The organism is Pseudomonas sp. AG1028, from assembly GCF_007993955.1.
Taxonomy (GTDB): domain Bacteria; phylum Pseudomonadota; class Gammaproteobacteria; order Pseudomonadales; family Pseudomonadaceae; genus Aquipseudomonas; species Aquipseudomonas straminea.
Genome location: NZ_VIVP01000003.1, coordinates 112,817 through 340,177 on the forward strand (window position 1 = coordinate 112,817; position 227,361 = coordinate 340,177).

The 227,361-nt window shown below is 64.2% G+C and carries 208 protein-coding genes, 1 other RNA gene, 2 pseudogenes and 1 riboswitch (1 of these 212 running past the window's edge); of the genes and pseudogenes, 100 read left to right on the forward strand and 111 right to left on the reverse strand.

Annotation, left to right across the window (positions count from 1 at the left end):
- The 4 genes from FB481_RS05750 to FB481_RS05765 form a co-directional block, all read left to right on the forward strand.
- Positions 1–1,489, forward strand: partial view of an Hpt domain-containing protein gene (locus FB481_RS05750; RefSeq protein ID WP_147175427.1) — the final stretch only. Its footprint begins 6,008 nt before the window's first position; 1,489 of the gene's 7,497 nt are visible here — the last part of the coding sequence; its start codon lies off the left edge, out of view; the stop codon is at positions 1,487–1,489.
- Positions 1,486–2,544, forward strand: a complete 1,059-nt coding sequence (locus FB481_RS05755; RefSeq protein WP_147175429.1) for a chemotaxis protein CheB — start codon at positions 1,486–1,488, stop codon at positions 2,542–2,544. Before FB481_RS05750 ends, FB481_RS05755 begins: the two co-directional genes overlap by 4 nt.
- Before the next feature lie 12 nt (positions 2,545–2,556).
- Positions 2,557–3,027 carry a chemotaxis protein CheW gene (locus FB481_RS05760; protein ID WP_093500507.1) on the forward strand — a complete coding sequence of 157 codons (471 nt, stop codon included), beginning with the start codon at positions 2,557–2,559 and terminating at the stop codon, positions 3,025–3,027.
- Between the two features lie 312 nt (positions 3,028–3,339).
- Entirely contained in the window at positions 3,340–3,867 is a 528-nt protein-coding gene (locus tag FB481_RS05765; RefSeq protein ID WP_147175431.1) for a bacterioferritin, read from the forward strand.
- A gap of 36 nt (positions 3,868–3,903) precedes the next feature.
- On the opposite strand, the gene FB481_RS05770 is transcribed toward FB481_RS05765, so the two are convergent.
- Both FB481_RS05770 and FB481_RS05775 read right to left on the reverse strand, forming a co-directional pair.
- On the reverse strand, positions 3,904–4,425 hold the full coding sequence (locus tag FB481_RS05770) for a cytochrome b (RefSeq protein ID WP_147175433.1): 522 nt from the start codon (positions 4,423–4,425) through the stop codon (positions 3,904–3,906).
- A gap of 126 nt (positions 4,426–4,551) precedes the next feature.
- Positions 4,552–5,271, reverse strand: coding sequence for a 16S rRNA (uracil(1498)-N(3))-methyltransferase (locus FB481_RS05775; RefSeq protein ID WP_147175672.1), 720 nt, complete (start codon positions 5,269–5,271; stop codon positions 4,552–4,554).
- Between the two features lie 381 nt (positions 5,272–5,652).
- Here FB481_RS05775 and FB481_RS05780 point away from each other — a divergent pair, with 381 nt between their 5' ends.
- Positions 5,653–6,963: an OprD family porin gene (locus FB481_RS05780; protein ID WP_147175435.1), complete on the forward strand. Its 1,311-nt coding sequence runs from the start codon at positions 5,653–5,655 to the stop codon at positions 6,961–6,963.
- A gap of 45 nt (positions 6,964–7,008) precedes the next feature.
- On the opposite strand, the gene FB481_RS05785 is transcribed toward FB481_RS05780, so the two are convergent.
- Positions 7,009–8,412, reverse strand: a complete 1,404-nt coding sequence (locus FB481_RS05785) for an adenosylmethionine--8-amino-7-oxononanoate transaminase (protein WP_147175437.1) — start codon at positions 8,410–8,412, stop codon at positions 7,009–7,011.
- Positions 8,413–8,677: 265 nt separating this feature from the next.
- Between FB481_RS05785 and FB481_RS05790 the strand changes: the two genes are divergently transcribed.
- Positions 8,678–9,223: a cytochrome b gene (locus tag FB481_RS05790; protein WP_093500493.1), complete on the forward strand. Its 546-nt coding sequence runs from the start codon at positions 8,678–8,680 to the stop codon at positions 9,221–9,223.
- A gap of 62 nt (positions 9,224–9,285) precedes the next feature.
- Complete coding sequence (locus tag FB481_RS05795) at positions 9,286–9,864, forward strand: YceI family protein (RefSeq protein WP_093500491.1); 579 nt, start codon at positions 9,286–9,288, stop codon at positions 9,862–9,864.
- Between the two features lie 98 nt (positions 9,865–9,962).
- Here FB481_RS05795 and FB481_RS05800 read toward each other — a convergent pair whose 3' ends face one another.
- The 5 genes from FB481_RS05800 to ahcY form a co-directional block, all read right to left on the reverse strand.
- Positions 9,963–11,813, reverse strand: a complete 1,851-nt coding sequence (locus tag FB481_RS05800; RefSeq protein ID WP_178109841.1) for a DEAD/DEAH box helicase — start codon at positions 11,811–11,813, stop codon at positions 9,963–9,965.
- Between the two features lie 239 nt (positions 11,814–12,052).
- Positions 12,053–12,799, reverse strand: coding sequence for a siderophore-interacting protein (locus FB481_RS05805; RefSeq protein WP_147175439.1), 747 nt, complete (start codon positions 12,797–12,799; stop codon positions 12,053–12,055).
- Positions 12,800–12,868: 69 nt separating this feature from the next.
- Positions 12,869–14,242, reverse strand: a complete 1,374-nt coding sequence (ppnN, locus tag FB481_RS05810) for a nucleotide 5'-monophosphate nucleosidase PpnN (protein ID WP_093500487.1) — start codon at positions 14,240–14,242, stop codon at positions 12,869–12,871.
- A gap of 249 nt (positions 14,243–14,491) precedes the next feature.
- Positions 14,492–15,334 carry a methylenetetrahydrofolate reductase [NAD(P)H] gene (gene metF / locus FB481_RS05815; RefSeq protein ID WP_093500485.1) on the reverse strand — a complete coding sequence of 281 codons (843 nt, stop codon included), beginning with the start codon at positions 15,332–15,334 and terminating at the stop codon, positions 14,492–14,494.
- A gap of 56 nt (positions 15,335–15,390) precedes the next feature.
- Positions 15,391–16,785 (reverse strand): adenosylhomocysteinase, encoded by a 1,395-nt coding sequence (ahcY, locus tag FB481_RS05820; RefSeq protein ID WP_256662710.1) that lies wholly within the window; start codon positions 16,783–16,785, stop codon positions 15,391–15,393.
- Between the two features lie 81 nt (positions 16,786–16,866).
- Positions 16,867–17,019, reverse strand: a riboswitch (S-adenosyl-L-homocysteine riboswitch).
- 254 nt (positions 17,020–17,273) lie between these two features.
- Between ahcY and FB481_RS05825 the strand changes: the two genes are divergently transcribed.
- Entirely contained in the window at positions 17,274–17,663 is a 390-nt protein-coding gene (locus FB481_RS05825; protein WP_093500481.1) for an acyl-CoA thioesterase, read from the forward strand.
- Positions 17,664–17,748: 85 nt separating this feature from the next.
- Here FB481_RS05825 and ligB read toward each other — a convergent pair whose 3' ends face one another.
- Positions 17,749–19,419 (reverse strand): NAD-dependent DNA ligase LigB, encoded by a 1,671-nt coding sequence (gene ligB, locus FB481_RS05830; protein WP_147175441.1) that lies wholly within the window; start codon positions 19,417–19,419, stop codon positions 17,749–17,751.
- A gap of 225 nt (positions 19,420–19,644) precedes the next feature.
- On the opposite strand from ligB, the gene FB481_RS05835 reads away from it, so the two are divergent.
- Entirely contained in the window at positions 19,645–19,968 is a 324-nt protein-coding gene (locus FB481_RS05835; protein ID WP_147175442.1) for a hypothetical protein, read from the forward strand.
- Positions 19,969–20,068: 100 nt separating this feature from the next.
- Here the strand turns inward: FB481_RS05835 and metK are convergent, their stop codons facing one another.
- Complete coding sequence (metK, locus tag FB481_RS05840; RefSeq protein WP_147175444.1) at positions 20,069–21,259, reverse strand: methionine adenosyltransferase; 1,191 nt, start codon at positions 21,257–21,259, stop codon at positions 20,069–20,071.
- Positions 21,256–22,284 (reverse strand): metalloregulator ArsR/SmtB family transcription factor, encoded by a 1,029-nt coding sequence (locus FB481_RS05845; protein WP_147175446.1) that lies wholly within the window; start codon positions 22,282–22,284, stop codon positions 21,256–21,258. Before FB481_RS05845 ends, metK begins: the two co-directional genes overlap by 4 nt.
- A 230-nt stretch (positions 22,285–22,514) precedes the next feature.
- Here FB481_RS05845 and tkt point away from each other — a divergent pair, with 230 nt between their 5' ends.
- From tkt to FB481_RS05890, 9 genes are all read left to right on the forward strand, one after another.
- Positions 22,515–24,515, forward strand: coding sequence for a transketolase (tkt, locus tag FB481_RS05850; RefSeq protein ID WP_147175448.1), 2,001 nt, complete (start codon positions 22,515–22,517; stop codon positions 24,513–24,515).
- Between the two features lie 208 nt (positions 24,516–24,723).
- Positions 24,724–25,788: an erythrose-4-phosphate dehydrogenase gene (epd, locus tag FB481_RS05855; protein WP_147175450.1), complete on the forward strand. Its 1,065-nt coding sequence runs from the start codon at positions 24,724–24,726 to the stop codon at positions 25,786–25,788.
- A 4-nt stretch (positions 25,789–25,792) separates the two neighbouring features.
- Entirely contained in the window at positions 25,793–26,962 is a 1,170-nt protein-coding gene (locus tag FB481_RS05860) for a phosphoglycerate kinase (RefSeq protein WP_372239546.1), read from the forward strand.
- A 105-nt stretch (positions 26,963–27,067) separates the two neighbouring features.
- Entirely contained in the window at positions 27,068–27,262 is a 195-nt protein-coding gene (locus FB481_RS05865) for a hypothetical protein (RefSeq protein ID WP_093500466.1), read from the forward strand.
- A gap of 15 nt (positions 27,263–27,277) precedes the next feature.
- Complete coding sequence (locus tag FB481_RS05870) at positions 27,278–27,607, forward strand: MliC family protein (protein WP_093500463.1); 330 nt, start codon at positions 27,278–27,280, stop codon at positions 27,605–27,607.
- A 100-nt stretch (positions 27,608–27,707) separates the two neighbouring features.
- On the forward strand, positions 27,708–28,772 hold the full coding sequence (fba, locus tag FB481_RS05875) for a class II fructose-bisphosphate aldolase (RefSeq protein ID WP_093500461.1): 1,065 nt from the start codon (positions 27,708–27,710) through the stop codon (positions 28,770–28,772).
- 206 nt (positions 28,773–28,978) lie between these two features.
- A complete protein-coding gene (locus FB481_RS05880) occupies positions 28,979–29,422 on the forward strand; it encodes a hypothetical protein (RefSeq protein WP_093500459.1) in 444 nt (147 codons plus the stop codon).
- A complete protein-coding gene (locus tag FB481_RS05885) occupies positions 29,422–30,522 on the forward strand; it encodes a PQQ-dependent sugar dehydrogenase (RefSeq protein ID WP_178109842.1) in 1,101 nt (366 codons plus the stop codon). Before FB481_RS05880 ends, FB481_RS05885 begins: the two co-directional genes overlap by 1 nt.
- Positions 30,523–30,569: 47 nt before the next feature.
- Positions 30,570–31,076, forward strand: a complete 507-nt coding sequence (locus FB481_RS05890) for a M48 family metallopeptidase (RefSeq protein ID WP_093500457.1) — start codon at positions 30,570–30,572, stop codon at positions 31,074–31,076.
- On the opposite strand, the gene FB481_RS05895 is transcribed toward FB481_RS05890, so the two are convergent.
- Positions 31,070–31,552, reverse strand: a complete 483-nt coding sequence (locus FB481_RS05895; protein WP_093500455.1) for a GreA/GreB family elongation factor — start codon at positions 31,550–31,552, stop codon at positions 31,070–31,072. The genes FB481_RS05890 and FB481_RS05895 overlap by 7 nt on opposite strands.
- A 5-nt stretch (positions 31,553–31,557) precedes the next feature.
- A complete protein-coding gene (yccS, locus tag FB481_RS05900; RefSeq protein ID WP_147175452.1) occupies positions 31,558–33,747 on the reverse strand; it encodes a YccS family putative transporter in 2,190 nt (729 codons plus the stop codon).
- A 222-nt stretch (positions 33,748–33,969) separates the two neighbouring features.
- On the opposite strand from yccS, the gene FB481_RS05905 reads away from it, so the two are divergent.
- Positions 33,970–34,647 (forward strand): glutathione S-transferase N-terminal domain-containing protein, encoded by a 678-nt coding sequence (locus tag FB481_RS05905; RefSeq protein WP_147175454.1) that lies wholly within the window; start codon positions 33,970–33,972, stop codon positions 34,645–34,647.
- Between the two features lie 24 nt (positions 34,648–34,671).
- On the opposite strand, the gene FB481_RS05910 is transcribed toward FB481_RS05905, so the two are convergent.
- The gene (locus FB481_RS05910) at positions 34,672–36,933 is read right to left on the reverse strand and encodes a bifunctional diguanylate cyclase/phosphodiesterase (RefSeq protein ID WP_147175455.1); all 2,262 of its coding nucleotides are present in this window, start codon (positions 36,931–36,933) and stop codon (positions 34,672–34,674) included.
- 163 nt (positions 36,934–37,096) lie between these two features.
- Here FB481_RS05910 and desA point away from each other — a divergent pair, with 163 nt between their 5' ends.
- The 3 genes from desA (at position 37,097) to FB481_RS05925 (ending at position 41,190) form a co-directional block, all read left to right on the forward strand.
- Complete coding sequence (desA, locus tag FB481_RS05915; protein WP_147175457.1) at positions 37,097–38,281, forward strand: delta-9 fatty acid desaturase DesA; 1,185 nt, start codon at positions 37,097–37,099, stop codon at positions 38,279–38,281.
- A gap of 158 nt (positions 38,282–38,439) precedes the next feature.
- Positions 38,440–39,405, forward strand: a complete 966-nt coding sequence (locus tag FB481_RS05920; RefSeq protein WP_093500446.1) for a GGDEF domain-containing protein — start codon at positions 38,440–38,442, stop codon at positions 39,403–39,405.
- A 420-nt stretch (positions 39,406–39,825) separates the two neighbouring features.
- Positions 39,826–41,190 carry an OprD family porin gene (locus FB481_RS05925; RefSeq protein ID WP_147175459.1) on the forward strand — a complete coding sequence of 455 codons (1,365 nt, stop codon included), beginning with the start codon at positions 39,826–39,828 and terminating at the stop codon, positions 41,188–41,190.
- Positions 41,191–41,283: 93 nt separating this feature from the next.
- Here FB481_RS05925 and aguA read toward each other — a convergent pair whose 3' ends face one another.
- The 3 genes from aguA to FB481_RS05940 form a co-directional block, all read right to left on the reverse strand.
- Positions 41,284–42,390: an agmatine deiminase gene (gene aguA / locus FB481_RS05930; protein WP_147175461.1), complete on the reverse strand. Its 1,107-nt coding sequence runs from the start codon at positions 42,388–42,390 to the stop codon at positions 41,284–41,286.
- 353 nt (positions 42,391–42,743) lie between these two features.
- The gene (locus FB481_RS05935; protein ID WP_093500440.1) at positions 42,744–43,367 is read right to left on the reverse strand and encodes a TetR/AcrR family transcriptional regulator; all 624 of its coding nucleotides are present in this window, start codon (positions 43,365–43,367) and stop codon (positions 42,744–42,746) included.
- Positions 43,368–43,564: 197 nt separating this feature from the next.
- A complete protein-coding gene (locus FB481_RS05940; RefSeq protein WP_147175462.1) occupies positions 43,565–44,944 on the reverse strand; it encodes a glutamine synthetase family protein in 1,380 nt (459 codons plus the stop codon).
- A gap of 810 nt (positions 44,945–45,754) precedes the next feature.
- Here FB481_RS05940 and FB481_RS05945 point away from each other — a divergent pair.
- The 7 genes from FB481_RS05945 to FB481_RS05975 all read left to right on the forward strand — a co-directional run bounded on the left by FB481_RS05945 (position 45,755) and on the right by FB481_RS05975 (position 54,036).
- Positions 45,755–47,113 carry a glutamine synthetase family protein gene (locus FB481_RS05945; RefSeq protein ID WP_093500436.1) on the forward strand — a complete coding sequence of 453 codons (1,359 nt, stop codon included), beginning with the start codon at positions 45,755–45,757 and terminating at the stop codon, positions 47,111–47,113.
- Positions 47,114–47,167: 54 nt separating this feature from the next.
- Entirely contained in the window at positions 47,168–48,535 is a 1,368-nt protein-coding gene (locus FB481_RS05950; RefSeq protein ID WP_147175464.1) for an aspartate aminotransferase family protein, read from the forward strand.
- 165 nt (positions 48,536–48,700) lie between these two features.
- Entirely contained in the window at positions 48,701–49,801 is a 1,101-nt protein-coding gene (locus FB481_RS05955; protein ID WP_093500432.1) for a polyamine ABC transporter substrate-binding protein, read from the forward strand.
- Positions 49,802–49,952: 151 nt separating this feature from the next.
- Positions 49,953–51,047, forward strand: coding sequence for a polyamine ABC transporter substrate-binding protein (locus FB481_RS05960; protein WP_178109843.1), 1,095 nt, complete (start codon positions 49,953–49,955; stop codon positions 51,045–51,047).
- Positions 51,048–51,104: 57 nt separating this feature from the next.
- Positions 51,105–52,259, forward strand: a complete 1,155-nt coding sequence (gene potA / locus FB481_RS05965; protein WP_013789494.1) for a polyamine ABC transporter ATP-binding protein — start codon at positions 51,105–51,107, stop codon at positions 52,257–52,259.
- 23 nt (positions 52,260–52,282) lie between these two features.
- Positions 52,283–53,164, forward strand: a complete 882-nt coding sequence (locus tag FB481_RS05970; protein WP_167363090.1) for an ABC transporter permease subunit — start codon at positions 52,283–52,285, stop codon at positions 53,162–53,164.
- Entirely contained in the window at positions 53,161–54,036 is an 876-nt protein-coding gene (locus tag FB481_RS05975; protein WP_147175466.1) for an ABC transporter permease subunit, read from the forward strand. Before FB481_RS05970 ends, FB481_RS05975 begins: the two co-directional genes overlap by 4 nt.
- Positions 54,037–54,634: 598 nt before the next feature.
- Here the strand turns inward: FB481_RS05975 and FB481_RS05980 are convergent.
- From FB481_RS05980 to FB481_RS05990, 3 genes are all read right to left on the reverse strand, one after another.
- A complete protein-coding gene (locus FB481_RS05980; protein WP_147175468.1) occupies positions 54,635–56,608 on the reverse strand; it encodes a choline BCCT transporter BetT in 1,974 nt (657 codons plus the stop codon).
- A 218-nt stretch (positions 56,609–56,826) separates the two neighbouring features.
- A complete protein-coding gene (locus FB481_RS05985; protein WP_093500424.1) occupies positions 56,827–58,317 on the reverse strand; it encodes a YifB family Mg chelatase-like AAA ATPase in 1,491 nt (496 codons plus the stop codon).
- Between the two features lie 34 nt (positions 58,318–58,351).
- Positions 58,352–58,624, reverse strand: a complete 273-nt coding sequence (locus FB481_RS05990) for an accessory factor UbiK family protein (protein ID WP_027908906.1) — start codon at positions 58,622–58,624, stop codon at positions 58,352–58,354.
- Between the two features lie 400 nt (positions 58,625–59,024).
- Here FB481_RS05990 and glnK point away from each other — a divergent pair, with 400 nt between their 5' ends.
- The 5 genes from glnK to sutA all read left to right on the forward strand — a co-directional run bounded on the left by glnK (position 59,025) and on the right by sutA (position 63,047).
- Complete coding sequence (gene glnK, locus FB481_RS05995) at positions 59,025–59,363, forward strand: P-II family nitrogen regulator (RefSeq protein WP_003096476.1); 339 nt, start codon at positions 59,025–59,027, stop codon at positions 59,361–59,363.
- Positions 59,364–59,403: 40 nt separating this feature from the next.
- Positions 59,404–60,720: an ammonium transporter gene (locus tag FB481_RS06000; RefSeq protein WP_027908905.1), complete on the forward strand. Its 1,317-nt coding sequence runs from the start codon at positions 59,404–59,406 to the stop codon at positions 60,718–60,720.
- 118 nt (positions 60,721–60,838) lie between these two features.
- The gene (locus FB481_RS06005; protein ID WP_147175470.1) at positions 60,839–62,092 is read left to right on the forward strand and encodes an ammonium transporter; all 1,254 of its coding nucleotides are present in this window, start codon (positions 60,839–60,841) and stop codon (positions 62,090–62,092) included.
- 132 nt (positions 62,093–62,224) lie between these two features.
- Positions 62,225–62,650: a secondary thiamine-phosphate synthase enzyme YjbQ gene (locus FB481_RS06010; RefSeq protein ID WP_013789501.1), complete on the forward strand. Its 426-nt coding sequence runs from the start codon at positions 62,225–62,227 to the stop codon at positions 62,648–62,650.
- 76 nt (positions 62,651–62,726) lie between these two features.
- Positions 62,727–63,047 (forward strand): transcriptional regulator SutA, encoded by a 321-nt coding sequence (gene sutA, locus FB481_RS06015; protein ID WP_013789502.1) that lies wholly within the window; start codon positions 62,727–62,729, stop codon positions 63,045–63,047.
- Between the two features lie 244 nt (positions 63,048–63,291).
- Here sutA and FB481_RS06020 read toward each other — a convergent pair whose 3' ends face one another.
- Genes FB481_RS06020 through FB481_RS06045 form a run of 6 tightly spaced genes read right to left on the reverse strand, consistent with a single transcriptional unit; the run spans position 63,292 to position 67,859 of the window.
- Positions 63,292–63,987, reverse strand: a complete 696-nt coding sequence (locus tag FB481_RS06020) for an HAD family hydrolase (protein ID WP_093500418.1) — start codon at positions 63,985–63,987, stop codon at positions 63,292–63,294.
- Positions 63,984–64,886: a tyrosine recombinase XerC gene (gene xerC, locus FB481_RS06025; protein WP_093500416.1), complete on the reverse strand. Its 903-nt coding sequence runs from the start codon at positions 64,884–64,886 to the stop codon at positions 63,984–63,986. Before xerC ends, FB481_RS06020 begins: the two co-directional genes overlap by 4 nt.
- Positions 64,887–64,942: 56 nt before the next feature.
- On the reverse strand, positions 64,943–65,638 hold the full coding sequence (locus tag FB481_RS06030; protein ID WP_093500414.1) for a DUF484 family protein: 696 nt from the start codon (positions 65,636–65,638) through the stop codon (positions 64,943–64,945).
- On the reverse strand, positions 65,635–66,465 hold the full coding sequence (dapF, locus tag FB481_RS06035) for a diaminopimelate epimerase (protein WP_093500413.1): 831 nt from the start codon (positions 66,463–66,465) through the stop codon (positions 65,635–65,637). The genes FB481_RS06030 and dapF overlap by 4 nt, the downstream gene beginning before the upstream one ends.
- A 5-nt stretch (positions 66,466–66,470) precedes the next feature.
- Complete coding sequence (gene lysA / locus FB481_RS06040; protein ID WP_147175473.1) at positions 66,471–67,718, reverse strand: diaminopimelate decarboxylase; 1,248 nt, start codon at positions 67,716–67,718, stop codon at positions 66,471–66,473.
- 9 nt (positions 67,719–67,727) lie between these two features.
- Complete coding sequence (locus tag FB481_RS06045; RefSeq protein ID WP_147175474.1) at positions 67,728–67,859, reverse strand: lipoprotein; 132 nt, start codon at positions 67,857–67,859, stop codon at positions 67,728–67,730.
- 181 nt (positions 67,860–68,040) lie between these two features.
- On the opposite strand from FB481_RS06045, the gene cyaY reads away from it, so the two are divergent.
- The 3 genes from cyaY to rnk all read left to right on the forward strand — a co-directional run bounded on the left by cyaY (position 68,041) and on the right by rnk (position 69,106).
- Positions 68,041–68,373, forward strand: coding sequence for an iron donor protein CyaY (gene cyaY / locus FB481_RS06050; protein WP_093500407.1), 333 nt, complete (start codon positions 68,041–68,043; stop codon positions 68,371–68,373).
- Positions 68,363–68,566 carry a DUF1289 domain-containing protein gene (locus FB481_RS06055; RefSeq protein ID WP_093500405.1) on the forward strand — a complete coding sequence of 68 codons (204 nt, stop codon included), beginning with the start codon at positions 68,363–68,365 and terminating at the stop codon, positions 68,564–68,566. Before cyaY ends, FB481_RS06055 begins: the two co-directional genes overlap by 11 nt.
- A 132-nt stretch (positions 68,567–68,698) precedes the next feature.
- Positions 68,699–69,106: a nucleoside diphosphate kinase regulator gene (rnk, locus tag FB481_RS06060; RefSeq protein WP_147175476.1), complete on the forward strand. Its 408-nt coding sequence runs from the start codon at positions 68,699–68,701 to the stop codon at positions 69,104–69,106.
- Between the two features lie 94 nt (positions 69,107–69,200).
- Here the strand turns inward: rnk and FB481_RS06065 are convergent, their stop codons facing one another.
- The 4 genes from FB481_RS06065 to FB481_RS06080 all read right to left on the reverse strand — a co-directional run bounded on the left by FB481_RS06065 (position 69,201) and on the right by FB481_RS06080 (position 73,587).
- The gene (locus FB481_RS06065) at positions 69,201–72,041 is read right to left on the reverse strand and encodes a class I adenylate cyclase (RefSeq protein ID WP_147175478.1); all 2,841 of its coding nucleotides are present in this window, start codon (positions 72,039–72,041) and stop codon (positions 69,201–69,203) included.
- 107 nt (positions 72,042–72,148) lie between these two features.
- Positions 72,149–72,394 carry a TIGR02647 family protein gene (locus tag FB481_RS06070; protein WP_093500401.1) on the reverse strand — a complete coding sequence of 82 codons (246 nt, stop codon included), beginning with the start codon at positions 72,392–72,394 and terminating at the stop codon, positions 72,149–72,151.
- Complete coding sequence (locus FB481_RS06075) at positions 72,384–73,232, reverse strand: ABC transporter substrate-binding protein (protein WP_093500399.1); 849 nt, start codon at positions 73,230–73,232, stop codon at positions 72,384–72,386. The genes FB481_RS06070 and FB481_RS06075 overlap by 11 nt, the downstream gene beginning before the upstream one ends.
- A gap of 79 nt (positions 73,233–73,311) precedes the next feature.
- Complete coding sequence (locus FB481_RS06080; protein WP_013789515.1) at positions 73,312–73,587, reverse strand: hypothetical protein; 276 nt, start codon at positions 73,585–73,587, stop codon at positions 73,312–73,314.
- Between the two features lie 161 nt (positions 73,588–73,748).
- Between FB481_RS06080 and FB481_RS06085 the strand changes: the two genes are divergently transcribed.
- Together FB481_RS06085 and FB481_RS06090 are read left to right on the forward strand one after the other, a co-directional pair.
- Positions 73,749–74,528 (forward strand): IclR family transcriptional regulator, encoded by a 780-nt coding sequence (locus FB481_RS06085; RefSeq protein ID WP_093500394.1) that lies wholly within the window; start codon positions 73,749–73,751, stop codon positions 74,526–74,528.
- Positions 74,529–74,573: 45 nt separating this feature from the next.
- The gene (locus tag FB481_RS06090; protein ID WP_093500392.1) at positions 74,574–75,197 is read left to right on the forward strand and encodes a 2-dehydro-3-deoxy-6-phosphogalactonate aldolase; all 624 of its coding nucleotides are present in this window, start codon (positions 74,574–74,576) and stop codon (positions 75,195–75,197) included.
- 27 nt (positions 75,198–75,224) lie between these two features.
- Here the strand turns inward: FB481_RS06090 and FB481_RS06095 are convergent, their stop codons facing one another.
- Positions 75,225–75,467 carry a DUF4282 domain-containing protein gene (locus tag FB481_RS06095; RefSeq protein WP_075960223.1) on the reverse strand — a complete coding sequence of 81 codons (243 nt, stop codon included), beginning with the start codon at positions 75,465–75,467 and terminating at the stop codon, positions 75,225–75,227.
- A gap of 200 nt (positions 75,468–75,667) precedes the next feature.
- Between FB481_RS06095 and FB481_RS06100 the strand changes: the two genes are divergently transcribed.
- The gene (locus FB481_RS06100) at positions 75,668–76,333 is read left to right on the forward strand and encodes a glutathione S-transferase family protein (RefSeq protein ID WP_147175480.1); all 666 of its coding nucleotides are present in this window, start codon (positions 75,668–75,670) and stop codon (positions 76,331–76,333) included.
- Between the two features lies 1 nt (position 76,334).
- Here FB481_RS06100 and FB481_RS06105 read toward each other — a convergent pair whose 3' ends face one another.
- The 3 genes from FB481_RS06105 to argH are packed head-to-tail and all read right to left on the reverse strand — an operon-like array spanning position 76,335 to position 78,497.
- Complete coding sequence (locus FB481_RS06105; RefSeq protein WP_147175482.1) at positions 76,335–76,814, reverse strand: GNAT family N-acetyltransferase; 480 nt, start codon at positions 76,812–76,814, stop codon at positions 76,335–76,337.
- A gap of 21 nt (positions 76,815–76,835) precedes the next feature.
- Positions 76,836–77,078, reverse strand: a complete 243-nt coding sequence (locus FB481_RS06110) for a hypothetical protein (protein WP_013789521.1) — start codon at positions 77,076–77,078, stop codon at positions 76,836–76,838.
- Positions 77,079–77,102: 24 nt separating this feature from the next.
- Positions 77,103–78,497 (reverse strand): argininosuccinate lyase, encoded by a 1,395-nt coding sequence (gene argH, locus FB481_RS06115; protein ID WP_147175484.1) that lies wholly within the window; start codon positions 78,495–78,497, stop codon positions 77,103–77,105.
- A 219-nt stretch (positions 78,498–78,716) separates the two neighbouring features.
- On the opposite strand from argH, the gene FB481_RS06120 reads away from it, so the two are divergent.
- The 10 genes from FB481_RS06120 (at position 78,717) to FB481_RS06165 (ending at position 88,215) form a co-directional block, all read left to right on the forward strand.
- Complete coding sequence (locus FB481_RS06120) at positions 78,717–79,793, forward strand: sensor histidine kinase (protein ID WP_147175485.1); 1,077 nt, start codon at positions 78,717–78,719, stop codon at positions 79,791–79,793.
- Positions 79,790–80,536 carry a LytTR family DNA-binding domain-containing protein gene (locus tag FB481_RS06125; protein ID WP_093500379.1) on the forward strand — a complete coding sequence of 249 codons (747 nt, stop codon included), beginning with the start codon at positions 79,790–79,792 and terminating at the stop codon, positions 80,534–80,536. The genes FB481_RS06120 and FB481_RS06125 overlap by 4 nt, the downstream gene beginning before the upstream one ends.
- A 111-nt stretch (positions 80,537–80,647) precedes the next feature.
- Positions 80,648–81,586: a hydroxymethylbilane synthase gene (hemC, locus tag FB481_RS06130; protein WP_093500377.1), complete on the forward strand. Its 939-nt coding sequence runs from the start codon at positions 80,648–80,650 to the stop codon at positions 81,584–81,586.
- The gene (locus FB481_RS06135) at positions 81,583–82,356 is read left to right on the forward strand and encodes a uroporphyrinogen-III synthase (RefSeq protein WP_147175487.1); all 774 of its coding nucleotides are present in this window, start codon (positions 81,583–81,585) and stop codon (positions 82,354–82,356) included. The genes hemC and FB481_RS06135 overlap by 4 nt, the downstream gene beginning before the upstream one ends.
- 16 nt (positions 82,357–82,372) lie before the next feature.
- On the forward strand, positions 82,373–83,509 hold the full coding sequence (locus tag FB481_RS06140; RefSeq protein ID WP_147175489.1) for a uroporphyrinogen-III C-methyltransferase: 1,137 nt from the start codon (positions 82,373–82,375) through the stop codon (positions 83,507–83,509).
- Complete coding sequence (locus FB481_RS06145) at positions 83,506–84,783, forward strand: heme biosynthesis HemY N-terminal domain-containing protein (protein WP_093500371.1); 1,278 nt, start codon at positions 83,506–83,508, stop codon at positions 84,781–84,783. The genes FB481_RS06140 and FB481_RS06145 overlap by 4 nt, the downstream gene beginning before the upstream one ends.
- A 311-nt stretch (positions 84,784–85,094) precedes the next feature.
- Positions 85,095–85,556: a sigma D regulator gene (rsd, locus tag FB481_RS06150; RefSeq protein ID WP_093500369.1), complete on the forward strand. Its 462-nt coding sequence runs from the start codon at positions 85,095–85,097 to the stop codon at positions 85,554–85,556.
- A 138-nt stretch (positions 85,557–85,694) separates the two neighbouring features.
- Positions 85,695–86,759 (forward strand): AlgP family protein, encoded by a 1,065-nt coding sequence (locus FB481_RS06155; protein WP_147175491.1) that lies wholly within the window; start codon positions 85,695–85,697, stop codon positions 86,757–86,759.
- 183 nt (positions 86,760–86,942) lie between these two features.
- Entirely contained in the window at positions 86,943–87,371 is a 429-nt protein-coding gene (locus FB481_RS06160) for a phasin family protein (RefSeq protein WP_147175493.1), read from the forward strand.
- A gap of 10 nt (positions 87,372–87,381) precedes the next feature.
- Entirely contained in the window at positions 87,382–88,215 is an 834-nt protein-coding gene (locus FB481_RS06165) for a phasin family protein (RefSeq protein ID WP_093500363.1), read from the forward strand.
- Positions 88,216–88,266: 51 nt separating this feature from the next.
- On the opposite strand, the gene FB481_RS06170 is transcribed toward FB481_RS06165, so the two are convergent.
- From FB481_RS06170 to FB481_RS06210, 9 genes are all read right to left on the reverse strand, one after another.
- Positions 88,267–88,890 carry a TetR/AcrR family transcriptional regulator gene (locus FB481_RS06170; protein ID WP_093500361.1) on the reverse strand — a complete coding sequence of 208 codons (624 nt, stop codon included), beginning with the start codon at positions 88,888–88,890 and terminating at the stop codon, positions 88,267–88,269.
- Positions 88,891–88,920: 30 nt separating this feature from the next.
- Positions 88,921–89,781, reverse strand: coding sequence for a poly(3-hydroxyalkanoate) depolymerase (gene phaZ, locus FB481_RS06175; RefSeq protein ID WP_093500359.1), 861 nt, complete (start codon positions 89,779–89,781; stop codon positions 88,921–88,923).
- A 30-nt stretch (positions 89,782–89,811) separates the two neighbouring features.
- Positions 89,812–91,491, reverse strand: a complete 1,680-nt coding sequence (gene phaC / locus FB481_RS06180; RefSeq protein WP_093500357.1) for a class II poly(R)-hydroxyalkanoic acid synthase — start codon at positions 91,489–91,491, stop codon at positions 89,812–89,814.
- A 208-nt stretch (positions 91,492–91,699) separates the two neighbouring features.
- Positions 91,700–92,071 (reverse strand): gamma-butyrobetaine hydroxylase-like domain-containing protein, encoded by a 372-nt coding sequence (locus FB481_RS06185; protein ID WP_147175495.1) that lies wholly within the window; start codon positions 92,069–92,071, stop codon positions 91,700–91,702.
- A 63-nt stretch (positions 92,072–92,134) separates the two neighbouring features.
- Complete coding sequence (hslU, locus tag FB481_RS06190) at positions 92,135–93,475, reverse strand: HslU--HslV peptidase ATPase subunit (RefSeq protein WP_093500353.1); 1,341 nt, start codon at positions 93,473–93,475, stop codon at positions 92,135–92,137.
- Between the two features lie 24 nt (positions 93,476–93,499).
- Positions 93,500–94,036 carry an ATP-dependent protease subunit HslV gene (gene hslV / locus FB481_RS06195; protein WP_093500351.1) on the reverse strand — a complete coding sequence of 179 codons (537 nt, stop codon included), beginning with the start codon at positions 94,034–94,036 and terminating at the stop codon, positions 93,500–93,502.
- 238 nt (positions 94,037–94,274) lie between these two features.
- Positions 94,275–94,982: an SPOR domain-containing protein gene (locus FB481_RS06200; RefSeq protein WP_147175497.1), complete on the reverse strand. Its 708-nt coding sequence runs from the start codon at positions 94,980–94,982 to the stop codon at positions 94,275–94,277.
- Positions 94,983–96,722 (reverse strand): arginine--tRNA ligase, encoded by a 1,740-nt coding sequence (gene argS / locus FB481_RS06205; RefSeq protein ID WP_147175499.1) that lies wholly within the window; start codon positions 96,720–96,722, stop codon positions 94,983–94,985.
- A gap of 141 nt (positions 96,723–96,863) precedes the next feature.
- Positions 96,864–99,083 (reverse strand): primosomal protein N', encoded by a 2,220-nt coding sequence (locus FB481_RS06210; protein ID WP_147175500.1) that lies wholly within the window; start codon positions 99,081–99,083, stop codon positions 96,864–96,866.
- A gap of 220 nt (positions 99,084–99,303) precedes the next feature.
- On the opposite strand from FB481_RS06210, the gene rpmE reads away from it, so the two are divergent.
- The 4 genes from rpmE to FB481_RS06230 all read left to right on the forward strand — a co-directional run bounded on the left by rpmE (position 99,304) and on the right by FB481_RS06230 (position 103,140).
- The gene (rpmE, locus tag FB481_RS06215) at positions 99,304–99,516 is read left to right on the forward strand and encodes a 50S ribosomal protein L31 (protein WP_070885964.1); all 213 of its coding nucleotides are present in this window, start codon (positions 99,304–99,306) and stop codon (positions 99,514–99,516) included.
- A 26-nt stretch (positions 99,517–99,542) separates the two neighbouring features.
- On the forward strand, positions 99,543–100,340 hold the full coding sequence (locus FB481_RS06220) for a thermonuclease family protein (RefSeq protein WP_147175502.1): 798 nt from the start codon (positions 99,543–99,545) through the stop codon (positions 100,338–100,340).
- Positions 100,337–101,770 carry a M48 family metalloprotease gene (locus tag FB481_RS06225; RefSeq protein WP_147175504.1) on the forward strand — a complete coding sequence of 478 codons (1,434 nt, stop codon included), beginning with the start codon at positions 100,337–100,339 and terminating at the stop codon, positions 101,768–101,770. The genes FB481_RS06220 and FB481_RS06225 overlap by 4 nt, the downstream gene beginning before the upstream one ends.
- A gap of 101 nt (positions 101,771–101,871) precedes the next feature.
- On the forward strand, positions 101,872–103,140 hold the full coding sequence (locus FB481_RS06230; RefSeq protein ID WP_147175506.1) for a malic enzyme-like NAD(P)-binding protein: 1,269 nt from the start codon (positions 101,872–101,874) through the stop codon (positions 103,138–103,140).
- Between the two features lie 114 nt (positions 103,141–103,254).
- Here FB481_RS06230 and FB481_RS06235 read toward each other — a convergent pair whose 3' ends face one another.
- The gene (locus FB481_RS06235; RefSeq protein ID WP_147175508.1) at positions 103,255–105,693 is read right to left on the reverse strand and encodes a penicillin-binding protein 1A; all 2,439 of its coding nucleotides are present in this window, start codon (positions 105,691–105,693) and stop codon (positions 103,255–103,257) included.
- Positions 105,694–105,874: 181 nt separating this feature from the next.
- Here FB481_RS06235 and FB481_RS06240 point away from each other — a divergent pair, with 181 nt between their 5' ends.
- The 11 genes from FB481_RS06240 to hemE all read left to right on the forward strand — a co-directional run bounded on the left by FB481_RS06240 (position 105,875) and on the right by hemE (position 121,583).
- Entirely contained in the window at positions 105,875–106,939 is a 1,065-nt protein-coding gene (locus tag FB481_RS06240) for a pilus assembly protein PilM (protein ID WP_147175510.1), read from the forward strand.
- Positions 106,939–107,511 carry a type 4a pilus biogenesis protein PilN gene (pilN, locus tag FB481_RS06245; protein ID WP_013789548.1) on the forward strand — a complete coding sequence of 191 codons (573 nt, stop codon included), beginning with the start codon at positions 106,939–106,941 and terminating at the stop codon, positions 107,509–107,511. The genes FB481_RS06240 and pilN overlap by 1 nt, the downstream gene beginning before the upstream one ends.
- Positions 107,508–108,131 (forward strand): type 4a pilus biogenesis protein PilO, encoded by a 624-nt coding sequence (gene pilO, locus FB481_RS06250; RefSeq protein WP_013789549.1) that lies wholly within the window; start codon positions 107,508–107,510, stop codon positions 108,129–108,131. The genes pilN and pilO overlap by 4 nt, the downstream gene beginning before the upstream one ends.
- Positions 108,128–108,646 carry a type 4a pilus biogenesis lipoprotein PilP gene (pilP, locus tag FB481_RS06255; protein ID WP_093500332.1) on the forward strand — a complete coding sequence of 173 codons (519 nt, stop codon included), beginning with the start codon at positions 108,128–108,130 and terminating at the stop codon, positions 108,644–108,646. Before pilO ends, pilP begins: the two co-directional genes overlap by 4 nt.
- A 54-nt stretch (positions 108,647–108,700) precedes the next feature.
- Positions 108,701–110,899 (forward strand): type IV pilus secretin PilQ, encoded by a 2,199-nt coding sequence (gene pilQ, locus FB481_RS06260; protein ID WP_147175512.1) that lies wholly within the window; start codon positions 108,701–108,703, stop codon positions 110,897–110,899.
- A gap of 3 nt (positions 110,900–110,902) precedes the next feature.
- Complete coding sequence (gene aroK, locus FB481_RS06265; protein WP_147175514.1) at positions 110,903–111,421, forward strand: shikimate kinase AroK; 519 nt, start codon at positions 110,903–110,905, stop codon at positions 111,419–111,421.
- Positions 111,422–111,472: 51 nt separating this feature from the next.
- Positions 111,473–112,579 (forward strand): 3-dehydroquinate synthase, encoded by a 1,107-nt coding sequence (gene aroB, locus FB481_RS06270; RefSeq protein ID WP_147175516.1) that lies wholly within the window; start codon positions 111,473–111,475, stop codon positions 112,577–112,579.
- A 7-nt stretch (positions 112,580–112,586) separates the two neighbouring features.
- Positions 112,587–114,209: an AAA family ATPase gene (locus tag FB481_RS06275; protein WP_147175518.1), complete on the forward strand. Its 1,623-nt coding sequence runs from the start codon at positions 112,587–112,589 to the stop codon at positions 114,207–114,209.
- A gap of 203 nt (positions 114,210–114,412) precedes the next feature.
- Positions 114,413–118,861 carry a glutamate synthase large subunit gene (gltB, locus tag FB481_RS06280; RefSeq protein ID WP_147175520.1) on the forward strand — a complete coding sequence of 1,483 codons (4,449 nt, stop codon included), beginning with the start codon at positions 114,413–114,415 and terminating at the stop codon, positions 118,859–118,861.
- Between the two features lie 102 nt (positions 118,862–118,963).
- Positions 118,964–120,382, forward strand: coding sequence for an FAD-dependent oxidoreductase (locus FB481_RS06285; RefSeq protein ID WP_147175522.1), 1,419 nt, complete (start codon positions 118,964–118,966; stop codon positions 120,380–120,382).
- A 133-nt stretch (positions 120,383–120,515) separates the two neighbouring features.
- Positions 120,516–121,583, forward strand: coding sequence for a uroporphyrinogen decarboxylase (gene hemE / locus FB481_RS06290; RefSeq protein ID WP_147175524.1), 1,068 nt, complete (start codon positions 120,516–120,518; stop codon positions 121,581–121,583).
- A 6-nt stretch (positions 121,584–121,589) separates the two neighbouring features.
- Here the strand turns inward: hemE and FB481_RS06295 are convergent, their stop codons facing one another.
- Positions 121,590–121,991, reverse strand: a complete 402-nt coding sequence (locus FB481_RS06295; RefSeq protein ID WP_167363080.1) for a DUF2141 domain-containing protein — start codon at positions 121,989–121,991, stop codon at positions 121,590–121,592.
- A gap of 84 nt (positions 121,992–122,075) precedes the next feature.
- Here FB481_RS06295 and FB481_RS06300 point away from each other — a divergent pair, with 84 nt between their 5' ends.
- From FB481_RS06300 to FB481_RS06315, 4 genes are read left to right on the forward strand one after another with little or no spacing between them, the layout of a single operon-like run.
- On the forward strand, positions 122,076–122,993 hold the full coding sequence (locus FB481_RS06300) for a dialkylrecorsinol condensing enzyme (protein ID WP_147175526.1): 918 nt from the start codon (positions 122,076–122,078) through the stop codon (positions 122,991–122,993).
- Between the two features lie 20 nt (positions 122,994–123,013).
- Positions 123,014–124,171, forward strand: coding sequence for a beta-ketoacyl-ACP synthase III (locus FB481_RS06305; RefSeq protein ID WP_147175528.1), 1,158 nt, complete (start codon positions 123,014–123,016; stop codon positions 124,169–124,171).
- The gene (locus FB481_RS06310) at positions 124,161–124,568 is read left to right on the forward strand and encodes a hypothetical protein (RefSeq protein ID WP_147175530.1); all 408 of its coding nucleotides are present in this window, start codon (positions 124,161–124,163) and stop codon (positions 124,566–124,568) included. Before FB481_RS06305 ends, FB481_RS06310 begins: the two co-directional genes overlap by 11 nt.
- Positions 124,565–125,566, forward strand: a complete 1,002-nt coding sequence (locus FB481_RS06315) for a BtrH N-terminal domain-containing protein (RefSeq protein WP_147175532.1) — start codon at positions 124,565–124,567, stop codon at positions 125,564–125,566. Before FB481_RS06310 ends, FB481_RS06315 begins: the two co-directional genes overlap by 4 nt.
- A gap of 221 nt (positions 125,567–125,787) precedes the next feature.
- Here FB481_RS06315 and FB481_RS06320 read toward each other — a convergent pair whose 3' ends face one another.
- Genes FB481_RS06320 through FB481_RS06345 form a run of 6 tightly spaced genes read right to left on the reverse strand, consistent with a single transcriptional unit; the run spans position 125,788 to position 130,155 of the window.
- Entirely contained in the window at positions 125,788–126,339 is a 552-nt protein-coding gene (locus FB481_RS06320) for a hypothetical protein (RefSeq protein WP_147175534.1), read from the reverse strand.
- Entirely contained in the window at positions 126,336–127,442 is a 1,107-nt protein-coding gene (locus FB481_RS06325; protein ID WP_147175536.1) for a beta-ketoacyl synthase N-terminal-like domain-containing protein, read from the reverse strand. Before FB481_RS06325 ends, FB481_RS06320 begins: the two co-directional genes overlap by 4 nt.
- Positions 127,439–127,705, reverse strand: a complete 267-nt coding sequence (locus FB481_RS06330) for an acyl carrier protein (RefSeq protein ID WP_013789565.1) — start codon at positions 127,703–127,705, stop codon at positions 127,439–127,441. The genes FB481_RS06325 and FB481_RS06330 overlap by 4 nt, the downstream gene beginning before the upstream one ends.
- A complete protein-coding gene (locus FB481_RS06335) occupies positions 127,687–128,874 on the reverse strand; it encodes an ABC transporter permease (RefSeq protein ID WP_147175538.1) in 1,188 nt (395 codons plus the stop codon). The genes FB481_RS06330 and FB481_RS06335 overlap by 19 nt, the downstream gene beginning before the upstream one ends.
- Positions 128,871–129,755 (reverse strand): ABC transporter ATP-binding protein, encoded by an 885-nt coding sequence (locus tag FB481_RS06340; RefSeq protein ID WP_147175540.1) that lies wholly within the window; start codon positions 129,753–129,755, stop codon positions 128,871–128,873. The genes FB481_RS06335 and FB481_RS06340 overlap by 4 nt, the downstream gene beginning before the upstream one ends.
- Positions 129,748–130,155, reverse strand: coding sequence for a beta-hydroxyacyl-ACP dehydratase (locus FB481_RS06345; protein WP_093500298.1), 408 nt, complete (start codon positions 130,153–130,155; stop codon positions 129,748–129,750). Before FB481_RS06345 ends, FB481_RS06340 begins: the two co-directional genes overlap by 8 nt.
- 58 nt (positions 130,156–130,213) lie before the next feature.
- On the opposite strand from FB481_RS06345, the gene FB481_RS06350 reads away from it, so the two are divergent.
- On the forward strand, positions 130,214–130,768 hold the full coding sequence (locus FB481_RS06350; RefSeq protein ID WP_147175542.1) for an isoprenylcysteine carboxylmethyltransferase family protein: 555 nt from the start codon (positions 130,214–130,216) through the stop codon (positions 130,766–130,768).
- Between the two features lie 168 nt (positions 130,769–130,936).
- Here FB481_RS06350 and FB481_RS06355 read toward each other — a convergent pair whose 3' ends face one another.
- From FB481_RS06355 to FB481_RS06465, 23 genes are all read right to left on the reverse strand, one after another.
- Positions 130,937–131,536, reverse strand: a complete 600-nt coding sequence (locus FB481_RS06355) for an Sbal_3080 family lipoprotein (protein WP_093500292.1) — start codon at positions 131,534–131,536, stop codon at positions 130,937–130,939.
- A 68-nt stretch (positions 131,537–131,604) separates the two neighbouring features.
- Positions 131,605–132,045 (reverse strand): excinuclease, encoded by a 441-nt coding sequence (locus FB481_RS06360; RefSeq protein ID WP_147175544.1) that lies wholly within the window; start codon positions 132,043–132,045, stop codon positions 131,605–131,607.
- Between the two features lie 18 nt (positions 132,046–132,063).
- Positions 132,064–132,465 (reverse strand): hypothetical protein, encoded by a 402-nt coding sequence (locus tag FB481_RS06365; protein ID WP_177344589.1) that lies wholly within the window; start codon positions 132,463–132,465, stop codon positions 132,064–132,066.
- Between the two features lie 27 nt (positions 132,466–132,492).
- Positions 132,493–133,719, reverse strand: a complete 1,227-nt coding sequence (locus FB481_RS06370; protein WP_147175546.1) for a beta-ketoacyl-ACP synthase — start codon at positions 133,717–133,719, stop codon at positions 132,493–132,495.
- Between the two features lie 16 nt (positions 133,720–133,735).
- Positions 133,736–134,464 (reverse strand): 3-oxoacyl-ACP reductase FabG, encoded by a 729-nt coding sequence (gene fabG, locus FB481_RS06375; protein WP_147175548.1) that lies wholly within the window; start codon positions 134,462–134,464, stop codon positions 133,736–133,738.
- Positions 134,464–134,928, reverse strand: a complete 465-nt coding sequence (locus FB481_RS06380; protein ID WP_147175550.1) for a hotdog family protein — start codon at positions 134,926–134,928, stop codon at positions 134,464–134,466. The genes fabG and FB481_RS06380 overlap by 1 nt, the downstream gene beginning before the upstream one ends.
- Positions 134,925–136,118: a beta-ketoacyl-ACP synthase gene (locus FB481_RS06385; RefSeq protein ID WP_147175551.1), complete on the reverse strand. Its 1,194-nt coding sequence runs from the start codon at positions 136,116–136,118 to the stop codon at positions 134,925–134,927. The genes FB481_RS06380 and FB481_RS06385 overlap by 4 nt, the downstream gene beginning before the upstream one ends.
- Entirely contained in the window at positions 136,115–136,594 is a 480-nt protein-coding gene (locus tag FB481_RS06390; protein WP_147175553.1) for a DUF3261 domain-containing protein, read from the reverse strand. The genes FB481_RS06385 and FB481_RS06390 overlap by 4 nt, the downstream gene beginning before the upstream one ends.
- A complete protein-coding gene (locus tag FB481_RS06395) occupies positions 136,591–137,313 on the reverse strand; it encodes a class I SAM-dependent methyltransferase (protein WP_147175555.1) in 723 nt (240 codons plus the stop codon). The genes FB481_RS06390 and FB481_RS06395 overlap by 4 nt, the downstream gene beginning before the upstream one ends.
- A 10-nt stretch (positions 137,314–137,323) precedes the next feature.
- Entirely contained in the window at positions 137,324–138,568 is a 1,245-nt protein-coding gene (locus FB481_RS06400; RefSeq protein WP_147175556.1) for an NAD(P)/FAD-dependent oxidoreductase, read from the reverse strand.
- Entirely contained in the window at positions 138,555–139,703 is a 1,149-nt protein-coding gene (locus FB481_RS06405; protein WP_147175558.1) for a sodium:proton antiporter, read from the reverse strand. Before FB481_RS06405 ends, FB481_RS06400 begins: the two co-directional genes overlap by 14 nt.
- Entirely contained in the window at positions 139,700–142,036 is a 2,337-nt protein-coding gene (locus FB481_RS06410; protein ID WP_147175560.1) for an MMPL family transporter, read from the reverse strand. The genes FB481_RS06405 and FB481_RS06410 overlap by 4 nt, the downstream gene beginning before the upstream one ends.
- Positions 142,026–142,634 (reverse strand): outer membrane lipoprotein carrier protein LolA, encoded by a 609-nt coding sequence (locus FB481_RS06415; protein ID WP_147175562.1) that lies wholly within the window; start codon positions 142,632–142,634, stop codon positions 142,026–142,028. Before FB481_RS06415 ends, FB481_RS06410 begins: the two co-directional genes overlap by 11 nt.
- On the reverse strand, positions 142,631–143,056 hold the full coding sequence (locus FB481_RS06420; protein ID WP_093500269.1) for a thioesterase family protein: 426 nt from the start codon (positions 143,054–143,056) through the stop codon (positions 142,631–142,633). Before FB481_RS06420 ends, FB481_RS06415 begins: the two co-directional genes overlap by 4 nt.
- 101 nt (positions 143,057–143,157) lie before the next feature.
- The gene (gene hutH / locus FB481_RS06425) at positions 143,158–144,699 is read right to left on the reverse strand and encodes a histidine ammonia-lyase (protein ID WP_147175564.1); all 1,542 of its coding nucleotides are present in this window, start codon (positions 144,697–144,699) and stop codon (positions 143,158–143,160) included.
- Positions 144,680–145,615: a glycosyl transferase gene (locus tag FB481_RS06430; protein WP_147175566.1), complete on the reverse strand. Its 936-nt coding sequence runs from the start codon at positions 145,613–145,615 to the stop codon at positions 144,680–144,682. Before FB481_RS06430 ends, hutH begins: the two co-directional genes overlap by 20 nt.
- Positions 145,615–146,358 (reverse strand): glycosyltransferase family 2 protein, encoded by a 744-nt coding sequence (locus tag FB481_RS06435; protein ID WP_147175568.1) that lies wholly within the window; start codon positions 146,356–146,358, stop codon positions 145,615–145,617. Before FB481_RS06435 ends, FB481_RS06430 begins: the two co-directional genes overlap by 1 nt.
- On the reverse strand, positions 146,355–148,013 hold the full coding sequence (locus FB481_RS06440; protein WP_147175570.1) for an AMP-binding protein: 1,659 nt from the start codon (positions 148,011–148,013) through the stop codon (positions 146,355–146,357). Before FB481_RS06440 ends, FB481_RS06435 begins: the two co-directional genes overlap by 4 nt.
- A complete protein-coding gene (locus FB481_RS06445; protein ID WP_093500259.1) occupies positions 148,010–148,555 on the reverse strand; it encodes a hypothetical protein in 546 nt (181 codons plus the stop codon). Before FB481_RS06445 ends, FB481_RS06440 begins: the two co-directional genes overlap by 4 nt.
- Positions 148,552–148,809 carry an acyl carrier protein gene (locus tag FB481_RS06450; protein WP_027903856.1) on the reverse strand — a complete coding sequence of 86 codons (258 nt, stop codon included), beginning with the start codon at positions 148,807–148,809 and terminating at the stop codon, positions 148,552–148,554. Before FB481_RS06450 ends, FB481_RS06445 begins: the two co-directional genes overlap by 4 nt.
- An 11-nt stretch (positions 148,810–148,820) precedes the next feature.
- Positions 148,821–149,081: a phosphopantetheine-binding protein gene (locus FB481_RS06455; RefSeq protein ID WP_013789590.1), complete on the reverse strand. Its 261-nt coding sequence runs from the start codon at positions 149,079–149,081 to the stop codon at positions 148,821–148,823.
- Positions 149,062–149,871: a 1-acyl-sn-glycerol-3-phosphate acyltransferase gene (locus FB481_RS06460; RefSeq protein WP_178109844.1), complete on the reverse strand. Its 810-nt coding sequence runs from the start codon at positions 149,869–149,871 to the stop codon at positions 149,062–149,064. The genes FB481_RS06455 and FB481_RS06460 overlap by 20 nt, the downstream gene beginning before the upstream one ends.
- Positions 149,844–150,557: a beta-ketoacyl synthase chain length factor gene (locus FB481_RS06465; protein WP_147175572.1), complete on the reverse strand. Its 714-nt coding sequence runs from the start codon at positions 150,555–150,557 to the stop codon at positions 149,844–149,846. The genes FB481_RS06460 and FB481_RS06465 overlap by 28 nt, the downstream gene beginning before the upstream one ends.
- Positions 150,558–150,790: 233 nt before the next feature.
- On the opposite strand from FB481_RS06465, the gene FB481_RS06470 reads away from it, so the two are divergent.
- Positions 150,791–151,561 (forward strand): ParA family protein, encoded by a 771-nt coding sequence (locus FB481_RS06470; RefSeq protein ID WP_147175574.1) that lies wholly within the window; start codon positions 150,791–150,793, stop codon positions 151,559–151,561.
- 100 nt (positions 151,562–151,661) lie between these two features.
- Here FB481_RS06470 and FB481_RS06475 read toward each other — a convergent pair whose 3' ends face one another.
- Together FB481_RS06475 and trxC are read right to left on the reverse strand one after the other, a co-directional pair.
- Positions 151,662–152,459: a universal stress protein gene (locus tag FB481_RS06475; protein ID WP_147175576.1), complete on the reverse strand. Its 798-nt coding sequence runs from the start codon at positions 152,457–152,459 to the stop codon at positions 151,662–151,664.
- A 105-nt stretch (positions 152,460–152,564) separates the two neighbouring features.
- Positions 152,565–152,999: a thioredoxin TrxC gene (trxC, locus tag FB481_RS06480; RefSeq protein ID WP_147175577.1), complete on the reverse strand. Its 435-nt coding sequence runs from the start codon at positions 152,997–152,999 to the stop codon at positions 152,565–152,567.
- Between the two features lie 147 nt (positions 153,000–153,146).
- Here trxC and FB481_RS06485 point away from each other — a divergent pair, with 147 nt between their 5' ends.
- A complete protein-coding gene (locus tag FB481_RS06485; RefSeq protein WP_147175579.1) occupies positions 153,147–154,601 on the forward strand; it encodes a carboxylesterase in 1,455 nt (484 codons plus the stop codon).
- Between the two features lie 158 nt (positions 154,602–154,759).
- Here the strand turns inward: FB481_RS06485 and FB481_RS06490 are convergent, their stop codons facing one another.
- From FB481_RS06490 to ppx, 8 genes are all read right to left on the reverse strand, one after another.
- Entirely contained in the window at positions 154,760–156,499 is a 1,740-nt protein-coding gene (locus FB481_RS06490; RefSeq protein WP_013789597.1) for a BCCT family transporter, read from the reverse strand.
- 217 nt (positions 156,500–156,716) lie between these two features.
- Complete coding sequence (locus tag FB481_RS06495; RefSeq protein WP_147175581.1) at positions 156,717–158,918, reverse strand: OsmC domain/YcaO domain-containing protein; 2,202 nt, start codon at positions 158,916–158,918, stop codon at positions 156,717–156,719.
- A gap of 70 nt (positions 158,919–158,988) precedes the next feature.
- A complete protein-coding gene (locus tag FB481_RS06500) occupies positions 158,989–159,453 on the reverse strand; it encodes a hypothetical protein (RefSeq protein ID WP_147175583.1) in 465 nt (154 codons plus the stop codon).
- Between the two features lie 70 nt (positions 159,454–159,523).
- Positions 159,524–159,937: a GFA family protein gene (locus FB481_RS06505; protein WP_093500240.1), complete on the reverse strand. Its 414-nt coding sequence runs from the start codon at positions 159,935–159,937 to the stop codon at positions 159,524–159,526.
- Positions 159,938–160,027: 90 nt separating this feature from the next.
- A complete protein-coding gene (gene selO, locus FB481_RS06510; protein WP_147175585.1) occupies positions 160,028–161,491 on the reverse strand; it encodes a protein adenylyltransferase SelO in 1,464 nt (487 codons plus the stop codon).
- Positions 161,488–164,835: a mechanosensitive channel MscK gene (gene mscK / locus FB481_RS06515; protein WP_256662711.1), complete on the reverse strand. Its 3,348-nt coding sequence runs from the start codon at positions 164,833–164,835 to the stop codon at positions 161,488–161,490. The genes selO and mscK overlap by 4 nt, the downstream gene beginning before the upstream one ends.
- Before the next feature lie 135 nt (positions 164,836–164,970).
- Positions 164,971–166,713: a potassium/proton antiporter gene (locus FB481_RS06520; protein WP_147175589.1), complete on the reverse strand. Its 1,743-nt coding sequence runs from the start codon at positions 166,711–166,713 to the stop codon at positions 164,971–164,973.
- Between the two features lie 195 nt (positions 166,714–166,908).
- On the reverse strand, positions 166,909–168,414 hold the full coding sequence (ppx, locus tag FB481_RS06525) for an exopolyphosphatase (protein WP_147175591.1): 1,506 nt from the start codon (positions 168,412–168,414) through the stop codon (positions 166,909–166,911).
- A gap of 255 nt (positions 168,415–168,669) precedes the next feature.
- Here ppx and trxA point away from each other — a divergent pair, with 255 nt between their 5' ends.
- The 4 genes from trxA (at position 168,670) to FB481_RS06545 (ending at position 173,048) form a co-directional block, all read left to right on the forward strand.
- A complete protein-coding gene (trxA, locus tag FB481_RS06530; protein WP_013789608.1) occupies positions 168,670–168,996 on the forward strand; it encodes a thioredoxin TrxA in 327 nt (108 codons plus the stop codon).
- A gap of 239 nt (positions 168,997–169,235) precedes the next feature.
- Positions 169,236–170,495: a transcription termination factor Rho gene (gene rho / locus FB481_RS06535; RefSeq protein ID WP_013789609.1), complete on the forward strand. Its 1,260-nt coding sequence runs from the start codon at positions 169,236–169,238 to the stop codon at positions 170,493–170,495.
- Between the two features lie 118 nt (positions 170,496–170,613).
- Positions 170,614–172,080 (forward strand): 4-hydroxy-3-polyprenylbenzoate decarboxylase, encoded by a 1,467-nt coding sequence (gene ubiD, locus FB481_RS06540; protein WP_147175592.1) that lies wholly within the window; start codon positions 170,614–170,616, stop codon positions 172,078–172,080.
- Positions 172,080–173,048, forward strand: a complete 969-nt coding sequence (locus FB481_RS06545; RefSeq protein ID WP_147175594.1) for a CDP-6-deoxy-delta-3,4-glucoseen reductase — start codon at positions 172,080–172,082, stop codon at positions 173,046–173,048. The genes ubiD and FB481_RS06545 overlap by 1 nt, the downstream gene beginning before the upstream one ends.
- A 53-nt stretch (positions 173,049–173,101) precedes the next feature.
- Here FB481_RS06545 and FB481_RS06550 read toward each other — a convergent pair whose 3' ends face one another.
- Positions 173,102–174,082, reverse strand: coding sequence for an NADPH:quinone oxidoreductase family protein (locus tag FB481_RS06550; RefSeq protein WP_147175596.1), 981 nt, complete (start codon positions 174,080–174,082; stop codon positions 173,102–173,104).
- A gap of 149 nt (positions 174,083–174,231) precedes the next feature.
- Here FB481_RS06550 and FB481_RS06555 point away from each other — a divergent pair, with 149 nt between their 5' ends.
- Positions 174,232–174,651 (forward strand): flagellar basal body-associated protein FliL, encoded by a 420-nt coding sequence (locus FB481_RS06555; RefSeq protein ID WP_027903837.1) that lies wholly within the window; start codon positions 174,232–174,234, stop codon positions 174,649–174,651.
- On the opposite strand, the gene FB481_RS06560 is transcribed toward FB481_RS06555, so the two are convergent.
- On the reverse strand, positions 174,652–175,101 hold the full coding sequence (locus FB481_RS06560; protein ID WP_147175597.1) for an EVE domain-containing protein: 450 nt from the start codon (positions 175,099–175,101) through the stop codon (positions 174,652–174,654). It lies immediately after the preceding gene.
- A 68-nt stretch (positions 175,102–175,169) separates the two neighbouring features.
- Between FB481_RS06560 and FB481_RS23335 the strand changes: the two genes are divergently transcribed.
- Entirely contained in the window at positions 175,170–175,301 is a 132-nt protein-coding gene (locus FB481_RS23335) for a hypothetical protein (RefSeq protein WP_256662712.1), read from the forward strand.
- Between the two features lie 10 nt (positions 175,302–175,311).
- On the opposite strand, the gene FB481_RS06565 is transcribed toward FB481_RS23335, so the two are convergent.
- The 4 genes from FB481_RS06565 to FB481_RS06580 form a co-directional block, all read right to left on the reverse strand.
- Positions 175,312–175,908 carry a 5-formyltetrahydrofolate cyclo-ligase gene (locus tag FB481_RS06565; RefSeq protein ID WP_027903835.1) on the reverse strand — a complete coding sequence of 199 codons (597 nt, stop codon included), beginning with the start codon at positions 175,906–175,908 and terminating at the stop codon, positions 175,312–175,314.
- 103 nt (positions 175,909–176,011) lie between these two features.
- Positions 176,012–176,191: non-coding RNA, 6S RNA (gene ssrS, locus FB481_RS06570), on the reverse strand.
- Positions 176,192–176,224: 33 nt separating this feature from the next.
- Positions 176,225–176,536, reverse strand: a complete 312-nt coding sequence (locus FB481_RS06575; protein WP_027903834.1) for a cell division protein ZapA — start codon at positions 176,534–176,536, stop codon at positions 176,225–176,227.
- Positions 176,533–176,742 carry a TIGR02449 family protein gene (locus FB481_RS06580; protein ID WP_013789617.1) on the reverse strand — a complete coding sequence of 70 codons (210 nt, stop codon included), beginning with the start codon at positions 176,740–176,742 and terminating at the stop codon, positions 176,533–176,535. Before FB481_RS06580 ends, FB481_RS06575 begins: the two co-directional genes overlap by 4 nt.
- 144 nt (positions 176,743–176,886) lie before the next feature.
- Between FB481_RS06580 and FB481_RS06585 the strand changes: the two genes are divergently transcribed.
- The 10 genes from FB481_RS06585 (at position 176,887) to gcvH (ending at position 186,952) form a co-directional block, all read left to right on the forward strand.
- Entirely contained in the window at positions 176,887–177,441 is a 555-nt protein-coding gene (locus tag FB481_RS06585; protein WP_027903833.1) for a YecA family protein, read from the forward strand.
- Between the two features lie 34 nt (positions 177,442–177,475).
- Complete coding sequence (gene pepP / locus FB481_RS06590) at positions 177,476–178,810, forward strand: Xaa-Pro aminopeptidase (protein ID WP_093500226.1); 1,335 nt, start codon at positions 177,476–177,478, stop codon at positions 178,808–178,810.
- A gap of 4 nt (positions 178,811–178,814) precedes the next feature.
- Positions 178,815–180,005 carry a 2-octaprenyl-6-methoxyphenyl hydroxylase gene (gene ubiH, locus FB481_RS06595; RefSeq protein WP_147175599.1) on the forward strand — a complete coding sequence of 397 codons (1,191 nt, stop codon included), beginning with the start codon at positions 178,815–178,817 and terminating at the stop codon, positions 180,003–180,005.
- The gene (locus FB481_RS06600) at positions 180,002–180,484 is read left to right on the forward strand and encodes a DUF4442 domain-containing protein (RefSeq protein WP_027903830.1); all 483 of its coding nucleotides are present in this window, start codon (positions 180,002–180,004) and stop codon (positions 180,482–180,484) included. The genes ubiH and FB481_RS06600 overlap by 4 nt, the downstream gene beginning before the upstream one ends.
- A 13-nt stretch (positions 180,485–180,497) precedes the next feature.
- Positions 180,498–181,715: a 2-octaprenyl-3-methyl-6-methoxy-1,4-benzoquinol hydroxylase gene (locus FB481_RS06605; RefSeq protein ID WP_027903829.1), complete on the forward strand. Its 1,218-nt coding sequence runs from the start codon at positions 180,498–180,500 to the stop codon at positions 181,713–181,715.
- Between the two features lie 94 nt (positions 181,716–181,809).
- The gene (locus FB481_RS06610; RefSeq protein WP_093500220.1) at positions 181,810–182,811 is read left to right on the forward strand and encodes an extracellular solute-binding protein; all 1,002 of its coding nucleotides are present in this window, start codon (positions 181,810–181,812) and stop codon (positions 182,809–182,811) included.
- A gap of 18 nt (positions 182,812–182,829) precedes the next feature.
- Positions 182,830–183,504 carry a hypothetical protein gene (locus tag FB481_RS06615; protein WP_147175600.1) on the forward strand — a complete coding sequence of 225 codons (675 nt, stop codon included), beginning with the start codon at positions 182,830–182,832 and terminating at the stop codon, positions 183,502–183,504.
- 64 nt (positions 183,505–183,568) lie between these two features.
- A complete protein-coding gene (locus FB481_RS06620) occupies positions 183,569–185,185 on the forward strand; it encodes an iron ABC transporter permease (RefSeq protein WP_147175602.1) in 1,617 nt (538 codons plus the stop codon).
- 206 nt (positions 185,186–185,391) lie between these two features.
- Positions 185,392–186,486, forward strand: coding sequence for a glycine cleavage system aminomethyltransferase GcvT (gene gcvT / locus FB481_RS06625; RefSeq protein WP_093500216.1), 1,095 nt, complete (start codon positions 185,392–185,394; stop codon positions 186,484–186,486).
- A gap of 82 nt (positions 186,487–186,568) precedes the next feature.
- Positions 186,569–186,952: a glycine cleavage system protein GcvH gene (gcvH, locus tag FB481_RS06630; RefSeq protein ID WP_093500214.1), complete on the forward strand. Its 384-nt coding sequence runs from the start codon at positions 186,569–186,571 to the stop codon at positions 186,950–186,952.
- A 74-nt stretch (positions 186,953–187,026) separates the two neighbouring features.
- Here the strand turns inward: gcvH and FB481_RS06635 are convergent, their stop codons facing one another.
- The 6 genes and pseudogenes from FB481_RS06635 to FB481_RS06655 form a co-directional block, all read right to left on the reverse strand.
- Positions 187,027–187,329 carry a DUF2388 domain-containing protein gene (locus FB481_RS06635; RefSeq protein ID WP_013789627.1) on the reverse strand — a complete coding sequence of 101 codons (303 nt, stop codon included), beginning with the start codon at positions 187,327–187,329 and terminating at the stop codon, positions 187,027–187,029.
- 112 nt (positions 187,330–187,441) lie between these two features.
- A complete protein-coding gene (locus FB481_RS23510; RefSeq protein ID WP_372239549.1) occupies positions 187,442–188,305 on the reverse strand; it encodes a methyl-accepting chemotaxis protein in 864 nt (287 codons plus the stop codon).
- Positions 188,297–189,049 (reverse strand): annotated as a pseudogene (locus tag FB481_RS23515) (HAMP domain-containing protein); the annotation flags it as partial. The pseudogene FB481_RS23515 and the gene FB481_RS23510, both read right to left, overlap by 9 nt.
- 49 nt (positions 189,050–189,098) lie before the next feature.
- A complete protein-coding gene (locus FB481_RS06645) occupies positions 189,099–190,883 on the reverse strand; it encodes a GspE/PulE family protein (protein ID WP_093500210.1) in 1,785 nt (594 codons plus the stop codon).
- Between the two features lie 90 nt (positions 190,884–190,973).
- On the reverse strand, positions 190,974–191,705 hold the full coding sequence (locus tag FB481_RS06650) for a DUF502 domain-containing protein (RefSeq protein WP_093500207.1): 732 nt from the start codon (positions 191,703–191,705) through the stop codon (positions 190,974–190,976).
- Positions 191,706–191,760: 55 nt separating this feature from the next.
- Positions 191,761–193,131: an inorganic triphosphatase gene (locus tag FB481_RS06655; protein ID WP_147175606.1), complete on the reverse strand. Its 1,371-nt coding sequence runs from the start codon at positions 193,129–193,131 to the stop codon at positions 191,761–191,763.
- A gap of 299 nt (positions 193,132–193,430) precedes the next feature.
- Here FB481_RS06655 and FB481_RS06660 point away from each other — a divergent pair, with 299 nt between their 5' ends.
- From FB481_RS06660 to FB481_RS06685, 5 genes are all read left to right on the forward strand, one after another.
- Positions 193,431–194,111 (forward strand): TIGR00153 family protein, encoded by a 681-nt coding sequence (locus FB481_RS06660; protein WP_093500203.1) that lies wholly within the window; start codon positions 193,431–193,433, stop codon positions 194,109–194,111.
- 38 nt (positions 194,112–194,149) lie between these two features.
- Positions 194,150–195,415 (forward strand): inorganic phosphate transporter, encoded by a 1,266-nt coding sequence (locus FB481_RS06665; RefSeq protein WP_093500199.1) that lies wholly within the window; start codon positions 194,150–194,152, stop codon positions 195,413–195,415.
- A gap of 217 nt (positions 195,416–195,632) precedes the next feature.
- Positions 195,633–196,781 (forward strand): acetylornithine deacetylase, encoded by a 1,149-nt coding sequence (argE, locus tag FB481_RS06675; protein WP_147175607.1) that lies wholly within the window; start codon positions 195,633–195,635, stop codon positions 196,779–196,781.
- A 118-nt stretch (positions 196,782–196,899) separates the two neighbouring features.
- Complete coding sequence (gene argA / locus FB481_RS06680) at positions 196,900–198,198, forward strand: amino-acid N-acetyltransferase (RefSeq protein WP_147175609.1); 1,299 nt, start codon at positions 196,900–196,902, stop codon at positions 198,196–198,198.
- Between the two features lie 165 nt (positions 198,199–198,363).
- A complete protein-coding gene (locus FB481_RS06685) occupies positions 198,364–199,599 on the forward strand; it encodes a M20/M25/M40 family metallo-hydrolase (protein ID WP_147175610.1) in 1,236 nt (411 codons plus the stop codon).
- A gap of 25 nt (positions 199,600–199,624) precedes the next feature.
- Here the strand turns inward: FB481_RS06685 and trmA are convergent, their stop codons facing one another.
- Positions 199,625–200,719: a tRNA (uridine(54)-C5)-methyltransferase TrmA gene (gene trmA / locus FB481_RS06690; RefSeq protein WP_147175611.1), complete on the reverse strand. Its 1,095-nt coding sequence runs from the start codon at positions 200,717–200,719 to the stop codon at positions 199,625–199,627.
- A 328-nt stretch (positions 200,720–201,047) separates the two neighbouring features.
- Positions 201,048–202,337: an NCS2 family permease gene (locus FB481_RS06695; protein ID WP_147175612.1), complete on the reverse strand. Its 1,290-nt coding sequence runs from the start codon at positions 202,335–202,337 to the stop codon at positions 201,048–201,050.
- Positions 202,338–202,595: 258 nt separating this feature from the next.
- On the opposite strand from FB481_RS06695, the gene FB481_RS06700 reads away from it, so the two are divergent.
- From FB481_RS06700 to FB481_RS06710, 3 genes are read left to right on the forward strand one after another with little or no spacing between them, the layout of a single operon-like run.
- Positions 202,596–204,287 carry an Hsp70 family protein gene (locus tag FB481_RS06700; RefSeq protein WP_093500186.1) on the forward strand — a complete coding sequence of 564 codons (1,692 nt, stop codon included), beginning with the start codon at positions 202,596–202,598 and terminating at the stop codon, positions 204,285–204,287.
- A 6-nt stretch (positions 204,288–204,293) separates the two neighbouring features.
- A complete protein-coding gene (locus tag FB481_RS06705) occupies positions 204,294–205,817 on the forward strand; it encodes a J domain-containing protein (protein ID WP_147175613.1) in 1,524 nt (507 codons plus the stop codon).
- Positions 205,814–207,535 (forward strand): J domain-containing protein, encoded by a 1,722-nt coding sequence (locus FB481_RS06710; RefSeq protein WP_147175614.1) that lies wholly within the window; start codon positions 205,814–205,816, stop codon positions 207,533–207,535. The genes FB481_RS06705 and FB481_RS06710 overlap by 4 nt, the downstream gene beginning before the upstream one ends.
- 35 nt (positions 207,536–207,570) lie before the next feature.
- Here FB481_RS06710 and FB481_RS06715 read toward each other — a convergent pair whose 3' ends face one another.
- The 6 genes from FB481_RS06715 to FB481_RS06740 form a co-directional block, all read right to left on the reverse strand.
- Complete coding sequence (locus tag FB481_RS06715) at positions 207,571–208,812, reverse strand: MFS transporter (RefSeq protein ID WP_147175615.1); 1,242 nt, start codon at positions 208,810–208,812, stop codon at positions 207,571–207,573.
- 329 nt (positions 208,813–209,141) lie between these two features.
- The gene (locus FB481_RS06720; protein WP_093500177.1) at positions 209,142–209,435 is read right to left on the reverse strand and encodes a hypothetical protein; all 294 of its coding nucleotides are present in this window, start codon (positions 209,433–209,435) and stop codon (positions 209,142–209,144) included.
- Positions 209,436–209,535: 100 nt separating this feature from the next.
- Positions 209,536–211,665: a PAS domain-containing sensor histidine kinase gene (locus FB481_RS06725; protein WP_147175616.1), complete on the reverse strand. Its 2,130-nt coding sequence runs from the start codon at positions 211,663–211,665 to the stop codon at positions 209,536–209,538.
- A 71-nt stretch (positions 211,666–211,736) separates the two neighbouring features.
- On the reverse strand, positions 211,737–214,124 hold the full coding sequence (locus FB481_RS06730) for a response regulator (protein ID WP_093500173.1): 2,388 nt from the start codon (positions 214,122–214,124) through the stop codon (positions 211,737–211,739).
- A 60-nt stretch (positions 214,125–214,184) separates the two neighbouring features.
- Positions 214,185–214,670 (reverse strand): response regulator, encoded by a 486-nt coding sequence (locus FB481_RS06735; protein WP_147175617.1) that lies wholly within the window; start codon positions 214,668–214,670, stop codon positions 214,185–214,187.
- 16 nt (positions 214,671–214,686) lie between these two features.
- On the reverse strand, positions 214,687–216,945 hold the full coding sequence (locus FB481_RS06740) for an ATP-binding protein (protein WP_147175618.1): 2,259 nt from the start codon (positions 216,943–216,945) through the stop codon (positions 214,687–214,689).
- A 265-nt stretch (positions 216,946–217,210) separates the two neighbouring features.
- Here FB481_RS06740 and FB481_RS06745 point away from each other — a divergent pair, with 265 nt between their 5' ends.
- Positions 217,211–218,146 carry an SdiA-regulated domain-containing protein gene (locus FB481_RS06745; RefSeq protein ID WP_147175619.1) on the forward strand — a complete coding sequence of 312 codons (936 nt, stop codon included), beginning with the start codon at positions 217,211–217,213 and terminating at the stop codon, positions 218,144–218,146.
- 12 nt (positions 218,147–218,158) lie between these two features.
- Here FB481_RS06745 and FB481_RS06750 read toward each other — a convergent pair whose 3' ends face one another.
- The 5 genes from FB481_RS06750 to FB481_RS06770 all read right to left on the reverse strand — a co-directional run bounded on the left by FB481_RS06750 (position 218,159) and on the right by FB481_RS06770 (position 221,530).
- Positions 218,159–218,722: a DUF4136 domain-containing protein gene (locus FB481_RS06750; protein ID WP_147175620.1), complete on the reverse strand. Its 564-nt coding sequence runs from the start codon at positions 218,720–218,722 to the stop codon at positions 218,159–218,161.
- Positions 218,723–218,754: 32 nt separating this feature from the next.
- A complete protein-coding gene (locus FB481_RS06755) occupies positions 218,755–219,372 on the reverse strand; it encodes a DUF4136 domain-containing protein (protein ID WP_147175621.1) in 618 nt (205 codons plus the stop codon).
- A gap of 25 nt (positions 219,373–219,397) precedes the next feature.
- Complete coding sequence (locus FB481_RS06760; protein ID WP_147175622.1) at positions 219,398–220,147, reverse strand: methyltransferase domain-containing protein; 750 nt, start codon at positions 220,145–220,147, stop codon at positions 219,398–219,400.
- Complete coding sequence (locus tag FB481_RS06765; protein WP_093500160.1) at positions 220,147–220,449, reverse strand: MazG-like family protein; 303 nt, start codon at positions 220,447–220,449, stop codon at positions 220,147–220,149. Before FB481_RS06765 ends, FB481_RS06760 begins: the two co-directional genes overlap by 1 nt.
- Before the next feature lie 229 nt (positions 220,450–220,678).
- Positions 220,679–221,530 carry a MaoC family dehydratase gene (locus FB481_RS06770; protein WP_093500158.1) on the reverse strand — a complete coding sequence of 284 codons (852 nt, stop codon included), beginning with the start codon at positions 221,528–221,530 and terminating at the stop codon, positions 220,679–220,681.
- Between the two features lie 277 nt (positions 221,531–221,807).
- Between FB481_RS06770 and FB481_RS06775 the strand changes: the two are divergent.
- Positions 221,808–222,137 (forward strand): annotated as a pseudogene (locus FB481_RS06775) (helix-turn-helix domain-containing protein); the annotation flags it as partial.
- On the opposite strand, the gene FB481_RS06780 reads toward FB481_RS06775, so the two are convergent.
- Positions 222,138–223,493: a 3-oxoacyl-ACP reductase gene (locus FB481_RS06780; protein WP_147175624.1), complete on the reverse strand. Its 1,356-nt coding sequence runs from the start codon at positions 223,491–223,493 to the stop codon at positions 222,138–222,140.
- A 147-nt stretch (positions 223,494–223,640) separates the two neighbouring features.
- Here FB481_RS06780 and FB481_RS06785 point away from each other — a divergent pair, with 147 nt between their 5' ends.
- Complete coding sequence (locus FB481_RS06785) at positions 223,641–224,918, forward strand: acetyl-CoA C-acetyltransferase (RefSeq protein WP_093500153.1); 1,278 nt, start codon at positions 223,641–223,643, stop codon at positions 224,916–224,918.
- 67 nt (positions 224,919–224,985) lie between these two features.
- On the opposite strand, the gene ada is transcribed toward FB481_RS06785, so the two are convergent.
- Complete coding sequence (ada, locus tag FB481_RS06790; RefSeq protein WP_147175625.1) at positions 224,986–226,029, reverse strand: bifunctional DNA-binding transcriptional regulator/O6-methylguanine-DNA methyltransferase Ada; 1,044 nt, start codon at positions 226,027–226,029, stop codon at positions 224,986–224,988.
- Positions 226,030–226,201: 172 nt separating this feature from the next.
- Here ada and FB481_RS06795 point away from each other — a divergent pair, with 172 nt between their 5' ends.
- The gene (locus tag FB481_RS06795) at positions 226,202–227,089 is read left to right on the forward strand and encodes a PA4780 family RIO1-like protein kinase (protein ID WP_093500150.1); all 888 of its coding nucleotides are present in this window, start codon (positions 226,202–226,204) and stop codon (positions 227,087–227,089) included.
- Positions 227,090–227,361: the final 272 nt, after the last annotated feature.

The following is a 227,361-nucleotide window of genomic DNA, read 5'->3' on the forward strand; positions in this document are numbered from 1 at the left end:
TGCGGAAACCCTGTTGCTGCAACAGGCACGGGTCAACACCGAGCTGCAGGAAGGCCTGATGCGTACGCGCATGGTGCCGTTCGACCGCCTGGTACCGCGTCTGCGCCGTATCGTGCGCCAGGTGGCCAGCGAGCTCGGCAAGCAGGTCGAATTCACCGTCGGCAACGCTGATGGCGAGATGGACCGCACGGTGCTGGAGCGCATCGTCGCGCCCCTGGAGCACATGCTGCGCAATGCCGTCGACCACGGTATCGAAGGCGTCGCGTTGAGGGCCAAGGCCGGCAAACCGGAGCAGGGCAGCATTCGCCTAGAACTGGGCCGCGAAGGCGGCGACATCGTGCTGACGCTCAGCGACGACGGTGCCGGCATCAATCTCGATGCGGTGCGCCGCAAGGCCATCGAGCGTGGGTTGATGGATGCCGGCTCCGACCTCAGCGAACACGAGATCCTGCAGTTCATCCTCGAAGCCGGTTTCTCCACCGCCGAGAAGGTCACGCAGATTTCCGGGCGTGGCGTCGGCATGGACGTGGTCAACGCCGAGGTCAAGCAACTCGGCGGCTCGATGAGCATCGACTCGGTGATCGGCGAAGGCACCACCTTCCGCATTCGTCTGCCGTTCACCGTATCGGTCAACCGTGCGCTGATGGTGCTGTCCGGTGAAGACCTGTACGCCATTCCGCTCAACACCATCGAAGGTATCGTGCGGGTTTCGCCGTACGAGCTGGAAAGCTACTACGGTCCCGATGCGCCGCGTTTCGAATACGCCGGCCAGGCTTACGAACTGCGCTACCTGGGCGATCTGCTCAACAACGGCCAGCATCCCAAACTGGTCGGTCAGAGCCTGCCGTTGCCGGTGATCTTGGTGCGCTCCAGCGAGCACGCCGTGGCCGTGCAGGTGGACTCCCTGGCCGGTTCGCGGGAGATCGTGGTGAAGAGCCTCGGCCCGCAGTTCGCCACGGTGCCGGGTATTTCCGGGGCGACCATCCTCGGTGATGGTCGCGTAGTGGTGATTCTCGACCTGCTGGCGACCATCCGCGAGCTGCACGCCCACCTGCAGTATCAGGTGCGGCCGCGCCTGTCCGCCGATGCTGGCGCCGTGGCAGAGGTCGAGGTCGAGCGTCCGACCCTGGTCATGGTGGTGGACGACTCGGTCACCGTGCGCAAGGTCACCAGCCGCCTGCTGGAACGCAACGGCATGAACGTGCTGACCGCCAAGGACGGGGTCGACGCCATCGCCCAGCTGCAGGAGCATCGCCCCGACATCATGTTGCTGGACATTGAGATGCCACGCATGGACGGCTTCGAGGTCGCCAACCTGATTCGCCACGATGAAGGCCTCAAGGACCTGCCGATCATCATGATCACCTCGCGTACCGGTGAGAAACACCGCGAGCGGGCGATGAGCATCGGCGTCAACGAGTACCTCGGCAAGCCGTACCAGGAGTCGCTGCTGCTCGACTCCATCGAGAAGTGGACGAAACGACCATGAATCCATCCAGTGCAGCGCGTATTGCAGTGATCGCCGACACCTCGCTGCAGCGCCATGTGCTGCAGCAGGCGTTGAGCAGCAACGGCTACCAGGTCGTGCTCAACAGCGACCCCGAGCGCCTCGATGATGCGGCGCTGTGGGCCTGTGAAGCGGACCTGTGGCTGGTCGACCTGGTGCAGTCCGAGGATCTGCCGCTGATCGATACGCTGCTCGCTGATGCCGAGGTGCCGGTGCTGTTCGGCGAAGGCCATGCGCCTGAGCGCAGCTCGGAAAACTACCCGCGCTGGGAGCGCCGGCTGGTCGGCAAGCTGAAGAAGCTGGTCGGTGATCCCGCCCTGGCCACTGCCGGTGGCGGCCTCGAAAGCCTGCTGGCCGAGGCGCAGCGCCCTGAGCGCATCGACTTACCAGCGGTGCTGGCCGATACCCCGCTGCAGGCCGGCGAGCCGGCCCGTCAGGTCTGGCTGCTGGCGGCGTCGCTCGGGGGGCCGGCGGCGGTGAAGGCGTTTCTCGATGCGCTGCCGGGCGGTCTGCCGGTGGCCTTCCTGTATGCCCAGCACATCGACCCCAGCTTCGAAACCACCTTGCCCCAGGCCGTTGGCCGTCACAGCCAGTGGCGGGTTGGCAACGTGCGTGATGGCGACACCCTGCGCTGCGGCGACGTGGTGGTGGTGCCGATCAGCAACGAGCTGACCTTCACCGATGATGGCGTGATGCGTATCGCCGCGCGCCCCTGGCCGGAGCCTTACAGCCCGTCGATCGATCAGATGATGCTCAACCTGGCCCAGCGTTACGCTGCCAGCAGTGGCGTGATCGCCTTCAGCGGTATGGGTAGCGATGGCAGCGCCGCCGCCGCCTACGTGAAGCGCCAGGGCGGCATTATCTGGACGCAGCGGGCCGAAAGCTGCGCCTGCTCGAGCATGCCCGACAGCCTGCGCGAGGGCGGCTACAGCAGCTTCACCGCCGATCCGCGGGAGCTGGCCGCGGCGCTGGTCGAGCACCTTGCCGAGCAGTGCGCCACTGAGCGGCAGTCTTCTTCCACCTCGTTCGCTGTCTGACAGGATGTTTTCATGAGCCAAGCCGTCGCTACCCAGAACAGCGTCAGCAGCCTGACCGGTCTGGTCGTGCCGCTGGCCGATCGCACGCTGCTGCTGCCCAACGTGGCGGTGGCCGAGCTGATTCCCTATCGCGCGCCACCGGCCATGGGCGGTATGCCGGACTGGTTTCTCGGTCAGGTGGCCTGGCGCGATCTGAGCCTGCCGTTGCTGAGCTTCGAGGCCGCCAGTGGCGGGCAGCCGGTGGTCGGCAGTGGCGCGCGGATCGCCATCCTCAACGCCCTGGGCGGGCGCGCCAACGTCAAATTCATTGCTCTGCTGGTGCAAGGAATTCCACGCTCCCTGCGAGTGACCGAGGATCTGCCACGTGCCGATGCCGAACTGGCGCCGCTGGAGCTGGCGGCGGTAAAGGTGGATGACGTCGTGCTGCGCATCCCCGATCTCGAAGGTCTCGAGCAACTGCTTGCCGATGCCGAGCTGATCTAAGAGTCTGTTCAAAGTCTCGCGAGCTAGAGCAAAGCAGGCCTAGGCGGCCCCGCAAAAACAGGCGAGGACCGGTCGGAGTCGCGCTCGACTTTACGATCTGTAAATGAGCAGTCCGACTGGGCTGGCAATCCAGCCTGTCTTTAATGCCGCATTGCCGACGCGCAGCTGACTTTGAACAGGTTCTAGGCCACAGACGAAACAGCAGTAACACTCAGAAACAGGTCAAACTTTTCTTCTTCGCAGCGACTCACACACGAGTGACGCCGGCCAGCAGAGCTGGCGCACTCAACCGTAAGCCGATGGAGAAAAGCCATGAGCACCCCTCTTACCGATATCAGCATTCTGCGCCAGCGTGCCCGCCAGCACCTCGAATCCGGAGCGATCACCGAGGGCTACACGGCCGACCGTGAAACCGTGCTGCGCCTGCTCAACGAGTCGCTGGCCACCGAGCTGGTCTGCTACCTGCGCTACAAGCGCCACTACCACATGGCCAGCGGCCTCAAGGCCAGCGTGGCGGCGGCCGAGTTTCTCGAACATGCCCAGCAGGAGCTGGAGCACTCCGACAAGCTGGCCGAGCGCATCACCCAGCTTGGTGGCGAGCCGGATTTCAACCCGGCGACGCTGACCGCGCGTTCCCACGCCGAGTATGTCGCGGGCAGTTCGCTCAAGGAGATGGTGACCGAGAATCTGGTGGCCGAGCGCATCGCCATCGACAGCTATCGCGAGATCATTGCCTTCCTCGGCAACGATGATCCGACCACGCGACGCATCTTCGAAGACATCCTTGCCCAGGAAGAAGAACACGCCGACGATATGGCCGATATCCTCGACGACCTCTGAGGCGTCCGCCGGGGCGCGCATTCAACGCCCCGGCGATCAGCGGCGCGGCAGCATCGCGCGTAGCACGCCGTCGCGCAGCCCGTAGTGGTGCCAGAGCGCCACACAGGCGTGGCCCAGAATCAACGCGAACAGCAGGTACTTGGCCGTCAGATGGAACTGGCGGGCCAGGGCGCGGGTTGCATCGGAAACCGGCAACGGGTCGATGGTCATCAACCAGAACATTTCCACTGGCCGCTTGCCGAACAGCAGGCCGCTCAGGGGCATCGCCAGCAACAGCGCATAAAGGACGCCATGGCCCAGCTTCGCCGCGGTGCGCTGCCAGCGTGCGTGGTTGGCCAACAACTGTGGTGTGCCTTGCCGAGCACGCACCAGCAGGCGCAGCACGGTCAGCAGCAGAATGCTCAGGCCCAGGGATTTGTGCAGGGTGAATACCCCGCCAGTGCCGCCGAGCAGATCGGCAACCAGATCTTGGGCATAAGGCAGCGACAGGGTGCAGATGACCAGCAGAGCGCTGAGCCAGTGCAGGGCGATCTGGGTGCCTGAATAGCGGTCATTCATGGTGGGCTCTCATCATGCCCGGTGCGCACGGGCCGTCTGCTGATGATAGCCAATTGGCCTCAGGTTTCTTGCGGCTTTGCGCGATGCGCTGTCTCCACGCCGACAGAGTGGACTTTGAACAGGTTCTTAGAAATCGCCCCACAAGTGCTGAGCTAACGCCAAGCCCGCCACCGGCGCGGTTTCGGTGCGCAGTACGCGCGGCCCCAGGCGCGCTGCATGGAAGCCGGTGCCTTTTGCCTGCTCGACTTCGGCATCGGTCAGGCCACCCTCGGGGCCGATCAGAAAGGCCAGTGACGCGGGTTTGGCATGGCTGCTCAGCGGTTCGGCAACAGGGTGCAGCACCAGCTTGAGATCCGCCTGGGTTTGCTGCAGCCAGTCGTTGAGAACGATGGGGGGATGAATCAGCGGAACCACCGAACGCCCGCATTGCTCGCACGCGCTGATCGCCACCTGGCGCCAGTGGGCCATGCGCTTGTCGGTGCGCTCATCCTTCAGGCGTACTTCGCAGCGCGTGCTGATGATCGGGCTGATCACCTGGGCGCCCAGCTCGGTGGCCTTCTGGATCGCCCAGTCCATACGCTCCCCACGGGACAGACCCTGGCCCAGGTGGATGTGCAGGGGCGACTCCGCCTGCCCGGCGAACTGCTCGCGCAGCTCGACGCGCACCGTCTTCTTGCCTACCTCGACCAGCTCGCCGAGAAACTCCTGACCGCTGCCATCGAACAGTTGCACCGCGTCGCCCGCGGCGTGCCGTAGCACCCGGCCGATGTAGTGGGCCTGGGCCTCGGGCAGCTCGTGTTGGCCAAGGGAAAGGGGGGCGTCGATGAAGAAGCGGGAAAGGCGCATGGTCGGTGGCGGATATGGGCTGAGGGTGGCAAGCATAACCGGATGGTGGTTTTTCTGCAGGCCGTCGATGACCGCGGCGTTGCTGCAGGCCGCGCGGCGGTTGGCGTGAGTCGCTCGCGGTTGGTGAACGGCAACGCCGCTCGGTGCCTCGAGGGTTGCGACGATGCGTCCATTGGCCATAGGGTAAAAAAGAACGGCCTTGCTCCCGGGCCGCATTCCCGGGGCGCTTCAACACCGCAGGGCTGACCAAGGGGTGGGTGGCTAACGCGAACGCACGTCAGGCAGGGGAAACCTGTTGCCGTGCTGCGGCGTGGGCGCTGCAGCCCATCCTGTTTCAAGGGCGGACTATCCGCCGCTACATTCCACGCATAGGGAATAATAATGATCGTGCAACGTACCGGATTATCGTTGATGGCGCTGAGCGCCAGTCTTCTGGCCATTTCCACCGCTCAGGCGAACCAGGCCGAATCCAAGGGGTTTCTCGAAGACAGCACGCTGAATCTGCTGACCCGCAACGTTTACTGGCATATGGATCGCCATGCGAGCGGAGCCCAGGACAACCGCGAATGGGGCCAGGGTTTTCACCTCGAATACAGCTCGGGCTATACCCAGGGCGTCGTCGGTTTTGGCGTCGATCTCAATGCCTACATGGGCATCAAGCTGGACAGCGGGCGAGGGCGGTCAGGCTCCGGTTTGCTGCCGGTGGACTCGTCCACCAACCAGGCCGACGACGAGTTCGGCACCCTCGGTGGCGCCGTGAAAATGCGCATTTCCAATTCGGAACTCAAGTATGGCCAGCTGCGGCCCTACAACCCGGTGATCGCGGTCGCCGACGCCCGCCTGGTGCCCGCCACCGCGACCGGTTTCCAGCTGACCAGCGCCGAGATCGATGACTTGATCATCGACGCAGGCCATTTCACCTCGTCCAAGGATTTCAACCAGGCCGGTAGCCGCGATGGCTTCTACAGCACCTACGCGCCGGGGGCCGAAGGCGGCAGTGTCGATTATGTCGGGGCCAATTGGGTCGCCAGCGATGCCTTGAGTTTCAGTGCCTACGCCTCGCGCTATGAAGACTTGTGGCGTCAGTACTACGGCAACGCCATCTACAACCTGGCAATCGATGACCAGCAGGCGCTGAACTTCGATTTCAACATCTATCGGACGCTGGATGAGGGCAAGTCGGTCGCCGGCGACATCGACGTCACCGCCTGGTCGCTGGCCACTGCCTACTCGATCGGAGCGCATACCTTCACCATCGCCCACCAACGGGTGCATGGCGATCAGCCGTTCGACTACCTGACGCTCGGCGGCGGCGGTGCGCAAGACTCCATCTACCTGGCCAACTCGTCGCAACTGGTGGATTTCAACGGCCCGGGCGAGCGCTCCTGGCGCGCTACCTACGCCATGGACCTGGCCAGCTACGGGGTGCCGGGGCTGTCGTTCTACGTCTCGTACATCCGCGGTGACAACGTCGATGGCAGCAAGATGGACGCGTCCAGCCCCTACGCCTATTACGCCGACAACGAGAAGCACTGGGAGCGCGATGTGAACGTGCAATACGTGGTGCAGAGCGGCGCGGCCAAGGACCTCAAGTTCCGTCTGCGCCAGGCCACGCATCGTATCTCCGGAACCTCGGATGTGGATTCCGATCAGGTGCGTTTCATCGTCGAGTACCCGCTGAGCGTGCTCTGAGCAAGGCATGACGGCAGGTGGGGGCATGCCCACCTGCCGGTGCCGTCAGCCCGGATCGCGGAAGCCCGGATAGCGGGTGTCGCCAACCGGCACGCTGACCGAAGTGCGGGTGGCCAGGTCGATGCCTTCGCTGGCCACGTCAGCGAGGAAGTCGATCTGCTCTTCGCTGATCACGTAGGGCGGCAGGAAGTACACCACGCTGCCCAGCGGCCGCAGCAGGGCGCCGCGGGTCAGGGCGTGCTGGTACACCTTGAGGCCACGGCGTTCCTGCCAGGGATAGGCGACCTTGCCAGCCTTGTCCTGCACCATTTCGATGGCCAGGGCCATGCCGGTCTGGCGCACTTCGGCGACGTGGGGGTGATCGACCAAGTGTGCGGTTGCGCTGGCCATGCGCGCGGCGAGCCGCTTGTTGGCCTCGATCACGCCGTCCTCCTCGAAGATATCCAGGGTCGCCAGGGCGGCGGCGCAGGCCAGCGGGTTGCCGGTATAGGTGTGCGAATGCAGGAAGGCGCGCAGGGTGGCGTACTCGTCGTAGAACGCGGCGTAGACCTCATCGGTGGTCAGCACCGCGGCCATCGGCAGATAGCCGCCGGTGAGCGCCTTGGACAGCACCAGAAAGTCCGGGGTGATGCCGGCCTGCTCGCAGGCGAACATCGTGCCGGTGCGGCCGAAACCGACGGCGATCTCGTCATGGATCAGGTGCACGCCGTAGCGGTCGCAAGCCTCGCGCAGCAGCTTGAGGTAGATCGGGTGGTACATGCGCATGCCGCCGGCGCCCTGGATCAAGGGCTCGACGATCACTGCCGCCACTTCATGGTGGTGTTCGGCGAGCGTCTGCTCCATGGCGGCGAACATCGTCCGTGAGTGGTCTTCCCAGCTCACGCCGTCCGGGCGCAGGTAGCAGTCCGGGCTCGGCACCTTGAGGGTGTCGAGCAACAGCGCCTTGTAGGTGTCGGTGAACAGCGCCACGTCGCCCACCGACATCGCCGCCACGGTTTCGCCGTGGTAGCTGTTGGTCAGGGTCACGAAGCGTTTCTTGGCAGGCTGGCCGCTGTTGAGCCAGTAGTGAAAGCTCATCTTCAGCGCCACCTCGATGCCCGAGGAACCGTTGTCGGCGTAGAACACCCGGCTCAGCCCCGGCGGCGTGATCTGTACCAGCCGCTCGGATAGTTCGACCACCGGCTGATGGCTGAAGCCGGCCAGCATCACGTGCTCGAGCTGGTCGACCTGCTCTTTGATGCGCTCGCCGATACGCGGGTTGGCGTGGCCGAATACATTGACCCACCAGGAACTGACGGCATCCAGATAACGTTTGCCCTCGAAGTCCTCCAGCCACACACCTTCGCCACGACGGATCGGAATCAGTGGCAGGCGCTCGTGGTCCTTCATCTGTGTACAAGGGTGCCAGAGGACGTCCAGATCACGCTGCATCCAGTGTTGGTTACTCATCGAGCCGCTCTCCCAATTGTCAGCGGGCAAGCCTATCAGATGCGCGCGCCTGCCGTTTTCCGCCGTCCGCCACCGTCGATCCGCTGAAAGTGACCGTTCGGGTGCGAGGCGTTGAACGGCTCGGATGCGTCAGGGACTAAGCTCCTTGGCTTCTGGTGATGGTGTTCAGCTATCGCCTTTCTCGATATTTCACAGCAACAATTTCTGCTATTACTCGATAGGTTTGTTGCTAATCTCTGTCCAACTCAATTCTTGGAATCAGGCCATGCAGTGGCGTAATTCTACCTCTCGTTACGGTCTCATCAGCGTTTCCCTGCATTGGCTGGTGGCCATCGCGGTATTCGGGTTGTTCGCACTGGGCTTCTGGATGGTCGGGCTGAGCTACTACAGCAGCTGGTACCAGACGGCGCCGAATATTCACAAGAGCATCGGTATCCTGCTGTTCATCGTCATGCTGGCGCGCCTGGCGTGGCGCCTGGTCAGCCCGCCGCCGCCGGCGCTGCCGGAGCATGGTCGGCTGACGCGAGTGGCCAGCAAGCTGGGGCATGGCTTCCTGTACCTGGGGCTGTTCGTGCTGATGACTTCCGGCTACCTGATCTCCACCGCCGATGGCCGGAGCATCAGCGTGTTCGGCTGGTTCGAGGTGCCGGCGAGCGTGACCAGCATTCCCAATCAGGGGGATGTCGCCGGCCTGATTCATGAATACCTGGCCTGGGCTATCGTGATCTTTGCGGTCCTGCATGGCCTGGCTGCGTTGAAGCACCACTTCATCGACCGTGATCGCACCTTGCTGCGTATCTTCGGGCGCTGATCTTCCTGCGGTTTCGGCGTTGCTCTGCAGCGCCATCCATTTTCATCTCACAAGGAGTTCCCATGTTGAAGAAGACTTTCGCTGCACTGGCGCTGGGTACCGCTCTGCTGGGCGCTGGCCAGGCAATGGCTGCCGACTACGCCATCGACAAGCAAGGCCAGCACGCCTTCGTCAATTTCAAGATCAGCCACCTGGGCTACAGCTGGCTGTACGGCACCTTCAAGGATTTCGACGGCTCCTTCAGCTTCGACGAGAAGAACCCCGAGGCCAGCAAGGTCGACGTAACCCTGAAGACCGACAGTGTCGACACCAACCACGCGGAGCGCGACAAGCACATCCGCAGCGCCGACTTCCTCAACGTCAGCAAGAACCCGACCGCGACCTTCAAGTCCACGTCGGTCAAGTCGACTGGCCAGGGCGCTGCCGACATCACTGGCGACCTGACCCTCAACGGCGTGACCAAGCCGGTTGTGATCGCTGCCAAGTTCATCGGCGAAGGCAAGGACCCATGGGGCGGCTACCGTGCCGGCTTCGAGGGCAGCACCAAGCTGAAATTGAAGGACTTCAACATCGAGAAAGATCTGGGCCCGGCTTCGCAGGAAGTCGAGCTGATCATCTCCGTAGAAGGTGTGCGCAAGTAAGTCTTACGCTAGAAACAAAAAAGCCGGCTCTGAGCCGGCGTTTTTGTTTGTGGAGCTTTTGAATACCGGGGCCGCAAGCCCCGGTATTCAAGAGGCCGTCACTCGCTGTCGCGGTTGCGGGTCAGCAGAGCGGGCTTCTCGCCACGCGGACGGCTGCTCGGCAACTGATCGAGCTGTTCGGCGGTCGGCAAACGGTCGCTGCGCGAAGCCTTGTGCATGATGATCGGCTGCTTCTCGGGGGCGTCGCGACGCGGGCCTTCACGGCGTGGCAGCTCGTCGCGGTTCAGCGACGTGACGACGTTGTCACGCGCGCCACGGCTACGGTTGTCGCCGCCACGGCCACGACCGCCGCCTTGACCCTGGCCCTGACGTTTGCCGCCGCCATTGGCGCTGCCGCCACCGCCGGTGCGTGGGCCCTTGCCCTGACCGCGCGGTGCCTGACCGGCGCCGCCAGCATTCTGGCCGCCGCCCTGGCGACGGCCACGGCCCTGGGGCTTGTTCTGGGTCGGTACGTAGTCGACACGGTTGCCGAAGTTGTCGATATCGTCGTCGCGGAATTCATCCGGCGCGCGATCCGGTGGCAGGGCGGGAGCGCCTGCAGCCGGTGCCGGGCGTGCCTGGCTGCGCGGCTGCTGGCCGCGGGCCGGCTTGGCTTTGGCCTGGGGCTGGCTCTTGGCCTTGCCGCCATCCTTGCCCTTGTCGCGACGGCCGCCATTCTGGCGCTCGCCTTCGGCCTTGGCACCGCGCGGCTGGCGCGGCTTCTGCGGCTCGCGTACTTCCGGGCGCTCGGCCTCGACCTTGCTGGCATCGAAGCCCATCAGATCGCCGTCCGGGATCTTCTGCTTGGTCATGCGCTCGATGCTCTTGAGCAGCTTTTCCTCGTCCGGCGCGACCAGGGAGATGGCTTCGCCGCTACGGCCGGCACGACCGGTACGGCCGATACGGTGCACGTAGTCTTCCTCGACGTTGGGCAACTCGAAGTTGACCACGTGGGGCAGCTGGTCGATGTCCAGGCCGCGGGCGGCGATGTCCGTGGCGACCAGGATGCGCACCTTGTTGGCCTTGAAGTCGGCCAGGGCCTTGGTACGGGCATTCTGACTCTTGTTGCCGTGAATCGCGGCAGCGGTCAGGCCGTGTTTTTCCAGGTACTCGGCCAGGCGGTTGGCGCCGTGCTTGGTGCGGGTGAACACCAGCACCTGTTCCCAGGCACCGGCGGTGACCAGGTGAGCGAGCAGGGCGCGCTTGTGGCTGGCCTGCAGGCGGAACACGCGCTGTTCGATGCGCTCGACCGTGGTGTTCGGCGGCGTTACCTCGATGCGCTCGGGGTCGTGCAGCAGCTTGCTGGCGAGGTCGGTGATGTCCTTGGAGAAGGTCGCCGAGAACAGCAGGTTCTGACGCTTGGCCGGCAGGCGGGCGAGGACTTTCTTCACATCGTGGATGAAGCCCATGTCGAGCATGCGGTCGGCTTCGTCCAGCACGAGGATTTCCACGTGGGACAGATCGACGCTGCCTTGCCCGGCCAGGTCGAGCAGGCGGCCCGGGCAGGCGACCAGAACGTCGACGCCCTTGGCCAGGGCCTGCACCTGCGGGTTCATGCCGACGCCGCCGAAAATGCAGGCGCTGACGAATTTCAGATCGCGGGCATACAGCTTGAAGCTGTCATGCACCTGGGCAGCCAGTTCGCGGGTGGGGGTGAGCACCAGCACGCGGGGCTGTTTCGGGCCGTGGCGCTGTTCGCGATCCGGATGGCCGTTGGGGAACAGCCGCTCGAGGATCGGCAGGGCGAAGCCGCCTGTCTTACCTGTACCCGTCTGGGCCGCCACCATCAGGTCGCGACCTTGCAACGCGGCGGGGATGGCCCGCTGTTGCACCGGAGTGGGCTGGGTGTAGCCGGCGGCTTCGACCGCGCGGACCAAAGCCTCGGAGAGACCGAGGGAGGCAAAGGACATGTGCAATCCTGTCTGGTGAGGGCGTGGCCCTATAGGTGTAGTGCCTGGCTTGAATCGCACGTGGGGCGTGCAATCCCGTCCGGTACTGCTGGCCACTGGGGGCAGCATCCGGGCGCAAGCCTGGCGGGAAGGCCCGAGTGTAACAGGATTGGCGGGGTTGGGCACAACTTGCCGCCAATCGGTGTCGCGCTATCCCTTGTCACTCGGGGGTTACAGCGATTGGCCGGTGGCCTTGGCGATCACTCGCCCTGCGCCTCGGCGTCCTCGCGTTTTACGGTTTTGTGCTGATCTTCGCTGCTGCCCAGCTTCCAGTAACTGGAGATGTACAGGTCCTTGCGGTCGATCTGCCGCTCCTCGCGAAAGTGCTGGCGCAGCGCGCGCATGCCGCTGAACTCACAGGCTGCCCAGATGCTCGGGCGGCCCGGCAGCCAGGCGAGCTGGCGCACGTGGTCGACCAGCAGCTGCGGGTTCTGGCCCGGATGCGGGTTGATCAGCCAGTGCAGCTCGACGCCAGCGGGATGGCGCAGCGGCTGAATGTCCTGGGCGTCGATCACTTCGATCACCGCATGGCCACGGGCATCGGCGGGCAGCTGTTCAAGGTTCACGCTGATCGCCGGCAGGGCGGTCATGTCGCCGATCACCAGAAACCAGTCGGCGCTGTTGTCGACCAGCTTCTTCGGCCCCGGCCCGCCGACGAGGATGCTGTCGCCAGGCCTGGCGGCCATGGCCCATTGCGAGGCCGGGCCGGCATCCTCGTGCAGCACGAAGTCGACGTCGAACTGGTCGGCACGCTGCTGGCGCACGGTGTAGGTGCGTACCAGGTTCTTGTCGCTGCCCGGGGCGGTAAACATCAGCTTAATGTAGGCGCTTTCCTGATCCGCCGGAAAGCTGTCGATCTCACCGCCTCCCAAGGTCACGCGCAGCATGTGCGGGGTGACCTGGGTGGAGGCAATGACCTGAAGGGTGCGGGGAGCCGGACGTGCCATCGGATACTCCTGTGCAGGCGGCTGTTTGAGCCAAGCGGCGAAGGGCGCTGACCCCTCACCTTCGACGGTTTAGCTGACGACGCGATAGCAGGGCACGTAAGCCGAGCCGCCGGGCAGCTTCATGCGGTGCTGCTCTACGAACGCCTGCAGCAGACGATCCAGCGGCTGCATGATGCTCTTGTCGCCGCGCAGCTCGTAGGGGCCGTGCTCCTCAATGAGCTGGATACCGTGGGCCTTGACGTTGCCGGCGACGATGCCGGAGAAGGCGCGGCGCAGGTTGGCGGCCAGTTCGTGGGTCGGCTGCTCGCGAGTCAGGTTGAGGCCCGCCATGGCTTCGTGAGTCGGCTCGAACGGGTGCTGGAAGCTCTCGTCGATCTTCAGCAGCCAGTTGAAGTGGAAGGCGTCGTTACGCTCGCGGCGGAACTGCTTGACCGCCTTGATACCGGCCGCCATATGGCGGGCCACGGCAGCCGGGTCATTGGGGATCAGCACGTAGCGGTTCTGCGCTTCGCGGCCCAGGGTGGCGCCGATGAAGTCGTGCAGCTGCTGCAGATAAGGCTCGGCGCTCTTCGGGCCGGTGAGCACCAGCGGGAAGGGCAGCTCGGCGTTGTCCGGGTGCATGAGGATGCCCAGCAGGTAGAGGAATTCCTCCGCCGTGCCGGCGCCGCCCGGGAAGATGATGATGCCGTGGCCGAGACGCACGAAGGCTTCCAGGCGCTTTTCGATGTCCGGCAGGATCACCAGCTCGTTGACGATCGGGTTCGGCGCCTCGGCGGCGATGATGCCCGGCTCGGTCAGGCCCAGGTAGCGGGCGCCGACGATGCGCTGCTTGGCATGGGAGATGGTGGCGCCCTTCATCGGCCCCTTCATCACGCCCGGGCCGCAGCCGGTGCATACGTCCAGGGCACGCAGGCCCAGTTCGTGGCCGACCTTCTTGGTGTACTTGTATTCCTCGGTGCTGATCGAGTGCCCGCCCCAGCACACCACCATCTTCGGCTCAGCGCCGGCGCGCAGGGTGCGGGCGTTGCGCAGCAGGTGGAACACGTAGTCGGTGAGGCCGCTGGAGCTGTCCACGTCGACCCGCTTGTTCTCCAGTTCGCTCTGGGTGTAGACGATGTCGCGCAGGGCGCTGAACAGCATCTCGCGGGTGCTGGCGATCATCTCGCCGTCGACGAAGGCGTCGGCCGGGGCGTTGATCAGCTCCAGGCGGATGCCGCGGTCCTGCTGGTGGATCTTCACTTCGAAGTCCGGGTAGGCCTCGAGGATGGTCTTGGCGTTGTCGCTGTGCGAGCCGGTGTTGAGGATCGCCAGGGCGCACTGGCGAAACAGCGCGTAGACGCTGCCCGAGCCGGTCTCGCGCAGTTGCTGGACTTCGCGCTGGGAGAGGGTTTCCAGGCTGCCTTTCGGCGATACCGAGGCGTTGATTTTCTGGCGAGTGAGCATGCAGGCATCCCGTGGTAGCGCGACAACTCGAGCCGATCCTGGCTGATCGCGCATTGATGAATTCGTCCCGGCAGTCATGCCCCCTGTTGGGGCATCCGGGCGCCTGTACTGTCGACCAGCAGGGGGCTTCGGGTCAACGGGTACGCGGCTGACAGGTCCATGCAACTGGCTGGTGCAGTGGATTTCGTCGCCTGTTAGGAAAGAAAAAGGCCGCGAAAGTTCGCTCTTTCGCGGCCTCCGAGGCCGGTATCAGCCCTGCAGGTTCTTCCAAACCGCCAGGCTGGGGGCGGCCTGGTTGAGGGTGTAGAAATGCAGGCCGGGTGCACCACCTTCGATCAGGCGTTCGCACAGGCCGGTGATCATCTCTTCGCCGAAGCGCTGGATGCTCTGGGTGTCGTCGCCGTAGGCTTCCAGTTGCTTGCGAACCCAGCGTGGCAGCTCGGCGCCGCAGGCGTCGGAGAAGCGCGCCAGCTTGCTGTAGTTGGTGATCGGCATGATGCCCGGGATCACCGGGATATCGACGCCCAGCTTGCGAACGCGCTCGACGAAGTAGAAGTAGCAATCGGCGTTGAAGAAGTACTGGGTGATCGCGCTGTCGGCGCCGGCCTTGGCCTTGCGCACGAAGTTGGCTATATCGTCCTCGAAATTGCGGGCCTGGGGATGCATCTCCGGATAGGCCGCCACTTCGATATGGAAGTGATCACCGGTTTCCGCGCGAATCAGCTCGACCAGGTCGTTGGCGTGGCGCAGCTCACCGCTGGACATGCCCATGCCCGACGGCAGGTCACCGCGCAGGGCGACGATGCGGTTGATGCCCTTGCTCTTGTACAGGTTGAGCAGCTCGACCAGTTCGGCCTTGCTGTCGCCAACGCACGACAGGTGCGGCGCCGTCGGTACCTTCACTTCGCTGTCGAGCTGCATCACGGTATTGAGGGTGCGGTCGCGGGTGGAGCCACCGGCGCCGTAGGTGCAGGAGAAGAAGTCCGGGTTGTAGCCGGCCAGCTCTCGCGCGGTATTCAGCAGTTTCTCGTGTCCGGCATCGGTCTTCGTCGGGAAGAATTCGAAGCTGACGTTGGGGCGTTTCTGAGACATGACGATTCCTTCGGGCTACGCGGCGCGGACCTCGGGCCCGCGCCGCGTACCGCCTATCAGTAGCGGTAGCTGTCCGGCTTGAACGGACCTTCGACGGTCACGCCGATGTAGTCGGCCTGCTGCTTGGTCAGCTGGGTGACGACGCCACCGAAGCCCTTGACCATCTCCAGGGCGACTTCTTCGTCCAGCTTCTTGGGCAGCACTTCGACGGTCAGGCGCGCGGCTTTCTTCTCGGCGGAGAGGTCAGCGAACTTCTGCTCGAACAGGAAGATCTGCGCCAGTACCTGGTTGGCGAACGAGCCGTCCATGATGCGGCTCGGGTGGCCGGTGGCGTTGCCCAGGTTCACCAAGCGGCCTTCGGCCAGCAGGATCAGGTAGTCGTCGTTGGCAGCGTCGAAACTGCCGGCGCCGGTGCGGTGGATCTTGTGCACCTGCGGCTTGACCTCTTCCCATGCCCAGTTCTTGCGCATGAAGGCGGTGTCGATCTCGTTGTCGAAGTGACCGATGTTGCAGACCACAGCGCGCTTCTTCAGGGCCTTGAGCATGCCGGCGTCGCAGACGTTGGCGTTGCCGGTGGTGGTGACTATCAGGTCGATCTTGCCCAGCAGCGCCTTATCGATGCAGGCGTCGGTGCCGTCGTTACGGCCGTCGATGTACGGCGAAACCAGCTCGAAGCCGTCCATGCATGCCTGCATGGCGCAGATCGGGTCGATCTCGGAAACCTTGACGATCATGCCTTCCTGGCGCAGCGAAGCGGCCGAGCCCTTGCCCACGTCGCCGTAGCCGATGACCAGCGCCTGCTTGCCCGACAGCAGGTGGTCGGTGCCGCGCTTGATGGCGTCGTTGAGGCTGTGACGGCAGCCGTACTTGTTGTCGTTCTTGCTCTTGGTGACCGCGTCGTTGACGTTGATCGCCGGGACTTTCAGGGTGCCGGCCTTGAGCATGTCGAGCAGGCGGTGCACACCGGTGGTGGTCTCCTCGGTCACGCCGTGGATGCGCTCGAGCATCTGCGGGTATTTCTTGTGCAGGATCTCGGTCAGGTCACCGCCGTCGTCCAGCACCATGTTGGCGTCCCACGGCTGGCCGTCCTTGAGGATGGTCTGCTCGATGCACCACTCGTACTCCTGCTCGGTCTCGCCTTTCCAGGCGAATACCGGGATGCCGGCGGCGGCGATGGCGGCAGCGGCCTGATCCTGGGTGGAGAAGATGTTGCAGGACGACCAGCGCACTTCGGCGCCCAGGGCGGTCAGCGTCTCGATCAGCACGCCGGTCTGGATGGTCATGTGGATGCAGCCGAGGATCTTGGCGCCCTTGAGCGGTTGGCTGGTGGCGTACTTGCGGCGCAGGCCCATCAGTGCCGGCATCTCGGATTCGGCGATGATTAGCTCGCGGCGGCCCCAGTCGGCCAGGGAAATGTCGGCGACCTTGTAGTCGTTGAAAGCAGCGCTCATGCAGTAACTCTCCATTAGGTTGTCTGCTGTCGACAGGTGCAACCTTGCCAGCGTCGGATGACGCGCAGGTGTCACACGATTGTCGAGTGGGCGCCGTTGATGCGTTTGCTAAACGCCCCATCCGAGCCTGACAGCCTGAAAGGTTGATTCGAATCTGCCGATAAGCATTGTGGGAATACAGGGCTTTGGGATTCGAAACAAATCTTTCAGGTTGCTGCAGCGCCCCTCGGACAGGTGGCGGGAACGCCCGGTAGCGGGCGCGTATAACTGGGCGATTATAGCCGCGCCGGCGCGCGAGCCCAAGGTTTTCCATCGCGCTTATCGGCGTTTCTCGGCGGATGCCGACAGGCGTGACGCACGTTCGTCGCCAGCCTCGCTGAACCCGGCCCGATAGCCTGTGTCGATAACCATTATCGATAGCGCGGCAATGATCCACTCGCCAATCTTTGCGATCATTACGGCCAATGGAACGACGGACAGGAGGGTGCATGAACTTTCATACGCGCAAGTGGGTAAAGCCAGAAGACCTCAATCCCAACGGCACGCTCTTTGGTGGCAGCCTGCTCAAGTGGATCGACGAGGAGGCGGCGATCTACGCCATCATCCAGCTGGGCAGCCAACGCGTGGTGACCAAGCTGATTTCCGAGATCAACTTCGTTTCCTCGGCGCGGCAGAGCGACATCATCGAACTGGGCATCACCGCCACCGATTTTGGCCGCACCTCGATCACCATGCGCTGCGAAGTGCGCAACAAGATCACCCGCAAGAGCATCCTGACCATCGACAAGATGGTCTTCGTGAATCTCGGCGAGGACGGTCAGCCAGTGCCACATGGCAAGACCGAAATCACCTACATCAAGGATCAAATCAAGGATTGAGCCTGTGCCCGCCCGCCGCTGATCGGCGCCCCATGGCAAGGCCATGGGCCAGGCCAGCGGTGTCGGTCAGCCAGCGCTTTCGCCGCTACTGAAAGCCCGCCACGCCCGCTTCGCCCAACTGCTCGGCCAGCGCGACGATGTCCTCATGCTGGAAAAACGCTTGCAGCCGGGTCGCGCGGGTCGGGCCGATACCGGGTAGCGTCTGCCAGTCGGCGAGGTTGCGTTGCTGCATTTGCCGCCAGCTATCGGCGGCCAGGCTGTCCGGGTTCACCGGTGCACCCAGTGCGCGCAGCCAGTCGTGGAAGGGCCGCTGCCGCGCTTCGGCAAAGCGCTGACCGAGCGCCCTGGCGCCTTGCGGGCCAATACCTGGCACCGTAATCAGCTTTTCTGAATCCAGATGCAGCCAGTCGAGCAGGCCATCGAGGTGCTGCGCCGCAAGCAGTTTCTGCCAGGTACCGGCGCCGATGCCCGTCAGGTTCAGCGCCTGCTTGCCGCTGAGCCAGGTGAGGCGAGCGTGAAACTGGCTGGCGCACGCGGGCGAGGCGCGCAGGCAACTCAGGGCGTGATAGTCATCCTCGTGCGGTATCTCCAGCACTGGGCGAGTGGCGCTTTGCAGTACCACGCTTTCCAACTGGGGAATGGTTTGTCCGGCCAGGCGAATGGCGACCTGATCGCCCGGGCGAATGTCCAATTGTCGCCAGCGCTCCAGCGAGCCGACACTGACCACGCGAATGGTGCGGTCATCGAGTTTTACCGGCTGCAGGCGCAATAGCGGCGTGATGCGCCCGGTACGGCCGATGCTGAATTCGACCGCCTCGACCAGCGCGAGCGCTTCGCTGGCCGGATACTTCCAGGCCGCTGCCCAGTGCGGCGGTTCAGCGCGCCAGCGATCGCTGCTAGGGCGCTGGCCCTGGCGCAGTACCACGCCGTCGGTGGCGAAGGGCAGCGGATTGCGATACCACTGCTCGCGCCAATACTGGGCTTCGTTGGGCGTGCCAATCGACTGGCTGTAAACGCTGCTGTCCTCGAAACCCATCCGCCCCAGGCCTTCCAGGCGCTGTTGCATATCGCTTGTGCCATTGGGCCAGTCCCAGACGAACAGGCCGATGCTGGCCGCTTGGTCCTGCTGCAATTGCTGACGGGCCATCAGGCCCGCCACCGTACTGCGCGCGGCGGCGCTGCCTTCACGGGCCTGCACATGGCCCGGTCGCTTGAGGTAAAGCTCGCCTTGCAGAATCAACTCGCCGTGCTCGCTCAGTTGCTTGGGGATGGCCGCGATCTGTGCAGCCTGGTGCGTCCAGTCCTGGCCGCTGTTGCCGTCGCCACGGCTGACTACCTGCCGCAGCTGGCCGCCTTCATAGCGCAGGGTGATTGCCACGCCGTCGACCTTGGGTTGTATCCACAGGTCGTCGCGGCTGGCCATCCACTGTTCGACAGCGCGCTCGTCCGTCAGTTTGCGCAGCCCGGTCTGCGCCACGGGATGCTGCACGGGGCCTCCGGCGCCGCTCAGCGGATTGGCGGCGCCGGCATCATTGCGGCAGCGCTGCCATTGTTCGAGGCGGGCGCGGGCCTGGTCGTAAAGCTCATCGCTGATCAGCGAGCGGCCCTGGCGGTGATAGGCATCGTCCCACTGCGCGATCTGGGCGGCGAGTTCGGCGATTTGGCGATCATGGGCTGGCGTCTGTGGCGGGCAGGCGTCGGCGAGGGCGGCGGCGGGCAGTAACAGGGAAATGCAGACAGCGATCCAGGCATTCATGGGCGGAGCATCCTTGCTCGGGCGATGAATCTGCAGGCTAGTCGCCGCACCTTCAGGCCGCAAACCAGAGTCTTCTGGAAAGTGCGCATTGGCCGACATTTCCAGCGCCCGGCTATTTGTTGCGGAAAATGTCCGATGCTAAAGTTGCGGCCCCGCACACACCAAAAGGACTTGCCCGGCGGCGGGATGTATTGCCGGGCCTCATCTTTGGAGGTCTAGACGCTCATGCGCATTTCCATTCTGCTGTGTTCCGCCGCCCTGGCCGTTGCCAGCTCGTTCGCCCACGCTGCCGATAACAATCAGCTCAAGTGTCAGCAGAAGATGGCTGCCAACGCCGACAAGATCGCCCAGGTCAAGCAACTGGCCGGTCTGCTCGGCAACAAACAGGCCGATGACACCCTCGCCCAGGTCGAAGGCAGTTGCGACCAGCTCGGCGCCAACGCCGAAAGCAGCTCTGCTCCGGTTGCCCAGCAGGGCGATGGCAAGGCTGAAAACATCGCGGCTGCCGCCGAAACCCTGAAGAACCTGGGTTCGCTGTTCGGCAAATGATCCATTTGCCCGCCTGGCGGGCATGAAAAAGCCTCCGTGGACGTCGTACCCACGGAGGCTTTTTTGTTGCCGCCGCACAAGGTGCGGCGGTGGCTTGGGCTTACAGGCCGGCGGCGGTGCGCAGTTCGGCGGCCTTGTCGGTTTTTTCCCAGGTGAAACTGGTGAAGCTGTCGTCGCCGACGGTCAGCTGCTGCGGCTCGCGGCCGAAGTGGCCGTAGGCGGCAGTCGGCTGGTACATCGGGTGCAGCAGGTCGAGCATCTTGGTGATGGCGTACGGACGCAGATCGAACACGTCGCGCACCAGCTTGATGATGGTCTCTTCCGCCACCTTGTTGGTGCCGAAGGTGTTGATCGAGATGGAGGTCGGCTGGGCCACGCCGATGGCGTAGGACACCTGGATCTCGCAGCGCTCGGCCAGACCGGCAGCGACGATGTTCTTGGCGACGTAGCGGCCGGCGTAGGCTGCCGAGCGGTCGACCTTGGACGGATCCTTGCCGGAGAATGCGCCGCCGCCATGGCGAGCCATGCCGCCGTAGCTGTCGACGATGATCTTGCGGCCGGTCAGGCCACAGTCGCCCACCGGGCCGCCGATCACGAAATTGCCGGTCGGGTTGATGTGGAACTGGGTGTCCTTGTGCAGCAGTTCGGCCGGCAGGGTGTGCTTGATCACCAGCTCCATCACCGCTTCACGCAGGTCGGACAGCGATACGTCCGGGTTGTGCTGGGTGGACAGCACCACGGCGTCGATGCCGACTACCTTGCCGTTCTCGTAGCGGCAGGTGACCTGGGATTTGGCGTCCGGACGCAGCCACGGCAGCAGGCCGGACTTGCGGGCTTCGGCCTGGCGCTCGACCAGGGCGTGGGAGAAGCGGATCGGCGCCGGCATCAGCACGTCGGTTTCGTTGCTGGCGTAGCCGAACATCAGGCCCTGGTCGCCGGCGCCCTGGTCTTCCGGCTTGGCGCGGTCGACGCCCTGATTGATGTCCGGGGACTGCTTGCCGATGATGTTCATCACGCCGCAGGTGGCGCCGTCGAAGCCGACGTCGGAGCTGGTGTAGCCGATGTTGCAGATCACGTCACGGACGATTTGCTCGAGGTCGACCCAGGCGCTGGTGGTCACTTCACCGGCGATGATCGCCACGCCGGTCTTGACCAGGGTTTCCACGGCCACGCGGGCGTGCTTGTCCTGGGTGATGATGGCGTCGAGCACGGCATCGGAGATCTGGTCGGCGATCTTGTCCGGGTGCCCTTCGGACACGGACTCGGAGGTAAACAGGGAGTATTCGCTCATCTATCGATTGTCCTGGCGAGTGAGGGCCTCTCGGCCGCGTGCGTGAGTGGAAGGGTGCGCTGGAAATGTCGCACCTGAATTTGAAAACCATTGCGCAGGCCGACATACAGGCTTTCGCCAGGTGTCAGGCCAGCGGCGATTGCCCAGTGGGCGAGATCGTCCTGCTCGAAGCCTAGCCAGAGATCGCCGCAAGTGTCGCGGGCCCAGCTCTGGTCGTGGCTGCACAGTTCGGTGATCAGCAGGCTGCCGCCCGGATTGACCTGTTCGGCCAGTTTGCTCAAAGCTTGGGCCGGGGCGGCGAAATGGTGCAACACCATGTTCAGCACCACGCAATCGGCGCCGGTGTAGGCATCCTGTAGAGCATCGGCCAGCTGCAGCTGAACGTTGTCCAGGCCCTCCTGCTGGCAGCGCTGGCGGGCCAGTTCGAGCATCGCCTCGCTGTTGTCCAGGGCGGTCACACGAGTGAAGCGGCGTGCCAGTTCCGGCAGGAAGCCGCCGTCGCCGGGGCCGATTTCCAGGGCGCTGGCCTGGGCCGGTAAATCCAGCGAGTCGAGCAGCGCCACGACGCTGTCGCGGTACTGCGGCAGGCCGGCGATCAGATCCTGCTGAGCCTGGAAACGCTCGGCGCTGCGGGCGAAGAAGTCGCGGCTGGCAGCGGCCCGTTGCTGGTGCACCTGGGCCACGCGCTGACGCACCTCGGCGGGCAGTTCGAGATTGTCGACTTCCTGCAGCAGCGCGGCATGCAGGGCGCCGCCGGGACTTTCGAGGTGGGCGAGGGCGCGGCGATAGAAGATCGCATTGCCTTCGCGACGTGTCGCCACCAGGCCGGCCTGGGCCAACACCTTGAGGTGATGGCTCATGCCTGACTGGCCGATGGCGAAAATCTGCGCCAGCTCCAGCACACCGAAGGAGTCGTTGCTCAGGGCGCGCAAAACGTTCAGGCGCAAGCCGTCGCCCGCAGCCTTGCACAGGGCGGACAGCAGGTCGGTGGGCTCGAAGTCGAGCGAAGGCGCACGTTGAGTCATGCGGCGCAGTCTAGTCGGTCATTTTTCAGCCAGCAACCGCAATATCAAAAAGTTTTGATATTGCGGTCGGTCCGGCGCAGTCGCGAGATTTTCGAGGCTGCTGTGGATAAAAAGCGCAGCAATATTGTCGCGGACGACCATCTGTCATTGCCCCGGCGGTACTGGCTGGGCGAAAATGGGCGCCTTTTTTCGTCCAAGCTGCTTCGGCAGCCACCCGCAGGAGATTAGCGATGCCCAGCCGTCGTGAGCGTGCCAATGCCATTCGTGCCCTCAGCATGGATGCTGTGCAAAAAGCCAACAGCGGCCACCCCGGTGCCCCCATGGGCATGGCGGATATCGCCGAAGTGCTGTGGCGTGACTACCTGAAGCACAACCCGGCCAACCCGAAGTTCGCCGACCGTGACCGCTTCGTGCTGTCCAACGGCCACGGCTCGATGCTGATCTACTCGCTGCTGCACCTGACCGGCTACGACCTGTCCATCGACGACCTGAAGAACTTCCGCCAGCTGCACAGCAAGACCCCGGGCCACCCGGAATACGGCTATGCACCAGGCGTCGAGACCACCACCGGCCCGCTCGGTCAGGGTATCGCCAACGCCGTGGGTTTCGCCCTCGCCGAGAAGATCATGGCGGCGCAGTTCAACCGCGAAGGCCACACCATTGTCGATCACCACACCTACGCGTTCCTCGGTGACGGCTGCATGATGGAAGGCATCAGCCATGAAGTCTGCTCCCTGGCCGGCACTCTGGGCCTGGGCAAGCTGATCGCCTTCTACGACGACAACGGCATTTCCATCGACGGCGAAGTGCACGGCTGGTTCACCGACGACACGCCGGCGCGCTTCGAAGCCTACGGCTGGCAGGTGATCCGCAACGTCGATGGCCACGATGCCGAAGAAATCAAGATGGCCATCGACACCGCACGCAAGTCCAGCGACCGTCCGACGCTGATCTGCTGCAAGACCATCATCGGTTTCGGTTCGCCGAACAAGCAGGGCAAGGAAGAGTCCCACGGCGCTGCCCTGGGCCACGATGAGATCGCCCTGACCCGCGCTGCCCTGAACTGGAACCACGCACCGTTCGAAGTTCCGGCCGACATCTACGCCGAGTGGGATGCCAAGGAAGCCGGCCTGGCTGCCGAAGCCGAGTGGGACCAGCGCTTCGCTGCCTACTCCGCCGCCCATCCGGAACTGGCCAACGAATTCGTGCGCCGCATGGCCGGCGAGCTGCCGGCCGACTTCTCCGAAAAGGCCAGCGAGTTCATCCGCTCCGTGGCCGAGAAGGGCGAAACCATCGCCAGCCGCAAGGCCAGCCAGAACTGCCTGAACGCCTTCGGCCCGCTGCTGCCGGAGTTGCTCGGCGGCTCGGCGGACCTGGCCGGTTCCAATCTGACCCTGTGGAAGGGCTGCAAGCCGGTCGTCGCCGAAGATGCTTCGGGCAACTACATGTACTACGGCGTGCGCGAGTTCGGCATGAGCGCCATCATGAACGGCGTCGCCCTGCACGGCGGCCTGATTCCTTACGGCGCGACCTTCCTGATGTTCATGGAATACGCCCGTAACGCGGTGCGCATGTCGGCACTGATGAAGCTGCGCGTGCTCTACGTGTTCACCCACGATTCCATCGGCCTCGGCGAAGACGGCCCGACCCACCAGCCGGTCGAGCAGCTGACCAGCCTGCGTACCACGCCGAACCTGGACACCTGGCGCCCGGCGGATACCGTCGAAGCCGCGGTGGCCTGGAAGCACTCGGTCGAGCGCAAGGACGGCCCGAGCGCGCTGATCTTCTCGCGCCAGAACCTGCCGCATAACCTGCGCGACCACGAAACCGAAGCGGCCATCAGCCGTGGCGGCTACGTGCTGAAAGACTGCGCCGGCGAGCCGGAACTGATCCTGATCGCCACCGGCTCGGAAGTCGGTCTGGCCATCCAGGCCGCCGACAAGCTGAGCGAGCAGGGCCGCAAGGTCCGCGTGGTGTCGATGCCGTCGACCAACGTCTTCGACCAGCAGGACGCTGCCTACAAGCAGTCGGTACTGCCGCTGCAGGTCACCGCGCGGATCGCCATCGAAGCTGCACACGCGGACTTCTGGTACAAGTACGTCGGCCTCGAAGGCCGCGTGATCGGCATGGAAACCTACGGTGAGTCGGCGCCCGCCGGTCAGCTGTTCGAGCACTTCGGGTTCACCGTCGAGAACATCATCGGCACCGCCGAAGAACTGCTCGACGCTTGACCCTGTCAGCCGAGACGAGCCTGCGCGGTTCGTCTCGGCTCATGCTCGATTCTCTCAGATCCTCTTCAAAGGATCGCGAGCTAGAGCAGTGCAAGGCAAAAACAGGCGAGGAAGCGGAGTTTACTAGTGTAAATGAGCATTCCGAGCCTGTTTTTAACGCAGCAATGCCGACGCGTAGCAGTCTTTGAACAGGATCTCCGAGATCGCCATGTCCCATCGCCCTTACCGCGTTGCCCTGAACGGCTATGGCCGCATCGGTCGTTGCGTTTTGCGTGCGCTGCATGAGCGGGCAGGCGAGGCTCGGCTGGAAATCGTCGCGCTCAATGACCTGGCCGACCAGGCCAGCATCGAATACCTGACCCGTTTCGACTCCACCCACGGGCGTTTCCCCGGCGAGGTGAAGGTCGCCGGTGACCATCTGCACATCAACGGCAAGCCGCTCAAGGTCCTGCGCCAGCGCGAGCCCGAGGGCGTCGACTGGCGTGCGCTGGACATCGACCTGTTGCTCGAATGCTCCGGCCAGTACACCACGCGCGAGCAGGCCGAGCGCTTCGTGCGTGCAGGCGCGCCGCGGGTGCTGCTGTCGCAGCCGATGGCCAGTGAGAGCGATGTCGACGCCACGGTGGTGTACGGCGTCAATCAGCAGTGCCTGACGGGCAGTGAGCGTCTGGTCTCCAACGCATCCTGCACCACCAACTGCGGCGTGCCACTGCTCAAGCTGCTCGACGAGGCGGTGGGGCTGGAGTACATCTCTATCACCACCATCCACTCGGCGATGAACGACCAGCCGGTGATCGATGCCTATCACGACGAGGACCTGCGTCGTACGCGTTCGGCCTTCCAGTCGGTGATTCCGGTGTCCACGGGCCTGGCGCGCGGCATCGAACGGCTGCTCCCGGAACTTGCCGGGCGAATCCAGGCCAAAGCCATTCGGGTGCCGACGGTCAACGTGTCCTGCCTGGATATCACCTTGCAGACCGCCCGCGACACCAGTGCCGAGGAGATCAACCGGATCCTGCGCCAGGCCGCCGAACAGGGGCCGCTGCAGGGTCTGCTGGCGTACACCGAGTTGCCGCACGCCAGTTGCGACTTCAACCATGATCCCCATTCGGCCATCGTCGACGGCAGTCAGACACGGGTTTCCGGGCCTCGCCTGGTCAACCTGCTGGCCTGGTTCGACAACGAATGGGGCTTCGCCAATCGTATGCTCGACATGGCCGTGCATTATCTCGATGCCGCCGCTCACTTATCACCAGCCCCTGTTAAGGACTGATTCAATGACCCTGAACATCGCGAAAATGGCCGACCTTGATCTGCAAGGTAAGCGCGTGCTGATCCGTGAAGACCTCAACGTGCCGGTCAAGGACGGCGTTGTGAAGAGTGATGCGCGCATTCTTGCCGCGCTGCCGACCATCAAGCTGGCCCTGGAAAAAGGCGCCGCGGTAATGGTCTGCTCGCACCTGGGCCGCCCGACCGAAGGTGAATTCAGCGAAGACAACAGCCTGGCGCCGGTGGCCGCCTACCTGAGCAAGGCCCTGGGCCGCGAGGTACCGCTGGTCAAGGACTACCTGAACGGTGTCGAACTGAAGGCCGGTGAGCTGGTGCTGTTCGAGAACGTGCGTTTCAACAAGGGCGAGAAGAAGAACGCCGACGAGCTGGCCCAGCAATACGCCGCCCTGTGCGACGTGTTCGTGATGGACGCCTTCGGTACTGCCCACCGTGCCGAGGGCTCGACCCAAGGCGTGGCCAAATTCGCCAAGGTCGCCGCGGCCGGCCCGCTGCTGGCCGCCGAACTGGACGCACTGGGCAAGGCCCTGGGTGCGCCGGCCCAGCCGATGGCGGCGATCGTCGCTGGCTCCAAGGTGTCGACCAAGTTGGACGTGCTGAACAGCCTGAGCGGCATTTGCGATCAGCTGATCGTCGGCGGCGGCATTGCCAATACCTTCCTGGCGGCGGCCGGTTTTCGGGTCGGCAAGTCGCTGTACGAGGCTGACCTGGTCGACACCGCCAAGGCCATCGCCGCCAAGGTCAACGTGCCGCTGCCGGTCGACGTGGTGGTCGCCAAGGAGTTTTCCGAGTCTGCCGTCGCGACCGTCAAAGCGGTCGCCGACGTGGCCGACGACGACATGATCCTCGACATCGGCCCGCAAACCGCCAAGCAGTTCGCCGAGCTGCTCAAGGCGTCGAAGACCATTCTGTGGAACGGCCCGGTCGGTGTGTTCGAGTTCGATCAGTTTGGTGAAGGCACCAAGGCCCTGGCCCTGGCCATCGCCGAAAGCCCAGCGTTCTCCATCGCTGGTGGTGGCGACACCCTGGCAGCCATCGACAAGTACGATGTGGCCTCGCGCATTTCCTACATTTCCACCGGCGGCGGTGCCTTCCTTGAGTTCGTCGAGGGCAAGGTACTGCCGGCAGTGGAAATCCTGCAGAAGCGCGCCGCCGAGTAATAAAGGTAAAAGCCAGGGTCGGTACGCTTGCGTACAGACCCTAAACCTTGGCGGCCTGTGGTGGTCATTAGCCTTGTACGGAAATCAGCCAGCAAGGAGTGACCCATGCGTAACGCGGCCGTGGTACTGATGGTGTGTGTGGTTCTGGGCGGATGTGCAGGTGGCGGCTCGCCACGCGACGACGCCTGCCGAGTCCTGAGCCCGGCGGAAATCGATCTGCCGACCACGCGCGACGATCAGCGCATCGAAGGGCAGAGTACTGGTGATTCGACGCCGCCCGTGGGCGAGCAGAACTGCTAAGGCAAGGAGAGTGCGATGACCCGATACCAATGCACGGCCGTGTTGTTCGGCCTGGCCATGCTAGCCGGTTGTGCCGGCAAGGATTACGCCGAGAGTCAGCCGTGGAACCACTGGGTCTGCGACAGCCATGCCGAAGTGTTCTGGCGTTACGCCGACCCGGCCCATGAGAAGGTCGATGTGCGCATGGGTGGCAGCGATGTCGTCCACCGCCTGAGCCTGGAACCGTCCGGTTCCGGCGAGCTGTACAGCGACGGTACGCTGTCCTTCCACGCCAAGGGTGAGGAAGGGCTGATCTACCGCACCGCCAATGACGATTTGCTCGGGCGCGGCTGCAAGGCGCCCTGAAAGACCTGCGAGCGGCATGCCCACTCGCGCAAACTTGAATAGCGCCTGCCACTGCGGCAGGCTTGCACGATCAACGAGCCCTATCGGGAGATAGCAAAACATGGCACTTATCAGCATGCGCCAGATGCTCGACCACGCCGCCGAATTCGGCTACGGCGTGCCGGCCTTCAACGTCAACAACCTCGAGCAGATGCGCGCCATCATGGAAGCCGCCGACAAGACCGATTCGCCGGTCATCGTCCAGGCCTCTGCGGGTGCCCGCAAGTACGCCGGTGCACCGTTCCTGCGCCACCTGATCCTCGCTGCGATCGAAGAATTCCCGCACATCCCGGTGTGCATGCACCAGGACCACGGCACCAGCCCTGACGTCTGCCAGCGCTCCATCCAGCTGGGTTTCAGCTCGGTGATGATGGACGGCTCGCTCAAGGAAGACGGCAAGACTCCGGCCGACTACGACTACAACGTGCGCGTAACCCAGCAGACCGTTGCCTTCGCTCACGCCTGCGGCGTTTCGGTGGAAGGTGAGCTGGGCTGCCTGGGTAGCCTGGAAACCGGCATGGCCGGTGAAGAAGACGGCGTCGGCGCCGAAGGCGTGCTCGATCACAGCCAACTGCTGACCGACCCGGAAGAAGCGGCTGACTTCGTCAAGAAGACTCAGGTCGACGCCCTGGCCATCGCCATCGGCACCAGCCACGGCGCCTACAAGTTCACCAAGCCGCCAACCGGCGATGTGCTGTCCATCGAGCGCATCAAGGAAATCCACAAGCGCATCCCCAACACCCACCTGGTGATGCACGGTTCCAGCTCGGTGCCGCAGGATTGGCTGGCGATCATCAACGAGTACGGCGGCGACATCAAGGAAACCTACGGCGTGCCGGTCGAAGAGATCGTCGAAGGCATCAAGTACGGCGTGCGCAAGGTCAATATCGACACCGACCTGCGCCTGGCTTCCACCGGTGCGATCCGTCGTTTCATGGCCCAGAACCCGGCCGAGTTCGACCCGCGCAAATACTTCGCCAAGACCGTCGAAGCCATGCGTGACGTGTGCATCGCCCGTTATGAAGCTTTCGGCACCGCCGGTAATGCCTCGAAGATCAAGCCGATCTCTCTGGAAGGCATGTTCCTGCGTTACGCCAAGGGTGAGCTGGCCGCCAAGATCAACTGATCTCGCATAGCCGCAAAGCCGCCTGCCCTTAGCGGGGCCGGCGGCTTTTCTGTATCTGGTGACGGCGTTTTGATTGCGAGTATTGGGTGTCGACCAGGTACGCGCGTGTCGTCTGTCGCCCACGAAAAACCATGTAAAACTCCTGTTCCACCGCGCCCGAGGCGCTGCGCCATACTGCCGCCACGCGTTTCAGGATGTCGGCTCCCATGCCTCAGAACTCTCGCCTCTGGCTGCCATTCGGCTTGGCCGTGCTCGTTGCCACCGTACTCGGCAGCATCGTTCAGACCCAGTTCAATCTCGCCGCCCTGCAGCAGCTTGGGGCGCAGATCCCGCCAGCTATTCGCCTGCAAGCCACTGCCCGTGATCTGCTGGGCTTCAGCCCGACTCTCGCCGCTCTGGTGATCGCTGCTTTCATCATCGCCTTGCCGCTGACCACCTGGCTGGCGCCTGCCCGCGGCGCATTGCGCTGGCTGGCGTTTCTGCTCGCGGGCGCCCTGGCCATGTGGCTGGCACTGACCTTCGCCAATGCCGTGGCGCCGATGCCGACCCTGATCGGCGCCAATCGCACCCTGGTCGGCACCCTGGCGCTGATGTGTTGCGGCGGCCTGGGTAGTCTGGTGTTCGCACGCTTCAGTGGGGGCGCACGCTGATGGCCTTGAAGAACGGGGTGGTGGCTTTGCTGGCACTGGGGCTCTGCGCGAGCGCGCTGGCCGAGGCCGATTATCGGATCGAAACCGTCACCGGCGGCCTGGCGTACCCTTGGTCTATGGCCTTCCTGCCCGATGGCCGCATGCTGGTGACCGAGCGCACTGGGCAGCTACGCCTGATCGACGCCCAGGGCACGCTGCAGGCCGAGCCAATCGGCGGTATGCCGGCGCCCTTCGTGGCCACCCAGGCCGGCCTGATGGAGGTAGCGCTAGACCCGCATTTTGCCAGCGACCCGTGGATCTACCTGAGCTACGCCCACGGTGAGGCGGATGCCAACAACACACGGCTGGCTCGCGCCCGGCTGGTCGATGGCGAGCTACGTGATTTTCAGGTGCTGTTCACCGCCCAGCCGGCCAAGGCCGGCGCCTCCCACTATGGCGGGCGCATCGCTTTCCTGCCGGACGACACCCTGGTGCTGACCCTGGGCGATGGCTTCGACTGGCGTGAGCAGGCGCAGAACCCGGCCAATCACCTGGGCAAGACGGTGCGACTGAACCGCGACGGCAGCATTCCGCCGGACAACCCGCTGCGTGGCCAGCCGGGCGCCGCCGAGGAGATCTACAGCCTCGGACACCGCAACGTGCAGGGTATCGTCTACGACCGCCAGCGCCAGCGCCTGTACAGCCACGAGCACGGCCCCAAAGGCGGCGACGAGCTGAACCTGCTGCAGCCCGGCGGCAATTACGGCTGGCCGCTGGCGTCCTTTGGCGTCGATTACACCGGCGCGCTGGTCACCCCTTTTACCGAGCTGCCGGATTACCTCTCGCCGGAGTTGCACTGGACGCCGTCGGTCGCGCCCTCCGGGCTGGCGTTGTACACCGGTGACCGTTTCCCGCACTGGAAGGGCGATCTGTTCGTTTCCACGCTGAAGGAAAAGAGCGTGCGCCGGGTGCGCCTGGAGAAAGGCCGGCTGGCAGGGGAGGACATCCTCTTCCAGGAACTGGAGGAGCGCATTCGCGGTGTCTACGACGGGCCCGATGGCGCGCTGTATCTGCTAACCGACAGCGAGGAAGGCAGGCTGCTGCGGGTCGTGCCGCTGTAGTGCAGGTGCGGCATAATTGACCGCCAAGTCCGACCTGCCGTACCGCCATGACACCCCTCAAATACCTCCAGGGTTATCCCGCCTCCTTGCAGGAGCAAGTCCGCCAGATGATTGCGGGCGAGCGCCTGGGCGATTACCTGGCGCAGCGCTATCAGGGCCGCCACGGGATCCAGAGCGACAAGGCGCTGTACGTCTACGTCATGGCGCTCAAGCAGGAACACCTGAAGAATGCGCCGGCCATCGACAAGGTGCTGTTCGACAACCGTTTAGACCTGACCCATCGCGCCCTCGGCCTGCACACCAGTATCTCTCGGGTGCAGGGTGGCAAGCTCAAGGCCAAGAAGGAGATTCGCGTCGCCTCGCTGTTTCGCGAGGCGGCGCCGCAGTTCCTGCAGATGATCGTGGTGCACGAGCTGGCGCACCTGAAGGAAAGCGATCACAACAAGGCGTTCTACAAACTCTGCGAATACATGCTGCCGGACTATCAGCAACTGGAGTTCGACCTGCGCCTGTATCTAACCTGGCGTGATCTGCAGGCTGGTACGCCTCAATAGGCTTCGATGATTTCGTGATGCTGCGAGCGGCCGGCGACGGTCAGCTCGATTTCGTCACCGATGTGCCGTCCCAGCAGACGCTGGCCGAGCGGTGCATCCGGGCTCAGCACGAGAATCGCGCGCTGCTCGACCTGCACCTTGATCGCCGCGCCTTCCGGGCCGAGAAACAGCCATTGCTGCTGGTCGTTTTCGTCGGCCAGCAGTACCAGGCTGGTCAGCCGAATACCCTGGGCATCGTCATAGGGGCGCACCTGCAGCTGGCGCCAGACGCGCAGGCGCTGGCCGATCTCTTCCACGCGGCGAGCCTGCCCGGCGGCCAGGTAGGCGGCTTCCAGCCCGAGGGTGTCGTACTTGTTCTCGGCGATGTTCTCTTCATGGGTGGCCGTTTCATGGGCGACCCGCGCTGCCTGTTCGGCGGCCTGCAGTTCCAGACCGAGCCGTTCGATGACCTGCTGCACGATAGCCTGCTTGTCCATGGCGGTCAGACCCCGACTGCCGGCTTTTCGCGGTTCTTCAGCAAGTGCGCCGCCAGGGTGCGTAGTGGGCCGAGCTGGCGGGCGATCAGCGACAGCTGGGTTTGCACCAGGCGCTGGGCGTCGTCCAGGTCATCGGGCATCTGCTCCAGGCTGCTGGCAAGGCGATCCTCATGGTCACTCTGGATGGCCACCGGCGTCTGTTCGCTGAGGCCGCGGGCAATCTCGTCGAGGCTGTCTGCCAGGCGCAAGGCACTGGCCGGCAGTTCGTTCTGCTCGTCGGCCAAAAGCGCCTCGCCACGGTGCGCACCGAGCCCCGACAGGTAGCTGAGCAGGGTGTGGGAGAGCACCAGAAAGCGAAAGCCGATATCCGCCTCCTTCCGGAAGTGTCCCGGCTCCATCAGCATGTTGCCAAGGGTGGTCGACAGCGCCGCATCGGCATTGTGGGCATTGCGCCGGGCCAGGCGATAGGCGAGGTCGTCGCGTTTGCCTTCGGCGTATTGGCGCATGATCTGCCGCAGGTAGGTGCTGTTGCAGCTCAGGGTGTTGGCCACCACGCGATTGAGTCGGCGGCCCTGCCAGTCCGGCAGGATCAGGAACACCGCCAGGCCGGCGATCAGGCTGCCGAGCAGGGTATCGAACAGGCGCGGCAGGATCAGCCCGTAGCCGTCGCCCACCTGGTTGAAGCAGAACAGCACCATCAGGGTGATCGCCGCGGTAGCCACGGTGTAGCGACTGGAGCGGGTGGCGAAGAACACCACGCCGGCGGCGACGGCGAAGAACGCCTGGACCAGCTGCGCTGGGAACAGGTCGATCAGCGCCCAGCCCAGCAGCAGGCCGAGCACGGTGCCGACGATGCGCTGCACCAGCTTCATGCGCGTGGCGCCGTAGTTGGGCTGGCAGACGAACAGGGTGGTGAGCAGGATCCAGTAGCCCTGGGTCGGGTGAATCCAGTGCAGCACGCCGTAACCGGCAGCCAGGGCGATGGACAGGCGCAGGGCGTGGCGGAACAGCAGCGAAGTGGGCGTGAGCTGCAGGCGGATGCGCTCCCACACATCGCGTAGCGACTGCGGTTCGCGGTCGAGCAGCGAGCTGTCCTGCTCCTCGGCGAGGGCGTCGGGGTTGCTGGCGCTGCCGAGCAGGCGATCTAGGGTGCCAAGGTTGCCGGCCAGGGCGCCGAGCGAGCGCAGCAGGTGCTTCCACGCCGGGTTGCTCTGGATGCGCAGGTGTTCCAGGGAGGCTTGCAGGTCGGCCTGGGCCTGGCTGTACTGCTCGCCGTACTCGAATGGCTGGCGCAGCTCGATGGCCTGGGCCAGCGCATGGCAGGCCTTGCCATGCAGACGCAGCAGGCGCTGGCAGCGGAACATCACGTCGCTGTGGAAGAAGGCTTCAGCCAGGGCGTTATAGGGATAGTGCGAGGAGCTGGCGCGCTCGTGAATGTCCTGGGCGAGAAAATACAGCTTCAGGTAGCGGCTGACCTTGGGGCCGGGGCGACCATTGCCGACCCGGTGCAGGATGATTTCCTTGGTGGCGTTGAGCGCCGCCACCACCCGGCCATTCTGCTTGGCCAGGTCCAGACGCCGGGCTTCCACGTCCAGCTGACGCAGCGGCTCGAACAGCGCTGCCTTGAGCTTGAGGTACAGCCCCAGCTCGCGGAATAGCCGCGCCAGGCTCTGCTGTACTGGTTGGTGGGCGAACAAGGCATGCCAGAGCACCGAGAGCAAGCCGTACCAGGCGGCGCCCGCCACCAGCAGCAGCGGTTCCATCCACAATCCGGCGACGCCGCCGCGCTGCTCCACGCCGATCATGCTGTACACCGCCAGAATCAGCGTGGCCGAGCCGAGGGTGGCGAAGCGCTCGCCAAGGGCGCCGAGCATCGTCAGGGAAAAGGCGGAGAGCGCGAGGGCGGTGACGAACAGCCAGGGGTAGGGAAACAGGAATTCGACCGTATAGGCCGCAGCGCTAAAGCAGCCCAGAGTGACCAGTAGCGCGGTCAGCCGGCCCTGCCAGCTGTCGTCGGTCTCGGCCAGGGCACTGGCGATCACACCGAGAAACAGCGGAATCAGGCTGTGCATCCAGCCCTGATGCCAGCACAGCGCCAGGCTGCCGCCCAGGGCGATGAACACCCGCAGGCTGTAGCTGAATTTGTCCAGCGCCCATAGGCGGCGCAGCGAGTGGCGCAAGGAGGAAGACGGCATCCGGATCGCGACCTGTACGGGTGAGGTGACTGATTGGGGCTCAACGCGGCGTTTCGATTGTGCCTTGCTGGCATCGTTCAGTGCGAGCGGCGCTTGCGTGATACGCCGAGCCGCGCACGCTGACGATGGGTGCAGCGTCTCGGTCACTAGGGCTGAACTCTGCTTGCAGCGCCTGGCTCCAAAGTTTTACTCATTGCACGCCATCATCGACAGGAGCGCCCCATGATCGATCTCCATTACTGGACGACCCCCAATGGCCACAAGATCAGCATCTTTCTCGAAGAGAGCGGGCTGGAGTACAACGTGCACCCGGTCAATATCGGCGAAGGCCAGCAGTTCGAGCCGGCGTTCCTGAAGATCGCGCCGAACAACCGTATTCCGGCCATCGTCGACAACAATCCCAGCGACGGCGGCGAGCCGATTTCGCTGTTCGAGTCCGGGGCGATTCTTGAATACCTGGCCGACAAGATCGGGCGCTTCATGCCGCTGCAGCCACGCCTGCGCGTCGAGGTGCAGCAGTGGCTGCACTGGCAGATGGGCGGCCTGGGCCCGATGGCGGGGCAGAACCATCACTTCGTACGCTTCGCGCCGGAGCAGATTCCCTATGCCATCGACCGCTACGTGAAGGAGACCGCGCGCCTGTACGGTGTGCTCGATCGTCGCCTCGAGGGGCGCGAGTACGTGGCCGGCGACTACTCGATCGCCGACATGGCCATCTATCCTTGGGCCAAGGGCTGGGAGCTGCAGCGCCAGCGCCTGGAGGATTTCCCCAACATGGCCGCCTGGCTGGCGCGCATGGGCAAGCGTTCGGCAGTGCAGCGCGCCTATCAAGTCGCGGAAGCCATCGGCCAGCGCCCGGATGAGGTATTGACCAGTGAGGCGCGCAAGGCGCTGTTCTGAAATGGGCTGCTAGCGTGGCACTAGTTACGCCAGTTGCAGCTCCTGCGCCGGCACCGGCCGGCCAATGAAGTAGCCCTGAACGTAGTCACAGCCCAGCTGGCGCAGGCGCTCCAGCTGCTCGGCGCGTTCCACGCCTTCGGCGAGCACCTTCATCTCCATGCTGTGGGCAAGGGCAATGACCGCCCGGGTGATCGCCAGATCGTCCTTGTCGTCGGGCAGGCCGGCGACGAAGCTTTGGTCGAGTTTGAGCTTGTGCACCGGCAGGCGTTTCAAGCGCGCTAGCGAGCTGTAGCCGGTGCCAAAGTCGTCAATGGCCAGGCGCACGCCCAGGCCGCGTAGGCGTTCGAGCAAGGCCTGGGCCTGATCCGGGTCGTCCATCACCGCACTTTCCGTCACTTCCAGTTCCAGGTAGCCGGCCGGTAGGCCGGTGCTGGCCAGTACCTGGGCGACGCGCTGGTCCAGTTCGCCGCGGCTGAACAGGCGGCTGGAAACATTCACGGCGACGAATTGCAGGCTACGCCCGGCGCTGCGCCAGGCGACCATCTGCCGGCACGCCTGTTCGAGCACCCAGGCGTCAATGGCGGCGATCATGCCGCTGTCTTCGGCAATCGGGATGAATTCGCCGGGCGGCACCAGGCCGCGTTGCGGGTGCTGCCAGCGCACCAGGGCCTCTACCCCTATCAATTGGTTGTCGGTCAGGCTGTGAAGCGGTTGGTAATGCACCCGCAGCTCGCTGTTCTCGATGGCGTGGCGCATGCCGGCGATCAGCTCTACACGTTGGCGGGCATACTCGGTCTGCTCCTGATCATAGAAAGCGAAGCCGCCACGGCCAGTGCTCTTGGCTTTGAACAGCGCCGAGTCGACGTTACGCAGCACCTGATCGACGCTGTTGGCGTCATCCGGATACAGGCAGATACCGACACTGGCGGAAATGAACAGCTCCTGGCCTTCGAGCAGGAAGGGGGCGTCCAGGCAATCGATCAGTGTCTGTGCCAGGTGCGCCGCCTGCTCGGCCTGGGTGCAGTCCTCGCTGAGCATGGCAAACTCGTCACCACCCAGGCGCGCCAGGGTGCTGCCGTTGCCCAACTGGCTGGCCAGTCGCTCACCAGTGGCCTTGAGCAGCAGGTCGCCGAGGTTGTGGCCGAGGCTTTCGTTGATGTGCTTGAAGTGATCCAGGTCGACGACCAGCACGGCGCCACGCTCCTCATCACGCTGGGCGCGCTGCAGGGCATGCTCGACTCGCTCGCTGAACAACAGGCGGTTGGGCAGGCCGCTCAGAGGATCATGGTGGACGAGGTGATCGAGCTCATGCTGGGAATGCTTGAGCACGGTGATGTCCGAGAACACCGCCACGTAATGGCTGAGCAGGCCGTGATCACCGCGAATGGTGCGGATGCACTGCCACTGCGGATAGATTTCGCCGTTTTTGCGGCGGTTCCACACCTCGCCGCTCCAAGTGCCCTGAGTCTGCAGGGTGTGCCAGAGATGCTGGTAGAACGCCGCGTCATGGCGGCCGGACTTGAGTAGGGTCGGGTGCTTGCCGAGGATTTCCGCTTCGCTGTAGCCAGTGATGCGACTGAACGCCGGGTTGATGTGCACGATGTTCTGCTGCGCATCGGTGACCAGCACGCCTTCCTGGGTCGACTCGAACACTGCAGCTGCCTGGCGCAGGCTGTCGGCATCGGCGCGGCGCTGGGTGATGTCCTTGACCGTTCCGATAAAGCGCGCAGGGCGCCCCTGGGTATCGAGCTGCAACCGCCCGCGCGACAGCACCCAGCGGTAGCTCCCATCGCGGTGGCGTAGGCGATAGCTGTTTTCGTAGGCGCTGTCTTCGCTAGCCTGCATCAATTGGTCGAGAACGCGCTGATAAACGGCGCGGTCGTCGGGATGCAGCAGTTGTTGCCAATGGTCGCGGTCGGCGCTCAGCTCACCATCGTTCATGCCCAGCAGGGCGTGATAAGCCGGCGAGTAATACACGCGCTGATGGATCAGATCGCAGTCCCATAGACCATCTTCGGTGGCCGACAGCGCCAGGCTGAGTCGTTCTTCGCTGGCGCGCAGCGCGGTGCCGATCTTCGCCTGGCGTTCCAGGTGGCGACTGATCGTCAGGTACAGCAGGGCGCTGGTCAGCAGCACGAACACCAGACCCTTCCAGACCTGAACCTGCTCCGCCTGTCGGGCGGTGAGATCGAGCGAGGCCAATAGCAGGTCGCTGAACACGATCCACAGGCCGGCGGCGATCAGGTAGTTCAAAGTCAGGCGCAGTGCGCCCTGGCGAGTGCTCATGGGGAATGGTTGGCTTGGTTTTCGGGGGAAAAGATCATCCGTGGGGGCATCCTTGTAACATCCTTAGCCAAAAGACCAAGTGGTTTTCCAGCAGCGAGTGTTGATAATGGAGATGCGGCACTTTGTCCGCATCGCTTTTTCTCTGCAAGAGGTACCCCTGCCCATGTGGTACAACGGTTTTCTCGATCTGCCGGTCTGGCAGCTCATCGTCGTCACCCTGGTGCTGACTCACATCACCATCGTAGCCGTCACGGTCTATCTGCACCGTTATTCGGCGCACCGCTCCCTGGAGCTGAACCCTGCACTCAAGCACTTCTTCCGATTCTGGCTGTGGATGACCACAGGCATGAACACCCGCGAGTGGACGGCCATCCACCGCAAGCATCACGCCAAATGTGAAACCGCAGAAGACCCCCACAGCCCGGTTGTGAAGGGCCTGGGCACGGTAATGCGCAAAGGTGCCGAGCTGTATGCCGAAGAGGCGAAGAACGAAGACACCCTGCGCATCTACGGCAAGAACTGCCCGGATGACTGGATCGAGCGCAACATCTATTCGCGCTTCCCGATTGGCGGCGTGTCGCTGATGCTGATCATCGATGTGCTGTTGTTCGGCGCCCTGGGCCTGACCGTCTGGGCCGTACAGATGATCTGGATTCCCTTCTGGGCTGCCGGGGTCATCAACGGGCTGGGCCATGCCGTCGGTTATCGCAACTTCGAGTGCCGCGACGCGGCCACCAATCTGGTGCCCTGGGGCATCATCGTTGGCGGCGAGGAGCTGCACAACAACCACCATACCTACCCGAACTCCGCCAAGCTGTCGGTCAACCGCTGGGAGTTCGACATGGGCTGGGCGTGGATCCGGCTGTTCAGCATGCTGGGCCTGGCCAAGGTTCAGCGCGTTGCGCCGATTGCCCATCGCGTGCCGGGCAAAGGGATTCTGGACATGGATACCGCCATGGCCATCCTCAACAACCGTTTCCAGATCATGGCTCAGTACCGCAAGCTGGTGATCGGGCCGCTGGTCAAGCAGGAGCTGGCCAAGGCCGACGAGTCAGTTCGTCATCAGTTTCGTCGGGCCAAGCGCCTGCTCTCTCGTGAACCGAGTCTGCTGCAGGACAAGCAGCAGGTGCGTATCGACGCCATGCTGGCGCACAGCCAAGCGCTCAAGGTGATCTACGAGAAGCGCCTGGCACTGCAACTGATATGGGCGCGTACCAGTGCCAATGGTCATGACATGCTCGAAGCGATCAAACACTGGGTACACGACGCCGAAGCGAGCGGCATTCAATCGCTGCGTGATTTCGCCGAGCAGTTGAAAACCTACTCTCTGCGCCCAGTGGCCGCGTGATGTAGCGCACAAAGCCGGGAGGTCGGTGAACCGCCCACTGCAGCCATGGTCATAGTTGTGACCCGGCTGCCACCCAAAAGCCCGCCATTCGGCGGGCTTTTTCGATTCTCCTTGGCGGCCTTAACCGCAAGCAAGGGGCCAATGCTCTGGATCGGTATATGGATGAACTCGCTGCTATTGACCTGGAAGAGCTGACCCTGGCTCTGCTGCACAGCCGTGCTGAAGGCACCCGGCTGCGCGAGCGCGAGCAACTGTTCAGCACGCTCCTGGGCAGCGTCAATGCGGTGCTCTGGGCGTTCGACTGGGAGGCTCAACAGATCATCTATGTCAGCCCGGCTTACGAGTTGATTTTCGGACGCTCGGCCGGCTTGTTGCTGGCCGACTATGGAGAGTGGCGCAACAGCATCTATCCCGATGATGTGGAATACGCGGCCGAAAGCATGGCCAAAGTGCTGGAGACCGGTGCCGTGGAGGCTCGCGAATACCGGATCATCCGTGCTGACGGCGAGATTCGCTGGCTCAGCGACAAATGCTTTATCGGCAGGCAGAGCGAAACCCATGCGTCGCCGATCATCTTCGGTATTGCCGAAGACATCACCGAGAAGAAGCAGCTCGAAGGCGAGCTGCACCGCCTGGCCACCACCGACGTGCTGACCCAGAGCAGTAACCGTCGGCACTTCTTCGAATGCGCGCAAAGCGAGTTCGAGCTGGCGCGCACCCACGGGCAGCCGCTGGCCTTCCTGCTGCTCGACCTGGACGACTTCAAACATATCAATGACACCTACGGCCACCAGGTCGGCGACCAGGTGCTGCAGCAGCTGGCCAATTGCGCCAGTTCGGTACTGCGCCGTGGTGATCTGTTCGGGCGAATCGGTGGTGAAGAGTTCGCAGCACTGTTCCCAGGGTGCGAGCCGGAGCTGGCCTCGCAGATCGCCCAGCGCCTGCAGCGCGAGATTCAGCGTCTGTCCTTCAGCCATGAAGGCACCACCTTCGGTATTACCGTCAGCCAGGGCCTGACCACGTTACGCAGCGGGGATCCGGGCCTGGACGTGCTGTACGCACGGGCCGATGCGGCGATGTACCAGGCCAAGCGTCAGGGCAAGAATCAGATCGTCACCAGCTGAGTTGGCGGAATATCGCCTTAACCTTGCTTTTATACGGCGGAAAATCGCTCATTTTTATCGATGAGCGCACGCCCCTTCCTGTCATTTTGCCAGTAACATATTGAAATGTTGGCGCTTATGCGACTTTGGTCGTCCATGGCATGCAATCTGCTGTGTTAAATTCCACAGCAACGGCCTACAGAGCCGAAAATAACAATGCCGAGAGTCGAACGATGCCTATTGCCTGTCGCAGCAGTCAGTCCAACCTGTTTCACCCTTACCCCTAAGTTTTCGTATTGCCGTCTTCGTAGTCATGGCGCCCTCCGGCTGCCTGTCGCCTGACGGCCGTACCCGAATTCGGCTGGCTGCGCGCCATGAAGGCGGCATCTGGCGGGCCGATGTGCAACACCACTAAAAGAACAGAACACTGGAGAGATCACGATGAAAAAAGCTTCCCTGGCGCTGGCCGTAGCCGCCGGCACTCTGGGTCTGACCCTGGGCAACGTTGCCAACGCTGCCTTTATCGAAGACAGCACGGCCAAGCTGGATCTGCGTAACTACTATTTCAACAACGATGTTCGCGATACTGACAGCCCCAGCAACAAGGAGTGGGGGCAGGCTTTCCAGTTGAACCTGCAGTCGGGTTTCACTGAAGGCACCATCGGTGTTGGCGTTGATGCAATCGGCCTGCTGGGTGTACGTCTGGATGGCGGCGGCCGTGCTGGCAAGCCGGGTCAGAGCCGTACCCCGCAGTCGTCGGGCACTACCGGAACTCTGTTCCCCCTGGATAGCGACGGCAGCGCCGAGAACGAATTCAGCAGCCTGGGCCTGACCGGCAAGATTCGTTTTTCTAAAACTGTCGCGCACGTTGGTACTCTGCAGCCCAAGCTGCCGGTCGTGACCTTCAACGACGGTCGTCTGATTCCGCAAACCTTTGAAGGTGCGCAAATCACTTCCAACGAAATCGATAATCTGACCCTGATTGCTGGTCAGCTTGAGCATGCTAAAGGTCGTGCTTCTAGCAACTCGGATTCGCTGTCTATCGCTGGCTCGGCTAATGGTGCGGACAGCAATAAGTTTTATTACGCAGGTGCTGACTATAAGATCAACAAGGATCTCTTGGTTCAGTACTACTACGGCAACTTGGACGACTTCTACAAACAGCACTTCCTGGGCCTGACCCACACTCTGGCGCTAGGTGCTGGCACGCTGAAGTCCGACCTGCGTTATTTCGATACCGGGTCCGATGGTAAAAACAGTGGTGCTGCTGGGCGTGCCGAAGGGTATCGTGGTGCTGGTTATTGGAACGGCGGTAATGCCAATTCTAGTTTCGGTGAAGTCGACAACCGTACTTGGAGCGCATTCTTCACATACAGCTTGGAAGGCCATGCTCTGAGCGCCGGTTATCAGCAGGTTTCCGGTGACAGTAACTTCACTCAGCTAAACCAAGGTAATCTGCCTGGTGGTCAAGGCGGGGCAACCACCTATCTCATCACCGACCGTCAGATCACTAACTTCGGCCGTGCCGGCGAGCGTACCTGGATCACCCAATACGGCTACGACTTCGGCAAGATCGGCGTACCGGGCCTGACCGCCAACGTGCTGTACATGAAAGGCGACAATATCAAGTCGGCTACTGGCGATTTGAAAGAATGGGAACGCGACCTGACCATCAGCTATGTGGTACAGCAAGGCGCAGCCAAAGGTCTGGGTTTCGCCTGGCGTAATGCCTCGCTGCGTAGTCAGCCAGGCGGCGATATCGATCAGAACCGCCTGATCGTCAGCTACAGCATCCCGCTGCTGTAAGCAGACCGTATCGAGCCGCACCACGCGGCGGCTCGTTCAAATGCAAAAGCCCGGACTGGTTCCGGGCTTTTGCGTTTCTGCTGGTTGGTTAAATCAATTGGCAGTAGCTGCAGGCTGCTGCTGGGTGATGCAGTGGATATTGCCGCCGCCCAGCAGGATTTCCCGGCCCGGCACCATCACCACTCGGTGCTCGGGGAACAGGCGCTCGAGGATGGCCTTGGCTTCTGCGTCCTTCGGGTCGTTGAAGCTGGGGGCGACGATGCCGCCGTTGACGATCAGGAAGTTCACGTAGGAACCGGCCAGGCGCACCTCAGGGCTGCGCTCCTGGCTGCCGGCTGCGCGGTCGACACCGGCGCATTCTTCCTCGGTGGCATACAGCGGGCCCGGGATCGGCATCTTGTGCACGGTCAGGGCGCGGCCTTTGGCGTCGCGGACTTTTTCCAGTACACCCATGGCTTCCTGGCAACGGCTGTAGTTGGGATCCTGCGGATCGTCGGTCCAGGCCAACAGCACTTCGCCCGGTCGCACGTAACAGCAGAAGTTGTCGACGTGGCCGTCGGTCTCGTCGTTGTACAGGCCATGCGGCAGCCAGATCACGGTATCGATGGCCAGGTGATCAGCCAGCATGGCTTCGATCTGTTCACGGTTTAGGTGCGGGTTGCGGTTGTGGTTGAGCAGGCACTCTTCGGTGGTGATCAGGGTGCCTTCACCGTCGACGTGGATCGAGCCGCCCTCGAGTACGAAACCTTCAGTGCGGTAGCGGTCGTAGCCTTCGATATTGAGGATCTTGCTGGCGACCTGATCATCACGCAGCCAGGGGAAGTAAAGGCCGCCCTCGAACCCGCCCCAGGCGTTGAAACCCCAGTCCACGCCGCGCACTTCGCCCTTCTGGTCGGTGACGAAGGTTGGGCCGGTATCGCGAACCCAGGCGTCGTCGGTGGTCATCTCGACGACGCGAATACGCTCGTGATCCAGGTGTGCGCAGGCATTTTCGTATTGCGCCGCCGAGGCGCAGACGGTGACCGGCTCGAACTCGGCGATGGCCTTGGCCACGGCTACGAACGCGTGCTGGCCAGGCTTGCCACCCAGTCGCCAGTTGTCCGGGCGCTCCGGCCACACGATCCAGGTCTGGCTGTGTGGCTCCCATTCGGCCGGCATGCGGAAGCCATCGGCGCGGGGTGTGGAGGTCAAGGTGTTCATGGCGTTGCTCCGGTGCTGAAGTCGTTCAAGGGGTCAGGAGGCGGTTGCGCCATCCCAGGGTTCAATGGGGCATACAGAATCTGGTCGCCGTTTACGGAGCTTATCCCTGGTGCGCTTACAGCCCTTGCATCACATGCCTGTATTGCGGCGAGGCGAGGGCTTATACGCGGCGAGAAATGCTCATTGGAAATGATCTTATAGTCGATAAATATCGGCTTTGAAAGGATGTTTTTAGCACTATCCAGCATATTTAAAATATATTTGCGGATAATTATTTGTATTAAATGAAATTGTTCGGGCTGATGGCGCAACTCGCATGGCGGTTCAGCGAAGCATGGCCACGGCGGCACCTTTCAGCTGATTGCGCGTTTGCGCAGGAAGGGCGGCAGGTAAAGCCCTAGGTACGCTTCGAATACGCGCAAGCCTTCCTCGGCATAACGTGGGGTGATTTCTCCGTGCTGGTGAATCGAGCGGGCGTACACCCGATCGCCAAGCTCCATGGCCAGGCCGAACACATCGATATCGTCCGGCAGCGCCGGCAACTCGAAGTAGCGGTCGAACAGTGCCCGGTGCTGCTGACTGAGCTCGATATCGTGCTGGCGGTCAGCCTGGGTCACCTCGCTGAGGCCGTGCTGGGCGAGGATCAGCTGCCTGGCCGCCGCATCGCCGGCATAGATGCGCAGCATTCGCTGCTCGATGATTCGGGAAAGATCACGCCAGGACTGCAACTGGTCCGCGTCGATGGGCTCCTGCAGGCAGTCTCGGAAGGCACGGTGAACATCGGCCGTCAGCGCCTGGAGCAAGGCGGGTACGCTGGGAAAGAAGTGGTAGACCGAGGACGGTGCGATTTCCGCGCGTTCGGCCACGGTGTAGATCGACAGCGCCGCCACCCCTTGCTCGGCCAGTAGCGTGCGGGCCGCGGCGAGAATCTGTTCGATACGTGCCTGGCTGCTGGCGCGGGGCTTGCGGGCGCTCACTCAGGCGTTCCTGGCTGCTTGCAGGCGTGTGCCAGGCCAATAACTGGCAAAGCCGGAAGGCGGTGAATCAATGCGGTCTTCCTATTTGACGATGGTGGCGAGTGCGACGAGATACCGTGGCGTCAGTACCTGGCCGGTCGCCGAATGATAGCGCCAGGCGACTATGAAAACGCCGGCTTCCGCCGGCGTTTTGCGCATCACACGGTGTGCAGGTACCAGTTGTACTCGAGATCGGAGATGGTCGTCTCGAACTCCTGCAGCTCCGCTTCCTTGCAGGCGACGAAGATGTCGATGTAATCCGGGCTGATGTACTTGTTGAGCACCTCACTGTCGTCCAGCTGGCGCAGGGCATCGCGCAGGTTGTTCGGCAGGCTCTGTTCCAGTTGCTCGTAAGAGTTGCCCTCGATGGGCTCACCTGGATCCAGCTGGTTGGTCAGACCGTGATGAATACCGGCCAGGATCGCCGCCATCATCAGGTACGGGTTGGCATCGGCGCCGGCTACCCGGTGTTCGATGCGGATCGCATCGCTGCTGCCGGTCGGCACGCGTACGGCTACGGTGCGGTTGTCCAGGCCCCAGCTCGGCGCGTTCGGGACGTAGAACTGCGCGCCGAAACGGCGGTAGGAGTTGACGTTCGGGCACAGGAAGGCCATCGACGCCGGCATGGTGTCGAGAATGCCTGCAATGGCATGACGCAGCGGGGCGTGCTGCTCCGGATCCTCGGTGGCGAAGATGTTCTGCCCGGTTTTCTTGTCGAGTAGCGAGATGTGCACGTGCAGACCATTGCCCGCTTGACCCGGATAGGGCTTGGCCATGAAGGTGGAGTCCATCTCATGGTCGTAGGCGATGTTCTTGATCAGGCGCTTGAGCAGCAGCGCGTGGTCGCAGGCCTTGAGCGCATCATTGGTGTGATGCAGGTTGACCTCGAACTGCGCCGGTGCACTTTCCTTGACGATGGCGTCGGCGGGCAGCGCCTGCTCCTTGGCGGCTTCGAGCATGTCCTGCAGGCAGTCGACGTACTCGTCGAGGTCGTCGATCAGATAAACCTGAGTCGAGTGCGGGCGCTTGCCGGAGATCGGCGAGCGCGGCGGTTGTGGACGGCCATTCACGTTCTCCTGGTCGATCAGGTAGAACTCCAGTTCGAAGGCCGCGCAGATGGTCAGGCCAAGTTCGTCGAACTTCTGTACCACCTGACGCAATACCTCACGGGGATCGGCAAAGAAGGGGCTGCCGTCCAGTTCGTGCATGGTCATCAGCAGTTGCGCTGTTGGGCGCTTCTGCCAAGGTTCCTTGCACAGGGTATCGGGGATGGGGAAGCAGATACGGTCGGCGTCGCCGATGTCCAGGCCAAGGCCGGTGCTTTCGACGGTTGAGCCGTTGATGTCCAGGGCGAACAGCGAAGCTGGCAGGTTGATGCCCTTTTCATACACCTTGTGGAGGCTGGCGCGTTCGATGCGCTTGCCGCGCACGACACCATTCATATCTGCAATCAGAAGGTCGACGAACTGAACCTCAGGGTGTTCCTTGAGGAACGCGTTCGCTTCATTGAGCTGAACGGCACGCGGGGGTACCGACATGATGCAACACCTTTGTTGTTAAAAATATCAATCAATTGCTGACACACAGCGAGTCAATCCCAAACGCCAGAGGCTGTCAAGGCAGCTCGATGTTGCCCCAATGAGGGGCGCTGCGGCCATTTTTAGGGCGTTTCAGGGCATTTCCAGCGTTAGATCTCTGCACCCTTTTAGACGCGGCTGTGGGGCGGTGCGCGAATCATTGAGCCAGCTTGTGTTGAAAAATGAACAAGGATAAGCTCGGTCAAACCCCACATAATCCAACAATACGGGTGTTTCATGAGCTGCATGTCGCTGTCCGGCGTCATTGCCAGCCTCCCACGGTGCGCGGCATTGCCGGCTGTGGTAGAGGTTGCTCGATCCTCTTGCGCAGCCCTTGCGGCGCGCACTGCGGCGCATCGCATTGCGGTATCTCTTACCTGCTCCTTCGCTCGAAAATCTGCACACTTCTCAATCCGTGAAGACGTTTGCGTCTTCATTGCTAGGCGACGAGTATCGCGACGCCTCGATGCGCTCAACGGCATTGCCAATCGTGAACCTTGCCGTGAAGCAGGTGACGGCGCGCGCTTTGCAAAGGCATCTGACTCTGTCGAGTGCAACAAAGGTCGGTTACAGTCGGTGCACGATGGTGAAGCACCGCTGGGCATGCGCTGCGCTCTGCCGCCAGTGCCTGGAGGGTCGCTCGGGCAGTTGCCCGCAGTCGTGTAACACCCTGGTTTATTCCGCATCCACCTGGCAGGCCTGCCAGGCCTCTCGTGGTGCGGGGCATGTCGAGCCGGCCGAGGATGCCGGTTTCAAAACACTGAGGTCTCTATGAGCACCAAACTGGACCAGCTCTCGAGCTGGTTGAAAGAACGCAAGATCACCGAAGTCGAATGTCTGGTCAGCGACCTGACGGGGATTGCCCGGGGCAAGATCTCGCCGACCAACAAATTCCTCGACGAAAAGGGCATGCGCCTGCCTGAAAGCGTGTTGCTGCAGACTGTCACCGGCGACTACGTCGAAGACGACATCTATTACGACCTGCTCGACCCGGCGGATATCGACATGTTCTGCCGGCCGGACGAGAACGCCGTATTCATCGTGCCCTGGGCCATCGAGCCCACCGCCCAGGTGATCCACGACACCTACGACAAGCAGGGCAACCCCATCGAGCTGTCGCCGCGCAACATTCTCAAGAAGGTGCTGCGCCTGTATGCCGAAAAAGGCTGGCAGCCCATCGTGGCGCCGGAGATGGAGTTCTACCTGACCAAGCGCAACAGCGACCCGGACTTCCCGCTGGTGGCGCCGATGGGCCGTTCCGGGCGCCCGGAAACCGGCCGGCAGAGTTTTTCGATCGATGCGGCCAACGAATTCGACCCGCTGTTCGAAGACATGTACGACTGGTGCGAGCTGCAGGGCCTGGACCTGGACACTCTGATCCACGAGGAAGGCCCGGCGCAGATGGAGATCAACTTCCGTCACGGCGAGGCTCTGCACCTGGCTGACCAGATCCTGGTGTTCAAACGCACCATGCGCGAGGCGGCGCTCAAGCACGACGTGGCGGCGACCTTCATGGCCAAGCCGATCACCGATGAGCCGGGCAGCGCCATGCACCTGCACCAGAGCATCATCGACGTGAAGACCGGCAAGAACATCTTCTCCAACGAAGACGGTTCGATGAGCCAGCTGTTTATGCATCACATCGGTGGCCTGCAGAAATACATCCCCGAAGTGCTGCCGCTGTTCGCGCCCAACGTAAACTCGTTCCGCCGCTTCCTGCCCGACACCTCGGCGCCGGTGAACGTCGAGTGGGGCGAGGAAAACCGCACCGTCGGCCTGCGCGTGCCGGATGCCACGCCGAATAACCGCCGCGTGGAAAACCGCCTGGCTGGCGCCGACGCCAACCCTTATCTGGCCCTGGCAGCCAGCCTGCTGTGCGGCTACATCGGCATGGTCGAGGGCATCGAGCCCAGCGCGCCGGTCGTCGGCCGCGGCTACGAGCGCCGCAACCTGCGCCTGCCGCTGACTTTGGAGGCGGCGCTGGAGCGCATGGAAACCTGCCAGGTGGTCGAACAGTACCTGGGCCACAAGTTCGTCAGCGGCTACGTGGCGGTCAAGCGTGCCGAGCACGAGAATTTCAAGCGGGTGATCAGCTCCTGGGAACGCGAGTTCCTGCTGCTCTCGGTCTGATCCAGCCGGGGCTGTCGTGTGATCCGACCGGCCCCGCATTTATAAGAGGTGAACATGACGGCAAACAATGCAAAGACCCAGCAATGGCAGGCCATGAGCCGCGATCATCACCTGGCGCCTTTCAGCGACTTCAAACAATTGGCCGAGAGGGGCCCGCGCATCATCACCCGCGGTGAAGGTGTGCACCTGTGGGACAGCGAAGGCAACAAGATCCTCGATGGCATGGCCGGGCTGTGGTGCCTGGCCGTCGGCTACGGCCGTGAGGAACTGGTCGAGGCGGCCAGCAAGCAGATGCGCGAGCTGCCGTTCTACAACACCTTCTTCCAGACCGCCCACCCGCCAGTGCTGGAGCTGGCCAAGACGCTCGCCGAGGTGACGCCAGCTGGCATGAACCACGTGTTCTTCACCGGCTCAGGCTCGGAAGGCAACGACACCATGCTGCGCATGGTTCGCCATTATTGGGCACTCAAGGGCAAGCCGAACAAGAAGGTGGTGATCGCCCGCGAGAACGGCTACCACGGCTCCACTGTCGCCGGCGCCAGCCTGGGCGGCATGAAGGGCATGCACGAGCAGGGCGACCTACCGATTCCGGGTATCGTGCATATCGCCCAGCCTTACTGGTTCGGCGAGGGCGGCGACATGACGCCGGAAGCCTTCGGCATCTGGGCTGCCGACGAGCTGGAGAAGAAGATTCTCGAAGTCGGCGAAGACAATGTCGCTGCCTTCCTGGCTGAGCCTATTCAGGGCGCGGGCGGCGTAATCATCCCGCCGGACAGCTACTGGCCGCGGGTGCGCGAGATTCTCGCCAAGTACGACATCCTGTTCGTCGCCGACGAAGTGATCTGCGGGTTCGGCCGTACCGGTGAGTGGTTCGGCAGCGACTTCTACGGCAACAAGCCGGACATGATGACCATCGCCAAGGGCCTGACCTCCGGCTATGTGCCGATGGGCGGCCTGGTGGTGCGCGACGAGATCGTCAAGGTGCTCAACGAGGGTGGCGACTTCAACCACGGCTTCACCTATTCCGGCCACCCGGTTGCGGCGGCGGTGGCACTGGAGAACATCCGAATTCTGCGCGAAGAAAAGATCATCGAGCGGGTCAGAGAAGAAACGGCACCGTATTTGCAGAAACGCCTGCGCGAATTGGCGGATCACCCGCTGGTCGGTGAAGTGCGCGGCGTAGGTATGCTCGGCGCCATCGAACTGGTGAAGGATAAAGTCACTCGCGCGCGTTACCCGAGCGACAAGGCGGTGGGCATGATCTGCCGCGGTCACTGTTTCGAGAACGGACTGATCATGCGCGCCGTGGGCGACACCATGATCATTTCGCCGCCGCTGGTGATCAGCAAGAGCGAGATCGACGAGCTGGTGGAAAAGGCCCGCAAGTGCCTGGACCTCACCGCCCGTGCTTTACTGGCCTGACGGCTGCTGCAAGGCGTTTCGAAGGTAGCGACAGTTGGTGCAATAAATTGCCTGCCAGGGCTTGAGCGATGGGGCTGCTATCGCCAGACTTGCCGGCCAAAAAAACGGGCCTTCCGCACAGCGCGGCGGCCCGGTTAATCGACATCACATAGGGAGCTGAACCGCATGATCAAGACTTTCGGCAAGACTCTGCTGGCGGTGACGCTGGCCGGCGCCGTGGCCGGTATGGCGCAGGCTGATGGCAAGGTCCTCAACATCTACAACTGGTCGGACTACATCGCCCCGGACACCATCGAGAAATTCACCAAGGAGACCGGCATCAAGGTCACCTACGACGTCTTCGATTCCAACGAAACCCTGGAAGCCAAGCTGTTCGCCGGCAAATCGGGTTACGACATCGTGGTGCCGTCCAACAGCTTCCTGGCCAAGCAGATCAAGGCCAAGGTCTACCAGCCGCTGGACAAGTCCAAGCTGCCGAACTGGGACAACCTGGACAAGAACCTGCTGAAAACCGTCGAGGTCAGCGACCCGGGTAACAAGTATTCCTTCCCGTACATGTGGGGCACCGTGGGCATCGGTTTCAACCCCGAGAAGGTCAAGGCTGCGCTGGGCGAAAACGCCCCGGTTGATTCCTGGGACCTGCTGTTCAAGCCCGAGAACATCGAGAAGCTGAAGTCCTGCGGCGTGTCCTTCCTCGACTCGCCAACCGAGATCCTGCCGATCGCCATGCAGTACCTGGGCTATGAACCGACCAGCACCGATCCGAAGCAGCTCAAGGAAGCCGAAGCGCTGTTCATGAAGATCCGCCCGTCGGTCACCTACTTCCACTCCTCCAAGTACATCTCCGATCTGGCCAACGGCAACCTCTGCGTGGCCGTGGGCTACTCGGGCGACATCTACCAGGCCAAGTCGCGCGCCGAAGAGGCCGGTGGCAAGGTCAAAGTCTCCTACAACATTCCCAAGCAAGGTGCCGGCGCCTTCTTCGACATGGTGGCCATTCCGGCCGATGCGGAGAACGTCGAGTCCGCCCATGCCTTCCTGAACTTCCTGCTCAAGCCGGAAATCATGGCCGAGATCACCAACGAAGTGCACTTCCCGAACGGCAACGCGAAAGCCACCCCGCTGGTCGACGAAGCCATTCGTAACGACCCGGGCGTTTACCCGACCCAGGAAACCATGGGCAAGCTGTATGCCTTCCCGGACCTGCCGGCGGCCGCCCAGCGCACCATGACCCGCAGCTGGACCAAGATCAAGTCCGGTCGCTGATCGGCTGATGACCGCGGCGCCTGGTGCCGCGGTCCGTTTCAGCAGGCAAAAGGGGCGGATCGTCGCCCATCGAGGGCAGCGCCACGACCGTGGCGCTCTCCCAGATCGCGATACGTCACCTCGGTGACGAGACACAAGAAGAGGACGACCTGTGCATTTTTCCCTGGGCAAGATCCTGACAACGACCGCGCTTTCGGTTGGCTTGGCAACCCTGGCACATGCGGACGGCACCGTGCATATCTACAACTGGAGCGACTACATCGGCGAGAACACCCTGGCCGAGTTCCAGAAGGCCACGGGCATCAAGCCGGTCTACGACGTCTTCGACTCCAACGAAACCCTGGAAGGTAAACTGCTCGCCGGCCGTACCGGCTACGACGTGGTGGTGCCGTCCAATCATTTTCTCGGCAAGCAGATCAAGGCGGGCGCGTTCCAGAAGCTCGACCGTTCGCTGCTGCCGAACTGGAACAATCTCGACCCGGCGCTGCTCAAGCAGCTGGAAACCAACGACCCGGGCAATCAATACGCCGTGCCTTATCTGTGGGGCACCAACGGCATCGGCTACAACGTGGCCAAGGTCAAGGAAGTGCTCGGTGTCGACAAGATCGACTCCTGGGCCGTGCTGTTCGAGCCGCAGAACATGAAGAAGCTCGCCAGCTGCGGCGTGTCCTTCATGGATTCGGCAGACGAGGTTATTCCCTCGGTGCTCAACTACCTGGGCCTGGACCCGAACAGCCAGAGCGCTGACGACTACGCCAGGGCCGAAGCCAAGCTGATGGAAGTGCGCCCCTATATCAGCTACTTCCACTCCTCCAAGTACATCTCCGATCTGGCCAACGGCAACATCTGTGTGGCGTTCGGCTACTCCGGTGACGTGCTGCAGGCCGCCGACCGTGCCGCGGAGGCCGGCAAGGGCGTCGAAATCGCCTATGCGATTCCCAAGGAAGGCGCCAACCTGTGGTTCGACATGCTTGCCATCCCCAAGGATGCCAGCAACGTCAAAGAGGCCCACGCCTTCATCAACTACCTCCTAGATCCCAAGGTGATCGCCGGGGTCAGTGACTACGTGGGTTACGCCAATGCCAACACCAAGGCGGGCGAGCTGATGGATCAGGAAATCCGCGAGGACGAGTCGGTGTACCCGCCGCAGGCCGTGCTGGACAAGTTGTACGTGATGGCCGAACTGCCGCCCAAGGCGCAGCGCCTGATGACGCGAAGCTGGACGAAGATCAAGTCCGGAAGATGATCAACCCTTTAGCGCCCGGCCTCTGTCGGGCGCCATTTTTACTGCGGGAGTTTGGTAATGGCAGTTGCTTCCAGTACCTATAAGAAGGTCATCGAGGGGAGCCAGCAACCCAAAGAGGTGTTGGTCAAGATCGAGCGTGTGACCAAGAAGTTCGACGAAACCGTCGCGGTCGACGATGTCTCGCTGACCATCAACAAGGGCGAGATCTTCGCCCTGCTCGGTGGTTCCGGTTCCGGCAAGTCGACCCTGTTGCGCATGCTCGCCGGCTTCGAGCGGCCGACCGAAGGGCGCATCTTCCTCGACGGCCAGGACATTACCGACCTGCCGCCGTACGATCGACCGATCAACATGATGTTCCAGTCCTACGCGCTGTTCCCGCACATGAGCGTGGCCGACAACATCGCCTTCGGCCTCAAGCAGGACAAGATGCCCAAGGCCGAGATCGACGCCCGTGTTGCCGAGATGCTCAAGCTGGTGCACATGACCCAATACGCCAAGCGCAAACCGCACCAGCTTTCCGGCGGTCAGCGTCAGCGCGTGGCCCTGGCCCGCTCGCTGGCCAAACGCCCCAAGCTGCTGCTGCTCGACGAGCCAATGGGGGCGCTGGACAAGAAGCTGCGCTCGCAGATGCAGCTCGAGCTGGTGGAAATCATCGAGCGCGTCGGCGTGACCTGTGTGATGGTCACCCACGATCAGGAAGAGGCCATGACCATGGCCCAGCGCATCGCCATCATGCACCTGGGCTGGATCGCCCAGATCGGCAGCCCCATCGACGTCTACGAGACGCCGGCCAGCCGTCTGGTCTGCGAGTTCATCGGTAACGTCAACCTGTTCGACGGGCAGATCGTGCATGACGACACCGACCACGCGGTGATCGACTGCCCGCAGCTCGACAAGCCGATCTATATCGGCCACGGCATCAGCACCCGTGCCCAGGAGACCCAGGTTACCTACGCCCTGCGCCCGGAAAAACTGCTGATGGCCACCCAGCTGCCGGCTGACCACGAGCACCCGGAATACAACTGGAGCAACGGCACCGTGCATGACATCGCCTATCTGGGCGGCCATTCGGTGTACTACGTCAAACTGACCTCCGGGCAGATCGTGCAGTGCTTCATCGCCAACGCCGAGCGCCGCGGCAAGCGGCCGACCTGGGATGACCCGGTGGTGGTGTTCTGGGAAGACGACAGCGGCGTGGTGCTGCAGTCATGAAAATGAGCAGCCTGACCAAGCGTATGCCTAATGGCCGGCACCTGGTGATCGGCATCCCATTCATCTGGCTGTTCCTGTTCTTCCTGCTGCCGTTCATCATCGTGCTGAAGATCAGCTTCGCCGAAGCCGATGTGGCGATCCCGCCGTACACGGAAATCTATACCTGGGTCGACAATACACTGCAGGTGGTGCTGAACCTGGGCAACTACATCTTCCTTACCGAGGATGAGCTGTATCTGGCCGCGTACCTTGGCTCGCTGAAAATCGCCTTTTTCAGCACCCTGGCCTGTCTGCTGATCGGCTACCCGATGGCCTACGCCATCGCCCGGGCCAAGAAGGAAACCCAGACAGTCCTGCTGCTGCTGGTGATGATGCCGACCTGGACCGCGATCCTGATCCGCGTTTACGCGTGGATGGGCATCCTCAGCAACAACGGTCTGCTCAACGGCTTTTTGCAGAGCATCGGCTTGATCGACGCTCCACTGCAGATCCTCAACACCAACACCGCGGTGTACATCGGCATCGTCTACTCGTACCTGCCGTTCATGATCCTGCCGCTGTTCGCCAACCTGGTGAAACACGATCAGAGCCTGCTCGAAGCAGCTTCGGATCTGGGTTCGAGCACCTTCAACAGCTTCTGGAAGATCACCGTGCCGCTGTCCAAGAACGGCATCATCGCCGGCTGCATGCTGGTGTTCATCCCGGTGGTTGGCGAGTTCGTGATCCCCGAGCTGCTCGGCGGGCCGGAAACCCTGATGATCGGCAAGGTGCTGTGGCAGGAGTTCTTCAACAACCGCGACTGGCCGGTAGCCTCGGCGCTGGCGGTGGTGATGCTGGCGATCCTCTTGGTGCCCATCATTCTGTTCAACCGTAACCAAGCCAAAGAGCTGGAGGGCCGGGCATGAAGAATTTCCGTTTCTCCACGCTGATGTTGTGGGTCGGCCTGGCCTTCATCTACTTGCCGATGATCATCCTGGTGATCTACTCGTTCAACGCCTCGCGGTTGGTGACGGTGTGGGGCGGCTGGTCGACCAAGTGGTACGTGAGCCTGCTCGACGACCGCCAGCTGATGGGCGCCGTCTGGCGTTCCCTGGAGATCGCCTGCTACACGGCGATCGCCGCGGTGGCGCTGGGTACGCTGGCGGCCTTCGTGCTGACCCGCATCAGCCGCTTCAAGGGCCGCACGCTGTTCGGCGGCCTGGTCACCGCACCGCTGGTAATGCCGGAAGTGATCACCGGTCTGTCACTGCTGCTGCTGTTCGTGGCCATGGCCCAGCTGATCGGCTGGCCGGCGGAGCGCGGCATGATGACCATCTGGATCGCCCACACCACGTTCTGTTCGGCCTATGTGGCCGTGGTGGTGTCGGCGCGCCTGCGCGAGCTGGACCTGTCCATCGAAGAAGCGGCCATGGACCTCGGCGCGCGGCCATGGAAGGTGTTCTTCCTGATCACCATCCCGATGATCGCGCCTTCGCTGGTGGCTGGCGGCATGATGTCCTTCGCCCTGTCGCTGGATGACCTGGTACTGGCCAGCTTCGTGTCCGGTCCTGGCGCCACCACGCTGCCGATGGAGGTGTTCTCCAAGGTGCGCCTGGGCGTGACCCCGGCGATCAACGCCATCGCCAGTCTGATCCTGCTGGCGGTATCGCTGGCCACCTTCCTGGTGTGGTTCTTCAGCCACCGCGCCGAGGAGCGCCGTCGCAAGGCGATCCAGCAGGTCATGGAAGAAAGCCAGCACGCCATTGGCTCCCGTCCGGAGGTCAAGCCGGCTCACTGAGTCAGCTGAGCGGCAAGACGATGCCCGCCACTGCGCAAGCAGGGCGGGCATTTTCATTTCCGGCATTCGGATACCGATGCCCGCATCATCCGATTGCGTAGGAGCGGCTTTAGCCGCGAGTTTTTATTCAGGTAAACAAAGAGCTCGGGGCTAAAGCTCCTCCTAAAAGTATTCCGCTCGCCGACCGCTTCCACCTTTTTGCAGGCAAAGCGCGAAAGGTCGTGAGCAGGCTCTTAGAACCTGTTCAAAGTGTTGTATGCGCATGAAGGCAACTACGAAGCAAAGCGGACATCGTTGCTTTACCTGTGGGAGCGGGCGGGGACGCCCTGTCCATGCCCGTGACTTTTTCGCGGGCATGGCCCGCTCCCACAAATACTCCGTGAATGGCCGCTTCTGCCAATTAGTCGCCAAGGTCGACGCACCTGGGCTGAAAAGATTATGAACAGGTTGCAAGAGAGGTTGGCGTGGGCATCGCTAGCGACTAGGTCACAGGTTGCGCCCTGTTCTACGGCGACGCTTGTCCAGAAGTGATAAGGCAGAGGCAGATATAAACACGCCCGGGCTGAGACGGCCCGGGCGTTTTCGTTACTGCAGAGGTTTAGCGCGTCAGGTGCAGGAAGTGCATATGGCGCTCATATTGGTCGAGGATATCGCCGATCACTTCTTCGCGGTTCCAGCCCATCACGTCATAGTCCTGGCCGCCCTCGTTGAGGTGAACTTCGGCGCGGAAGTACTTGCGTTCCTCGCTGGAGTCATCGCGCGTGTCGCGCAGGGCGAAGCTCGGCTGAATCAGCGCGCGGGGGCGTACCTGATACTGGAAGTCGGCTTCGGCGCCGTGGCTGACCGACAGCGTAACGCGTCCGTCTTCACCGCTCTCCACCTGGGCTTCGCGGCCCTGTTTGCGCATCTCCTCGGCCACCTGCTGGCAGGCCGGCAGCACGGTTTCGGCGATGAAGCGATTGACGTGGGAGCGACGTGGCAGCATCACCATGCTGCGTAGGCGCCGTTGCCAGCCGCCGGTGCTTGATGCACCGCGTGGGCTGAGGGCGACCTGGTCACGCAGGTTACGCTTGGCAGCGTCGATCTGCAGGGCGCGCAGCAGCCCCCACATCGACGCCAGCAGGGCAATCACGAAGGGCAGGGCACTGGCGATGGTCGCCGTCTGCAGCGCCTTGAGGCCGTCGGCCAGCAGCAGCGAGGCGGCGACTACCGCCATCAGCGCGGCCCAGAAGATACGCTGCCAGACCGGCGTCTGGTCATGGCCGCCGGAGGCGAGCATGTCCACCACCATGGCGCCGGAGTCCGCCGAGGTGACGAAGAACACCACGATCATCAGCACGGCGATCTGCGACAGGACTGCCGAGAAGGGGAAGTGTTCGAGGAAGGCGAACAGCGCCAGCGAGCTGTCCTTGTCGACCGCCGTCGCGAGGTCGGTGATGCCGTCGACCAGAATCATGTGAATCGCGGTGTCGCCGAACACGGTCATCCACAGCAGGGTGAAGCCGGCCGGCACTACCAATACGCCGCCGATGAACTGGCGAATGGTACGGCCGCGGGAGATGCGCGCGATGAACAGGCCCACGAACGGCGACCAGGATAGCCACCAGCCCCAGTAGAACAGGGTCCAGCCGCCAATCCAGTCGGTCGGCTCGTAGGCGTAGAGGTTGAAGGTTTTACTGACGATCTCCGAAAGGTACTGGCCGGTGTTCTGCACGAAGGTCTGCATGATGAACACGGTCGGGCCGAGCACCAGCACGAACAGCATCAGGCAAACGGCCAGCAGCATGTTCAGTTCGGAAAGTATGCGGATGCCCTTGTCCAGGCCACTGACCACGGAAATCGTAGCTAGGCCCATGGTGCCGGTCAGCAGCAGGAGCTGAACCGTGGTAGTGGCGGGTATGCCGTATAGGTGGTTGAGCCCGGTGTTAATCTGCATCACGCCGTAGCCCAGCGATGTGGCTACGCCGAGCACGGTACCGATCACCGCGAAGATGTCCACGGCATGGCCGATGGGCCCGTAAATGCGGTCGCCGATAAGCGGATAGAGCGCCGAGCGCAGTGTCAGCGGCAGGTTATGGCGGAAGCTGAAATAGGCCAGGATCAGCGCGACGATGGCGTAGATCGCCCAGGCATGCAGGCCCCAGTGGAAGAAGGTGACGTTCATTGCCTCCTTGGCCGCTGCCACTGTCTGAGCTTCACCCACGGGCGGTGCGAGAAAATGCATCACCGGTTCGGCGACGCCGAAGAACATCAGGCCGATGCCCATACCGGCGCAGAACAGCATGGAGAACCAGGTTCGGTTGTTGTAGTCCGGCTCGCTATGGTCCGGGCCGAGCTTTATGTCGCCGTAGCGACTGATGGCCAGGAAGACCGCGAAGAGCAGGATCAGCGCGACGGAAAGGATGTAGACCCAGCTGGCGTTCTCGATGATCCACGACTGGGTGGCGCCGAACACGCTCTGAGCGCTTTCCTTGAAGGCTGTGCTGTAGATCACCAGGCAGGCGATCAAAAAGGTCGAGCCGAAGAAAACCGGCGGGTTAAGAGTGGAGCGGGAAGACAGATTTGCCCCCATTGAGCTAGCTCTCCTTGGTCGGAGTCAGTCCATGAATCACCCGCTCGCCGATCAGCTTTCGCTGGATCGCGGAAGGTGCACTGGAGATACGACTCGGTTTTCGGATGGCCGCCAAAAGCGGAAGGCCCGCAATTGTAGCACTGCCATTAGTCGGGGTTTTTGAACCTGTTTGTTATCGATAGGAAAGTGCTTCGTTTCGTTCAGCTTTTTTGTGCCGCTCACAGGCTGGTGCGGTACTGCAGCGCCTCGGCCAGGTGCTGTCGGCTGATCTGCTCTTGGGCCTGCAGGTCGGCTAGGGTGCGCGCTACCTTCAGCACGCGATGGGCCGAGCGCAGCGACAGGGTCAGGCGTTCGCAGGCGTGCTCCAGCCACTGGCGGTCGGCGTCGGCCAGCGCGCAGTGGGCGCGCAGCCCGGGCAGGTCGAGAAATGCGTTGGCGATGCCCTGGCGCTGCAGCTGGATATCCCGCGCAGCGGCGACACGGCTGGCCGCTGCTGCACTGGTGTCGCCGTTATCAACCGGGGCATCGAGCTGGGTGCTCTCCCGGGCCACGGTGATATGCAGGTCGATACGGTCGAGCAGCGGCCCGGAGAGTTTGCCCCGATAGCGCTGAATCTGCTCCGTGCTGCAGCGACAGCGCCCGCTGGGGTCGCCCAGAAAACCGCAGGGGCAAGGGTTCATCGCCGCTACCAGCTGGAAGCGGGCAGGGAAACTGACCTTGTCGCGGGCACGGGCAATTACAATCTGCCCGCTTTCCAGAGGCTCTCTGAGCACCTCAAGAACGCGACGGTCGAACTCGGGCAGTTCATCGAGGAACAGCACGCCGTGATGGGCGAGGGTGATTTCCCCAGGTTGCGGACGACTGCCGCCACCCACCAGGGCCGGCCCGGATGCGCTGTGGTGCGGATGGCGAAATGGCCTTTGCGGCCAGCTCTGCAGCGGCGTGTGGCTGGCCACCGAGCGAATCGCGGCGACCTGCAGGGCTTCCTCTTCGGTCAGTGGCGGCAGCAGACCGGGCAGGCGACTGGCCAGCAGCGTTTTGCCGGTGCCCGGGGGGCCACTCAGCAGCAGGTTGTGATTTCCTGCAGCCGCCACCAGCAGCGCGCGTTTGGCGGCGATCTGGCCCTGTACTTCGGCCAGGTCCGGATAGGGTTGGGTGTGGCGCAGCAAACCCTGGGGCTGGTAGGGCGACAGGGGTGTTTGGCCATTGAGGTGGGCGACCAGTTCCAGCAGGTGCTCGACCGCCAGCACGCTGAGGCCGGTAGCCAGGCTGGCTTCCTCGGCGTTTTCCTTTGGCACCACCAGAGTGCGACCGGCTTGTCGGGCGGCCAGCGCGGCGGGCAGCACGCCCTGCACCGGGCGGATCGCTCCCGAGAGCGCGAGCTCGCCGAGGCATTCCAGACTGGTCAGGGATTCGGCGGGTAACTGGCCACTGGCGGCGAGGATGCCCAGGGCGATAGCCAGATCAAAGCGGCCGCCATCCTTGGGCAGATCTGCCGGCGCGAGATTGAGGGTGATGCGGCGTGGCGGAAAGTCCAGGGCGCAGTTGAGGATGGCGCTGCGTACGCGGTCCTTGGATTCCTTGACGGCGGTTTCCGGCAGGCCGACCAGCGCCAGGGAGGGCAGGCCGTTGGCCAGGTGCGCTTCGACCGTAACGCTGGGTGCATCGACGCCGATCTGAGCGCGGCTGTGGACTATGGCCAATGACATCGATCACTCCTTGATCGTCTGCCGGCCGAGCGGATTACTCGGCCGGGGCGTGTTGCGTCGTTGCGGTGCGCGTTTCCAGTTCGGCGACCTTGGCTTCCAGCGCTTCGAGGCGCGCGCGGGTGCGGGCCAGCACGATCATCTGGCTGTCGAATTCTTCGCGGCTGACCAGATCCAGCTTGCTGAAGCTGCTCTGCAGCAGTGCCTTGAGCTGGGCTTCGATTTCACTGCGGGGCAGTGGGTTGTCACCGCTGAGCAGGCGACTGGCCTGGCTGCTGAGGGCATCGAGCAACGCTTTGGGTGGCAGCATGGGAACCTTCCAGAATGAGTTGGCGGCAGTGTAGCACGCCGGTTTTTGCCCACCGGTACAGTGACCTTGCACCAATGGTGTGCGTGACGCGGTGCGGTTTGGCGCTCTTCTGGTGCGATGGCTTTCGCGTGACGCCGATCACAACCGCCTGCAGGCCCGTAAGTTCCTGAAAAGCGGCGTTTTGCCGGTATTGGCAAGATTTCTGCTTAGAGGCTCATGACCCATGCACCGATGCGGTTCGGATGTCGCGAGCGGGCGGACGTGGTTCACCGGGAGCAGTCGGTGGTATCGGATCAGCCCGTCTTGGCAACCGATGCATACAAAAGCCAGACACTGAGCTTAGACTTGGGCCGGGGTAACAATTCCTGGGGCAAGTCCACCTTACACGGGAGAGAGTTTCATGAAACTAGTCACTGCCATCATCAAGCCGTTCAAGCTGGACGACGTCCGCGAATCGCTGTCGGAAATCGGGGTGCAAGGCATCACCGTCACCGAAGTGAAAGGCTTCGGTCGTCAGAAGGGTCATACCGAGCTGTATCGCGGCGCCGAGTATGTCGTCGATTTCCTGCCCAAGGTGAAGATCGACGTGGCTATCGCCGACGATCAGCTGGACCGCGTCATCGAGGCCATCACCAAGGCCGCCAACACCGGCAAGATCGGTGACGGCAAGATTTTCGTCGTAAACCTGGAACAGGCGATCCGCATCCGTACCGGCGAAACCGATACCGACGCGATCTAAAGCTCCGCCCCTACCCCCTTAACGTCCCAGGAGTTAAATCATGACTCTGCGAAAAATCGCAGGGCTTGGAGCCCTTTCGTCCCTGTTTTTCCCAAGCCTGGTCATGGCTCAGGAGAAAACCCTGAATTCCGGTGACACGGCCTGGATGCTGACGGCCACCGCGCTGGTGCTGTTCATGACCATTCCAGGCCTAGCACTGTTCTACGCCGGCATGGTGCGTTCCAAGAACGTGCTGTCGGTGATGATGCAGTGCTTCGCCATCACCGCGTTGATGTCCCTGTTGTGGTTCGCCTACGGCTACAGCCTGGCGTTCGACACCACCGGGATGGAAGCCGGCGTCACCAACTTCAGCTCCTTCGTGGGCGGCTTGGGCAACATGTTCCTCGGCAACCTGACCAAGGAATCGCTGACCTCGGCCTTCCCGGAAAGCGTATTCATTACCTTCCAGATGACCTTCGCCATCATCACCCCGGCGCTGATCGTCGGTGCCTTCGCCGAGCGCATGAAGTTCTCCGCGATGCTGGTGTTCATGACCGTGTGGTTCACCCTGGTCTACGCGCCTATCGCGCACATGGTCTGGAGTGGTGACGGTGCCCTGATGTGGGACTGGGGCGTGCTCGACTTCGCGGGCGGCACCGTGGTGCACATCAACGCCGGTATCGCCGGTCTGGTGGCGTGCATCGTGCTGGGCAAGCGCAAGGGCTTCCCGAGCGTGGCCATGGCGCCGCACAACCTGGGCTACACCCTGATCGGCGCGGCGATGCTGTGGGTCGGCTGGTTCGGCTTCAACGCCGGCTCCGCTGCCGCGGCTGACCAGACTGCGGGCATGGCCATGCTGGTCACCCAGATCGCCACCGCTGCTGCGGCCCTGGCCTGGATGTTCGCCGAGTGGGTCGCCCACGGCAAACCGAGTGCGCTGGGCATCGCCTCCGGCGTGGTTGCCGGCCTGGTCGCCATCACTCCGGCTGCCGGCACCGTCGGCCCGATGGGCGCGATGATCATCGGCCTGGCTTCCGGCGTGATCTGCTTCTTCTGCGCCACCAGCCTCAAGCGCAAGCTCGGCTACGACGACTCGCTGGACGTGTTCGGCGTGCACGGTGTGGGCGGTATCGTCGGCGCGCTACTGACCGGTGCCTTCGCAGCCCCGGCCCTGGGCGGTTTCGGTGAGGTCGAAAACATCGGCCTGCAACTGTGGATTCAGTTCAAGGGCGTCGCCGTCACCGTGATCTACACCGCCGTCGTCACCTTCGTGATCCTCAAGATCATCGATGCCGTGATGGGCCTGCGCGTGACCGAAGAAGAAGAGTCGGTCGGCCTCGACCTGGCTCAGCACAACGAGCGCGGCTACATCCTGTAAGTACCAGCGGCCCGCTGACTGTGGCGGGCCGACAGCACACGGAGTGCGCCCGGAGCCAACCCGGGCGCCTCGACCGCACAGCGCACCCCCCTGCGCAACGGCCTGAGGTGAATAAAAAATGGACAACACAGCACTGACTGCTCTGCAGTACGGTTTCGATACCTTCTACTTCCTGATTTGCGGCGCCCTCGTCATGTGGATGGCCGCCGGCTTCGCCATGCTCGAGGCGGGTCTGGTTCGGGCCAAGAACACCACCGAGATTCTCGCCAAGAACGTGGCGCTGTTCGCCATCGCCTGCATCATGTATCTGCTGATCGGCTACTACATCATGTATTCCAGCCCCGAGGGCGGCGTCCTGCCGAGCTTCGGTTTTCTGATCGGTGACGAAAACACCGTCGAGTCGGTACTGGCCGGTGACGAAGATGCCCCCTACTACGCCGCCCGCTCGGACTTCTTCTTCCAGATCGTGTTCGCCGCCACCTGCATGTCGATCGTTTCCGGCGCGGTGGCCGAGCGCATGAAACTCTGGTCGTTCATCGCCTTCGCGGTGGTGATGACCGCCGTCATCTACCCCGTGCAGGGCTTCTGGAAATGGGGCGGTGGCTTCCTCGACGCGGCCGGTTTCCTCGACTTCGCCGGCTCCAGCGTGGTGCACATGGCCGGCGCCGCCGCGGCCCTGGCCGGGGTGATTCTGCTCGGTGCGCGCAAGGGCAAGTACGGCGCCAACGGCCAAGTCAACGCCATTCCGGGCGCCAACCTGCCGCTGGCAACTCTGGGCATGTTCATCCTGTGGATGGGTTGGTTCGGCTTCAACGGTGGCTCGCAGCTGAAGATGAGCACCATCGAGGACGCCAACGCGGTGGCCCAGGTGTTCGTCAACACCAACATGGCAGCGGCCGGCGGCCTGATCGCCGCGCTGATCGTGGCACGCATCCTGTTCGGCAAGGCCGACCTGACCATGGCGATCAACGGTGCGCTGGCCGGCCTGGTGTCGATCACCGCCGAGCCGCTGACGCCGACCGCGCTGCAGGCCACCCTGATCGGCGGTGTGGGCGGCGTGCTGGTGGTGTTCGCCATCGTCGGCTTCGACAAGATCAAGATCGATGACCCGGTCGGCGCCATCTCCGTACACGGCGCGGCGGGCATCTGGGGCACCCTGGCGGTCTGCCTGACCAACCCGGAAGCCAGCCTGGGCGCGCAGCTGCTGGGCATCGCCTGCATCTTCGCCTGGGTGTTCATCGCCAGCCTGATCGTCTGGAGCATCATCAAGGTGGTCGCCGGTCTGCGGGTTTCCGAGGAGGAAGAGTACGAGGGCGTCGACCTGGTCGAGTGCGGCATGGAAGCCTATCCCGAGTTCACCGGCAAGAAATGATGGGGGAGGCGCAGGGCGCCGACCATCATCAGTAAAAATGATGGTCAACACCGGCAAAAGGGCGCTCAGGCGCCCTTTGCTTTTTTGTCCGGCACGCTAGAATGCGCGCGTTGAAAAACGAGGGCGACGAGCATGTGGCAGCAACGGCTGATCACCCTGCGTCCACGGGCGCGAGGCTTCCACCTGGTGACCGATGAACTGCTGGATGCATTACCGGAACTGGCGAGCTACAGGGTGGGTCTGTTACACCTGTGGCTGCAGCACACCTCGGCGTCCCTGACGGTCAACGAGAATGCGGACCCTGCGGTACGCCGCGACTTCGAACGCTTCTTTCGCCGCCTCGTCCCCGAGGATGCGACAGGCTTTGAGCACTGCGACGAAGGCCCGGATGATCTGCCGGCGCATTTCAAGTCGAGTCTGCTCGGCGTTCAGTTGCAGTTGCCGGTGAGTAACGGGCGTTTGGCGCTGGGCACCTGGCAGGGGATTTACCTGGGCGAACACCGCGAACAGGGTGGCGCTCGCCGCGTGCTGGCAACCTTGCAAGGTACGGCAAATTGAATTTTTTCCAGGCGTTCGGCAACGTCGGACGACTGGGCTATAACTAACCTGCTTTTCGCAAGTCATGAGGCTGAACATGAGCGACGAAGAACTGGAACAAGACGAGCTGGAAGGCGCAGACGAGGACGACGGCGAGGAGCTGGCGGCCGCGGATGGTGATGTTGCCGATGACGACAGCGAGTCCGATAGCGCGGCACCTGCCAAGGGCAAAGCCAAGAAGGCCGTCGAGGTCGAAGAGCTGCCCAGCGTAGAAGCCAAGCAGAAGGAACGCGATGCGCTGGCGCGCGCCATGGAAGAGTTCCTGGCCCGTGGTGGCAAGGTTCAGGAAGTGGAGCCCAACGTCGTATCCGACCCGCCCAAGAAGCCTGACAGCAAGTACGGCAGTCGCCCCATCTGACGCGAACGCCGGATTTGAATGCAAAAGCCCGCCTGTGAAGGCGGGCTTTTGCGTTTGTGGCGGTTGCTTTGTGTGGCGCAGAGAAAACCGCTGATTGCGGGGGCAGGGTGGGAGCGCGCCATGCGCGCGAAATCACGGGCATGGCCCGTTCCCACGGTACCCTGAGCAACCGGTTGTGCTTCGCTCAACGCTTCTCAAGTCATCGAGGCCCAGTCATGCAGGGTGGGCTTCAGCCCACCAGCTCTTATCCCCAGCGCTGCAACAGCGCCGGCAGCTCGCCAAGACTACGGATCTGCGCGTCGGCTTCCTTCTCGCCAGCCCAGGCCTTGCCCTCCGGGTTGAACCACACCGCACGCCAGCCGGCCGCCTGGGCCCCGGCGATATCGTCGCCGGGGTGGTCGCCGATATGCACCGCCTGCTCGGCCTGCATGCCGGAGCGGGCGAGGGCCTCCTCGAACGGCCTGCGATCGGGTTTGCCGACGCCCAGTTCTTCGGCGCAGAGGATGAAGCTGAAGTAGTCCGCCAACCCCAGGCGACGCACGTCAGCGTTGCCATTGGTGATCACGCCCAAGCTGTACCGATTGGCCAGCAGTTCCAGGGTGGTGACGGTGTCACTGAAGAAGGTGATGGCGTGGCGTGCTTCGAGCATCGTCTGGAAGGCGGCCTCGGCTAACTGCGCGGCTTCCTCGGGTGCATGGCCGACGCCCTCCAGCGCATGGCGCAGGGTGCGTCGGCGCAGCTCGCTGAGGCGGTATTTCAGGTTGGGCTCGGCCTCCAGCAGACGACCGCGAACCTGGCCCAGGTGATCCACCGGCTGGCTCGCCAGGCGCGGTGCGTGGACGCTGATCCAGTCGCGCATGGCGGCCTCGGCACCGAGAATCACCGGGCGGTTGTCCCACAGCGTATCGTCGAGGTCGAAGGTGATCAGGCGGATGCTCATGAATCCTGTTCCTTGCGGCGCTTGGCCCGTGGGTGAGCACTGTCGTAGACCTTGCTCAGGTGCTGGAAGTCCAGGTGGGTATAGACCTGCGTGGTGGCGATATCGGCGTGGCCGAGCAGCTCCTGTACCGCACGTAGATCCTGGGACGATTCGAGCATATGGCTGGCGAACGAATGGCGCAGCATGTGCGGATGAATGTGCTGTCCGAGCTCGCTGACACCCGCCTGGCGTACCCGCAACTGCACGGCGCGGGCGCCGATGCGGCGGCCCTGGCGGCTGATGAATACCGCGCCATCGGCCGGGTTGGCCAGTGCCCGCAGCGGCAGCCATTGCTGCAGGGCTTCACGGGCCTTGCTGCCCACTGGCAGCTCGCGCACCTTGCTGCCCTTGCCGGTGACGCGCACCAGGCCGGCGGGTAGATCGAGCCAGTCGAGGTTCAGTGCGACCAGCTCCGACAGGCGCAAGCCGGACGAATAGAACAGCTCGAGCATGGCGTGATCGCGGCGGGCGATGAAGTCGTCTTCCTGGGCGCCGTCGAGCAACTGGGTGGCGCGGTCCACGTCCAGCACTCTTGGCAGCTTGCGTTCGCCCTTGGGTGGCGTCAGGCCGGTGGCTGGATCGTGTTTGCAATGGCCTTCGCGTATCAGGTAGCGGTACAGACCACGGGTCGCCGAGAGCAGGCGCGCCAGGCTGCGCGCCGATTGGCCTTCCTTGTGCAGGCGGGCGACCAGGCGGCGAAGGCGAGCGATGTCGAGTGCGGCCCAGTCACTCAGGTCTTCCTTTTCGCAATAAGCGAGCAGTTTGGTGAGGTCGCGGCGGTAGCCATCCAGCGTATGGGCTGACATCTGTCGCTCGCTGCGCAGGTGTTCGAGGTAGGCATCCAGGTGGGCGACAAGCATCAACGGGCGGCTCCGTGACGAGAGGGCGCAACGCTTGCGCCCCTGTGGACGGCGCGTTACCTGACCGAGCGCAGCGGCGCGGAGAAACGTGGCAGCACGCGCGACAGCACTTCGGCGATGTAACCGAGGAACAGCGTACCCAGCGAGCTCTTGTAGTGCTGCGCATCGGCACTGCCGATCGCCAGCACGCCGTGCAGCCCTTGATGGGACAGGCCCACCACGGCGGCCGAACCGACCTCGTTGCCGGCTTCGCCGAAAAGGAACTTCAGCTCGTGCTCGCGCAGCACCCCACAGATGGTCTTGCCACCGGCCAGCAGGCCGCCAATGGCCTGGTGCGCCTCGGCGCTGCTGACGCTACGGCCGACCGGCAGTGGCGTATCGCTGAACAGGATCAGGCCCACGAACGGCACCTGGAATTCGCGTCGCAGGCTGTCTTCCACGCAACTGACCACTTCCTCGAGGCTGCTGGCGTCCATCAGGTCGAGTACCAGGCGGCGGGTCTTGTCGAACAACCGGTCGTTGTCACGGGCCACGTCCATCAGGTGCGACAGGCGCTGGCGCATCTCGATATTGCGCTCGCGCAGCAGTTTGACCTGACGCTCGACCAGCGACACGGTATCACCGCGCTGGTGCGGAATGCGTAGCTCGGGGATCAGGTCATCGTGGTCGATGAAGAATTCGGGGTGCAGGCGCAGGTAGGCGGCGACCGTTTCCGAGTCCAGGGGCTTGGGCGAATCCTGCTGGTCAGTCATAGGCGAACCTGTCCTTCGTACACGCGCACGGCGGGGCCGGTCATCATAACGGGCTGGCCGGGGCCTGCCCACTCGATGTGCAGCTTGCCGCCCGGCAGCTCCAACTGTACGGGCGAGTCCATCCAGCCCTGGCGGATCGCCGCGACGGCGGCGGCGCAGGCGCCAGTGCCGCAGGCCTGGGTTTCCCCAGCGCCGCGCTCCCAGACGCGAAGGCGGCCACGCTGACGATCAATCACCTGCAGGAAGCCGACGTTGACCCGTTGCGGAAAGCGCGGATGGTGTTCCAGCTTCGCGCCCAGTTCGTGCACCGGAGCGCCGTCGACATCATCAACGCGCAGCACGGCATGGGGGTTGCCCATGGAAACGGTGGCCAGTTGATGGTCCTTGCCATCGACCTCGACGGCATAGCTCAGCGCTTCGCCATCGGCCTGGAACGGGATCTGCTCGGGTGCCAGGCGCGGTGCGCCCATGTCCACGGTGATCAGGCCATCGGCGCGCACGTTCAGCTCGATGATGCCGCCTTTGGTTTCCACGCGGATGTTCTTCTTCACCGTCAGGCGCTTGTCCAGCACGAAGCGGGCGAAGCAGCGTGCGCCATTGCCGCACTGTTCCACTTCGCTGCCATCGGAATTGAAGATGCGGTAGCGGAAATCCACGTCCGGGTGCTGCGGCGGCTCGACCAGCAGCAGCTGATCGAAGCCGATGCCGGTGTGGCGATCGCCCCACTGCTTGGCGTGCTTGGGCTGGATGTGGGCATGCTGGCTGACCAGGTCGAGAACCATGAAGTCGTTGCCCAGGCCATGCATCTTGGTAAAGCGCAATAACATGGGCATCACTCCGGCAGGCGGCTTTCGCCCGCGAAGAGCTCGTCCAGGGTTTCGCGGCGCCGCACTTCGTAAGCCTGCTCGCCGTCCACCATCACCTCGGCGGCGCGGCCGCGGGTGTTGTAGTTGGAACTCATCACGAAGCCGTAGGCACCGGCCGAACGCACGGCCAGTAGGTCGCCTTCTTCGAGCACCAGCTGACGATCCTTGGCCAGGAAGTCGCCGGTCTCGCAAATCGGCCCGACCAGGTCGTAATTGCGCGCCTCGCCGTCACGAGGCTGCACCGCCGATACGTCCATCCAGGCCTGGTACAGGGCTGGGCGGATCAGGTCGTTCATCGCCGCATCGATGATGGCGAAGTCCTTGTGTTCGGTGTGCTTGAGGTATTCCACCTGAGTCAGCAGCACGCCGCCATTGGCGACGATAAAGCGGCCCGGCTCGAACACCAGGGCCAGGTCACGACCGGCCATGCGCTGGCGTACCGCGGCGATGTAGTCGCCGACCTGCGGTGGCTGCTCGTCGCGGTATTGCACGCCGAGGCCGCCGCCCAGATCCAGGTGCTTGATGACGATGCCGCGCGCGGCCAGCTTGTCGACCAGCAGCAACAGGCGATCCAGGGCATCGAGGAATGGCTCTAGTGTGGTCAACTGCGAACCGATGTGGCAGTCGACGCCGATCACTTCGATGTTCGGCAGCTCGGCGGCGCGGGCGTAGACCGCCTCGGCCTGCTCGATGTCGATGCCGAACTTGTTTTCCTTCAGGCCGGTGGAGATGTACGGGTGGGTGCCGGCGTCCACGTCCGGGTTGACCCGCAGCGAGACGGGCGCCTTGACGTCCATCGCGGCGGCGACCTTCTGCAGACGCTCGAGCTCGACGCCCGACTCGACGTTGAAGCAGTGCACGCCGACTTCCAGCGCGCGGCGCATGTCGTCGCGGCTCTTGCCCACACCGGAGAAGACGATGCGGCTCGGCTCGCCACCGGCCGCCAGCACGCGCTCCAGCTCACCGCTGGAGACGATGTCGAAACCGGCGCCGAGGCGCGCCAGCACGTTCAGCACGCCGATATTGGAGTTGGCCTTGACCGCGTAGCAGACCAGATGCGGCATACCCGCCAGCGCATCGGCGTAGGCGCGGTACTGCCCTTCGATGTGGGCGCGCGAGTAGACGTAGGTGGGCGTGCCGAAGCGCTGGGCAATGGCGGACAACGCCACACCTTCCGCGAACAGCGAACCGTCGCGGTATTCGAAGGTGTTCATGGGGGGCCCTTATTTGTGTTGGTCGTGCGACGAGCCGGACTGGTTATCATCCGGCAGGTACAGCGGGCCTTTCTGGCCGCAGCCGCCGAGCAGGGTGGTGACGGCGACGAGCGCGATGAGGGCAGTGAACAGCCGCTTCATGGTCAAATCCTTGTAATAAAGCATAATTGCCCCCGAGTATACCGACCCCCCGGCATGTTGCCTATGCGCCGGGGTTCCCGTCCGGCGGGGCTTTGCCCTGGCTGGCTGACCTGTGCAGGCACCGCAGTCCTTGGCCCTGGCGTTGGTCCGATGCAGCTGAATTTTTCATGAGGTAAGTGCAATGAGTTTGAGCGAAGCCCGTTTCCACGACTTGGTCGATGCGGTGCAGCAGGCGCTGGAAGACATCTTCGACGACAGCGACCTGGATATCGATCTGGAGAACTCTGCGGGCGTGCTGACGGTGCGTTTCGAAAACGGCTCGCAACTGATCTTCAGCCGCCAGCCGGCGCTGCGTCAGCTGTGGCTGGCGGCCCGTTCGGGAGGTTTTCACTTCGATTACGACGAGGACAATCAGCGCTGGATCTGCGACAGCAGCGACGAACTGCTGAGCGAGATGCTCGAGCGTATCGTCGCCGAGCAGGCAGGCGCCGAACTCGAGTTCGATGAAATCTGAAGATGCCGGCAAGCCCGCGCCGGGCGCCACTGTGGTGGCCTCGCCCTGTCGCCGGCGCTGCTGCCTGAACGAGGCCGAGCGCTGCCTGGGCTGCGGGCGACTGCTGGCGGAAATTCTCGAATGGGGCAACGCCAGCGACGAGCGTCGGCGGGTTATCCGCGACCTGGCCGAGCGGCGCCTGATGGACGGGTGAGCCGGCTCTTGTTTATTTGGGTGGCTGTGTTACGGTCAGCCTGGCTTCTGCAAAATGAGCTTCTGCAAAAACCCCGTCGTTTCGATGGGGTTTTGCTTTTTTGGCGTCCAGCAAAGGAGATATGCCCGCACCATGGCCAGCACACCGTCCATCACCATTACCCGCCTCGATCTGCAGCGCCTGGAGCAACTGCTCGATGGCCTCGATGAGTTAGGCCCGACCGCCGAAGCCCTGCAGGCCGAGCTTGACCGCGCCGAGGTGGTCGGCCACGAGCAGATTCCGGCCGGGGTGGTGACCATGAATTCGCGTGTGCACTGCCGCGAGGAAGGGAGTGGCAAGGACTATCACCTGACCCTGGTCTATCCCCAGGACGCCGGCGGCGAAGGCAAGGTATCGATCCTCGCGCCGGTCGGCGCGGCTCTGCTGGGCTTGAGCGTTGGCCAGCACATCGATTGGCCGGCACCGGGCGGCAAGGTGCTCAAGCTGACCCTGCTGGAAGTCGAATACCAGCCGGAAGCGGCAGGCGAATACGCTCGCTGAGTTGCACCCGACTCGGCGCCGTTCCCTCTGCCGAGTCGGCTTCCTTCTTGGCCTGGATCGCGCCACGATTCGGGTTTTCAGGTAACTCCCATGATCAGGACGTGCGCAGCGCGCCGTTCAGTGCCTCTTCGAGGCTGGCCTTGTAGCGCAGGTAATGCACCACCGAGGGCTGCCGCTCGCCGAGCAGAGCGGAAAGGTCGAGGTCGGTGATGTAGCAGGGATACGGTTGCTGCTCGCTGCGTTGGGCGAGAATGTGTCGAGCCACGTTGGTGAATAGCTGTTCGCCGTGTTCAAGCTCGGAGAACTCCCTGTGGTTGCAGAACAGGCTGACGTAGGCGCGTGGGCCGTTGCCCGGCTCGACGATGGCCTGAACGTCATAGAACGGCAGGCTGACTTCGTTCAGCGGCGCCGGTCTGGGCTCCAGGCGCTGCGCACGCAGCGGAGCGGCCGGCAGCAGTTGGTGGTAAAGGATTTCGAGCGGTTGCTGCGGGCCTTCGAGGGCCTGGGCGGCGTCGCGCCGGTACAGCAGCGATTGCAGGAAGCGGTGCAGCGGTGTCAGCAGGCTGGTTTCGTTATGGAACGGCACCTGGCTGCGCCACAACGCGCCGCATTCGTCGAGCACGTTGATCTGCGCCAGGCCTTCCGTTTCGTGCAGGCGATAGAACACCTGGATGCACGCCGGGCGTCCGGCCTCAAGGATCAGCGCCAGGTCTTCACCTTCCAGCGCGTTACGGTCCAGGCGCAGCGGGCTGTATTCGGCGCGATCCTGGGCTAGGTGTTCGAGCAGCGTGGGCAGATCCTCCAGCATGCTGTGCCGCACTCTGCCAGGCGTCAGGTCGAGCAGGTGATAGCGGCGGGCGATCTGCAGCAGGTAGCGCTGCTGCTGGCCGCTATCGAGGCAGTCGACCAGCTCATTCAGCAAGCCCTCGACGCGCTCGACGATGGTCGCGGCGCGGTTGCGGCAGTAGCTGAACACCCTCAGGTTGGGGCGTTCATCGCGACCAGGCATCGCGTTGAGTACATCGCCCAGGCAGTCGAGCAGGGCGGTGGGCCCGTCGTAGCGCTCGACCAGCAACTCGTTCCAGCTGTTTAGGGTGATGCGGTCCAGGGTCAGCACCAGGTTGTCGCGCACGCCGGAATAGCCCAGTGGGTCGGTGCGCTCACTGGTCATGTGCACATTCATCTGGCTGTGCTGCCGCAGCGGATCGATGCCAACGTTGATCAGCAGCAGTTCTTCGGCAGGCCGGCGTGGGCGTGCCAGAGCGGCTTCGGTCACGCTCGCCAGGGGCATCGGCAGGGCCTGGGCCAGGCAGCCGAGCAACTGGCTCAGCTCGACTTCGGTGAGGTCGCTGTCACCCGGATGCAGCGACAGGTGCGTGCCGCTGTCGATCACGCCATTGCGATGGCTCCAGGCGAGCAGCTCGATCAGGCTGCGGGCCTGGCGCAGCGGGGCGAAATCCTGCCATTCCTGGGCGCCGAGGCTACCGCTGTAGAGCGCCCAGCGCTCGCCCTTGGGCGACGGATTATGCACCAGAGTCAGGGTGTCTTCGCCCAGGTCCGGGGCGATGCCCGGGTTGATGAATTCCACCTTGCCGGCGCGGCGTTCGAAGGCAGCGTACAGGCGCCGACCCAGCACGGCCAGGTCGCGGCTGCTGGCCGCCACACCGTCAGGGCGCTTGCGCGCGAACAGCGACAGGAAGCGGTAGCTGTAGTTGAGTTCGTTGACCAACGCCTGGCGTTCGGCGACGACCTGTCGGACCTTCCACTGGCTGCGGCTGTCGAGCAGGATCAGCTGGCGCTCGCCCCAGCCCCACTCACCAGTCAGCCGTTCGAGCAACAGGCGCTGCCAGCTCTTTTCGCGGTGGCGCGGCGGCTTGCTGATCTTCTTGTTGACCTTCAGGTACAGGCAGCGCCTGACCAGTTCCAGGCGCTCGGTTTCGCCGCGTGCCTGCAGGTATTGCTCCAGGCGGCGGTAGATCAGCACGTAGGGGTCCAGCTCGTCGAGGTCGAGCAGGCCGTCGTAAACCGCCTGCTTGAAGCGCAGCGACAGGCAGCGCACCTGGGGATGTTCGCTGGCGTATACCTCGGTGAGCAGTAACTTGAGCGCTGACTTGTAGGGCGACTCGATGCCCTTGAACAGTTGCCACATACCGGCGCCGAGAAACTCACCGGCCGGCACCTCGGCCAGGTGGCCAAAATCCAGTACATCTTCGGCGCGCACGAAACGCTTGCTCAGCAAGGCTTCGGTGACATGGGCATAGCGATGCTCGTCGTCCGCCGGCACCAGCCACCACAGCGGCATACGCCCGCCCAGCCAGATCGCCGTGCGGTAGAACTCGTCGAGGAGCAGGAAATGCTGGGTGGTGCCGCAGTCGTCCGAGGTCAGCCGCGCGTCCCGTAAACCGCTGCGAAAACGCTCGGGGTCGATCAGGAAGAAATGCGCTTCGGCGCCCTGGCTGGCCGCCCAGCTCTGCAGCAGGTCGCACTTGCGTTGCAGCGCTTCGCGTTCGCCAGGGTCGAGCTCGCTGGCATGACAGACCCACAAATCCATGTCGCTCTGTTCGGCCTGGGCCACGGTGCCCAGGCTGCCCATCAGAAACAGGCCATGGATGGGCGTTGGCGCCGGCGCGCGAGCCGGTTTGTAGGCGAAGGAGCGGGTCAGGCGCTGGGCTTCGGCCAGCAGCTGCGCCGAAGGCTCGAAGTGCGCCAGACCAGCCGGCGTCTGCGCCGACACGTAGCCGGGCAGTAACGGATGATTGACGTGAAACAGCAACGGTAACAGCGTCAGCACTCGTTGCTGGCGGGTCGACAGGGCCTGCATCGCGCGCTGCTGGCGGCCGTGGTTGATGCGCATGAAGCGTGCGCGCAGCTGCGTCAGCACCTTGCGGTCGATGCCGTCATCGATATTGGGTCGCAGGGGCAGGTGGCGCGTCATGCTCGGGCTCGGCCGGGTGATGAGCAAGCCTACAGGCGCGGCGCACCCGCTCGCAATGGCGTTCGGGAGAGGGCCTGCCGCCTCGGACGGCAGGCGTGTTCAGGCGGTCAGAGCGCTTTGCCGGTGGTGAGGATGGTTTTCAGGCTTTGCGCGTGTTCGGCAGCTTCGTGACCCAGGCGGGTCAGGTAGCCGCCATCCGGGAGGGTGATCAGGCCCTTGCCATGCAGGCGCCCGGCAGCGGCGACGGCGGATGAGGCGGCATCGTGGTGGATCTTCAGACCCTCCTGTCCATTGTCCAGGTTGAACAGCAAAAGAATTTCCAGTTCGGCGACCAGATCGGCATTAAAGGCCATGGTGACTCCTGCCTGTTGTTGTAGTGCACGGCTCGGGCCGTGGATCGCGGGTTCGCCCCGCAGGCGAAGTGTAGTCAAGGCGGCGGCAGTTCGCCGGAACGTGCTGCCAGCGCTCGAGAATCTTCTGGTAACGGCCATCTTTGTGCAAGACGCGCATGCCCTGTTCGAAGTGCTTGAGCAGCGCGGCTGCATCGGGATTGTGACGCGAAAAACTTAAGTAGAGCGTGGGGCTGTCGAGGGTCTCCAACGCCACGAACTGGTCGGCCAGTTGCGGGTTCTCGCGAAACAGCGCCTGGGCGGTGCCGCGGTAGGCGGCCACGAAATCCACGCGGCCGCGCTGCAGCATTAGAAAACCGCTGAGGTCGCGGCGCACGGGGATGCGGATCACCTGCTGGTCATTGTCCAGGCGCGCGCCGTATTCGTAGCCGATGGTCACCGCCACCTTGCGCCCGGCGAGACTCTGCGGCTTGCCGTTTGCTGGCGTTTCACCGGCGCGGGCCCAGAGCAGGATGTCGTCGCTGAACAGTGGCTCTTCGGGGATCAGATAATCGGCGTCAATGCGCGCATCCGGTGCGGTGTTGAAGCAGGCCGCCAATATGCCTTCTTCAGTCATCTGCATGCAACGGGCGTAAGGGTAGGGCACCAGCTGCACCGGCGTGTCGCTGGCGGCGAAGGCGGCCTCGACGATCTCCACCGACATGCCCTGCACGCGGCCGTCGCGGTAGGCGGTGTAGGGATACCAGTCATCCTCGGCGCCGATGCGCGGCACCTGCCCGGCCAGGGCGCTGGTGGCGAGCAGTAGAGTCAGGCACAGGCTAAGGGATGTGGAGTAACGCATCCGGGCTTATCCACAGGGGCGTTGTGCAACCATAGCAGTGCCCACCGCGGGAAAGAAGGTGGCTGGCTGTCGCGCGGGCTCAGGCTTCGTCGGGCAGGGTCGGCAGGGCGCGCAACAGGCGCTCATAGTTCTCGGCATCGAAGGGCCGATCTTCGCGCAACATGGCGTCCACTTCGTGGGCCAGCACCATGGCCATCATCTGCACGCTTTCCTCGCGGTCATGGCCGACCAGGGTCAGCTTGTTCAGCACCGCCTGGGCGAACGCCGGCTCACCGGACTCCAGCTGATTCTCGATGGCCTGAACCAGGGTGTTTTCGGTGAAGGTGTCGTCGTCGTGCTCGTCGGCGCTGCTCATGGGGCGGTCCAGTCGGTCGGGAGAAAGTGGGCAGTGTAGGCAGGTGATTGGCTGCTGACCATGGATGTGGCGGCCAAAATATATTCCCGAATTGTGGGAGTTGATTTCTCATATTGAGAATTGCGGATCGCGCGACTACAGTCCTGCGTCTGGAGAAACTCATGCAAGCAGATCACGACAAACAGGCGCCGGCGGGCGCCCAGGCGCTGTTTCGCGGCCTGGCGGTCATCGATGCCGTCGCCCAGGGCGCCTGCAGCCTGGCCGATATTGGCGCCGCCATCGGCTGCTCGCGCAGTACCACTCACCGGTTGATCGCCGCCCTGGTGCAGGCGGATTACCTGCGCGCCCTGGGTGGCAGCAGTGGCGGTTATCAGCTGGGCCCGCGGCTGATCGAGCTCGGCTACAAGGCTCGCGCGCAGATGCCGCTGAGCAAGCTCGCGCATGCGCATCTCGCTCGCTTGGCCCGGGCCACCCAGGACACCGTGCACCTGGGCGTGCGTGACGGCAGCGATGTGTTGTACATCGACAAGCTGCCAGGTAGTCGCGGTCTGGAAATGCGCTCGCGCATCGGCCTGCGCATGCCGCTGGCGCTGACCGGCATCGGCAAGGCGCTGATGCTCGATCTGCCGGAAAGCGAATGGCAGGTGCTCCATGAGCGCGACCGCCAGTTACGTGCCGGCAGCGCCGCGATGTCCTGGGAAGATTTTCGTGACCGCATGCGCGACTACGCCAGCGGCGGCTTTAGCCTCGATCTGGAAGACAACGAGCTGGGGATTCGCTGCGTGGCCGCGCCGATACGTGATGCCAGCGGGCAGATCGTCGCAGCCCTGAGTGTGGCCAGTGCCGTGCCCTATATGCCCGAGGCACGCCTGCATGACCTGCGACCCGAGGTTATTACCTGCGCGGCGGCCATTTCCGCCGAGCTTGGCTGGCGGCCCTGAGACCGAGCTTTCATCCATTTCCGTGACGCCCGAGGAGGGCCTGTAATGTCCGCTACCTACCTTCGCGAGCTGCCGTTGATCGCCATTCTGCGCGGCGTTGCCCCCGAGGAAATCGTGCCTGTGGGCCTGGCGCTCTACGAGGCCGGTTTCCGGGCTATCGAGATTCCCCTGAACTCGCCCGAGCCACTGCAGAGCATCGGCCTGCTGGCGTCCGAGCTGGGCGAGCGCGCGCTTATCGGCGCCGGCACCGTGCTCAGTGTCCGCCAGGTCGAGGAGGTGGCGCAGGCCGGCGGGCGGCTGATCGTTTCGCCCAACTGCAATACCCAGGTGATTCAGGCGACCCGCCAGGCCGGGCTGTTCAGCGCACCGGGCGTGGCGACGCCGAGCGAAGGGTTCGCGGCGATTGAGGCGGGTGCCGATGTGCTCAAACTGTTCCCGGCCGAACAATTCAACCCGCAGATCGTCAAGGCATGGCGCGCGGTGTTCGCCCGTGACGTCGCGTTGTTGCCGGTGGGTGGTATCACGCCAGCGAACATGGCCGACTACGTAGCGGCGGGGGCGAGCGGCTTCGGCCTGGGTTCGGCGCTGTACAAGCCCGGCATGGGCGTTAGCGAAGTGGCTGACAACGCCGCCGCATTCGTCGCAGCCTGGCAGGCGATCCAGCGCTGAGCCGAGTCGCCTGCCTTGCGTCTGGGGTCAGGGGCGGTTGGCGATCTTCTGCAGGTTCTCGTGGATCTTGAACAGCACGATCATCAGCTCGCAGCCGATCCGTGCGCCGATCACTCCGCCGATCAGGGTGCCCAGGCCGCCGAGGAAGCTGCCGTAGGCGCCGAACATCATCGTCAGGCTGCTTACGGCCACGCTGAGCAGCATCAGCCAGTAGACGAAGGTGATGATTTTCGGGGTGAGCATTGCGTCGAAGAAGAACAGATTCTTCATGGGAGAAACTCCAGTCCATGGGTTGGCATAGGCCCGGTCGCTGGCGCCGCCAAGCGTAGTCGGCGACGTCGGGCGGGCGCAGGGTAGCAGTCGTCACTGGCGGCGGCCAGTTGTCCGAAATGCCCCTGGCGGCCGGCACGCAATGCCGCTAGCGTGTAGCCCTGACCGAGCCCGGTCTGCCTACCAGAGGAAACGTATCCATGCTCAGGCTCCATGGTTTCGCCGTCAGCAACTACTACAACATGGTCAAGCTCGCCCTGCTGGAGAAGGGGTTGCCGTTCGAGGAAGTGCAGGTCTTCGCGTCCCGCGACGAGGCCTTCCTGGCGATCAGCCCGCGCGGCAAGGTGCCGGTGCTGCAATGCGCGCATGGCTACATCAGCGAGACCTCGGCGATCCTCGAATACCTCGAGGCGCTGGGCCAGGGGCCATCGCTGCTGCCTGGCGATGCCTACAAGCAGGCACAGGTGCGCGAGCTGGCCAAGCACATCGAGCTGTATATCGAGCTGCCGGCTCGTGCCTGCTACGCCCAGGCGTTCTTCGGTCTGCAGGTCGACCCGGCGATCCAGGCCAAGACCCGTGAAGAGCTGCTGGCCGGTATCGATTCGCTGAAGCGCCTCGGCGCCTTCTCGCCCTACGTGGCGGGCGACAGCCTGAGCCTGGCCGACCTGTATTTCCTGTACAGCGTCGACCTGGCCGCCGCCGTGGCCCACAAGGTGTTCGCCATCGACCTGCTGGGCGATTTTCCCACGGCAAAAGAACTGCTCGACAGATTCGCCAAGAACCCTAATGTACAGCGCATCGCGGCCGACAAGGACGCGTTGATGGGGCCGTTCCTGGCCCACATGAAGGCGCGTTTCGGCGGTTGAATCAGCCGGCGGCGAAGCTCGTCAGGGCTTCGCCGGTCAGGCGATAGCCGATCCATTCGTTCTGCGGCCTGGCGCCGATCGATTCGTAGAAATCGATGGCGGGCGTGTTCCAGTCCAGCACCGACCACTCGAAGCGCCCGCAACCGCGAGCCACCGCCAGCTTGGCCAGGTGGCGCAGCAGCGCCTTGCCGGCGCCGACGCCGCGCTGCTGCGGGGTGATGTACAGGTCTTCCAGGTACAGGCCGTGCTTGCCCAGCCAGGTCGAGTAATTGAAGAAATACACCGCGTAGCCGATCGGCTCGCCGTTCAGTTCGCAGATCAGCCCGTGGGCCGTGCTGCCTCGACCGAACAGGCTGTTCTCGATGCCGGCGACATCGGTTTTCACCTCGTGCTCGGCCTTCTCGTAGATGGCCAGGTCGGTGATGAAACGCAGGATCAGGGCAGCGTCTTCGCGTACTGCGGGGCGGATGTTCAGGGTCATGGAATTGTCTCGTGCAGAAGATCAGTCATGGGTGACGGTCAGCCACGTCAGTAGCAAACCCACCAGGCAGAGGAAACCGAACACTGCGACCCAGGCCGTGCGTGAACCCATCGGGTCGTCCACGCGCAGCGGCAGATTCGGGTAGCGGCCCAGCGTCAGCAGGCGCAGGATCAGCCAGCCAATGCCGTAGAAGAGGTAGGCCAGAAACACCTCGGCGATCATCCCGGCCAGAAACCCCAGGCCGCGTAGCAGCAGTTCAAACATGGGCGTCCTTTCCCTGGGCTTGATTTAGCGGCTGGCCAGCAGTTCACGGCCGCGCAGCACCGCTGCGCGCACCTGATTCGGTGCAGTGCCGCCAATATGGTTACGAGCATTCACCGAGCCTTCCAGAGTCAGCACGGCGAACACGTCCTGCTCGATCTGGTCGCTGAACTGACGCAGCTCGTCGAGGCTCATTTCGGCCAGGTCCTTGCCGCTGTCGACGCCGTACTTCACGGCGTGGCCGACGATTTCGTGGCAGTCGCGGAACGGCAGGCCCTTGCGTACCAGATAGTCGGCGAGGTCGGTGGCGGTGGAGAAACCGCGCAGCGCCGCTTCGCGCATGATGGCGTGCTTGGGTTTGATCGCCGGGATCATGTCGGCGAAGGCGCGCAACGAATCACGCAGGGTGTCGGCGGCGTCGAACAGCGGTTCCTTGTCTTCCTGGTTGTCCTTGTTATAGGCCAGCGGCTGGCCTTTCATCAGGGTCAACAGGCCGGTCAGGGCGCCGAACACGCGGCCGGTCTTGCCGCGCACCAGCTCGGGCACGTCGGGGTTCTTCTTCTGCGGCATGATCGAGGAGCCGGTGCAGAAACGATCCGGCAGGTCGATGAACTGGAACTGGGCGCTGGTCCACAGCACCAGCTCTTCGGAGAAGCGCGACAGGTGCATCATCGCCAGCGACGCGGCGGCGCAGAATTCGATGGCGAAGTCGCGATCCGACACGCCGTCCAGGGAGTTGCCGCCCACGGCGTCGAAGCCCAGCAGTTCGGCGGTGATCTCACGCTGGATCGGGTAGGTGGTGCCGGCCAGCGCGGCAGAGCCCAGGGGCATGCGGTTGGTGCGCTTGCGGCAGTCGATCAGGCGCTCGTAATCGCGCGAAAGCATTTCGAACCAGGCCAGCAGATGGTGGCCGAAGGTCACCGGCTGGGCGGTCTGCAGGTGGGTGAAGCCGGGCATGATGGTCTCGGCTTCGCGCTCGGCCTGCTCCAGCAGGCCCTGCTGCAGGCGGGTGATTTCGGCCAGGATCAGGTCGATCTCGTCACGCAGCCACAGGCGGATATCGGTGGCCACCTGGTCGTTGCGGCTGCGACCGGTGTGCAGCTTCTTGCCGGTCACGCCGATGCGGTCGGTCAGCCGCGCCTCGATGTTCATGTGCACGTCTTCCAGGTCGACGCGCCAGTCGAAGGTGCCGGCCTCTATCTCGCCCTGAATCTGCGTGAGGCCGTCGATGATCGAGTCGCGCTCGGCATCGCTCAGTACGCCGACCTTGGCCAGCATGGTGGCGTGGGCGATGGAGCCCATGATGTCGTGACGGAACAGGCGCTTGTCGAATTCCACCGAGGCGGTGAAGCGGGCGACGAAGGCGTCGACGGGCTCGCTGAAGCGGCCGCCCCAGGACTGATTGGTTTTTTCTTGGCTCATGAATGTGGCTCGGCTGTAGACGTGTTCGGACGGATCAAGGCTGCCCGTCATGGCGGAAAAGTGTGCCGATGATAACAGACCCGGCAGCAGGCGCAGTGGCCGCTTCGAGTGTTGTCTGGGTCACAGTTTCATCCCTCGGCCGCGCGTTTAAGTGGCTTATTTCGCCTGCCTGCCACGGGCTCTCTTGCCGGTTGCGCAGTGCACGTCGAAACTGCCGAGATGAACGACACACGCAAGACCTCGACCCCGAAGGCGCCGAACGATTTTTTCGTGCCGGAGCTGTGCCAGCCCGAAGCGCTGCTCAGCACCGTGCTGCTCGCCGAACTGCTGGTGCTGGTACTGGTGCTCGCCGAGCCGATGTTGCCCGGTTTCGACTGGGTGCGCCTGGCGCTGACCTCGCTGTTCGTGCAGTGGATCGTGCTGCTGTCCTCGGCATTGTTGTGCCGGTTGCGGCCGCTGCTCGCCAGGCTGCCGGCGATGTGGGCCGGTGCCGCTTGCTGTGCGTTGGTGGTGGGGCTCACGCTGGGCTGCACGGCGGTCGCCGACTATTATGCTCTCGGCGGGCCGATGCTTCATGAAGGGGAGGTGAACCTGTATCTGCGCCATGCGTTGATCAGCCTGATCATGTCGGCGTTGCTACTGCGTTATTTCTACCTGCAGAGCCAGTGGCGGCGTCAGGAGCAGGCCGAGCTGCGCGCGCGCATCGAGTCGCTGCAGGCGCGCATCCGCCCGCACTTCCTGTTCAACAGTTTGAACAGCATCGCGAGCCTGGTTGTCACAGATTCTGCCAGGGCGGAACAGGCGGTGCTGGATCTATCCGACCTGTTCCGGGCAAGCCTGGCCAAGCCCGGAAGCCTCGTCAGTTGGAGCGAGGAACTGGAACTGGCACGGCGGTACCTGTCTATCGAGCAATACCGGCTTGGCGAACGGCTACAGTTGCAGTGGGATGTCGACGATGTTCCCGCTGACCTGCCGATTCCTCAGCTGACTCTGCAGCCGCTGCTGGAGAACGCTCTGATCTACGGTATCCAGCCACGTATCGAGGGGGGACTGGTGCAGATATCAGCCACATACAACGATGGTGTATTCCATCTCAGCGTCTGCAACCCCTATGAGGAGGGCGGCGCACCCATGGCCTCGCGCGGTACGCACCAGGCACTGGCCAACATCGATGCACGGCTTGCGGCACTTTTCGGTTCGCATGCCAATCTCAGTGTGGAGCGCCGCGATGGCCTTCACTACACCCGTCTACGCTACCCATGTGCAAGACCCATGCAGGAAGCCAGATCATTATGAATGTCTTGATCGTTGATGACGAACCCCTTGCCCGTGAGCGCCTGAGCCGAATGGTGGCCGCGCTGGACGGCTATCGTGTGGTCGAGCCCTCTGCGAGCAATGGCGAAGAGGCGTTGGCGCTCGTGGAGAGCCTCAAGCCCGACGTAGTGCTGCTCGACATCCGCATGCCGGGCCTCGACGGCCTGCAGGCCGCCGCCAGGCTCTGCGAGCGCGAGGCGCCGCCAGCGGTGATCTTCTGCACCGCCCATGATGAATTTGCCGTGGAGGCCTTTCAGGTCAGCGCGGTGGGCTATCTGGTCAAACCCGTGCGTCCCGAGCATCTTGAAGATGCGCTGAAGAAGGCCGAGCGCCTCAACCGTGTGCAATTGGCTGCACTGACCCGCCCAGCCGCCGAAAGCGGCGTCGGCCCGCGCAGCCACATCAGTGCGCGGACTCGCAAAGGTATCGAGCTCATCCCCCTGGACGACGTGATCTACTTCATCGCCGACCACAAGTACGTGACGCTGCGTCATGACGGTGGAGAAGTACTGCTCGACGAGCCGCTCAAAGCCCTCGAAGACGAATTCGGTGATCGCTTCGTGCGTATCCACCGCAATGCCCTGGTGGCCCGCGAGCGCATCGAGCGCCTGCAGCGCACTCCGCTGGGTCACTTCCAGCTGTATCTGAAGGGGCTTAATGGCGATGCGCTGGTGGTCAGCCGCCGCCATGTCGCGGGTGTGCGCAAGCTGATGAACCAGATCTAGCGAATCAGTAGCAGAGTCGCGAGCAGTAGGGCGAAGGGTCGCAGCCGGCTTCGGGCCGGCGCCCCGTGAGCCTGTTATCATTCGCGGCAACTGGTTTTCTGGAACGTCCGCATGACCCGCGAAATTCGCATCGCCACCCGCAAGAGTGCCCTGGCCCTGTGGCAGGCCGAACACGTCAAGGCCCGTCTCGAACTGGCCCACCCGGGCTTGCGGGTGAGCCTGGTGCCGATGGTCAGCCGTGGTGACAAGTTGCTCGACGCGCCACTGGCCAAGATTGGTGGCAAGGGCTTGTTCGTCAAGGAACTGGAAACCGCGCTGCTCGAAGACCAGGCCGACATCGCCGTGCATTCGATGAAAGACGTGCCGATGGATTTCCCGGAAGGGCTCGGCCTGTTCTGCATCTGCGAACGTGAAGATCCGCGCGACGCCTTCGTTTCCAATACCTATGAAAGCCTCGACGCGCTGCCGGCCGGCAGTGTGGTCGGCACCTCCAGTCTGCGTCGCCAGGCCCAGCTGCTGGCGCGTCGCCCGGATCTGAAAATCCATTTTCTGCGTGGCAACGTCAACACTCGTCTGGCCAAACTGGATGCCGGCGAGTACGACGCCATCATCCTGGCGGCGGCGGGGCTGATCCGCCTCGGTTTCGAAGATCGCATCCGCGCCTCCATTACGGTCGAGCACAGCCTGCCGGCGGGCGGGCAGGGCGCGGTGGGTATCGAGTGCCGGGTCGGCGATGCTCAATTGCAGCAACTGCTGGCGCCGCTCAACCACACCGAGACGGCGCTGCGCGTCACCGCCGAGCGTGCCATGAACAAGCGCCTCAACGGCGGCTGCCAGGTGCCGATTGCCTGCTACGCCATTCTCGAAGGCGAGCAGCTGTGGCTACGTGGCCTGGTTGGCGAGCCTGATGGCAGCCGCTTGCTGCGTGCCGAACAACGCGGTTCGGCTGAGGACGCCGAGCGCCTTGGCATCGACGTCGCCGAGGCACTGCTGGCTCAGGGTGCGGGCGAAATCCTCAAGGCCGTATACGGCGAGGCCGCTGCCGAGTGAGTGCCTGGCGCCTGCTGCTGACCCGAACCGAGCAGGAGTGCCAGGCACTGGCCCAAACGCTCGCCAGTGAAGGCATCCACTGCGCCTGCCTGCCCCTGCTGGGTATCGAGCAACTGCCAGAAACGCCTCAGCATGGCGCGACCATTTGCGACCTGCACCGCTACACGGCAGTGATCGTGGTGAGCAAGCCCGCCGCCCGTTTCGGTCTTGAACTGCTCGATCGGTATTGGCCGCAGCCACTATCCGATCAGCCCTGGTTCAGCGTTGGTGCCGGCACCGGGCAGATCCTCGCCGACTACGGCCTGACGGTGTTCTGGCCGAAAAACGGCGACGATAGTGAAGCGTTGCTGGAGCTACCCGAGCTGCAAGAACCCCTCAAGGCCGCGATGTTCCCGCGGGTGCTGATCATCCGCGGCGAGGATGGCCGTACCCTGCTTGCTGACAGCTTGCGGGCCCAGGGCGTCGAGGTGGACTATCTACCGGTCTACCGCCGCATGCTGCCTACCTACCCGGCCGGCACGCTGCAGCGGCTGATACAGGTGGAACGCTTGAATGGCTTGGTGGTCAGCAGTGGGCAGGGTCTGATGCATCTGCAGCAACTGGCGGCGGATGACTGGCCCACGCTGGCGCAGCTACCCTTGTTCGTGCCCAGCCCGCGTGTCGCTGAGATGGCGCGCGAGCTGGGCGCGGTTGATGTTGTGGATTGCCGTGGTGCCGACACTGCGGCGTTGTTGGCGGCCTTGCGTGCGCAGGCTTCGCCCGACTCTTGAAGCAAAGGATGGATACGTGAGCGAAGCGACTCCCCCGAAAGAGCAGGAACAGCCTGTGTTGACCGCCCCCGAATCTTCCCCGGTCGCTGCCGAGGCCAAGCCCGCGGCGCGTGGCTCAGCCATCGCCGCCGTGGCCCTGCTGATTGGCGCCATTGGTGTCGGCGTCGGCGGCTGGAGTGCCTGGCAACTGCGTGCGCTGCAGAGCGAAACCCGGCAGCAGTCCAGCCAGCTCGAGCAGGCACGCAGCCAGGCCCAGGCACTGAACCAGCGCACCGAAAGTCTCGATGATCGTCTTCAGCAACTGCCCAGCGTGCAGGAGCTCGAAGAGCGCCGCCAACTGGTAGCGCAGTTGCAGGGCGACCAGCAGCTACTCAATCGCCGCCTGGAAACCGTGCTGGGCGCGAGCCGCCAGGAGTGGCGCTTGGCCGAGGCCGAGCACCTGCTGCGTCTGGCCAGCCTGCGTCTGTCGGCGTTGCAGGACATCAATAGCGCCACGGCGCTGGTCCAGGCGGCCGACGAGATCCTTCGTGACCAGGACGACCCCGCCGCCTTCGCCGCTCGCGAGCAGTTGGCCAAGAGCCTGGAAGCCTTGCACGCCACCGACAACCCCGATCGCACCGGTCTGTTCCTGCAGCTCGGCGCATTGCGAGAGCAGGCCGCGCAGCTCAACTCGCTCAATCCCAAGTTCGTCGCCGATGGCGGCGTGCTCGGCGAACTGGCCGCCGAAAGCGAGCCCGGCACTTGGTGGGGCCAGGCTCTGCACAAGCTCTCGCAGTATTTCCGTCTCGATTTCAACGCTGACCAGAACGTGCGTCCGCTGCTCGCCGGGCAAAGTCTGACGCAAGTGCGCCTGGCCCTGAGCCTGGCGCTTGAGCAGGCCCAGTGGGCCGCGCTGCATGGGCAGACCCAGGTTTACCGGCAGGCGCTGCAGCAAGCAGCCGAGGTGCTGGACGCCAATTTCAACCGCGACAACCCGGATAGCCGCGCCCTGCGCGCCCGCGTCGGCGAACTGGTCGACCAGCCCATCGAGGTCAAGGCGCCTGAGCTCGGCGAATCGCTCAACGCCGTTCAGGCCTATATCGAGCACAAGCAGTCGGCGCGTGAGCGCCTCAAGGATGCGCCGGGCGAGGACGGTGAGGAGGAGCGCCCATGAAGCGCGTTTACCTGCTGTTGCTCACCGTGCTGGTGATCGGCGCTCTGGCGCTTCTGGGCCTGGCCATCTCCGAGCATCAGGGCTACGTGCTGTTCGCCTACAAGGGCTTTCGCTACGAGTCGACGCTGTGGGCCTTTGTGCTATTGCTCGCCGCGGTCGTGCTGGCGCTTTGGTTGCTGCGCGTGCTGATTCGTGCGCTGCTGGTCTCGGTCGGGCTGATCAACCCCTGGTCGCGGCTGCACCGCGAGCGCCGCGTGCGCAGTGCTTCCGAGCATGGCTTCCAGGAACTGATCGAAGGGCGTTGGAGCAAGGCGCAGACGCACCTGAGCCGCATCGCACGCAACGAGCCGCGGCCCCTGATCCATTACCTGGGCGCCGCCCGTGCCGCTCACAACCTCGAGCATTACCAGGAAAGCGACGCCCTGCTGGAAGAGGCGCTGCAGCGCCAGCCCAACGCCGAGCTGGCAATCGCCCTGACCCACGCCGAACTACAACTGGCGCGTGGTGAAATCGATGACGCCCAACAAACCCTGCAGGTGATGCACGAACGCCATCCGCACAACCCGCAGGTGCTGCGCCAACTGCAGCAGCTCTATGCAACCCGTGGCGATTGGCAGGCGGTGCTCAAGCTGCTGCCGGTGCTGCGCAAGGAAAAGGCCCTGGCGCCGGCCGAGCTGATGGCGCTGGAGCGACGTGCCTGGCGTGAATATCTGCTGGCGCTGGAGTTCGATGATGCCGGCGACGGGGCGCTGCCGTCTCTGGCCCAGGCCTGGGAACGTCTGTCGCCAAACCTGCGCGGCGAGCCTGAATTGCTGGCGGTGTATGCCGACCGTTTGCGCGCACTGGGCGCCGAGCCGGGCGCCGAGGAGTTGCTGCACAAGGCGCTTAATCGTGAATACGATGGCCGCCTGGCGCGTCTCTACGGCCTGCTGCGTGGCCGCGACTCGGCCAGGCAGTTGCAGGCCGCGGAGGGCTGGCTCAAGCATCATCCGGACGATGCCGGTCTGCTGCTCACTCTGGGCCGGCTGAGCCTGCACAACCAGCTGTGGGGCAAGGCCCGCGATTACTTCGAAACCAGCCTGCGCCTGGAGCGGCACCCGGAAACCTGTGCCGAGCTGGCGCGCCTGCTCGCCCAGCTGGGCGAGGTGGAGCGCAGTAACCGCTTGTTTCAGGAAGGCCTGGGCCTGCTCGACCGGCGCCTGAGTGGTCAGGCAGTGAGCGTGGCGCCGGTAACCACAGCAGTTGAACCACAGCCCACGGCCGGCCGCGGCTAAGGTTTTTAGGCGCCGGCCTTTTGGTCGGCGCCACTTGCGATGTCGCTTGAAGGGTGCTGGACGCAGGCATAACCTGAGACGAAATGAGTGGTCGGACTGCAGTTCGAATCGTGCTAGTGTCCGGACTCGGCTGCACGTTCAGGGATCGACTCGTGGTGCGTTGCCGTCTTTGCCCGCCTTGTCCGGCATCGACTTTCGGCCAGTGGGATATGGCCCGGTGACCAGCCAACTTCCGATTCGTGGCGAAGACAGGTTGAACGATGTTCTGAGCCCCGATGCCTACAGGACTTACTCAAAGGGAGCGGATCACCATGCTCGAAAGTTGCCAGAATGCGCAGGAGCGGTGGGGTGGCGTACACCTGATGATCGACCGTTGGCTGCAGGAACGTGCCGAACTGATCAAGGCTTATGCCGCCATCGACGACGTCGGTGACAAGGTGGTGATGCAGCGGTTCTGCGAATACCTCGTCGATTATGTGTCCGCCGGACATTTCGAGGTCTACCAACAGCTCACCGAAGAAGCCCGGGCGTTTGGTGATCAGCGTGGCCTGGAGCTGGCCAAGCAGATCTATCCGCGTATCGAGGTGATCACCGAAGCGGCCCTGGCCTTCAACGACCGCTGCGACGAGGGCGATTGCGGTGATCCCGACGCGGTGAGCCTGGAGCTCAAACGCCTCGGCAAAATGCTGCACGAGCGCTTCGAACTCGAAGACTGCCTGATCGAAGTGCTGCACACCGCCCACAAGCAGCAGGCGACCGCCGCTGCCGTATGAGCCACGAGGCCGCGATCATCCGCGGCCTCGTCGTTTCTGGCTTTCGCCACCCTGCGCAGGTGCTTGCAAAGCGCAGCGGGCGGGCGCAAATTTCACCCCACCTAGTATGGCTTTATCCCATCCGCCTGGAGGCGCGTCATGCCGGCCACAAAAAACGTGAAGAAAAAAGCGGTCACCACCCCTTTGCATCTGCTGCAGCAACTCTCTGGCAGCTTGCTCGAACACCTCGAAAACGCCTGCTCGCAGGCGTTGGTAGATGCCGAGAAGATTCTCGCCAAGCTGGAAAAACAGCGCGGTAGCGCTCAGGAAAAACTGCACAAAGCCCGTGGCAAGCTGCAGTCCGCGGTGGCCGATGGCAAGGCCAAGGCGCAGTCCAAAGCCAAGGTCGTGGTGGATGAGCTGGAGGGCGCGCTCGATGCGCTGCAGGCCCGCCAGACCGAAACCCGTCAGTACATTGTGCAGCTCAAGCGCGATGCCCAGGAAAGCCTGAAACTGGCCCAGGGCGTTGGCAAGGTACGTGAGGCAGCCGGCAAGGCACTCTCCAGCCGTGACAAGGCTCCGGCCAAGCCGGCTGCTTCTAAGGCCGCAGCCAAGCCTGCTGCCAAAGCGGCTGCAAAACCTGCTCCGGCTAAGGCGGCGTCGAAACCCGCAGCCAAGCCAACGGCCAAGTCCGCCACAAAACCGACTGCCGCCAAAGTCGCTGTCAAACCGACTGCAACTAAGCCGGCTGCCAAGGCAACTGCCAAACCTGCCGTGGCTAAAGCTGCGGCGAAACCCGCAGCTAAGCCGGCTGCGCAGACTGCTGCCAAGCCAGCGGCCAAGTCCGCTGCGAAACCGGTTGCCGCCAAAACCGCGGCTAAACCGGCTGCAGCCAAGCCTGCCGCTAAGGCAGCTGCGAAGCCCGCTGCTGCTAAACCTGCGACCAAGACCGCAGCTAAACCTGCTGCCAAGCCAGCGAGCAAAGCAGCCGCTAAGCCATCAGCCCAAACGGCTGCCAAGCCTGCGACCGCTGCCAAAGCGGCAGCCAAACCAGCGGCTAGCAAACCTGCCGCCAAGGCTGCGAGCAAGCCGGTTGCAGCCAGGCCAGCCGCAAAGCCTGAAGCCAGCAAGCCAGCCGCTTCCGCCGCCAGCAAGCCGGCGACCGAGCCAGCCGCTGCCTCGACTCCAGCTGCCAACGGCGCAACGCCGCCAGCCAGCAACTGATAGGCTGTCCCAAGCCTGCGAGCCGTACGCTCGCAGGCTTCGCACGAACTCTCCTCGTTTCACCTGAACGCTCCGCGCAATCCTGGTCGCGCCGATTAGTATGCGTTTTCTAGTTTTGCTCTTTACGGTGCTTGTTAAGCCTGTGTCGTGCAGGCCATCTCCCAAGCTACTGTGAGGTGCACCATGTCCAACGCTACCGTCAGCAAGACACCGCTCGTCTCTACTCGTCGCTCAACTGCCACCAATGAACCTTCAGGGGTCAGAAAGCTGTGGCTCGCCGGTCTGGGTGCCTACGCTAAGGCGGGACAGGAAGGGCTGGATTATTTCCACTCCCTAATACGCCTCGGGGAGCTGGCGGAACGGCGCGGCCGTGAGCAGGTCAATGAACAGGTCGATGCGGCCAATGGCCAGATCGACGAAGCCAGAAGCAGAGTGTCCGTTGTGAAGAACCAGGTCGCTGCCCGAATCGAGAAGATCGAGCAGGCCTTCGACTCGCGCGTGGCTGGCGCACTGAACCGTCTTGGCATTCCCGCCCGACAGGATATTCAGGCCCTGTCTGCTAAGCTGGATGAGCTGAGCGCGTTGCTCGAGCGTGTCGCGCGTACCCAATAAGGAGAGCAGGATGGCTGTCAAAAAGAAAACCGAGAAACAGACCAGCTCGTGGATCGGCGAGGTTGAAAAGTACTCGCGGCAGATCTGGTTGGCAGGCCTGGGCGCTTACTCCAAGGTCAGCAAGGACGGCACCAAGCTGTTCGATACCCTGGTCAAGGATGGCGAAAAGGCCGAGAAAACCGCCAAGAGCAACGTGGGCAAGCAGGCCGATGCGGTGAAATCGTCGGTCGACTCGTCCGTCAGCAGCGCCCGTTCGCGCGTCGACGAGGTCAAGGACAAGGCGATCGGCAAGTGGAGCGAGCTCGAGGAAGCCTTCGACAAGCGCCTCAACAACGCCATCTCCCGATTGGGTGTGCCGAGCCGCAACGAGGTCAAGGCGCTCAATGACAAGGTCGACCTGCTGACCCGGCAACTGGAGACGCTGACCGGCGTTTCCAGCAAGGCAGCAGCCAAGCCTGTGGTGAAAAAGGCTGCGGCCAAGCCGGCGACCAAAGCGTCGACTCCGAGCAAGGCAGCCAGCACTGCCGTTGCCAAACCCGCCACCAAGCCAGCTGTCGCCAAGCCCGCAGCGGTCAAGAAGGCGCCGGCCAGCAAGACGGCTGCAGCCAAACCGGCTACTGCCGCCAAGACGCCGGCCAAGCCAGCCGCCAAAGCGGCTACCAAGCCAGCGGCCAAATCGGCAGCCAAACCTGCCGCGAAATCCGCTACCAAGGCAGCCAGCAAACCGGCAGCGAAGAAGCCGGCTGCGAGCAAGGCCGCCACACCGCCGGCACCGTCCGCTACAACGCCAGCTCCAGCGGCAACTCCGGCCACCACCACGACGCCTACCGGCACGCAGTCCTGAGCCGTTGAGCGACCTCCCCAAACGCCCGATCTCGTATCGGGCGTTTTTATTTCAGCGGGCGCTTTCCTGCAGATAGCTCAGAGCCAAGAGCTCGGTGGTGTGGCGCGCTTCGTCCTGCAGGTGAGGGGCGACCAGCATCATCACGTGGTAGACCACCAGGCGGCTGTCGGCTGGCTGGGCGACGATGCGCTGGTAGTCCTGGGCGAACAGCAGGGTCAGCACGATCTGCTCGACCAGTTGCTGCAGGGTTTTTTCGTCGCTTACCAGCAGGTGTTGGGCTTTAAGGCGCGCCAGCAGGGCCGCCAGCGTATGGCGTAGCCTGGCGAGCCAGTGGCGCATGCCGGCAGCCAGCTTGGGCAGGCGCCCGCTGAGGTTGGAGAGATCCTGGAACAGGAAACGATAGGCCGACATGCCTTCGGCTATCAGATGCAGGAACAGCCAGTAGTCCTGTGCATCGAGATCGACATCGTCAGGGGGCGTGAGCAGAGGCGCCAGCTTGGCCTGGAACTGCTCGAAAAGCGCCAGGGTCAGCGGCTCCTTGCCGTGGAAGTGGTAGTAGAGATTGCCCGGGCTGATATCCAGCTCGTTGGCGATTTCCAGGGTCGAGACGTTGGGCTCGCCGCGCTCGTTGAACAGCAGCAGGGTAGCGGCGAGGATACGGTCACGGGTTTTCATCTGTTCAGCGCGTCCCAGCGCAGGCGGTATTCAAGGCTGCCCACGAGCCGTCACGTTCTGGGGATGCATGATCGCCGGCTGCCGCTCCTCGGCGAGGAATTTCATGATGATCGGTGCCACCACCTCGGCGCGGGTCACCAGAAACAGGTGGCCGTCGTCGATCACGTGTAGTTCGGAGTTGGGGATGCGCCACGCCAGCAGGCGCATGTTGAGCAGCGGGATGATCGGGTCGTCGTCGCCGGCCAGCACCAGGGTCGGCTGGCGGATCTTGTGCAGCCAGTGAATGCTCGTCCAGCCCATGCCGGCGAACAGCTGCCAGTAGTAGCCGAGCTTGCCGCCCGAGCGCACCTTGCTGGCGTGGGACAGTGCGAGTTTGGGGTCGCGGCGGAAGGCGCCGCCGTAGATATCGGCGGCGATATGCACGCCGTAGGACGGCTGCAGATAGCGGCGCGGGCTGGCCATGCGCCACAGCACCTTGGGCTTGCCCGGAATCATCATCGCGCCCGCCGAGGTTGCGGCCAGCACCAGCTTCTTGCAGCGCTCCGGGTAGTCGCGGGCGAACTGCTGTGCCAGGGCGCCGCCCCAGGACACGCCGATGGCGTTGACCCGGCCGTAGTCCAGGTAATCGAGCATGCGCGCCGCGAGCTTGGCCAGGCCGGGAAAACGATAGGGAATGCTCGGCGTGGAGGAGCCGCCCACGCCCGGCACATCGAAGGCGATGATTTCCTGATCCTTATCCAGGGCGTTGACGAAGGGCATGACCAGCTCGAGGTTGGCGCCGATGCCGTTGAAGATCAGCAGCGGCACCTTGTCCGGGCTGCCAGGGCGCACGGCGGTGCGGATCGTCTGTTGATCCAGCACGATAGTGCGAAACACGAAGGCTGATGACATGTGGCGCCCCTGTCGGTGGTCGTCGTGCGTTTAGCGTTCGTGCACATAGGTGCCCGGCGCCGCCTCGGCTGCCGGGTAGCGCTTGTTGCCCAGCTTGGCGGGTGCCTTCTTGGTTTCTCCGGAGCGGGCGGTCAGCCATTGCTGCCAGTGCAGCCACCAGGAATCGGCGTGCTTGGTGGCGTCCTCCTGCCAGGCCTTAGGGTCGGCCGGCATGTCGGGGTTGGTCATGTAGCGCGCCTTGGGGTTGCCCGGCGGGTTGAGAATGCTCTGGATATGCCCGCTGCTGGACAGCACGAACTCGCACTGCCCGCCGAACAGCCGCGCCGACTTGTAGCAGGACGTCCATGGCGTGATGTGGTCGTTACTGCCAGCCACCACGTAGTAATCACAGCTGACCTGTTTGAGATCGATAGGCGTGCCGCAGACCTCCAGCGCGCCGGCGCGTGTCAGTGGGTTGGCCTGGAACATCTCGATGAATTCGCCGTGCAGGGCGGCGGGCAGGCGGGTGGTGTCATTGTTCCAGTAGAGGATGTCGAACACCGGCGGCTCGTTGCCGAGCAGGTAGTTGTTGACCCAGTAATTCCAGATCAGGTCGTTGGGGCGCATCCAGGCGAACACCTTGGCCATGTCGCTGCCTTCCAGCACGCCGGCCTGATAGGAGCGGCGCTTGGCGGCCTCCAGGGTCTGCTCGTCGGCGAATAGTGCGTATTGGCTGTCCAGCTGAGTATCCAGCACGCTGACCAGCAGGGTCTGGGCATGCACCTTCTGTTCACCGATAGCTGCGTAGTGGCCGAGCAGCGAGGCGGTGGTGGCGCCGCCGGAGCAGGCGCCCAGCACGTTTACATCGCTGCTGCCGGTGATCGCGCAGACCACCTCGACGGCTTCCTTGAGCGCCTCGATATAGGTCGACAGGCCCCATTCGCGCTGGGCCTTGGTTGGGTTGCGCCAGCTGACGATGAAGGTCTGCACCTGGCTGCGCAACAGAAAACGCGCCAGGCTCTTTTCCGGCGACAAATCGAATACGTAGTACTTGTTGATCTGTGGCGGCACCACCAGCAGCGGGCGCTTGTAGACCTGCTCAGTGACCGGCGTGTACTGGATCAGCTCCAGCACCTCGTTGCGAAACACCACGGCGCCTTCGGTGGTGGCCAGGTTGCGGCCCACTTCGAAGGCCTTCATGTCCACCTGGCTGGGCATGCCACCGTTGTTCAGCAGGTCCTTGGCCATGTGCGAAAGGCCATCGAGCAGGCTCTTGCCGCCGGTGTCGAAGATGCGTTTGACCGCTGCCGGGTTGGCCAGGCTGTTGCTCGGCGCCATCGCCTCGGTCAGCAGGTTGATGATGAAGTGGCCGCGGCTGACGTCCTGCTCGGACAGCGAGCTGTGCTCGACCCAGTCGTGCAGTTCCTGACGCCAAGCGAGATAGGTTTGCAGGTACCGGCGGTATAGCGGGTTCTGGCTCCAGGCCGGGTCATTGAAACGACGATCGGTGTCGTCGGGCTGCAGTTTGGATTGGCCGAGCAGCACGTTCTTCAGCTCGAGGCCGAAGTGGGCGGCATGCCGGGCGCTGTGCAGTGGCTGGCGCATGGCCTGGGTCAGCACCAGACGGGCGGAGGTCAGCAGATCCCTGCCGCGTATACCGATGACCGGGTTGATCCCCATGGTGCTCTTGGTCGGCTTGTATTTCAGGTCATCGTTCTGCTTTTCACTCATCGACAACGCTCCCTTTGCCCGCGCAGGCAGCCATTGGCTTTAGCCATGACGTCGATCCTGGCGAGGCTTGCGATTGGCAGTGGTAGTGGCGCTTGCAGCTTCCAGAGGATGGCGGGTGAACCTGAAATGCTCTGGTTACCCGAGTTTAGACGCTAGCGCAAGATCGGCCAGGTGGGGGCGGGGTGGGAAAACGACGATCTGAACGGCGTCAGAGTATCAGGCGTACGACCGACTCGTTCGGGTCGCGGGACTGGCCTGCGGCGGCCAGGGCATCCAGATAGTCACGCCAGAGTTCGTCCTGGCGCAGGGCCAGTTGGTAGAGGTAATCCCAGCTGAACAGACCGCTGTCGTGGCCGTCGTCGAAGGTCAGCTTGAGGGCGTAGTTGCCGGCCGGTTCGATGCCAATCAATGCGACATTCAGCTTGCCGGTCTGCAGGATGGGCTTGCCGTGGCCCTGCACTTCGGCCGACGGCGAATGCACGCGCAGAAACTCGGCGGGCAGCCGATAACTGTCGCTGCCGTAATGCAGCTCCAGAATGCGCGAGGCCTTGTGCAGCTTGATCGAAGTGGGGATGAGCACGACGGGCTCCAGGCGGGCTGAAAGACTGCACGGCGCCAGGCGGCGCCGTGCAGGGTCAGGCTATCAGAGAATGTAGCGGGACAGGTCTTCGTCTTGGGCCAGCTCGCCCAAGTGGCTGTTCACATAGGCGGCGTCGATGCGAATGGTCTCGCCGCTTTGCTGGCCGGCGAGGTCCGCCGCGCTGAACGACACCTCTTCGAGCAGACGCTCGAGCAGGGTGTGCAAGCGACGAGCACCGATGTTCTCGGTCTTCTCGTTGACTTGCCAGGCGATCTCGGCGATACGCTTGATGCCCTTGTCGACGAACTCGACGCCCAGGCCCTCGGTCTGCAGCAGCGCCACGTACTGCTCGGTGAGCGACGCATGGGGCTCGCTGAGGATGCGCTCGAAGTCTTGCGGGCTCAGTGCCTTGAGCTCGACACGAATCGGCAGGCGGCCCTGCAGCTCCGGCACCAGGTCGCTCGGCTTGCTGAGGTGGAAGGCGCCTGAGGCGATGAACAGGATATGGTCGGTCTTGACCATGCCCAGCTTGGTGTTCACGGTGCAGCCTTCGATCAGCGGCAGCAGGTCGCGCTGCACGCCTTCGCGGGACACGTCGGCGCCGCCGGCATTGGCGCGCTTGGCCACCTTGTCGATCTCGTCGATGAACACGATGCCGTGCTGCTCGACGGCCTCCAGGGCCTTGGCCTTGAGTTCTTCTTCGTTGACCAGGCGACCGGCTTCCTCGTCACGCACCAGTTTCAGGGCGTCCTTGACCTTGAGCTTGCGGCTCTTCTTCTTGCCCTTGCCCATGTTGGAGAACAGGTTCTGCAACTGGCTGGTCATTTCTTCCATGCCGGGTGGGGTCATGATCTCGATGCCGGCCGGGCTGTCGGCCACTTCGATGTCGATTTCCTTGTCGTCCAGCTGGCCTTCGCGCAGACGCTTGCGAAACAGCTGACGGGTGTTCGAGTCGCTGCCTGACGCCGCTTCCTCGGCGAAGCCGGTGCGTGCCGGTGGCAGCAGAGCGTCGAGGATGCGGTCTTCGGCGGCGTCTTCGGCGCGGTGACGCACGCGGATGATTTCCTGCTCGCGCAGCATCTTCAAGGCGGCATCGGCGAGGTCGCGAATGATCGACTCGACGTCACGGCCGACGTAGCCGACCTCGGTGAACTTGGTGGCTTCGACCTTGAGGAACGGCGCGTTGGCCAGCTTGGCCAGGCGGCGGGCGATTTCGGTCTTGCCGACGCCGGTTGGGCCGATCATCAGGATGTTCTTCGGCGTGACCTCGGCGCGCAGCTCGGCCGGCAGCTGCATGCGCCGCCAGCGGTTGCGCAGGGCGATGGCCACGGCGCGCTTGGCGTCGTCCTGGCCAATGATGTGGCGATTGAGTTCGTGAACGATCTCGCGGGGTGTCATGGACATGGGCGGGCTCCGATCCGGACTGGCTTAAATAGCCGAGTCCAGCTCCTCGATGGTCAGGTTCTGGTTGGTGAACACGCAGATCGAGCCAGCGATGTTCAGCGCGGTTTCGGCGATCTCGCGGGCGCCCAGTTCGTCGCTGCCTTTTTGCAGCAGCGCGAGGGCCGCAGCCTGGGCGAAGCCGCCACCGGAACCCATGGCGATCAGGCCGTGCTCGGGTTCGACCACGTCACCATTGCCGGTGATGATCAGCGAGGCGTCCTTGTTGGCCACGGCGAGCATGGCTTCCAGGCGGCTGAGGGAACGATCGGTACGCCAGTCCTTGGCCAGTTCGACGGCGGCGCGCACCAGATGGCCCTGGTGCTTCTCGAGTTGCGCTTCGAAACGCTCGAACAGGGTGAAGGCGTCGGCAGTGGCACCGGCGAAACCGGCGATCACCTGACCGTGGTAAAGGCGGCGAACCTTCTTGGCGTTGCCTTTCATCACGGTATTGCCGAGCGAAACCTGGCCGTCGCCACCCATGACGACTTTGCCATGGCGGCGGACTGAAACGATGGTGGTCAAGGGAGAGTCTCCACGCTGCGGGGCGAAATGGCCCTGATGAAAACTCAGATGGGGGCCCGCCGCGGTTTTTCAACCGGCGGCGGGTTAGCAGGCCATTGAAAAGCGTAGGCGAGGCCGCCGATGCGAGGCAAAACAGGCTAAAAAAGCGCAGTTTACGTGTTGTAAATGAGCATTTTTTAGCCTGTTTTAACGAAGCAGCGGCAACGTAGGTAGTTTTCCAATCGCCTGTTAAAGGCGATCAGCGTAGCTGGCGCTGCTGTAAAAGCAGATTGCCGAAACCGCCGGCCGCCAGAGTCTTCTGGGCGCTGGCCAGTTGTTCGCGGTTGGCGAAGGGGCCGACAAGCACGCGGTGCCAGGTCTTGTCCTGCACGGTGCCGGATTCCACGCGCACGTTCTGGCCGAGCAGGATGATCTGCGCGCGCATGCTTTCGGCCTTGTCCTTGCTCGGGAAGGAGCCGGCCTGCAGGAAGAACTGGGTGGTCAGCGGCGCCTGGCTCGCTTCCGCCGGCTTGGTGACCGGAGGCGCGGGCGGCGGGGTTTCGCCGTTGAGCGCGGCCTGGGCGCGGGCAGCGTCGATCTTGGCGGCTTCCTCGGGCGTGACTGGCTTCTGCTCGGACGTCGGCGTGGTAGGCGGCGGTACGGCATCGGGCGGCACGATGACCTCCGACTCCGGCAGCAGGGTGTAGAAGTCGTACTTGGGCTTGCCCGGCTCCTGGCTGCTGGTGGTCGGCGTCGGTTTGGGCTTGGCTGTGCTGCTGGCGCGCTCGGGCTGGGGCTTTTCGCGTTTGACCGCGTCGTCGCCCGGCTTGAGGTTGAGCAGCAGGGTGACGAACACACCCACAGCCAGGCCGCAGGCGAGCCAGATCCAGCCGGGTACCGGGCGTTTGCTCGGGGCCTTGTAGCGGCTGGCGCCGCGCTTGGGTGCTGGCTTCTTGCGGGCGGCCACTTACATGCGCTCCAGGGTTTCCAGGCCCAGCAGTTCCAGGCCTTGCTTGAGGGTACGACGGGTCAGGGCGGCCAGGCGCAGGCGGCTCTGGCGGGTGCCTTCGTCTTCGGCGCTGAGCACCGGGCAATGCTCGTAGAAGCTGGAGAACAGCCCGGCGAGGTCGTACAGGTAGGCGCACAGCAGGTGCGGCGTGCCCTTGTCGGCGACGCTGCCCAGCACTTCACCGAACTGCGCCAGCTTGCCGGCCAGTTCGATTTCCTGAGGGGCATGAAGTTCGATGTGGCCACCGATGTCCTCGATGCCCTTGCCCAGCCTGCGGAAGATGCTCGCGGTACGGGTGTAGGCGTACAGCAGGTAGGGCGCGGTGTTGCCCTCGAAGCTGAGCATCAGCTCGAAGTTGAAGCTGTAGTCGCTGGTGCGATGCTTGGACAGGTCAGCGTATTTCACCGCGCCGATGCCCACGGCACGGGCGATCTGGCGCAGCTCGGCTTCGTCGAGCTCCGGGTTCTTGGCCTTGACCAGCTCGTAGGCGCGCGACTCGGCTTCATCGAGCAGGTCGATCAGCTTCACGGTGCCGCCGTCGCGGGTCTTGAACGGGCGGCCATCGGCACCGTTCATGGTGCCGAAGCCCATGTGTTCCAGGTCCATGCCTTCGTGCACGAAACCGGCGCGACGGGCGACTTCGAAAGCCATCTGGAAGTGCAGGGCCTGACGCTGGTCGACGAAGTACAGTGCGCGGTCGGCTTTGAGCACCTGGCTGCGGTAACGCATGGCCGCCAGGTCGGTGGTCGAGTACAGATAGCCGCCGCCGGCCTTCTGCACGATCACCGGCAGCGGGTTGCCCTCGGCGTTCTTGTACTCGTCGAGGAAGACGCACTGGGCGCCGTTGTCTTCGGTGAGCAGGCCCTTGCTGCGCAGGTCGGCGACCACGTTGGCGAGATCCGCGTTGTAGGCGCTCTCACCCTTGACGTCGGCCGGGGTCAGTTTCACGCCCAGGCGGTCATAGGCCTTCTGGCAGTGGCTCAGGGAAATGGCGTTGAAGCGGTTCCACAGACGCATGCATTCCGGCTCACCGGCCTGCAGCTCGACGACCAGAGCGCGAGCGCGCTCGGCGAATTCCGGAGACTCGTCGAAGCGTTTCTTGGCGGCGCGGTAGAAACCCTCCAGATCGGCCAGCTCGCTTTCTGCGGCGGCCGGATTCTCTTCCATAAAGGCCAGCAGCATGCCGAACTGGGTACCCCAGTCGCCCACGTGGTTCTGGCGGATCACCTCGTCGCCTAGGAATTCCAGCACCCGCGCCACAGCGTCGCCGATGATGGTCGAGCGCAGATGGCCGACGTGCATTTCCTTGGCGAGGTTCGGCGAGGACAGGTCGACGACCACGCGCTGCGTCGGGCCGTTCTTGCGAACGCCGAGGCGCTCGTCGGCCAGGGCCGCTTCCAGGCGCTGGGCCAGGGCGTCGCTGTTCTGGAAAAAATTCAGAAAGCCGGGGCCGGCGATCTCGACCTTGCTGATCTGCGCATCGGCAGGCAGGGCATCGATCAGCTTCTGGGCCAGGTCGCGGGGCTTCATGCCGGCCGGCTTGGCCAGCATCATGGCGATGTTGCTGGCGAAGTCGCCGTGGGTCTTGTCCCGGGTGTTCTCCACCTGGATCGTCGGGCTCAGGCCGTCGGGCAGCACGCCTTCGGCGGTCAGGCGGGTCAGGGCTTGCTGGATCAGGTGGCGAATGCTGTCTTTCATGGTCTGCTCGTTCGGCCGCGAGGAGCGGCGTCGCTCGAAAGCGTGGGTGGAAAACTGCGCATTATAAAAGCAGCCGCAGGCGGCTAGCCACAAACGGCTAGGATAAAGCGCGCCAACGTTGTCGCGTGATGTGCATTGCGGTCAGAACAGGTCGATCGGGTCCACATCCAGCGACCAGCGCACCGCGCGGCCGCTGGGCAGGCTTTCCAGGATCAGCAGCCAGTGCGCCAGCAGCTTGTGCAGCGGCGCCCGGGCGTTGCCCTGCAGCAGCAATTGCGCGCGGTAGCGCCCAGCGCGCCGCTCCATGGGCGCGGGCACCGGGCCCAGCAGTTCGATGCCGCTGAGCGCCAGTTCGTTCAGCAAGTGCTCGGCCTCGCTACAGGCCTCATCGAGAAAACCCTCGGCCTGGCCGGGCTTGTGCGCCTCGGCACGCAGCAGCGCTAGGTGGCAGAACGGCGGCAGGCCGGCCGCGCGCCGCTCGCTCAGGGCCTGATCGGCAAAGGCGAAATAACCCTGCTCGGTGAGTTGCACGAGCAGCGGGTGGTCGGCCAGGTGGCTCTGGATGATCACCTTGCCTGGCTCCTCGGCGCGCCCTGCGCGGCCGGCGACCTGGACGATCAGCTGGGCCATGCGTTCGCTGGCGCGGAAGTCGGCGGAGAACAACCCGCCGTCGGCATCGAGGATCGCCACCAGGGTGACGCGCGGGAAGTGGTGACCTTTGGCGAGCATCTGAGTGCCGACCAGGATGCAGGGTTCGCCGCGCTGTACGGTGTTGAACAGCGTATTCATCGCCTCCTTGCGCGAGGTGCTGTCGCGGTCGACGCGCAGTACGGGAACGTCCGGGAAGAGAATCTCCAGCCTTTCTTCGGCGCGCTCGGTGCCGGCGCCCACCGGGCGCAGGTCGACGTTGTTGCAGCTCGGGCAGTTGCTCGGCTGGCGCTCGGCGTGGCCGCAATGGTGGCAGCGCAGCTCGCGGCTGCGCTGGTGCACGGTCATGCGCGCGTCGCAGCGCGGGCATTCGGACAGCCAGCCGCATTCGTGGCACAAGAGGGTCGGCGCAAAACCTCGGCGGTTGAGAAACACCAGCACCTGCTGGCCGGCGGCCAGGGTCTGGGTGATGGCCTGCTGCAGTGGTGGCGACATGCCGGCATCCAGCGGGCGGCTCTTGATGTCCAGGCGCAGGAAGCGCGGTGGTTGGGCACCGCCGGCACGCTGTTTCATGCGCAGCAGGGCGTAGCGGCCGCTGTGGGCGTTGTGCAGGCTCTCCAGTGACGGCGTGGCCGAGCCGAGCACGATCGGTACGTTTTCCTGGTGGGCGCGCACCACGGCCAGGTCGCGGGCGTGGTAGCGCAGGCCTTCCTGCTGCTTATAGGAGGCGTCGTGCTCCTCGTCGATGATGACCAGCCCCGGACGCTTCATGGGCGTGAACAGCGCCGAGCGGGTACCGATGATAATGTCGGCCTCGCCGTCGCGCGCTGCCAGCCAGGCATCCAGGCGCTCGCGGTCGTTGACCGCCGAGTGCAGCAGGGCGATGCGCGCATTGAAGCGCCGCTCGAAGCGCGCCAGGGTCTGCGGGCCCAGGTTGATTTCGGGAATCAGCACCAGCGCCTGCTTGCCGGCTTCCAGGGTCTCGCGGATCAGTTGCAGGTAGACCTCGGTCTTGCCGCTGCCGGTCACGCCGGCCAGCAGGAAGGCATTGAACCCGTCGAAGCCGGCGCGCACCGCCTCCGCGGCCGCGCGCTGCTCGGTATTGAGCGGCAGCTCCGGCTGGGCCAGCCAGTTGCCGTGGCGTTCCGGGCTGCTCAGGCGGCGCACTTCGACACGCACCAGGCCCTTCTCCTGCAGCAATTGCAGGCTGTCGCGGTTGATCTGCAGCTGGCTGAGCAGTTGGTGGGCGACGCCGTGGGGGTGCTGGGCGATGGTCTTCAGGGCTTCGCGCTGACGCGGTGCGCGGGCCAGGCGCGGGTCGTCCAGGCGAGCGTCCTTGGCGATCAGCCAGAAGCGTTCCTGGCGCGCTTCGGCCGGTTCGCCCTGGCGCAGCAGCACCGGCAGCGCCCAGCTCAGGGTGTCGCCAAGACTGTGCTGGTAATACTGTGCGGTCCATTGGCATAGGCGCATCAGCGCTGGCGGCACCGGGGCTTGCAGATCGAGCAGCTCGAGGGCGGGCTTGAGCTTGTCGGCCGGCACCTCGCTGTGATCGCTGACCTCGATCAACACGCCGATCATCTCGCGGCGGCCGAAGGGCACGCGCAGCCGCGCGCCAGGCTGCAGGTCGCGGGCCGATACGCCACGCGGGGCGAGATAGTCGAATAGCCGGCGCAGTGGCGAGGGCAGGGCGAGTCGCAGGATGACGTCAGGCACGCAAGGGCTCCAGGCAGGCGAGGCGCGATCTTAGCAGGCCCCTGAAAAACAACCTACGTTGCTTTCACGGTCTGAAACCAGAGTTTGCGATAGGTTGGCGCGACGGTCGGTAGCCGCAGGCGAGTTGCATCGTGGCCCGGCTCTGGTATGATCCGCGGCCAACCTAAGTGCGGTACCTGACAATAGTGTCGGGTGGCGGCACAAAACCTGAGGAAGAATCATGAAAGCCGATATCCATCCGGAATACGTCGCCATTGACGCCACCTGCAGCTGCGGTAACGTCATCAAGACCCGCTCCACTCTGGGCAAGCCCCTGAGCCTGGACGTGTGCTCCGAGTGCCACCCGTTCTACACCGGCAAGCAGAAGGTGCTGGACACCGGCGGCCGTATCGATCGCTTCAAGCAGCGTTTCGGTGTGTTCGGCGCCAAGTAAGCGACCGAGCAGCGAAAGAGGCCCACATGGCTGTTTTCGCATCATTGAAAAAGGCGTCCCTGGTGGGCGCCTTTTTCGTTTCTGTCTTTTGCCTTCCCGCTCATGCGTTCTGCCCGGCGCCCGGCAAGCTGCCCCAGGCCAAGGTGCAGCGGGTGGTGGATGGCGACACCGTGCGCCTGGCCGATGGTCGCAGCGTGCGGCTGATCGGCATCAACGCCCCCGAGCTGGCGCGCAAGGGCAGGCCGGCCGAGCCCTTCGCCGAGGCCGCCCGTGAGCGCCTCACCGCGCTGGTCGCCGCCAATGGCGGCCGGGTGGGCGTGAAGGTCGGTGTCGAGCGGCAGGATCGCTATGGGCGAACCCTGGCCCATCTCTACGACCGCGCCGGCAACAATCTGGAGGCGCAACTGCTCGCCGAGGGCTATGGCCAGCTGGTAGCGATCACCCCCAATGTCAGCCTGGTGAGCTGCCAGCGTGAAGCCGAGCGCCAGGCGCGCAGTGCTCGCGCTGGGCTTTGGGCGCAACTGCGGCCGTTGCCGGCCCGCGCGATACGCAGCGGCGGCTTCGTATTGCTCGAAGGCCAGGTGCAGCGTGTCGATCGTAATCGTGGCGGCTTGTGGATCGAGCTGGGCAACTCGGTGGTGCTGCGTATTGCACCTCAGGTGCTGGATACCTTTGCCGCAGCGGATCTTCGCGATCTACAGGGCAAGCGCGTAGAAGCGCGTGGCTGGGTGGTCGACCGCTCCCGCGGCGGCGGCCTCAAGGTCGGCCAGGCGCGCTGGCTGTTGCCGCTGACCCACGGCGCCATGCTGGAGGTGCAGCGATGAGGCTGTGCCTGCTGATTCTGATGCTGGCGACCCTGGCCGGCTGTGCGGTGAATCCGGCCACTGGGCGCACCGACTTCGTGATGATGAGCGAATCCCAGGAACTGTCCATCGGCCGCGACACCCATCAGCAGATTCTCAAGCAATACCCGCGTTATCCCGATGAGGCCTTGCAAGCCTATGTGCAGCAGGTCGGCGAGCGTGTGGCGCGACACAGCCACCGCGGCCAGCTGGATTATCACTTCACTGTGATCGACAGCCCGGACATCAATGCCTTCGCGCTGCCAGGCGGCTACATCTATATTCATCGCGGTTTGATGACTTACCTGAGTTCCGAGGCCGAGCTGGCTGCGGTGCTCGGCCACGAGGTCGGCCACGTGACCGCCCGCCACGGTGTGCGCCAGCAAAGCCAGTCGACCGCCTGGGGAATCCTCGGCCAGGCGGTGGCCATGGGCACCGGCGTAGGGGCGGCGGCGGACGTGACCGGTGTGCTGGGCAATGCCGTGGTGCGCGGCTATGGCCGTGACATGGAACTGGAGGCCGACGGCCTTGGCGCCCAGTACCTGGCCCGCGCTGGTTACGACCCACAGGCGATGATCGAGGTGGTCAAGGTGCTCAAGTTGCAGGAGGACTTCGCTCGCGACCAGGCCGCTGCGCGTGGTGAGCAGCAGCCGGTTGGCAGCTACCACGGTCTGTTCGACACTCACCCGGACAACGACCGGCGCCTGCAGCAGGTGATCGGCCCGGCGCGTGCGCTGGTCGGCGGGCAACAGGAGGTCAACCGCGAGACCTTTCTCAAGCATCTGCAGGGCCTGCCGTTCGGCGATTCGGCCGAAAGCGGCATTCGCCGCGGCGAGCGCTTCTATCACCGCGATCTGGATTTCACCCTGGCGTTCGCCAAGGGCTGGAGCATCATCAACGAGCCGCAGCAAGTGGTTGGCCAGTCGCCCGACAAGCAGGTGCTCGTCGCTATGACACTGGAGGACAATCCGCGTGGTCTCGACGCTGCCAGCCTGCTCAAGCAGCACATCGGTGGTCGGCGGCTGCTCGCTGGAGAGGCGTTGCAGCAGGCTGGGCTGCAGGGCTATACCGGCCTGGTCGAGGGCGCCGTGCCGCGGCGGGTGGCGGTTATTCTCAAGGGCGACAAGGCCTACCTGTTCGTCGGTGCGGTCAAAGGCCGCGCTGCCAGTGCGGTGGAAGATGCGCAGATGCTCGCGGCGATCAATAGCTTCCGGCCACTGCAGCCAGCCGAGCGCAAGATGGCCGAGCCGCTGAGGCTGCAGCTGGTGCGCGCAACGCCGGGTCAAACGGTGAAGTCATTCGCCGCAGACAGTGGCCTGGCCAGTGATGCAGAGGCTACCTTGCGGCTGCTCAACACTCTTTATCCACAGGGCGAGCCTCGCCCCGGGGAATGGTTCAAAACGGTTCGCTGAGGCACGTTTGCAGGCTGACTGCATAGTCTTGTGCAGGCCCCTGCACATTGCGTATCCTCGCCGACTGCCAGTCAATAGCCCAAAAAAAGCGGAACGCCACTATGTCTGATCTGAAAACTGCCGCTCTCGAATACCATGAGAAGCCCCGTCCGGGTAAGTTGAGCGTCGAGCTCACCAAGCCCACCGCCACTGCCCGTGACCTGTCGCTGGCCTACAGCCCGGGTGTCGCCGAGCCAGTGCGCGAGATCGCTCGCGATCCGGAGCTCGCCTACCGCTACACCGGTAAAGGCAACCTGGTAGCAGTCATTTCCGACGGCACCGCGATCCTCGGCCTGGGCGATCTCGGCCCGCTGGCTTCCAAGCCGGTCATGGAAGGCAAGGGCGTGCTGTTCAAGCGCTTCGCCGGCGTCGATGTGTTCGACATCGAAGTCGATGCCGAAAGCCCGCAAGCCTTCATCGACACCGTCAAGCGTATCTCCATCACCTTCGGTGGCATCAACTTGGAAGACATCAAGGCGCCCGAGTGCTTCGAGATCGAGCGCGCCCTGATCGAGCAGTGCGACATTCCGGTTTTCCACGATGACCAGCACGGCACCGCGATCGTGACTGCGGCCGGCATGCTCAACGCCCTGGAAATCGCCGGCAAGACCCTGCCAGAAGCCAAGATCGTCTGCCTGGGCGCCGGCGCTGCAGCCATCTCCTGCATGAAGCTGCTGGTGAGCATGGGCGCCAAGGTCGAGAACATCTACATGATCGACCGCAAAGGCGTGATCCACGCCGGCCGCGACGACCTGAACCAGTACAAGGCGGTATTCGCCACCGAAACCGACAAGCGCACGCTGGACGACGCGCTGACCGGCGCTGACGTGTTCGTTGGCCTGTCCGGCCCGGACCTGCTGAGCCCAGAAGGCCTGAACCTGATGGCGCCGAACCCGATCGTGTTCGCCTGCTCGAACCCGGACCCGGAAATCAAACCCGAAGTGGCGCACGCCACCCGCAGCGACGTGATCATGGCCACCGGTCGTTCCGACTACCCGAACCAGGTCAACAACGTGCTGGGCTTCCCGTTCATCTTCCGTGGAGCACTGGACGTTCGCGCCACCCGCATCAACGAAGAGATGAAGATCGCTGCCGCCAACGCTCTGCGCGAGCTGGCCAAGCTGCCGGTTCCTCAGGACGTGTGCGACGCCTACGGCGGTATAAAGCTGGAATTCGGCCGTGAGTACATCATTCCGAAGCCGATGGATGCTCGCCTGATCAACGTGGTGTGCGACGCGGTGGCCAAGGCCGCTATCGAAAGCGGTGTGGCGACCCTGCCGTATCCGAAGCACTACCCGCTGCAGTCGGTAGCTGACGTGTTCAAAGGTTGAGTCATTCAGCCGGCAATAAAAAACCCGCTTCGGCGGGTTTTTTATTGGGCGCGTTTCGAGTCGTTGGTGCGTGCAGCAAGAGGTTCCGCCAGCAACTGGGCTACTGGCGTTCCGTTAGAACAGGTCGATCGGCGCGCTCTCATCCGCCGGCAGCGGGCTGTTCGGCGCGCCCATGCCTGGGTCGAGTTCGTTCATCGGCGGCGGCGAGTCTTCGCTCTTGAACAGCTCGAAATACGCGTCCGGCGTGCCTGGCGCGGCGGCACGCCCGCTGTGCGGGTCGACACGCAGGGTGAGGATGCCATCCGGCTCGGCGGGCGCGTGGTTGGGCTTGTCCTTGAGGGCGGCGCCCATGTAGTTCATCCAGATCGGCAGCGCCACAGTGCCGCCATATTCGTTGCGGCCCAGGCTTTCCGGCTGGTCGAAGCCGGCCCACACGGTGGTCACGTAGTCGGCGTTGTAGCCGGAGAACCAGCTGTCCTTGGATTCGTTGGTGGTGCCGGTCTTGCCTGCCAAGTCGTTGCGGCCCAGGGCCATGGCCCGGCGCCCGGTACCGCGCTTGATCACGTCCTGCAGCATGCTGGTCATGATGTAGGCGGTGCGCTCATCAAGAATGCGCTCGGCCTCGGCTGGCTGCGGTGCGTCCGGCAATTGTTCGGGCGCCGCTTCGGCCGGGTTCATCACGCCTTCTTCGTTGACCGGCGGCGGCACTTCGACCTTGGCAGCGTTGGGTACGCTCGGCGGATTGGCGACGAACAGCGGGTCGCCATGACGGTTGTCGATACGCTGGATCAGGTACGGCTGCACCTTGTGGCCGCCGTTGGCGAACGCCGTCCAGCCGGTGGCGATTTCCATGGGCGTCAGGTTGGCGGTGCCGAGTGCCAGCGACAGGTTGCGCGGCAGGTCCTGGCGATTGAAGCCGAAGCGCTCGATGTAGCTCAGCGTGTTTTCGATGCCCATGGCCTGCAGCAGGCGGATCGACACCAGGTTGCGCGACTTGTACAGCGCCTCGCGTAAGCGAATCGGGCCTAGGAAAGTGTTGTTGTCGTTCTTCGGGCGCCAGACCTGATCCATGTAGTCATCGACGAACACGATCGGCGCGTCGTTGACCAGGCTGGCGGCGGTGTAGCCGTTATCCAGCGCGGCGCTGTAGATGAACGGCTTGAAGCTCGAGCCGGGCTGACGTTTGGCCTGCACGGCGCGGTTGTAGTTGCTTTGTTCGAACGAGAAGCCACCGACCAAGGCGCGGATGGCGCCGTTCTGCGGGTCGAGTGAAACCAGGGCACTTTGCGCACTGGGTAGTTGCGCAAAGCGCAGGCTGCCGTCGTCCTGGCGTTGCACGCGGATCAGGTCACCGATCTGCGCCACGTCCGCCGGTTGCTGCGGGCGCGGCCCCAGGCTGTTGGTATTGAGGAACGGGCGCGCCCATTTCATGCTGTCCCACGACACGGCTTCTTCGTCGCCGCGGCGGGTCAGCACAAGAATGCCGCTCTTCTCGACCTGGGTGACGATGGCCGGCTCCAGGCTACCACGCAGGCCTTGCTTGCTCAGTTCGGTCTGCCAGGTTTCCCGGGTCATGCCGGGCAGGCGGCTCTCCGGGCCGCGGTAGCCGTGGCGCTGGTCGTACTCGATCAATCCGTCGCGCAGCGCCTTGTTGGCCATCACCTGCAGGTTGCTGGGCACCGTGGTGGTGACGTTGAAGCCCTGGGTGTAGGCGTCGCTGCCATAGCGGCCGACCATTTCGGCGCGGGCCATCTCGGCAACGTAGGGCGCCGACACTTCAGGCGTCGCGACGTGGTAGCTGGCATCCACTGGCTCGGCCAGGGCGGCCTGGTAGCGCGCCTGGTCAATGCGGCCAAGGCGGAACATGCGGCCAAGGATCCAGTCGCGGCGCTCCTTGGCGCGCGTGGGATTGGTCAGCGGGTTGAACGCCGAGGGCGCCTTGGGAAGACCGGCTATCGTCGCAAGCTGCGAAAGGCTCAAGTCTCGGATGGACTTGCCGTAATAGACTTGTGCGGCTGCTTCGATGCCGTAGGCGCGGTGGCCCAGATAGATCTTGTTGACGTACAGCTCGAGGATTTCGTTTTTGCTCAGCTCGCGCTCGATCTGCAGGGCGAGGAGGATCTCGGTGATCTTGCGCGAAAAACTGCGCTCGCTGGTGAGGAAGAAGTTCTTCGCCACCTGCATGGTGATGGTGCTGCCACCGGATTGAATCTGACCTGTTTTTAATAATTGCGTGGCAGCGCGCATCAGGCTCGTAAGATCGACGCCATAATGATTTGCGAAGTTATCGTCTTCGGCTGCAAGCAGGGCGCTGGTGAAGTCGGGCGGAATATCGGCGAAGGCGATGGGCGAGCGACGCATCTCGCCGAATTCGGCGATGAGTTTTCCATCGCTTGTGTACACGCGAAGCGGTATCTGCAGCTCTATACTGCGCAAGGCATCGACAGAGGGTAGGGTCGGGCTCAGGTAGAGGAAAGCACCACTGACGGCGAGTACCAGCGCACAAAAAACGGCGATGACGGACCAGCAGAAAAACTTCAGCAAACGCATCAAGATTTTTGGATTTCCAGATAAAAGAATGAGTTAAGCGGAAGGCAAATTGAAAAGGCAAAAGCTGATCACATTATAAGCGTTTTTTTTGCTGGGGAGCCATTTGCGCTTCTGTCAAGTCTGCTATTTAATGTGGAAAAACATAAATCATCCGTAAGTTATGGATGTGAATAGGAAATCGGTCGTGCTAGGGCTCTTCAGTAAAAAAGCGAATACGCTTTTGGGGATCGATATAAGTTCGACCTCCGTCAAGCTCCTCGAATTGAGTCGCTCAGGTAGCCGCTACAAGGTAGAGGCCTACGCTGTCGAGCCGCTCCCCGCCAATGCTGTGGTTGAAAAGAACATCGCCGAACTCGAGGGTGTCGGGCAGGCGTTGTCGCGCGTGCTCGCCAAGGCCAAGACCAGCGTGCGCTCGGTTTCCGTGGCCGTTGCCGGCTCCGCGGTGATTACCAAGACCGTGGAAATGGAAGCAGGCCTGTCGGACGATGAGCTGGAAAACCAGCTCAAGCTCGAAGCCGACCAGTACATTCCTTACCCTCTTGAAGAGGTGGCGATCGACTTCGAAGTTCAGGGTATTTCGCCGCGCAACCCTGACCGGGTCGAAGTGCTGCTGGCGGCCTGCCGTAAGGAAAACGTCGAAGTTCGTGAGGCAGCCCTGGCGCTTGCCGGCCTGACTGCCAAGGTCGTCGATGTCGAGGCCTATGCCCTTGAGCGTGCCTACGAGCTGCTTGTCGAGCAGTTGGGTGGCGCGCACGACGAGCTAACCGTGGCGGTCGTCGATATCGGCGCGACCATGACCACCCTCAGCGTGCTGCACAATGGCCGCACCATCTATACCCGCGAGCAACTGTTCGGCGGGCGTCAACTGACCGAAGAGATTCAGCGCCGCTACGGCCTCTCCGTCGACGAAGCCGGGCTTGCCAAGAAGCAGGGCGGCCTGCCCGACGATTACGAAAGCGAAGTGTTGCAGCCGTTCAAGGACGCGCTGGTACAGCAGGTGTCCCGCTCGCTGCAGTTCTTCTTCGCTGCGGGGCAGTACAACGATGTGGATTACATCCTGCTGGCCGGCGGAACTGCCTCCATCCCGGATCTCGATCGCCTGATCCAGCAGAAGATTGGCACCCAGACACTGGTCGCCAACCCCTTCGCCGATATGGCCCTGAGCGGCAAGGTCAACGCGGGAGCGCTGGCCAGTGACGCGCCGGCACTGATGATTGCCTGTGGCCTGGCGATGAGGAGTTTCGACTGATGGCGCGGATTAACCTCCTTCCCTGGCGTGAGCAGCTTCGCGAAGAACGCAAGCAGCGCTTCCTGGTTTCGCTGGGCGGCCTTTTGGTCGCTGCTGCGGCGCTGGTTTTCCTCGGCGACCAGTATCTGAATGGCGAAATCGAGAATCAGCAGGCCCGTAACGACTTCGTGCGCAAGGAAATTGCTGTGCTCGATACCCGTATCGCGGAGATCAGCGAGCTGCGTACCCGCCGCCAGCAGCTGCTGGAGCGGATGAAGATCATTCAGGATCTGCAGGGCAACCGCCCGATCATCGGTCATGTGTTCGACCAGTTGGTGCGAACGCTGCCCGATGGCGTGTATTTCACCGGGGTGAAAATGACCGGCAAGACCATCGCCATTGTCGGTGCCGCGGAATCCAACAGCCGAGTTTCCAAACTGATGCGTGACATGGATGCTTCCGACTGGCTGACCGCCCCCAACCTGACCGAGGTCAAGGCCGTCACCGCCGGCGCAGTGGATCAGGCCAATACCTTTCAGCTGACCGTGCAGCAAGCGCAGCCGGGCAAGGATCAAGCGGAGGTCAAGCCATGAGCCTGAATGATTCCCTGGCCAGTTTGCGCAAGATCGACGTCAATGATCTGGATCTGAACAACATCGGCTCCTGGCCTGCCGCGGTCAAGGTGATCGCCGGCATTCTGGCCGTCGTACTGGTGCTGGCCCTCGGTTACAACTTTCACCTCAAGGATCTGCAGGCCACGCTGGATCAGCAGCGGCTAGATGAGGAAACGCTCAAGGAGCAGTTCTCCACCAAGGCTTTTCAGGCCGCCAACCTTGAGGCTTACCGCGAGCAGATGAAGGAGGCTGAAACCTCATTCGGCGCCCTGCTCAAGCAGCTGCCCAGCGATACCGAAGTGCCGGGCCTGCTCGAAGACATCACCCGTATCGGCCTCGATAGCGGCCTGGAGTTCGAGGAAATCAAGTTGCTGCCGGAAGTGACCCAGCCCTTCTACATCGAACTGCCAATTCAGATCAAAGTGGTAGGTGGCTATCACGATCTGGCGACGTTCGTCAGTGGCGTGGCCAGTCAGCCGCGAATCGTCACCCTGCATGACTTCGAGCTGGTGCCGGCCGAACAGGGCAGCACCTCCAAGCTGCGTATGAGCGTTCTGGCCAAGACCTACCGCTACAACGACAAAGGGGCACACCAATGAAACGTGTCCTCTTACCCGGCCTGCTGCTGGTGACCCTGAGTGGCTGCGGCGGTGGTGACTTCAGTGATTTGCAAGCCTACATGGATGAAGTGCGGGCACGGCCGAAAGGGCAGATAGAGCCCCTGCCGCAACCCGAGCCCTACGAAAGCTTTACCTACAGTGCCGCTGCTCTGCGTAGCCCTTTCCAGCCGCCGGTGAAGATCGATATGGTCGCCCGGGCGAAAGGCAGCAAGGAAATCAAGCCCGACGAGACGCGCGTCAAGCAGTTCCTCGAAGGGTTCAATATCGAGCTGTTCGAGATGGTCGGAACCCTGGCCAATGACAAGGGTTCGTTCGCGTTGGTAAGCGGTGCCGGTGGTGTTCATCGCGTCAAGGTCGGGGATTACCTGGGACGCAATGAGGGCCGCATCGTTGCCATCGACAGTGCCAAGATCGACGTGGTCGAGATCGTCCCGGACGGTGAGGGCGGCTGGCTCGAACGTCCTCGCACCCTCACTCTGAAGGAGCGCTCCTGAGGAGCGAGGTGATCCATGAATAGAAATAACCGGTCTGCCAAACGGAACCCAAGCATGAACAGCTCCCTCTCTCGCCTCAGCATTTCGCTGCTGGTGGCTATGCTCTCTCCTGCCGTTCTGGCCGCCAATCTGCAGGCGCTGGATGTGGCTGCTCTGCCGGGTGACCGTGTCGAGTTGAAACTGTCTTTTGATGAGCCGGTGGCAGCGCCCCGCGGCTATACCATCGAGCAGCCGGCGCGTATCGCCCTGGATCTGCCGGGCGTATCCAACAAGCTGGGCGTGAAGAATCGCGAGCTGGGCATGGGTAATGCGCGCAGCGTCACGGTTGTGGAGGCCAAGGATCGTACGCGGCTGATCATCAACCTGACCAACCTGTCGCCTTACAACACTCGCACCGAAGGCAATAATCTGTTCGTGCAGGTCGGCACCGGCGTGGCCACGTCGGCGACCACGACCGCTGCAGCGCCCGTGACTGCGCCCGCCGCAGCGGCCCCGCGTCCTGCTCAGGCTGCAGCGCCAGTTTCCGCGCCGGCCGCTCCGAAGGTATTCGGCGCCGTGAACAAGTCGATCAGCAATATCGACTTCCAGCGCGGTGAGCAGGGTGAGGGCAATGTCGTCATCAACCTGTCCGATGCGTCCGTCAGCCCGGATATTCAAGAGCGCGGCGGCAAGATCATCCTCAACTTCAATCGCACCCAGCTTCCTGAAGCTCTGCGTGTGCGCTTGGACGTCAAGGACTTCGCCACGCCCGTGCAGTTCGTCAGTGCCACTGGCAAAGGCGATGATGCCAGTATCGTCATCGAGCCGGTGGGTGCCTTCGACTACCTGGCCTACCAGACCGAAAACAAGCTGACCCTCAGCGTCAAGCCGCTGACCCAGGAAGATGCAGAGAAGCGTCAGGCTGATCGCTTCGCCTATACCGGCGAGAAGTTGTCGCTGAACTTCCAGGACATCGACGTGCGCTCGGTGCTGCAGCTGATCGCCGACTTCACCGATCTGAACCTGGTCGCCAGTGACACGGTGGCCGGCAATATCACCCTGCGTCTGCAGAATGTGCCGTGGGATCAGGCGCTGGATCTGGTGCTGAAAACCAAGGGCTTGGACAAGCGTCAGGTCGGCAATGTATTGCTGGTCGCGCCAGCCGAGGAGATTGCGGCGCGTGAGAAGCAGGAGCTGGAATCGCAGAAGCAGATCGCTGAATTGGCGCCGCTGCGTCGTGAGCTGATTCAGGTCAACTACGCCAAGGCTGCCGACATGGCCAAGCTGTTCCAGTCGGTGACCAGTGCCGATGGCGGCGTGCCGGATGACCGTGGCTCCATCACGGTCGATGAACGTACCAACAGTATCATTGCCTACCAGACTCAGGAGCGATTGGATGAGCTGCGTCGTATCGTGGCGCAGCTCGATGTAGCGGTTCGTCAGGTGATGATCGAAGCGCGTATTGTTGAAGCGAACGTTAACTACAGCAAGGCGCTGGGTGTTCGTTGGGGTGGAGCAATAGGTGCTGGCTCGCGTTACACCGCGTACGGTAAAGATGGCAACGTAGGCATTAGGGATGCGACCGGTACTACCAGTAGTGGCTGTGGACCGTTCGCCGGGAACTGCACATTGCCCACGGCTGCCGCTGCCGGTGGCGGGAGTAGCTCGGGTAGCTCACCAACGCCGTTTGTCGACATGGGGGTAGCGAATAGTACCTCTGGGATCGGTATAGGTTTTGTTACCAACAGCGCGATTATCGACCTCCAGTTGTCTGCCATGGAGAGCTCAGGTAACGGTGAAGTCGTTTCCCAACCCAAGGTCGTGACCTCGGATAAAGAAACCGCGAAAATTCTCAAAGGTCAGGAAATCCCTTATCAAGAGGCCAGCTCCAGCGGCGCGACAAGCACATCGTTCAAGGAGGCTGCGTTGTCTCTTGAGGTAACCCCGCAAATCACCCCTGACAACCGCATTATCATGGAGGTCAAGGTCAACAAGGATGCGCCTGACTATCAGAATGAATTAAATGGGGTTCCGCCGATCAGCAAGAACGAGGTCAATGCCAAGGTCCTGGTAGCCGATGGCGAGACTATCGTCATTGGTGGGGTATTCGAAAATACGCAGACGAAGTCTACCGAAAAGGTACCGTTCCTTGGTGATGTGCCTTATCTCGGTCGCCTCTTCCGGCGCGATACCGTCAACGACAACAAGACCGAGTTGCTGGTTTTCCTCACTCCGCGCATCATGAACACTTCTGCGGTGGCTGTGAGCCAGTAAGTTGTGCGTAATCTGATCCTTGTCGGCCCGATGGGTGCTGGAAAAAGCACCATCGGGCGTTTGCTTGCCAAAGAGCTGCGGTTGCCATTCAAGGACTCCGACAAGGAGATCGAGCAGCGTACCGGCGCCGATATTCCATGGATTTTCGATGTCGAGGGTGAGCAGGGTTTCCGCGAGCGCGAGCAGGCGGTGATCTGTTCGTTGTGCGAATTCGATGGCCTGGTGCTGGCTACTGGCGGTGGTGCGGTTTTGCGGCCGCAGAATCGTCAGGCATTGCGAAGCAGTGGCCGCGTTGTTTATTTGCATGCTTCCGTAGAGCAGCAGATCGACCGCACGGCTCGTGATCGCAACCGGCCTTTGCTGCGTGCACCCAATCCCGGGCAGGTGCTGGCTGATCTGCTCGCCATCCGTGATCCGCTTTATCGGGAAATCGCTGACGTGATCATCGAGACCGATGAGCGTCCGCCGCGAATGGTGGTTCAGGAAATTCTCGAGCGGCTGGAAGCGCTGGCGCCCCGTTAATGACAGGGCAGAACTGCGCTATCCTAGAGCCCTTTTTCAATCGGGGGCTCCATGCAAACACTTCATGTTGATCTCGCTGAGCGCAGCTACCCCATTCATATCGGGGCTGGCCTGCTGAGCCGCGCCGACTTGCTGGCGCAGCACATCGTCGGGCGCCAGGTGGCGATCGTCACCAACGAGACCATCGCGCCGCTGTATCTGCAAGCGCTGCAGGACACGCTCGCCGATTACCGCGTCACCCCGATCGTGCTGCCCGATGGCGAGGCGTTCAAGAACTGGGAAACCCTGCAGAGCATTTTCGATGGCCTGCTCGGCGCGCGCCATGACCGGCGCACGACCGTTCTGGCCCTGGGGGGCGGGGTGATCGGCGATATGGCTGGCTTCGCTGCAGCCTGCTATCAGCGTGGCGTGAACTTCATCCAGTTGCCGACCACGCTGCTGTCCCAGGTCGATTCCTCCGTAGGTGGCAAGACCGGTATCAATCATCCGATGGGCAAGAACATGGTCGGTGCGTTCTACCAGCCGCAAGCCGTGCTGATCGATACGCGCAGCCTGGATACCCTGCCGCCGCGTGAGCTGTCGGCGGGCCTTGCCGAGGTCATCAAGTACGGGCTGATCTGTGACGCGCCGTTTCTCGACTGGCTCGAGGAGAACATGGCCGCATTGCGCAGCCTGGATCAGGCCGCTTTGACCGAGGCCATCGAGCGTTCCTGTGCGGCCAAGGCCCGGGTGGTCGGTGCTGACGAGAAGGAAACCGGCGTGCGCGCCACCCTGAATCTGGGGCATACCTTCGGTCACGCCATCGAGACGCAGATGGGCTATGGCGTCTGGTTACATGGTGAAGCCGTGGCGGCAGGAACGGTGATGGCTCTGGAGATGTCTCATCGCCTGGGTTGGATCGATGCCGACGAGCGCGATCGTGGTATTCGTCTGTTCCAGGCTGCCGGCTTGCCTGTGGTGCCGCCCCGGGATATGACGCCCGAGCAGTTCCTAGCGCACATGGCCGTGGACAAGAAGGTGCTGGATGGTCAATTGCGCCTGGTGCTGCTGCGTTCGCTGGGCGAGGCGGTGGTGACCAGCGATTACCCGGCAGAGATATTGAGTGCCACCCTGGCCGCCGATTACCCGGCGCTGGTGGCCCGGCTTAACAATCAGTGAGTATTCAATGACCAGTTTGCACGCCGACGAAGCATTTCTCGATCACTACCAGTTCACCCACGACCCGTTCGCGGCGCGGGTGCCTGGTTTCAAGTTCTTCCCGGCGCAACGCAAGCCGGTGCTCGGGCAGTTGCATCACCTGGCGCGCTATAGCCAGTTGCTGCTGGTGGTCACCGGCCCGGAGGGTAGCGGCAAGACCCTGCTGCGGCAGGCGCTGGTGGCCAGCACCAACAAGCAGGCCGTGCATAATGTGGTGGTTTCGGCCCAGGGCGCTGCCGATCCGGCGACCCTAATGCGCCACATCGCCCAGGGTTTGAATACGCAGCAGACCGATCGTGCCGCACTGCTCGGTCAGGTCGGCCAGCTGTCGCTGACCGGCCAGGAAGTCTACCTGCTGATCGACGATGCCGAAGAGCTCAGCGACGCAGCGATCGATGAGCTGCTGATACTGGCCCAGGGCAATGCCGAAGGGCGCCCTCACGTTTTCCTGTTCGCCGACACCGATCTGATCGGTCGCCTGGATGCGCTGAGCAACGGCGAAGAGTCGTTCCACATTATCGAACTCGAACCGTACAGCGAAGAGGAAACTCGCGAATACCTGGCCGTACGCCTGGATGGGGCGGCCCAGGGCATCGAGCTCTTGTCCGACGAGCAGGTCGAGCTGATCCACGAGCGCTCCGGCGGCTGGCCTGGTGAGATCAATCGGGTCGCGCGCGAGGTGCTGATCGACGCCATGGCTTCGCGCCGTGGCGCGGCTAAGGCCGGTGGCTTGGCGCTCAAGCTGCCGAAGAAGCACCTGCTGGCCCTTGGCGTGGTCGCTGTCGGTGTAGCTGCCGCGCTGCTGATGCAGGGCCGCTCCGAACCGACCGATGCACAGGCCCCGGCGCCGACCCAGGCTCAGTTGCCCATGGGTAGTGCACCACAGCCGCAAACGGCGCCAAGCGCTCCGGCAAGTGCCGAGCAGGGCGCTGATGGCAAGCCGCCGATCGAGTTTGCCGGCAGCAATCAGCCATTGCCGTTGCCCCTGGTAGGTCAATCCCAGCCGGTGATCCGTCAGCCGCTGGCCCAGGCGGCTGGCGAAACGGACGGTGAGGCCAATGTGGAGTTGCCCGAGTCCACGCCGGCCGCGCCGGTGACCCTGCCTCCTGCTACGGCGCAGAATGCACCAGCGCCGACTCCGGCCCCACAAGTGACCACGCCGGCCGCGCCGCAACCGAAGCCATCCGAACAGCCCAAAGTCGCTCAGCAGCCGAAACCGGTTGAGCAACCCAAACCCGCAACCCAGCCTGCGCAGGCTGCCCGGCCGGCTCCCGCCACCCAGGCACCGGCTGCGGCAGGCGGTTCGCAAGCCAATGGCTGGTACGCGTCGCAGAACAAGGCCCACTTTACCCTTCAGGTGCTGGGTACCAGCACGGAAGCCGCGGCACGCTCCTTCGTCAGCCAGAACGGCGCGCAGTACCGCTACTTCAAGAAGATGCACCAGGGTAAGCCACTTTTCGTCATCACTTATGGTAGTTTTGCCAGCCGCGATGCCGCCCAGGCTGCCGTGAAGACCCTGCCTGCCAAGGTTCAGGCCGGGAAGCCCTGGCCGAAGACCTTCGCCAGCGTCACCCAGGAAATGGCCAACTGATCGAAAGAGCCCGTTACGCAGAAACTGACTTAACGGGCTCTTTCGTTTTTGCGACATTTTATTCCTGTTTTTCGTCACATTGTTCTTTGTGACGTCTATCTCGCTATGTACAATGCCCTCCGTTTGCCTGCGCAACGCGGCGTCTAGACCTGCGCGCGGATTAGAGAAAACGCCTGAGAAAGGCTGTCTGGTGAGAGTCCCTTATGAAAGCAGGTTTGTACCGTCCTGATGAGTTCAAGGATAACTGCGGCTTCGGCCTGATCGCCCACATGCAAGGTGAGGCCAGCCATCACCTGTTGCAGACGGCGATCGAAGCACTGACCTGTATGACCCACCGTGGTGGCATCAACGCCGATGGCAAGACCGGTGACGGTTGCGGTTTGCTGATTCAAAAGCCCGATCTGTTCCTGCGCGCCATCGCCAAGGACACCTTTGGCGTCGAACTACCCAAGCAATATGCCGTCGGCATGGTCTTCCTCAACCAGGATGACGCCAAGGCCAGCACTGCCCGCGAGAACATGAACCGCGAGATCCAGGCTGCCGGCCTGAACCTGGTCGGCTGGCGCAAGGTGCCGCTGGATACCAGTGTGCTCGGCCAGCTGGCGCTCGAGCGTTTGCCGCAGATCGAGCAGGTGTTCATCGGCGGTGAAGGCCTGAGCGACCAGGAATTCGCCATCAAGCTGTTCTGCGCCCGTCGCCGTTCCTCGGTGGCCAATGCCGCCGACACCGAGCACTACATCTGCAGCTTCTCGCACAAGACCATCATCTACAAAGGCCTGATGATGCCGGCCGACCTGCAGCAGTTCTACCCGGACCTGGGTGACGAGCGCCTGCAGACCGCCATCTGCGTGTTTCACCAGCGCTTTTCCACCAATACCCTGCCGAAGTGGCCGCTGGCTCAGCCGTTCCGCTTCCTCGCCCACAACGGCGAGATCAACACCATTACCGGCAACCGCAACTGGGCCCAGGCGCGCCGTACCAAGTTCGAGAATGGCCAGATCCCGGCCCTCGACGAGCTTGGCCCACTGGTCAACCGTGTCGGTTCCGACTCCTCGAGCATGGACAACATGCTCGAACTGATGGTCACCGGCGGCATCGACCTGTTCCGCGGCGTGCGCATGATCATTCCGCCGGCCTGGCAGAACGTCGAGACCATGGACGCCGACCTGCGCGCGTTCTACGAATACAACTCCATGCACATGGAGCCCTGGGATGGTCCGGCCGGCGTGGTGCTGACCGACGGCCGCCATGCCGTGTGCCTGCTCGACCGCAACGGCCTGCGCCCGGCACGCTGGGTGACCACCACCAATGGCTACATCACGCTGGCTTCGGAAATCGGCGTGTGGAATTACCAGCCCGAGGACGTGGTCGCCAAAGGCCGGGTCGGCCCGGGCCAGATCCTTGCCGTGGACACCGAAACCGGCCAGGTGCTGACCACCGACGACATCGACAACCGCCTCAAGTCGCGCCACCCCTACAAGCAGTGGCTGCGCAAGAGCGCGCTGCGCGTGCGCGCGACCATGGAAGACAACGACCATGGCTCGGCCTTCTACGAGGCCGACCAGCTCAAGCAATACATGAAGATGTTCCAAGTCACCTTCGAGGAGCGTGACCAGGTGCTGCGTCCGCTCGCCGAGCAGGGCCAGGAAGCGGTCGGCTCCATGGGTGACGACACGCCGATGGCCGTGCTGAGTCAGCGCGTGCGCTCGCCGTACGACTATTTCCGCCAGCAGTTCGCCCAGGTCACCAACCCGCCGATCGACCCGCTGCGTGAAGCTATCGTCATGTCGCTGGAGATCTGCCTCGGGGCCGAACGCAACATCTTCGAGGAGTCGCCCGAGCACGCCATTCGCGTGATCCTCAGCTCGCCGGTGATCTCTCCGGCCAAGTGGCGCACCCTGATGAACCTGGACCGCCCGGGCTTCGAGCGGCAGATCATCGACCTCAACTACGACGAATCGATCGGCCTGGAAGCGGCCGTGCGCAACATGGCCGATCAGGCCGAAGAAGCCGTGCGTTCCGGCAAAGTGCTGCTGGTGCTGACCGACCGCCATATCGCGCCGGGCAAGCTGCCGGCCCACGCCGCACTGGTCACTGGCGCGGTGCACCACCGCCTGACCGAGACCGGCCTGCGTTGCGACTGCAATATTCTGGTGGAAACCGCCACCGCCCGTGACCCGCACCATTACGCGGTGCTGATCGGTTTCGGCGCCTCGGCGGTTTACCCGTTCCTGGCCTACGAAGTGCTCGGCGACCTGATCCGCACCGGCGAAGTGCTGGGCGATCTGTACGAAGTCTTCAAGTATTACCGCAAGGGCATCTCCAAGGGCCTCTTGAAGATTCTCTCGAAGATGGGTATCTCCACCGTCGGTTCCTACCGCGGTGCCCAGCTGTTCGAGGCCGTCGGCCTGGCCGACGAGGTCACCGACCTGTGCTTCCGTGGCGTGCCGAGCCGCCTCAAGGGCGCGCGTTTCGTCGACCTGGAAGCCGAGCAGAAAGCCTTGGCCGCCGAAGCCTGGAACAACCGCAAGGCGATCCAGCAGGGCGGTTTGCTCAAGTTCGTCTATGGCGGCGAATACCACGCCTACAACCCGGACGTGGTTAACACCCTGCAGGCCGCGGTCAAGCAGGGCAGCTACGAGAAATTCAAGGAATACACCGCGCTGGTGGATACCCGCCCGGTGTCGATGCTGCGCGACCTGCTGCAGGTCAAGCTGGCCGACCAGCCGCTGAGCCTGGACGAAGTCGAGCCGCTGGAGTCGATCTTCAAACGTTTCGACGCCGCTGGTATCTCCCTCGGCGCGCTGTCGCCGGAGGCCCACGAAGCGCTGGCCGAGGCGATGAACCGCCTGGGCGCGCGCTCCAACTCCGGTGAGGGCGGCGAAGACCCGGCGCGCTACGGCACCATCAAGAGTTCGAAGATCAAGCAGATCGCCACTGGCCGTTTTGGCGTGACCCCGGAATACCTGGTCAACGCCGAAGTGCTGCAGATCAAGGTCGCCCAGGGCGCCAAGCCGGGCGAGGGCGGTCAGCTGCCAGGCGGCAAGGTCAACGGCCTGATCGCCAAGCTGCGCTATGCGGTGCCGGGCGTGACGCTGATCTCGCCGCCGCCGCACCACGACATCTACTCCATCGAAGACCTGGCGCAGCTGATCTATGACCTCAAGCAGGTCAACCCCAGCGCCCTGGTCTCGGTGAAGCTGGTCTCCGAAGCCGGCGTCGGCACCATCGCCGCCGGTGTCGCCAAGGCCTACGCCGACCTGATCACCATCTCCGGCTATGACGGCGGTACCGGCGCCTCGCCGCTGACCTCCATCAAGTACGCCGGCGCACCGTGGGAGCTGGGCCTGGCGGAAACCCACCAGACCCTGCGCGGCAACGACCTGCGCGGCAAGGTACGGGTACAGACCGACGGCGGCCTGAAAACCGGCCTGGACGTGATCAAGGCCGCTATCCTCGGCGCCGAAAGCTTCGGCTTCGGCACCGCGCCTATGGTCGCCCTGGGTTGCAAGTACCTGCGCATCTGCCACCTGAACAACTGCGCCACCGGCGTGGCCACCCAGAACGACAAGCTGCGCAAGGACCACTTCATCGGTACCGTCGACATGGTGGTGAATTTCTTCACCTATGTGGCCGAGGAAACCCGCGAGTGGCTGGCCAAGCTGGGCGTGCGCAGCCTCGGCGAGCTGATCGGCCGTACTGACCTGCTCGACGTGCTGCCAGGCGAAAGCGCCAAGCAGAACCACCTGGATCTGACCCCGCTGCTGGGCAGCGACCACATCCCGGCGGACAAGCCACAGTTCTGCGAAGTCGACCGCAACCCGCCGTTCGACCAGGGTCTGCTGGCCGAGGAAATGCTGTCGATGGCCAAGTCGGCCATCGATGGCGCCACTGGCGGCGAGTTCGAACTCGACATCTGCAACTGTGACCGTTCCATCGGTGCCCGCGTGTCCGGTGAGATCGCCCGGGTGCATGGCAACCAGGGCATGGTCAAGGCGCCGATCACCTTCCGCTTCAAGGGCACGGCCGGGCAGAGCTTCGGCGTGTGGAACGCCGGCGGCCTGAACCTGTACCTCGAAGGTGACGCCAACGACTACGTCGGCAAGGGCATGACCGCTGGCAAGCTGGTGATCGTGCCGCCGAAGGGCAGCCCGTTCGCCACCCAGGACAGCGCCATCATCGGTAACACCTGCCTGTACGGTGCTACCGGCGGCAAGCTGTTCGCCGCGGGTACCGCGGGCGAGCGTTTCGCCGTGCGCAACTCCGGCGCCCATGCGGTGGTCGAGGGCGTGGGCGACCACTGCTGCGAGTACATGACTGGCGGTTTCGTCTGCGTACTGGGCAAGACCGGCTACAACTTCGGTTCCGGCATGACCGGCGGCTTCGCCTATGTGCTCGATCTGGACAACAGCTTCTACGACCGCGTGAACCATGAGCTGGTGGAAATCCAGCGCATCAACAGCGAGTCCATGGAGGCCTATCGTAGCCACCTGGAGCGCGTGCTGGTCGAATACGTCGAAGAGACGTCGAGCGAGTGGGGCCGTAACCTGCTGGAAAACCTGGACGACTACCTGCGCAAGTTCTGGCTGGTCAAGCCCAAGGCCGCGAACCTCAAGTCGCTGCTCTCCAGCATCCGCGCCAACCCGCAATAAGCAGCTTCAAGCGGCGTGCCTTGACAGCAGGGCCGTCGCTCAACGTGATTGTCTCGCAGCTCTGGGCGTACCGCCCGGCGCTGCTGCTAAGAGGTTTATGACATGGCTGAACGTCTGAATAACGACTTCCAGTTCATCGAAGTCGGGCGTAAAGACCCGAAGAAGAAGCTGCTGCGCCAGCGCAAGAAAGAGTTCGTCGAGATCTACGACACCTTCAAGCCGGCCCAGGCCAGCGACCAGGCGCATCGCTGCCTGGGTTGCGGCAACCCGTATTGCGAGTGGAAGTGCCCGGTGCACAACTTCATCCCCAACTGGTTGAAGCTGGTCTCCGAAGGCAACATCCTGGCCGCTGCCGAGCTGAGCCACCAGACCAATACCCTGCCGGAAGTCTGCGGTCGCGTTTGCCCGCAGGATCGTCTCTGTGAGGGCGCCTGTACCCTCAACGACGGTTTCGGCGCGGTGACCATCGGTTCGGTGGAGAAGTACATCACCGATACCGCCTTCGCCATGGGCTGGCGCCCGGACATGTCCAAGGTCAAGCCGACCGGCAAGCGCGTTGCGGTGATCGGTGCCGGCCCTGCTGGCCTGGGCTGTGCCGATGTGCTGGTGCGCAACGGCGTAACCCCGGTGGTGTTCGACAAGAACCCGGAAATCGGTGGCCTGCTGACCTTCGGCATCCCCGAGTTCAAGCTGGAAAAGAGCGTGCTCAGCAACCGCCGCGAAGTGTTCACCGGTATGGGCATCGAGTTCCGCCTGAACACCGAAGTGGGCAAGGACGTCACCCTGCAGCAGCTGCTGGATGAGTACGATGCCGTGTTCATGGGCATGGGCACCTACACCTACATGAAAGGCGGCTTCCCGGGTGAGGATCTGCCGGGCGTCCACGATGCTCTGGATTTCCTGATCGCCAACGTCAACCGCAACCTTGGTTTCGAGAAATCGCCGGAAGACTTCGTCGACATGAAGGGCAAGCGCGTCGTGGTGCTCGGCGGTGGCGACACCGCGATGGACTGCAACCGCACCTCGATCCGCCAGGGCGCCAAGGCCGTCACCTGCGCCTACCGCCGCGACGAAGCGAACATGCCTGGCTCGCGCAAGGAAGTGAAGAACGCCAAGGAAGAGGGCGTGAAATTCCTGTTCAACCGCCAGCCCATCGCCATCGTCGGAGAAGACAAGGTCGAAGGCGTCAAGGTGGTCGAGACCCGTCTCGGCGAGCCAGATGCCCGTGGCCGTCGCAGCCCCGAGCCGATCCCGGGCTCCGAGGAAATCATCCCGGCCGAAGCCGTGCTGATCGCCTTCGGCTTCCGCCCGAGCCCGGCGCCGTGGTTCGAGGAGTTCGATATCCGTATCGATACCCAGGGCCGTGTGGTCGCTCCGGAAAAGGCCACCTTCAAGCACCAGACCAGCAACCCGAAAGTGTTCGCCGGCGGTGACATGGTGCGCGGCTCAGACCTGGTGGTCACTGCCATCTATGAAGGGCGCAATGCTGCCGAAGGCATCCTCGACTATCTGGGCGTCTAAGCGACAGCGCTCGGCGAGCCGTCAGGCAGTTGCCCGCGACAAATTGACCCGATAGAGAAAAGGCACGGCACTCGCCGTGCCTTTTGCTTGGCGCTCTGCGAAAATGCCCACACTTTTTTCGCTGGATGCTGCCATGACTGCCCTGAAGAACGACCGCTTCCTTCGTGCCCTGCTCAAGCAGCCCGTCGACGTCACGCCGGTATGGATGATGCGCCAGGCCGGTCGTTACCTGCCCGAATACCGCGCCAGCCGCGCCAAAGCCGGGGACTTCATGAGCCTGATGATGAATCCCGAGTTCGCCTGCGAAGTCACCCTGCAGCCGTTGGACCGCTACCCGCAGCTCGACGCCGCGATCCTTTTCTCGGACATCCTCACCATTCCCCACGCCATGGGCCAGGGCTTGTATTTCGAGACCGGCGAAGGTCCGCGCTTCAGGAAGGTGATCAGCAGCGCGGCGGATATCGATGCGCTGCCGATTCCCGATCCGGAACAGGATCTGGGCTACGTGATGGATGCGGTGCGCACCATCAAGTCGGCGCTGAACGGCCGGGTGCCGCTGATCGGCTTTTCCGGCAGTCCCTGGACCCTGGCGACCTACATGGTCGAGGGCGGCTCGTCGAAGGACTTCCGCAAGATCAAGGCGATGGTCTATGACCAGCCCGAGGCCATGCACGTGCTGCTCGACAAGCTGGCGCAATCGGTGACCGCCTACCTCAATGGGCAGATTCGCGCGGGCGCCCAGGCGGTGCAGATCTTCGATACCTGGGGCGGCAACCTGTCGTCGGCGGCGTACCAGACGTTCTCCCTGGCCTACATGCAGAAGATCGTCGACGGGCTGATCCGCGAGCAGGATGGCCGCAAGATTCCGGTGATCCTGTTCACCAAGAATGGCAGCCTGTGGCTGGAGTCCATGGCCGCTACTGGCGCCGATGCGCTGGGCCTGGACTGGAGCTGCGATATTGGCGAGGCGCGCCGCCGCGTCGGCAATCAGGTGGCCCTGCAGGGCAACATGGACCCGACCGTGCTGTACGCCAAACCGGCTGCGATCCGCGCCGAAGTCGCGCGCATTCTCGAGAGCTATGGCAATGGCACAGGCCATGTCTTCAACCTGGGCCATGGCATTACTCCTGAAGTGGATCCGGCTCATGCTGGCGCCTTCCTCGAAGCGGTGCACGAGCTGTCGGCCCAATACCACGGCTGATCCTGGTCAGTTCGCCTGTGGCTTGCCGCGAGGCGAGTGCAGGCGGATGTCGATCAGCGTGTCGTCTTCGCCATGCCCGAACTGCGCCGCCTCGGGCGCAGGCTTGCCCTTGAGCAAGGTCGGGTTGCTGGAAAAGCCGACCGGCTCCAGCGGAATGCCGCGGGGGCTGAGGTCGAGCCTGCCGTTGCCGTTGCTGTCCTGATACAGCTGCAGGGCAAACCGCCCGGGCGGCACGTCCTTGACGATCAGCTGTTCGCCGTTGCCCTGCTGGGTGCGCAGCAGCGGCTCCCAGTCGGGCTGGTCAGCGGCGACCAGCCCCAAGTACAGCGGCGCATCACTCTGCTTGCCTTGCACGCGCACCAAGAGATCCCCCGCCTGGGCCGACAACGTGCCAAACAGGAGAACCACTGCGCATGCCGCGCAGCGTTTGGTTACGATTTGAAGACGTCTCTGTGGCATAATCCGCCTATTTTGCAGGGATTCGCTTAAAAAATGCGTCAGGTTCTCGTCGTTCACTTCTCACAGACTGGCCAATTGAACCGCCTGGTGCAATCGGTCTGTGTGCCCTTGCAGGCGAGTGACGGCGTGCAGGTCGACTTCCTGGCCCTGCAACCCGCCCAGCCGTTTCCCTTTCCCTGGCCCTTTCTCGGCTTCTTCCGGATCTTCCCGGAAACCGTACTGATGAAACCACAGCCGCTGCTGCCGTTGGCCGTCGACCCCGACAAGCGTTATGACCTGATCATTCTCGCCTACCAGGTGTGGTTCCTGTCGCCCTCGCTGCCCTGCACCAGTTTTCTCGCCTCTCCCGAGGCCGCGCAGTTGCTCAAAGGCTCGCCGGTGGTGACCCTGATCGGTTGCCGCAACATGTGGCTGATGGCCCAGGAAAAGGTCAAGGCGCGCCTGCAGGCGTTGGGTGCGAAACTGGTCGACAACGTGGTTCTAACCGATGCCTGCGGCACGGCGGCCAGCTTTCTGGCTACGCCGCTGTGGATGTTCACAGGCCGGCAGAAGCCCTACAGCTGGGTGCCGCGCGCCGGTATCGACGAGACGGAAATCGCCGCCGCCAGCCGCTTTGGCGAGGCCATGGCGCGCCGCCTGCTGGCGGACCAGCAGCCTATCGAGCAGCCGATGCTCAGCGGCCTGGGCGCGGTGAAAGTGGACGAGAAGCTGATCGCCAGCGAGAAGGTCGGCAATCGCAGCTTCACCCTGTGGAGCCGCCTGCTGTCGGCGCTCGGGCCGCAGCAAAGCCGACGCCGTGGTGCAGGACTGGTGGTCTACATCGTTTTTCTGATCTGCCTGATCATCACCGTGGTGCCGATCACCGCGGTGCTGAAGAAGTTGCTGGCGCCGCTCTCCAAGGCGCGCATCCAGCGTGAAAAGGCCTATTTCGCCGGGCCTTCCGGCGAGTGACGCAGGCCGAGGACAAGTTTATGGCTACACCCGTATTCATCAATCGCATCAGTACCTGCCTGCCCCACGAGCCAGTCGACAACGAACAGATGGAAGCACGCCTCGGCATGGTCGGCGACAAGCCGTCACGGGCGCGCAAGCTGATCCTGCGTCGCAACGGCATCCAGCAGCGCCACTACGTCATCGATCCGCGCACCGGCGAGCCGAGCATGAACAACGCCCAGCTCAGCGCCGAGGCGATTCGCGGCCTGGCCGGCGATGGCTTCGACCTGAATACGCTTGAGTGTCTGGTGGCCAGTACCTCGTCGCCTGACCAGGTGATGCCCGGCCATGCGGTCATGGTGCATGGCGAGCTGGGCAACCCGCCCTGCGAAGTGGCGACCACTGCCGGCATCTGCGTGTGCGGGATGACTGCCCTGAAATACGCCTGGATGAGCGTGGCCAGCGGGCAGAGCTGCAACGCCGTGGCCTGCGGCTCGGAGGTGGCCTCGGCGATGATGCAGGCGCGTAACTTCAACGCCGAATACGAGAGCCGTGTCGACGAGCTGGAGACGCACCCGGAAATCGCCTTCGAGAAGGACTTTCTGCGCTGGATGCTCTCCGACGGCGCCGGCGCGGTGCTGCTGCAGGACCGCCCCAATTCGAAGGGCCTGAGCCTGCGCATCGACTGGCTGGACATCGTCTCCTTCGCTGATCAGATGTCGGCCTGCATGTATGCCGGTGCGGAGATGGAAGGTGGCGAGCTGCGTGGCTGGACAAGCTATGACGCCGAGCAGCGCGCGCAGCGCTCGGTGATGGCGGTCAAGCAGGACGTCAAACTGCTCAACGACAACATCGTGCGCCTCACCGTGGTCGAGGCGCTGCGCCGCATCATGGCGCGCCGCGAGTTGCGTGTGGCGGACATCGACTGGTTCCTGCCGCATTACTCGTCCGAATTCTTCCGCGAGCGCCTGGCGGCCGGCCTGGCCGAGGTCGACCTACCGATTCCCATGGCGCGCTGGTTCACCAACCTGACGAGCAAGGGCAATACCGGCGCAGCGTCGATCTTCATCATCTTAGAAGAACTGTTCAACGGCGGGCATCTGCGCAGTGGCCAGAAGCTGCTCTGCTACGTGCCGGAAAGCGGGCGTTTCTCCAGTGCGTTCATGCACCTGACGGTGGTTGGCGATGAAGCTTGACGAGGTTCCCCAGGACCCGGATTCCGCTTACGGCGGGCACAGCAAACTGCTCTATGCCGTCGATGACAAGGGCCGGTATCAGGGCGCGCCGAGCGCCGGCTGGGAGCCCGAGTCCTATTCCACCCAGCTGGCGGTCGCCGAGCTGCAGGCCCAGGAAGCCGAGGCTCACGCCGCCTGGCAGCGCGGCGAAGCGTCGCCGCTCGAGTGCCTGATGTACCGCTACCGCATGGACCTGCCCGCCCTGGCGCAGATTGCCGGGCTCTGGCAATGGCGCGTGCGCCGGCACTTTCGCCCCGAAATCTACCGGCGCCTGAGCGATTCGCTGCTGGCCCGCTACGCCGAAGCCTTTGGTTTGAGCGTCGAAGAACTGCGTCGCTACCAGAAGGAATTGCCATGAGCGCGTTCGAACACCGCCAGAGCGCCCACTGTGAAAGCGGCGTGATGGCCAGCCTGCTGACCCAGGCCGGTTTGCCGATGAGCGAGCCGATGGCCTTCGGCCTGGCCTCGGGTCTGGCATTTGCCTACCTGCCGATCGTCAAACTCGGCGGCATGCCACTGATTGCCTACCGCATGCCGCCGCGGCACCTGATCAAGACGCTCAGCAAGCGCCTCGGCGTGCGCCTGACCAGCCGCACCTTCAACAACCCCGAGCAGGGCCGTCAGGCCCTCGACGAAGCGTTGGATGGCGGCCGCCTGGTCGGCCTGCAGAGCTCGGTGTTTTGGCTGCCGTACTTCCCGCCGGAGATGCGCTTTCACTTCAATGCCCACAACCTGCTGGCCTATGGGCGCGAGGGCGACGACTACCTGCTCAGCGACCCGGTGTTCGAGGCGCCGGTGCGCTGCGCCGCCGCGGACCTGCAGAAGGCGCGCTTCGCCAAGGGCGCCCTGGCGGCCAAGGGGCTGATGTATTACCTGGACGATGTGCCGCCCGAGCAGGACTGGCAGCGGCTGATTCGCCAGAGCGTGCTGTCCACCACGCGCATCCTCGATGGCCTGCCGCTGCCGTGGATCGGAATTCGCGGTATCCGCCACCTGGCCAGCTGCGTGGAGAAACTCGACCCGGTTCAGGCCAAATACAACCGCCTGTACCTCACCCACATCGTGCGCATGCAGGAAGAGATCGGCACCGGCGGCGCCGGTTTTCGCTTCATGTACGCGAGTTTTTTGCAGGAGGCCGGCGAGAAGATCGGCGACGCCACCTTGCGCGAAGCCTCGACGCGCCTGACCGCGGTGGGCGACGACTGGCGCCAGTTCGCCTCTGCCTGCGTGCGCGCCAGCCGCAGCAAGGGCGAAGCACCGGACTTCCGGCCGATTGCCGAGATGCTGCGGGGGATTGCCAGCCAGGAGCGGGTTTTGATGAAAGAGCTGGGGGCTTGGGCCAGGCGTAAGGGCTGAAGCACAGCAGCTTTATACGTTCAGGAGCGGCTAGAGCCTGTAGATTATTCGCGGGCATGGCCCGCTCCCACGGGGGCGCTGGAAGGCCGCTTGGGTCTTTCGACGTTAAACGGTCTTGCTTTTTCCGAGTATTCAGTCCGTAGGATGGGTGAAACCCATCAATTGCCGATGGGTTGCACCCATCCTACGAATGGTCCCTCCGACCACAAAACAGTCACTATTTAGAGCTGCAACTGCAGCACATCGATCCCCGCTGTCAGCCCGGCAAAATCCGCTGCCTGGCTTGGTCTCTCAATTAGCACCGCCTGCGCCTTGAACTCGTCGTCTTCATCAATCATCACCAGTAGCGCCTGGCCGATCAGGCCGTCGGCCAGGTCCAGCCCAGCCAATGCCTGCAGGTGTTTCCATACATTGGGGCCGGCGCCGATGAACAGGTTCGGGCCTTCCAAGCCCAGTTGTGCGGCGACGTGGAAGCCGGCGGCGTTGCTGACGCTGTTGACGAATTCGAAGGGCTTGGGTTGCAGCTGGTGCACGCACACGCTGTCGAGCAGCGAGCCCATGGTGGCCCGCGCTGGATGGCGGGAGGCCAGGTACAGGCCGCAGTCACGGCGGATCTTGGCCTTGAGCGGCGCGGTGCATAGCAGCGCCTGGAGGATCAGCCGATCGATGCGACGCGGCGTGGTCGGCAGCCAGTTGATCAGCGCGGCTTTCAGGTCCTTGTCGGTGTCCTGTGCGTCGCCGCTTACGCTGCAGGCTGCGATGGTTGGATTCATGGTGTGTCTCCCGCGCCGCGTTGCAACACCAGGCTGGCGTTGTTGCCGCCGAAGCCGAAGTAGTTGGCCAGCAGCAGGCTGCCTTCGCTGATCGCCAGTGGTTCGCTCGGCAGCGGCAGCAGCGTGTCACCAGCGTAATTGCAGGCGGGCAGGTGGGCGAGGTTTTCCACCAGCAGCAGGGTTTCGGTCAGGCCGCAGGCGCCCAGGGTGTGGCCGAGCCAGGGCTTGAGCACACAGAGCGGCGGCAGCGCGTCGCCGAACAGCAGGCTTACGCCGTTGCTTTCGGCGCGGTCGTTGGCGCCGGTGGCGGTGCCGTGGGGCTTGACCAGGCCGATCTGCGTGGCATCCACGCCAGCGCTGCGCAGGGCTTGGCGCATCACCCATTCGATATGGCTGCCGTCTTCGCGGGTATTGGTCAGGCTGTTGGTGTCGCAGGCGCTGAAGCCGCCAAGCAGGCGTGCTAGCGGCGCCGGGCCGGGCTCCAGGGCCAGCAGGGTGGCCGCGTAGGCTTCGCCGAGCACCAGGCCATCGCGTTGCGGATGAAAGGGCCGGTACTCGCCGCTCGGCGAGACCAGGCCCAGAGCGCCAAAGCCCTGCTGAGCGATGGCGCTGGGTGTTTCGAATGCCAGCACCAGCACCCGCCGATAGGGCCCGGCAGCGAGCATCCGGGCGCCGTAGAGCAGGCCGTTGGCGGCGCTGGTACAGGCGGTGTTGAGGGTGAAGGCATCATTGAAGCCCCAACGCTGGCGCAAGCGGTCAGCGATCAGGTCGAGGGAGGTCGAGTGATCCGGGTGAAAGCCGCCATTTCGAGCGGCCTGCGCTTCCAGCTCGTCGATATCCAGACTGGTGCTGGCGACGATCAGCAGGCAGTCGTCCAGCGCGCCGGGCGCGTCGCCCAGGGTTTCGCGGATCAGCCGGTCGAAATGCTCGCCCGGGGTTTCGTTGCCTACCACGGCCAGATACGGCCGTGGTTCCTGCAACTCGTGCAGCAGTACGGTTTCAGCAATTGGCCGCACGCCGCTACGCAGGGCGGCGTTGGCGGCGCGCAGGTCGATGCCGAGGGCGCTGTGCAGGGCGCCGCGCTGCAGGTAAACGGGCGTCACGCCTGTTGCCTGATAAAAGCCGCGATGCTGGCGATGCTATTGAGAATGCGGCGGCCATCCTGGGCGCCTTCGATGCGCACCCCGTAGTGCTGCTGCAGCGCCAGGGAGACCTGCAGGGCGTCGAGGCTGTCCATCTGGATGCGGCTCTGCTGGCCGAACAGCGGTTCGTCGTCGGTAATGCTCTGCCAGTCGATATCGTCTTCTTTGTCGCACTCGCGAATCAGCAATTGCTTGAGCTTTTCTTCTAGTAGTGTGTGGTCCATTGCGTTTGCTGTACTCGTTGGTGAAACAGGAACAGGCCGCTGATGCCGGCTATCGCTGCAAACAGCAGCAGGCGCGCGCACCAGGGGGCTACGTCGTTCAGTGAGCCGTGGCCCACCAGCAGGGTGAGAAAGGCGTCCAGTGCCCAGCTCATCGGAGATACTTCTGCCAGTTGGCGCATGGCCTCGGGCATCACGCTCTTGGGCACCATGATGCCGCCGATGGCTGCGAGGATGATATTGATCCCGCCGCCAAGCAATAGGGCTTGTTCACTGCTGCGCGCCAGGGCGGCCAACAGCAGGCCCAGGCTGGTGGTGGCCAGGGCGACGCTGATGGCCAGCCAGGCATAGGCAAGCAGGCTGCCGTTGAGTTCCAGCGCCGGCAGGCCGACCAGTGGCAAGCCGTGCACACCGATGCTCAGCAGCACCGCGAACTGCACCAGGTTGATGGCCAGATACGGCAGCACCTTGCTCGTCGCCAGGGTGCCGAGCCCCAGGCCCAGGCAGCGGAAACGCAGTAGTGCGCCACTCTGCTGCTCGCGCTGGAAGCTGCCGGCCATGGGCAGCATCACGAAGAACATGCCGAAGATCAGCCAGGCCGGTACGCTCATCTGCGTGGCGTTGGCCTGGGCGCTGAGGTCGCCGCTGGCCAGGCGTTCCTGCTTGTCGATTCGGCTTTCGGTGCGTTGCTGGATCAGTTCGAGCTGCTCGGCGCGGGACAGGCCGTCCTGCAGTGCGCCGCTGTCCTGCAGATAGGCGAGCAGCCGGGTCTGCGCCAGGGCGATGGTCACCGCGCCATGCAGACGCTGGCGCGAGAGGCGGTCGAACTGGGCGGGGAAGCTCAGCGTAGGGCCCTGATGCGGCGTATCCAGCAAGTGCTGGTCGAAACCTTCGGGCAGGCTGATGCGCGCCATCTGCGCCGGGCCGTTTTCGAGCAACTGGCTGTCCGGCAGCTGCGCCTGCAGGGCGTCGTGGAAGAAACGGCTCGACTCGCTCTGCTGCGGGGCTTCCAGCACCAGCTGCAATGGCGGCAGACGGTCCTGCAGGTAGCTGGACATGGCGCCGGCCATGATCACCAAAAACAGCGTCGGCATCAGGAACAGCACGGCCAGGGCGTGAGGGTCGCGCGCCAGCAGGAGGATTTCCTTGCGAACCAGGGCGCGCAGTCTCACAGGCGACCTCCGTTGAGGCGCAGGTACAGCTGCTCCAGGGACGGCCGACCGAAGCGCAGCAGGCTGGGCGCTTGCGGCTGTGCGGCGATGAAGCGGGTGATCGCCAGCAGCTGTTCGACGTTCAGCGCGGCGATGCGCAGGCCGTCCGGCGTGGGCTCGGTGCTCAGCTCGAGTTCGGCCAGCAGCGCCGGCAAGGCTTGCGGCACACCCTCGGGCCATTCCAGAAACAGCCCTGGCTGGTCGCCGAGCAACTGGCGCGTGTCGACATCCAGCTGCACACGGCCTTCGTGCAGCAGCAGGATGCGGTCGGCGACCTTTTCCACTTCGTCTAGGTAATGGCTTGTGTAGATCACCGCCTTGCCATCGGCGGTCAGCTGCTGCACAGCGTCGAGCAGCAACTGCCGGCTGGCAGCGTCGACGCCCACGGTGGCCTCATCGAACAGGTACAGCTCGGCCGGTTGCAGCAGGCCGATGGCGAAGTTCAGCCGCCGCTGCTCGCCGCCGGACAGGCGCTCGGCGCGGCGCTCGAGCTTGTCTTCCAGGGACGTGCTGGCGATGCAGCGCTCCAGGCGCTGACGCCGCTCGGCGCCGCGCAGCCCATAGAGATCGGCGAACAGCGCGAGGTTTTCCTTCACCTTCAGCCCGGCGTAAAAGGCCAACTGCTGGGGCACCAGGCCCAGGCGCCGATCGCCCTGCCAGTCGATTCGCCCGTCGAGTGGCTGCAGCACGCCACTAAGCAGCGACAGCAAGGTGGTCTTGCCGGCACCGTTGCTGCCCAGCAGGCCCAGGCACTGGCCGGCCTGCAGCTGCAGGTCGATGCCCTGCAGCGCCGGTCGCGCGGCGCCAGGGTAGCGATAGGCGAGGCGGCTGAGTTCAAGCACGGACGAGTACCAGCAGCAGTTTGCCGTCCAGCAGCAGGCGCTCGCCTTCGTGCACGCTGAACTCGTAAAGCGCACCCGCCGGGCTGAGGGCTTCCTGGGTCGCGCTGACCAGCAAGAAGCCTTCGCGATGCGTGGGGTGATAGTGCAGCTGCAGCTGGGAGAGTTTGCCGACCAGGGCCATTTCGATGGCGCTGTCGTTGCCGTATAAGGCACCATGCGCAGCGCACAACTGGGCAGCGGCCTCGAACAACAGGCAGGGCGAAGCGTTCTCGCCCAGGCTCTGCAGATGCCGCCAGTGGCTCAGGCCGCGAATGCCGGTGGCATCGTGGTCGAGCAGGGCATCCAGCCAGAGGGCTTGGCCCTGATGCGGCAGCAGTGAGTGCAGTTGGGTGCGATCCATGGCGGGTGTCTGGCGTGCGAGCGCAGCAGTGTAACAGAGGGTCTCAGGGAGCAAACGAGTGAGCGGTTGGCAATTGGTGGTTTTCGTGGGGCTGAGCATCGCCCTGACCCTGGTCTCCTGGCGTTCGCTGGGCAACCCGCGCAGCCACGGCTTCTACCGCTACTTCGCCTGGGAAGTGATGCTGGTGATGCTGGTGCTCAACGCGCCGTTCTGGTTCGAGAACCGCGCCGCCGTGCATCAGCAGATTTCCTGGGTGTTGCTGACCGCCTCGCTGGCGGTGCTGTTCGCCGGCATACACCAGATGCGCCGCTTTGGCCGCGCTAATGAGCAGCGTCAGGATGACGAGCTGTTTGCCTTCGAGCGCACCTCGCAGCTGGTCACCAGTGGCATCTTCGGCTACATCCGCCACCCGATGTATTGCTCGCTGCTGCTGCTCGCCTGGGGCATCGCCTGGAAGCAGCCGACCACGCTCGTCATGCTGCTGGCCGTGGCTGCCAGCGTGCTGCTGTGGCTGGCCGCGCGCGTCGAGGAGCGTGAGTCGCTGGCCTACTTCGGCGACGCCTACCGCGACTACATGGCGCGCAGCCGGATGTTTGTGCCCTACATCTTCTGAGAACCCGTTTAGGGTCTTTCGCTACAGGCTCACCGATTTTGGCAGCTAAGTGGCGGGAACGGACGTTCGTAGGTTGGACGACGCTTCACCTACGCGGCCCGATCTGTCCACCGCTCTCCAATCGCAATGGCAGATGAAAAGAGCGTCATCCACCCTACGTAGCTGAATTCAGCGAACGTCGGATGAAGGCTGGTCTTCCAGCATCAGCTGCCGGTAAGCGCGCTGGTATGCCTCGTAATCCAGGTTCTGCTGCTGAAGCTGCTTGAGGCGCTCCTGCTTGCTCAGCTTGCCGCTCTCGCTTACAGCTGGAGCCTTGGCGACAGGCTCGTCGATCAGCTGAGTGTTGCTCAGCAACTCATCGATCACCGGGTCCATCTTGCTTTTTGTGCCCTGCCACTTCATCAGCGACAGGCCACCTTTGCCGCGCAGGTGATAGGCCGCCGTGGCCAGTGTCTGCCGCTGCGGGCCGAGAACGGTCAGCTCGGCGCTGGACAGATAAGGCGCCATGTCCCACGTGCGCCGCGCCGTATACCGCACTACGTAAGGGCACTGGTGCCATGGAATCGTCGAATATGGCTGGGTGGTTATGCCGTGTCGGGCGAAGCCCTGCTGCAGCACCGGTACGAAGTCGCTGACCATGACCTTGGGGTTTTCTTCGATGCACATAGTGGTCGGCGCGCTTTGCAGTGGCGTGACGCGAACCGAAGTGCAGGCGGCCAGGCCTAGCGCCAGAACCGAGAGGGAAAGCGCGGATAGAGCTTTGGACATGCTGAGCAACTTCCTTGTGATGAAAAAGCCGCCCGCAGGCGGCTTGTTTGGCAGGGGGAAGCAGGCGCTTACTTGACGCTCGCGTACTTACCCTTCAGCGCGACGCCCGCCATGATGGCGCCGGCGTGGCATTCGTACTTGCTGCTGTCGCGGTATTCCTTGTTCTTGTAGTTGCTGGCCAGGTCGACCACGGCGTTGGCGCCGGCGGCCTTGGCCGAGTTCTGCAGCTTCACCAGGGCCGATTGCAGCACCCAGCGGCAGGCTTCTTCATCGCTCTTGTTGAAAGCGTTGGTCTTCTGGCTGGTGGTGACGTTGGCGTTGATGATCTTGGCGCCAGCCGGGGTCTTGTTCAGGTAGAACTTCACCGAGCCGTCGAGGCGACCGGCCTGGGTGGCTTCGTTGACCACCGACTGGAAGTCCAGAAAGTGGGCGGTGTCACGGGCCTGGCTGACGGCTGGCAGCAGGGCGGCGGTAAGCAGAGCAGCAGCGGCGAAGCGTTTCGCGTTCATCGGGTTTCTCCTGGGGTGTCACTGGGGCATGGGAAGGGAGGGGCTTTGCAGTTCCTGCTGGATACTGCGGTCGAGATTGCGGACCCACTTGTTGTAGTTGCGGTGGATCTTGCCTTTGCGGTAGTCGAGGTTGTGGCTGTCGCGGTAGCGGATCGAATAGCCCGACGCGCTGTAGGGAATGGTGATTTCGGCCTGGTGGCTGCGGCGGGTGATCAGCGCCATGATCTGCCCGCGGTCGGCGCGCTCCACCGTCCACTGCCGGCGTTGCAGGGCGGTGAGGATCGCCCGGCGCATGTCGTCCTCGCTCTTCACTATGGCGGGCGGCGCACTGCTGGTGATATTCAGCACCGGTTTCGAGGTACAGGCGGTAATGCCCAGCAGCAGTGCGGCAAGCAGGGCGAAGCGGTTGAGGCGAGACATCATCCTTGGTCCTTGTCTTGAGAAAAATCAGCGCCAGCGGCGGAAGATCAGCGAAGTGTTGACCCCGCCAAAGGCGAAATTGTTGTTCATCACGTATTCGTGGCTCATCTCGCGGAACTCGCCACGCAGGTAGTCCAGTTCGCCGCAGGCCGGGTCGATGTGATCCAGGTTGAGGGTGTGCACGTAGCTGTCGCGGTTGAGCATCTCGATGCTGAACCAGGACTCCAGCGCGCCGCAGGCGCCCAGGGTGTGGCCGAAGTAGCTCTTTTGCGAGCTGATCGGCATGCGCGGGCCGAACAGGCTGCTGGTGGCCTGGGTTTCGGCGACGTCGCCCTGTTCGGTGGCGGTGCCGTGACCATTGACGTAGCCGATGGCCTCGGGCTTCAGCGCGGCATCTTCCAGGGCCAGCTCCATGGCCCGGCGCATGGTGCTCTGCACCGGTTTGGTGGCGTGCTGGCCATCGGCATTGCAGCCGAAGCCGACGATCTCGGCGTGGATGGTGGCGCCGCGTGCCAGGGCGTGTTCCAGCTCCTCGAGCACCAGTATGCCGGCGCCCTCACCGATCACCAGGCCGTCACGGCCGCTGTCGTAGGGGCGCGGGCTGGTGTATGGTGCGTCGTTCTTCAGGCTGGTGGCGTACAGCGCGTCGAAGACCATCGCTTCGGTCGGGCACAGCTCCTCGGCGCCGCCGGCGAGCATCAGCGGCAGGCGGCCGAACTTGATCGCCTCATACGCGTAGCCGATGCCCTGGCTGCCGCTGGTGCAGGCGCTGGAGGTGGGGATCAGCCGGCCGGTGAGGCCGAAGAAGATGCTGATGTTGGCTGCCGTGGTGTGCGGCATCATGCGGATATAGGAGTTGGCGTTGAGGCCGTCGGCCACCGAATTGAGCAGCATGTTGCCGAACGCCTTGATCTCGTCGGTACTGCCGGTGGACGAGCCGCAGGCCACGCCCATGCGCCCATCCTTGATGCTTTCGTCTTCGAGCAATCCGGCGTGGGCCAGGGCGCGTTCGGCGGCGTACACCGACAGGCGCGACACGCGGCCCATGCTGCGCAGCTGCTTGCGGGTCCAGTGGGTGGGCACGACGAAGTCGTCGACCGGGCCGCCCAGGCGGGTGTTCAGCTCGCTGAAACGGTCCCACTCGTGCATCACGCGAATGCCGCTGCGGTTGGCGCGGAAATTCGCCGCGATGCTGTCCCAGCTATCGCCCAGGGAGGTAATGCCGGCCATGCCGGTAACGACTACGCGCTTCATGCCACTTCGCTCTCTTTCAACACAGACCGCCGTTCACGGCGATCACCTGGCGGGTGATGTAGGCCGCCTCTTCGGACATCAGGAAATTCACCGTGCCGGCCACCTCTTCCGGGGTGCCCATGCGCGCGGCCGGTACCATCTTGAGGATCTCCTCGAGCGGTACGTGCTCGTCGAGAATCTCGGTATCAATCAGCCCCGGCGCCACGCAGTTGACGGTGATCTTGCGCTTGCCCAGCTCGATCGCCAGGGCCTTGGCGGCGCCGATGATGCCGGCCTTCGAGGCACTGTAGTTGACCTGGCCGCGGTTGCCGATAAGCCCGGAAACCGAAGTGATACAGACGATACGCCCCGGCTTGCGGCGACGCACCATCGGCATGGTCAGCGGGTGCAGCACGTTGTAGAAACCATCCAGATTTGTGCGCAGCACCACATCCCAGTCCTCCTCGCCGAGCGCCGGGAAGGCGCCGTCGCGGGTCAACCCGGCGTTGCACACCACGCCGTAGTACGCGCCATGGCTTTCCACGTCGGCTTCCAGGGCATCGCGGCAGGTGGCCCGGTCGGCCACGTCGAACTGCAGGATGCGCGCCTTCTGGCCGATGGCCTCGATCTCGCGCTGCACCGCTTCGGCCTCGTCACGGCGCGAGCGGCAGTGCAGCACCAGATCGAAACCGGCGCGCGCCAGGCGCAGGGCAATGGCTCGGCCGATACCGCGGCTCGATCCGGTGACCAGAATGGTCTCGCTCATTAAGACGGCTCCTGAAGTGGGGGTTCTTGGATATAGGTGGACACGTCGCGGGGCTGGAACACGTTGAGCCGCGCCTCGACCAGAATGCCCGGGCCTTCGAGGCGGCATTCGAACACGCACATGCCGTTTTCGTCCTGCAGGGAACGGTTGGCGTGGATCAGCAGGGCGCTGCCGGCCGGGAAGCGGTCGACGTTGCAGCTGAAGTTGCGGGTACCGAGCAGAAAGCCCAGCTCGACCGGCAGGCCCTGTTCGCGGGCATGGCAGCCGGCGAAGGCGGCCACGCTCTGGGCCATCAGCTCGATGCCCACCGCAGCCGGCAGGCTGCCGTCGGCCTGGCTGAACAGGCCGCCAGGGCGTACCACCAGGCGGGTGTCGATATGCTCGGCGCCGAACGCCAGCACCTCGTCGATCAGAATCATGTCGCCAGCGTGGGGCACCAGCTCGGCGACGGGCCAGACACTCACAAAAGGTCTCCCAGGATCAGTGAAACGTTGTTGCCGCCAAAGGCGAACGAATTGCTCATCAGATAACGCCGCTCGGCCGCAGGCAACTGCTCGCCGGCGCCGACCAGCTTGAGGCGCGGCAGCTGCGGATCGGCCTGGCCGTCCCAGACGTGGGGCGGCAGGCGCTTGGCGGTGTTGTAGTCGCTCAGCGTCAGCCAGCAGAAGGCGGCTTCCAGCGCGCCGGCGGCGCCCAGGGTATGACCGGTCAGCGGTTTACTCGACGAGCAGGGCACACCGGCCGGGAACAGCTGCGCTACCGCCAGGCTTTCCATGGCGTCGTTATGCGGCGTGGCGGTGCCGTGCAGGTTCAGGTAGCCGATCTGCTCGGCGGCCACCTCGGCGGCGGCCAGCGCCTGGCGCATCGCCTGCTGGGCACCGAGGCCCTCGGGATGTGGCGCGGAAATGTGGTGGGCGTCGGAGGTGGCGCCACCGCCGAGCAGGCCGATGCCGGGCCCCTGTTCGGCGCGGGTCATCAGGAACAGCGCGGCGGCCTCGCCGATGTTGATGCCATGGCGGTTGACCGAGAACGGGTTGCAGCGCTCGTCGGATACCGCCTCCAGGCTGGCGAAGCCGTTCAGGGTCAGTTTGCACAGACTGTCCACGCCGCCGCACAGCACCGCATCGCACACGCCCAGACGCAGCAGGCGCTGGGCGGCGAGCAGGGCGCGGCCGCTGGACGTACAGGCCGTGGACTGGCAGTAGGCCGGGCCAGTCAGGCCCAGCCAGTCGGCGAGAAAGCTGGCCGGCGCGGCGATCTCCTGGCGGCTGTAACGGTAAGCATCCGGCAGTTCGCCGCTGTGCACGTACTCGGCGATATGCTCGCCGGCTTCGGCGATACCTGAGGTGCTGGTGCCGAGCACCACGGCGATGCGACTGGCGCCATAGGTGGCGATGGCGGCCTGGATGTCGTCGTGGATTTCCAGAGCGGCGGTCAGCAGCAGACGGTTGTTGCGGCTCGCGGCCTGCTCGAAGCCGGCGGGCATCTCCGGCAGGGGCGCAGCCACCGCACCGACGGTCACGCTACGCTCGGGAATCCAGCCGGCCTGTGGTTGCATGCCGTGGGTGTCACCGGCGAACAGGGCGTCGGCCACCGCCTGCTTGCCCTGGCCCAGGGCGCAGACCACGCCGAGGGCGTCGAGTCGAGCGATCATGGTTGCGTTTCCAGCGGGCGCACGCGGTACTGCTGCGTGGCGTTGCTCAGTTCGATGGCTTGCCCGGCGCCATAGCGAATGCGCCAGTCCGGGGCCAGCTGGCGGCCCTCGGCGCCCTGGCGCCATTGCTTGCCGGCGTAGCGGGTGGCCAGCTGAGCGTCCGGAGTGAGGGCGAACAGCAGGGCGGCGAACAGCTCGCGGGCCGCGGGGTTGGGCGGCAGCAGGCCGTCATTGTGCCAGGCGCCGCCGGCCAGGGATTGCCGGGCCAGCGGTACGCCGAGCGGATCGAACAGCGACCAGCGCAGGGCCTCGCCCTCGGCCTGGATCACCAGCAGCCAGTCCTGGCCATCGGCAGTACTGACCTGCAGCGACACCGGCAGCGGCTGCGCCAGTTGCGGCGCGGTGGCGGGCAGCGGCGTACGGGCGGCGCAGGCCGTCAGCAGCATAATGCAGGCAAGGGTCAGCAGGCGTTTCATGCAGGCTCCAGCGGTTTGCGCACCGCGGCGTTGACCAGGGTTTCGTTGCGCTGGCCGAACGGCTTGGCCTTGCGGATGCCCCAGCGCTCCAGCAGGCCGAAGTCCTCCGAGCGGCTCCACCACAGGTACGGATAGGAGACGTTGCGTTCGCTGAATTCGAAACCCTGCTGGCGCAGCATGGCCAGGTATTCGTCGGCGCTCTTCTGCACCTCCATGGGGTGGCGGAACAGCCAGCGGATTACCCAGGTATCGATGTAGTACTTGGTCGACTCGGCGAACAGCAGCAGGCCGCCGGGCTTGAGCACGCGCCAGAACTCGGCCAGCGCCTGCTCCTGCTCGACCAGGTGATGGAAGGTCTGGTGGCAGAAGACGATATCCACGCTGGCGTCGGGCAACCTGATCGCCGCGCAGTCGCTGGCGATCAGTTGCACGCCGAGGCCCAGACGCTCGGCCTCGGCGCCCGAGCACTCGAGGCTGTGCGGGTCGGCGTCCAGGCCGATGATGCGCGCGGGGCTGAAGGCGCGCTGCAGCAGGCCGAACGACTTGCCCTGGCCACAGCCGGCATCCAGCAGCACCGGCGCGGCCGGCAGCGGGCCGTCGATCAGCCCGCGCAGGTCATCGATGGCCACGCGCAGCACATGGTGCTGCCACACGTGGCTGCGCAGGAACCAGAAACCGAAACCGGTTTCCTCGACGTAGGTGGATGCGGCGCGATCCATCGCAATCTCCTCAGGCATTGGCGCACACTTCGGCGAGCACCCGCAGGCGGCGCTTGGGCTCGGCGACATAGGGGTTGCGCTGATCCCAGGCGTAGCCGGCGAGGATCGAGCTGATCATGGCGCGGATATCCGGCGAGGCCTTGGGGTAGTAGATGACGTCCTGGAAGCTGCCGTCGTACCAGCCTTCGACGTACACGCGGAAGGTGTCGACGCCGCGCTTGAGCGGTATGGCGAAGTCCTGCTCCCAGTCCACGGCCTCGCCGCTCAGCTGGCGATGCAGCAGGTTGGCGGCCATGCTCGCCGAACGCATGGCGATGGTCACGCCGGAGCTGAACACCGGATCGAGGAATTCGGCAGCGTTGCCCAGGAGCGCGAAGCCCTTGCCGTGCAGCGCCTTGACGTTGGCCGAGTAGCCCTTGATCTCGCGCACCGGCGTGTCCCACACGGCATTGCCGAGAACCTTGGCCAGGCTCGGCGTTTCGGCGACGAACTGCTTGAGGGCGGCGTCCATATCCTCGGGGTAGCCGTCGAAGCGCTCGGCCAGGCCGACCACGCCGAGGGAGCAGCGGCCGTTGCTGAACGGAATAGTCCAGAACCACACATCGCGCAGGCTGGCGTGGGTGGTGATGAGGATCTTCTCGCGGTCGAAGCCCGGGTGGTCGATGCGGTCTTCGATATGGGTGAACAGCGCCTTGCGCATCGGCAGGTTGGACGGCAGTTCGAGGTCTAGCAGGCGTGGCAGCAGGCGGCCGTAGCCGCTGGCGTCGAGCACGAAGGTGCAGCGCACCTGGTACTCGTGGCCGTCGGTCAGGCGGCGCACCGACAGCAGCGGCTGCTCGCCGCTGAAGTCCACGGCAAAGATTTCTTCTTCGTAGCGAATGGTCACGCCCTGACGCTCGGCTTCGTCGGCCAGCACCTTGTCGAAATCGGCGCGCTGCACCTGGTAGGTCGAGCCGAAGCTTTTGGTGAAGGTCTCGCGGAAATCGAAGTCGGTGTAGCGATCACCCCAGGCGAAGGCCGCGCCGTGTTTGGTCTGGAAGCCCGCCGCACGCACCGCGTCGATCATCCCGGCTTCCTCGACGAAGTCCAGGCAGTGCGACAGCAGGCTCTCGCCAATGGAGAAGCGCGGGAAGCGCTGGCGTTCGAGGATCAGCACCTCGTGGCCCTTGCGCTTGAGGATGGCGGCGGCAATCGCGCCGGCCGGGCCGGCACCGGCTACGACGATCTGATGCTGCTGGACTTCAGGAGATTTCATAACGGCTTTTCGCCTCGCTCGGGTAAGCGCGCCGACCCATCACGGCGGGCAGCAGGGTGGAGAACAGACTCATCAGCAGCAGGCCGAAATACACCATTGCATCGATCAGCTGCAGTTGCAGGAGCAGGTTGAGAAAGACGATTTCGGTCAGGCCGCGAATGTTCAGCAGCAGGCTTTCCTGCCATTTGATCCGCGCCGGCGCCTGCGGCTCGGCCCAGTGCAGGCCCAGCCAGCTGCCGAGCACCTTGCTGAGCACCGGCGCCACCAGCAGCACGCCCACGGCGAACCAGGAATCGGCCGCGCCGATGCCGTGAAAGTCCACGTGCAACACGCCGCAGGTGAGGATCAGTGGTACCGCCAGGCCGTTCATCAACAACTTCCACTGGCGCTGCGGCAAAGGTAGCTGGAAGGGCACGCGGATCGCCGCCAGGCACAGCATGTAGGCGATGCCGAACACCAGGGCGTTGAGTTTGAGGTTGTGCAGCAGCACCATCAGGGCGAAGAACGGCAGGCTGTAGAACAGCGGGTGGCGCATTCGCATCAGGTTGAGCGCCAGCGGCAGCGCGGCGGCCAGCAGTGGCCACAGCAGGCTGATCGGGTGGCTGCTGCCGTGGGCCAGGCCGAACAGGCTCCAGCACATGAAGTCCATGAGGATCGCCGCGTGCAGCAGGCGTTTGGTGGCCGCCGGCGGGTAGCCGATGCTCTGCAGGAACAGGTACAGCACCGGAATCGCGGTGATCGAGAAGAGCAGGCCGATGCCTACGGCGCTCAGCCAGCTGTAATCACCCGGCAACACCCACAGGGCGCAGGCCAGACCGGCCAGCAGCGGCAACAGAAAGCTCGGCAGGGCGATCTTCAGGCACGCCGGGCTGATCTGCAGATCGATCACGTCGCTGAGGATGTAACCCAGCAGCAGGGCGAAACTCAGCCCATAGGCCAGCTCGACCCAGGCCGGTGCCAGCAGGTCAGCGGCCGTGAGCTGCAGGTACGGCTCCGCCCAGCCGAGCAGCAGGGCGGGAATCGCCAGGCTGGCGACCAGCAACTGGCCGACGATGGGGATCAGCCGGCGGCCGCCAAGGAGGCCGACCAGCGCATAGAGCGCCAGTGCCAGCAACCAGAAGCCGAGCACGCTCATGGGTGGGCCTCCGCAGCGTCGCGTGGCGCCGCCCAGGGCGAGAGAATGAAGCAGAACATCAGGCCCAGGCTGATGGCCAGGCCAAAGTTGGCGATGGCCGGCGTCTGGCTGATCAGCAGCAGGCCGAACGACAGCCAGCTGGAGACCGCCGACAGCAGCGTGCCGAGCAGACTGACCGCCGGCCCGCCGATGTTCTCGCGCATCAGGATGGCGTAATCGACGCCGATGGCGGTGATCAGCAGCAGGCCGAACAGGCTGAACAGGGTCAGCGGCTGGCCCAGCCAGCCCAGGCAGGCCAGGGAGGCGAGGGCTGCCAGCAGCGGCAGGCAGACCACCCGCAGCGCGCCGGCCAGGCCGAAGGGGATGCACAGCAGCAACACGATGGCCAGGCAGGACATCAGCTTGAGCTCGGCGGCGCTGACCTGGGTGGCGGCGAACAGGCGGTTCAGCTCGCCGAGGCGGTCGACCAGTTGCACGCCGTCCAGGCCATCCGCGGCGCCTTGCAGCAAGGCGCTGTCGGTCTGCCCCTGCAGGCTGACGATGGCGGCCACGCCCTGTTCGTCACGGCCCAGCCAGAGTGCGCGCCAGGGCTCGGCCAGGGGGCTGGCGAGGGCCTGTTCCAGACTGGTCTGGGGCTGCTCCAGCAGTTGCTGCAGCTCGGCCTGCAAGGCCTCGACGGGAATGCCCAGCGCCAGCAGTGGCTGCCAATGCGCCGGCAGCGTACGCAGGGCTGTGCGGGTGGCCTGCAGTTGGTCAGCAGGAGCGATCAGTTGATTGAGCGACAGGTAGCTGCGCAGCTGGCCGCCGCTGACCAGGCCGTCGAGCCGGGTGCCGAGCGCCTGCTGGCGCTGCAGCAACTGCGCTTCATCGGATGCACGCACCAGGAAGAACTGGCTGGTGGGCTGCTGGCCGGTGAGTTCGACGATGCGTTGCGACTGGGCGAACAGCGCAGGGTCTTTGCCCAGCCACTGGCGCAGGTCGTTCTGGCTGTGCAGCTGCCAGATACCGCCGGCGCAGAAGGCCAGGAACAGCGCTAGCAGCCAATAGGTGCCATAACCCTGGCGCAGGCGGCCATGCCAGCTCAGCGTACGCGTGGCCAGGGCCAGCAGGCGCGGCGCTGGGCGCAGCTGCATGCCGTTGAGCCAAGCGGGCAGCAGGCATACCGAACACAGGTAGGCGCCGATCAGCCCTGCGGCCGAGAACGCGGCGATCTGGGTCAGCGCCGGAAACGGCGTGAAAGCCAGCGCCAGGTAGCCAATCAGGTTGGTGCCCAGGCTCAGGCTCAGGCCCGGCAGGGTGCTGCGCAGGGCGCTCCAGCTGCGCCATTCGGCGTGGCCCCAGCTCTTGCTCAGGTAATGCAGCGGGTAGTCGGCGGCCACCCCGATCAGGCTGGCGCCGAGCACCAGGGTCAGGGCGTTGATCTGCCCGAAGATCAGCACGCAGGCGGCGCAACCGGCCACCAGCGCCACACCGATGGGCAGCAGGCTGAGCAGCACCCGCGGGCGGCGGAAACCGATCAGCAAAAGCAACAGGGTACCGAGACTGGCCGCGCCGCCGATCAGGGTCATCTCGCTCATGGCCTTGTTCTGGCCGGCGGCGGCATACAGCGCGCCGCCAGTGGCGAGCAGTTGGCCGCCATCAGCCTCGACGCGCTGGCGGGCCGCCTCGATGCCCTGGGCGATGACCAGCGGCGACTGCATGTCGAAGGCGTCGCCACGGCTGCGCAGGTGCAGCACGGCCCAGCTCATGCCGGGCTCGCTGACCAGCAGTGCGCCGCTGGCCAGGTCCGGCTGCACCCGGCCGCCGAAATTGAGGGTCTGCTGGGCGCGGGCGCCTAGGCCCAGCCAGTCCTGCTCCGGCGGCAGCAGGCTGAACGAGGCGAAGGGATCGAACAGCGCGGCGGCGCGTTGCTCGATGAAGGCGTCCGGTTGCTCGATCAGCAGTTGGCGGTCGGCGGCAGACAGCAGGTTCAGACGGCTTTCGCGCAGGTGCTGGCGCAGGGCATCGAGGTCGCTGTCGAGCTGCCAGCGCACCTGGCCAAAATGGCCGCTTTCCTGCCATTGCCGGCCCAGCTCGCCAGCCAGGGCGATGGCGCGTTCGCGCTGCGGATGGCCGACCAGCACCAACAGGTCATGCTGAATCGGCTCCTGCATACGCGCTTCGGCCTGTTGCAGGCGCGCGTCACCGGCGCCGCTGGGCAACAGGGCGAGGATGCTCGCCGCCACCGGCGGGCCGTTGCGCCACTGCCAGGCGGTCAGCGCCAGCAGCGCCAACAGCAGCACGGCGAACAGCCGCGGCAGGCGGCGTTCGATCAGGCGGTACTCAGTGCGCAAAATCGCTGCGCTCCTCGGCGCTCAGGGCGTCGCCGGCGATGCTGGCGGGCATGCGCAGCAAGGTGCGGTCACCCTGGGTTTCGTGCAGTTCGATGCGCTCGACCAGTTCGCCACCGCCGATGTCGATACGGCTGAACACCTGCTTGAGCAGCAGCGAGGTCGGCGTCAGGGTCAGGTTCCAGGCCTTGGCATCGCCGCTCAACTGCAGCTCGAAATTGCGTGCCAAGCCGCTGTGGTTGCCCTTGAGCACGTCGAGAAACAGCTTGCTCTGCTGGGCCGCCACGTCGCGCCCCGGCTGCATCTGCCAGCCATCGGCGGTGCGCTTGGCGATGCCTTTGGCGTCGATGCGGTAATCCTGCTTTAGCGGTTTTTCCAGCTTCCAAAGCAGGCCGGCATCGGCGGCCAGCACGAAAGTGCCGCTGCTGGTCAGCGGTTGCGGGAGGGCGCGCAGGTGCTTTTCCTGCACGAATGGACCACGCACCACGGGGTGTTGCGAGAGCTGTTGGCTCAGGGCATCGAGGGTGAAGGTATCGGCCTGGCTGACCAACGCGGTGAACAGCAGGCCGATCAGCAATGAGAAACGCGCCAGGGCTTTCATCCAATCACCCGCTGCACGGCATCGACAAACACCTTGGGCGAGGCCAGCTGCATTTCGCGGCTGGCGATCTCCACCGCGACCTGCACGCTGCTGCCGCGGGTCATGCGTTCGCCGGTGGCGGTGTCGCTGATCAGGTAGTGGATCTTCAGGCGGTTTTCCCACTCCACCAGATCGGCGCATACGCTGATGCGCTGGCCGAAGGTGGCGCCGCGGATGTAACGCAACTGCAGGTCGATCACTGGCCAGGCGTAGCCGCTGTCGCGCATCTGCGGGTAGCCGTGGTCGAGCTTGTCGAGCAGGGCACAGCGCGCCTGCTCGAAGTATTTGACGTAGTGGCCGTGCCAGACGATTTCCATCATGTCCACGTCGAAGAACGGCACGAGGATTTCCACCTCGGCCTGCAGAACGCCTTTAGCGCGCATGGGCGATGAGCTCATCTGTCATGACATGGAATGTGGGAGCGCGCCATGCGCGCGATTCGCGGGCATGGCCCGCTCCCACAGGTTCATCGGCATGATGCGAATTACGCATACAGGCTCCAGTGCTGAGCGCGGATGCGTTGCAGGCACAGGCGCAGTTCGCCTTCCAGGGCGCGATCCTCGATCAGCGGCGGGAAGTCCTCGCCCAACTGCCCGTGCATCTCGGCCAGGGCGGCGGGCAGCACGGTGGCTTCGGCACGTTGGCGCAGCCATACGCCCTGGTTGGCGGCGATCAGCGTGGCGGCCGCGACCTGCTCGGCCAGCTCCAGGCTGCGCAGGGCGTCGCGGGCGGCGATGGTGCCCATGCTCACCTTGTCCTGGTTGTGGCACTCAGTGGAGCGCGAGAACACGCTGGCCGGCAGGGTGTTCTTCAGGGCTTCGGCGGTCCAGGCACTGGCGCCGATCTGCACGGCCTTGAAGCCGTGGTTGATCATCGCGGTTTCCACCGGCGCGCCGGACAGGTTGCTCGGCAGGCCATGGTTGTAGCGGGTGTCGACCAGCAGGGCAAGTTGGCGGTCGAGCAGGTCGGCGAGGTTGCCGATCAGGTTCTTCAGGCTGTCCATGGCGAAGGCGATATGCCCGCCGTAGAAGTGCCCGCCGTGCAGGACGCGTTCCTCATCGGGGTCGATCAGCGGGTTGTCGTTGGCGCTGTTCAGTTCGTTTTCGATGAACTGGCGCAGCAGCCCCAGGCTGTCGGCCAGTACGCCGAGCACGTGGGGTGCACAGCGGATGGAATAACGATCCTGCAGGCGATGCAGCGGCGCGGTCGGCGCGTCGATGGCCAGGTCCTGGCGGATCCACGCGGCCACCTGGTTCTGGCCCGGGTGCGGCTTGGCGGCGAACAGGCGCTCGTCGAAGTGCTCCGGGTTGCCCTGCAGGGCGATGACGTTGAGCGCGGTGATGCGCGTGGCCAGCTTGAGCAGGTAATCGGCGCGCGAATAGGCCTGGCAGGCCAGGGCGGTCATCACCGCAGTGCCGTTCATCAGCGCCAGGGCTTCCTTGGGGCGCAGCACCAGCGGTGTCCAGCCCAGTTCGGCGTGCACGTCAGCGGCGCTGCGGCGCTCACCGCGGTACATCACCTCGCGCTCGCCACACAGGGTCGCGGCGATGTAGGACAGCGGCGTCAGGTCGCCGCTGGCGCCCACCGAGCCTTCTTCCGGGATCAGCGGCAGCACGTCGTGGTCGAGAAACGCCTGCAGGCGCTCGAGCAGTTCCAGGCGCACGCCGGACATGCCTTGGCACAGCGACTGCAAACGTGCAGCCAGCACGGCGCGGGTGGCCTGCTCGTCGAGCAGCTTGCCCAGGCCGCAACCGTGGAAGGTGTACAGGTGACGCGGCAGCGCCTCGACCTGGTGCAGCGGCACGGCCACCACGCAGGAGTCGCCATAGCCGGTGGTGATGCCGTAGATCATGCCTTCGCGGTCCAGCAGGCGGTCGACGAAACGCGCGCCGCGGGCGATGCGCTCGCGCCAGGCGGGGCTCTCGTCCAGCTCGCCGCGCGCGGTTCGCTGGGCCAGGCTGACGATCTGCTCGAGACGCAGTGGCTGCGCGCCGAAGGTCACGGTTTCAGGCTGCTGTGTTGTCATGGTCGTTCCAGAACGGATAGAAGTTGAACCACTGCTGCGGGGCTTGCAGGCAGCGTCCGGCGAGGTGATCGGCGTAGCGTTGCGCCCAGCCCTGAATCACCGCCTGGCGCTCGCTGCGCTTCCACTGCACGGCGTCGGTGAAGGGCAGCAGCATCACCTGATAGCGGCCGTCGATCTTCAGGCAATCGATCAGGTTGACCGGGCAGCGCAGCAGCCCGGCGAGCAGCCAGGGACCTTGCGGCAGCGGCGCCGGGTGGCCGAGAAAATTCACCTCGACGGTGCGCTCGCCGTGTAGCGGCACGCGGTCGCCGGCGATCGCCAGCCACTCGCCGCGCTCCAGGTGCTCGGCCAGGCGCAGCATCACTGCCGGGTCCAGCTCGCTGACCTGGATCAGCCGCAGGTTGCTGGCGCCGCTTTCCTTGAGCAGGCGGTTGAACTGTTCGGCGTGGCGGGTGTGTACCAGCACGTTCATGCGCACCCGGGCGCTCAGCTCAGCCAGGGCGCGGCATACTTCGAGGTTGCCCAGGTGGGCGCCGACCAGCAGCTGGCCGCGGCTGCCGTTCATCTGCCCGTGCAGGCCATGGGGGTCGACCAGCTCGACGTCGCTCAGCTTGAGGCGGCCGCTCCACACATCGAGCTTGTCGAGCAGGCTGTCGGCGAAGGCCATGAACTGGGCGAACACCGAGCGGCGGCTCGGGTGCAGGTCGGGGCGTGCGCTCCACTCGGCGAGGTTGTGCTGGTACTGGTGAATGCTGCGTCGCGCCTTGCTGCCGGCCACGAAGAAGTAGGCGACGATCAGGTACAGCAGTGGGCTCAGCGCCCGGCGGCCGAGATGGCGGGCGGCCAGGGCGGTGAATTTCATCAGGGCGAAGCTGCCGCGCTCGCGCTGGCTGGCCCAGTGGCTGGAACGCTGCATCAGCGCCACCGCCGGTAGAGCAGCACGGGCGCGCGACAGAGCATGCCGAAGAACAGTCGGGCGTGCATTTTCGAGATCAGCACGTTGTCCTGCCAGAGGCGGAAGTGCGAGACGCCGTCCTCGGGGTAGTGCACCCGGGTCGGCAGCCAGCGCATCGGCTGCCCGCGCCAGGACAGGCGCACGAGGATTTCCGAGTCGAAATCCATGCGTTTGCCCAGCTTCGCCGAGTCGATCAGCGCCACGCTGGCGGCCAGCGGGTAGACCCGGAAACCGCACATGGAGTCGCGAATCTCCAGCGACAGGCTGTTGATCCACACCCACACGTGAGTCAGGTAGCGCGCGTACAGGCGGCCCTTTGGCACGCTGGCGTCGTACTGCGGGTAGCCGCAGACGATGGCCTCGGGATAAGCGCGGGATTCGTCAAGAAAGGCGCGCACCGCCTGCAGGTCGTGCTGGCCGTCGGCGTCCACCTGCAGGGCGTGGGTGAAGCCCAGGCGCTGCGCTTCACGCAGGCCGGCCATCACCGCGCCGCCCTTGCCCTGGTTCTCCGGCAGGCGCAGCAGATGGGTGTCGGCTTCACAAGCCAGGCGGTCGATCACCGCGGCGCAGCTTGGGCCTGAAGCGTCGTCGACCAGCAGACACGGCAAGCCGGCGGCCAGCAAACTGGCGACCACGCCAGGCAGAGGCCCCTCGTGGTTGTACACCGGAATCAGCGCACAGGGGCGGTGTTGCACGGCAGTCATGGCGCCGCCTTGAGCAGGATGCGCCCGGACGAGCAATTGGCTTCGCCGCTGCGGAAGGTGAAGTACAGCTTGCTGCGCTCGGCGTCGAAACGCAGGGTCAGCTGCAGGCGGTCACCGGGGCGCACCAGCTGCTGGAACTTGAGCACTTCCATGCCGCCGAACAGCGGCGGCAGATCGTTGATCAGCTCGCGGGCCAGTTGCTGGGCCCAGTCGATCTGCACCACGCCCGGCAGCACGGGAGTGCCGGGAAAGTGGCCGCTGAAATGCGCCAGATCCAGTGGCACGTCCAGCTCCAGAAGCCATTCGCCACCTTCTTCCCGGGCGCTGGCCGGCTCGACGCGGGTCGGCCGGGCGGCCGCCAGCAAATCGTTGACCTGAGCTTGGCCCAGCTTGCCCTGGCTGCTGTAGGGCAGGTGCGGCAGCAGTCGCCAGCGGCGCGGCAGGGCGATGGCCTCGCAGTGCCCGGCCAGGTGCTGGCGCAGGCCTTCAGTCAGGTGCCGACGGCCCTGATTGCGCAGCGTATGGATGCCCTCCGGCGACAGCGCCACCAGCGCGCCGAGAAAGGCGCGGCCCTGCTGCAGCACGCCCAGGCGCGCCTCGCTGACCCAGGCATGCTGGGCCAGAGCTTGTTCGAGCAGGGGCAGGGAGATACGTTTTTCTTCCAGCTTGACGATACGATCCAGGCGCGCGCCGAGGGTGAAGCGGCCGTCGGCGTCGATCGCTACGGCGTCGGCCATCTGCTCCCAGTGCCCGGCGGGCAGGTAGGGCGAGCTCAGGCGCAGGGCGCCTTCTTCGTTGACCTCGAGCTGCACGCCGTCGAACGGCTGCCAGTGCTGCCCGCCCTGGCGCCAGCCGATGCCGCCGGTTTCCGAGCTGCCGTAAATTTCCGTCGGCCACTGGCCCAGGCGCTCCTGCACCGAGGCGGCAGCATCGGCAGGCAGGGCGCCGCCGGAGGAGAACACCTGGCGCACGCGGCCCAGTGCCGCCCAGTCGAGGTTGTCGCCCATGCGCTTGAGCAGCGCCGGGCTGGTGATCCAGGCAAAGTTCGGATGCGGCAGGCTGGCCAGCTGCAGGTCTTCGGGAAACGGCTGGGCCTTGGGCAGGAACACGCGGCCGGCGCACAGCGGCCAGAGCACACGGAACAGCAGACCGTAGATGTGCTGGGCTGCCACGCTGCCGATGATCAACGCATTGACCAGGCGCTCGCCCCACAGGGCTTCCAGCGCCTCGACTTCGTTGGCCAGCTGGCCGAGGCTTTTGTCGATCAGCTTGGGTTCGCCGCTGGAGCCGGAGGTGCACAGGGTCAGGCGGCAGCGCTCGCGGTCCAGCCGCTTGGCGGCAAGCGGTGCGGCGGCAATCGTTTCGTCGAGCTGCTCGACCCACAGGTCGACCTGAGCGCCCAGGCGCTGGCGGGTGTGCGGCTGCGCATCGGCGGGCAGCAGCACGTGAATGTCGGCCTGCCAGGCGGCGAGCAGGGCGATGGCCAGCTCGGCGGCGTCCTGCAGATGCAGGGCGGCGCGCTGCACGCCAGTGGTCTGCCAATGTGCGGCCAGGCACAAGGCGCGGCGGCGCAGCTCGGCGTGGTCGAGTTCGGGCGTTACCTGGCGGCTGGCGTCGGCCTCTAGCAGCAGGTCTTCGAGGTTCAGCCAGCTCATGCGGTTCTCCTTACACGTTGACGCACCAGCCATTCGCCGGCGAATAGCAGGCCCATCAGCAGGTAGGAAATCAGCCCGGTGTACAGCGCCCACCAGGACAGCGGTGCCCACAGGTTCAGCGCCACCACCAGCAGGCCGTTGCTGAGCATGAAGGCGGCCCATACCTCGGTGACGCGGCGGGTGTAGCGCACCGCCACCGGGGGCAGTTCGGGTTCTCGCAGGCGCGCCAGGCGTTCGGCCATCGGCATGCCGATCTTCAGGCTGCTGGCGAACAGCAGGCCGAGCAGCAGGCTGACCAGTACCGGATACCAACGCAGCAGCGCCGGCTCGTCGGCCAGCACCAGCAGCACGCAGAACACCAGCACGGCGCCGGTCATGCGCCGGCTGTTGCGGTCAGCCGGGTTGCTGAGCAGGCGCGCCAGCCACAGGCCGCCGAGCAGGGCGGCGAACAGCGTTGGCGACAGGTGCCCGGCGCCGAAATACACGGCGAACGGGTAGGCCACGCTGACCAGCGTGACCAGCAGGCCGAACAGACGGCTCATGCGGGTTCCGCGTTGACCATCTGATAAACCGCCTCGACCACGTCGCCGACGGTGCGCACGGTTTTGAACGCCTCGGCGGCGATCTTCTTGCCGGTCTGGCGCTTGATGTGGTCGATCAGGTCGACGGCGTCGATGCTGTCGATCTCCAGGTCTTCGTACAGGTTGGCGTCCAGGCTGATGCGCTCGGGGCTTAGTTCGAACAGCTCAACCAGGGCGTCGCGCAAGGTGGCGAAGATTTCCTCACGGGTTTGCATGGTCATCGTCCTCAAGCTGCCTGGCGGCTGGCAACGAAGGCTGCCAGGCTGGCCACGTTGGCGAAATGGGTGCGGGTGTCCTTGGCTTCGGCGTCGATCTTGATGCCGAAACGCTTCTGGATGGCCAGGCCGAGCTCAAGGGCGTCGACCGAGTCCAGGCCCAGGCCTTCGCCGAACAGGGTCATGTCGTCGTCGATGTCCTGAGGGGTGACATCCTCCAGGCCGAGGGAGTCGATGATCAGGTTTTTGATCTCAAGCTGTAGAGCGCTCATCTTTGGCGAGCTCCTGTATGAAATGCTGATGCAGATGATCGTTGAGTTTGCGCGACGCGACTGGCGCCGCGCCCATGGCGGCGAAGTGCGCCGGGTCGATGTCTTCGCCGACGCGCAGGCGGATGTGGAAGCGCCGCGCGGGAATCCGGTACCAGGGCTCGGCCTTGGTCAGGGTGGTAGGCGAGACGCTGATCACCACCGGGGTAATGATTCGCGCGCCGCGCAGGGCGATGGCCGCGGCGCCGCGGTGAAATTCCGGCGGCTGGCCGGGCGTGGTGCGCGTGCCTTCCGGGAAGATCACCAGGGTCTGGCCTTGCTGCAGTGCGCCGGCGGCTTCGTCGAGCATGTCCATGCTGCCGCTGTTGCTGATGTAGCCGGCCGAGCGGATCGGCCCACGCATGCAGGGGTTGTTCCACAGGCTCTGCTTGACCACGCAGTTGGTGTCGCGGGTGAAGGCGATGGTCACCACCACGTCGATCAGCGACGGGTGGTTGGCGATGATCATCTGCCCTGGGCGGCCCAGGCGCTCGGCGCCTTCGACTTCATAGGTGAGCACGCCGCTGCGGTACATGAATTCGACGAAGGTGCGAAAGGTCAGGCTGACCACCCGGCGGGCGCGGCGCTGGTGAGCGGCGGCGTCGCCAGGCAGCAGGGACAATACCGGGAACACCAGAATGCGCAGCAGCACGCCGCCGATGCCGAACAGCGTGAAGCTGGCCGCCGTGGCGATCAGTCGCCACCAATAGGGCGGGCTGTAGTGCTTCACAGGCTTTGGCGTGACCAGGTCCATTGGCGCTCTTTCCAGGTGTGTTGAAGGGAGGTGCCGTCTGTACTCAGGCACTGGATCAGGCTCAGAGGGTGTGGCCATCCACTGTGCGGGCCGCTGGCGTTGTGCAGTGCCAGGCGCCAGTCGTCGCCGGGTTTGAGCAGCAAGGCCAGGGCGTAAGGGAACGGGACATCGTCGATGAACGGCGCATAGGGCTCTGGCTGGGCTTCTTCGCCGATCACCAGCAAAACCGCCGGTGCACCCTCGGCCAGCAGGCTCAGGGCCTCGAGTATGGCCATTTCCAGACCATCGCCTTCGCCGGCCAGGGCGGTCATCTCGCTGGTGTCGCCGCGCATGATCGACCACTGACCGATGATCGCGTTGTGCACAGAAAGGCTGAACTGTGTCGGCGACAGCGGCTCTTTAACCGCAAGGTCCTTGAGAATGGCCAGGTTGCGCGGGGTTTCGCCGTGTCGCGAGGCAAATACCAGCGGTAGCGCGGAATGTCCTTCGGCCAGCGGCCAGGCGACCTGGAACACCATGCGCGCCAGGCGGCTCAGGCGGCGGCGCTGCAGAGCGGGCAGAAAGCCGACATCGGGCTGTTCACCACCATCGGCAAGGCGTTCGGGCGCCTTGCTCCAGGCGAGCCAGTCATCCGTACTGTCCAGGCCGGGGGCCCAGGCACGCCATTGATCGATCCTGAACTGCATTTTTGAAGAAACTCTGCTTGGCCCGCCGGGCATTTCCTTGTCTGTGCGACTGTCCTGTGCGACAAGAGCCTTGTCGATGGGTAGCGATGCTGCGCCGGCCATTATCCGGGGCTTGGCAAGACCCCGCAAACATTAAGTAGCGATTTTCTGATGGATGACCCGTTTCGCTTGTTTCCAGTGAATGTCATCAAGTTTTGCCTAGTATCTATGTACTAGTCATAGGGGAGGTTCGGATGAGGCGTGTGGTGTTCAATCAGAAAGGTGGCGTTGGCAAATCCAGCATTGCCTGCAATCTGGCCGCGGTCAGTGCGTCACAAGGGTACCGAACTTTGCTGGTCGATCTCGATGCCCAGGCCAATTCGTCCCATTACCTCACAGGCCTGACCGGCGACGAGATTCCCATGGGCATCGCCGATTTCTTCAAGCAGACGCTGTCCAGCGGGCCGTTCGCCAAGAAGGGCAAGGTGGATATCTACGAAACGCCCTTCGAGAACCTGCACGTGATAACCGCAACGCCCGAGCTGGCCGAGCTGCAGCCAAAGCTTGAGCAGAAGCACAAGATCAACAAGCTGCGCAAACTGCTCGAGGAATTGTCCGAGGACTACGAGCAGATCTACCTGGATACCCCGCCGGCGCTGAACTTCTACACGGTTTCCGCATTGATCGCCGCGGATCGTGTGCTGATTCCCTTCGATTGCGACACCTTTTCCCGCAACGCGTTGTACGGGCTGCTGCGCGAGATCGAGGAGTTGAAGGAGGATCACAACGAGGAGCTGCAGGTCGAGGGCATCGTGGTCAACCAGTTCCAGCCCCGCGCCTCGCTGCCGCAGCAACTGCTCGACGAGCTGGTGCAAGAAGGCCTGCCGGTGTTGCCGGTCAACCTGATGAGTTCGGTGAAGATGCGTGAATCCCACCAGGCCTGCACGCCGCTGATCTTTCTGGACCCGCGCCACAAGCTGACCCAGCAGTATGTCGAGCTGCACGACTTGCTGCAGCGCGGCTAATCGGGGCGGGCTGTCCTGGGTATCGCTTCGCTCAACCGCAGGCTACGGCCTTATTCCTTCTGTAGCCCGGTGTTGAGCGTAGCGATACCCGGGTTCGTTACTAGCGCACCACGAACACGTCGCACGGCGCCTTGTGCAGGAAATGCTGGGCCAGGCTGCCGAGCAGTGCCTGGCTGAGAGCGCCGCGACCGTGGCTGCCGAGTACCAGCAGGTCGCTGTTACGCGCCCTGAGCTGTTCCTGCAGACAACGCAGGATGCCGCCCTGGTGCACCGCATGACTGATGCTCGGGCCGGACGGCGGCAACAGGCGGGCTTCATCCTCCAACAATTGGGCGATCAGCGCCTGCTGGATCTGCAACTGGCTGTCGGCCTGCTCACCGCTGGCCTTGCCCGGATCGAACACGTGCACGGCGTGCAACTCGGCGCTCTCCGGCAGCAGCCCGTAGGCGCCGGCCAGGGCGCTGCAGGCGCACAGCGAAAAATCGATGGCGGCCAGCGCCTGCTGATAGGGACCGGGGCTTGGGTGGGCGACCAGCAGCAACGGCACCGGGCAGTTGCGGGCGATGCGGTCCAGGCTGGTGCCGGAAAAGAATTCGTGGCGCTCCAGATGGCCACCGAGCACCAGCAGGTCGTGACCGTTTTCCCGTAGATGCTGCAGCACCACCTCCGACGGCTTGCCGCTGCGCAACTTTAATTCGCTGCCGGGCGGGGCGTATTGGCTGATGCTGGCGTCCAGCGTCTGGCGTGCATGGTCGTGGGTCTGCTCGCTCTGGGTCGGGTCGAGCACGTGCAGCACGCTCAGGCGTGCGCCATGCTGCTCCGCCAGTTGCGCCGCGCGGCGCAGCGCCAGGTCGGCGGTGCTGCGCAGGTCATGGGCGATCAGAATGTGCTTGAACATGGCGCCTCCCACCGTACAGTCATCCGGCGTTGCGCCTGAATGATCCCTCCTTGGATTAGTCGGCTTTTTGACCGGTGGCAAGGTCAGGTGTCAGCACAACACGTTTCAAACCCCCTGAGTGTTCAGCCATGCAAGCAGTTGCGGCAAGGGCAGGGCGCCGCTTTGCCGGGCGACTTCCTGACCGTCGCGAAACAGAATCAGGCTGGGAATCGAGCGGATGCCCAGCTGTGCGGACAGTTGCTGATTGGCTTCGCTGTCCAGCTTGCCCAGCCGGCAGCGGGTACGTAACTCACTTGCCGCCTGGGCAAAGGTTGGCGCGAAGCTGCGGCACGGCCCGCACCAGGCGGCCCAGACATCCACCAGCAGCGGCAGGTCGCCCTTCAGCTGGCTGGCGAAGTTGCCCTGATGCAGATCGAACGGCGTGCCCGGCAGAACCTCGGCCTTGCAGTGGCCGCAGCGCGGCGTCTCGCCCAGGCGCGCGGTAGGAATGCGATTGAGGCTGCTGCAGCTGGGGCAGGGGATGATCGCTGAGTCGCTCATGACGGGCTCCGAACAGAAGAATATCGGCCGAGAGCCTATGGGCTGTGGCGTGCCATCGCAAGACACGCAGACTGGCGGACGATGCCAGCGCTTTTGCCGGGCGAGCGCTATGATGGGCCGTTTGCGGCGGCCGGTGGAGAGCTAAGCATGAAGGCGGTGAAGAAGTGGGTGCGTCTGGGCAGCCTGGTGGTGGCGGTGATCGCCCTGACCTTTTTCGCCCTGCGCATCTACGACGCCCACAACAAACCCGACCTCGGCCCCTGGCATACCTTCGTGCCGCGTGAGCTGAGCGCCGACGAGCTGGATGCCGCCAGCTGGCAGGATTATCTGCTTGCCGAGCAGGCGTTGTTCGCGGCGCTGCCCGGCAATGTCTACCAGCGCCTGGACGATGCCGAGCGCGTGCCGGACAACCGCTTCTTCGCCGACAGCCCGCTCAATGCCTCGCGCTTCGAATGGGACTGGAACCGCTCCTACGTGCTGGAACCGGACGGCAAGCCCAAAGGCGCCGCAGTGATGCTGCACGGCCTGACCGATTCGCCCTACAGCCTGCGGCATATCGCCGAGCTGTACCGCGATTCCGGCTTCGTGGTGGTCGGCCTGCGCCTGCCTGGGCATGGCACCACGCCGGGCGCGCTGACCCGGGTGACCTGGCAGGACTGGCTCGCGGCCACCCGCCTGGCGGTACGCGAGGCGCAGCGGCTGATCGAGCCGGGCGACGAGCTTCAACTGGTCGGCTATTCCGCCGGCGGCGGGCTTGCGCTCAAGTATGCACTCGACGCCCTGGGCAACCAGGAATTGCCGCGGCCGACGCGCCTGACCCTGATTTCACCGATGATCGGCGTCGCCGGTTACGCCCGCTTCGCCGGTCTGGCCGGGCTGCCGGCGGTGTTCCCGGCGTTCGCCAAGGCGGCCTGGCTGGACGTGCTACCCGAGTACAACCCGTTCAAATACAACTCCTTCCCGCTCAATGCGGCACGCCAGTCGTACCTGTTCACCACTGCCCTACAGGAGCAGCTCGCCGTGCTCGACGGTCGCGGCGCGCTGGGCGAGCTGGCGCCGGTGCTGACCTTCCAGTCGCTGGTCGATTACACCGTCAGCACGCCAGCGGTGGTCGATGCCTTGTACGGGCACCTGCCGGCCAATGGCAGCGAGCTGGTGCTGTTCGACCTCAACCGTTACGTCGATTTCGGGCCGTTGCTTGGCGCCCACGCCAAGTCGCCAGGCGATCTGCTGCCGGTGGCGCCACGGCGCTATCGCACCACGCTGATCGGCAACGTCTCGCCGCAAACCCTGGATGCTGCCGCGCGCAGCACCGAGGCCGGCGCCAGCGAAGAGCAGGTCACGCCCCTCGGCCTGGCGTTTCCGCGTGAGGTGTTCTCGCTGTCCCACGTCGCCCTGCCGTTTCCAGTCAGCGATTCGCTGTACGGGCTGCAGCCGGAGGAGCCGGAGGATTACGGCGTGCACCTCGGTGCGCTGTCGGTACGCGGCGAGCGCGGTGTGCTGCTGGTGAGCATGGAGGCGCTGCAGCGGGTGACGTCGAATCCCTTCTACCCGTACATGATCGAGCGCTTGCGGGAGCATGGGGGATTGCAGGGCAATTAGCTGATTGAGGAAGGAATGCGATCTCCCTGTGGGAGCGCGCCATGCGCGCGATTCTTTTTTCGCGGGCATGGATTAGGCGTCCCCGCCCGCTCCCACAGGTAACGTGCCGGCCTTACTAGAGTCGGTTACTCTCAAGCCTCTGGCTGCAAGCGATCATCTCAAACACTCGGCTGCCCCTCAGCCGCATCACCCTTGTCCTTCTTCTCCTTGACCACGAAGTAGAACTCTTCGCCGTGCTTCACCGCGCCGTAGAGCACGGCCTTCTCGATCAGCTCGCTGCCGCGCTGGTCGCGCAGCATCATCGGGTCCTTGCGCAGGTCGCGGTACAGGGCGATGCACAGCAGGGCCATCACCACCACGAAGGGCAGCGCCACCACGATGGTCAGGTTCTGCAGGCCGGTCAGTGCCGCGCCCGGATCGCGTGGGTCGCCAATGGCCAGCATGATCGCGGCCACCGCGCCGGTCAGCGCACCCCAGAAGATCATGGTGCCGCGTGACGGTTCGGTGGTGCCGTGCTCGGACAGCGTGCCCATCACCAGCGACGCCGCGTCGGCGCCGGAGACGAAAAAGATGCCCACCAGGATCATCACCAGCACCGAGGTGACGGAGATGAAGGGGTAGCTTTCCAGCAGCTCGTAGAGGGCGATGTTGCTGTCCACCGCGCCGTTGCTCAGGGTGAACACGCCTTCGCGCAGCGCATCGATGCCGGCGGCGCCGAAGATCACGAACCACACCAGGCTGACCAGGCTCGGCACCAGCAGCACGCCGGTGACGAACTGGCGGATGGTGCGGCCGCGGCTGATGCGGGCGATGAACATGCCCACGAACGGCGTCCAGGAAATCCACCAGGCCCAGTAGAACACCGTCCAGCTGGACAGCCAGTTGTCCATGCTGTCGCCGCCGCTGGCGTTGGTGCGCGCCATCATCTCCGGCAGCATGGCGATGTAGTCGCCCAGGGCGGTGGGCAACAGGTTGAGCATCAACAGGGTCGGCCCGGCGATGAACACGAAGGCGGCCAGCAGCAGGGCCAGCGCCATGTTGGTGTTGGACAGCCACTGGATGCCCTTGTCGATGCCGGATACCGCCGAGGCCACGAAGGCGATGGTCAGCAGGGTGATCAGGCCGACGTAGAACAGCTTGCCGGGCTGCTCCACCCAGCCGTTGTACTCCAGCCCGCCGGCGATCTGCAGGGCGCCGAGGCCCAAGGAGGCGGCCGACCCGAACAGCGTCGCGAAGATCGCCATCATGTCGATGGCGCGGCCGACCGGGCCGTTGGCGTGCTCGCCCATCAGTGGCCGGAAGGCGGCGGAAATCAGCTGCGAGCGGCCGCGGCGAAAGGTGCCGTAGGCGATCGCCAGGCCGACGATGGCGTACATCGCCCAGGGGTGCAGGCTCCAGTGGAACAGCGTGGTGGCCATGGCGATCTGCATGGCGCCGTTGGTCTGCGCCTCGGCGGTGCCTGGCGGCGGGCTCACGTAATGTGACAGCGGCTCGGCGACGCCAAAGAACATCAGGCCGATACCCATGCCGGCGCTGAACATCATGGCGATCCACGAGGTGGTGCGAAATTCCGGTGCTTCGCCATCCTTGCCCAGGGGAATTCGCCCGTAACGGCTGGCGGCCAGCCACAGCACGAAGACCACGAAGATGGTCGAGGTGAGCACGAAGAACCAGCCGAAATTGACGATCACCCAGCTCTGCGCCGTGGCGGCGTTTTTCGCCAGGCTGGTCTGGTTGAGAAAGCCCCAGGCCACGAAGGCCAGGGCCAGCAGGCTGGTGAAGCCGAACACCACCCAGTCCAGCTTGCCTTCCAGATAGCGGTCGCGCCTGGCTTCCTCGGTTTGCGACGGGTCGGTGATGCCGAGTTCGGGTGTTTCAACCTTGTCTTGGGTTGCCATGGTCGCTGCGTGCCCTCTATGGGTTCTTGTTGATCTGCTCACGCAAATGGGCGCATTCCCTGGCTCGTCGCGTGCACGGTGCGTCGACGATGATGCGGATGCGCTACTCGATTTCTCTGTCTGGTAACGCCCCGCGCCGTTCTCGTAGCGACGTTTTCCCGGCGCAAAAACGCGGAAAGCACCCGAAGGTGCTTTCCCGTTGACGCTTGTGGCTGGCTTATTGACCGGCCAGGCCGGCGGCTCTGGCACGGGCGGCGTGCAGTTTCTTGTAGCTGTCGATCAAGCGCAGGTGCTTGTCCAGGCCCTCCAGCTGTATGCTGGTCGGTGTCAGGCCATGGAAGCGCACGCTGCCGTCCACCGAGCCGATCACCGCGTCCATGCGCTCGTTGCCGAACATGCGCCGCAGGTTGTGCTCGAAGTTGGCCAGCTCCAGCTCGTCGTCCAGCTGGATCTCCAGCACGGCATTCACTGCCTGGTAGAACAGGCCGCGCTCGACGGTGTTGTCGTTGTATTGCAGGAAGGCTTCGACCAGTTCCTTGGCGTCGTCGTATTTCTTCAGCGCCAGGTTGATCAGCAGCTTCAGCTCGAGAATGGTCAGCTGGCCCCACACCGTGTTGTCGTCGAACTCGACGCCGATCAGCGTGGTGATATCGGTGTAGTCGTCGACCTCGGCGTTGTTGAGGTTGCGCAGCAGCGACTTGAGCTCGCGGTCGCTCAGGGCGTGCAGGTTGAGGATGTCCTTGCGGAACAGCAGCGCCTTGTTGGTGTTGTCCCAGATCAGATCCTCGACCGGGTAGATCTCCGAGTAACCCGGCACCAGGATGCGGCAGGCGTTGGCGCCGAGGTCATTGTAGGTGGCGACGTAGACCTCCTTGCCCATGTCCTCGAGGATGCCGAACAGGGTCGCGGCTTCCTGTTCATTGGAATCTGCACCCTGGCCGGAGAAGTCCCACTCGACGAATTCGAAGTCCGGCGTGGCGCCGAAGAAGCGCCACGACACCACGCCGCTGGAATCGATGAAGTGCTCGACGAAGTTGTTCGGCTCGGTCAGCGCCAGGCTGTCGAAGGTCGGTTGCGGCAGGTCGTTGAGGCCTTCGAAGCTGCGGCCCTGGAGTAGTTCGGTGAGGCTGCGCTCCAGGGCCACTTCCAGGCTCGGGTGGGCGCCGAAGGAGGCGAACACGCCGCCGGTGCGCGGGTTCATCAGGGTCACGCACATCACCGGGAATTCGCCACCGAGGGATGCATCCTTTACCAGCACCGGAAAGCCTTGCTCCTCCAGGCCCTGGATGCCGGCGATGATGCCTGGGTACTTGGCCAGTACGTCCTGCGGCACGTCCGGCAGGCATAGCTCGCCTTCGAGGATTTCGCGTTTGACCGCCCGCTCGAAGATCTCCGACAGGCACTGCACCTGGGCCTCACTCAGGGTGTTGCCAGCGCTCATGCCGTTGGACAGGTACAGGTTCTCGATCAAGTTGGACGGGAAATACACCGTCTCGCCATCGCGCTGGCGCACGAAGGGCAGCGAGCAGATGCCGCGCAGGGTGTTGCCCGAGTTGGTGTCGTACAGATGCGAGCCGCGCAGCTCGCCGTCCGGGTTGTAGATGGCCAGGCAATGCTCGTCGAGGATCTCCTCGGGCAGCGCGTCCTTCGGGCCTGGCTTGAACCAGCGCTCGTTGGGGTAATGGACGAACTCAGCGGCGGCGATGTCCTCGCCCCAGAACTGGTCGTTGTAGAAGAAGTTGCAGTTCAGCCGCTCGATGAACTCGCCCAGCGCCGAGGCCAGGGCGCTTTCCTTGGTCGCCCCCTTGCCGTTGGTGAAGCACAGGTTCGACTGGGCATCGCGGATATGCAGCGACCAGACGTTGGGCACGATATTGCGCCAGGAGGCGATCTCGATCTTCATCCCGAAATCCGCGAGGATGCCCGACATGTTGGCGATGGTCTGCTCCAGCGGCAGGTCCTTGCCCGGGATATAGGTGGTGGTATCGCTAACCGGCATCAGCAGCGCCTGGGCATCGGCGTCGAGGTTTTCCACTTCCTCGATGATGAACTCGGGGCCCTGCTGCACCACCTTCTTCACGGTGCAGCGGTCGATGGAGCGCAGAATCCCCAGGCGGTCCTTCTCGGAGATATCGGCGGGCAACTCGACCTGAATCTTGAAAATCTGCGCGTAGCGGTTTTCCGGATCGACGATGTTGTTCTGCGACAGGCGGATGTTCTCGGTGGGGATGTCCCGCGTCTGGCAGTACAGCTTGACGAAGTACGCCGCGCACAGCGCCGACGATGCCAGGAAATAGTCGAACGGCCCCGGCGCCGAGCCATCGCCCTTGTAGCGGATCGGCTGATCGGCGATCACCGTGAAGTCATCGAACTTGGCTTCGAGGCGAAGGTTGTCGAGAAAGTTGACCTTGATTTCCATGGAGCGGCACCGGCAAGCAAAACGAATGGCCGGCATTATCCGGGTTTTCGCCCGGAAGTCTTGCCGTCGGTCAGAATGCGCCTTGCTTGAGCACGACGGTCGCACCAGCCGGCGCAGGCCAGAGCTGCACCAGGTAGTGATCCTCTCCCTCGAGCCCGTCCTCGGAAAGCGTATCGGCGCCGGAAATCGACAGCCGAACCCGGTAGGAGCCAGGTGCGAGGGCGAAGCGAGCTGCGTCCGGGAAATAATCCGTACAGCCGGCGACCACCAGGGTGCCGCAGCGCGCGTCGAGCGATCCCTCGACGACATGATCGAAGCCGTTGGTATCGGCGCTTGGCGGTTCGGCAAGAATTTCGAGCGTCACGCCAACGTCCATATTGCGCAACGTACCGATACCCACGACGCCATCGGCCACGGCCAGCATCCGTTCGACGGCCTCCGGGCTCCAGGCTTTGGACAGGTCGCCAGAGGCCGCTTCGTCCTGCAGGTAGAACTGGTGGTAGTCGGCGAACAGGATGAGTTGATGGGGTTGCATGGGGTCGGCCTGCTGCAATAGGTGGCTAAGTAGAGATCTTGTCTGGTCTCGCTGTTCGGCAAACGCGGGCTCAGCGCACGCGATCGTTGCGCGGCGCTCTGTCCAGCGCCGACAGATCCTGCACCCAAGGCAGCGCCGCTTCGCACCACTTTTGCCAGGTCGGCTGCAGTTGCTGCGATTCGGCCAGCACACCTACGCGCAGGCCATAGGCCGTTGGATTGTCGGCATCGTAGGTGAACAGCTGCGAGCCACAGTCGCCGCAGAATGCCTGAGCACGGCGCGAACCGCTTTGCGCCACCTTCACGTATACCTTGGGCCTACCGCGCAGCAGTGAGAACGTACCGGGCAGTGCCGGCGTCGACACCCGGAATGCTGTGCCGGTGAGCTTCTGACAGTCGTGGCAATGGCAAACGCTGGTCAGTTGCGGGTCCGTTTCTGCGACGAATGCAATGGCGTCGCAGTGGCAGCTACCGTGGACTTTCATGGTGATCACCTGTGGGCTGATGCGAGGAGTCGAGTCTGCTTTATTAGCGGGTGGGCATGGAAAGGACATGCTGAGCTGCGTTATCCGAACTCACGACGAACAGCTGATCTCCAGATGCTTGCCCCAGTCCGGCGGCCGCTGCGCGTAATGCTGCTTGCCGTCCTGTTCCTCGAAGGGGCGGGTCAGCACCTTGTGTAGTTCGCGCACCGGCTCGTAGTCGCCCGCCTCGGCGGCGGCGATGGCTTGCTGGGCGAGGTAGTTGCGTAGTACGTAGAACGGGTTGACGGCGTGCATACGGGCCTGGCGTTCGGCTGGCTCGAAGCCTTCGCGGTCGACGCGGGCCTGGTAGTCGGCGGCCCAGGCGTCGAAGCCGTTGAGGTCGACGAAGTCGTTGCGCACCACTTTTAGCGCCTCGGCTGGCGCCTGGTCACCCAGGTGGCGGAAGAACAGCGAGTAGTCGGTGGCCTTGCCGGCCTGCATCAGGGTCAGCAGACGCTGGATCAGTTCTTCGTCGCCGTCTTCGGCGGTGGTGAAGCCCAGGCGTTTGCGCATCAGGTCGTGGTAGTGGGCCTGGTAGATCGGCAGGAACAGGTCGAGGGTTTCGCGCAGGGTATCGACTTCCACCAGGGGCGTCAGCGCCTGGGCGAGGGCCGAGAGGTTCCAGTGGGCGATGGGCACCTGATTGCTGAAGCTGTAGCGGCCGGTGTCGTCGGAGTGGTTACAGATGTGCTTGGCGTCGAAGTCGTCGAGAAAGGCATAGGGGCCGAAGTCGAAGGTGATGCCGAGAATCGACATGTTGTCGGTGTTCATCACCCCGTGGCAGAAGCCGTAGGCCTGCCACCAGGCGACCATTTCCGCGGTGCGTTCCAGCACCGCCTTGAGCAGCGCGGCGTAGGGCTGCGGCTGCTCAAGGCAGGCCGGGTAATGGTGCTCGATCACATGGTCGGCCAGTTGCCTGAGCTGCTCGTGCTGGCGCGTGTAGTAGAAGTACTCGAAGTGGCCGAAGCGCACGTGGCTGGGGGCCAGGCGTACCAGCATGGCGGCGGTTTCCTGCCGCTCGCGCCACACCGGCGTGCTCGATCCGGTCACGCATAGCGCCCTTGAGCTGGGAATGCCGAGGGCATGCAGCGCTTCGCTGGCGAGAAACTCGCGAATCGACGAGCGCAGTACGGCACGGCCATCGCCCATGCGCGAGTAGGGCGTCATGCCGGCGCCCTTGAGGTGCAGGTCCCAGTGTTCGCCGGCATCGTTGAGCACTTCGCCGAGCAGCAGGCCGCGGCCATCGCCGAGGCGCGGCGAGTAGCCGCCGAACTGGTGACCGGAATAGACCATGGCGCGCGGTTCGGCGTCGCTCCACAGCTGGTTGCCGGAGAACAGCTCGGCGAACACCTCGCGCTGCGCTTCGCGCGGGTCGAGATCGAGCAGGGCCATGGCACTGTCGCTGACCACCACCAGACGCGGTTCGGCGATGGGCTCGGGCAGTATGTGCGTGGAAAACCCGTCACCCAGGCCGACGAAGCGATTGTCGAAGGTCAGGGTGTCGAGGGTTTTCACGGTTTGGCCTCGTCTTTCTTCTCGGCTTGCTCGGCGCTCGCCAGTTGCTGGTCGTCGAGCTTGAGCGTGTCGTGGGGCGCGGCGGCGCGGCTGAGCACGATGTCCATCTTCGGTGTGCTGGACAGGTTGATGTCGTTGTCGGCGAACAGCTGGTCGACGCGGCGGTTGAGCTCGTCGGTGGCGACGCCGCGGTCACCCAGTTCCTTGACGTAGATCTTCAGCTCGTGGGTCAGGCCGTCCGGTGCGTACAGGCTGAGCTGGGCGGTCGGCGCCGGGTCGCGCATCACCCGGGAGTTTTCCTGGGCGGCCTGCAGCAGCAGGGTGCGCACTTTCTCCAGATCGGCGCCGCGGTTGACCTTGAAGGTCAGCACGATGCGGGTCACGGTATCGGTCAGGGTCCAGTTGATCAACTGGCTGGTGACGAACGTCTTGTTCGGTACGATCACTTCCTTGCGATCACTGTCGATGATGTGGGTGGCGCGGATGTGGATGCGTTTTACCGTGCCGGTCACGGTGCCGATGGTCACCAGGTCGCCGATGCGCACCGGGCGCTCGAACAGGATGATCAGGCCGGAGATGAAGTTGGCGAAGATCTCCTGCATGCCGAAACCGATACCTACCGACAGCGCGGCGACCAGCCATTGCAGCTTGTTCCAGCTCACCCCGAGGGTCGACAGGGTGACCACGATGCCGGTGCCGAAGATCACGTACGACAGCAGTGTGGTGGTGGCATACGCGCTGCCCTGGGCCAGGCGCAGGCGAGACAGCACCAGCACTTCGAGCAAGCCTGGCAGGTTGCGCCCCAGGGCCATGGTGATGGCGGCGATGATCAGCGCATACAGGGCATCGAGCAGGCTGATCGGGATCAACGAGGTGGCGCTGCCTACCACGGTGCTGCTGTTGTATTCGTACAGGGTGATGTTGTCGAGGTAGGCGAATACCGAGATCAGGTCGGCCCAGACCCAATACATGGCGCCGATGAAGCTGCCCAGCAGGGCCAGGCGGATCAGGCGCAGGGATTGCTGGTTGACCTGCTCGATGTCCAGCGTTGGCATCTCTAGTTGAATCTCGGTGCCTTCGCTGTCCTCGGTGGTCTGCGCTTCGCGCTTCGCGGTGGCACGCTGGTAGGCCAGGCGACGCGCCGCCACGGCGAGGCCGCGCACGAACACCGCCTCGACCACCAGCCAGATCAGCAGCAGGTAGAGGGTGTCGATCAGCCGGTCGCTGAGTTTGAGCGCGGTGTAGTAGTAGCCGAAGCACACCGCCAGGAACAGACCCAGCGGTAGCATGCTGAACAGCACGCCGATGAACATGCGGAAAGTCGAGGCGTTCTCCCGCGCGGGGCCGCGCAGCAGCAGCTTTTGCAACAGCCAGATCATCAGCCCGTAGCAGGTCAGCACCACGGCAATGCCGATCACGTCGTCGGAGAGGCTCGATGGCTGGAATTCGGCGACGGTAACCACGGCCACCAGCGCCATAACCACCACGCCCAGCCAGCGGATCTGCCGGTGCAGGTAGGCTACGTGGGAGCGCGCCCAGTGGAAGTGCAGCTCGGCTACGCCGCCGGGGGTGAAGATGCGGTACACGGTGTAGAACACCAGCCAGGCCTGGGCCATGCCGAGGAACGCCGAGCCGAGGTTGACGTTCAGGCCGCGAGCGTCCATCTGCAGGGCAAAGCCGCATAGCGCCAGGAACAGCGTACCGGGCAGGGCCAGCAGCACGTTGAGAAGGATCGCCACCGGCGTGTGCAACTGGCTGTCGCGCCTGAAGTGGCCGATGTCCTTGTGCAGGTCGGTGAGCTTTTGGCTCAGGTAGCGGCGCTTGAACAGCAGCAGGCCCATCACCAGCAACAGCGGCAGGAACAGCAGCGGTCGCTCGATCAGGCCGGCACCGAGCTGGCTGATGTTATCCAGCCACGGCAGGTCGGAGATCTGCCGTTGCAGCTGGGCCGGCGCGGTTTTGAACCAGTCGAGGTTGAGCGGGTTGTTGCTGGGAATCCAGAACATCTGCTCGTCGAGGGTCGCGCGCAGTGCGGTGGCGGTGTCCTTGAGCTGCTTCTGGTTGAGCTGCAGGGTGATCGATTCGTTGAGTAGCGAGTTGAGCTCGCGGTTGAGGCGATCGTGCAGGGCCCGGCGGGTGTCGATCAGGTCCAGCAGGGACTCGCGCAGCTCCGGCGTTACGTTTTCCGGCGGCTCGGTGGCCAACTGCTTGTCGACGTAGGCGCTGGGATTGGAGATCTGTTCGCGCTGCTGGTTGAGTTCGAACTGGTAGAGGCGAATATCGGCGATTTCGTCGGCCAGCCCGTTATCGAGCTTGAGTTTGGGCAGCGATTGCCGCTGTTTGTAGAGGATTTTCGACAGCAGCAGGCTGCCCTGCAGTACGTTGATCTGCTCGTCGAGTGCCTGGTCGGTCTGGTTAACGGTGTCGAGCTGCTGCTGGGTGCGCAGGTTGAGCTGGGTCAGCTCGTTGAGGCGGTCGGTGCCGCGCAGCAGATAGTCGGAGAGTTTGAGGTTGATCGCGCTTTCGCGCGCCAGCAGGCTGTCGGAGCCACCGACCTTCTCGGCTTCCATGGACTGCTCGGCCACGGTGCGTTCGGACTGATCACGGCGCTTCTCGTTGATCAGGTTCTGCAGCTCCTGCAGTTCCACGTCCAGGCGCCTGACGCGCTCGTCGAACAGGTCGCGCTGGGCGGTGCCCAGATCCTGCATGACGCTGTTGCCGGCCATTTCCTGGCGGCGTAGCTGGGTCAGGGCGCCGAGCTGGGCGAGTTCGGCCTTGAGCTGGTTGACCCGCTCGGCACTCAGCGGCTTGCCGTCCTCGCGACCGTTCTTGAGCTGCGAGTTGATCTGCTGGGCACGGGTCTGGTTGCTGCTGATTTCCGCCTGGGCGCGCTCCGGGCGCGTTTGCGCGGTAACGATCAGGGTGTTGGCGTCGTTGAGTTGCTTCTGCCAGTCGCTGAGCTGCGCGCTGCGTTCGCTGAGAATCTGCTCCAGCTGGGCGACGCTGGTGCCGGCATAGCGCTGCGCCACGGGCACCACCTTGGTGGCCTTGAGTTTCTCCAGCTCGCGATGGGCATCCTGGGTTTGCCGCGGCGCCTGGGCCAGCTGCTTTTGCAGGGCGGCCAGCTTCTGCTGGCTGTCGGCCTGGGCGTTGAGCGAGCCGAGGGTCTTTTCCAGGGTCTGCCGCACCTGGGTCAGCTCGGGCTCGGCCAGCTTGCGGTCGGCCAGGGTATCCAGGCTGCGCTGCACGTCGGCGGCGGTCGGGTTGGCGTCGGCCCAGGCGGGGGAGTTGGCCAGGCACAGGCCCAGCAGGAAAACGGCAAGCAAACGACGGAAAGAGTGCATGGTCATGATCGCGGGGGTGGAGTCCTGCTGAGTCTACAGACTGATGAGAAGTCCCGCGCGGCGATCTGTCACAAGCCGCCGCGCATCAGCCCCGCCGGTAGGCAGGGCGCTGCTGGGCGCGCTGTCGGGCGGCTGTCAGAACGACAGGCCAGGGCCCGGGCGGACGCCTTCGGGGAATCTGACGCCGACCTTGCGGATCTTGTTCCCGTCCATCTCGGCGACCGTCCAGGTCAGGCCCTGCCACTCGACCTGGTCACCCACCACCGGCCCGCCGCCGATCTGTTGGTTGATGAAGCGGCCCAGGGTCAGCGACGGATCCACATCGCCGGTGGACAGACCATAGAGCGCAGCGATGGCGCCCAGCTGGGCATCGCCTTCGAGCACGAAGTCGCCGAAGAAGCGCAGGTCCATACCGCGTTGCGGCGCCTGGCTGAAAAGCTTGCCGAGGGCCGGCAGGTCGTGCTCGTGGCCGATCACGCAGAGCATGTCGCCGGCTTCCAGCACCGTACTGCCGGAGGGGTGCAGCAGTTGGTGATTGCGAAACAGCGCGGCGACGCGGGTTTCTTCGGGCATCTTGAGGTCGCGCAGCGGCGCGCCGATGCACCACTTTTCCGCGCCCAGACGGTAGATGAACAGCTCCCACTGGCTGGTCGGATGCACTTCCAGGCCGGCGCGGGAGATCGGCGCCGGGTCCGGCGGTACCGTCACCTTCAGCGCCTTGGCCACCCACGGCAGGCTGGCACCCTGCAGTAGCAGGGAGACCAGCACGATGAAGAACGCCAGGTTGAAGTACAGCTGGGCGTGGGGCAGCCCAGCCATCATCGGGAACACGGCGAGAATGATCGGCACCGCGCCGCGCAGGCCGACCCAGGCGATGAACGCCTTCTCCTTGGTGTGGAAGGCGCGGAACGGGATCAGCCCGACCATGACCGACAGCGGCCGCGCGAAGAGGATCATCCACAGTGCCAGGCCCAGGGCCGGCAGGGCAATGGGCAGCAGATCGTGGGGGGTGACCAGCAGGCCGAGCACCAGGAACATGCCGATCTGTGCAAGCCAGGCCATGCCGTCGAGCATGTGCAGGATGCCGTGGCGCGAGCGGATCGGCCAGTTGCCCAGCACCAGACCGCACAGGTAAACGGCCAGAAAGCCGCTGCCGTGCAGGGCGTTGGTCAGGGCGAACACCAGCAGGCCGCCACTGACCACCAGCAGCGGGTACAGGCCGTCGGCCAGGTGCAAGCGGTTGATGATCTTCAGCAGCAGCCAGCCGCCACCGAGGCCCAGCACCGAGCCGATGCCGAACTCCTGCAGCAGGTGGCCGAGGAAGCTCAGGTGAAATTCGCCCTGGCCCTTGGCGAGCATGTCGATCAGCGTGACGGTGAGAAATACCGCCATCGGGTCGTTGCTGCCGGATTCGATTTCCAGGGTCGCACTGACCCGTTCGTTGAGGCCCTTGCCGCCGAGCAGCGAGAACACCGCTGCAGCATCGGTGGAGCCGACGATGGCGCCGATCAAGAGGCCCTGCATCAAGCTCAGGTCGAACAGCCAGGCAGCGACCATGCCGGTCAGCACCGTGGTAATCAGCACGCCGACCGTGGCCAGCGAAAGTGCCGGCCACAGGGCTACCCGGAAGCTGCCGACCCGGGTGCGCACGCCACCGTCGAGCAAAATCACCGCCAGGGCGAGGTTGCCCACCAGGTAAGCGGTCGGATAGTTGTTGAAGATGATGCCGCCACCGTCGACGCCCGCGACCATGCCGACGGCGAGGATGATGACCAGAATCGGGATGCCAAGACGCGATGACAGCGAGCTGACCATGATGCTCGCGCCGACCATGAGGGCGCCGACGAGCAGGAGGCTGTTGATGGTGCTGGCATCCAAGGGGGCAAGACTCCACGGGCAAAAAGGGCGAGCCCGATTCTAGCCTGCACGTCTGCGCCGCTGTCAAAAATAGTTACAAAGGCCGGGAATAGAGCCTGTCGGCGGAATTCTATGCGGCGAGTGCGCCATTTCGGCGGCGTGGTGAAGGGGCGGGAGTCGCCACGCCGGAAAGGGCGCCCGACTCCCGCGCGGCCGTCAGCTGACGGTCAGGGTCATGTCGATGCGCTTGAGCCATTCGGCTTCGCTTTCGAAGTCCGCCTGGGTCAGCGGGTTGGCGGCCAGCCAGCCCGGCGGGAATTCGATGGCCAGGCTGGATGGGCCGGCCTTCAGGCGCACGGTGGGCATGTTCTGGCTGCCACGGATGTGGTGGAACAGGATCGCGAAGCGCAGCAGCACGCACAGACGCACCAGCTTGACGCCCTCGTCGCCGAAGTCGGTGAGCTTTTCCTTGGGGATGTTGCGGCGGTGGCCGCGCACCAGCAGGGCGAGCATCTGCTGATCCTGGCGGGAGAAGCCGGCCAGGTCGGAATGCTCTATCAGGTAGGCGCCGTGCTTGTGGTACTGGTAGTGGGCGATGTCCAGGCCGACTTCGTGAACCTTGGCGGCCCAGCTGAGCAGCTCGCGGTGCCAGTCGTCGGTCAGCTCCCAGTCCTTGGCGACCTTGTCCAGGGCCGACAGCGCCTTGGCTTCCACCCGCGCGGCCTGTTCCTGGTCGACGTGGTAGCGCTCCATGAACGCCGACAGGGTGCGCTCGCGCACGTCCTCGTGCTGATGGCGGCCGAGCAGGTCATAGAGCACGCCTTCGCGCAGGGCGCCTTCGGAATGGCTCATGCGGTTCAGCTCGCAGGCATCGAAGATGGCTTCGAGAATCGCCAGGCCCGCCGGGAAGATTGGCCGGCGGTCGAGTTTCACGCCGTCCAGGTCGATGCGCTCGACATCGCCGTACTTGAACAGCTTGCGCTTGAGCCAGGCGATGCCCTCGGAGGTGACTTCGCCGTTGTTGCTCAGCCCCGCCGACTGGATCGCCAGGCCGATGGCCTTGATGGTGCCCGAGGCGCCCACGGCGTCCTGCCAGCCGAGGCGGGTCAGGGCATGCTCGATGCCCATGATTTCCAGACGCGCGGCGGTGTAGGCCTGGGCATAGCGGGCCGGGGTGATCTTGCCATCCTTGAAGTAGCGCTGGGTGTAGCTGACGCAGCCCATCTGCAGGCTTTCGCGCAGCAACGGCTCGAAGCGCTGGCCAATGATGAATTCGGTACTGCCGCCGCCGATGTCAGCGACCAGGCGCTTGCCCGGCGTGTCGGCGATGGTGTGGGAAACGCCCAGATAGATGAGGCGTGCTTCCTCGCGCCCGGAAATCACTTCTACCTGATGGCCCAGCAGCGCTTCGGCCCGGCGGATGAATTCGGCGCGGTTGCGCGCTTCACGCAGGGCGTTGGTGCCGACGATGCGCACCGCGCCCTGGGGCAGGCTGGTGGTCAGCTGGGCGAAGCGGCTCAGACAGTCGAGGCCGCGCTGCATGGCTTCCTCGCTGAGCATGCGCTGTTCATCGATGCCCGCCGCCAGCTGTACCTTGTCGCCGAGTCGCTCAAGGATGCGAATCTCGCCATGGTCGGCCTTGGCCAGCACCATGTGGAAGCTGTTGGAGCCCAGGTCGATGGCGGCGACCAGGGGAAAGGACTCGGAATGGGTTTGCGGCATGATCAATCAGTCTCGAGGCAGAACCCCGCCATCGTGCCACGATAGACCGCGCACGCCAACGCATACGCGCGGTACAGGCATTGCGCCAGCTGTCTCCGGGCGGCTGGCGCGGAGCATCCCGGCGGCTTCGCACCATTGGCCGCATCGATAGCCTATATGGCCACGCTCAATGGCGGGCGCCTTCCTGTGACACGCGAGCCGGGCTATCATGGCCGCCACTTTTATCGTTATTGCGTGCCAACACGGAGACTTCCCATGAGTGAATTCATCACCAATGTAAGCGATGCCAGCTTCGATCAGGACGTCATCCAGGCAGACGGACCGGTACTGGTCGACTACTGGGCCGAGTGGTGCGGCCCGTGCAAGATGATCGCTCCTGTTCTGGATGAAATCTCCAAGGAGTATCAGGGCAAGCTGAAGGTCTGCAAACTGAACATCGACGAAAACCAGGACACCCCGCCCAAGTACGGCGTGCGTGGCATCCCGACCCTGATGCTGTTCAAGAACGGCAGCGTCGAAGCCACCAAGGTCGGCGCCCTGTCCAAGTCGCAGCTGGCCGCCTTCATCGACGCCAACCTGTAAGCGTCGCCGAAAAGCCCCGTAGACAACGGGGCTTTTTTCTGTCTGGAGGCTAGACGCCTTCGCAAAGCCGATGTTACATTCGGGCCTGTCGCTTTTTCTAAGCGACCCCCTGCACGCCGCTGCCGACGCATTCCTAATCGAACTTTCGACAACAAAGCGGGCGCCTGTCGCCTCCCCGCGGTGCGGCCTCTCAAGCTCAATGCTTACCATTCCCTCCTCTATAAATACGTCATTCCTATATGAATCTGACTGAACTCAAGCAAAAGCCGATTACCGAACTGCTGGAAATGGCCGAGCAGATGGGCATCGAGAACATGGCCCGTTCGCGCAAGCAGGACGTCATCTTCTCGCTGTTGAAAAAGCACGCCAAAGGCGGTGAAGAAATTTCCGGTGATGGCGTGCTGGAGATCCTCCAGGACGGCTTCGGCTTCTTGCGCAGCGCAGACGCCTCCTATCTCGCCGGCCCCGATGACATCTACGTCTCGCCGAGCCAGATCCGCCGCTTCAACCTGCGTACCGGTGACACCATCGTCGGCAAGATCCGCCCGCCGAAAGAGGGCGAGCGTTACTTCGCCCTGCTCAAGGTCGACAGCATCAACTTCGACCGTCCGGAAAACGCCAAGAACAAGATTCTGTTCGAGAACCTGACGCCGCTGTTCCCGAATCAGCGCCTGACCATGGAAGCCGGTAACGGCTCCACCGAGGACATCACCGGCCGCGTGATCGACCTCTGCGCACCGATCGGCAAGGGCCAGCGTGGCCTGATCGTCGCCCCGCCGAAAGCGGGCAAGACCATCATGCTGCAGAACATCGCCTCGAACATCACCCGTAACAACCCCGAGTGCCACCTGATCGTTCTGCTGATCGACGAGCGCCCGGAAGAAGTGACGGAAATGCAGCGCACCGTGCGTGGCGAAGTGGTCGCCTCCACCTTCGACGAGCCGCCGACCCGCCACGTGCAGGTTGCCGAGATGGTCATCGAGAAGGCCAAGCGCCTGGTCGAGCACAAGAAGGATGTGGTCATCCTGCTCGACTCCATCACCCGTCTGGCCCGCGCCTACAACACCGTGATCCCGAGCTCCGGCAAGGTGCTCACCGGTGGTGTCGACGCCCACGCCCTGGAGAAGCCGAAGCGTTTCTTCGGCGCCGCGCGTAACATCGAAGAAGGCGGCTCGCTGACCATCATCGCCACCGCGCTGGTCGAAACCGGCTCGAAGATGGACGAAGTGATCTACGAAGAATTCAAGGGTACCGGCAACATGGAGCTGCCCCTGGATCGTCGTATCGCCGAGAAGCGCGTATTCCCGGCCATCAACATCAACCGCGCCGGTACCCGCCGCGAAGAGTTGCTGACCGCCGAAGACGAGCTGCAGCGCATGTGGATTCTGCGCAAGCTGCTGCACCCGATGGACGAGATCGCTGCCATCGAATTCCTGATCGACAAGCTCAAAGCCACAAAAACCAACGACGAGTTCTTCATGTCCATGAAGCGCAAGTAACGGTCTGGTGGCACAAAAAGCCGGGGAAACCCGGCTTTTGTTTGTCTGTAGTATCGACTGTTCTGCAAGTCCGACTTCGGCGCTAAACTTTGCGCCCCGATTCGAGTGAGGTTCCAGCATGCAGTATCGCGATCTGCGCGACTTTATCCGCGGCCTGGAAGCGCGCGGCGAGCTCAAGCGCATCAAGGCGCCGGTATCGCCTATCCTGGAAATGACCGAGGTATGCGACCGTACCCTGCAAAAGGGCGGCCCGGCACTGCTGTTCGAGAACCCCACCGGCCACCGCGTTCCGGTACTCGGCAACCTGTTCGGCACCCCCAAGCGCGTGGCGTTGGGCATGGGCGCCGAAGACGTTTCCGAGCTGCGCGAAATCGGCAAGCTGCTGGCCTTTCTCAAGGAGCCCGAGCCGCCGAAGGGGCTCAAGGATGCCTGGAGCAAGCTGCCGATCTTCAAGAAGGTCATCAGCATGGCGCCCAAGGTGCTCAAGGATGCGCCGTGCCATGAAGTGATCGAGGAGGGCGACGACGTCGATCTGGCCAAGTTGCCGATCCAGCACTGCTGGCCGGGCGACGTGGCGCCCTTGATCACCTGGGGCCTGACCATCACCAAGGGGCCGAACAAGGAGCGTCAGAATCTCGGTATCTATCGCCAGCAGGTGATCGGCCGCAACAAGGTGATCATGCGCTGGCTCAGCCACCGCGGCGGCGCGCTGGATTACCGCGAGTGGTGCCAGAAGCATCCGGGCAAACCCTATCCGGTGTGCGTGGCCCTGGGCGCGGATCCGGCGACCATTCTCGGCGCCGTGACGCCGGTGCCCGATACGCTCTCCGAATACGCCTTCGCAGGTCTCTTGCGCGGCCATCGCACCGAGCTGGTCAAGGCCATCGGCAGTGAGCTGCAGGTGCCGGCCAGCGCCGAGATCGTTCTCGAAGGCGTTATCCATCCGGGCGAAACCGCGCCGGAAGGCCCGTACGGCGACCACACCGGTTACTACAACGAGGTCGACACCTTCCCGGTCTTCACCGTCGAGCGCATCACCCGACGTCGCGACCCGATCTATCACAGCACCTACACCGGCCGGCCGCCAGACGAGCCGGCGATTCTCGGTGTGGCGCTGAACGAAGTGTTCGTGCCGATCCTGCAGAAGCAGTTCCCGGAGATCACCGACTTCTACCTGCCGCCCGAAGGCTGTTCCTACCGCATGGCGGTGGTGACTATGAAGAAGCAGTACCCAGGGCACGCCAAGCGCGTGATGCTGGGCGTGTGGTCGTTCCTGCGCCAGTTCATGTACACCAAGTTCGTGATCGTCACCGACGACGACATCAACGCCCGTGACTGGAACGACGTGATCTGGGCCATCACCACGCGTATGGACCCCAAGCGCGATACGGTGATGATCGAGAACACGCCCATCGACTATCTGGATTTCGCCTCGCCGGTCTCCGGCCTGGGGTCGAAGATGGGCCTGGACGCCACCCACAAGTGGCCGGGCGAGACCGACCGCGAATGGGGCCGCGCCATCGTCAAGGACGAAGCGGTCACCAAGCGGGTCGATGAAATGTGGAGCCAGTTGGGAATCGATTGATGAAGGTCACCCTGCAACCGTCCGGCGCAGTGCTCGATGTCGAGGCCGGCGAAGCTATTCTCGATGCCGCGCGGCGCCTGGGCTACACCTGCCCGCAGAGCTGCCGCAACGGGAATTGCCATGTGTGCGCCGCGCTGCTGATCGAGGGGCGCGTGCGCCAGAACGGCGCCGAGCTGGACCACGGCGAGCTGTACACCTGTATCGCCGAACCTTTGCAGGACTGCGTGCTGCACTGGGACGGCGTGTTGCTGCCCGGCGAGCTACCAGTGCGCAGCCTGGGGTGCCAGGTGGTGGACTGCATCGACGTGGGCGGCGATGTGTGGCGTGTGCTGCTGCGTGCGCCGGCCGGCAAGCCGCCGCGTTACCACGCCGGCCAGTACCTGCTGATCGAGCGGCTGGATGGTGAGAAGTCGGCCTTTTCCCTGGCCTCGGCGCCGCAGCAGGGTCGCGACTTGGAGCTGCATATTCTGGGGCGCGAAGCGAGTGCGCTGAACCTGTTACAGCAGTTGCGCGAGCAGGGCACTGCGCGGGTGCAGTTGCCATTCGGCGACGCCCACCTGGCCGAGCTGCCGGACGGGCCGCTGGTGCTGATCGCCGCGGGCACCGGCATGGCCCAGATGCACAGCCTGATCGAGGAATGCCGCTCGCGCGGTTTCCAGCACCCGGTGCATCTGTACTGGGGCGCACGCCGGCCCGATGATTTCTACCAGTTACCGCATTGGGACGAGTGGCAGGCGTTGCCCAACCTGTCTCTGCATCAGGTGGTCAGCGACCAGTGCGGCTGGCAGGGCCGCTGCGGCCTGCTGCATGAGGCGGTGTGTGAGGACTTCGCCGACCTGAGCACGCTGCACGTCTACGCCAGTGGCTCGCCGAGCATGGTCTACGCGACCCTGGATGCGCTGGTCGAAGCGGGGATGGACGCCCACCAGATGCGCGCCGACGTATTCGCCTACGCGCCGCGGGACTGAACGAAGAAAGCCGCCCTCGGGCGGCTTGCTGTTTTAAGGAACTGGCGCGCCCGTCAGCGAATCGTCACCACCAGCTTGCCGACAGCCTTGCGCTGGCCGAGGGCATCGATCGCCTCGCCGCCGCGTGCCAGCGGGAAGGTTTGCGAGACCAGCGGTTTGAGTTTGCCCTCGGCGTGCCAGGCGAACAGCTGACGGAAGTTTTCGGCGTTATCCGCCGGCTGGCGCTGGGCGAACGAGCCCCAGAACACGCCGACCAGGGAGGCGCCCTTGAGTAGCGGTAGGTTGGCCGGCAGCGCCGGGATTCCACCGCCGGCGGCGAAGCCTACCACCAGAAAACGACCGTTCCAGGCCATGCAGCGAAACGCCTCTTCGAACAGCGGACCGCCGACCGGATCGTAGATCACGTCGACGCCTTGGCCATTGGTGAGTCTCTTCACCTCGTCCTTGAGGCTCTGCTCGCTGTAGTTGATCAGCTCGTCGGCGCCAGCGCTGCGCGCTACCTCGAGCTTCTCGGCGCTGCTTGCCGCGGCGATTACTTTAGCGCCCATGGCCTTGCCGATTTCTACTGCCGCCAGACCGACACCGCCGGCGGCGCCCAGTACCAGCAGGGTTTCGCCGGGCTTGAGCGCTGCGCGCTGTTTGAGCGCGTGCATCGAGGTGCCGTAGGTCATGCCGAAGGCAGCCGCCGTGTTCAGGTCCATACTCGCGGGCACTGGCAGCACGTTGTAGGCCGGCGCGGCGACCTGTTCGGCGAAGCCGCCCCAGCCGGTCAGCGCCATCACCCGGTCGCCCGTCTTCAGATGCGCGACCTTGTCACCCACGGCGGCAACCACGCCGGCCACTTCGCCGCCGGGCGAGAAGGGAAAGGGCGGCTTGAACTGGTATTTGCCTTCGATGATCAGCGTATCCGGGAAATTCACCCCAGCAGCCTGCACCTCGATCAGCACCTCGTTACCTTTCGGGCGTGGGCTGTCGATGTCTTCCAGTGTCAGCGTTTCGGCGGGGCCAAAGGCCTTGCAGAGCAGTGCTTTCATCGCGATGTACCTTGAGCGGAGTCGCCCTGCAGTTTAGGTGGGGCGCCCGGTCGGTCAACGAGCATGGCCCGGTCTGATAGGCCGCCATAAGCATTGGGATCTGCGCGGCGCGTTGCTATGCTTGCCTGCAACTCAACGGAGATCGCCCTGTGAAAACCTTCATCACGCTTCTGCTTGCCTGCGCACTGTCGATTCCGGCGTTTGCCAACGAGGAAAAGAAGGAAGGCGAAGGTGAGGGCGCTGCGCCCCAGGTGATCTACCACAGCCTGGTGCCGGCGCTGGTCGGTAACTATGGCGCCGGGCCCAAGCTCAAGTACTACAAGGCCGACGTGGCGCTGCGCGTCACCGGCGCTGACGCCGAGGCCAAGGTCACCCACCACGAGCCGCTGATCCGCAATCAGCTGGTGATGCTGTTCTCCCAGCAGACCGAGGAAAGCCTGGCCTCGCCGGACGCCAAGGAAAAGCTGCGCCAGGAAGCCCTCAAGCAGGTCCAGCAGGTGCTCACCGACGAGGAAGGCAAGCCGCTGGTCGAGGATCTGCTGTTCAATAACCTGATCCTGCAGGGCTGATCACTTCAGCAGCAGGATCGCCGTCCACTGCGCCTCGGTGACAGGCATCACCGACAGGCGACTGCCTTTTTGCACCAGCGAGAGTTCCGCCAGCGCACTCTGCGCCTTCAGCTCGGCCAGCGGAATGACCTTGCTGAACGCCTCGACGAAGCTCACGTCGACGGCCGTCCACGGATTCTTCTCGGCGCTGGCCTTGGTGTCGAAGTAGTGGCTCTGCGGATCCAGCGCAGCTGGGTCCGGATAGGGCGCGCCTTCGATGCGGGCGATGCCGGCCACGCCCGGCTCCGGGCAGCTGGAGTGATAGAACAGGAACTGATCGCCGGCCTGCATGCTGCGGATGAAGTTGCGCGCCTGGTAGTTGCGCACGCCATCCCAGCGAGCTCTGCCCAGGCGCTGCAGGTCATGGATGGACAGTTCGTCGGGTTCGGATTTCATCAGCCAATAGGGCATGAACTTTGCTCTCTGAGTCGGTGCGCTGCAGGGGCTGCGTGAAGGATGATCTGGCAAGAGGTAAGGGTATGCGGCGCAAGCCTGATTTGTTGTGGGTACTGGTCTTCGTGTTCGGCCTCGGCATGGTGACCACTGGCTATACGCAAAGCCAGTGGCAACAGGGTAAACCGATTGCCGAGGCGCTTCGAGCCGAGCGCTGACGGTGTTTTTTCAGTACCAGCCGCCATCGGTCACGGTGGCGTCCAGCGGCACGTCCCAGTTGGCCATGGCCAGTTGGTCAACTTGCTGGCAGCTGTGGGCCAATCCGAGCAGGGTCGGTTTGTGCCAATTTTTGCGCAGTGCCCGGTAGGCCAGGCTGCGGTCATAGAAGCCGCCGCCCATGCCGAGGCGACCGCCATGCTGGTCGAAGCCCACCAGGGGTAGCAGGATCAGATCGAGCGTCCAGATCTTGCGCTGGCGCTTGGCATTGCGGCGGGGTTCGGGGATGCCGAAACGATTGGCGGCAAGCTTTTCGTGCGCGTCCAAGCGCTGGAACACCATGCTGGTGCGTGGCCAGGATTTCAGCACCGGCAGGAACACCTGCTTACCGCGCGCATGGGCGGCTCTGATCAGTAGGTGCGGGTCGATTTCCCCGTCATTGGCCAGATAAAGAGCGACGCTACGCGCGCGTCGAAATACCGGATGTTGCGCCAGCTGCCGATACAGCGCCGCGGCTGCCTTGCGTTGCGCAGCCCTGGGCAGCTCGCGTCGCGTTTTGCGCAGCGTGCGGCGTAGCTGGGCGCGGGTCAGGTTGCTGGCATCGATCATCTGCAGATCCCTTATTTCCAAGCCCGGCATTCTGGCGCGATGGCTGTCACGCAGCCAATAAAAAGCCCGCTGCTGGCGTTGGCCAGCAGCGGGCTGCAATTTATGACTCCCCAGCATGCCGCTGTCGGTTTAGCCCTTGAACCCGAAAGTTCAAGGTGGAGGTTGCAGGAAACCTTAAGGCTTTCCGTCAAGCGGACATGCACACCGGCCTCAACTGACAACCCCCGGGGTTGTGCGTATCGGCTCAGGGACATCAACCAACTGGCGCACACTCCAGGGAGCTGCGGCGAGTATAACAAAAAAGTCCGACCGTTGGTCAGGCGCGCCCATCGCTGTCGTCGTGCAGGGCATTGTCGACCCGGCCGAGCAGGTCGCGCACGTGGTCACGGGTGACGGTGGCCTGCTTGTCGAGGTGCTGCTGCTTGTGCAGCAGGTCATGGGTGATGTTCAGGGCTGCCATCACCGCGACGCGGTCAGCGCCGATGACTTTGCCGCCGCTGCGGATCTCCCGCATCTTGCCGTCCAGGTAGCGGGCGGCGCTTTGCAGGTTGCTACGCTCATCGGCGGGGCAGGCGATGCAATATTCTTTGTCCAGAATCTGAACGGTGACGGTATTCGATTGGGTCATGAGTCCTGCTCCAGGGCTTTGAGGCGCGAAATCATCGATTCGACCTTGTGCCGAGCCATTTCGTTCTTTTCGATCAGATGAGCGCGTTCTTCGCGCCACGCCTGCTCGCTTTCCAGCAAGAGACGGTTTTGTGCCTTGAGTCGCTCGACGCGCTGGATCAGCAGTTCCAGCTTTGCCGTCAGGGCGTGTAGATCGGCGTCTTCCATTGGCTCTCGCTTTGGCAGGGTGTGCGCAGTGTATAGATCCAGCGGCTCGCCGGCGCAAACCGGCCGATGGTTTTGGCGCGTGCGCCAGTGCTAGGATAGAAAGCCTCCATTCTAGTGATTGCGCCCCTTGGCGCCTAGTGATCGATGCCGACTTCCAGTTCTCCCTACGCTGCATTCGCTGCCCTGCTCGCCAGCAGTGGTTCCTCCGTTTCACCTGCCGAATTGCACGGCCTGCTGCTGGGTCGCAGTTGCGCCGGCGCGGGTTTCGAAGCTGGCCCCTGGCTGGTCGACGCCACCGAACTGCTCGGTGTCGAGCCGCCGGACAACGTCCGCCAGGCGCTGATCGGCCTGCAGGAAATGGTGCGCGGCGAGCTGACCGGCGACGACGTCACCGTGGTCCTGCTGCTGCCCTCCGACGAGGCGCCCCTGGCCGAGCGTGCCGCGGCGCTGGGCCAGTGGTGCCAGGGCTTTCTCGGTGGCTTCGGGCTGACCGTCGGCGACGCCGCGTTGAGCGCCGAGGCCATGGAAGTGCTGCAGGATTTGTCCGCCATCGCCCAGGTGCAGAATGCCCTGGACGAGTCCGAGGACGGCGAGAACGATTACATGGAAGTCATGGAGTACCTGCGCGTGGCGCCGCTGCTGCTGTTCAGCGAGTGCGCCAAGCCGGCTGCCCCGGCGCCCAAGCCTTCGCTGCACTGATCGCGCCCTTCACCGACCGGAATCGAGCCTGTCCATGACCAGCATCTCCAAAGCGGAATACGCCCGCCGTCGCAAGGCGCTGATGGCGCAGATGGAACCGAACAGCATCGCCATCCTGCCGGCGGCTCCGGTGTTCATTCGCAACCGCGACGTCGAGCACATCTACCGCCAGGACAGCGATTTCCAGTACCTGTCCGGCTTTCCCGAGCCCGAGGCGGTGATCGCCCTGATTCCCGGCCGTGAGCATGGCGAGTACGTGTTGTTCTGCCGTGAGCGCGATCCCGACCGCGAGCTGTGGGACGGTTTGCGCGCCGGTCAGGAAGGAGCGATCAGCCGCTATGGCGCGGACGATGCCTTTCCCATCGGTGATATCGACGACATCTTGCCCGGCCTGATCGAAGGCCGTGAGCGCGTTTATTACGCGGTGGGCACCAACCCGGAGTTCGACCGGCACCTGATGGAGTGGGTCAACGTGATCCGCTCCAAGGCGCGCCAGGGTGCGTCGCCGCCCAAGGAGTTCGTCGCCCTCAACCACTTCCTGCACGACCTGCGCCTGTACAAGTCGGCCGGCGAGGTGAAGGTGATGCGCGAAGCGGCGCAGATTTCTGCCCGCGCCCATATCAAGGCCATGCAGGCCAGCCGTGCTGGGCTCTACGAATATCACCTGGAAGCGGAGCTCGATTACGAATTCCGCAAGGGCGGTTCGAAGATGCCGGCCTACGGCTCCATCGTCGCCGCAGGCAAGAATGCCTGCATCCTGCATTACCGCGAGAACGACGCACTGCTCAAGGACGGCGACCTGGTGCTGATCGATGCCGGTTGCGAGATCGACTGCTACGCCAGTGACATTACCCGTACCTTTCCGGTCAGCGGTACGTTCACGCCCGAGCAGAAGGCCATCTACGAGATCGTGCTGGCCGCCAATATGGAAGCCTTCAAGTTCATCGCGCCCGGCCGCCACTGGAACGAGGCCCACGAGGCCACGGTACGGGTCATCACCAAAGGTTTGGTCGATCTCGGTCTGCTGGAAGGCGACGTCGACGAGCTGATCGCGGCCGAGGCCTACAAGCCGTTCTACATGCACCGCGCCGGCCACTGGCTGGGCATGGATGTGCACGATGTCGGCGAATACAAGGTCGGTGGCGAATGGCGCGTGCTCGAAGTCGGCATGGCGATGACCGTCGAGCCGGGCATCTACATTGCCGTGGACAACCAGAACGTTGCCAAGAAATGGCGCGGTATCGGCGTGCGCATCGAGGACGACGTGGTGGTGACCAAGACCGGTTGCGAGATTCTCACCAACGATGTGCCCAAGGCTGTCGACGAGATCGAAGCACTGATGGCCGCCGCCCGTGCACAGGTAGCCTGAGGCCATGCTGCGAGTCGACGTGGCGATCATCGGTGGCGGGCTGGTTGGCGCCAGCCTGGCGCTGGCGCTGCAAGGCGAGGCGCGCAAGCGCGGCTGGCGTATCGCGCTGATCGAACCGTTCGCCCCCGGCGACGGCTACCAGCCCAGTTACGATGCCCGCTCCACGGCGTTGTCCTATGGCTCGCGCCTGATTTACGAAGGCCTCGGCCTGTGGCCGGCGATTGCCGAACAGGCCACCGCCATCAAGCGTATTCACGTCTCCGACCGCGGGCGTTTCGCGGCAGCCCGGCTCAGTGCCGATCAGGAAAACGTGCAGGCCCTGGGCTATGTGGTGGAAAACGCCTGGCTCGGCCACTGCCTGTGGCAGGCACTGGACGCCGAGGTGATCCAGTGGCGCTGCCCGGCCCAGGTCGAGCGCATGGAGCCCACTGCAGAGGGTTATCGCCTGACCCTGGACGACGAAACCCTGATCGACTGCTCCCTGGCCATCCTCGCTGATGGCGGGCGTTCGTCGTTGCGCGAGCAGCTGGGCATCACGATCAATCAGCGACCCTATGACCAGACTGCGTTGATCGCCAATATCACCCCGGAGCGGGCCCATGGCGGCGAGGCCTTCGAGCGTTTCACCGAATCCGGCCCGCTGGCGCTGTTGCCGCTTTCCGATAATCGCTGTGCGCTGGTATGGACGCACCCGAGCCGCGCGGTCGAGCGGCTGCTCAAGCTCGATGAGCGCGCCTTTCTTGCCGAATTGCAGCAGGCTTTTGGCTATCGGCTTGGCGCGCTCAAACAGGTCGGCGCGCGGGTGCCGTACCCTCTGGTGCTGATCGAAGCCGCCGAGCAGGTGCGCGCCAACCTGGTGGTGCTCGGCAATGCAGCCCACAGCCTGCACCCGATCGCCGGGCAAGGCTTCAACCTGTCGCTGCGTGACGTGCGTGCGCTGGCCGATACGCTGCTGGCGAGCGCGGCGCCGCTGGGTGATCTGACCACCCTGCAGCACTACGCCGCCACCCAGGCCGGCGACCAGGCGCGCACCGTGGCGTTTTCCGATCAGGTCACCCGGCTGTTCAGCACTGACCAGCCGTTGCTCGCCGCCGGCCGCAACCTGGGCCTGCTCGGGCTGGAGTTGCTGCCGCCGGCCAAGCGCTGGTTCGCCCGCCAGGCCATGGGCATGGGTACTCGCGGTAACCCGCAATGAATGCGCGCCAGCTGGCGCGCAAGGCCCGTGTGCTGCGCTGGATCATGAACCTCTATCCGCCCTACCTGGGCGCTGGCGTGTGGATCCGCCGCATCGCTCCGGATTTCCGTCAGGTCGACGTGAAGCTGCGTCTGGGTTGGTACAACCGCAATTACGTGGGTACCCAGTTCGGCGGCAGCCTGTATTCGATGACCGATCCCTTCTACATGTTGATGCTGATGGAGAACCTGGGCCGCGATTACGTGGTCTGGGACAAGGCCGCCAGCATCGATTTCATCGCGCCGGGCCGCGGCCCCGTATTCGCTTCTTTCGCCATCGACCAGGCCTTCATCGACGAGGTGCGCGAGCGCACCGCCAGTGGCGACAAGTACCTGCCCGAATTGCCGGTCGAGGTGCGCGATGGCAGCGGCGCCCTGGTGGCGCGGGTCAACAAAACGCTTTACGTGCGGCTCAAGCCACGCGTGCGACAGGCAGCCTGAGGATATGAACGAGATGCGTGCAGACCTGATCATCGTGGGCGCCGGTATGGTCGGCAGCGCCCTGGCACTGGCCTTGCGCGGGCATGGCCTGGAATGCCTGGTGCTCGATGGCGGCCCGATGCGGGTCGAACCGTTCGACGCCAGCGCAAGCTACGAGCCGCGGGTCAGCGCCTTGTCGATGGCCAGCCAGCGCATTCTCGAACGCCTCGGCGCCTGGCCAGGCGTGCTGGCGCGGCGCAGCTGCCCCTACAGCGAAATGCATGTGTGGGACGGCAGCGGCACCGGCCATATTCATTTCAGCGCCGGCAGCGTGCACGCCTTGACCCTGGGCCATATCGTCGAGAACCGCGTGGTCCAGGACGCCCTCGTCGAGCGCCTGCATGACTGCGATGTGGGGCTGTTGGCCGATGCGCGCCTGGAGCGCCTGCGCCACTCCGGTGATGACTGGCTGCTGACCCTGGCCGACGGCCGCGAGCTGCGTACGCCACTAATTATCGCGGCGGATGGCGCCAATTCCGCGGTGCGCCGCCTGGCCGGCTGCGAAACCCGCGAATGGGATTACCTGCACCACGCTATCGTCACCAGCGTGCGCTGTGCCGAGGCCCATCAGGCCACGGCCTGGCAGCGCTTCACCGACGAAGGTCCGCTGGCCTTCCTGCCGCTGGGCGAGCGCGATGGCGAGCACTGGTGCTCGATCGTCTGGTCGACCACGCCGGAGCACGCCGCTCAGCTGATGGCGCTGGGTGACGACGGGTTTTCCATTGCCCTCGGCGAGGCTTTCGAGCATCGCCTGGGTCGGGTGCTGCAGGTGGATCGCCGACTGTGCATCCCGCTGCGTCAGCGGCACGCCAAGCGCTACGTCGAACCGGGGCTGGCGCTGATCGGCGACGCCGCCCACACCATCCATCCGCTGGCCGGGCAGGGCGTCAACCTCGGCTTCCTCGACGCCGCGGTGCTCGCCGAAGTACTGGCGCAGGCGGCGGCACGCGGCGAGCGCCTGGCCGACGAGCGCGTGCTGAGCCGTTACGAGCGCCGGCGCATGCCCCACAACCTGGCGATGATGGCGGCGATGGAAGGCTTTCAGCGCCTGTTCCAGAGCGATTCCCTGGCGCTGCGCCTGGCGCGCAACGCTGGGCTTGATCTGGTCGACGGCCTGGAAGATGCCAAGGCGCTGTTCGTGCGCCAGGCCCTGGGCCTGAGCGGCGACCTGCCGGAGCTGGCAAAGGCGTGATGGCGCGGTAATATCTGGCAACGACCTGCTGGTGGGCGATGCAGATGCGAGTCACTATCATCCTCGCTCCCTCGTTCATCACAAGGTCTCTGTCATGTCGGTACGCCGTGCGCTTCTCGCCGTTTTCACTCTCAGTACGCTGGCCAGCGCGGTGCAGGCCGCCGATGAAGTCGTGGTCTATTCCTCGCGTATCGACGAGCTGATCAAGCCGGTGTTCGACGCCTATACCGCCAAGAGCGGCGTCGCGGTGAAGTTCATCACCGACAAGGAAGCGCCGCTGATGGAGCGCATCAAGGCCGAAGGCGAGAACACCCCGGCGGATCTGCTGATAACCGTCGATGCCGGCAACCTCTGGCAGGCCGAGCAGATGGGCATTCTGCAGCCGATGAAATCCAGCGTCGTCGACGCCAACATTCCTGCCCAGTATCGCGCCGCCAGCGGTGCCTGGACCGGCCTGTCGCTGCGTGCGCGCACCATCGTCTATTCGCCGGAGCGGGTGAAGGACGGCGAGCTGACCACCTACGAAGCGCTGGCCGACAAGAACTGGGAAGGCCGCCTGTGCCTGCGCACCAGCAAGAAGGTCTACAACCAGTCGCTCACCGCCACCCTGATCGAAACCCACGGCGAAGCCAAGACCGAAGAGATCATCAAGGGCTGGGTCAGCAACCTGGCCACCGACCCGTTCCCGGACGACAACTCGGTGATCAACGCCGTGGCCGCCGGCCAGTGCGACGTGGGCATCGTCAACACCTACTACTTCGGCCGTCTGCACGAGCAGAAGCCTGACCTGAAAGCCAAGCTGTTCTGGCCGAACCAGAATGACCGCGGCGTGCACGTCAACCTGTCCGGCGTCGGCCTGACCAAGCATGCACCGAACCCAGAGGCCGCGCAGAAGCTGGTCGAGTGGATGACCAGCGCCGAAGCGCAGAACATCTTCGCCGACGCCAACAAGGAATTCCCGGCCAACCCGAAGGTGAAGCCTTCAGCGGAAGTCGCCTCCTGGGGCGAGTTCAAGGCGGACAGCATCGCCGTCGAAGTGGCCGGCAAGCGCCAGGCCGAGGCCATTCGCCTGATGGATCGCGCTGGCTGGAATTAACGACGGCGATTTGCTTGAATGCCAGCCGCGGCGATGTTGCCGCGGCTTTTTCATTTCAGTCACAAGGAAGTTTCCATGCCGTTTTCCATATTTTCCCGCTTGCTGGGAATGCTCGTCGTGTTGCTGGTGCTGGGTGGTTGTCAATCGGCACTGATGGTTGCGCCAACTACCGAGGTCGAACCGAAAGCCACTGCCGACAAGGCTCTGGTGGTGTTCATGCGTCCCTCTTCGCTCGGTGGTGCGGTGCAGTCCTCGGTCTATGACACTCGCGCCGAGGGCAATGATGTATTCGCCGGCGTCGTATCGTCGAAAAGCAAGGTCGCCTATCTGGCCGAGCCCGGTGAGCATATGTTCATGGTGGTGTCTGAAAATGCCGATTTCCTCGCGGCCAATCTCGAAGCCGGCAAGCGTTACTACGTACTGGTCGCCCCGCGAATGGGGGTGTGGAAAGCTCGCTTTTCGCTGCTGCCGATTCGTAATGATGCCAGTGCCAAGGAAGGCCTGCAGTCCAAGCAGTTCCGCAATTGGGATGAGTCCACCGAGTGGATGGTTATCGGCCCCAAGGCGAACGGTTGGTATCAGGACAACATCGACAGTATCCGCGCCCGCAAGCTCGACTACTTGCCCAAATGGCAGAACAAGAATGCTGCCGACAAGGCTGAGCGCACGTTGCGCAGCGTAGACGGCCTCTAACCGCTATGAAGCTGACGTCCTTGCTGCTGCCGGGACGTAGCACGTTGTTTGTTTAGGAGTGTGCTTGGCCCATCCTGCCCAGCGTCGCTGGTACCCCATCGCCTTTGCCGTCGCCCTGCTGGTGCTGATGCCGCTGCTGGTGTTGCTGGCGAGCTGGCACGAGTTGGATCGGCAGATCTGGTCGCATCTGTGGCAGACCCAACTGCCGCGGCTGATCGGCAACACCGTAGCGCTGGTGGTCGGCGTCGGTGTGGGCGTGACGCTGTTGGGTGTGAGCCTGGCCTGGCTGACCAGCCTCTGCGAGTTTCCCGGCCGGCGCTGGCTGGACTGGGCGCTGATGCTGCCTTTTGCTATTCCCGCTTACGTGCTGGCCTTCGTGTTCGTCGGCTTGCTGGATTTCTCCGGCCCGCTGCAAACGCTGCTGCGTGAGTGGCTGGGCAGCGGTATTCGCTTTCCACGGGTGCGCTCCACCGCCGGGGTGATCATCGTTCTGGTGCTGGTGTTCTACCCCTACGTCTACCTGTTGGCGCGCAATGCCTTTCTGGCCCAGGGCAAGGGCCTGACGGAGGCGGCGCGCACGCTCGGCCTCACGCCATTGCAGGCGTTCTGGCGGGTAGCCCTGCCGGTGGCGCGGCCGGCTATCGGCGCTGGGCTGGCCCTGGCGCTGATGGAGACCCTGGCCGACTTCGGTGCGGTGTCGGTGTTCAATTTCGATACATTCACCACCGCCATCTACAAGACCTGGTATGGCTTCTACAGCCTGGGCAGCGCGGCGCAGCTGGCCTGCCTGCTGTTGTTCGCGGTGATGCTGGTGCTCTATGGCGAGCGCCGGGCCCGCGGCGCCGTGCGCCCCTCGGTCGAGCGATCGCGCAGCGGCGCGCTGTACCGGCTGACCGGCCTGCGCGCGCTGGCGGCCAGTGCGTGGTGCCTGCTGGTGTTCGCCTGCGCCTTCGTGATTCCAGTGCTGCAGCTCGTGGTGTGGTGCTGGCAGCGCGGGCGCTTCGATCTGGATGAGCGCTACCTGGCGCTTATCCAGCACACCCTGTACCTGGGCGCTCTGGCGGCGCTGATCACCGTGGCCGTCGCCCTGCTGCTGGCCTTCGCGCGGCGCCAGGCGCCGAACCGCCTGATGGGCGCTACCGTCGGCCTGGCCAACCTCGGCTACGCGCTGCCGGGCTCGATGCTGGCGGTGGCGATCATGCTGGCCTTCAGCACCTTGGACAACGGCGTGGTGATTCCCCTGTCGAAATGGCTCGGCGGTGCCGGCAAGGCACTGTTGCTGGGTAGCCTGGGCGCCTTGCTGCTCGCCTACCTGATCCGCTTTCTGGCGGTGGCCCATGGGCCGCTGGAAACCAGCCTGGCACGCATTCGCCCGTCACTTGCTCAGGCCTCGCGCAGCCTCGGCGTCGGTGGCCTGCCGCTGTTCGGGCGTGTGTACCTGCCGCTGCTGATGCCCGGTGTGCTGACCGCGGCTCTGCTGGTGTTCGTCGACGTGCTCAAGGAAATGCCTGCCACACTGCTGATGCGTCCGTTCGGCTGGGACACCCTGGCCGTGCGCATCTTCGAGATGACCAGCGAGGGCGAATGGGCACGTGCCGCGCTGCCGGCGCTGACCCTGGTGCTGGTCGGTCTTTTGCCGGTGATCCTGCTGATTCGCCGCTCGGCGCAGCGAATCGGATAAGCGGTCAGCCTGCGGCCCAGGGCCGCGCGCCAATGTCTGTCGGGCGCTTTGTTACACCGCTTGCCCATGTGCGAGATGACCCGCCCCGACCATGCGGCTACAATGCGCGCCATTCGCTGCGGCCCGCCATGCAGCCATGTCCAAATTCATCTGGAATGGCCCACTTCACGCGCGCCCCAGCCTTGCAACGCCCGGAAGGAGATCCCATGGGACAGCGCACACCTCTTTATGACCTGCACCTGGCGCTCGGCGCCAAGATGGTCGATTTCGGCGGCTGGGACATGCCGCTGCACTATGGCTCCCAGGTCGAGGAGCATCACCAGGTACGCCGCGATTGCGGGGTCTTCGACGTCTCCCACATGACCGTGGTCGACGTGCAGGGCGCTGATGCCCTGCGCTATCTGCAGCGCTTGCTGGCCAACGATGTGAGCCGCTTGCAAAGCCCGGGCAAGGCCCTTTACAGCGCCATGCTCAACGAAGAGGGCGGGGTGATCGACGACCTGATCGTCTACCTGCTCGGCACGCCTGAAGTGCCGGCCTACCGCCTGGTGGTCAATGCGGCTACCCGCGACAAGGATCTGGTCTGGCTGCGTGCGCAGATCACCGACTTTGCCGTCGAGCTGCGCGAGCGCAGCGACTTCGCCATGTTCGCCGTGCAAGGCCCCAAGGCCCGCGCCCGTACTGCCGAGCTGGTGAGCCAGTCCCGCGCCAGTCTGATCCACGAACTCAAGCCCTTCCAGGGCCTGCCCGACGGTAACTGGTTCATCGCCCGTACTGGCTACACCGGCGAAGATGGCCTGGAAATAATGCTGCCGGCTGGAGAAGCCGTGGCGTTCTTCAACGACCTGGTCGGCGCCGGTATTTCTCCCATCGGCCTGGGCGCGCGCGACACTCTGCGTCTGGAAGCAGGCCTGAATCTGTACGGCCAGGACATGGACGAGCAGTCCACGCCGCTTACTTGCAACCTCGCCTGGACGGTGGCCTGGGAGCCGAGTGGGCGTGCTTTCATTGGCCGCGAGGCGCTGCAGCGTCAGCACGAAGCCGGCGGTTATCCGCGTCTGGTCGGCGTGGTGCTCGAAGAGCGTGGCGTGCTGCGCGCCCATCAGGTGGTGCGCGTCGCCGGCGTTGGTGAAGGCGAGATCACCAGTGGCAGTTTCTCGCCGACCCTTGGCAAGTCCATCGCATTAGCCCGTGTACCGGCCAAGACCGGTGACCGCGCCGAGGTGGAGATTCGTGGCAAGTGGTACCCGCTGCGCGTGGTGCAGCCCAGTTTCGTACGCCATGGCAAGGTGCTGATCTGACGTCCACGCTGACGCGTCCGTAAGCACCTGCTAAATTCCCCGGACGGCGCGGTCGCCGTCCTGTCAGATGAGGAACGACAACATGAGCTCTATCCCCGCCGATCTGCGTTACGCCACCAGCCACGAATGGGCACGCTTGGAAGCCGATGGCAGCGTGACCGTTGGCATCTCCGATCATGCTCAGGAGGCGCTGGGTGATGTGGTGTTCATCGAGCTGCCGGAAATCGGCAAGGTGCTCGATGCAGGCCAGGACGCCGGTGTGGTGGAGTCGGTGAAGGCCGCTTCCGACATCTATGCGCCGGTCGGCGGCGAAGTGATCGCCATCAATGAAGCTCTGGCCGACAGCCCGGAAAGCGTCAACAACGACCCGTACGGCAGCTGGTTCTTCAAGTTGAAGCCGAGCGACGCCTCGCAGCTGCAGAAGCTGCTGGACAGCGCAGGCTACGAGGCCAGCATCGACGGCTGAGCCGTGATGTGAGGCATGAAAAAGCCGGCCCTGGGGCCGGCTTTTTCGTCACTGCGGGGCAGTGAGGCGATCGATTACTGCTGAGCAGTGAGAATCGCGGTGGCCAGCTCCATGTCGCTGGCTTGCAGATCCGGGTTGTCGGTGCGGATCTTCTGCAGCGCCGCTTCAAGATATGGCCCGCGGATTTCGCCGTTACTGGCGATATAGCTGCTGGCATCATCCTGGGCAGGGACGATCATTTTGTTGTCCTTGAATGTCAGGTAGGTCGACGCTGTGGTCGCACCCGACGACAGTACGTCACGCAGGTTTACGGCATGGGCTTGAGTAGCAGCGGCCAGAAACAGGCCGGCGATCAACAGCGAACTAGAACGGCGCATGGCAATGACTCCTTGTGGGTTTTCCTCTCTCTGAGAGTCGGGCCACGGGCCAGTGGTTCCACCGTCTTGCAGGGGCGACAGCCAGGGCTGCCGCCACCTGCGAGCTAGAGAGCTAGAGTTCGAAGCGCCGCACCGAGGCCTGCATGGCCTGGGCGGAGTTGTCCATCTGCACCAGCATGTGCGCCAGTTCCTGCATGGCCTGGTTGTTGCGCTGTGCCACCTCGCTGATCATTTCCACCCGCTCGGCGACTTCGTTGCTGGCGTTGGACTGCTCGGTGATGGTGTGGGCGATCTCGTCGACCATCTGCGCCGAGCGCTGCACACCCTGGCGAATCTCGGTGATCGAGGCATTGGCTTGCCGGGCCAGGCCGACGCCATCGCTGACCCGGCTAACCCCTGCGTCCATGCTTTTCACCGCCTGGGCGGTGGACTCGCGAATGCGCTGGATCATGCCGGTGATTTCCTGGGTCGACTGCGCGGTACGCGCCGCCAGGCCGCGCACTTCGTCAGCCACCACGGCGAAACCACGACCGGCTTCGCCAGCCCTTGCGGCCTCGATGGCGGCGTTGAGGGCCAGCAGGTTGGTCTGCTCGGCGATGCCGCGGATCACCTGAATGATCGAGTCGATTTCCTCGGACGACTGGCCCAGCACGGTGACAGTTCTAGACGACTGGCTCACCGCCTCGGCGATGTGATTCATGCCGTCGACCACCCCGACGATCACCTGGCCGCCGCTGGTGGTCAGCTGCTCTGACTGCTCGGAAATATCCCGAGCGCTGCGCGTGTGCTCGGCGATCTGGGCGATGTTGCCGATCATCTCTTCCATGGCAGCGGCCATGCTGGTGGCGCCGTCGGCCTGCTCGCTGGCGCCGCGCGCCACTTCGCCGGAGGTCTGGCTCAGGTGCTGGGAGGCGCGGCGCAGCTCCTCGCTTTCGGTGCGGATGGTTTCGATCATCTGCCGCAGGCTGTTCTGCATGTCGGCCAGGCTCTGTTGTAGCTGGCCGGCCTCGTCGTGGCTGTCGACACTGATCGGCGCGCGCAGATTGCCCTGGGCCATGCTGCGTGCGGCGTTGATGATCTTCGCCAGGGGCCGCAGCACCGAGTGCAGCAGTTGCCGGGTGATCGCCAGGATCAGCACGCAGGCCAGGCCCAGGCTGCCCCATTGCCACCAGGACGCCTGCTGCACCGTGGTCTCGGTTTGTGCGCGGGTCTGGGCGACGGCGGCCTCGATCTGCTCGCTGATCGCTTCGTTGCGCTCTTCCAGCGCGGTGAAGCTGCGCGCGAAGTCGGCCATCAGCGCCCGCGCCGCTACCGGGTCGGCGAGTGCCTGGTCGACGATGCGGCTGGCCGACTGGATATAAGCCTCCAGTACCGGGCCGACGCCGTCGATGGCCTGGCGAATCTCGGGCGCCAGTGGCAGGGCCGCATTCTCCGCCATGGCCTTGCGGAAGCGCTCGCTGTGTTCTTTGAGGTCGTCGCGCACCTGGGTCGCCGCGGCAGCATCGCCCGGGTTGGTCAAAAAGGCAGCCAGCACGTCGGCGCGCAGGGCGTCGTGCATCATGTCGCCATCCATGTGGTGGCGCAGGGCGTTAGCGTTGATTTCATTGGCGGCCAGAGCTTCGCTGAGCTGCGCCTGACCCCAGAGGCCGATGCCTCCGACCAGAAGCGTGGCAACGATGCTGACGGCCCCACAGGCGAGCATTTTCTGGCGGATATTCATGGCTGCGCTCCTGGCACGAACGGGCCGTCCAGGCCCGCGTCTTCAGAGATTAGCGCTGCTCGCTTTGCGGTGTCACGCGCAATACTTCCTCAAGGGTGGTCTGCCCTGCAGCGATTTTTTGCGCACCAGAAAGGCGCAGGCTGCGCATGCCATCCTTGAAGGCCTGACGGCGTAGCGGCGTGAGGTCGGTATCGGCGCTGATCAACGGTTTCAGGCTGTCGTTCAGCAGCATGATTTCGTACACGCCGGCGCGCCCCCGGTAGCCGGTTTCCCGGCATTCGACGCAGCCCACGGCGCGGTGCGCACCGGTCGGCAGTGGGGCGTTCCAGGGGCGGGTGAGCTCTTGCCAGTCCGCTTCGTCGAATTCCACCGGTGCCTTGCAGTGCGGGCAAAGGGTGCGTACCAGGCGCTGGGCCATGACGCCCAGCAGGGTCGCCTTGAGCAGGTAGTGCGGCACGCCCAGTTCGAGCAGGCGGGTGATGGCGCTGGGGGCGTCGTTGGTGTGCAGAGTGGAAAGCACCAGGTGACCGGTCAGCGCCGCCTGGATGGCCATCTCGGCGGTTTCCAGGTCGCGGATCTCGCCGACCATGATGATGTCCGGGTCCTGGCGCATCAGCGCGCGCACGCCGCTGGCGAAGGTCAGGTCGATGTTGTGCTGCACCTGCATCTGGTTGAAGGCGCCCTCGATCATCTCGATGGGGTCTTCGATGGTGCACACGTTCACTTCCTCGGTGGCCAGCTGCTTGAGGGTGGTGTACAGCGTGGTGGTCTTGCCCGAGCCGGTGGGGCCGGTGACCAGAATGATGCCGTTGGGCTGGCGGGTCATGCTCTCCCAGCGCTTGAGGTCATCGGGACTGAAGCCCAGCTGGTCGAAGCCGCGCAGCAGTACGTCGGGGTCGAAGATGCGCATCACCATCTTCTCGCCAAAGGCGGTGGGCAGGGTCGACAGGCGCAGTTCCACCTCGTTGCCGGCCGGCGTCTTGGTCTTCACCCGACCGTCCTGGGGTTTGCGCTTTTCGGCGACATTCATACGGCCCAGGGTCTTCAGGCGGCTGACGATGGCCATGGTGACCTGGGCGGGAAACTGGTAGACGGTGTGCAGCACGCCGTCGATACGAAAACGCACGCTGCCCTGTTCGCGGCGCGGCTCGATATGGATGTCACTGGCGCGCTGCTGGAAGGCGTACTGGAACAGCCAGTCGACGATGTTCACCACGTGGGCGTCGTTGGCGTCCGGTTCCTGGTCCTGGGCGCCGAGGTTGAGCAGCTGCTCGAAGTTGCCGACGTTGCTGATCTTGGCATCGGTGTTGGTGGCGCCACTGACCGAGCGGGCCAGGCGGTAGAACTCCACGGTGAAGCGCTGGATGTCCGCCGGGTTGGCTACCACGCGCTTGATCGGGCGTTTGAGCACGTGGGTGAGGTTGGCTTCCCAGCTATGCATGAACGGCTGTGCGCTGGCGATGGTCACCGCTTCGGCGCTGACCGCCACGGCGAGGATCTTGTGGCGCTGGGCGAAGGCGTAGGACATCAGCGGGGTGACCGCCGCCGCGTCGATCTTCAGCGGGTCGATGCGCAGGTACGGCTGGCCAGCCAGCTGCGCCAGCCACTGGGTCAGGCTTTCCAGATCCAGAGTGCGGCCAGGGCGCGCCAGATCCTCCAGCTGCTGGGCAGCCAGGAACTCCAGCGGGTGCAGGTCGGTGTTGGCACCGCTGCGGCGGATCGCCAAACACTGCTCGGCGCTTTCCTGGGCGATGCGGCCCTGGCCGACCAGCTCACGCAGCAGTTCGTTGAGGTCCAGCTGGCGGTCGGCGGCGGCAGGCGAAAGGCTGGACATGCGGGCTCCTGATGGCGACGTATTTAAATAAGGCTAGCAGCATGCCTGATTGCACCGGCGCCGACTAAGCGCCGGTTCAAGGTTCAGCTATCAGGCCTGCGGCTTGGGCGGTTGCTCGTCAGCCGGCGGCAACTGTTGCGGCGTGGCTGGCGCCTCGCTGTCGCGGCCATCTTCCAGGCTCTGCGCTGGCAAGGATGGCGGCGGCGTGAGGCCCATGGACACGTAGATGCTGGTCAGCGCATCAACGCCCATATTGGCCGGCTTCACCCATTCGGCGGGCACGTACAGCAGACCGCCGCCGACCGGGATCGGTGCGGTGGGCACCAGAATCGCCAGGTGCGGACGGCCTTCCAGCTCCACGGTTTCCGAGGTCGGCTGCAGGGCCAGGACCGCCACGCCATCGCCGCCGCCGAAGAAGCACCACACCGGGCGCATGCTGGTGATGTCGGTGTTCTTCTTGTCGAGCAGGCCGACGAAACGGTCGGCCAGGTTGTAGAAATTGCCGATCAGCGGCGTGCGCCGCAGGGTCACGTCGATCAGCCAGCCGAGCGGGCGGCGCAGGCCCAGCTTTACCGCCAGGCCCAGGGGATAGAGGCTGATCAGCAGTACCAGGGTGCCGAGCAGGTAGGCCAGGTACGGGTTGCTGGCGAAGGGCGTGCCGAGGGCAGCGAACAGCCGGCCAATGGCCGTGGAAGGGCCGATCAGGTTGTTGAGCAGGCTGACCAGCCACGCCAGCACCACCATGGTCAGGGCCAGCGGCAATAGGGCCAGCAAGCCGGTCAGCCAGGTGGCGGCGATGGATTTCAGGCTGAGTTTGAACATCGATGGGCGTCCTGTCGTCGAGCGGGGCAGGTGGGCGAGCCACCTGCCGGGGTCATCAGCCGTGCTTGAGCAGCGCTTTCCAGGGCTTGAGGCTCATGATGATCTGCGCCTGGGTCATGCGCGCCTCCAGTTCTTCTGGACTGATCGGGTGCTTGGCCAGTTCAGCCAGTTTGTTGAGTTCGCCGAATAAGCGGTCGGTCTCGGCGATGTCGAGGGTGCCGCGGGCCAGGTGCAGCCAGAGCAGCAAGCGCTCGATGCGCGGTAGCTGTTCGGCGAGATCCTCGGGCTGCTGCTGGTAGCGTTTGAGTTGCAGGTCGCGACCTTCTTCGGTGAAGAAGGTCGGCAGCCAGCTTTGCAGGGCAGCCGCGCCCTGGCGGTCGCCACGCTTGTTGCGGGCGCTGGTCCAGGCGCGGGTCAGCAGCCAGCGCGAGGTGCTCAGTGAAAACAGGCCCCAGCGGGTCTGCTCCAACTCGGCGGCGAACTGTGCGGGCGCTTGCTGGCGGGCGGCGTCATCCTGCTGGCCGGCCTGCACCCGTGGGCGCCAGTCTTCGAGCAGGGCGTCGAGCAACTGGCGCAGCTCGCTGGTGCTGGCCCGCGGTGCGGCCTGGCCGAGGCTGCCGAACAGGGCGCGCAGCTCCACCAGGCAGTTCAGCCAGTCGACCAGCAGGCGCCAGTGGCCGTTGTGGCGGTACTGCTCGGCGAGGCGCTGGCTGCTGCCGAGCAGGAACCAGCCGATGGCGGCCACGGTGTCGTCCAGGCTCTGTTCGGCCTCCAGTTGCGGAGTGGGCAGTTGCAGGCTGTAGCTGGCTTCGTCGAACAGGCGGTAGCCGCGCTCGGCCTTGCTGATGTCGCAGGGCATCAGCGGCAGATCGGCGGCCAGTTCGGCGGCCAACTCCAGCAGCGCTTCGGGCTCGCCCTGGCGTAGCTCCAGCTCCAGCTCGCAGATCTCTTCCTGCTCCTTGCCAGCGATCACCTTGCCCAGGTCCAGGGCCGCCTCGATGACCACCCGAGCCTTGCCGCGGCCCCAGGCGATCTCGGCGCGCTGGCGCACGAAGTCGGTGGTGAAGATCGGCTTGAGCTGCTTCTTGTCGAGCTCGGCCAGAGCAGCCGGCCAGCAGCTGTCATCGAGCTTCTTGAGGTCCAGTTTGGCCTTGCTCAGGTACCAGTCCCACTCATTGCGCTCGGACAGCCCGGCCACGCTCTGGCCACGGCTCTTGAGGGTCTGGATGATCTGCTCGCCATCCTTGCGCAGGCGCAGGGCAACCTTGGCACCTGCGAGGTCGCGGGTGTCGGTGTCGAAGTACTGATTGAACAGCTCGCTCGTCTCCCAGCCGGCCTTGCTGCGTTTCTTCAGCAGGGGATGGGTTTGCAGGGCGGCCAGGGTTTCGCGACTGGCGCGCAGTTTGATTTCGGTTTCTTTATTCATTGCGAGGGCTCGGTGACGCGGTGACGGCGGCGGGGGTTGCACGGTGCGAGGCGTTGCCCCGCACATCAGGCCGTACAGGGTAGAGGAAAAGCGCGGCGGATGCAGGTCGGCGCGCATCGCAAGCGCCCGAAGGTTCCATGGTTGTAACATTCATCTCGCCATGTTTACTGATCTTGATCAGCTTTTCGCAGGAAATAGGCTACTAAATGCGACTTTATTACCAAGCGATGACACGCGCTGGTCTGGTCTGGATGTCATCCGTATACTTGCCGCCTCTTTGACAGACAGGGGTCACCCCCATGCCAAGCAATCCGTTCATCAGCAGCCTGTTTGGCCGCTCACCGATCGGGCCGATGCAACAGCATATCGCCAAGGCTCACGAATGCGCCGCCAATCTGGTGCCATTCTTCGAGGCGGTGATGGCCGAAGACTGGGCGCGTGTCGAGCAGGTGCAACAGGCCATGGTGCGCCTGGAGAACGAGGCCGACAAGCTCAAGAAGAATGTGCGCATGCACCTGCCCAAGAGCCTGTTCCTGCCGGTGCCACGTTCCGATCTGCTGGAGCTGCTGAGCACCCAGGACAAGGTCGCCAACCGGGCCAAGGATATTGCCGGGTTGATGCTTGGTCGGTCGATGACCATCCCGGCTGACCTGCAGCCGCTGATGCTCGCTTACGTAAAGCGTTGCGTGGACGCCAGTGCCCAGGCACTCAAGGCGATGAAGGAGCTGGATTCGCTGCTCGAGGCCGGGTTCGCCGGTCGTGAGGCCACCCTGGTCGAGCGTATGGTCGAGGAGCTCGAGGAAATCGAGCGCGAAACCGACCGCCAGCAGATCGAGGTGCGCCGCACCTTGTTCAAACTGGAAAAGGATCTTCCCGCAGTCGATGTGATGTTCCTCTATCGGATCATCGACTGGGTCGGAGACATTGCCGATCGCGCCGAGCGCGTGGGCAACCGACTGGAACAACTGCTGGCGCGCTGAGCCGCCAGCATCCTTTCTGGGTTTACAGGTAATTCTCTATGTCTCTTGTCGCGGACTACGGTTTCGTACTCCTCGTGATGGCCTGCTGCTTTGGTTTGTTCATGGCGTGGGGCGTTGGTGCCAATGATGTCTCCAATGCCATGGGTACTTCGGTGGGTGCCAAGGCACTGACCATCAAGCAGGCGATTCTGATCGCCATGGTCTTCGAATTCTGCGGTGCCTATCTGGCCGGTGGCCAGGTCACCGAAACCATCAAGAACGGTATCGTCGATGCTTCTGTGATTCCCGCCGACCTGTTCGTGCTGGGCATGATGGCCTCGTTGTTGTCCGCCGGCACCTGGCTGCTGGTCGCCTCGCTGCGCGGCTGGCCGGTGTCCACCACCCACTCCATCGTTGGCGCGATCATCGGCTTCGCTTCGGTCAGCGTGTCGGTCGATGCGGTGAACTGGGGCGGCCTGGTGCCCATCGTTTCCAGCTGGGTGGTCACGCCGTTCATTTCCGGTCTGTTGGCGTTCGGCCTGTTCATGAGCGTGCAGTGGCTGATCTTCGATACCGAGGATCCGTTCCGCAACGCCAAGCGCTGGGTGCCGGTGTACATGTTCCTGACCGGCTTCATGCTGGCGCTGATGACCTTCACCAAGGGCCTCAAGCACGTCGGCCTGAACTTCACCACCAGCCAGAGCGTGCTGCTCGCCGCCGGCGTCGGCCTGCTGGTGGCTGGTCTGGGTATTCTGCTGCTGCGCCGCATCAAGCTGGATGAGGAAGCCGACAAGGACTTCCACTTCGCCAGCGTCGAGAAGGTCTTCGCCGTGCTGATGATCTTCACCGCCTGTTCCATGGCCTTCGCCCATGGCGCCAGTGACGTCTCCAACGCCGTTGGCCCGCTGGCCGCGGTGGTCGGGGTCATCGAAGCAGGTGGCGACATGACCATCGGTGGTCAGTCCTCGGTGCCTGGCTGGGTGCTGCTGATGGGCGCCGTGGGTATCGTCATCGGCCTTGCCACCTACGGCTGGAAGGTGATCGCCACCATCGGCAAGAAAATCACCGAGCTGACCCCGAGCCGCGGTTTCGCCGCTGAGCTGGCCACCGCGGCCACCGTGGTCGCCGCCTCCGGCATCGGCCTGCCGATCTCCACCACCCACACGCTGGTCGGTGCGGTACTGGGCATCGGCATGGCGCGCGGCATCGGTGCGCTCAATCTGGCAGTGGTTGGGCGGATCTTCACCTCCTGGGTGGTGACCCTGCCGATTGGTGCGGCGCTTGCGATTATCTATCTCGAAATCTTCATGCTGATCTTTCTTTGACCGTCTGACGGTCTGCTGCGCGTCGGCACTGCGGCGTTAAAAACAGGCTCGGAATGCTCATGTACGAAAGTACACTCCGCTTCCTCGCCTGTTTTTGCCTTGCATTGCTCTAGCTCGCTAGACCTCGAATCACTCCGGCTGCTGGCAATTCTCTATTGGCGGTTCTCGCGGGCAACGCTTCACTCTATGATGAGGCGACCGACCCGAGAGAGCCGCCATGTCATTTCTCCCCCTCAAGGATCGCTTCGCGGCGCTGATTGCCGTGCCATCGGTCAGTTGCACCCAGCCTGCCCTGGATCAGTCCAACCAGCCGGTCATCGATCTGTTGGCCAACTGGCTGAGCGAGCTGGGTTTCGCCTGTGAAAAACAGCAGGTCGAGCCGGGCAAGTTCAACCTGATCGCCACCTACGGCAGCGGCCCTGGCGGCCTGGTGCTAGCCGGGCACAGCGACACCGTGCCGTTCGACGAAGCCCTGTGGCAGAGCGACCCGCTGAAACTCACCGACACCGGTGAGCGCTGGGTCGGCCTGGGCGTGTGCGACATGAAGGGGTTCTTCGCGCTGATCATCGAGGCGGTGCAGACGCTGCTCGACCAGCCGTTCCAGCAGCCGCTGATCATCCTCGCCACTTGCGACGAGGAAAGCTCGATGTCCGGCGCCCGGGCGCTGGCCGAGGCCGGGCGGCCGCTGGGTCGCGCCGCGGTGATCGGCGAGCCCACCGGGCTCAAGCCGATCCGCCTGCACAAGGGCGTGATGATGGAGCGCATCGACATCCTCGGGCAAAGCGGCCATTCTTCCAATCCGGCCCTGGGCCGCAGCGCCCTGGATGCCATGCACGAGGTGATGGGTGAGCTGATGCAACTGCGCCGCCAGTGGCAGCAGGAGTACCGCAACCCGCAATTCAGCGTGCCGCAGCCGACCCTCAACTTCGGTTGCATCCATGGCGGCGACAACCCCAACCGCATCTGTGGTCAGTGTTCCCTGGAGTTCGACCTGCGCCCGTTGCCGGGCATGCAGCCCGAAGCGCTGCGTGCAGCGATTCGCCAGAAGCTGCAGCCTTTGGCCGAGCGCCACGAAGTGAACATCGACTTCGCGCCGCTGTTTCCCGCCGTGCCGCCCTACGAACAGCCCGCCGACGCCGAACTGGTGCGCCTGGCCGAACGGCTGACCGGGCATACCGCCCAGGCGGTGGCTTTCGGCACCGAGGCGCCTTATCTGCAGCAGCTGGGTTGTGAAACCCTGGTTCTCGGCCCAGGCGATATCGACTGCGCCCACCAGCCGGGCGAGTACTTGGATACCGACCGCCTGATCCCCACGGTACAACTGCTGCGCCAACTGATTCAGCATTACTGCCTGAGCCCGCGCTGACATGAGGAGTATTTCGCTGATGCCATTGCGACGACGATAACGCACCGCCTCTGCCTGCGAGGCCAGCTGCTTCGCACCCATCGTTGCTTCTTTCGTTCTCCCAAGGGTTTCGCTGCACATGTACGACTACGTCAACTGGCTCCGCCACGCTTCGCCCTACATCAACGCCCACCGTGACTGCACCTTCGTGGTCATGCTGCCGGGCGAGGGCGTGGCCCATCCGAATTTCGGCAATATCGTCCACGACCTGGTGCTGCTGCACAGCCTCGGCGTGCGCCTGGTGCTGGTACACGGCTCGCGCCCGCAAATCGAGGCGCGCCTGGAGAGTCGCGGGCAACGGCCGGTCTATCACCGCGGCCTGCGAGTGACCGACGGCACCACCCTGGAATGCGTGATCGACGCCGTCGGCCAGCTGCGCATCGCCATCGAGGCGCGGTTGTCGATGGATATCGCCGCTTCGCCGATGCAGGGCTCGCGGCTGCGGGTCAGCAGCGGCAACTACGTCACTGCACGGCCGATCGGCGTGGTCGATGGCGTCGACTACCACCACACCGGCGAAGTGCGGCGTATTGATCGCAAGGGTATCAACCGCCAGCTCGACGAGCGCAATATCGTGCTGCTGTCGCCGCTCGGCTATTCGCCCACCGGCGAGATCTTCAACCTCGCCTGCGAAGACGTGGCCATGCGTGCGGCCACTGACCTGGCCGCCGATAAGCTAATCCTGTTCAGCAGCCAGCAGGGCTTGCTCGACGAGGACGGCAAGTTGATCCGCGAGCTGCGCCCGCAGCAGGTGCCGGTCCACGTGCAGCGCCTGGGCAGTGACTACCAGGGTGAGCTGCTGGATGCCGCCGCCCAGGCGTGCCGCGGCGGCGTCAAGCGCAGCCATATCGTCAGCTACACCGGCGACGGCTCGCTGCTCACCGAGCTGTTCACACGCGACGGTGGCGGCACCATGGTCGACCCCGAGCAGTTCGAGTCGCTGCGCGAGGCGGACATCAACGACGTCGGCGGGCTGATCGACCTGATCACGCCGCTGGAGGAGCAGGGCATCCTGGTGCGCCGTTCGCGAGAAGTGCTGGAGCGCGAGATCGGCCACTTCAGCATCGTCGAGCGCGACGGCATGATCATCGCCTGCGCCGCGCTCTACCCGATTGCCGACTCCACCTGCGGCGAGTTGGCGTGCCTGGCGGTCAATCCGGAATATCGCCATGGCGGCCGTGGTGACGAACTGCTCGAACGCATCGAAGAGCGCGCCCGGGCCAAGGGCATCAACACCCTGTTCGTGCTTACTACGCGCACCGCCCACTGGTTTCGCGAGCGCGGTTTCGAGCCCAGCAGTGTCGACCGTCTGCCGGCGGCGCGTGCCTCGCTGTACAACTTCCAGCGCAATTCGAAGATTTTCGAAAAGAGCCTCTGATCCGTAGCCAGCTTCGAGCGTGTCGCCACCCAGGGTGAGTTTCATCTTGTGTAGCGACGCGTGGGGTAATTCAGCGGCGCAGTGACCTTAATCGATGCCATCAGCTGGCGAGGCGGGCCATCTTGGTCAAGGCTGCAAGGACACCCTCTCGATAAAGGACTGCGCATGCCCATTCGACGCTCACCGATTACCGCCGCCCTCGCGCTCTCATTCCTGTCGTTTTCCGTGCTCGCCGCCGACCTGGCGCCTGAGGCGTTACTCAAGAAAGCCCAAGCCGAACAGAAGCCCTACCTCGCGACCGTCGAGCAACTGGTCAACGTCGACACCGGCACCGGTCAGGAGCCGGGGCTGAAGACTGTCAGCGCCCTGCTGGTCGAGCGGCTCAAGGCGCTCGGCGCCAAGGTCGAGACCAGCCCGGCCAGCCCGTCGGCGGGCGACAACATCGTCGGCACCTTCAAGGGCACCGGCAGTAAATCCTTCCTGCTGATGGTTCACTACGACACCGTGTTCCTGCCGGGCACTTCCGCCAAACGGCCGTTCAAGGTAGAGGGCGAGCGCGCCTATGGCCCCGGCGTGGCGGATGCCAAGGGTGGCGTGGCGATGATCCTGCATTCGCTGAAGCTGCTGCAGGATGAGAAGTTCGATGGTTTCGGCACGCTGACCGTGCTGTTCAACCCGGACGAGGAAACCGGCTCCGCCGGCTCGAAGACCATCATCGCCGAACTGGCCCGCAAGCATGACTACGTGTTTTCGTACGAGCCGCCCGACAAGGACGCCGTGACCGTCGCCACCAACGGCATCAACGGGGTGATGCTCGAGGTCAAGGGCAAGTCCTCCCACGCGGGCTCGGCGCCGGAGGCCGGGCGTAACGCGGCGATGGAGCTGGCGCACCAGATGCTGCAGCTCAAGGACCTGGGCGATCCGGCCAAGGGCACCACGGTCAACTGGACGATGGTCAAGGCCGGCGACAAGCGCAATATCATCCCCGCCAGCGCCTCGGCCGAGGCCGACATGCGCTACTCGGATCTGAGCGAAAGCGACCGCGTGCTGGCCGATGCGCAGCGCCTGGTGGAGAAAAAGCTGATCGACGATACCGAAGTCACGGTGCGTCTCGAGAAGGGGCGTCCGCCGCTGGCGAAGAATGCCGCATCCGAGCGACTGGCCAAGGACGCCCAGGCGCTCTACGCCAAGATCGACCGCACCATCGAGCCGATCGCCATGCGTTTCGGCACTGATGCCGGCTACGCCTACGTACCGAGCAGCGACAAACCGGCGGTGTTGGAAACCATGGGCGTGGTGGGCGCCGGCCTGCATGCCGATGACGAGTACATCGAGCTGTCGAGCATCGCGCCGCGGCTCTACCTCACGGTGGCGCTGATTCGCCAGCTATCGGCGCAGTAGCGTGCTCGCGCTGCATCTCGGTTTTCTAGCGGCGTACCAGCAGCACACCCGACTCCATGTGATGCGTATAGGGGAACTGGTCGAACAGCGCGCAGCGTTCGATGCGATGGGTGTCGTGCAGCTGGGCGATGTTCTGCGCCAGGGTTTCCGGGTTGCAGGAGATGTACAGGATGCGCTCGAAGCGGCGGGTCAGCTCGCAGGTGTCCGGGTCCATGCCGGCGCGCGGCGGGTCGACGAACACGCTGCCGAAGTCGTAGCTCTTCAGGTCGACGTCGGCCAGGCGACGGAACGGGCGTACGTCATTGAGCGCTTCGGTCAGCTCCTCGGCAGACAGGCGCACCAGCGTGACGTTGTCGATCTCGTTGTCGGCCAGGTTGGCCAGGGCGGCGTTGACCGAGGTCTTGCTGATCTCGGTGGCCAGCACCTTGCGCACGCGAGTGGCCAGCGGCAGGGTGAAGTTGCCGTTACCGCAATACAGCTCCAGCAGGTCGTCGTCGCGCTGGCCCAGTACGTCGTAGGCCCAACCGAGCATTTTCTGGCACACCTCGCCATTGGGCTGGGTGAAGGCGCCCTCCGGCTGGCGATAGCGGAAGCGGCGACCGGCGACCTGCAGCTCCTCTTCCACGTAAGGGCGGCCGACCACGATGCGCTTGCCCTTCGAGCGGCCGACCAGGCTCACCTGCAACTCCTCGGCGAGCAGCGTGGCGGCGGCTTCCCAGGCGTCATCGAGCGGACGGTGGTAGCACAGGGTAATCAGCGCATCGCCGGTCAGGGTGGTCAGGAACTCGACCTGGAACAGCTTGAAGCCCAGCGCCGGGCTGGCCTGCCAGGCGGCCTTGAGGCGCGGCATCAGTTCGTTGATGCGCAGGCTGGCGACAGGGAAGTCTTCGAAGAAGATCGGGCTGTGTTTGTCGCCGGCCTCGAACATCGTGTAGTGCCGGTTCTCACTGCCGGCCTCGCGCCACAGGCGGAACTCGGTGCGCAGGCGGTAGTACTCGCGCGGCGAGTCGAACACCTCGGGCTCAGGCGCGGCGAAGGGCGCCAGCAGCTCGACCAGGCGGGCCTTCTTCTCGGCGAGTTGGGCGTCGTAGGCGGCGGGGTCGAATGCGGGACGGCTCATCGGTCACTCGTGGGGCAGGAAAACGGGGCGCCATTGTAGCGATTCCGCTGCCGGCGTGCCGGTGTCGTCGATCATTGGTGGGGCGGGGACGCGGAGCGTGGGAGCGAACAATGCATTTCCTGTGGGAGCGGGCCATGCCCGCGAATCGCGCGCATGGCGCGCTCCCACAATGAGCCGCGTAATGGCCGATCAGCGGATTTCAGCCCGCCAGTGAACGGATGCCTGCTGGCTAGCACGCAGCCTGTGGTTGAGCGAAGCGATACCCAGGGTTGCAGCGCTCGAAACCTACCCGGGTATCGCTTCGCTCAACCCGGGCTACCAAGAGCGTTTAGAACAACGCCAGCTTGATCACGCAGAAAATGGCCAGCGCGACGAGCATTCCGTTCAGCTCGCGGAACCGCCCGGCCAGGGTCTTGGCCGCCACCCAGGTGATGAAGCCGAAGGCGATGCCGGTGGCGATGGAGTAGGTCAGCGGCATGGCCAGGGCGGTGACCACCACTGGCGCGGCGACGGTGATGTCGCTCCACTCGATCTCCGCCATGCCCGAAGCCATCAGCACGGCCACGAACAGCAGTGCCGGGGCGGTGGCGAAGGCCGGCACGCTGCCGGCCAGCGGGGCGAAGAACAGGGCGAACAGGAACAGCACGGCAACCACGATGGAGGTCAGGCCGGTGCGCCCGCCAGCGCTGACGCCCGCTGCGGATTCGATATAGCTGGTGGTGGTGCTGGTACCCAGCAGCGAGCCGCCGAGGGCGGCGGTGCTGTCGGCGATCAGGGCGCGGCCCATCTTCGGCAAGTGGCCGTCCTTGCGCATCAGGCCGGCCTTCTTGGCCACGGCGATCAGGGTGCCGGAGTTGTCGAACAGGTCGACGAACAGGAAGGCGAAGATCACGCTGATCAGGCTCACATCCAGCGCGCCGGCGATATCCAACTGCAGGAAGGTCGGTGCCAGCGACGGCGGCATCGACACCACGCCGCCGAACTGGGTGACGCCCAGCAGGATGCTCAGGGTAGTGACCACCAGGATGCTGATCAGCACCGCGCCGGTCACACGTAGCGCTTCCAGGCCGATGATCAGGAAGAAACCGAGGATCGCCAGCAGCGCGGCAGGCGAGCCGAGGTCGCCGAGGCCGACCATGGTCGCCGGGTTGGCCGCGACGATACCGGCGTTCTGCAGGGCGATCAGCGCCAGGAACAGGCCGATGCCGGCGGCGATGGCCGAGCGCAGCTCCAGCGGGATGCTGTTGATGATCCACTCGCGGATCTTGAAGATCGACAGCAGGAAGAACAGGCATGCCGACAGGAATACCGCACCGAGGGCGACCTGCCAGGTGTGGCCCATGCCGAGCACCACGGTGTAGGTGAAGAAGGCGTTGAGGCCCATGCCCGGTGCCAGGGCGATCGGGTAGTTGGCGATCAGGCCCATGACCACCGAGCCGAAGGCCGCGGCCAGGCAGGTGGCGACGAACACCGCGCCTTTGTCCATGCCGGTTTCGCCGAGGATGCTCGGGTTGACGAACAGGATGTAGGCCATGGTCAGGAAGGTCGTGACGCCCGCGAGTATTTCGGTGCGCACGTTGGTGTTGTGTGCGTTGAGTTGGAACAGTCTTTCCAGCATGCGGAGCTCCGATGGCAGCGAACGCGCGTTGAAGTGTGCAGAGCGCAAGCAAAGCACTTCACGTGCCATTTCGCCTTGCCGATCCGCGAAAGCGCGGCATCATAGCAGCCCACCCCAGGCCGCGGCAGCCGTCTCTGTCGGCAAGTTGGCAAAGCGCGGGAAACCTCCTTTACCCGGCCTTGTCAGAGCGCTCTAATATCGCCCCGTCCGGCGCCTGATGCGCCGTGAGTTGGCACGCACAGGGAGGCTGCAACGCACATGATCATCGGAATCGACCTCGGCACCACCAACAGTCTGGTCGCCGTCTGGGACGGCGAAGCGGCGCATCTGGTGCCCAACGCCCTGGGCCGCCTGCTGACGCCCAGCGTGGTCGGCCTCGACGACCACGACCAACTGGTGGTCGGTGATATCGCCCGCGAGCGTCTGCAGACCCATCCGCACCTCACCGCGGCGCTGTTCAAGCGGCACATGGGCAGCGCCCAGAGCACCCGCCTGGGCTCGCGCTCGTTCCGTCCGGAAGAGTTGTCGGCCATGGTGCTGCGCAGCCTCAAGGAAGATGTCGAGCGCGCCTACGGGCAGCCGGTCACCGAGGCGGTGATCAGCGTGCCAGCATACTTCAGCGACGCCCAGCGCAAGGCCACGCGCATCGCCGGCGAGCTGGCGGGCCTGAAGGTCGAGAAGCTGATCAACGAACCCACCGCTGCGGCTCTGGCCTACGGCCTGCACCAGAAGGGCGAGGCGACCTTTCTGGTCTTCGATCTGGGCGGCGGTACTTTCGACGTGTCGGTGCTGGAGCTGTTCGAGGGCGTCATGGAAGTGCGCGCCAGTGCCGGCGACAACTTCCTCGGTGGCGAGGACTTCGACGATGTTCTGGTCGCCCACTTCCTCGCTGCCATGAACGGCCAGGGTCTGCCCGACCACCAGCAGCCGGCAATTCATCAGCGCCTGCGCCGCGAGGCTCAGCGCGTGCGCCATGCCCTTGGGCAACAGCCGGAGGCGACCTTCCAGCTGCGCGAGGATGGCCGCGAATGGACGCTGCCAGTGAGCCAGGACAAGCTGCTGAGCATCTGCGAACCCTTGCTCGAACGTCTGCGCGCGCCCATCGAGCGGGCCCTACGTGATGCGCGCATCAAGGTCGCCGACCTCGACGAAGTGCTGCTGGTCGGTGGCACCACGCGCATGCCGCTGGTGCGCAAGCTGGTGGCCAGCCTCTTCGGGCGCTTCCCGGCCATGCACCTGAACCCCGACGAAGTGATCGCCCAGGGCGCCGCCATCCAGGCGGCGCTCAAGGCCCGCGATGCCACGCTCGAAGAGGTGGTGCTCACCGATGTCTGCCCGTACAGCCTGGGCGTGGAGATCAGCAAGCAGGTGGGTACCCAGCAGCAGAGCGGCCATTACATGCCGATCATCGAGCGCAACTGCGTGGTGCCGGTCAGCCGCGTGCAGAGCGTGTACACCCTGCATGACAACCAGAAGCAGGTCAGCGTACGCATCTACCAGGGCGAGAGCCGCCTGGTGGCCAACAATATCTTTCTCGGCGAGCTGGAGGTGGCCGTACCGCCGCGCCCGGCTGGTGAAGTGTCGCTGGATATTCGTTTCACCTACGACATCAACGGCCTGCTCGAAGCTCAGGTGGACACACCGCTGACCGGCGAAAGCCACCGCTTGGTGATCGAGAACAACCCCGGTGTGCTCAGCCCCGCGGAAATCGCCGAGCGTTTCGCCGCCCTGGAGGCGCTCAAGGTTCACCCGCGCGACCAGCAGGTCAACAGCGCTCTGATGGCGCGCCTGGAGCGCCTGTATCAGGAATGTCTGGGCGATTTGCGTGAACACGTCGGCCAGCTGGCCGCGCATTTCGCCGCCATCCTCGAAGGTCAAGACGAACGGCAGATCCGCGAAACCCGAGGCGAGCTCACCGCTCGCCTGGATGCTATCGAACAGGGGTACTGATCGTTTATGAATCCCTGGACGCTGCTTGGCCTGGACGCCGACGCCGATACCCGCAGCATCAAGCGCCGCTACGCGCAGTTGCTCAAACAGCACCGCCCCGACGAGGACCCCGAAGCCTTCCAGCGCCTGCGCGAGGCCTACGAGCAGGCGCTGGCCCATGCTGCGGCCCAGGATCAGCCCTGGGACGACGCTGCCGAGCGAGGGCAGGCGCCTGCGTTAGTGGTGCCGGACGAGCCGGTTGTGGTGGCTGCCGCCGAGCAGCCGGCACATGCGCGCATCGAGCAACTGCTGCAGGCCAGCGAGTCACTGGACGCCGCCCTGCAGCAGGCCCGCGAGCAGGGGCTGGAGGCCGATCTGCAGCGTCATCTGCTGGCCCGTTGCGCCACTTTGGACGAAGAAGGCCTGCGCATTCTGCGCTGTGGCATGCAGCACCTGCAGTGGCTGTCGCCCTGGCAGGCCGACTACCTGCCGCGCAGCCAGTCCGAGGCGCTGGCCGCGCGGCTGCTGGCCCTGGAGCTGGAAACCCTACAGCAGCGCCTGCAGGCGGGTGAGGAGCGCGTCGTATTCGACGCCGCCACCGCGCTGCTGGCCAGCGACTGGCTGCAGTCGTTCGACCGCCGCCAGCAGCTGCAGGACGGCATGGTGTGGATGCTCGAGGTCACCGATCACTGGTCGGGTGGGTTGTTCGAACGCCTGTGCCGGCTGTTCGGCTGGAACGAGGACACCGGTGAGCTGCCGTGCTCCGTCGAGCGCTGGAACTGGCTGTGCTGGCGCTGCGAGCGTCACTCCGTGGGCCAGCGCCTCTTGCAGCAGCTGAAGCTGGACTGGCCGTTGCGCGCCGAGGAGCGCGCCGCCTGGCTGCTGCTCAAACCCATGGGCGAACGTGAGGCGCGGCAGCTGGTCGACCGCTTCGACGCTGAAGGCTGGCAGGCCTGCGACGCGCTGGAGCATATGCTCACCGAGCGCTACCCCGAGTTGCCGGAGCAGCTCGGCCTGCAGATCGACGAAGACTGGCGGCGCTGGCAACCGCGCCAGTGGACGGTGCCGGCCGCGGTATACGCCTGGCTGCTGCTGTTCACCGCCATGTTCGCCACCTCGCTGCAGGAGGCGAAGCTGTCGGTGTACCTGGAGCGCTCGGGCGGCTATCTCGGCCTGGGCTTCAAGGACCTGCTGATCAGCGTCGGGATAGTCGCCTGGATGGTGATTGTGTCGCGTGGCTGGAGCCGACTGGCGCGTTACCTGACGCGCCTCGACGTGCCGCTGAGTCGCCTGCTGCTGCCGGCCACCTGGCGTGATGCGGGTGCCGGCATGCTGGTGCTGCGCCATGGCCTGCCGGCGGCGTTGTTCGCGCTGATCGTCGCCGGCTTCGCCCCGAGCCTGATTTCCGACTGGGTCGTGTTCGGCGCGGCCTTGGCGCTCGAAGTGCTGTTTCTCGGCCTGGTCGGTAGCCGCCGCATGCCCTGGCCGCGCTGGTCGCTGTGGCGCACCGGCGCCTTCAAGGTCGACTACAGCAAGAAGGCCGAGTGGTGAACCCCTGGGAACTGCTCGGCCTGGACGCCGAGGCCGACACTCGCAGCGTCAAGCGCCGCTACGCGCAACTGCTCAAACAGACCCGACCGGACGAAGATCCCGAGGCGTTCCAGCGGCTGCGTGAGGCCTATGAGTGGGCGTTGGATTGGGCGCAGCGTTCTCCGGATGTAGACACACCTTTTGCGCTCGACGAGTCTGTTACGCCAGTGCCGTTTAGCGATGCACAACAACCGATTGCGTCGTTGGCTGAGATCCAGCAGAACGACGATCGGGCGTGGGTTGCCGCTCTGCTAGACAGCTGTGCTTCGCTTGATGACGCACTGTTCCAGGCAAGCGAGGCCGGGCAGCAGCGGGCATTCGAACTGGAACTGCTGCGCCGCGCTCAACTGCCTGGCGACCAGGCTGATGAAACCGTGCGCTGGGCCATGGCTCATCTGAACTGGCTAACGCCGTGGCAGGCCGATTATCTGCCGATAGCGGCGATGAACGCTCTGGCCGAGCGCCTGCTCAATGCCGAACTGTGGAAATGGCATTCGCAACTGGAGGATGGGCAGGAGCAGGCGGTGCTCGAGTCAATCAGGCAGTTGAAACAGCAGCCCTGGGTGCAGCCATTTGATCGCAGCAGTTATCTGCAGCAAGGCGTGCTGGGCTTGCTTGAAAGTAACCTTGACTGGTCGCTGAACTTCTTCGATGAAACATGCCGTCTGTTCGACTGGGACGAAGCACGTGGCCAGCTGCCTTGTGACGACGAGCGGTGGGAGGCGCTTTGTTTACACCGTGGCGCTATGGCGCTACGCGCCGAGTTGCGCCAGTCACTGAACGAAAAGCAGCCGGGCTCACCATCGTCGCGCGCCGTCTGGCTCCTGCTCAAACCGATGCACGAAGGCGAGCGCCGCAAGTTGGTGGATGGCTTCGGCGATGCCGACTGGCAAGCCTGCGAGGCGCTGGCCTGGCGCGTCGAGCATCATGACGACCTGCTGAACGATTTGGGACTGACTTATCTGCCGCGGTGGCGGGATTGGCACCCGGGCAACGGCTGGGTGCAGCTGTATCCACTGTTCTGGTTGTACCTGTGCCTGGTGATGTTCGTCCTGAGCAGCCCATCCGAAAGCGCGAAAGACCTTGTCGTTTCGGTGGTTGCGGTGGCAGCCCTCGGCACGGCGTTGTTGTTCGTGTTCCGCTTGCTTATCAAGCTGTGGAACAGGCTGGCCAGGTGGTGCGTGGTTTCCGACGTGGACATCAGCCTGAGGTTGATACCGCCGCGTTGGGGGCGAGGTGGCAGTGGTCTGCTGTTGTTGAGGCATATCGTGCCCGGTGTGGCATTCGCGGCTCTGACCGCTCACTGGGCGGCCGATCCCATTGCGTCCACAGTGCTGGCGCTGACGACGTTCATCCTGTGTGTACAGTTCGTCGATGTCGCCTCGCGGGGTGGTGCGCCGGCTGCGTGGCTGGTCCGCGGCTGGCTTGTATTGGCCCCACTGGGCAAACAGCTCCTGATTTGGAGCTTGATCTTCGCAGCGGCGTTCGTGCTGTCAAAGATGATTATCGGATGGAAGGAAAAGGAGCGGGAAATAAAGGCAAAGCACCCTACATCGATTGAGGCTGCTTGTAAGATGCTCGGCTACACGAACCATGAAGAGTGTATGAAGGGCATAAGCGAGCGACGCGAAGCGATGCGTAACGCTGAACAGACCTCTTCGGAAACTCAGGCGCCCTAGGGCGCCCTTGCTGGAATCAAACTCCCGCTATCTGGCTAGGACGCTTTTTCATCCCCCACTAACGGGTCACGAATCCGATCCCGGTTAGATAGTGCCGGGAACAGCTTGATCCACAGCAGGCTGATGCCGATGGCGCCGAAGCCGCCGATCAGCACGGCCGGCACGGTGCCGAACCAGGCGGCGCTGACGCCGGCGCGGAAGTCGCCGAGCTGGTTGGAAGCGCCGATGAACAGGCTGTTCACCGCGCCCACCCGGCCGCGCATGTCATCGGGCGTCTGCAGTTGCACGAAGGCGCCGCGGATCACCATGCTGACCATGTCGGCGGCGCCGAGCAGCACCAGGGTCGTCAGGCTGAACCACAGTGAGGTGGACAGGCCGAAGCCGATGGTCGCTACGCCGAAGATCGCCACCGAGCCGAGAATCACCGGGCCGACGCGCCGCTCGATGGGGTGGCGCGCCAGGTAAATCGACATCAGCAGCGCGCCTACCGCCGGCGCCGAGCGCAACAGGCCCAGGCCCCAGGGGCCGGTGAGCAGGATGTCCTTGGCGAACACCGGCAGCAGCGCGGTGGCACCGCCGAGCAGCACGGCGAACATGTCCATGGAGATGGCGCCGAATACTTCCGGGCGGCTGCGGATGAAGCGGAAACCGGCCAGCAGCGATTCCACCGAGATCTTCTGCTTCAGCGGCTTCTGTTGCGATGGCAGGCTGAGCATCATGCCCACGGCGATCAGGTACAGCACCAACGCCGGGCCATACACCCAGGCCGGCGCCACGGCGTAGAGCACGCCGCCCAGGGCGGGGGAGACGATGGTCGCGGTCTGCATCGCCGAGCTGGACGCGGCCACGGCTGCCGGAAACAGGCCCTGCGGCACGATGTTCGGCAGCAGTGCCTGAGTCGTCGGCATTTCGAAAGCCCGCGCGGTGCCCATCATGAAGGCGATGACGAAGATCATCTCGCGGGTCAGGCTGCCTGTGCTGCTGCCGACCAGCAGGGTGATGGCGACGATGGCCTGGCCGCATTGGCACAGCGCGGCGACCTTGCGGCGGTCGAAGCGGTCGGCGACGTGGCCGGTCAGCAGGATGAAGAGAATCTTGGGCAGAAATTCGACCAGGCCGACCAGGCCCAGGTCGAGCACGTTGCCGGTGAGGCTGTACATCTGCCAGCCAATGGCCACGGTGAGCATCTGGAAGCCGCTGGCGGTAAACACCCGTGCCAGCCAGAAGCGGATAAAAGGCGTGTGATGACGCAGTAGCAACTGACCATGGACGGACATTGGAGTACTTAGGCGGCTAACGACGGCCGCTCAGCCTAACACGACCGCTGTAACATTTGGATGCAGGTTGTCTGATGACTTCAACTCATCAGCGCTGCCCACGACGTGGTACTTAGAATCTGTCCATTATCTTTACGCTCAGGTTCGTCGACTTTGGCGGCTGAGTGGCGGAAGCGAGCACTGCTCTTTTGTGGGAGCGGCTTTAGCCGCGAGCTCTTTGTTTGCCTTGATAAAAAGCTCGGGGCTGAAGCCCCTCCTACGAATCGCCGGATGGCTGCTTCTGCCTTGTAGTTGCCGTTTCATGCACATGCAAGACTTTGAACAGGCTCTTAGTGAATCAACCCGCTGAGCAGCCACAGACCCAGCAGCAGCCAGATCAGCCCACCGATCACCGAGCCGCGCATGAACGAGCGAACCGCGCTGTACAGCAGTATCAGCCCCAGTAGCAGCACGGCGATACTGAGCAGCGACGGGGTAACGCCGAGGGCGCCGGATAGGCCGTCGATAAAGCTGGATACCGCGCCGGCGAGCGCGCCGAATACGCCGCTCAGAGCGTCGACGATAAAGCGGATGAACGAGCCGAATGCCTCGCCCAGTGATTCGAAAAAGCCTTCTACGCGCATGCAGGGATTCCTGAGTAACGACAAGGCGTCAAGCGCCAGGGTGCTGACTATTGAGCCGTTGCGGTGAGGCGGAGTTCCCGGATTCTGCGGCTGGCGCCATTCACGTGCCTAGCATGGCCTTGAGCTTGGCGGCCAGAGAGTCGAAAGAGAATGGCTTGGCGATCATGTCCATGCCGTCACCCAGGTAGCCGTCGCGCAGCTCGGCGCCCTCGGCGTAGCCAGTGGCGAACAGCACCTTGAGGCCCGGCTGGCGCTGCCGAGCGGCGTCGGCGAGCTGGCGGCCGTTCATGCCCGGCAGGCCGACATCGGTGAGCAGCAGGTCGAGTGGTGCGTGCTGCTCCAGGAGGCCCAGGGCACTCTGTGCGTCACTGGCCTGGATCAGCTGGTAGCCGAGTTCTTCGAGCACTTCGATCATCAGCATGCGCACCACCTGATCGTCTTCCACCACCAGGATGCGCTCGCCGGTGCCGCGCGGTGCGTCACGTCGGGCATCGGCCTGCTGCGCGGTAGGTGCCTCGGGTAGGCGCGGCAGATAGAGATCCAGGGTGGTGCCGTGGCCGACCTGGCTTTCCAGGTGCAGGTAGCCGCCAGTCTGCTTGACGAAGCCATAGACCATCGACAGGCCCAGGCCGGTTCCCTGGCCAACGGGCTTGGTGGTGAAGAAGGGTTCGAAGGCGTGACGGATGATTTCCTCGGGCATGCCGCAGCCGGTGTCGCTGACCGACAGCAGCAGGTAATCGCCGGGCGGTACCTGGTAGTTGTGCGCCTCGCTTTCGCCAAGCTGAGTGTTGCGGGTCTCGATGCGCAGCGTGCCGCCTTCGGGCATGGCATCGCGGGCATTGATGGCCAGGTTGATCAGCGCGTTTTCCAGCTGGTGGCTGTCGCTGCGGGTCGGCCACAGGTCGTAGGACAACTGGATTTCCAGGGCGATCTGCTCGCCCAGGGTGCGCACCAGCAGGTCTTCGAGGGCACATACCAAGGCGTTGACCTGCACCGGGCGCAGGTCCAGCGACTGGCGCCGGGCGAAGGCCAGCAGGCGATGGGTCAGCGAGGCGCCGCGGTTGGCCGAGGCGATGGCGGCGTCGACAAAGCGGGCCAGCTGCGGGTGATCATTGGCTGGAAGCTTGCGCTGGATCAGCTCCAGGCTGCCGAGGATGCCGGCCAGAAGATTGTTGAAGTCGTGGGCGATGCCGCCGGTGAGCTGGCCGATGGCTTCCATCTTCTGCGCCTGGCGCAGCTGCTCTTCGGCCTGGATGCGCTGCAGGACGGCTTCGCTGACCCGTTCCTCGAGGGTCTGGGTCAGTTGGCGTAGCGCCAGTTCGGTGCGCTTGCGCTCGTCGATGTCCATCAGCACACCGGGAAAGCGCAGTGGCGTGCCGTCGGCGGCCAGCTCGCAGCGGCCGTTGGCCTCGATCCAGCGATAGCTGCCGTCGGCCCGGCTTACCCGGTACTCGGCGCGGTAAGCGCCGCCGTTGGCGATGGCACGTTCGATCGACGCGCGCACACCGGGGCGATCTTCCGGGTGGATGGCGGCGGTCACCTGATCCAGCGCCATACCGCTGGCGGCCTGCTGCGGGTCGGCGGCGAAGGCACGGGCGAAGCGTTCGTCACCCGTGACCCGGTCATCCGGAATGTCCCACACCCAAGTGCCGAGCACCGCGCCGGCGTCGAGCGCCAGTTCGATACGCTCCTTGGCGCTGCGCAGCTCTGCCTCGGCCTGGGTGCGCTGCTCGATGGCGACCACCTGGCGGGTGGTCTCCACCACGATGCACATCATGCCGTGGGATTGGCCGGTGTTATCGAGCAGCGGGTTGTAGTAGAGGTTCATCCAGGCATCTTCCTGCAGGCCGGGGCGGCGCAGCGGCAGGTAGAGGTTTTCCTGGCACATAGAGCGACCGCTCAGGCCCATGGCAATCACATGGCGGTTCCATTCGGCGATCTCCGGCCAGGCCTCTTCGGCCGGCAGGCCAAAGATTCCCGGGTGGCGCTGGCCAGCGAATGCCGCGTAGGCGTCGTTGTAGATCAGCACACCGTGCTCGCCACACAGCAGCACGATAGGTGTCGGCGAGGAGAGGATCAGCTGCGTGGTGCTGACCAGCACATCCGGCCACTGCGCGATGGGGCCGAGGGCGGTGGCGGCCCAGTCGAAGCGGCGGATGAGCTCGACCGTGTCGCCGGTCTGGCCGGCGAACAGGCTGGATGGGGAGAGTGGGGGGGGCGTCGCGGACATTGGTCTGGGGAGCCTATCCTGGCGAGAGGGCCGCTGCGGCGACCCGCTTGCAGGCCGTGGCGTAGCTGGGTTCAGGGTTTGCCGTTGGCGAAGGCGTGCTGCAGTTTTTCCGCCAGTTCGTCACTGCGATAAGGCTTCTGCACGATAAAGGCTTCATCGGCATCCAGCCCGCCAATCTCGGCATAACCGGTGACGAACACCACCGGCAGTTCTGGATAGCGGCGTCGCACCGCCTGGGCCAGTTCGGCGCCGTTCATGCCCGGCATGGCAAAGTCGGCAAGCAGCAGGTCGATGTCGTCATCAAGCTTGGTCAAGGCATCCATGCCGCTGTGCGCCTCGCGCACCTGATAGCCCAGGGCATCAAGGGTTAGGGCGGTAACTTCGCGAACCCGCGGGTCGTCGTCGACCAGCAGGATGGTGCGCTGGTCTCCCGGCTCGGCGACCGGCCGCGGTTGGCTGGACACCTGCTCCTCGGGCTGTACCACGTTGCGCAAACCCGGCAGGTAGACCTTGACCGTGGTGCCCACGCCCATTTTGGTAAGAATGCGTGCGCCGCCGCCGGACTGCTTGGCGAAACCGAACACCTGGGCCAGACCGAGGCCCGAGCCCTTGCCGATCTCCTTGGTGGTGAAGAACGGCTCGAAGGCCTTGGCCAGCACCGCTTCGCTCATACCGCTACCGGAATCCTGCACCGACAGCACCACGTAGTCGCCGGGCTCCGGATCTTCCGGGCGCCTGGGCATTTCGCTGATCACCTCGTTACTGGTGCTCAGGCGCAGGGTGCCGCCTACGCCCATGGCGTCGCGGGCGTTGATCGCCAGGTTGAGGATGATCAGCTCGATCTGCGTCGGGTCGACCCGGGCGTGCCACAGGTCCGGCTCGGTGGCGGTCTCGATCAGCACGCTGCCACCCAGGGTGCTCTTCAGCAGTTCGAGCATGCCCTGCACAGTTTCACCAAGATTGACGGCCTCCGGCACCAGGCGCTGGCGCCGCGAGAAGGCCAGTAGCTGAGCGGTCAACTTGGCGCCGCGCTCGCCGGCATCAGTGATGTTCTGCAGACGGCCGCGGGCTTTGTCCAGGTTGCCCTTTTCCAGGTCGCGGATCAGGAAGCTGGTACTGGTCAGCACCACCGTCAGCAGATTGTTGAAGTCGTGGGCTACGCCTGCGGTGAGCTGGCCGACTGCTTCAAGACGCTGCATCTGCTGCAGGGTCGCTTCAACGCGCTCGCGTTCGGCGATCTGCTCGCGCAGTTGCTGGTTGGTGGCGGCCAGTTCCTCGACCACCGCTCGCTCATGAGTGATGTCGCGCACGGTGGCGTACAGCAGGTCGTCATCGCGCACCACGATCCACGACAGCCAGTGGTAGTCGCCGTTGGCGTGGCGCATGCGGTTGACGAAACGCACCGAGCCGTTATCCGAGGTCACCCGTTCGATGTGCGCTTGGGTGTCCTGCTGGTCGTCGGTATGTACCAGTTCCCACAGCGGGCCTTGGGTGAGTTGCTGGCGCGTCCAGCCCAGAGTTTGTTCCCAGGCGGGGTTCAGGGCGCTGGAGCGCATGTCGAAACGCAACACGGCGAGCAGGTCACGGGACAGTTCCCAGTTACGGTCGCGCTCGCGGGTACGTTTCTCGACGCGCTCGCCGAGCACATCATTGAGACGCAGCAGGGCCTCGTTTGCCTGCTTCTGCTCGGTGATGTCGTGCAGCACGCCGAGAAAACGGGTGCACTGGCCATCGTCGAAGAACGCCTGGCCGCGCGCGGAAATCCAGCGTTTGCTGCCATTGCTCAGGGGCAGGCGGAATTCGGCCTGGAACTCATTGCCGCTGTCGGTGGCCAGCGCCTCGTTGACCCGCTGGCGCAACTGGGCGCGGTCGTCCTCGTGGCAACGGCCGAGGAACAGCTCCATGCTGACGTTGGCATCCGGCTCCAGCTCATAGAGGGCGTGGCAGCGTTCGTCCCAGATCAGCGTGTCGGTGGCCGGCACGTAATCCCACATGCCCATGCGCGCCGCGCCGATGGCCAGCCGCGCGCGGGCTTCGACGGTCTGCAGGGTGTCTTCCACCCGGCGCCGTTCTTCGCGCTCGTTGACCTCGGCCATAGCGCGGTCGATGGCCTTGGGCAGAAACGGCAGGTTCTGTTTGAGCACGTAGTCGACGGCGCCCAGGCGCATCATTTCCACGGCATGTTCTTCGCCGAACATGCCGGAGAGGAAGATGAATGGTGTTTGCGGTGCCTGGCGGCGAGCCACTTCCAGCGCCTGGGCGCCGGACGAGCCTGGCAACAGGTAGTCGGAAAGAATCAGGTCGAAGCGCTCGTTCTGAAGTGCGCGCTCGGCGGCTTCATGGTCATAGACCAGGGTGCAGTCGACAACCAGACCATTGCGTTCCAGTGCGAGCAGGGCCAGCTCCGCGTCATGCGGGCTGTCTTCGATGAACAGCAGTTTCAGAGGCACAAGCGGCATGGAGAGGTCGTCGATTACGGTCTGTTTTAGGACTGGATGGTACGCAAGCGGTACAGGTGATCAGTTGCCATCGGCTTGCTGCTCGTCGTCCTTGGCGCGCCGCTGCAGGCGCATGGAACCGGGTGGCGGCTCGTTGAGTACGGCCCAGAACACGCCCAAGTCGGAAATGGCCGAGACGAAAGCCTTGAATTCGACCGGTTTGACCACGTAGGCGTTCACGTTCAATTCATAGGCGCGCTGCAGGTCCGGGCCTTCGCGCGAGGAGGTGAGCATGACGATCGGCATGCTGCGCAGCTCAGGCGAGTCGCGTACCACCTTGAGCACTTCCAGGCCGTCGACCTTGGGCAGCTTGAGGTCGAGCATCATGATCGCCGGGTTGCCGGGCAGGCGGTCGGCGTGGTCGCCGCGGCGGAACAGGTAGTCTAGCGCTTCGGCACCGTCGCGCATGACGATCACGTCATTGGCCAGTTGGCTGCGCTCCAGTGCGATCAGGGTCAACTCCAGGTCGTGCGGATTGTCTTCGACCAGCAGAATCGGTTTGAGCATTCGTGTCCTCGTCCCGTTATGCAAGAACGGGGTGATGGCGTTTGGGTAACGCGAAGTAGAAGGTGGCGCCCTGATCGATCTTGCCCTCGGCCCAGACTCGCCCGTCGTGACGCTCGATTATACGTCGTACGCTGGCCAGACCGATGCCGGTGCCCTCGAATTCCTCCATGCGGTGCAGGCGCTGGAACACACCGAACAGCTTGTCCACGTATTCCATATTGAAGCCCACACCGTTGTCACGCACAAAGACGACCACTTCTTCGTCCTTCTGCTCGGCGCCGACCACGATGATCGCCGGGTCGCGTTCGCGGCTGTACTTGATGGCGTTGGCCAGCAGGTTGCGCAGGGCCAGATGCAGGAAGGCGGCATCGGCCACTACCCGTGGCAGCGGCTGGATGTGCCATTCCAGGTTGCGGTTCTGGTAGTCGGGCTTCATTTCTTCGCGGATCGATTCGACCAGCGCATGCAGATTCACGTCGGTGAAACGCAGCGCCGAGCGGCCCATCTGCGAGAAGCTCAGCAGGTTGTCCACCAGGGTGCCGGCGAAGCGTGCCGATTCGGCGATGTGCTCGAGAAAGCGAACCCCGCGCTCTGAGAGCTTGGTCCCCTCGAAATCACTAAGCAGCTCCGCGTAGCCGGCGATATGCCGCAGTGGCGCGCGCAGGTCATGAGACACACTGTAGGAGAAGGCCTCCAGTTCCTTGTTGCTCTTTTTCAGGTCGCTGGCAAGTTGGGCCATTTCCTCGGCCTTGCGCAGCACGATGCCGAGCACCGCGTTGCGCAGCTCCAGGGCGCTTTGCGGCTCCTGTGCGTGCCAGGGTGTGGAGAAACCGCTGATTTCCTCCTGCCAGCGCGCAAAACTGTTGCGCGGGCTGAGCGCGCCACTGGCACTGACCGTTTTCTCCGGTTTTCCGGCCCATTCCACCACACGCTTCTGTTCCGGCCTGAACCAGATCAGGTAATTCGAGTGCAATTCGGAGATGGCCACCGCCAGCAGGCCACCCACATGGTTGGCCAGCTCCGGCAGCTCGGGAATGTCACGACCGACGTTGTCGGTATGGAACAGATCCTCGCCCGAGCGGGCGCCTAGCCATTGCGCCAGGGCATTGACCTGGTCACGCGGCGGGGTCTGCCCGATAAGATCGCAGTGTGAGGAGGAGATGATCGCCGCGCCGCTGGCCTGGGCGAATTCGAGAAAGGTATTGGGCAAGGCCAGCAGGCCTTCGCTGACGCTGTCGCGGTCGGCCATCGACGAGAGCATCTGCACGATATGGCGGCGCAGCTGCAGCAGATGCTGGGTGCGGGCGTGGGCGATCTTCGCCTCGATCTGCAGCGACAGCATGCGCCCCAGCAGCTCGCAGGCAGTGCGGGTCTGGAAGCCGACCGGGCGGGCGCTGGCGTGGTGGCAGGAAATCAGCCCCCACAGCTGACCCTCGACCACGATGGAAATCGACATCGAGGCGATGGTTTGCATGTTGCGCATGTATTGCAGATGTACAGGCGAGACGCTGCGCAGGGTCGCGTAGCTCAGATCCAGCGGCTTGCCGGTCAGCGGGTTACAGGCGGGGCGCAGCGGCGAGGGCTGGTAGTTGGCGTCCTCGATCACCCGGATGCGGTTGGCCACGTACAGCTGACGGGCCTGGGGTGGGATGTCCGAGGCCGGGAAGCTCAGGCCCAGGTAGCTGGGGTAACCCTCGTCGAGGCATTCGGCGAGCACCAGGCCATTCCCTTCGGGATCGAAGCTGTAGATCTTCACCCGGCCAAAGTCGGTGAGCCGCTTGACCTCGGCCACCGACAGGCGGCACAGCTCGTCGATGTCATCGGCGCCCTGCAGGTGGCCGATAAAGGTGCGCACCATTGGATACAGGGTGTTGTAGGCAGTCACCACGTTGCTGGTGGGCTCGAACTCGGCGATCAGCACCTGATCGAAGCGATGCGCGACCATGGCGGTCAGCTCGCTGCGGCAGCGGCCTTCGCGAAAACGAACGTCGCCAATATGAAAGGGTGTGGTGTCGTCGTCTGACAGTTGGGCGAGGCGCTCGGCCAGCACAGCGCCGTCTTCGAGCAGCTCGTCCAGGTGCATGCCCAGCAACTGGTCGGGCTCGAGACCCAGCCAATCGGCGACGTTCTCGCTCACTTGCAGCACCTTGAGCGCCTGCTCGTCGAACACCATCAGAAAGCCCTGCGGCTGGATGCTGCCCGGGATGTGGATAGGTTCCTTCGCGCAGTTGGCGATCGCGGTGCTCAAGTCGATGCTGGTATCACTGGACGCCAAGATGATCTCCTCCGGTTCCAGACCGATCGACGGCGGTCTCGTGGGTGCCATGGTCTGCGATGGCGGGCGCTTTCGTCTGTGCACATTCTTGCGGCAGTCTGCACGGACTTTAGCGCCGGGTAAACCGTCTTCCACACCAACCGCCGGGCGGCAGGTCGCGAGGAACTTTGCCTAGAGGCTTGCCTCTGAATGCCGCCTGATTCAGCGTGCGATTGCAACATTATCCAGGCATGCTCAGTGCGCTCCCCCAAACCCGAGAATTTTCATGATAGCTGCCATCAAGCAGGCCTTCTCCCGTCTGCCTCTTGTACGCCCTAGAGTCTGGGCGCTGTTGTCGATCCTGCTGCTGGCAGGCTATCAGATGCATGCGCTGCACCTGGATGACCGGCTGTATTACTGGCTGACCACGCCGGCGGCCTCCCAGGCCGCGCCTGGCAGCCTGACTGGTCGCGAATATAAGGTGCAGGTCAACGCCCGGCCGGTTGCCGGCGTCGACGACAACCTCTCCGGCATCACCTACGACGATCAGCGCGATCAGCTATGGGCAGTGGTCAACAACCCGTCAGAGCTGTTGGCCATGAGCCGGGACGGTGAGGTGACGGCGCGTTACCCGCTGAGCGGCTTCAGCGATGTCGAGGATGTGACCTACCTGGGTGACGGCCAGTTGTTGTTCGTCGAGGAGCGCGAGCAGCGGCTGGTGGTGGTGCCGGTGCCCACGCAGGCTGGCGCGCTGTTTCGCGAAGACCACCGTTCGCTGACCTTGGGCATTGGGCGCGACGGCAATCAGGGCTTCGAAGGGATTGCTTATGACCGGGCCGGTGATCGGCTGTTCGTGGCCAAGGAGCATTCGCCGATGAAGCTCTACGAAGTACGTGGCCTGAAACGCAGTATCGACGGCGACTTCGACCTGGAGATCATCGACCACGATGAGTGGATTCGTGATTCGGTGTTCGCCACCGATCTCTCCGCCGCGCACTTCGACGAGCGCACCGGGCATCTGGTGCTGCTCAGCGACGAGTCGAAACGGGTCATGGAACTCGATGGCAATAGCGGCAAACTGATCGGCTACCGCACCCTGGACAGCGATTTCGCCGGTCTCGGCAAGGCCGTACCCCATGGCGAGGGCATGACCTTCGATGACCGCGGCAACCTGTATATCGTCAGCGAGCCCAATCTGTTCTATCGCTTCAACCGCAGCTGAAGCCTTTTTGCATCAGCGCGGCGGGTACTGGCTGAGCACCCGGGCGACGGTTTCGCGCACCTCGGCCTCGCGCTGCGCGGGGTTGCCCGAGCTGTCACGCACGATGCGCTCATCGCTGCCTCGCCATACCAGCTTGCCATCCTTGCCATCGAACAGGTCGACCTGCACGGTCGCCACCTTATAGTCGATGGTGCGGGTTTCGTTGTAGGCCGGGCCGCCCCAATACGGGCCCCAGTAACCACCGAAACCGCCGCCGAAGCCGCTGCTCACCTGTTGCTGGCGGTCATCGACGACCAGCCACACCTGAACCTGCAGATCGCCTTTGGCACCCGCTGCCGCCGGGCGCAGGCCGCGCTGGTCGAGCTGATCGGCCACGGCGCTGCGAAGGCGCTGTTCGGTGAGGTCGCTGCGAATGCGCGGGTCGTCGGGCTTGTACTGCACCGCTGGCTCCTGCCAGCTCCAGCTGCGGTACGCGCCGAAATCGCGGCTGGCGTCGAAGTCGCGGTTGATCTGCTGGCTCTGGCAGGCGCCGAGCAACAGCAGTATGGGCATCAGTAGCAGAAGCAGGCGGCGCATCGGTTTTCTCCTGAATCCATCGATAAATAGGCTCATGCCGGCGGGTACTCGCCGAGGGCGTTACTGACAGCCTTGCGCAGGGCGTCGGCACGTTCGGCCTGGCTGCCGCTGCTGCGCATCTCCGCCTGGCCGCTCCATACCTGCTCGCCGCTGCGGCCGTCGAAGAAATCGATGCGCACCACCACGACCTCCTCTTCATAGGTGCGGGTCAGCGGTACGCGGGCCCCCACGCCGACGCCGTTGCCGTAGTAACCACGGTTGCCGAAGCTGCCATAACCGCCGCCGTAGTAAGGATCGTAGCTGTCGGCCACCTGGCGAACGCGGCGCTCCAGGCGGGTGTCGGTGCGTACCTTGAGGTCGGCGGCAGCGCTGCCCTGTGCAGGGCGCAGGCCGCGCTGGTCGAGGGCATTGTTGAGGGCGTCCTGCACCAGGTCGGCGCTGGCCCAGGCGCTGCCGGCCGGGCGCTGTTGCCAGGCCCAGCTGCGGTAGGCTGCGTAGTCGCGCGGTGCGGCGGGGTAGGCGCTGCGATCGAAATGGTTGGCTGCGCCCGGTGGCGCGGGGGGCAGGGGCACCGAGTCGGTGGTGTACGGGTTGTGGCTCTGGCAGGCGGCCAGGGCAGTGGTGAACAGCAGCAGCGCAAAGCGTTTCATGGCGTCTCTCCTGGCAGAGCAGGGTTCAGCGTGGCCGGCAGATCCAGTGCAGGTAGCGTCCGAGACCGGCGAAGGCCGGGTGGCGACGGTGCGCCAGCTCCATTTCCAGCAGGTCGGCAAGCTGCGCCTTGGCCTGGAAATCCCGCGGCATATAGTCGTGGAAAACCCGTACGCCGCTCCTGTGTTCGACCTGCCAACGGGTGGCAAGTTGCGATTCGAGTTCCCGCGGGTCGAGAGGGCGCTGGGGCGTCAGGCTTTGCTTTTCACCGGCGAATTCGTCCTTGCGCAGTTTGCGCAGGTGGCCCTTGAGCAGGTTGCGGTAGATCAGCGCGTCCTTGTTGTAGAACGCCAGGGACAGCCAGCCATCGGCGGCGGTCAGGCCGTGCAGGGCCGGGAGGATGGCGGCCGGCTCGGCCAGCCATTCGAGCACCGCGTGGCAGATGACCAGGTCGAAGGGCGTCTCGAAACGGCCGGGCAAATCCTGCCAGGGCGCGTGGATGAACGTGGCGGCCACGCCAGCCTGGGCGAAGCGCTCTCGGGCGCCTGCGAGCATGGGTTCGGCGGGCTCGGCCAGGGTGACGTGATGACCGCGTTCGGCCAGCCACAGCGCCATATGGCCCAGGCCTGCACCGACATCGAGTACCCGCAGCGGGCGTTCGGGCAAGGCTTCGGCGAGGTCGGCCTGCAATACCGCGAGGCGGATCGCACCTTTGGCACCGCCGTAGATCTTCTCGGCGAAGCGGGTCGCCAGTTCATCGAAGTGCCGGTCGCTCATCAGGCGAACCGCCGTTCGCTGTCGGCCAGCTTGGCGCGCACCACCTGATCCATGTCCAGGCCCAGCTCGCTGCACAGGAGCAGCAGGTAGAGCACCACGTCACCGATTTCCTGGCCGGCATGCTCGAGCTTGTCTGCCGGCAGCGTGCGCGACTGGTCTTCGCTGAGCCACTGGAAGATTTCCACCAGTTCGGCCATCTCCACGCTGGCGGCCATGGCCAGGTTCTTCGGGGCATGGAATTGGCGCCAGTCGTTGCGATCACGAATGGCATGCAGGCGGGCGGTGAGTTCGGCGATGTTCATGCGGCGTCTCGGAGGCAGAGGCCGCATATTCTTTCACGGGCGCCGAGCGCCGTCCAAAGGCTCGCAAGAGCCTGGGTCTGTGCGAAAAGTCTCCGAGCGAAGGTAAGGCGAGGCAAAGATCGGTGAGGACGCGGAGTTTACGAGCTGTAAATGAGCAGGCCGACTGGGCTGGCACTCCAGCCGATTTTTAACGAAGCATCACCGAGCGCAGGTACTTTTCGTACAGAGCCTAGATGACCTGCCAGTAGCCGGCCAAATGTGGCGCATCGTCCTTGCCCTGCAGGTCGAACTGGCCTTCCGCCGCTGGCAGGCTGGCACGCATGCGCAGCGTGCTTGGCAATAAAACCGGCTTCTGGAAGCGCACTTCGACGCTGTAGCCCGAGGCTGGCAGATGACTCTGCAGCGCTGCCAGGGCGCGGGCCTTGTTCCACAAACCGTGGGCGATAGCGTGGGGGAAGCCGAACGGCTTGGCGCTCAGGGTCGATAGATGAATAGGGTTGTAGTCCCCCGAGACTCGCGCATAGCGGCGGCCGATGTCCGACGGCGCCTGCCAGCTGTCCAGCGCATCCATCGGCAGGCTCGGTGGTTCGCTGCGGCCGATGGTCGGCCCGTCGAGCTTGACGCCGCGGCACAGGATGCGGCTATCGCCCTCCCAGAGCAGGCCCAATTGATCCTCGAGGCGAGTGATCACGCTGAACACCGCGCCTTTGTCGTGGGGCGCCAGGTTGCTGGCTTCCACGCTCAGGGTAAAGGGCCCCAGGCCAGCCAGCTGGCGCACCACGCGGATGCGGTTTTCAAGGTGCACCAGGCCGAGGGGCGGGAAGGGAAAATCCGCCTCGGTAAGCAGTTTCATCTGCAGGGTGAAGGCCAGTATGTGCGGATAGGTGGCGGGCAGGCGGGCATCGTCGGTGAAGCCACATAGCTGACGGTAGCGGGCCAGGTGCCCGGCATCCACGCTCACCGGGCAGCGCAGCCCGCGGTGCGGCAGAACCTTGCCGGTGATTCCACGCCGGGTCGCGGCGCGTAGGAGCATGCCGGGCAATGCCGGAGGGGTGTGCAAATCGAGCCATTCGGTTGCCATCGTGCGCTCCGCTGCAAGGTGGTTTGTGCGTACTCTCGTCGAGATTTAGGACATTAGCCAGCGACTATTGGTGCCAAGTGCGCAAACGATTGCCGGTTACCCAAGCATCAGTGGCAAAAGCTGCCTACGCTGGTGGGTAAATTGGCCCAGCCACCCTCCATGCAAGGAATGCAGCATGCCCAATCTGGACAAGCACAGGGCCGTCACGCCTCTGCCAGCCCTGATGCCGAGTTTCCTGTGCCTGCGCACTTCGCTTCCCGCGGGCGCTGATCAGGCGCGCCCCGAGCTGGTCGGCGAGGTCAGCCGGCTGATCGAGGAGTTGCTGAGCGAGGGCGCAACCCTCGAACAGGTCGCCGCTCGCCTGGGTATGCCGGTGCGCCGGCTGCGAGAACGGCTGGTCCAGGCCGATGTGCGCTTCAATGAACTGCTCAACGATTGCCGCTGCAACCTGGCCAAGCGCCTGCTGGCGGACACCGACGAGCGAATCGAATGCATCGCCGAGCGAACCGGCTTCTCCGAACCCAGCACCTTTTGCCGCGCCTTCAAGCGCTGGGTCGGCGCGACGCCGGTGGAGTTCCGGCGTCGCGGGCGTGCGGCAAGCTCATGATCAGGCGCCCAGCAGGCTCTGCCCGCACACCCGCAGCACCTGGCCGCTGACTGCGCCCGAACCGGGTTGCGCGAACCAGGCCACCGCTTCGGCGACATCCTGGGGCAGGCCGCCCTGGTTCATCGAATTCATGCGCCGCCCAGCCTCACGGATGGTGAAGGGAATGGCGGCCGTCATGCTCGTTTCGATAAAGCCCGGCGCCACCGCATTGATGCTGATGCCGCGCTGCGCCAGGGTTGGCGCCCAGCTCTGGGCCAGGCCGATCAGCCCGGCCTTGCTGGTCGCGTAGTTGGTCTGCCCGACGTTGCCGGCGATGCCGCTGAGCGAGGCGATCAGCACCACGCGGCCGTCGTCGCGCAGGGTGCCGGCTTCCAGCAGGGCGGCGGTGAGCTGTTGCGGGGCACGCAGGTTGACGTCGATCACCGACTCCCACAGGCCTTCGCTCATTTTCGCCAGGGTCTTGTCGCGGGTGATGCCGGCGTTGTGCACGACGATATCGACGCCATCGGGCAGCGCCTCGACCAGCCGGGCCGGTGCGTCTTCGGCGCAGATGTCCAGAGCGAGGCTGCGACCACCCAGGCGCGCGGCGAGGGCATCGAGGGCGTCCTTGGCGGGTGGCACGTCCAGCAGCAGCACCGTGGCGCCGTCGCGGGCCAGGGTTTCGGCGATGGCAGCGCCGATACCGCGGCTGGCGCCGGTGACCAGGGCGGTCTTGCCGGCCAGCGGGCGCGTCCAGTCACTGACCTGCCCGGCGCAGGGCTGCAGGCGCAGCACCTGGGCCGAGATGTAGGCGCTCTTGGGCGACAGCAGAAAACGCAGCGCGCCTTCGAGTTGGCCTTCCGCGCCGGGGTCGACGTGCAGCAGTTGCACGGTGCCGCCGCGGCGGATCTCCTTGGCCAGTGAGCGGGTGAAGCCTTCCAGTGCGCGTTGCACGCTCGAGGCCTGCGGGTCGGTCAGCGTCTCTGGCGCGCGACCGAGCACCACCACGTGAGGGCAGCGATCGAGATTCTTCAGGGCGGGTTGGAAGAACTGGCGCAGGGCGTCGAGTTCCTCGAAGCGCTGCAGGCTGCTGGCATCGAACACCAGCCCCTTGAGTTTGGGGCCGTGTTCGGCGGTCCAGCGCGGCAGGCCGAACTGTTCGTCGCGGGGCGCGAACAGCTCGTCGGTCAGGCGGTTGGCGAAACCTGCCACCGCGGCGGCCAGGTCGCCTTCGCCGCCGATCAGCAGGGCGCCTTCCAGAGGTCGGTTGCGACCTGCTACCCAACGATCCAGAGGCAGCGGCGCCGGCAGCCCGAGCGCGCCGACCAGGCGGCGGCCAGCCGGCGTATTGGCGAAGTTGAGGTAGCGATCGGACATGGAACGGACTCCAGAGGGTCAACTCAAAGTGGTTGACCACTGTACGCGATCACTCGTTTCATGCATCGACAGCAGCCCAATGACCGGTGACCGTGTCGGTAAAACGGCACCCTAAATGCCGCAAAATATTACTGCAAGGAGCCGCACATGAGCCTGCCGCGCCGGGTCGCCATCGTTGGTGGCAACCGTATTCCCTTCGCCCGCTCCAACAGCGCCTACGCCACCGCCAGCAACCAGGCCATGCTCACCAGCGCCCTGGAAGGCCTGGTCGAGCGCTACAACCTGCACGGCGAGCGTCTCGGTGAGGTGGTGGCCGGTGCCGTGCTCAAGCACTCGCGGGATTTCAACCTGACCCGTGAATGCGTACTCGGCTCGCGCCTGGCGCCGGAAACCCCCGCCTACGATCTGCAGCAGGCCTGCGGCACCGGCCTGGAGGCCGCCCTGTTGGTGGCCAACAAGATCGCCCTCGGGCAGATCGAGTGCGGTATCGCCGGGGGCGTGGATACCACCTCGGATGCGCCGATCGGCGTCAACGAAGGCCTGCGCAAGATCCTGTTACAGGCCAATCGTGCCAAGAGCACTGGCGACAAGCTCAAGACCCTGTTGCAGGTCCGCCCGCGGCATCTGGCGCCGTCGCTGCCGCGCAACGGTGAACCGCGCACGGGGCTCTCCATGGGCCAGCACTGTGAGCTGATGGCGCAGCACTGGGCCATCCCCCGTGACGAGCAGGACCAGCTGGCCGTGGAAAGCCATCGCAAGCTGGCCGCCGCCTACGCCGAGGGTTGGCAGGACGACCTGATGACGCCGTTCCTGGGCCTGACCCGCGACCAGAACCTGCGCCCCGATATCGACCTGGCCAAACTGGCGACCCTAAAACCGGTGTTCGAGAAAGGCCAGCGCGGTACCCTGACCGCCGCCAATTCCACGCCCCTGACCGACGGGGCTTCACTGGTGCTGCTCGCCAGCGAGGAGTGGGCCAAGGCCCGCGGCCTGCCGATTCTTGCCTACTGGCGGGACGGCGAGGCGGCAGCGGTGGATTTCGTCAAAGGTCAAGAAGGACTGCTGATGGCGCCAGTGTACGCCGTACCCCGGTTGCTGGCGCGCAACGGACTGACCCTGCAGGACTTCGACTATTACGAAATCCACGAGGCCTTCGCCGCCCAGGTGCTGTGCACGCTCAAGGCCTGGGAAGATGCCGACTATTGCCGCGAACGTCTCAACCTGGCGCAGCCGCTGGGCAGCATCGACCGCGCCAAACTCAACGTTAAAGGCAGCTCCCTGGCTGCCGGCCACCCGTTCGCCGCAACCGGCGGGCGCATCGTCGCCAACCTGGCCAAGTTGCTGTCGGTGGCGGGAGAGGGGCGCGGCCTGATTTCCATCTGCGCCGCGGGCGGGCAGGGCGTGACGGCGATTCTGGAACGCTGAGTTCTCGCCCGGCTCGAGCGAAGCGACACCCGGGGGAGCCCTGAGTATCGCTGCGCTCAACGCCAGGCTACAGCGCCTTGGTCTTGTCTGTTTCGGCTTCGGCCTGCAGTAGTGCCGCCTTGCGTGCCACGCCCCAGCGGTAGCCGCCCAGGCTGCCATCGACGGCGGTCACCCGGTGGCAGGGCACTAACAGGCCCAGCGGGTTGCTTGCACAGGCGCGGGCGACGGCTCGCGGGTGGCTGGCGAGTTCGGCAGCCAGTTGCCCATAGGTGCGTGTCTGCCCGACGGGAATGGCGCGCAGGGCCTGCCAGACGCGCTGTTGGAAGGCCGTGCCGCGCAGATCCAGCGGCAGCTTGGCGGCGCGCTCTGGCTCGTGCAGTTGCTGCAGTACCTCGTTTAACCAATCTTGCAGTTGCCCGTCATCGGCTTGCAGGCTGGCCGCCGGGAAACGTTGGCGCAGCTCGGCTTCCAGCGTATCCGTCGCATCGCCGAACAGCAGGGCGCACAGCCCTTTGTCGCTGCTGGCCAATAGCAGATGGCCGAGCGGGCAGGGCACCACGGCCACGCGAAGCATCTCGCCCTTCGAGCCCTGGCGCCGCCTTGCCAGGGCTACGCCGTCGGTTTGCTCATAAAGGCTGCGGGTATTGCTGTAGCCGGTGTCCAGCGCCGCTTCGAGTACCGATCGGGCGCCCGGCAGGTTGGCGGCCAGGCGTTCGCGCTGGCGGGCGCTGGCCCAGGCCCTGGGCGTCAGGCCGGTGCGCGCCTTGAAGGCGCGGGCCAGGTGCGAGGCGGACAAACCGATGCGCGCCGCCAGCGTTTCCAGTGTGAGCGGCTTGTCGGCCTTGTCGAGCAGACGGCAGGCCGCCGTTACCAGTTCGTCGAGCTGTTCGGCGGGGCTTGCACCCTGGGGCGTGCAGCGCTTGCAGGGTCGGTATCCCGCCGCTTCTGCCTGCGCCGGGCCGTCATGGAAACTGACGTTGTCACGGCGTGGTCGACGCGCCGGGCAACTGGGCCGGCAATAGATACCGGTCGAGCGCACGGCGAAGACGAATTGACCATCCTGGGCGGCGTCGCGCTCGCACACGGCTTGCCAACGGCGTTCTTCGGACATGTCGATCTCCTGTAACGGTATCTGGATTGTCGGTATCCGCCGGCGTGGGCGCCAGTGCCAATCGCGCTTTCAAAGCCGATCGTCCGGCGCATTTTCCCCATGGGCTGGGCGCTGCCCCAGGATTGCCGTATAAAAGGGCCGCATAGCCCACCGAGGACCCCAATAAAAGCTGATGAAGACGCCAAAACGCATTGAGCCCCTGGTCGAGGACGGCCTGGTGGACGAGGTGATTCGCCCTTTGATGAGCGGCAAGGAAGCAGCGGTCTACGTGGTGCGTTGCGGTTCCGAGTTGCGTTGTGCCAAGGTCTACAAGGAGGCCAACAAGCGCGGGTTCCGCCAGGCCGCCGAGTATCAGGAGGGCCGCAAGGTACGCAACAGCCGCGATGCCCGGGCCATGGCCAAGGGCTCCAAGCACGGGCGCAAGAACCAGGAGGAGAACTGGCAGAACGCCGAGGTGGCGGCCCTGTTTCGTCTGGCCAATGCCGGCGTGCGGGTGCCCAAGCCCTACGACTTCCTCGATGGCGTGCTGCTGATGGAGCTGGTCACCGATGGCGAGGGCGACGTGGCGCCGCGCCTCAATGATGTCGACCTGCACCCCGAGGACGCCCGCGAATTTCACGCCTTCATGATCGAAGAAATCGTCAAGATGCTGTGTGCCGGTCTGGTGCACGGCGACCTGTCGGAATTCAACGTGCTGCTTGGCCCGGAGGGCCCGGTGATTATCGACCTGCCCCAGGCGGTGGATGCGGCGGGCAACAACCACGCCTTCAAGATGCTCGAGCGTGACGTCGGCAACATGGCGGCCTACTTCGGCCAGTTTGCCCCGGAGCTCAAGTACAGCAAGTACGCCAAGGAAATGTGGGCGCTCTATGAAGAAGGCAAGCTGACGCCACAAAGCGTGCTTACTGGTGAATTCAAGGACTCGGAAGACGAAGCTGACGTCGACGCGGTGATGCGCGAGATCAAGGCCGCCCTGGCCGATGAAGCACGCCGCCAGGCTGCGCTGAATGCCGAAGACGAGCCCAAGGATCGCGAACCGCCACCACCGTGGGAGCGTTGACAGGCGACATGCTGTTACCTGGCGCCTAGCCGGCATTCTGCGGCTTTGGCTTCTAGGTGGAGGAAGCTGCCGGTGAGCGGAACACTTTTGTAGGAGCGGCTTTAGCCGCGAGCTCGTTGTTTGCCTTGATAAAAAGCTCGGGGCTAAAGCCCCTCCTACGCGTTACGCGAACGGCCGCTATTGCCTTGAAGTGACCATAGGCCTGGCGAGACGCCTCCAGCGCCGATCCGGACTTGCTCCCGAGTTCATGGGCAATGGCCGAGCGTAGTGAG

Bases quoted from the DNA above. Each gene is read 5' to 3' on its own strand.
- FB481_RS05975 (WP_147175466.1), top strand. From the start codon at position 53,161: ATGAAGAATTTCCGTTTCTCCACGCTGATGTTGTGGGTCGGCCTGGCC.
- pilQ (WP_147175512.1), top strand. From the start codon at position 108,701: ATGAACAGCTCCCTCTCTCGCCTCAGCATTTCGCTGCTGGTGGCTATG.
- FB481_RS05870 (WP_093500463.1), top strand. From the start codon at position 27,278: ATGACCCGATACCAATGCACGGCCGTGTTGTTCGGCCTGGCCATGCTA.
- FB481_RS05885 (WP_178109842.1), top strand. From the start codon at position 29,422: ATGGCCTTGAAGAACGGGGTGGTGGCTTTGCTGGCACTGGGGCTCTGC.
- FB481_RS06440 (WP_147175570.1), bottom strand. From the start codon at position 148,013: ATGAGCTGGCTGAACCTCGAAGACCTGCTGCTAGAGGCCGACGCCAGC.
- ppnN (WP_093500487.1), bottom strand. From the start codon at position 14,242: ATGCTCACTCGCCAGAAAATCAACGCCTCGGTATCGCCGAAAGGCAGC.
- FB481_RS06055 (WP_093500405.1), top strand. From the start codon at position 68,363: ATGAAATCTGAAGATGCCGGCAAGCCCGCGCCGGGCGCCACTGTGGTG.
- gcvH (WP_093500214.1), top strand. From the start codon at position 186,569: ATGAGCTCTATCCCCGCCGATCTGCGTTACGCCACCAGCCACGAATGG.
- FB481_RS05765 (WP_147175431.1), top strand. From the start codon at position 3,340: ATGAGCACCCCTCTTACCGATATCAGCATTCTGCGCCAGCGTGCCCGC.
- FB481_RS06735 (WP_147175617.1), bottom strand. From the start codon at position 214,670: ATGCTCAAACCGATTCTGCTGGTCGAAGACAATCCGCACGACCTGGAG.
- FB481_RS06490 (WP_013789597.1), bottom strand. From the start codon at position 156,499: ATGGCAACCCAAGACAAGGTTGAAACACCCGAACTCGGCATCACCGAC.
- FB481_RS06695 (WP_147175612.1), bottom strand. From the start codon at position 202,337: ATGCTGGAAAGACTGTTCCAACTCAACGCACACAACACCAACGTGCGC.
- FB481_RS06320 (WP_147175534.1), bottom strand. From the start codon at position 126,339: ATGAATCCAACCATCGCAGCCTGCAGCGTAAGCGGCGACGCACAGGAC.
- FB481_RS05985 (WP_093500424.1), bottom strand. From the start codon at position 58,317: ATGTCATTGGCCATAGTCCACAGCCGCGCTCAGATCGGCGTCGATGCA.
- FB481_RS06755 (WP_147175621.1), bottom strand. From the start codon at position 219,372: ATGAAACGCTTTGCGCTGCTGCTGTTCACCACTGCCCTGGCCGCCTGC.
- FB481_RS06485 (WP_147175579.1), top strand. From the start codon at position 153,147: ATGAAGGCGGTGAAGAAGTGGGTGCGTCTGGGCAGCCTGGTGGTGGCG.
- FB481_RS06065 (WP_147175478.1), bottom strand. From the start codon at position 72,041: ATGACGCGCCACCTGCCCCTGCGACCCAATATCGATGACGGCATCGAC.
- trmA (WP_147175611.1), bottom strand. From the start codon at position 200,719: ATGAGCCGTCCCGCATTCGACCCCGCCGCCTACGACGCCCAACTCGCC.
- FB481_RS05950 (WP_147175464.1), top strand. From the start codon at position 47,168: ATGACGGCAAACAATGCAAAGACCCAGCAATGGCAGGCCATGAGCCGC.
- FB481_RS05760 (WP_093500507.1), top strand. From the start codon at position 2,557: ATGAGCCAAGCCGTCGCTACCCAGAACAGCGTCAGCAGCCTGACCGGT.
- pilP (WP_093500332.1), top strand. From the start codon at position 108,128: ATGAAACGTGTCCTCTTACCCGGCCTGCTGCTGGTGACCCTGAGTGGC.
- FB481_RS06475 (WP_147175576.1), bottom strand. From the start codon at position 152,459: ATGTTCAAGCACATTCTGATCGCCCATGACCTGCGCAGCACCGCCGAC.
- FB481_RS06505 (WP_093500240.1), bottom strand. From the start codon at position 159,937: ATGAAAGTCCACGGTAGCTGCCACTGCGACGCCATTGCATTCGTCGCA.
- FB481_RS05955 (WP_093500432.1), top strand. From the start codon at position 48,701: ATGATCAAGACTTTCGGCAAGACTCTGCTGGCGGTGACGCTGGCCGGC.
- metK (WP_147175444.1), bottom strand. From the start codon at position 21,259: ATGAGCGAATACTCCCTGTTTACCTCCGAGTCCGTGTCCGAAGGGCAC.
- pepP (WP_093500226.1), top strand. From the start codon at position 177,476: ATGACCAGCATCTCCAAAGCGGAATACGCCCGCCGTCGCAAGGCGCTG.
- FB481_RS06545 (WP_147175594.1), top strand. From the start codon at position 172,080: ATGAAGGTCACCCTGCAACCGTCCGGCGCAGTGCTCGATGTCGAGGCC.
- rsd (WP_093500369.1), top strand. From the start codon at position 85,095: ATGCTCGAAAGTTGCCAGAATGCGCAGGAGCGGTGGGGTGGCGTACAC.
- FB481_RS06750 (WP_147175620.1), bottom strand. From the start codon at position 218,722: ATGCGCCGCCTGCTTCTGCTACTGATGCCCATACTGCTGTTGCTCGGC.
- FB481_RS06000 (WP_027908905.1), top strand. From the start codon at position 59,404: ATGACTCTGCGAAAAATCGCAGGGCTTGGAGCCCTTTCGTCCCTGTTT.
- pilN (WP_013789548.1), top strand. From the start codon at position 106,939: ATGGCGCGGATTAACCTCCTTCCCTGGCGTGAGCAGCTTCGCGAAGAA.
- mscK (WP_256662711.1), bottom strand. From the start codon at position 164,835: ATGCACTCTTTCCGTCGTTTGCTTGCCGTTTTCCTGCTGGGCCTGTGC.
- FB481_RS05905 (WP_147175454.1), top strand. From the start codon at position 33,970: ATGATCGATCTCCATTACTGGACGACCCCCAATGGCCACAAGATCAGC.
- FB481_RS06070 (WP_093500401.1), bottom strand. From the start codon at position 72,394: ATGGCCTTTAATGCCGATCTGGTCGCCGAACTGGAAATTCTTTTGCTG.
- FB481_RS06585 (WP_027903833.1), top strand. From the start codon at position 176,887: ATGCCGACTTCCAGTTCTCCCTACGCTGCATTCGCTGCCCTGCTCGCC.
- fba (WP_093500461.1), top strand. From the start codon at position 27,708: ATGGCACTTATCAGCATGCGCCAGATGCTCGACCACGCCGCCGAATTC.
- FB481_RS06785 (WP_093500153.1), top strand. From the start codon at position 223,641: ATGAGCCTGCCGCGCCGGGTCGCCATCGTTGGTGGCAACCGTATTCCC.
- trxA (WP_013789608.1), top strand. From the start codon at position 168,670: ATGAGTGAATTCATCACCAATGTAAGCGATGCCAGCTTCGATCAGGAC.
- FB481_RS06705 (WP_147175613.1), top strand. From the start codon at position 204,294: ATGAATCCCTGGACGCTGCTTGGCCTGGACGCCGACGCCGATACCCGC.
- argE (WP_147175607.1), top strand. From the start codon at position 195,633: ATGTCATTTCTCCCCCTCAAGGATCGCTTCGCGGCGCTGATTGCCGTG.
- potA (WP_013789494.1), top strand. From the start codon at position 51,105: ATGGCAGTTGCTTCCAGTACCTATAAGAAGGTCATCGAGGGGAGCCAG.
- FB481_RS05795 (WP_093500491.1), top strand. From the start codon at position 9,286: ATGTTGAAGAAGACTTTCGCTGCACTGGCGCTGGGTACCGCTCTGCTG.
- FB481_RS06600 (WP_027903830.1), top strand. From the start codon at position 180,002: ATGAATGCGCGCCAGCTGGCGCGCAAGGCCCGTGTGCTGCGCTGGATC.
- FB481_RS05785 (WP_147175437.1), bottom strand. From the start codon at position 8,412: ATGAGTAACCAACACTGGATGCAGCGTGATCTGGACGTCCTCTGGCAC.
- FB481_RS06085 (WP_093500394.1), top strand. From the start codon at position 73,749: ATGCAAGCAGATCACGACAAACAGGCGCCGGCGGGCGCCCAGGCGCTG.
- FB481_RS06305 (WP_147175528.1), top strand. From the start codon at position 123,014: ATGGCTACACCCGTATTCATCAATCGCATCAGTACCTGCCTGCCCCAC.
- aguA (WP_147175461.1), bottom strand. From the start codon at position 42,390: ATGAACACCTTGACCTCCACACCCCGCGCCGATGGCTTCCGCATGCCG.
- FB481_RS05990 (WP_027908906.1), bottom strand. From the start codon at position 58,624: ATGCTGCCACCCAAAGCGTTGCTCGATGCCCTCAGCAGCCAGGCCAGT.
- FB481_RS06650 (WP_093500207.1), bottom strand. From the start codon at position 191,705: ATGTTCAAACTCAGCCTGAAATCCATCGCCGCCACCTGGCTGACCGGC.
- FB481_RS06745 (WP_147175619.1), top strand. From the start codon at position 217,211: ATGATAGCTGCCATCAAGCAGGCCTTCTCCCGTCTGCCTCTTGTACGC.
- glnK (WP_003096476.1), top strand. From the start codon at position 59,025: ATGAAACTAGTCACTGCCATCATCAAGCCGTTCAAGCTGGACGACGTC.
- FB481_RS06100 (WP_147175480.1), top strand. From the start codon at position 75,668: ATGCTCAGGCTCCATGGTTTCGCCGTCAGCAACTACTACAACATGGTC.
- argS (WP_147175499.1), bottom strand. From the start codon at position 96,722: ATGAAAGACAGCATTCGCCACCTGATCCAGCAAGCCCTGACCCGCCTG.
- FB481_RS06390 (WP_147175553.1), bottom strand. From the start codon at position 136,594: ATGAAACGCCTGCTGACCCTTGCCTGCATTATGCTGCTGACGGCCTGC.
- hemC (WP_093500377.1), top strand. From the start codon at position 80,648: ATGACCCGCGAAATTCGCATCGCCACCCGCAAGAGTGCCCTGGCCCTG.
- FB481_RS06470 (WP_147175574.1), top strand. From the start codon at position 150,791: ATGAGGCGTGTGGTGTTCAATCAGAAAGGTGGCGTTGGCAAATCCAGC.
- FB481_RS06275 (WP_147175518.1), top strand. From the start codon at position 112,587: ATGACCAGTTTGCACGCCGACGAAGCATTTCTCGATCACTACCAGTTC.
- FB481_RS06330 (WP_013789565.1), bottom strand. From the start codon at position 127,705: ATGGACCACACACTACTAGAAGAAAAGCTCAAGCAATTGCTGATTCGC.
- FB481_RS06780 (WP_147175624.1), bottom strand. From the start codon at position 223,493: ATGTCCGATCGCTACCTCAACTTCGCCAATACGCCGGCTGGCCGCCGC.
- epd (WP_147175450.1), top strand. From the start codon at position 24,724: ATGTCCCATCGCCCTTACCGCGTTGCCCTGAACGGCTATGGCCGCATC.
- metF (WP_093500485.1), bottom strand. From the start codon at position 15,334: ATGTCTCAGAAACGCCCCAACGTCAGCTTCGAATTCTTCCCGACGAAG.
- FB481_RS06465 (WP_147175572.1), bottom strand. From the start codon at position 150,557: ATGCAGTTCAGGATCGATCAATGGCGTGCCTGGGCCCCCGGCCTGGAC.
- FB481_RS06090 (WP_093500392.1), top strand. From the start codon at position 74,574: ATGTCCGCTACCTACCTTCGCGAGCTGCCGTTGATCGCCATTCTGCGC.
- trxC (WP_147175577.1), bottom strand. From the start codon at position 152,999: ATGAGCGACTCAGCGATCATCCCCTGCCCCAGCTGCAGCAGCCTCAAT.
- FB481_RS06435 (WP_147175568.1), bottom strand. From the start codon at position 146,358: ATGACTGCCGTGCAACACCGCCCCTGTGCGCTGATTCCGGTGTACAAC.
- FB481_RS06020 (WP_093500418.1), bottom strand. From the start codon at position 63,987: ATGAGCATCCGCCTGATCACCTTCGACCTCGACGATACGCTGTGGGAC.
- FB481_RS06770 (WP_093500158.1), bottom strand. From the start codon at position 221,530: ATGGCAACCGAATGGCTCGATTTGCACACCCCTCCGGCATTGCCCGGC.
- hemE (WP_147175524.1), top strand. From the start codon at position 120,516: ATGACTGCCCTGAAGAACGACCGCTTCCTTCGTGCCCTGCTCAAGCAG.
- pilO (WP_013789549.1), top strand. From the start codon at position 107,508: ATGAGCCTGAATGATTCCCTGGCCAGTTTGCGCAAGATCGACGTCAAT.
- FB481_RS06560 (WP_147175597.1), bottom strand. From the start codon at position 175,101: ATGCCCTATTGGCTGATGAAATCCGAACCCGACGAACTGTCCATCCAT.
- FB481_RS05755 (WP_147175429.1), top strand. From the start codon at position 1,486: ATGAATCCATCCAGTGCAGCGCGTATTGCAGTGATCGCCGACACCTCG.
- rnk (WP_147175476.1), top strand. From the start codon at position 68,699: ATGGCCAGCACACCGTCCATCACCATTACCCGCCTCGATCTGCAGCGC.
- ubiH (WP_147175599.1), top strand. From the start codon at position 178,815: ATGCTGCGAGTCGACGTGGCGATCATCGGTGGCGGGCTGGTTGGCGCC.
- FB481_RS05780 (WP_147175435.1), top strand. From the start codon at position 5,653: ATGATCGTGCAACGTACCGGATTATCGTTGATGGCGCTGAGCGCCAGT.
- FB481_RS06455 (WP_013789590.1), bottom strand. From the start codon at position 149,081: ATGAGCGCTCTACAGCTTGAGATCAAAAACCTGATCATCGACTCCCTC.
- FB481_RS06655 (WP_147175606.1), bottom strand. From the start codon at position 193,131: ATGAATAAAGAAACCGAAATCAAACTGCGCGCCAGTCGCGAAACCCTG.
- FB481_RS05895 (WP_093500455.1), bottom strand. From the start codon at position 31,552: ATGGACAAGCAGGCTATCGTGCAGCAGGTCATCGAACGGCTCGGTCTG.
- ahcY (WP_256662710.1), bottom strand. From the start codon at position 16,785: ATGAGCGCTGCTTTCAACGACTACAAGGTCGCCGACATTTCCCTGGCC.
- FB481_RS05980 (WP_147175468.1), bottom strand. From the start codon at position 56,608: ATGGGGGCAAATCTGTCTTCCCGCTCCACTCTTAACCCGCCGGTTTTC.
- FB481_RS06125 (WP_093500379.1), top strand. From the start codon at position 79,790: ATGAATGTCTTGATCGTTGATGACGAACCCCTTGCCCGTGAGCGCCTG.
- FB481_RS06145 (WP_093500371.1), top strand. From the start codon at position 83,506: ATGAAGCGCGTTTACCTGCTGTTGCTCACCGTGCTGGTGATCGGCGCT.
- fabG (WP_147175548.1), bottom strand. From the start codon at position 134,464: ATGAGCGAGACCATTCTGGTCACCGGATCGAGCCGCGGTATCGGCCGA.
- FB481_RS05940 (WP_147175462.1), bottom strand. From the start codon at position 44,944: ATGTCGGTACCCCCGCGTGCCGTTCAGCTCAATGAAGCGAACGCGTTC.
- FB481_RS06315 (WP_147175532.1), top strand. From the start codon at position 124,565: ATGAGCGCGTTCGAACACCGCCAGAGCGCCCACTGTGAAAGCGGCGTG.
- FB481_RS06355 (WP_093500292.1), bottom strand. From the start codon at position 131,536: ATGTCCAAAGCTCTATCCGCGCTTTCCCTCTCGGTTCTGGCGCTAGGC.
- FB481_RS06760 (WP_147175622.1), bottom strand. From the start codon at position 220,147: ATGAGCGACCGGCACTTCGATGAACTGGCGACCCGCTTCGCCGAGAAG.
- cyaY (WP_093500407.1), top strand. From the start codon at position 68,041: ATGAGTTTGAGCGAAGCCCGTTTCCACGACTTGGTCGATGCGGTGCAG.
- FB481_RS06230 (WP_147175506.1), top strand. From the start codon at position 101,872: ATGTCTGATCTGAAAACTGCCGCTCTCGAATACCATGAGAAGCCCCGT.
- hutH (WP_147175564.1), bottom strand. From the start codon at position 144,699: ATGACAACACAGCAGCCTGAAACCGTGACCTTCGGCGCGCAGCCACTG.
- FB481_RS06385 (WP_147175551.1), bottom strand. From the start codon at position 136,118: ATGATCGCTCGACTCGACGCCCTCGGCGTGGTCTGCGCCCTGGGCCAG.
- FB481_RS06300 (WP_147175526.1), top strand. From the start codon at position 122,076: ATGCGTCAGGTTCTCGTCGTTCACTTCTCACAGACTGGCCAATTGAAC.
- FB481_RS06155 (WP_147175491.1), top strand. From the start codon at position 85,695: ATGCCGGCCACAAAAAACGTGAAGAAAAAAGCGGTCACCACCCCTTTG.
- FB481_RS05790 (WP_093500493.1), top strand. From the start codon at position 8,678: ATGCAGTGGCGTAATTCTACCTCTCGTTACGGTCTCATCAGCGTTTCC.
- FB481_RS05775 (WP_147175672.1), bottom strand. From the start codon at position 5,271: ATGCGCCTTTCCCGCTTCTTCATCGACGCCCCCCTTTCCCTTGGCCAA.
- ppx (WP_147175591.1), bottom strand. From the start codon at position 168,414: ATGCCGCAAACCCATTCCGAGTCCTTTCCCCTGGTCGCCGCCATCGAC.
- FB481_RS06460 (WP_178109844.1), bottom strand. From the start codon at position 149,871: ATGGACCTGGTCACGCCAAAGCCTGTGAAGCACTACAGCCCGCCCTAT.
- FB481_RS05845 (WP_147175446.1), bottom strand. From the start codon at position 22,284: ATGACTCAACGTGCGCCTTCGCTCGACTTCGAGCCCACCGACCTGCTG.
- FB481_RS06430 (WP_147175566.1), bottom strand. From the start codon at position 145,615: ATGCAGCGTTCCAGCCACTGGGCCAGCCAGCGCGAGCGCGGCAGCTTC.
- rpmE (WP_070885964.1), top strand. From the start codon at position 99,304: ATGAAAGCCGATATCCATCCGGAATACGTCGCCATTGACGCCACCTGC.
- xerC (WP_093500416.1), bottom strand. From the start codon at position 64,886: ATGCTTGTCGCCCACCTGGATGCCTACCTCGAACACCTGCGCAGCGAG.
- FB481_RS06415 (WP_147175562.1), bottom strand. From the start codon at position 142,634: ATGAAAGCCCTGGCGCGTTTCTCATTGCTGATCGGCCTGCTGTTCACC.
- FB481_RS06120 (WP_147175485.1), top strand. From the start codon at position 78,717: ATGAACGACACACGCAAGACCTCGACCCCGAAGGCGCCGAACGATTTT.
- FB481_RS06665 (WP_093500199.1), top strand. From the start codon at position 194,150: ATGTCTCTTGTCGCGGACTACGGTTTCGTACTCCTCGTGATGGCCTGC.
- FB481_RS06725 (WP_147175616.1), bottom strand. From the start codon at position 211,665: ATGTCCGCGACGCCCCCCCCACTCTCCCCATCCAGCCTGTTCGCCGGC.
- FB481_RS06400 (WP_147175556.1), bottom strand. From the start codon at position 138,568: ATGAAATCTCCTGAAGTCCAGCAGCATCAGATCGTCGTAGCCGGTGCC.
- FB481_RS06580 (WP_013789617.1), bottom strand. From the start codon at position 176,742: ATGGAAGACGCCGATCTACACGCCCTGACGGCAAAGCTGGAACTGCTG.
- FB481_RS06075 (WP_093500399.1), bottom strand. From the start codon at position 73,232: ATGCGTTACTCCACATCCCTTAGCCTGTGCCTGACTCTACTGCTCGCC.
- FB481_RS06365 (WP_177344589.1), bottom strand. From the start codon at position 132,465: ATGTCTCGCCTCAACCGCTTCGCCCTGCTTGCCGCACTGCTGCTGGGC.
- FB481_RS05920 (WP_093500446.1), top strand. From the start codon at position 38,440: ATGGATGAACTCGCTGCTATTGACCTGGAAGAGCTGACCCTGGCTCTG.
- phaZ (WP_093500359.1), bottom strand. From the start codon at position 89,781: ATGTCATCAGCCTTCGTGTTTCGCACTATCGTGCTGGATCAACAGACG.
- FB481_RS05925 (WP_147175459.1), top strand. From the start codon at position 39,826: ATGAAAAAAGCTTCCCTGGCGCTGGCCGTAGCCGCCGGCACTCTGGGT.
- FB481_RS06105 (WP_147175482.1), bottom strand. From the start codon at position 76,814: ATGACCCTGAACATCCGCCCCGCAGTACGCGAAGACGCTGCCCTGATC.
- FB481_RS06700 (WP_093500186.1), top strand. From the start codon at position 202,596: ATGATCATCGGAATCGACCTCGGCACCACCAACAGTCTGGTCGCCGTC.
- sutA (WP_013789502.1), top strand. From the start codon at position 62,727: ATGAGCGACGAAGAACTGGAACAAGACGAGCTGGAAGGCGCAGACGAG.
- FB481_RS06660 (WP_093500203.1), top strand. From the start codon at position 193,431: ATGCCAAGCAATCCGTTCATCAGCAGCCTGTTTGGCCGCTCACCGATC.
- FB481_RS06575 (WP_027903834.1), bottom strand. From the start codon at position 176,536: ATGACCCAATCGAATACCGTCACCGTTCAGATTCTGGACAAAGAATAT.
- FB481_RS05945 (WP_093500436.1), top strand. From the start codon at position 45,755: ATGAGCACCAAACTGGACCAGCTCTCGAGCTGGTTGAAAGAACGCAAG.
- aroB (WP_147175516.1), top strand. From the start codon at position 111,473: ATGCAAACACTTCATGTTGATCTCGCTGAGCGCAGCTACCCCATTCAT.
- desA (WP_147175457.1), top strand. From the start codon at position 37,097: ATGTGGTACAACGGTTTTCTCGATCTGCCGGTCTGGCAGCTCATCGTC.
- FB481_RS05865 (WP_093500466.1), top strand. From the start codon at position 27,068: ATGCGTAACGCGGCCGTGGTACTGATGGTGTGTGTGGTTCTGGGCGGA.
- dapF (WP_093500413.1), bottom strand. From the start codon at position 66,465: ATGTTATTGCGCTTTACCAAGATGCATGGCCTGGGCAACGACTTCATG.
- FB481_RS06645 (WP_093500210.1), bottom strand. From the start codon at position 190,883: ATGTCCAGCCTTTCGCCTGCCGCCGCCGACCGCCAGCTGGACCTCAAC.
- hslU (WP_093500353.1), bottom strand. From the start codon at position 93,475: ATGTCCATGACACCCCGCGAGATCGTTCACGAACTCAATCGCCACATC.
- FB481_RS23510 (WP_372239549.1), bottom strand. From the start codon at position 188,305: ATGCAGAACAGCCTGCGGCAGATGATCGAAACCATCCGCACCGAAAGC.
- FB481_RS05825 (WP_093500481.1), top strand. From the start codon at position 17,274: ATGAACTTTCATACGCGCAAGTGGGTAAAGCCAGAAGACCTCAATCCC.
- FB481_RS06635 (WP_013789627.1), bottom strand. From the start codon at position 187,329: ATGCGCCGTTCTAGTTCGCTGTTGATCGCCGGCCTGTTTCTGGCCGCT.
- lysA (WP_147175473.1), bottom strand. From the start codon at position 67,718: ATGAACACCTTCGAATACCGCGACGGTTCGCTGTTCGCGGAAGGTGTG.
- FB481_RS06605 (WP_027903829.1), top strand. From the start codon at position 180,498: ATGCGTGCAGACCTGATCATCGTGGGCGCCGGTATGGTCGGCAGCGCC.
- FB481_RS06685 (WP_147175610.1), top strand. From the start codon at position 198,364: ATGCCCATTCGACGCTCACCGATTACCGCCGCCCTCGCGCTCTCATTC.
- FB481_RS05880 (WP_093500459.1), top strand. From the start codon at position 28,979: ATGCCTCAGAACTCTCGCCTCTGGCTGCCATTCGGCTTGGCCGTGCTC.
- FB481_RS06405 (WP_147175558.1), bottom strand. From the start codon at position 139,703: ATGAGCGTGCTCGGCTTCTGGTTGCTGGCACTGGCGCTCTATGCGCTG.
- FB481_RS05770 (WP_147175433.1), bottom strand. From the start codon at position 4,425: ATGAATGACCGCTATTCAGGCACCCAGATCGCCCTGCACTGGCTCAGC.
- argA (WP_147175609.1), top strand. From the start codon at position 196,900: ATGTACGACTACGTCAACTGGCTCCGCCACGCTTCGCCCTACATCAAC.
- ada (WP_147175625.1), bottom strand. From the start codon at position 226,029: ATGTCCGAAGAACGCCGTTGGCAAGCCGTGTGCGAGCGCGACGCCGCC.
- phaC (WP_093500357.1), bottom strand. From the start codon at position 91,491: ATGAGTGAAAAGCAGAACGATGACCTGAAATACAAGCCGACCAAGAGC.
- FB481_RS06420 (WP_093500269.1), bottom strand. From the start codon at position 143,056: ATGCGCGCTAAAGGCGTTCTGCAGGCCGAGGTGGAAATCCTCGTGCCG.
- FB481_RS05835 (WP_147175442.1), top strand. From the start codon at position 19,645: ATGCGCATTTCCATTCTGCTGTGTTCCGCCGCCCTGGCCGTTGCCAGC.
- FB481_RS06005 (WP_147175470.1), top strand. From the start codon at position 60,839: ATGGACAACACAGCACTGACTGCTCTGCAGTACGGTTTCGATACCTTC.
- FB481_RS06500 (WP_147175583.1), bottom strand. From the start codon at position 159,453: ATGCAACCCCATCAACTCATCCTGTTCGCCGACTACCACCAGTTCTAC.
- FB481_RS06160 (WP_147175493.1), top strand. From the start codon at position 86,943: ATGTCCAACGCTACCGTCAGCAAGACACCGCTCGTCTCTACTCGTCGC.
- FB481_RS06165 (WP_093500363.1), top strand. From the start codon at position 87,382: ATGGCTGTCAAAAAGAAAACCGAGAAACAGACCAGCTCGTGGATCGGC.
- FB481_RS06715 (WP_147175615.1), bottom strand. From the start codon at position 208,812: ATGTCCGTCCATGGTCAGTTGCTACTGCGTCATCACACGCCTTTTATC.
- FB481_RS06310 (WP_147175530.1), top strand. From the start codon at position 124,161: ATGAAGCTTGACGAGGTTCCCCAGGACCCGGATTCCGCTTACGGCGGG.
- gltB (WP_147175520.1), top strand. From the start codon at position 114,413: ATGAAAGCAGGTTTGTACCGTCCTGATGAGTTCAAGGATAACTGCGGC.
- FB481_RS06080 (WP_013789515.1), bottom strand. From the start codon at position 73,587: ATGAGCAGCGCCGACGAGCACGACGACGACACCTTCACCGAAAACACC.
- FB481_RS06610 (WP_093500220.1), top strand. From the start codon at position 181,810: ATGTCGGTACGCCGTGCGCTTCTCGCCGTTTTCACTCTCAGTACGCTG.
- FB481_RS06220 (WP_147175502.1), top strand. From the start codon at position 99,543: ATGGCTGTTTTCGCATCATTGAAAAAGGCGTCCCTGGTGGGCGCCTTT.
- rho (WP_013789609.1), top strand. From the start codon at position 169,236: ATGAATCTGACTGAACTCAAGCAAAAGCCGATTACCGAACTGCTGGAA.
- FB481_RS05860 (WP_372239546.1), top strand. From the start codon at position 25,793: ATGACCCTGAACATCGCGAAAATGGCCGACCTTGATCTGCAAGGTAAG.
- gcvT (WP_093500216.1), top strand. From the start codon at position 185,392: ATGGGACAGCGCACACCTCTTTATGACCTGCACCTGGCGCTCGGCGCC.
- FB481_RS06225 (WP_147175504.1), top strand. From the start codon at position 100,337: ATGAGGCTGTGCCTGCTGATTCTGATGCTGGCGACCCTGGCCGGCTGT.
- FB481_RS06045 (WP_147175474.1), bottom strand. From the start codon at position 67,859: ATGAAGCGGCTGTTCACTGCCCTCATCGCGCTCGTCGCCGTCACCACC.
- FB481_RS05910 (WP_147175455.1), bottom strand. From the start codon at position 36,933: ATGAGCACTCGCCAGGGCGCACTGCGCCTGACTTTGAACTACCTGATC.
- ligB (WP_147175441.1), bottom strand. From the start codon at position 19,419: ATGAATGCCTGGATCGCTGTCTGCATTTCCCTGTTACTGCCCGCCGCC.
- FB481_RS23335 (WP_256662712.1), top strand. From the start codon at position 175,170: ATGCGGCGCAAGCCTGATTTGTTGTGGGTACTGGTCTTCGTGTTCGGC.
- FB481_RS06550 (WP_147175596.1), bottom strand. From the start codon at position 174,082: ATGAAAGCACTGCTCTGCAAGGCCTTTGGCCCCGCCGAAACGCTGACA.
- FB481_RS05970 (WP_167363090.1), top strand. From the start codon at position 52,283: ATGCCTAATGGCCGGCACCTGGTGATCGGCATCCCATTCATCTGGCTG.
- FB481_RS06095 (WP_075960223.1), bottom strand. From the start codon at position 75,467: ATGAAGAATCTGTTCTTCTTCGACGCAATGCTCACCCCGAAAATCATC.
- FB481_RS06030 (WP_093500414.1), bottom strand. From the start codon at position 65,638: ATGACTGACCAGCAGGATTCGCCCAAGCCCCTGGACTCGGAAACGGTC.
- FB481_RS06110 (WP_013789521.1), bottom strand. From the start codon at position 77,078: ATGTTTGAACTGCTGCTACGCGGCCTGGGGTTTCTGGCCGGGATGATC.
- ubiD (WP_147175592.1), top strand. From the start codon at position 170,614: ATGCAGTATCGCGATCTGCGCGACTTTATCCGCGGCCTGGAAGCGCGC.
- FB481_RS06495 (WP_147175581.1), bottom strand. From the start codon at position 158,918: ATGGAAATCAAGGTCAACTTTCTCGACAACCTTCGCCTCGAAGCCAAG.
- FB481_RS05890 (WP_093500457.1), top strand. From the start codon at position 30,570: ATGACACCCCTCAAATACCTCCAGGGTTATCCCGCCTCCTTGCAGGAG.
- FB481_RS06795 (WP_093500150.1), top strand. From the start codon at position 226,202: ATGAAGACGCCAAAACGCATTGAGCCCCTGGTCGAGGACGGCCTGGTG.
- FB481_RS06730 (WP_093500173.1), bottom strand. From the start codon at position 214,124: ATGCCGCTTGTGCCTCTGAAACTGCTGTTCATCGAAGACAGCCCGCAT.
- FB481_RS06170 (WP_093500361.1), bottom strand. From the start codon at position 88,890: ATGAAAACCCGTGACCGTATCCTCGCCGCTACCCTGCTGCTGTTCAAC.
- FB481_RS06345 (WP_093500298.1), bottom strand. From the start codon at position 130,155: ATGGATCGCACCCAACTGCACTCACTGCTGCCGCATCAGGGCCAAGCC.
- FB481_RS06370 (WP_147175546.1), bottom strand. From the start codon at position 133,719: ATGAAGCGCGTAGTCGTTACCGGCATGGCCGGCATTACCTCCCTGGGC.
- FB481_RS05800 (WP_178109841.1), bottom strand. From the start codon at position 11,813: ATGTCCTTTGCCTCCCTCGGTCTCTCCGAGGCTTTGGTCCGCGCGGTC.
- FB481_RS06445 (WP_093500259.1), bottom strand. From the start codon at position 148,555: ATGAGCCGTCTGTTCGGCCTGCTGGTCACGCTGGTCAGCGTGGCCTAC.
- FB481_RS06765 (WP_093500160.1), bottom strand. From the start codon at position 220,449: ATGAACATCGCCGAACTCACCGCCCGCCTGCATGCCATTCGTGATCGC.
- yccS (WP_147175452.1), bottom strand. From the start codon at position 33,747: ATGCCGTCTTCCTCCTTGCGCCACTCGCTGCGCCGCCTATGGGCGCTG.
- tkt (WP_147175448.1), top strand. From the start codon at position 22,515: ATGCCCAGCCGTCGTGAGCGTGCCAATGCCATTCGTGCCCTCAGCATG.
- FB481_RS06010 (WP_013789501.1), top strand. From the start codon at position 62,225: ATGTGGCAGCAACGGCTGATCACCCTGCGTCCACGGGCGCGAGGCTTC.
- FB481_RS06285 (WP_147175522.1), top strand. From the start codon at position 118,964: ATGGCTGAACGTCTGAATAACGACTTCCAGTTCATCGAAGTCGGGCGT.
- FB481_RS06615 (WP_147175600.1), top strand. From the start codon at position 182,830: ATGCCAGCCGCGGCGATGTTGCCGCGGCTTTTTCATTTCAGTCACAAG.
- FB481_RS06450 (WP_027903856.1), bottom strand. From the start codon at position 148,809: ATGCAAACCCGTGAGGAAATCTTCGCCACCTTGCGCGACGCCCTGGTT.
- FB481_RS06720 (WP_093500177.1), bottom strand. From the start codon at position 209,435: ATGCGCGTAGAAGGCTTTTTCGAATCACTGGGCGAGGCATTCGGCTCG.
- FB481_RS06395 (WP_147175555.1), bottom strand. From the start codon at position 137,313: ATGGATCGCGCCGCATCCACCTACGTCGAGGAAACCGGTTTCGGTTTC.
- argH (WP_147175484.1), bottom strand. From the start codon at position 78,497: ATGAGCCAAGAAAAAACCAATCAGTCCTGGGGCGGCCGCTTCAGCGAG.
- FB481_RS05805 (WP_147175439.1), bottom strand. From the start codon at position 12,799: ATGGCACGTCCGGCTCCCCGCACCCTTCAGGTCATTGCCTCCACCCAG.
- FB481_RS06565 (WP_027903835.1), bottom strand. From the start codon at position 175,908: ATGATCGATGCCAGCAACCTGACCCGCGCCCAGCTACGCCGCACGCTG.
- FB481_RS06360 (WP_147175544.1), bottom strand. From the start codon at position 132,045: ATGAACGCGAAACGCTTCGCCGCTGCTGCTCTGCTTACCGCCGCCCTG.